At 56.5% G+C, this 227,945-nt stretch carries 209 protein-coding genes, 5 tRNA genes, 1 other RNA gene, 7 pseudogenes and 1 riboswitch (2 of these 223 cut by a window edge); of the genes and pseudogenes, 156 read left to right on the top strand and 66 right to left on the bottom strand.

Annotated features, from left to right (window positions below; genetic code table 11):
- The 5 genes in view from nrdG to HMPREF1255_RS07740 are tightly spaced (at most 55 nt apart) and all read left to right on the top strand, a layout consistent with a single transcriptional unit that may run on beyond the window.
- Positions 1-20 carry the 3' portion of an anaerobic ribonucleoside-triphosphate reductase activating protein gene (nrdG, locus tag HMPREF1255_RS07720; protein ID WP_036917693.1) on the top strand. It extends 505 nt beyond the left edge of the window, so only the last 20 of its 525 coding nucleotides appear in the window; its start codon lies off the left edge, out of view; its stop codon occupies positions 18-20.
- 55 nt (positions 21-75) lie between these two features.
- Positions 76-678 carry an ECF transporter S component gene (locus HMPREF1255_RS07725; RefSeq protein ID WP_016456694.1) on the top strand — a complete coding sequence of 201 codons (603 nt, stop codon included), beginning with the start codon at positions 76-78 and terminating at the stop codon, positions 676-678.
- Positions 653-2,947: an ATP-binding cassette domain-containing protein gene (locus HMPREF1255_RS07730; RefSeq protein ID WP_024111487.1), complete on the top strand. Its 2,295-nt coding sequence runs from the start codon at positions 653-655 to the stop codon at positions 2,945-2,947. Before HMPREF1255_RS07725 ends, HMPREF1255_RS07730 begins: the two co-directional genes overlap by 26 nt.
- Positions 2,948-2,964: 17 nt before the next feature.
- On the top strand, positions 2,965-4,701 hold the full coding sequence (locus HMPREF1255_RS07735) for an ABC transporter ATP-binding protein (protein WP_024111406.1): 1,737 nt from the start codon (positions 2,965-2,967) through the stop codon (positions 4,699-4,701).
- A gap of 2 nt (positions 4,702-4,703) precedes the next feature.
- A complete protein-coding gene (locus HMPREF1255_RS07740; protein WP_024111492.1) occupies positions 4,704-6,434 on the top strand; it encodes an ABC transporter ATP-binding protein in 1,731 nt (576 codons plus the stop codon).
- Between the two features lie 62 nt (positions 6,435-6,496).
- On the opposite strand, the gene HMPREF1255_RS07745 is transcribed toward HMPREF1255_RS07740, so the two are convergent.
- Positions 6,497-6,748 (bottom strand): hypothetical protein, encoded by a 252-nt coding sequence (locus tag HMPREF1255_RS07745; RefSeq protein ID WP_024111396.1) that lies wholly within the window; start codon positions 6,746-6,748, stop codon positions 6,497-6,499.
- Between the two features lie 89 nt (positions 6,749-6,837).
- Between HMPREF1255_RS07745 and HMPREF1255_RS07750 the strand changes: the two genes are divergently transcribed.
- The 4 genes from HMPREF1255_RS07750 to HMPREF1255_RS07765 all read left to right on the top strand — a co-directional run bounded on the left by HMPREF1255_RS07750 (position 6,838) and on the right by HMPREF1255_RS07765 (position 11,132).
- Positions 6,838-7,293 carry a DIP1984 family protein gene (locus HMPREF1255_RS07750; protein ID WP_024111472.1) on the top strand — a complete coding sequence of 152 codons (456 nt, stop codon included), beginning with the start codon at positions 6,838-6,840 and terminating at the stop codon, positions 7,291-7,293.
- A 380-nt stretch (positions 7,294-7,673) separates the two neighbouring features.
- Positions 7,674-9,341 (top strand): ribulokinase, encoded by a 1,668-nt coding sequence (locus HMPREF1255_RS07755; RefSeq protein ID WP_024111574.1) that lies wholly within the window; start codon positions 7,674-7,676, stop codon positions 9,339-9,341.
- Positions 9,342-9,344: 3 nt separating this feature from the next.
- The gene (locus tag HMPREF1255_RS07760; RefSeq protein ID WP_024111357.1) at positions 9,345-10,043 is read left to right on the top strand and encodes an L-ribulose-5-phosphate 4-epimerase; all 699 of its coding nucleotides are present in this window, start codon (positions 9,345-9,347) and stop codon (positions 10,041-10,043) included.
- A 27-nt stretch (positions 10,044-10,070) separates the two neighbouring features.
- Positions 10,071-11,132, top strand: coding sequence for an NAD-dependent glycerol-3-phosphate dehydrogenase (locus tag HMPREF1255_RS07765; RefSeq protein WP_024111453.1), 1,062 nt, complete (start codon positions 10,071-10,073; stop codon positions 11,130-11,132).
- Between the two features lie 73 nt (positions 11,133-11,205).
- Here HMPREF1255_RS07765 and HMPREF1255_RS07770 read toward each other — a convergent pair whose 3' ends face one another.
- Positions 11,206-12,108, bottom strand: coding sequence for an ATP-binding protein (locus tag HMPREF1255_RS07770; RefSeq protein WP_024111460.1), 903 nt, complete (start codon positions 12,106-12,108; stop codon positions 11,206-11,208).
- A gap of 22 nt (positions 12,109-12,130) precedes the next feature.
- Positions 12,131-12,406 (bottom strand): AAA family ATPase, encoded by a 276-nt coding sequence (locus tag HMPREF1255_RS09960; RefSeq protein WP_197016988.1) that lies wholly within the window; start codon positions 12,404-12,406, stop codon positions 12,131-12,133.
- Between the two features lie 302 nt (positions 12,407-12,708).
- Between HMPREF1255_RS09960 and HMPREF1255_RS09965 the strand changes: the two genes are divergently transcribed.
- Together HMPREF1255_RS09965 and HMPREF1255_RS07780 are read left to right on the top strand one after the other, a co-directional pair.
- Positions 12,709-12,990, top strand: a complete 282-nt coding sequence (locus tag HMPREF1255_RS09965) for an AAA family ATPase (RefSeq protein WP_197016989.1) — start codon at positions 12,709-12,711, stop codon at positions 12,988-12,990.
- The gene (locus tag HMPREF1255_RS07780; protein ID WP_024111636.1) at positions 12,966-13,886 is read left to right on the top strand and encodes an ATP-binding protein; all 921 of its coding nucleotides are present in this window, start codon (positions 12,966-12,968) and stop codon (positions 13,884-13,886) included. The genes HMPREF1255_RS09965 and HMPREF1255_RS07780 overlap by 25 nt, the downstream gene beginning before the upstream one ends.
- Before the next feature lie 103 nt (positions 13,887-13,989).
- Here the strand turns inward: HMPREF1255_RS07780 and HMPREF1255_RS07785 are convergent.
- A pseudogene (locus HMPREF1255_RS07785) lies at positions 13,990-14,619 on the bottom strand (ADP-ribosylglycohydrolase family protein); the annotation flags it as partial.
- A 281-nt stretch (positions 14,620-14,900) separates the two neighbouring features.
- Between HMPREF1255_RS07785 and HMPREF1255_RS07790 the strand changes: the two are divergent.
- The 5 genes from HMPREF1255_RS07790 (at position 14,901) to HMPREF1255_RS07810 (ending at position 22,583) form a co-directional block, all read left to right on the top strand.
- On the top strand, positions 14,901-16,463 hold the full coding sequence (locus HMPREF1255_RS07790; RefSeq protein WP_024111550.1) for a class I SAM-dependent DNA methyltransferase: 1,563 nt from the start codon (positions 14,901-14,903) through the stop codon (positions 16,461-16,463).
- Positions 16,460-17,680, top strand: coding sequence for a restriction endonuclease subunit S (locus tag HMPREF1255_RS07795; RefSeq protein WP_024111298.1), 1,221 nt, complete (start codon positions 16,460-16,462; stop codon positions 17,678-17,680). The genes HMPREF1255_RS07790 and HMPREF1255_RS07795 overlap by 4 nt, the downstream gene beginning before the upstream one ends.
- Positions 17,673-18,707, top strand: a complete 1,035-nt coding sequence (locus HMPREF1255_RS07800) for a virulence RhuM family protein (protein WP_024111373.1) — start codon at positions 17,673-17,675, stop codon at positions 18,705-18,707. Before HMPREF1255_RS07795 ends, HMPREF1255_RS07800 begins: the two co-directional genes overlap by 8 nt.
- Positions 18,694-21,828 carry a type I restriction endonuclease subunit R gene (locus HMPREF1255_RS07805; RefSeq protein WP_024111488.1) on the top strand — a complete coding sequence of 1,045 codons (3,135 nt, stop codon included), beginning with the start codon at positions 18,694-18,696 and terminating at the stop codon, positions 21,826-21,828. The genes HMPREF1255_RS07800 and HMPREF1255_RS07805 overlap by 14 nt, the downstream gene beginning before the upstream one ends.
- An 80-nt stretch (positions 21,829-21,908) precedes the next feature.
- Positions 21,909-22,583 carry a hypothetical protein gene (locus HMPREF1255_RS07810; protein WP_024111538.1) on the top strand — a complete coding sequence of 225 codons (675 nt, stop codon included), beginning with the start codon at positions 21,909-21,911 and terminating at the stop codon, positions 22,581-22,583.
- A 532-nt stretch (positions 22,584-23,115) separates the two neighbouring features.
- Here the strand turns inward: HMPREF1255_RS07810 and HMPREF1255_RS09470 are convergent.
- A complete protein-coding gene (locus HMPREF1255_RS09470; RefSeq protein ID WP_024111306.1) occupies positions 23,116-23,808 on the bottom strand; it encodes a TIGR02391 family protein in 693 nt (230 codons plus the stop codon).
- Between the two features lie 58 nt (positions 23,809-23,866).
- Positions 23,867-24,601 carry a type I restriction-modification system subunit M gene (locus HMPREF1255_RS07820; protein ID WP_024111284.1) on the bottom strand — a complete coding sequence of 245 codons (735 nt, stop codon included), beginning with the start codon at positions 24,599-24,601 and terminating at the stop codon, positions 23,867-23,869.
- 680 nt (positions 24,602-25,281) lie between these two features.
- Here HMPREF1255_RS07820 and HMPREF1255_RS07825 point away from each other — a divergent pair.
- Both HMPREF1255_RS07825 and HMPREF1255_RS09475 read left to right on the top strand, forming a co-directional pair.
- Positions 25,282-26,190 (top strand): exonuclease domain-containing protein, encoded by a 909-nt coding sequence (locus HMPREF1255_RS07825; protein WP_024111402.1) that lies wholly within the window; start codon positions 25,282-25,284, stop codon positions 26,188-26,190.
- Positions 26,191-26,260: 70 nt separating this feature from the next.
- The gene (locus HMPREF1255_RS09475; RefSeq protein WP_024111427.1) at positions 26,261-27,322 is read left to right on the top strand and encodes an HNH endonuclease; all 1,062 of its coding nucleotides are present in this window, start codon (positions 26,261-26,263) and stop codon (positions 27,320-27,322) included.
- Positions 27,323-27,365: 43 nt separating this feature from the next.
- On the opposite strand, the gene HMPREF1255_RS07835 is transcribed toward HMPREF1255_RS09475, so the two are convergent.
- From HMPREF1255_RS07835 to HMPREF1255_RS07855, 5 genes are all read right to left on the bottom strand, one after another.
- Positions 27,366-28,241: an NAD(P)-dependent oxidoreductase gene (locus HMPREF1255_RS07835; protein ID WP_024111545.1), complete on the bottom strand. Its 876-nt coding sequence runs from the start codon at positions 28,239-28,241 to the stop codon at positions 27,366-27,368.
- A gap of 24 nt (positions 28,242-28,265) precedes the next feature.
- A complete protein-coding gene (locus HMPREF1255_RS07840) occupies positions 28,266-29,681 on the bottom strand; it encodes a four-carbon acid sugar kinase family protein (RefSeq protein WP_024111291.1) in 1,416 nt (471 codons plus the stop codon).
- A 43-nt stretch (positions 29,682-29,724) separates the two neighbouring features.
- Positions 29,725-30,411: a FadR/GntR family transcriptional regulator gene (locus tag HMPREF1255_RS07845; RefSeq protein ID WP_024111444.1), complete on the bottom strand. Its 687-nt coding sequence runs from the start codon at positions 30,409-30,411 to the stop codon at positions 29,725-29,727.
- A 51-nt stretch (positions 30,412-30,462) separates the two neighbouring features.
- Positions 30,463-31,143 carry a cyclase family protein gene (locus HMPREF1255_RS07850; protein ID WP_024111401.1) on the bottom strand — a complete coding sequence of 227 codons (681 nt, stop codon included), beginning with the start codon at positions 31,141-31,143 and terminating at the stop codon, positions 30,463-30,465.
- 309 nt (positions 31,144-31,452) lie between these two features.
- Complete coding sequence (locus HMPREF1255_RS07855; RefSeq protein WP_016456681.1) at positions 31,453-32,193, bottom strand: GntR family transcriptional regulator; 741 nt, start codon at positions 32,191-32,193, stop codon at positions 31,453-31,455.
- A 78-nt stretch (positions 32,194-32,271) separates the two neighbouring features.
- Between HMPREF1255_RS07855 and HMPREF1255_RS07860 the strand changes: the two genes are divergently transcribed.
- The 6 genes from HMPREF1255_RS07860 to HMPREF1255_RS07885 all read left to right on the top strand — a co-directional run bounded on the left by HMPREF1255_RS07860 (position 32,272) and on the right by HMPREF1255_RS07885 (position 39,496).
- Positions 32,272-33,969 (top strand): alpha/beta fold hydrolase, encoded by a 1,698-nt coding sequence (locus HMPREF1255_RS07860; protein ID WP_024111341.1) that lies wholly within the window; start codon positions 32,272-32,274, stop codon positions 33,967-33,969.
- Between the two features lie 30 nt (positions 33,970-33,999).
- The gene (locus tag HMPREF1255_RS07865) at positions 34,000-35,400 is read left to right on the top strand and encodes a sugar porter family MFS transporter (protein ID WP_024111423.1); all 1,401 of its coding nucleotides are present in this window, start codon (positions 34,000-34,002) and stop codon (positions 35,398-35,400) included.
- A gap of 257 nt (positions 35,401-35,657) precedes the next feature.
- Positions 35,658-36,761 (top strand): ROK family protein, encoded by a 1,104-nt coding sequence (locus HMPREF1255_RS07870; RefSeq protein WP_024111566.1) that lies wholly within the window; start codon positions 35,658-35,660, stop codon positions 36,759-36,761.
- Between the two features lie 33 nt (positions 36,762-36,794).
- Positions 36,795-37,469 (top strand): N-acetylmannosamine-6-phosphate 2-epimerase, encoded by a 675-nt coding sequence (locus tag HMPREF1255_RS07875; protein WP_016456677.1) that lies wholly within the window; start codon positions 36,795-36,797, stop codon positions 37,467-37,469.
- A gap of 39 nt (positions 37,470-37,508) precedes the next feature.
- Positions 37,509-38,282 carry a glucosamine-6-phosphate deaminase gene (locus tag HMPREF1255_RS07880; protein WP_024111352.1) on the top strand — a complete coding sequence of 258 codons (774 nt, stop codon included), beginning with the start codon at positions 37,509-37,511 and terminating at the stop codon, positions 38,280-38,282.
- The gene (locus HMPREF1255_RS07885) at positions 38,279-39,496 is read left to right on the top strand and encodes an N-acetylglucosamine-6-phosphate deacetylase (RefSeq protein ID WP_024111315.1); all 1,218 of its coding nucleotides are present in this window, start codon (positions 38,279-38,281) and stop codon (positions 39,494-39,496) included. Before HMPREF1255_RS07880 ends, HMPREF1255_RS07885 begins: the two co-directional genes overlap by 4 nt.
- Positions 39,497-39,509: 13 nt before the next feature.
- On the opposite strand, the gene HMPREF1255_RS07890 is transcribed toward HMPREF1255_RS07885, so the two are convergent.
- The 8 genes from HMPREF1255_RS07890 to HMPREF1255_RS07925 all read right to left on the bottom strand — a co-directional run bounded on the left by HMPREF1255_RS07890 (position 39,510) and on the right by HMPREF1255_RS07925 (position 46,706).
- Positions 39,510-42,683: a PIF1 family DEAD/DEAH box helicase gene (locus HMPREF1255_RS07890; RefSeq protein WP_197016990.1), complete on the bottom strand. Its 3,174-nt coding sequence runs from the start codon at positions 42,681-42,683 to the stop codon at positions 39,510-39,512.
- A 162-nt stretch (positions 42,684-42,845) separates the two neighbouring features.
- The gene (locus HMPREF1255_RS09680; protein ID WP_231477458.1) at positions 42,846-43,346 is read right to left on the bottom strand and encodes an NADPH-dependent FMN reductase; all 501 of its coding nucleotides are present in this window, start codon (positions 43,344-43,346) and stop codon (positions 42,846-42,848) included.
- A gap of 8 nt (positions 43,347-43,354) precedes the next feature.
- Positions 43,355-43,927, bottom strand: a complete 573-nt coding sequence (locus tag HMPREF1255_RS07900; RefSeq protein ID WP_051112312.1) for a 3'-5' exonuclease — start codon at positions 43,925-43,927, stop codon at positions 43,355-43,357.
- A 105-nt stretch (positions 43,928-44,032) separates the two neighbouring features.
- Positions 44,033-44,335, bottom strand: coding sequence for a type II toxin-antitoxin system mRNA interferase toxin, RelE/StbE family (locus HMPREF1255_RS07905; RefSeq protein ID WP_016456670.1), 303 nt, complete (start codon positions 44,333-44,335; stop codon positions 44,033-44,035).
- Positions 44,332-44,631 carry a type II toxin-antitoxin system RelB/DinJ family antitoxin gene (locus HMPREF1255_RS07910; protein ID WP_024111635.1) on the bottom strand — a complete coding sequence of 100 codons (300 nt, stop codon included), beginning with the start codon at positions 44,629-44,631 and terminating at the stop codon, positions 44,332-44,334. The genes HMPREF1255_RS07905 and HMPREF1255_RS07910 overlap by 4 nt, the downstream gene beginning before the upstream one ends.
- 104 nt (positions 44,632-44,735) lie before the next feature.
- The gene (locus HMPREF1255_RS07915) at positions 44,736-45,062 is read right to left on the bottom strand and encodes a hypothetical protein (RefSeq protein WP_024111467.1); all 327 of its coding nucleotides are present in this window, start codon (positions 45,060-45,062) and stop codon (positions 44,736-44,738) included.
- Positions 45,063-45,270: 208 nt separating this feature from the next.
- A complete protein-coding gene (locus HMPREF1255_RS07920) occupies positions 45,271-46,215 on the bottom strand; it encodes a folate-binding protein YgfZ (protein ID WP_024111384.1) in 945 nt (314 codons plus the stop codon).
- Positions 46,212-46,706 carry an FABP family protein gene (locus HMPREF1255_RS07925; RefSeq protein WP_016456666.1) on the bottom strand — a complete coding sequence of 165 codons (495 nt, stop codon included), beginning with the start codon at positions 46,704-46,706 and terminating at the stop codon, positions 46,212-46,214. The genes HMPREF1255_RS07920 and HMPREF1255_RS07925 overlap by 4 nt, the downstream gene beginning before the upstream one ends.
- 147 nt (positions 46,707-46,853) lie before the next feature.
- Between HMPREF1255_RS07925 and dtd the strand changes: the two genes are divergently transcribed.
- The 10 genes and pseudogenes from dtd (at position 46,854) to HMPREF1255_RS07970 (ending at position 58,606) form a co-directional block, all read left to right on the top strand.
- Complete coding sequence (gene dtd / locus HMPREF1255_RS07930; protein WP_016456665.1) at positions 46,854-47,300, top strand: D-aminoacyl-tRNA deacylase; 447 nt, start codon at positions 46,854-46,856, stop codon at positions 47,298-47,300.
- Positions 47,301-47,369: 69 nt separating this feature from the next.
- A pseudogene (gene mshD, locus HMPREF1255_RS10085) lies at positions 47,370-48,221 on the top strand (mycothiol synthase); the annotation flags it as partial.
- A gap of 30 nt (positions 48,222-48,251) precedes the next feature.
- Positions 48,252-50,387 carry an RNA degradosome polyphosphate kinase gene (locus tag HMPREF1255_RS07935; protein ID WP_255325114.1) on the top strand — a complete coding sequence of 712 codons (2,136 nt, stop codon included), beginning with the start codon at positions 48,252-48,254 and terminating at the stop codon, positions 50,385-50,387.
- A 39-nt stretch (positions 50,388-50,426) separates the two neighbouring features.
- Positions 50,427-51,308 carry an NUDIX hydrolase gene (locus HMPREF1255_RS07940; protein ID WP_024111329.1) on the top strand — a complete coding sequence of 294 codons (882 nt, stop codon included), beginning with the start codon at positions 50,427-50,429 and terminating at the stop codon, positions 51,306-51,308.
- Positions 51,309-51,488: 180 nt separating this feature from the next.
- Positions 51,489-52,583 (top strand): phosphate ABC transporter substrate-binding protein PstS, encoded by a 1,095-nt coding sequence (pstS, locus tag HMPREF1255_RS07945; RefSeq protein ID WP_024111542.1) that lies wholly within the window; start codon positions 51,489-51,491, stop codon positions 52,581-52,583.
- Positions 52,584-52,698: 115 nt separating this feature from the next.
- Positions 52,699-53,685: a phosphate ABC transporter permease subunit PstC gene (gene pstC, locus HMPREF1255_RS07950; protein ID WP_016456661.1), complete on the top strand. Its 987-nt coding sequence runs from the start codon at positions 52,699-52,701 to the stop codon at positions 53,683-53,685.
- Entirely contained in the window at positions 53,682-54,797 is a 1,116-nt protein-coding gene (gene pstA / locus HMPREF1255_RS07955; RefSeq protein WP_016456660.1) for a phosphate ABC transporter permease PstA, read from the top strand. The genes pstC and pstA overlap by 4 nt, the downstream gene beginning before the upstream one ends.
- Before the next feature lie 37 nt (positions 54,798-54,834).
- The gene (gene pstB / locus HMPREF1255_RS07960; protein WP_024111399.1) at positions 54,835-55,614 is read left to right on the top strand and encodes a phosphate ABC transporter ATP-binding protein PstB; all 780 of its coding nucleotides are present in this window, start codon (positions 54,835-54,837) and stop codon (positions 55,612-55,614) included.
- 164 nt (positions 55,615-55,778) lie between these two features.
- Complete coding sequence (locus HMPREF1255_RS07965) at positions 55,779-56,996, top strand: amidohydrolase (RefSeq protein ID WP_024111522.1); 1,218 nt, start codon at positions 55,779-55,781, stop codon at positions 56,994-56,996.
- Between the two features lie 17 nt (positions 56,997-57,013).
- On the top strand, positions 57,014-58,606 hold the full coding sequence (locus HMPREF1255_RS07970) for an MFS transporter (protein ID WP_024111343.1): 1,593 nt from the start codon (positions 57,014-57,016) through the stop codon (positions 58,604-58,606).
- A gap of 65 nt (positions 58,607-58,671) precedes the next feature.
- Here HMPREF1255_RS07970 and ribH read toward each other — a convergent pair whose 3' ends face one another.
- Genes ribH through ribD form a run of 4 tightly spaced genes read right to left on the bottom strand, consistent with a single transcriptional unit; the run spans position 58,672 to position 61,991 of the window.
- On the bottom strand, positions 58,672-59,133 hold the full coding sequence (gene ribH, locus HMPREF1255_RS07975) for a 6,7-dimethyl-8-ribityllumazine synthase (protein WP_024111628.1): 462 nt from the start codon (positions 59,131-59,133) through the stop codon (positions 58,672-58,674).
- Positions 59,134-60,369 carry a bifunctional 3,4-dihydroxy-2-butanone-4-phosphate synthase/GTP cyclohydrolase II gene (locus tag HMPREF1255_RS07980; protein ID WP_024111372.1) on the bottom strand — a complete coding sequence of 412 codons (1,236 nt, stop codon included), beginning with the start codon at positions 60,367-60,369 and terminating at the stop codon, positions 59,134-59,136.
- Positions 60,370-60,972 (bottom strand): riboflavin synthase, encoded by a 603-nt coding sequence (locus HMPREF1255_RS07985; RefSeq protein WP_024111393.1) that lies wholly within the window; start codon positions 60,970-60,972, stop codon positions 60,370-60,372.
- A complete protein-coding gene (gene ribD / locus HMPREF1255_RS07990; RefSeq protein WP_024111363.1) occupies positions 60,954-61,991 on the bottom strand; it encodes a bifunctional diaminohydroxyphosphoribosylaminopyrimidine deaminase/5-amino-6-(5-phosphoribosylamino)uracil reductase RibD in 1,038 nt (345 codons plus the stop codon). Before ribD ends, HMPREF1255_RS07985 begins: the two co-directional genes overlap by 19 nt.
- 57 nt (positions 61,992-62,048) lie before the next feature.
- Positions 62,049-62,170: riboswitch (FMN riboswitch) on the bottom strand.
- Between the two features lie 204 nt (positions 62,171-62,374).
- On the opposite strand from ribD, the gene HMPREF1255_RS07995 reads away from it, so the two are divergent.
- On the top strand, positions 62,375-63,388 hold the full coding sequence (locus HMPREF1255_RS07995) for a bile acid:sodium symporter family protein (protein WP_024111592.1): 1,014 nt from the start codon (positions 62,375-62,377) through the stop codon (positions 63,386-63,388).
- A gap of 65 nt (positions 63,389-63,453) precedes the next feature.
- Here HMPREF1255_RS07995 and HMPREF1255_RS08000 read toward each other — a convergent pair whose 3' ends face one another.
- Entirely contained in the window at positions 63,454-64,878 is a 1,425-nt protein-coding gene (locus tag HMPREF1255_RS08000) for a DUF2079 domain-containing protein (RefSeq protein WP_036917522.1), read from the bottom strand.
- Between the two features lie 126 nt (positions 64,879-65,004).
- Here HMPREF1255_RS08000 and HMPREF1255_RS08005 point away from each other — a divergent pair, with 126 nt between their 5' ends.
- The 11 genes from HMPREF1255_RS08005 to HMPREF1255_RS08055 all read left to right on the top strand — a co-directional run bounded on the left by HMPREF1255_RS08005 (position 65,005) and on the right by HMPREF1255_RS08055 (position 76,924).
- Entirely contained in the window at positions 65,005-66,237 is a 1,233-nt protein-coding gene (locus tag HMPREF1255_RS08005; RefSeq protein ID WP_016456650.1) for a toxic anion resistance protein, read from the top strand.
- A gap of 21 nt (positions 66,238-66,258) precedes the next feature.
- Complete coding sequence (locus HMPREF1255_RS08010) at positions 66,259-66,801, top strand: hypothetical protein (RefSeq protein ID WP_016456649.1); 543 nt, start codon at positions 66,259-66,261, stop codon at positions 66,799-66,801.
- A gap of 3 nt (positions 66,802-66,804) precedes the next feature.
- Positions 66,805-68,013 carry a hypothetical protein gene (locus tag HMPREF1255_RS08015; RefSeq protein ID WP_016456648.1) on the top strand — a complete coding sequence of 403 codons (1,209 nt, stop codon included), beginning with the start codon at positions 66,805-66,807 and terminating at the stop codon, positions 68,011-68,013.
- The gene (locus tag HMPREF1255_RS08020) at positions 68,010-69,104 is read left to right on the top strand and encodes a hypothetical protein (protein ID WP_016456647.1); all 1,095 of its coding nucleotides are present in this window, start codon (positions 68,010-68,012) and stop codon (positions 69,102-69,104) included. The genes HMPREF1255_RS08015 and HMPREF1255_RS08020 overlap by 4 nt, the downstream gene beginning before the upstream one ends.
- Before the next feature lie 11 nt (positions 69,105-69,115).
- Complete coding sequence (locus tag HMPREF1255_RS08025; protein WP_024111297.1) at positions 69,116-71,500, top strand: serine/threonine-protein kinase; 2,385 nt, start codon at positions 69,116-69,118, stop codon at positions 71,498-71,500.
- Positions 71,497-72,558: a PP2C family serine/threonine-protein phosphatase gene (locus HMPREF1255_RS08030; protein WP_155948517.1), complete on the top strand. Its 1,062-nt coding sequence runs from the start codon at positions 71,497-71,499 to the stop codon at positions 72,556-72,558. The genes HMPREF1255_RS08025 and HMPREF1255_RS08030 overlap by 4 nt, the downstream gene beginning before the upstream one ends.
- The gene (locus HMPREF1255_RS08035; protein WP_024111419.1) at positions 72,558-73,862 is read left to right on the top strand and encodes a VWA domain-containing protein; all 1,305 of its coding nucleotides are present in this window, start codon (positions 72,558-72,560) and stop codon (positions 73,860-73,862) included. Before HMPREF1255_RS08030 ends, HMPREF1255_RS08035 begins: the two co-directional genes overlap by 1 nt.
- A gap of 18 nt (positions 73,863-73,880) precedes the next feature.
- The gene (locus tag HMPREF1255_RS08040; protein ID WP_016456643.1) at positions 73,881-74,480 is read left to right on the top strand and encodes an FHA domain-containing protein; all 600 of its coding nucleotides are present in this window, start codon (positions 73,881-73,883) and stop codon (positions 74,478-74,480) included.
- Positions 74,477-75,253: a queuosine precursor transporter gene (locus HMPREF1255_RS08045; protein WP_016456642.1), complete on the top strand. Its 777-nt coding sequence runs from the start codon at positions 74,477-74,479 to the stop codon at positions 75,251-75,253. Before HMPREF1255_RS08040 ends, HMPREF1255_RS08045 begins: the two co-directional genes overlap by 4 nt.
- 77 nt (positions 75,254-75,330) lie before the next feature.
- Entirely contained in the window at positions 75,331-76,614 is a 1,284-nt protein-coding gene (locus HMPREF1255_RS08050; protein WP_016456641.1) for an adenylosuccinate synthase, read from the top strand.
- 109 nt (positions 76,615-76,723) lie between these two features.
- Positions 76,724-76,924, top strand: coding sequence for an NINE protein (locus HMPREF1255_RS08055; RefSeq protein ID WP_016456640.1), 201 nt, complete (start codon positions 76,724-76,726; stop codon positions 76,922-76,924).
- 54 nt (positions 76,925-76,978) lie between these two features.
- Here the strand turns inward: HMPREF1255_RS08055 and HMPREF1255_RS08060 are convergent, their stop codons facing one another.
- Complete coding sequence (locus HMPREF1255_RS08060) at positions 76,979-77,533, bottom strand: hypothetical protein (protein ID WP_024111303.1); 555 nt, start codon at positions 77,531-77,533, stop codon at positions 76,979-76,981.
- Between the two features lie 147 nt (positions 77,534-77,680).
- On the opposite strand from HMPREF1255_RS08060, the gene poxB reads away from it, so the two are divergent.
- The 3 genes from poxB to purB all read left to right on the top strand — a co-directional run bounded on the left by poxB (position 77,681) and on the right by purB (position 82,264).
- Entirely contained in the window at positions 77,681-79,408 is a 1,728-nt protein-coding gene (poxB, locus tag HMPREF1255_RS08065) for a ubiquinone-dependent pyruvate dehydrogenase (protein ID WP_016456638.1), read from the top strand.
- A 141-nt stretch (positions 79,409-79,549) separates the two neighbouring features.
- Positions 79,550-80,818 (top strand): phosphoribosylamine--glycine ligase, encoded by a 1,269-nt coding sequence (gene purD / locus HMPREF1255_RS08070; RefSeq protein WP_016456637.1) that lies wholly within the window; start codon positions 79,550-79,552, stop codon positions 80,816-80,818.
- Between the two features lie 15 nt (positions 80,819-80,833).
- Positions 80,834-82,264 carry an adenylosuccinate lyase gene (gene purB / locus HMPREF1255_RS08075; RefSeq protein WP_024111603.1) on the top strand — a complete coding sequence of 477 codons (1,431 nt, stop codon included), beginning with the start codon at positions 80,834-80,836 and terminating at the stop codon, positions 82,262-82,264.
- Here the strand turns inward: purB and HMPREF1255_RS08080 are convergent.
- Complete coding sequence (locus HMPREF1255_RS08080; RefSeq protein ID WP_024111474.1) at positions 82,261-83,232, bottom strand: DUF2207 domain-containing protein; 972 nt, start codon at positions 83,230-83,232, stop codon at positions 82,261-82,263. The genes purB and HMPREF1255_RS08080 overlap by 4 nt on opposite strands.
- Positions 83,233-83,314: 82 nt before the next feature.
- On the opposite strand from HMPREF1255_RS08080, the pseudogene HMPREF1255_RS08085 reads away from it, so the two are divergent.
- From HMPREF1255_RS08085 to purL, 3 genes and pseudogenes are all read left to right on the top strand, one after another.
- Positions 83,315-84,523: pseudogene (locus HMPREF1255_RS08085) on the top strand (phosphoribosylaminoimidazolesuccinocarboxamide synthase).
- Positions 84,520-85,197 (top strand): phosphoribosylformylglycinamidine synthase subunit PurQ, encoded by a 678-nt coding sequence (gene purQ, locus HMPREF1255_RS08095; protein WP_024111392.1) that lies wholly within the window; start codon positions 84,520-84,522, stop codon positions 85,195-85,197. The pseudogene HMPREF1255_RS08085 and the gene purQ overlap by 4 nt, the downstream one beginning before the upstream one ends.
- Positions 85,198-85,202: 5 nt before the next feature.
- Positions 85,203-87,464, top strand: a complete 2,262-nt coding sequence (gene purL, locus HMPREF1255_RS08100; RefSeq protein ID WP_024111320.1) for a phosphoribosylformylglycinamidine synthase subunit PurL — start codon at positions 85,203-85,205, stop codon at positions 87,462-87,464.
- A 56-nt stretch (positions 87,465-87,520) separates the two neighbouring features.
- Here the strand turns inward: purL and HMPREF1255_RS08105 are convergent, their stop codons facing one another.
- Positions 87,521-88,591 carry a polyprenyl synthetase family protein gene (locus tag HMPREF1255_RS08105; RefSeq protein ID WP_024111433.1) on the bottom strand — a complete coding sequence of 357 codons (1,071 nt, stop codon included), beginning with the start codon at positions 88,589-88,591 and terminating at the stop codon, positions 87,521-87,523.
- A 29-nt stretch (positions 88,592-88,620) separates the two neighbouring features.
- Between HMPREF1255_RS08105 and HMPREF1255_RS08110 the strand changes: the two genes are divergently transcribed.
- Positions 88,621-89,517, top strand: a complete 897-nt coding sequence (locus HMPREF1255_RS08110; RefSeq protein WP_024111375.1) for a methylenetetrahydrofolate reductase — start codon at positions 88,621-88,623, stop codon at positions 89,515-89,517.
- A gap of 49 nt (positions 89,518-89,566) precedes the next feature.
- On the opposite strand, the gene HMPREF1255_RS08115 is transcribed toward HMPREF1255_RS08110, so the two are convergent.
- The 4 genes from HMPREF1255_RS08115 to eutS are packed head-to-tail and all read right to left on the bottom strand — an operon-like array spanning position 89,567 to position 92,784.
- Positions 89,567-90,664: a 1-propanol dehydrogenase PduQ gene (locus HMPREF1255_RS08115; RefSeq protein WP_036917524.1), complete on the bottom strand. Its 1,098-nt coding sequence runs from the start codon at positions 90,662-90,664 to the stop codon at positions 89,567-89,569.
- On the bottom strand, positions 90,657-92,006 hold the full coding sequence (locus tag HMPREF1255_RS09480) for a PocR ligand-binding domain-containing protein (RefSeq protein ID WP_024111314.1): 1,350 nt from the start codon (positions 92,004-92,006) through the stop codon (positions 90,657-90,659). The genes HMPREF1255_RS08115 and HMPREF1255_RS09480 overlap by 8 nt, the downstream gene beginning before the upstream one ends.
- Positions 91,994-92,428: a EutP/PduV family microcompartment system protein gene (locus HMPREF1255_RS08125; RefSeq protein WP_024111377.1), complete on the bottom strand. Its 435-nt coding sequence runs from the start codon at positions 92,426-92,428 to the stop codon at positions 91,994-91,996. The genes HMPREF1255_RS09480 and HMPREF1255_RS08125 overlap by 13 nt, the downstream gene beginning before the upstream one ends.
- On the bottom strand, positions 92,428-92,784 hold the full coding sequence (gene eutS, locus HMPREF1255_RS08130; RefSeq protein ID WP_016456625.1) for an ethanolamine utilization microcompartment protein EutS: 357 nt from the start codon (positions 92,782-92,784) through the stop codon (positions 92,428-92,430). Before eutS ends, HMPREF1255_RS08125 begins: the two co-directional genes overlap by 1 nt.
- A gap of 159 nt (positions 92,785-92,943) precedes the next feature.
- Between eutS and HMPREF1255_RS08135 the strand changes: the two genes are divergently transcribed.
- From HMPREF1255_RS08135 to HMPREF1255_RS08200, 13 genes and pseudogenes are all read left to right on the top strand, one after another.
- Positions 92,944-93,225: a BMC domain-containing protein gene (locus HMPREF1255_RS08135; protein WP_231376348.1), complete on the top strand. Its 282-nt coding sequence runs from the start codon at positions 92,944-92,946 to the stop codon at positions 93,223-93,225.
- 3 nt (positions 93,226-93,228) lie between these two features.
- Positions 93,229-94,008, top strand: coding sequence for a propanediol utilization microcompartment protein PduB (gene pduB, locus HMPREF1255_RS08140; protein WP_016456623.1), 780 nt, complete (start codon positions 93,229-93,231; stop codon positions 94,006-94,008).
- 12 nt (positions 94,009-94,020) lie between these two features.
- Positions 94,021-95,682 (top strand): propanediol/glycerol family dehydratase large subunit, encoded by a 1,662-nt coding sequence (locus HMPREF1255_RS08145; protein ID WP_024111544.1) that lies wholly within the window; start codon positions 94,021-94,023, stop codon positions 95,680-95,682.
- Positions 95,683-95,689: 7 nt separating this feature from the next.
- Positions 95,690-96,370, top strand: coding sequence for a propanediol/glycerol family dehydratase medium subunit (locus HMPREF1255_RS08150; protein WP_016456621.1), 681 nt, complete (start codon positions 95,690-95,692; stop codon positions 96,368-96,370).
- An 8-nt stretch (positions 96,371-96,378) separates the two neighbouring features.
- A complete protein-coding gene (locus HMPREF1255_RS08155; RefSeq protein WP_024111519.1) occupies positions 96,379-96,918 on the top strand; it encodes a diol dehydratase small subunit in 540 nt (179 codons plus the stop codon).
- Between the two features lie 10 nt (positions 96,919-96,928).
- Positions 96,929-98,740: a diol dehydratase reactivase subunit alpha gene (locus HMPREF1255_RS08160; protein WP_024111350.1), complete on the top strand. Its 1,812-nt coding sequence runs from the start codon at positions 96,929-96,931 to the stop codon at positions 98,738-98,740.
- Complete coding sequence (locus tag HMPREF1255_RS08165; protein WP_016456618.1) at positions 98,741-99,109, top strand: glycerol dehydratase reactivase beta/small subunit family protein; 369 nt, start codon at positions 98,741-98,743, stop codon at positions 99,107-99,109.
- Positions 99,109-99,369, top strand: a pseudogene (locus tag HMPREF1255_RS10210) (BMC domain-containing protein); the annotation flags it as partial. The gene HMPREF1255_RS08165 and the pseudogene HMPREF1255_RS10210, both read left to right, overlap by 1 nt.
- A 550-nt stretch (positions 99,370-99,919) precedes the next feature.
- Positions 99,920-100,201 carry a BMC domain-containing protein gene (locus HMPREF1255_RS08180; protein ID WP_269146548.1) on the top strand — a complete coding sequence of 94 codons (282 nt, stop codon included), beginning with the start codon at positions 99,920-99,922 and terminating at the stop codon, positions 100,199-100,201.
- Positions 100,202-100,292: 91 nt separating this feature from the next.
- The gene (locus tag HMPREF1255_RS08185) at positions 100,293-101,024 is read left to right on the top strand and encodes a flavoprotein (protein WP_016456615.1); all 732 of its coding nucleotides are present in this window, start codon (positions 100,293-100,295) and stop codon (positions 101,022-101,024) included.
- A 2-nt stretch (positions 101,025-101,026) separates the two neighbouring features.
- Positions 101,027-101,296 carry a EutN/CcmL family microcompartment protein gene (locus tag HMPREF1255_RS08190; RefSeq protein WP_016456614.1) on the top strand — a complete coding sequence of 90 codons (270 nt, stop codon included), beginning with the start codon at positions 101,027-101,029 and terminating at the stop codon, positions 101,294-101,296.
- 2 nt (positions 101,297-101,298) lie between these two features.
- Positions 101,299-102,345, top strand: a complete 1,047-nt coding sequence (locus HMPREF1255_RS08195; RefSeq protein ID WP_024111610.1) for a cob(I)yrinic acid a,c-diamide adenosyltransferase — start codon at positions 101,299-101,301, stop codon at positions 102,343-102,345.
- Positions 102,342-103,760, top strand: a complete 1,419-nt coding sequence (locus tag HMPREF1255_RS08200) for an aldehyde dehydrogenase family protein (protein WP_024111323.1) — start codon at positions 102,342-102,344, stop codon at positions 103,758-103,760. Before HMPREF1255_RS08195 ends, HMPREF1255_RS08200 begins: the two co-directional genes overlap by 4 nt.
- Positions 103,761-103,812: 52 nt before the next feature.
- On the opposite strand, the gene HMPREF1255_RS08205 is transcribed toward HMPREF1255_RS08200, so the two are convergent.
- The gene (locus tag HMPREF1255_RS08205) at positions 103,813-106,083 is read right to left on the bottom strand and encodes a UvrD-helicase domain-containing protein (protein ID WP_024111404.1); all 2,271 of its coding nucleotides are present in this window, start codon (positions 106,081-106,083) and stop codon (positions 103,813-103,815) included.
- 116 nt (positions 106,084-106,199) lie between these two features.
- Positions 106,200-108,137: a glucosaminidase domain-containing protein gene (locus tag HMPREF1255_RS09490; RefSeq protein WP_024111612.1), complete on the bottom strand. Its 1,938-nt coding sequence runs from the start codon at positions 108,135-108,137 to the stop codon at positions 106,200-106,202.
- A 309-nt stretch (positions 108,138-108,446) separates the two neighbouring features.
- Between HMPREF1255_RS09490 and HMPREF1255_RS08215 the strand changes: the two genes are divergently transcribed.
- From HMPREF1255_RS08215 to pyk, 21 genes and pseudogenes are all read left to right on the top strand, one after another.
- A complete protein-coding gene (locus HMPREF1255_RS08215) occupies positions 108,447-108,818 on the top strand; it encodes a DUF3040 domain-containing protein (protein ID WP_024111390.1) in 372 nt (123 codons plus the stop codon).
- Between the two features lie 187 nt (positions 108,819-109,005).
- Positions 109,006-109,455 carry a division/cell wall cluster transcriptional repressor MraZ gene (mraZ, locus tag HMPREF1255_RS08220; RefSeq protein ID WP_024111312.1) on the top strand — a complete coding sequence of 150 codons (450 nt, stop codon included), beginning with the start codon at positions 109,006-109,008 and terminating at the stop codon, positions 109,453-109,455.
- A 149-nt stretch (positions 109,456-109,604) separates the two neighbouring features.
- Positions 109,605-110,573, top strand: a complete 969-nt coding sequence (gene rsmH, locus HMPREF1255_RS08225) for a 16S rRNA (cytosine(1402)-N(4))-methyltransferase RsmH (RefSeq protein WP_036917756.1) — start codon at positions 109,605-109,607, stop codon at positions 110,571-110,573.
- A complete protein-coding gene (locus HMPREF1255_RS08230; RefSeq protein WP_024111340.1) occupies positions 110,570-111,109 on the top strand; it encodes a hypothetical protein in 540 nt (179 codons plus the stop codon). The genes rsmH and HMPREF1255_RS08230 overlap by 4 nt, the downstream gene beginning before the upstream one ends.
- A gap of 10 nt (positions 111,110-111,119) precedes the next feature.
- Positions 111,120-112,937: a penicillin-binding protein 2 gene (locus tag HMPREF1255_RS08235; protein ID WP_024111602.1), complete on the top strand. Its 1,818-nt coding sequence runs from the start codon at positions 111,120-111,122 to the stop codon at positions 112,935-112,937.
- Positions 112,938-112,958: 21 nt separating this feature from the next.
- Positions 112,959-114,383 carry a UDP-N-acetylmuramoyl-tripeptide--D-alanyl-D-alanine ligase gene (murF, locus tag HMPREF1255_RS08240; RefSeq protein ID WP_024111414.1) on the top strand — a complete coding sequence of 475 codons (1,425 nt, stop codon included), beginning with the start codon at positions 112,959-112,961 and terminating at the stop codon, positions 114,381-114,383.
- 17 nt (positions 114,384-114,400) lie between these two features.
- Positions 114,401-115,471 (top strand): phospho-N-acetylmuramoyl-pentapeptide-transferase, encoded by a 1,071-nt coding sequence (gene mraY, locus HMPREF1255_RS08245; protein ID WP_016456603.1) that lies wholly within the window; start codon positions 114,401-114,403, stop codon positions 115,469-115,471.
- Positions 115,453-116,937, top strand: a complete 1,485-nt coding sequence (gene murD, locus HMPREF1255_RS08250) for a UDP-N-acetylmuramoyl-L-alanine--D-glutamate ligase (RefSeq protein ID WP_024111578.1) — start codon at positions 115,453-115,455, stop codon at positions 116,935-116,937. Before mraY ends, murD begins: the two co-directional genes overlap by 19 nt.
- Before the next feature lie 15 nt (positions 116,938-116,952).
- Positions 116,953-118,227, top strand: coding sequence for a putative lipid II flippase FtsW (ftsW, locus tag HMPREF1255_RS08255; protein ID WP_155948519.1), 1,275 nt, complete (start codon positions 116,953-116,955; stop codon positions 118,225-118,227).
- Entirely contained in the window at positions 118,224-119,324 is a 1,101-nt protein-coding gene (gene murG, locus HMPREF1255_RS08260; RefSeq protein ID WP_024111524.1) for an undecaprenyldiphospho-muramoylpentapeptide beta-N-acetylglucosaminyltransferase, read from the top strand. Before ftsW ends, murG begins: the two co-directional genes overlap by 4 nt.
- Positions 119,321-120,754 carry a UDP-N-acetylmuramate--L-alanine ligase gene (gene murC, locus HMPREF1255_RS08265; protein WP_016456599.1) on the top strand — a complete coding sequence of 478 codons (1,434 nt, stop codon included), beginning with the start codon at positions 119,321-119,323 and terminating at the stop codon, positions 120,752-120,754. The genes murG and murC overlap by 4 nt, the downstream gene beginning before the upstream one ends.
- Positions 120,751-121,467, top strand: a complete 717-nt coding sequence (locus HMPREF1255_RS08270; RefSeq protein WP_024111480.1) for a cell division protein FtsQ/DivIB — start codon at positions 120,751-120,753, stop codon at positions 121,465-121,467. The genes murC and HMPREF1255_RS08270 overlap by 4 nt, the downstream gene beginning before the upstream one ends.
- Positions 121,468-121,677: 210 nt before the next feature.
- Positions 121,678-122,625: pseudogene (ftsZ, locus tag HMPREF1255_RS08275) on the top strand (cell division protein FtsZ); the annotation flags it as partial.
- 267 nt (positions 122,626-122,892) lie between these two features.
- On the top strand, positions 122,893-123,657 hold the full coding sequence (locus HMPREF1255_RS08280) for a polyphenol oxidase family protein (protein WP_016456596.1): 765 nt from the start codon (positions 122,893-122,895) through the stop codon (positions 123,655-123,657).
- A 96-nt stretch (positions 123,658-123,753) separates the two neighbouring features.
- The gene (locus HMPREF1255_RS08285) at positions 123,754-124,209 is read left to right on the top strand and encodes a cell division protein SepF (RefSeq protein WP_016456595.1); all 456 of its coding nucleotides are present in this window, start codon (positions 123,754-123,756) and stop codon (positions 124,207-124,209) included.
- Positions 124,210-124,217: 8 nt separating this feature from the next.
- Positions 124,218-124,508 (top strand): YggT family protein, encoded by a 291-nt coding sequence (locus HMPREF1255_RS08290; protein WP_024111458.1) that lies wholly within the window; start codon positions 124,218-124,220, stop codon positions 124,506-124,508.
- A gap of 117 nt (positions 124,509-124,625) precedes the next feature.
- Positions 124,626-125,720, top strand: coding sequence for a DivIVA domain-containing protein (locus tag HMPREF1255_RS08295; RefSeq protein ID WP_024111556.1), 1,095 nt, complete (start codon positions 124,626-124,628; stop codon positions 125,718-125,720).
- A 206-nt stretch (positions 125,721-125,926) separates the two neighbouring features.
- Positions 125,927-126,349 carry a TraR/DksA C4-type zinc finger protein gene (locus HMPREF1255_RS08300; protein ID WP_016456591.1) on the top strand — a complete coding sequence of 141 codons (423 nt, stop codon included), beginning with the start codon at positions 125,927-125,929 and terminating at the stop codon, positions 126,347-126,349.
- A 12-nt stretch (positions 126,350-126,361) separates the two neighbouring features.
- The gene (gene lspA, locus HMPREF1255_RS08305; protein ID WP_016456590.1) at positions 126,362-126,919 is read left to right on the top strand and encodes a signal peptidase II; all 558 of its coding nucleotides are present in this window, start codon (positions 126,362-126,364) and stop codon (positions 126,917-126,919) included.
- Positions 126,916-127,833: an RluA family pseudouridine synthase gene (locus HMPREF1255_RS08310; RefSeq protein WP_024111310.1), complete on the top strand. Its 918-nt coding sequence runs from the start codon at positions 126,916-126,918 to the stop codon at positions 127,831-127,833. The genes lspA and HMPREF1255_RS08310 overlap by 4 nt, the downstream gene beginning before the upstream one ends.
- Positions 127,830-129,293 (top strand): pyruvate kinase, encoded by a 1,464-nt coding sequence (gene pyk, locus HMPREF1255_RS08315; RefSeq protein WP_016456588.1) that lies wholly within the window; start codon positions 127,830-127,832, stop codon positions 129,291-129,293. Before HMPREF1255_RS08310 ends, pyk begins: the two co-directional genes overlap by 4 nt.
- Positions 129,294-129,346: 53 nt before the next feature.
- On the opposite strand, the gene HMPREF1255_RS08320 is transcribed toward pyk, so the two are convergent.
- Positions 129,347-129,430, bottom strand: a tRNA-Leu gene (locus HMPREF1255_RS08320).
- A 242-nt stretch (positions 129,431-129,672) separates the two neighbouring features.
- Here HMPREF1255_RS08320 and HMPREF1255_RS08325 point away from each other — a divergent pair.
- Positions 129,673-130,311, top strand: a complete 639-nt coding sequence (locus HMPREF1255_RS08325; RefSeq protein ID WP_024111484.1) for an ANTAR domain-containing response regulator — start codon at positions 129,673-129,675, stop codon at positions 130,309-130,311.
- A 2-nt stretch (positions 130,312-130,313) separates the two neighbouring features.
- Here HMPREF1255_RS08325 and HMPREF1255_RS08330 read toward each other — a convergent pair whose 3' ends face one another.
- The gene (locus HMPREF1255_RS08330; RefSeq protein ID WP_024111564.1) at positions 130,314-130,691 is read right to left on the bottom strand and encodes a PaaI family thioesterase; all 378 of its coding nucleotides are present in this window, start codon (positions 130,689-130,691) and stop codon (positions 130,314-130,316) included.
- A 51-nt stretch (positions 130,692-130,742) separates the two neighbouring features.
- Here HMPREF1255_RS08330 and polA point away from each other — a divergent pair, with 51 nt between their 5' ends.
- Positions 130,743-133,394, top strand: coding sequence for a DNA polymerase I (polA, locus tag HMPREF1255_RS08335; RefSeq protein ID WP_024111398.1), 2,652 nt, complete (start codon positions 130,743-130,745; stop codon positions 133,392-133,394).
- A 45-nt stretch (positions 133,395-133,439) separates the two neighbouring features.
- Here the strand turns inward: polA and HMPREF1255_RS08340 are convergent, their stop codons facing one another.
- Positions 133,440-134,084, bottom strand: a complete 645-nt coding sequence (locus HMPREF1255_RS08340) for a class F sortase (RefSeq protein ID WP_024111301.1) — start codon at positions 134,082-134,084, stop codon at positions 133,440-133,442.
- Between the two features lie 283 nt (positions 134,085-134,367).
- Here HMPREF1255_RS08340 and rpsA point away from each other — a divergent pair, with 283 nt between their 5' ends.
- The 16 genes from rpsA to HMPREF1255_RS08415 all read left to right on the top strand — a co-directional run bounded on the left by rpsA (position 134,368) and on the right by HMPREF1255_RS08415 (position 149,631).
- Positions 134,368-135,831: a 30S ribosomal protein S1 gene (gene rpsA / locus HMPREF1255_RS08345; protein WP_024111597.1), complete on the top strand. Its 1,464-nt coding sequence runs from the start codon at positions 134,368-134,370 to the stop codon at positions 135,829-135,831.
- 79 nt (positions 135,832-135,910) lie between these two features.
- Entirely contained in the window at positions 135,911-136,498 is a 588-nt protein-coding gene (gene coaE / locus HMPREF1255_RS08350) for a dephospho-CoA kinase (RefSeq protein WP_024111418.1), read from the top strand.
- Positions 136,499-136,547: 49 nt separating this feature from the next.
- A complete protein-coding gene (locus HMPREF1255_RS08355; protein ID WP_024111326.1) occupies positions 136,548-137,150 on the top strand; it encodes a DsbA family protein in 603 nt (200 codons plus the stop codon).
- Positions 137,151-137,233: 83 nt separating this feature from the next.
- Positions 137,234-139,315 (top strand): excinuclease ABC subunit UvrB, encoded by a 2,082-nt coding sequence (gene uvrB / locus HMPREF1255_RS08360; RefSeq protein WP_024111599.1) that lies wholly within the window; start codon positions 137,234-137,236, stop codon positions 139,313-139,315.
- 285 nt (positions 139,316-139,600) lie between these two features.
- Complete coding sequence (locus HMPREF1255_RS08365; RefSeq protein WP_197016991.1) at positions 139,601-141,850, top strand: Cna B-type domain-containing protein; 2,250 nt, start codon at positions 139,601-139,603, stop codon at positions 141,848-141,850.
- Between the two features lie 357 nt (positions 141,851-142,207).
- Positions 142,208-142,735 carry a hypothetical protein gene (locus HMPREF1255_RS08370; RefSeq protein WP_024111430.1) on the top strand — a complete coding sequence of 176 codons (528 nt, stop codon included), beginning with the start codon at positions 142,208-142,210 and terminating at the stop codon, positions 142,733-142,735.
- Positions 142,723-143,508 (top strand): hypothetical protein, encoded by a 786-nt coding sequence (locus HMPREF1255_RS08375; RefSeq protein WP_024111468.1) that lies wholly within the window; start codon positions 142,723-142,725, stop codon positions 143,506-143,508. The genes HMPREF1255_RS08370 and HMPREF1255_RS08375 overlap by 13 nt, the downstream gene beginning before the upstream one ends.
- A gap of 58 nt (positions 143,509-143,566) precedes the next feature.
- On the top strand, positions 143,567-144,460 hold the full coding sequence (gene tsaE, locus HMPREF1255_RS08380; RefSeq protein ID WP_036917536.1) for a tRNA (adenosine(37)-N6)-threonylcarbamoyltransferase complex ATPase subunit type 1 TsaE: 894 nt from the start codon (positions 143,567-143,569) through the stop codon (positions 144,458-144,460).
- Positions 144,457-145,116 (top strand): tRNA (adenosine(37)-N6)-threonylcarbamoyltransferase complex dimerization subunit type 1 TsaB, encoded by a 660-nt coding sequence (tsaB, locus tag HMPREF1255_RS08385; protein ID WP_024111309.1) that lies wholly within the window; start codon positions 144,457-144,459, stop codon positions 145,114-145,116. Before tsaE ends, tsaB begins: the two co-directional genes overlap by 4 nt.
- Positions 145,113-145,556, top strand: coding sequence for a GNAT family N-acetyltransferase (locus HMPREF1255_RS08390; protein ID WP_024111537.1), 444 nt, complete (start codon positions 145,113-145,115; stop codon positions 145,554-145,556). Before tsaB ends, HMPREF1255_RS08390 begins: the two co-directional genes overlap by 4 nt.
- Positions 145,557-145,575: 19 nt before the next feature.
- Positions 145,576-146,619, top strand: a complete 1,044-nt coding sequence (tsaD, locus tag HMPREF1255_RS08395) for a tRNA (adenosine(37)-N6)-threonylcarbamoyltransferase complex transferase subunit TsaD (protein WP_024111590.1) — start codon at positions 145,576-145,578, stop codon at positions 146,617-146,619.
- A gap of 12 nt (positions 146,620-146,631) precedes the next feature.
- Positions 146,632-147,132 (top strand): 8-oxo-dGTP diphosphatase, encoded by a 501-nt coding sequence (locus HMPREF1255_RS08400; protein ID WP_024111497.1) that lies wholly within the window; start codon positions 146,632-146,634, stop codon positions 147,130-147,132.
- A 163-nt stretch (positions 147,133-147,295) separates the two neighbouring features.
- Positions 147,296-148,342 (top strand): thioester domain-containing protein, encoded by a 1,047-nt coding sequence (locus HMPREF1255_RS08405; protein ID WP_197016992.1) that lies wholly within the window; start codon positions 147,296-147,298, stop codon positions 148,340-148,342.
- Positions 148,343-148,570: 228 nt separating this feature from the next.
- On the top strand, positions 148,571-148,741 hold the full coding sequence (locus HMPREF1255_RS09855) for a hypothetical protein (protein WP_024111311.1): 171 nt from the start codon (positions 148,571-148,573) through the stop codon (positions 148,739-148,741).
- Positions 148,742-148,751: 10 nt separating this feature from the next.
- Positions 148,752-149,039 (top strand): hypothetical protein, encoded by a 288-nt coding sequence (locus tag HMPREF1255_RS08410; RefSeq protein WP_024111364.1) that lies wholly within the window; start codon positions 148,752-148,754, stop codon positions 149,037-149,039.
- A 148-nt stretch (positions 149,040-149,187) separates the two neighbouring features.
- Positions 149,188-149,631: a Fur family transcriptional regulator gene (locus tag HMPREF1255_RS08415; RefSeq protein ID WP_024111426.1), complete on the top strand. Its 444-nt coding sequence runs from the start codon at positions 149,188-149,190 to the stop codon at positions 149,629-149,631.
- Here the strand turns inward: HMPREF1255_RS08415 and HMPREF1255_RS08420 are convergent.
- On the bottom strand, positions 149,628-150,368 hold the full coding sequence (locus tag HMPREF1255_RS08420; RefSeq protein ID WP_024111529.1) for a trimeric intracellular cation channel family protein: 741 nt from the start codon (positions 150,366-150,368) through the stop codon (positions 149,628-149,630). The genes HMPREF1255_RS08415 and HMPREF1255_RS08420 overlap by 4 nt on opposite strands.
- Positions 150,369-150,952: 584 nt before the next feature.
- Here HMPREF1255_RS08420 and mutA point away from each other — a divergent pair.
- The 3 genes from mutA to meaB are packed head-to-tail and all read left to right on the top strand — an operon-like array spanning position 150,953 to position 156,093.
- Complete coding sequence (gene mutA / locus HMPREF1255_RS08430) at positions 150,953-152,875, top strand: methylmalonyl-CoA mutase small subunit (RefSeq protein ID WP_036917544.1); 1,923 nt, start codon at positions 150,953-150,955, stop codon at positions 152,873-152,875.
- The gene (gene scpA, locus HMPREF1255_RS08435) at positions 152,872-155,052 is read left to right on the top strand and encodes a methylmalonyl-CoA mutase (RefSeq protein WP_016456566.1); all 2,181 of its coding nucleotides are present in this window, start codon (positions 152,872-152,874) and stop codon (positions 155,050-155,052) included. Before mutA ends, scpA begins: the two co-directional genes overlap by 4 nt.
- A 27-nt stretch (positions 155,053-155,079) precedes the next feature.
- Positions 155,080-156,093, top strand: coding sequence for a methylmalonyl Co-A mutase-associated GTPase MeaB (gene meaB, locus HMPREF1255_RS08440; RefSeq protein WP_024111587.1), 1,014 nt, complete (start codon positions 155,080-155,082; stop codon positions 156,091-156,093).
- Between the two features lie 60 nt (positions 156,094-156,153).
- Here meaB and HMPREF1255_RS08445 read toward each other — a convergent pair whose 3' ends face one another.
- Both HMPREF1255_RS08445 and HMPREF1255_RS08450 read right to left on the bottom strand, forming a co-directional pair.
- Positions 156,154-157,482: an MFS transporter gene (locus HMPREF1255_RS08445; RefSeq protein ID WP_024111496.1), complete on the bottom strand. Its 1,329-nt coding sequence runs from the start codon at positions 157,480-157,482 to the stop codon at positions 156,154-156,156.
- Positions 157,483-157,491: 9 nt separating this feature from the next.
- Positions 157,492-158,226, bottom strand: a complete 735-nt coding sequence (locus HMPREF1255_RS08450) for a glycerophosphoryl diester phosphodiesterase (RefSeq protein ID WP_036917781.1) — start codon at positions 158,224-158,226, stop codon at positions 157,492-157,494.
- A gap of 348 nt (positions 158,227-158,574) precedes the next feature.
- On the opposite strand from HMPREF1255_RS08450, the gene HMPREF1255_RS08455 reads away from it, so the two are divergent.
- Both HMPREF1255_RS08455 and HMPREF1255_RS08460 read left to right on the top strand, forming a co-directional pair.
- Complete coding sequence (locus HMPREF1255_RS08455; protein ID WP_024111376.1) at positions 158,575-160,302, top strand: glycerol-3-phosphate dehydrogenase/oxidase; 1,728 nt, start codon at positions 158,575-158,577, stop codon at positions 160,300-160,302.
- A gap of 132 nt (positions 160,303-160,434) precedes the next feature.
- The gene (locus HMPREF1255_RS08460; RefSeq protein WP_016456561.1) at positions 160,435-161,385 is read left to right on the top strand and encodes a sugar-binding transcriptional regulator; all 951 of its coding nucleotides are present in this window, start codon (positions 160,435-160,437) and stop codon (positions 161,383-161,385) included.
- Between the two features lie 147 nt (positions 161,386-161,532).
- Here HMPREF1255_RS08460 and HMPREF1255_RS08465 read toward each other — a convergent pair whose 3' ends face one another.
- Positions 161,533-162,036 carry a phosphoribosyltransferase gene (locus tag HMPREF1255_RS08465; RefSeq protein WP_024111569.1) on the bottom strand — a complete coding sequence of 168 codons (504 nt, stop codon included), beginning with the start codon at positions 162,034-162,036 and terminating at the stop codon, positions 161,533-161,535.
- A gap of 183 nt (positions 162,037-162,219) precedes the next feature.
- On the opposite strand from HMPREF1255_RS08465, the gene tkt reads away from it, so the two are divergent.
- The 3 genes and pseudogenes from tkt to HMPREF1255_RS10215 all read left to right on the top strand — a co-directional run.
- Positions 162,220-164,277, top strand: coding sequence for a transketolase (tkt, locus tag HMPREF1255_RS08470; RefSeq protein WP_024111498.1), 2,058 nt, complete (start codon positions 162,220-162,222; stop codon positions 164,275-164,277).
- A 109-nt stretch (positions 164,278-164,386) separates the two neighbouring features.
- A complete protein-coding gene (locus tag HMPREF1255_RS08475; protein ID WP_016456558.1) occupies positions 164,387-165,133 on the top strand; it encodes a fructosamine kinase family protein in 747 nt (248 codons plus the stop codon).
- Between the two features lie 94 nt (positions 165,134-165,227).
- A pseudogene (locus tag HMPREF1255_RS10215) lies at positions 165,228-165,419 on the top strand (carboxyl transferase domain-containing protein); the annotation flags it as partial.
- A gap of 63 nt (positions 165,420-165,482) precedes the next feature.
- On the opposite strand, the gene HMPREF1255_RS09685 reads toward HMPREF1255_RS10215, so the two are convergent.
- The 3 genes from HMPREF1255_RS09685 to HMPREF1255_RS08485 form a co-directional block, all read right to left on the bottom strand.
- The gene (locus HMPREF1255_RS09685; RefSeq protein WP_016456557.1) at positions 165,483-165,635 is read right to left on the bottom strand and encodes a methionine/alanine import family NSS transporter small subunit; all 153 of its coding nucleotides are present in this window, start codon (positions 165,633-165,635) and stop codon (positions 165,483-165,485) included.
- Positions 165,636-167,309 carry a sodium-dependent transporter gene (locus HMPREF1255_RS08480; protein ID WP_196801469.1) on the bottom strand — a complete coding sequence of 558 codons (1,674 nt, stop codon included), beginning with the start codon at positions 167,307-167,309 and terminating at the stop codon, positions 165,636-165,638. It abuts the gene before it with no gap.
- A 111-nt stretch (positions 167,310-167,420) separates the two neighbouring features.
- Positions 167,421-168,404, bottom strand: coding sequence for a malate dehydrogenase (locus HMPREF1255_RS08485; protein WP_016456555.1), 984 nt, complete (start codon positions 168,402-168,404; stop codon positions 167,421-167,423).
- Positions 168,405-168,720: 316 nt separating this feature from the next.
- Between HMPREF1255_RS08485 and HMPREF1255_RS08490 the strand changes: the two genes are divergently transcribed.
- The 5 genes and pseudogenes from HMPREF1255_RS08490 (at position 168,721) to HMPREF1255_RS08505 (ending at position 173,497) form a co-directional block, all read left to right on the top strand.
- The gene (locus tag HMPREF1255_RS08490) at positions 168,721-170,151 is read left to right on the top strand and encodes a hemolysin family protein (protein WP_016456554.1); all 1,431 of its coding nucleotides are present in this window, start codon (positions 168,721-168,723) and stop codon (positions 170,149-170,151) included.
- Between the two features lie 26 nt (positions 170,152-170,177).
- The gene (locus HMPREF1255_RS08495; protein ID WP_016456553.1) at positions 170,178-171,245 is read left to right on the top strand and encodes a BMP family ABC transporter substrate-binding protein; all 1,068 of its coding nucleotides are present in this window, start codon (positions 170,178-170,180) and stop codon (positions 171,243-171,245) included.
- Positions 171,246-171,250: 5 nt separating this feature from the next.
- Positions 171,251-171,712 (top strand): annotated as a pseudogene (locus HMPREF1255_RS10090) (ribonuclease H); the annotation flags it as partial.
- Positions 171,713-171,850: 138 nt separating this feature from the next.
- Positions 171,851-172,651 carry a pyrroline-5-carboxylate reductase gene (gene proC / locus HMPREF1255_RS10095; protein ID WP_081636693.1) on the top strand — a complete coding sequence of 267 codons (801 nt, stop codon included), beginning with the start codon at positions 171,851-171,853 and terminating at the stop codon, positions 172,649-172,651.
- 573 nt (positions 172,652-173,224) lie between these two features.
- Positions 173,225-173,497, top strand: a complete 273-nt coding sequence (locus tag HMPREF1255_RS08505) for a hypothetical protein (protein WP_155948521.1) — start codon at positions 173,225-173,227, stop codon at positions 173,495-173,497.
- A 189-nt stretch (positions 173,498-173,686) separates the two neighbouring features.
- On the opposite strand, the gene HMPREF1255_RS08510 is transcribed toward HMPREF1255_RS08505, so the two are convergent.
- Positions 173,687-173,758: transfer RNA gene (locus HMPREF1255_RS08510), tRNA-Val, on the bottom strand.
- Positions 173,759-173,868: 110 nt separating this feature from the next.
- The gene (locus HMPREF1255_RS08515) at positions 173,869-174,360 is read right to left on the bottom strand and encodes a histidine phosphatase family protein (protein WP_024111403.1); all 492 of its coding nucleotides are present in this window, start codon (positions 174,358-174,360) and stop codon (positions 173,869-173,871) included.
- A gap of 141 nt (positions 174,361-174,501) precedes the next feature.
- Here HMPREF1255_RS08515 and HMPREF1255_RS08520 point away from each other — a divergent pair.
- From HMPREF1255_RS08520 to HMPREF1255_RS08605, 18 genes are all read left to right on the top strand, one after another.
- A tRNA-Gly gene (locus HMPREF1255_RS08520) sits at positions 174,502-174,574 on the top strand.
- Positions 174,575-174,608: 34 nt separating this feature from the next.
- Positions 174,609-174,679, top strand: a tRNA-Cys gene (locus HMPREF1255_RS08525).
- A gap of 1 nt (position 174,680) precedes the next feature.
- A tRNA-Val gene (locus tag HMPREF1255_RS08530) sits at positions 174,681-174,755 on the top strand.
- A gap of 181 nt (positions 174,756-174,936) precedes the next feature.
- A complete protein-coding gene (locus HMPREF1255_RS08535; RefSeq protein ID WP_024111473.1) occupies positions 174,937-177,177 on the top strand; it encodes an acyltransferase family protein in 2,241 nt (746 codons plus the stop codon).
- A gap of 104 nt (positions 177,178-177,281) precedes the next feature.
- Complete coding sequence (thrS, locus tag HMPREF1255_RS08540; RefSeq protein WP_024111625.1) at positions 177,282-179,297, top strand: threonine--tRNA ligase; 2,016 nt, start codon at positions 177,282-177,284, stop codon at positions 179,295-179,297.
- The gene (locus HMPREF1255_RS08545) at positions 179,290-179,853 is read left to right on the top strand and encodes an HIT domain-containing protein (RefSeq protein ID WP_024111356.1); all 564 of its coding nucleotides are present in this window, start codon (positions 179,290-179,292) and stop codon (positions 179,851-179,853) included. The genes thrS and HMPREF1255_RS08545 overlap by 8 nt, the downstream gene beginning before the upstream one ends.
- The gene (gene pgsA / locus HMPREF1255_RS08550) at positions 179,853-180,476 is read left to right on the top strand and encodes a phosphatidylinositol phosphate synthase (protein ID WP_024111369.1); all 624 of its coding nucleotides are present in this window, start codon (positions 179,853-179,855) and stop codon (positions 180,474-180,476) included. The genes HMPREF1255_RS08545 and pgsA overlap by 1 nt, the downstream gene beginning before the upstream one ends.
- Complete coding sequence (locus HMPREF1255_RS08555; protein WP_024111443.1) at positions 180,476-181,330, top strand: phosphatidylinositol mannoside acyltransferase; 855 nt, start codon at positions 180,476-180,478, stop codon at positions 181,328-181,330. The genes pgsA and HMPREF1255_RS08555 overlap by 1 nt, the downstream gene beginning before the upstream one ends.
- Complete coding sequence (locus HMPREF1255_RS08560) at positions 181,327-182,475, top strand: glycosyltransferase family 4 protein (RefSeq protein WP_024111361.1); 1,149 nt, start codon at positions 181,327-181,329, stop codon at positions 182,473-182,475. The genes HMPREF1255_RS08555 and HMPREF1255_RS08560 overlap by 4 nt, the downstream gene beginning before the upstream one ends.
- 19 nt (positions 182,476-182,494) lie before the next feature.
- Entirely contained in the window at positions 182,495-183,070 is a 576-nt protein-coding gene (locus HMPREF1255_RS08565) for a CDP-alcohol phosphatidyltransferase family protein (protein WP_024111514.1), read from the top strand.
- The gene (locus HMPREF1255_RS08570) at positions 183,067-183,858 is read left to right on the top strand and encodes a DUF881 domain-containing protein (protein ID WP_051395022.1); all 792 of its coding nucleotides are present in this window, start codon (positions 183,067-183,069) and stop codon (positions 183,856-183,858) included. Before HMPREF1255_RS08565 ends, HMPREF1255_RS08570 begins: the two co-directional genes overlap by 4 nt.
- Before the next feature lie 3 nt (positions 183,859-183,861).
- Complete coding sequence (locus HMPREF1255_RS08575) at positions 183,862-184,194, top strand: small basic family protein (protein ID WP_016456541.1); 333 nt, start codon at positions 183,862-183,864, stop codon at positions 184,192-184,194.
- A complete protein-coding gene (locus tag HMPREF1255_RS08580; protein WP_024111486.1) occupies positions 184,187-184,894 on the top strand; it encodes a DUF881 domain-containing protein in 708 nt (235 codons plus the stop codon). Before HMPREF1255_RS08575 ends, HMPREF1255_RS08580 begins: the two co-directional genes overlap by 8 nt.
- Positions 184,895-185,083: 189 nt before the next feature.
- Complete coding sequence (locus HMPREF1255_RS08585; protein WP_016456539.1) at positions 185,084-185,587, top strand: FHA domain-containing protein; 504 nt, start codon at positions 185,084-185,086, stop codon at positions 185,585-185,587.
- Positions 185,587-186,285: a MerR family transcriptional regulator gene (locus HMPREF1255_RS08590; protein ID WP_016456538.1), complete on the top strand. Its 699-nt coding sequence runs from the start codon at positions 185,587-185,589 to the stop codon at positions 186,283-186,285. The genes HMPREF1255_RS08585 and HMPREF1255_RS08590 overlap by 1 nt, the downstream gene beginning before the upstream one ends.
- A 46-nt stretch (positions 186,286-186,331) precedes the next feature.
- Positions 186,332-186,790 carry a bifunctional nuclease family protein gene (locus HMPREF1255_RS08595; RefSeq protein ID WP_016456537.1) on the top strand — a complete coding sequence of 153 codons (459 nt, stop codon included), beginning with the start codon at positions 186,332-186,334 and terminating at the stop codon, positions 186,788-186,790.
- 144 nt (positions 186,791-186,934) lie between these two features.
- The gene (locus HMPREF1255_RS08600) at positions 186,935-187,483 is read left to right on the top strand and encodes a MerR family transcriptional regulator (RefSeq protein ID WP_016456536.1); all 549 of its coding nucleotides are present in this window, start codon (positions 186,935-186,937) and stop codon (positions 187,481-187,483) included.
- 35 nt (positions 187,484-187,518) lie between these two features.
- Entirely contained in the window at positions 187,519-188,532 is a 1,014-nt protein-coding gene (locus tag HMPREF1255_RS08605; protein ID WP_016456535.1) for a YihY/virulence factor BrkB family protein, read from the top strand.
- A 1-nt stretch (position 188,533) separates the two neighbouring features.
- On the opposite strand, the gene HMPREF1255_RS08610 is transcribed toward HMPREF1255_RS08605, so the two are convergent.
- The gene (locus HMPREF1255_RS08610; protein ID WP_024111338.1) at positions 188,534-189,748 is read right to left on the bottom strand and encodes a pyrophosphate--fructose-6-phosphate 1-phosphotransferase; all 1,215 of its coding nucleotides are present in this window, start codon (positions 189,746-189,748) and stop codon (positions 188,534-188,536) included.
- A 134-nt stretch (positions 189,749-189,882) separates the two neighbouring features.
- Between HMPREF1255_RS08610 and HMPREF1255_RS09495 the strand changes: the two genes are divergently transcribed.
- Positions 189,883-190,272 carry a hypothetical protein gene (locus HMPREF1255_RS09495; protein ID WP_024111287.1) on the top strand — a complete coding sequence of 130 codons (390 nt, stop codon included), beginning with the start codon at positions 189,883-189,885 and terminating at the stop codon, positions 190,270-190,272.
- 55 nt (positions 190,273-190,327) lie between these two features.
- Positions 190,328-190,951, top strand: a complete 624-nt coding sequence (locus HMPREF1255_RS08620; protein ID WP_016456532.1) for an L-threonylcarbamoyladenylate synthase — start codon at positions 190,328-190,330, stop codon at positions 190,949-190,951.
- Here the strand turns inward: HMPREF1255_RS08620 and HMPREF1255_RS08625 are convergent, their stop codons facing one another.
- Positions 190,952-191,854 (bottom strand): LysR family transcriptional regulator, encoded by a 903-nt coding sequence (locus HMPREF1255_RS08625; protein ID WP_016456531.1) that lies wholly within the window; start codon positions 191,852-191,854, stop codon positions 190,952-190,954.
- 78 nt (positions 191,855-191,932) lie between these two features.
- Here HMPREF1255_RS08625 and HMPREF1255_RS08630 point away from each other — a divergent pair, with 78 nt between their 5' ends.
- Both HMPREF1255_RS08630 and HMPREF1255_RS08635 read left to right on the top strand, forming a co-directional pair.
- Positions 191,933-192,970: a YeiH family protein gene (locus HMPREF1255_RS08630; RefSeq protein WP_028821578.1), complete on the top strand. Its 1,038-nt coding sequence runs from the start codon at positions 191,933-191,935 to the stop codon at positions 192,968-192,970.
- A gap of 65 nt (positions 192,971-193,035) precedes the next feature.
- Positions 193,036-193,923 (top strand): acyl-CoA thioesterase II, encoded by an 888-nt coding sequence (locus tag HMPREF1255_RS08635; protein WP_024111539.1) that lies wholly within the window; start codon positions 193,036-193,038, stop codon positions 193,921-193,923.
- 44 nt (positions 193,924-193,967) lie between these two features.
- On the opposite strand, the gene HMPREF1255_RS08640 is transcribed toward HMPREF1255_RS08635, so the two are convergent.
- Entirely contained in the window at positions 193,968-195,227 is a 1,260-nt protein-coding gene (locus HMPREF1255_RS08640) for a dihydroorotase (RefSeq protein WP_024111523.1), read from the bottom strand.
- Between the two features lie 105 nt (positions 195,228-195,332).
- Positions 195,333-197,933: an aminopeptidase N gene (gene pepN / locus HMPREF1255_RS08645; protein WP_024111455.1), complete on the bottom strand. Its 2,601-nt coding sequence runs from the start codon at positions 197,931-197,933 to the stop codon at positions 195,333-195,335.
- A gap of 269 nt (positions 197,934-198,202) precedes the next feature.
- Here pepN and HMPREF1255_RS08650 point away from each other — a divergent pair, with 269 nt between their 5' ends.
- From HMPREF1255_RS08650 to HMPREF1255_RS08660, 3 genes are read left to right on the top strand one after another with little or no spacing between them, the layout of a single operon-like run.
- Complete coding sequence (locus tag HMPREF1255_RS08650; RefSeq protein WP_016456526.1) at positions 198,203-198,985, top strand: NERD domain-containing protein; 783 nt, start codon at positions 198,203-198,205, stop codon at positions 198,983-198,985.
- Between the two features lie 35 nt (positions 198,986-199,020).
- A complete protein-coding gene (gene ligA / locus HMPREF1255_RS08655; RefSeq protein WP_024111552.1) occupies positions 199,021-201,195 on the top strand; it encodes an NAD-dependent DNA ligase LigA in 2,175 nt (724 codons plus the stop codon).
- Positions 201,196-201,252: 57 nt separating this feature from the next.
- The gene (locus HMPREF1255_RS08660) at positions 201,253-201,714 is read left to right on the top strand and encodes a ribose-5-phosphate isomerase (protein ID WP_024111479.1); all 462 of its coding nucleotides are present in this window, start codon (positions 201,253-201,255) and stop codon (positions 201,712-201,714) included.
- Positions 201,715-201,731: 17 nt separating this feature from the next.
- Here HMPREF1255_RS08660 and HMPREF1255_RS08665 read toward each other — a convergent pair whose 3' ends face one another.
- From HMPREF1255_RS08665 to fumC, 5 genes are all read right to left on the bottom strand, one after another.
- Positions 201,732-201,959 carry a hypothetical protein gene (locus HMPREF1255_RS08665; protein ID WP_024111452.1) on the bottom strand — a complete coding sequence of 76 codons (228 nt, stop codon included), beginning with the start codon at positions 201,957-201,959 and terminating at the stop codon, positions 201,732-201,734.
- Positions 201,960-202,038: 79 nt separating this feature from the next.
- Positions 202,039-204,477 (bottom strand): DMSO/selenate family reductase complex A subunit, encoded by a 2,439-nt coding sequence (locus HMPREF1255_RS08670; RefSeq protein ID WP_197016993.1) that lies wholly within the window; start codon positions 204,475-204,477, stop codon positions 202,039-202,041.
- A gap of 168 nt (positions 204,478-204,645) precedes the next feature.
- Positions 204,646-205,551 (bottom strand): molecular chaperone, encoded by a 906-nt coding sequence (locus tag HMPREF1255_RS09500; RefSeq protein WP_016456520.1) that lies wholly within the window; start codon positions 205,549-205,551, stop codon positions 204,646-204,648.
- Between the two features lie 107 nt (positions 205,552-205,658).
- Positions 205,659-206,981: a lactate racemase domain-containing protein gene (locus HMPREF1255_RS08680; RefSeq protein WP_036917556.1), complete on the bottom strand. Its 1,323-nt coding sequence runs from the start codon at positions 206,979-206,981 to the stop codon at positions 205,659-205,661.
- A 130-nt stretch (positions 206,982-207,111) separates the two neighbouring features.
- Positions 207,112-208,521, bottom strand: a complete 1,410-nt coding sequence (fumC, locus tag HMPREF1255_RS08685; protein ID WP_024111450.1) for a class II fumarate hydratase — start codon at positions 208,519-208,521, stop codon at positions 207,112-207,114.
- Between the two features lie 185 nt (positions 208,522-208,706).
- On the opposite strand from fumC, the gene fdxA reads away from it, so the two are divergent.
- Positions 208,707-209,024 (top strand): ferredoxin, encoded by a 318-nt coding sequence (fdxA, locus tag HMPREF1255_RS08690; protein ID WP_016456517.1) that lies wholly within the window; start codon positions 208,707-208,709, stop codon positions 209,022-209,024.
- Positions 209,025-209,097: 73 nt separating this feature from the next.
- Entirely contained in the window at positions 209,098-210,204 is a 1,107-nt protein-coding gene (gene dapC, locus HMPREF1255_RS08695; RefSeq protein WP_197016998.1) for a succinyldiaminopimelate transaminase, read from the top strand.
- Here dapC and HMPREF1255_RS10220 read toward each other — a convergent pair.
- Positions 210,197-211,069: a hypothetical protein gene (locus HMPREF1255_RS10220; protein WP_036917559.1), complete on the bottom strand. Its 873-nt coding sequence runs from the start codon at positions 211,067-211,069 to the stop codon at positions 210,197-210,199. The two genes, dapC and HMPREF1255_RS10220, sit on opposite strands and share 8 nt — an antisense overlap.
- 192 nt (positions 211,070-211,261) lie before the next feature.
- Between HMPREF1255_RS10220 and HMPREF1255_RS08705 the strand changes: the two genes are divergently transcribed.
- The 3 genes from HMPREF1255_RS08705 to HMPREF1255_RS09695 all read left to right on the top strand — a co-directional run bounded on the left by HMPREF1255_RS08705 (position 211,262) and on the right by HMPREF1255_RS09695 (position 212,665).
- Positions 211,262-212,044 carry a TIGR00730 family Rossman fold protein gene (locus tag HMPREF1255_RS08705; protein WP_016456514.1) on the top strand — a complete coding sequence of 261 codons (783 nt, stop codon included), beginning with the start codon at positions 211,262-211,264 and terminating at the stop codon, positions 212,042-212,044.
- A gap of 9 nt (positions 212,045-212,053) precedes the next feature.
- The gene (locus HMPREF1255_RS08710) at positions 212,054-212,341 is read left to right on the top strand and encodes a DivIVA domain-containing protein (protein ID WP_024111282.1); all 288 of its coding nucleotides are present in this window, start codon (positions 212,054-212,056) and stop codon (positions 212,339-212,341) included.
- A 156-nt stretch (positions 212,342-212,497) separates the two neighbouring features.
- Complete coding sequence (locus tag HMPREF1255_RS09695) at positions 212,498-212,665, top strand: DUF3117 domain-containing protein (RefSeq protein WP_016456512.1); 168 nt, start codon at positions 212,498-212,500, stop codon at positions 212,663-212,665.
- Between the two features lie 62 nt (positions 212,666-212,727).
- Here the strand turns inward: HMPREF1255_RS09695 and glgA are convergent, their stop codons facing one another.
- Complete coding sequence (glgA, locus tag HMPREF1255_RS08715; protein ID WP_036917798.1) at positions 212,728-213,915, bottom strand: glycogen synthase; 1,188 nt, start codon at positions 213,913-213,915, stop codon at positions 212,728-212,730.
- A gap of 150 nt (positions 213,916-214,065) precedes the next feature.
- Here glgA and glgC point away from each other — a divergent pair, with 150 nt between their 5' ends.
- On the top strand, positions 214,066-215,289 hold the full coding sequence (glgC, locus tag HMPREF1255_RS08720) for a glucose-1-phosphate adenylyltransferase (protein WP_024111429.1): 1,224 nt from the start codon (positions 214,066-214,068) through the stop codon (positions 215,287-215,289).
- Between the two features lie 55 nt (positions 215,290-215,344).
- Here the strand turns inward: glgC and HMPREF1255_RS08725 are convergent, their stop codons facing one another.
- Positions 215,345-215,995 (bottom strand): O-methyltransferase, encoded by a 651-nt coding sequence (locus HMPREF1255_RS08725; RefSeq protein ID WP_024111324.1) that lies wholly within the window; start codon positions 215,993-215,995, stop codon positions 215,345-215,347.
- A 63-nt stretch (positions 215,996-216,058) separates the two neighbouring features.
- Here HMPREF1255_RS08725 and dapA point away from each other — a divergent pair, with 63 nt between their 5' ends.
- Entirely contained in the window at positions 216,059-216,940 is an 882-nt protein-coding gene (dapA, locus tag HMPREF1255_RS08730; protein ID WP_016456508.1) for a 4-hydroxy-tetrahydrodipicolinate synthase, read from the top strand.
- A gap of 52 nt (positions 216,941-216,992) precedes the next feature.
- Here the strand turns inward: dapA and HMPREF1255_RS08735 are convergent, their stop codons facing one another.
- Genes HMPREF1255_RS08735 through HMPREF1255_RS08745 form a run of 3 tightly spaced genes read right to left on the bottom strand, consistent with a single transcriptional unit; the run spans position 216,993 to position 220,004 of the window.
- Positions 216,993-218,168, bottom strand: a complete 1,176-nt coding sequence (locus HMPREF1255_RS08735; RefSeq protein WP_016456507.1) for an Mrp/NBP35 family ATP-binding protein — start codon at positions 218,166-218,168, stop codon at positions 216,993-216,995.
- A gap of 58 nt (positions 218,169-218,226) precedes the next feature.
- On the bottom strand, positions 218,227-218,733 hold the full coding sequence (locus HMPREF1255_RS08740; protein WP_016456506.1) for a DUF1003 domain-containing protein: 507 nt from the start codon (positions 218,731-218,733) through the stop codon (positions 218,227-218,229).
- Positions 218,730-220,004 carry a magnesium transporter MgtE N-terminal domain-containing protein gene (locus HMPREF1255_RS08745; RefSeq protein ID WP_016456505.1) on the bottom strand — a complete coding sequence of 425 codons (1,275 nt, stop codon included), beginning with the start codon at positions 220,002-220,004 and terminating at the stop codon, positions 218,730-218,732. Before HMPREF1255_RS08745 ends, HMPREF1255_RS08740 begins: the two co-directional genes overlap by 4 nt.
- Before the next feature lie 146 nt (positions 220,005-220,150).
- On the opposite strand from HMPREF1255_RS08745, the gene HMPREF1255_RS08750 reads away from it, so the two are divergent.
- Positions 220,151-220,765, top strand: coding sequence for a general stress protein (locus HMPREF1255_RS08750; protein ID WP_024111495.1), 615 nt, complete (start codon positions 220,151-220,153; stop codon positions 220,763-220,765).
- Positions 220,766-220,823: 58 nt separating this feature from the next.
- On the opposite strand, the gene HMPREF1255_RS08755 is transcribed toward HMPREF1255_RS08750, so the two are convergent.
- Entirely contained in the window at positions 220,824-222,302 is a 1,479-nt protein-coding gene (locus tag HMPREF1255_RS08755) for an aminopeptidase P family protein (protein ID WP_016456503.1), read from the bottom strand.
- 96 nt (positions 222,303-222,398) lie between these two features.
- Between HMPREF1255_RS08755 and HMPREF1255_RS08760 the strand changes: the two genes are divergently transcribed.
- From HMPREF1255_RS08760 to rnpB, 4 genes are all read left to right on the top strand, one after another.
- Entirely contained in the window at positions 222,399-223,163 is a 765-nt protein-coding gene (locus tag HMPREF1255_RS08760) for a ThiF family adenylyltransferase (RefSeq protein WP_024111561.1), read from the top strand.
- 4 nt (positions 223,164-223,167) lie between these two features.
- Positions 223,168-223,491: a rhodanese-like domain-containing protein gene (locus HMPREF1255_RS09970; protein WP_016456501.1), complete on the top strand. Its 324-nt coding sequence runs from the start codon at positions 223,168-223,170 to the stop codon at positions 223,489-223,491.
- Positions 223,492-223,524: 33 nt separating this feature from the next.
- Entirely contained in the window at positions 223,525-224,241 is a 717-nt protein-coding gene (locus tag HMPREF1255_RS08765) for a zinc ribbon domain-containing protein (RefSeq protein WP_024111305.1), read from the top strand.
- 23 nt (positions 224,242-224,264) lie between these two features.
- Positions 224,265-224,648: RNase P RNA component class A (rnpB, locus tag HMPREF1255_RS09510), an RNA gene on the top strand.
- Between the two features lie 50 nt (positions 224,649-224,698).
- On the opposite strand, the gene HMPREF1255_RS08770 is transcribed toward rnpB, so the two are convergent.
- The 5 genes from HMPREF1255_RS08770 to HMPREF1255_RS08790 form a co-directional block, all read right to left on the bottom strand.
- Complete coding sequence (locus HMPREF1255_RS08770) at positions 224,699-225,019, bottom strand: hypothetical protein (protein ID WP_024111555.1); 321 nt, start codon at positions 225,017-225,019, stop codon at positions 224,699-224,701.
- A gap of 30 nt (positions 225,020-225,049) precedes the next feature.
- On the bottom strand, positions 225,050-225,727 hold the full coding sequence (locus HMPREF1255_RS08775; protein ID WP_024111456.1) for a hypothetical protein: 678 nt from the start codon (positions 225,725-225,727) through the stop codon (positions 225,050-225,052).
- Entirely contained in the window at positions 225,724-226,167 is a 444-nt protein-coding gene (locus tag HMPREF1255_RS08780) for a hypothetical protein (RefSeq protein ID WP_024111366.1), read from the bottom strand. The genes HMPREF1255_RS08775 and HMPREF1255_RS08780 overlap by 4 nt, the downstream gene beginning before the upstream one ends.
- Positions 226,168-226,186: 19 nt before the next feature.
- Positions 226,187-226,516, bottom strand: a complete 330-nt coding sequence (locus HMPREF1255_RS08785; protein WP_024111617.1) for a hypothetical protein — start codon at positions 226,514-226,516, stop codon at positions 226,187-226,189.
- A gap of 108 nt (positions 226,517-226,624) precedes the next feature.
- Positions 226,625-227,344 (bottom strand): peptidase E, encoded by a 720-nt coding sequence (locus HMPREF1255_RS08790; protein WP_024111571.1) that lies wholly within the window; start codon positions 227,342-227,344, stop codon positions 226,625-226,627.
- A gap of 87 nt (positions 227,345-227,431) precedes the next feature.
- Between HMPREF1255_RS08790 and HMPREF1255_RS08795 the strand changes: the two genes are divergently transcribed.
- Positions 227,432-227,945: the start of a 5-(carboxyamino)imidazole ribonucleotide synthase gene (locus tag HMPREF1255_RS08795; protein ID WP_024111445.1), read on the top strand. 638 nt of this gene lie beyond the right edge of the window; 514 of the gene's 1,152 nt are visible here — the first part of the coding sequence; the start codon lies at positions 227,432-227,434; its stop codon lies off the right edge, out of view.

A 227,945-nucleotide genomic window follows, 5' to 3' on the forward strand; every position in this document is an offset into this window, starting at 1 on the left:
AAAGCTATTCACAAAATTAAGCACCAAGGGTACCCTTAGTTGAGAATCGTTTTCTTTTTAACTTAGGAGTGCAGAGTGGCGCAAGACCAAAAGGCCGGCGAGACCGTCCACACATCCGCGCGTAAGGGGCTAGCGAATTCGGTTTTGGGCACCCGAAACCTGATGATGGTGGCGGCGCTTTCCGTCGTCGGATTGATACTGCTTATCCCCTTGAACTACATCGCCCCAGCGTTCGGAGCATCCCCTAAATCCGTTTGGATCGGCTGCTCCATGATGGGCCTTTGGGTGATTCCGTATCTGCTGCCCTCGACGGTTGTGCGGCGCCCAGGTGCGACGATGGTGGCTTCGTTGATCATGGGCGTGATATCGATTTTCACCACTCCGGCCGGCCCGTCCGCCGTGATAGGTAATCTGATCGGCGGCGCATTCATCGAGTTGCCTTTGGCCTTTACGCTCTACAAAAGGTGGAACAACTGGATGTTCATGATCTGCGCTGGCCTTTTCGGCACCCTGAATGGAATGATGTACCTGGCGCTGCTTAGTTCCATTACAAGCGCAAAAATGAACTCCTTAATTGTGGTTACGTCCATTGTTTCGGCCTTACTGGGCGGCCTGGCGACAATCGGTATCACCAAATTGCTTAACCGGGCCGGTGTCGGCGTGGCTAACCGTGCCTGAGTCGCTGGTGGGCACCGCTGGAGTTTGCGACGTTCAGCTAAGTGTCGAGGGTCTATCGGCGCATTATTTGGGGCAGGAACGTTGGGTGCTTGATGAGGTTGGCCTGAGCAATTTAGCCGGCCAAGTCAGCGCGGTGGTCGGGCCATCGGGATGTGGCAAAACTACATTGGTGCGCACGATTTGCGGCCTGGTGCCACACTGCCTGCCGAGCGAATATCGCGGTAGCGTCAAACTGCAGGGTGTCGAGATCGCCGACGCGAGCGTCCAGTTCATTGCCGAGCGGGTGGCATATGTCGGTCAGAATCCGGATGCTGCCATCATCACTAGAAGCGTCCACGACGACATCGCCTTCGCGCTACAAAATCTTTGTTTACCCGGCTGTGAAATTGAAACGAGGGTTCGCGATGCGGCCGAAAAGGTTGGGCTGACGGATTACCTTTGGGCCGACCCCTGGACGCTTTCGGGTGGGCAACGTCAGCGGCTGGCGATCGCCGTTGTGTTGGCGATGAGTCCTAAGCTGCTGGTCTTAGATGAACCAACTTCAAACATTGATGCGCTTGGACGTCAACAGTTTTATCAGCTAATCAGCCAGCTGGTGGCTGCCGGCACTGGCGTGGTGGTGATAGACCACGATCTAGACCCGATTCTGCCGATCGTCGATCAGGTAATTGCCCTTGATGCCGAGGGCGCAGTCATTGCCGCTGGCCCACCCAGGCAGGTTTTTTATCAGCACACCACCCAGCTCGAACAGGCCGGCATCTGGTTACCGCGGGCGGTGCGGGCAGGCAATACTCAAGCCTTGACCTGCCAGGAAGCCGAAATTGAGCTGCCAGGGTTGGAGCAAGTTTGTGGCTCTCAGGTGCGCTACTGGCGCAAGGAAACATCGGGCTGGAGGTTGGTCGAAGAAATCGACAACTGCCCGAAGGGCCAGCCGCAACTGGAACTGAAAGACTTCGCGGTTCCCGGACGTTCGCCTGCCATCAGAGCGCGGTTGGCGGGTGGTGAATTTGTCGGGCTGCTTGGGCAAAACGGCGCAGGCAAAACTTCTCTGCTCTCAGCGCTTGCCGGGCTGCTCAGCTTCGACGGGCAAGCACAGTTGGAGGGTTCGCGTCTGCGCAAAGGCAAACATGGCATCGGCTACGTGTTCCAAAACCCCGAACATCAAATGGTGGCGGCAACCGTCGAGAAAGAGCTGGCGGTTGGCGGGGCCGATGCGCAAACCGTCGAAGATCTGCTTGCTCGCTTTCATCTGGAGGCGGTCAGTCAGCAACACCCGTTGACGCTTTCTGGTGGCCAACAGCGCAGACTTTCGGTTGCGACGATGGTGGCCGAGCAGCGGGCTATCATCGTCCTAGACGAGCCGACGTTTGGCCAAGATTGGGACAACACCTGTGAACTGATGGACTTCATTGGCCAACTTTGCGCTCAGGGGCACACTGTCTTGATGGCCACTCACGACATCGAGTTGGCGTTGGATAACTGCAGCCACCTGATTGCCCTGCCAGCTAGGCAAAGTCAGCCGGCCGAGCCTAGGCATAATGGGCGAGAGAATCGTCGCGGGCTGTTTAGTGCTTTGAATCCGCTGACGCTGTTCTTCGCGCTGCTGCCGCTGATGGTGACGATCTTCGTAGTCAAACAGGCCTCGCTGAATCTGACTTTGTTATGCCTGGAAACTGTGCTGATGTTTGCAGCTAGGGCGCAGCGAATGCGCACATTAATCGGCGTCTTGGCGCCTTGGGCGGCCACCGGATTTCTGTTTTGGGTTTTCTCGCGGGCAGACGTGCTGGAAAACATCTCGAAAATGCAGGACCCCGGCGACGCACTAACCGCCGGCAGCGGCATCGGAGCGTTGCTTTCGCTGATTTTCCTATCCGGCATGGCCAGCCAGCCGGAGGAACTGCTGGTGACGATGAGCACGACATTCAAAGTGCCGTATCGAATAACTTCGGCGGGCACTGCTGCGGTGGCCTTCGTCACCCGCTTTAGCGAGGATTTCGCCTTGATTAGAACCGCGAAAGCGCTTCGCGGGGTGGGTGACAAGGCAGGACCGTTGGCTCCCGCGCTCAGATGGTTCGGTTCTTTCTTGCCGCTGGCGATTCTTGCGGTTCAGCACGGCGAGCGGGTGGCGCTGTCGATGGATTCTCGTGGCTTTGGCGCCTATCGAAAGCGAACTGAGTTAATCGACGTGCCATGGCGGCTCGTCGATTGGGTAGTTGTGGCTCTGCTTTGGCTCTTAGCGGTGGGGCTGTGGGTTTTCTTGCCAGCCTGATTGATTAGGAAATGTGAATGAGTGTTTCAATTAGCAATATGTTGAGGCCCGCCCGAACCTCGATGATAGTTTCCGGGCTTCTAACCGCCACAGGTGCGGTTTTTAGGTTAGCTCCCTTCGTGGCGATGCAACAGATGGCAGCAATCTGGCTGGGTGAAAAACACCCCGAAGGCTGGTCTGGCAACCCTTGGGTGCTTGCCCTTGTCGCGCTGGTTTGCCTGCTCGCCTCCCAGCTGCTCTACATGGGTGGGCTTGGCGTGACGCACCTCTCCGAGGCGAAGCTGAGGCACAAGCTTCGTCGTCGCGTGGTTGACTCGATCGGGTCGCTGCCGCTGGGCAAAGTGGAGGTCATTCCGCACGGGCGGCTGCGAAAGATCGTGTGCGACGACACCTCCGCCATCCACACGCTCGTCGCCCATGTGCCAGGCGATGCGACGAACGCCGTCGTTTCTCTGCTGGCCGGGTTTGTCTATCTCATGGTCGTCGATTGGCGGATGTGCCTGGCGCTATTTGGCATCTGGATTGTGGTGGTCGTCGGATTGCAGGCCGCCCACATGCGCGGCTACGCGAAGATCACCGAACGATTCGGCGTCGCCCAGACTGATCTGGCCTCGGCGACGGTCGAGATGTTGGAGGGCATCAAAGAGATCAAAAACTTCCAGGCCGTTGATGCCACTAGGACGCGCTTTAACCGGGCCCGAGAAAAGTTTTCGGACATCTCCTACGAATGGGTCAGCCAGTCCGGCAAGGCGATCAGCGCGACAGGGGCGCTGCTTCGTCCAGCCGTCATTTTTGTCACTGTGGCGATTCTGTCGGTGGTATTCGTCAATAACGACTGGATGCTGCTTTCTGCCACGCTGCCGTTCTTTCTGGTGGCTCCGGGAGTTCCCGATGGGCTTTCGGTGCTGCTTGGCATGACGCAACATATTTACGACGCCAGGCTGGCCTCGCAGACCACGGCAAAGCTGCTATCTGAAGAACCCATGCCCGCCGGCGACTTCGCCGACGGTGACGGCCAGGCTCCCGGCCAGGTCGAAATGGTCGACGCGAAATTCTCCTACGAGCCAGGAGATCCGGTTATAGACGGGATTTCTTTCGTCGCGCGCCCAGGAACGGTTACCGCGCTGGTCGGGCCGTCAGGCGGCGGAAAATCCACTCTGGCGAAACTGATCGCCAGATTCTACGACCTGGATGAGGGCACTGTAAAGGTGAGTGGTGTTGATGTTCGTCAAGCTAGTTTCTCCTGGCTGCTTTCCAGGGTGGCAATCGTGCTTCAAGACATTGCGCTGTCGAACGACACCGTGTTTAACAACATAGCCCTGGGCAAACCGACTGCGAGTCTTGAAGAAGTGCAAGAGGCAGCGAAAAGGGCCTGCATCCACGAGCGAATCACACAACTGCGCAATGGCTACGACACAGTGCTCGGCGAAGAGGGCGGTTTCTTGTCCGGCGGCGAACGCCAGCGCGTCACCTTGGCTAGGGCCTATTTGCAGGATGCGTCGATTCTGATTCTCGACGAGGCAACCGCACAGGCCGACCCGCAGTCCGAGTGGCAGATCCATCTTGCGCTATCCGGTCTTGCCAAGGGCCGAACGGTGATCATGATCGCGCACCGGCTGGCCACGGTTCGCGACGCCGACCAGATCCTCGTCGTCGATGGCGGACGAATAGTTGAGCGCGGAACCCACGATCAGCTGCTGGCGCATGATGGCAAATATTCCGCCATGTGGAGCCTCCAGATGGAAGGTGAATAAACATGTGGAAGTTAATGACTCGAATTGTCGATGCAGGTAAATTGCGTTCGAACATTGCTTGGTTCGTGGTTTCGGCCATTCTTCAGGGGCTCACGCTGGCCGCGATGATACCGTTCCTGCGCTCCTTCTATTCGCGGTCTGGCCAGACACAAACCTGGCTAATCGTGGTGGTTGCGCTGGGCATAGTCACATTTGTCATTGATGCTGTGGCAATGTTCTTGTCCTATCGGGTCAGCGTGTACGTGATCTGTGACTCGATGATTTCGAGTCTTGCCGAACACGTCCTGGCGCTGCCGCTCGGCTGGTTCAACGCCCAGCGCGAAGCGGCCGTGGCAAACGCCAACTCGAAAGAGGTTAACACGCTTTCACACTTGGCCTCGCTGGTTATTCCGAGCCTGTGCAATGCCTTCATCACGCCTCTGGTGGTGCTGGTGGCCACGGCCTTCGTGTCTTGGCCGCTTGCTTTGATAATGGCCGCGGTGATCGTCCCGCTCTACCTGATTTGGCGCAAGATGTCGGCCGCTACCACCAGGGCCAATGAGCTGGAGGACCGAACATCGCGGTTGGTGGCTGGCCGCCTGATTGAGTTCGCCCGACTGCAACCAGTTTTGCGAGCCACCGGTCGAGTGATGAATTGGGAGCCTGTGGTGCAGGCGCTCGATGCGGACAGCCGCGCAACGCTATCGGGCTTGAGAATCAAGGGCCGGCCCGCCCAGGGGTTCAGCCTGGTGGTTAACCTGGCATTCGCCTGCGTGCTGTGCCTGGGGGTTTCGATGGTCAGCGGCTATCACCTAGACCCGATCAGTTACCTGGTGGTGTTGGCTATCAGCGCGCGGATGTTGCTGCCGCTCACCGAGGCCGCACTGTTGTCCACGGAGCTCAATAACGCCGAGGTAGCTATGCGTTCGGTGTGCGAGATTTTGGACGCTCGGCCATTGCCCGAACCTGACCGGGACGAAGCTCAGGTTACGAAGGGCCAAGAGATCGTCTTCGACGGTGTGACATTCGGCTACGACTCCGAGCGCAGAGTTTTAGACGGCGTCGAGCTGCGCGCACAGCAGGGCAAAGTCACGGCTCTCGTCGGACCGTCGGGGGCCGGTAAATCAACCGTCCTTCGGCTGGCAGCCAGGTTCTGGGACGTCGATTCGGGGTCGGTGAAGATCGGGGGAGTGGACGTCAGAAACATCCCAACAAAGGAGCTGATGGCGTCCATATCACTGGTGTTCCAAGACGTTTATCTCTTCGACACAACCATTAGGGAAAACCTGCGCCTGGCCAAGCCCGATGCCACCGACGGCGAATTGGAAGTGGCTGCTCGGCGCGCCCAGTTAGATCGGGTTATTGATGCACTGCCCAATGGCTGGGAAACGAATGTCGGCCCTGCTGGGTTGAGCCTTTCGGGAGGCGAACGCCAGCGCGTCGCAATTGCGCGGGCATTCCTGAAAGACGCACCGATTCTGCTGCTCGACGAGATCACCTCCGCGCTCGATAGCGAAAATGAATCGGCGATCACGAAGGTGGTCAGCGAGCTTTCAGCCGGGCGAACGGTGATCGTCGTTGCACACCGGCTATCTACGATCCGAGACGCCGATCAGGTTGTGTTCTTGCAGCCCGGCGAGAATGGCGCCCACGTGGCCCAGGTCGGCTCGCCCTCGCAGTTGGCTGTTATCCCAGGACCGTTCCGTGACTTCCTTGAGGCGGCGTCTAACGCATCTTGGAGTATCAAAAACTAGAAAATAAAAAGCGGGGTGTGGCTGGATTATCTGCCGGCCGCACCCCGCTTTGTTATGAAAAATTAGTTGTCACGACGCCTAATGGCGACCGCAACCGCAGGGGCGACCAGGCCAAGCAGCGCCAGCTCGGTGAGCGGCAGGCTGCCTGCGGAACCGGTGGTCGGAAGACCACGGGCTGCCTTCTTGGCGTTAGCCGCGCGCTTCGGGCCCTGAGCATTGTTTTTGCCTTGGTTCTGTTCCGTCCTCTGATCAGCCAGCACGCTGACGTTGGCGTTAAGAACCAGAGTGCCTTTTCGAGATTGTTGCACCCCCATTGTTTAGCTGCTTTCCGGGCAATCAGAGCCCAGAACGGTTACTTTGTGGTTTTTACGCTGGTGCTTTTGCTCACAGATAAACTTGGCGCATGTTATTAGCCGAAGCGCTTGCAATGCGCGCCGATATCCAACGCAGGCTGACTTCCCTTAAGGGCAGGTTGCTGAAGGTGGCCCGCGTCCAAGAAGGGGAGAGGCCCGACGAAGATCCGGCCAAGCTGCTTTCAGAAAGCGAAGAGCTGATGCGTCAGCTCGAAGAACTAATCTGCAGAATTAACGCCACTAACTCTGTGACGAAGTTCGACGAGACCCGCACGCTTACCGACGCGATAGCTGCCCGGGACGTCGCTCTGATGCGCAGGCGTCTGCTTGCCGAGACGGCTGACGCTGCGAGCACCCGTCAAGACGTCTATTCTCGCTCCGAGGTGCGTTATGTCTCTTCCGTGGACGTGCCCAAGCTGCGCGCCCAGGCCGATGAGGCGGCGAAAGAATACCGCCTTCTGGACACTAAAATCCAGCAGCTGAACTGGCTGACCGAACTTAACTAAAAAGACTCGTTGGTAGTCTCGCGAATTTGGCGAGCGTCACCGCGGCCGACGGCTTCGGCCACATGGCAGTCCGACATAGGCCCGGACTAGGGCGTTCAATCCGCCCGAAATCACTCAGGGCCTATGCACGGCGCACAAGAGCACTACGCGATAGCGTGGCATGGCTTATTGATTCACTACCGGACGCTGAAAAATCGCGAGGCGAGGGTGGGTTCGGGGACCTGTCTTTTAGCTTTTAGATTGAAGAGCCAGCTATGGCGAAAGCAGTTTCGTGTAAAGTTGCAAAGTATCAGTGATTCAGTTCAAGGAGGGGCTGGGTCATTGCTTTGTTAACTAGCAAAAACTCCTCGTATTGAGGAACCGAGTACGAAAAGGCGAAGATGCCAGAAACTAAGTATCTAGTCGGTATTGACTTTGGAACACTATCTGGGCGTGCTGTTGTGGTTCGCGCAGACAACGGTGAAATGCTTGGCACTGCTGTTGCCGAGTATCCGCACGGCGTCATGGACGAGACGCTGGATAGCGCTGATGGCCAGGCGCTGCCGCCGGGCTACGCGTTACAGGATCCGGGCGATTATGAGTACGTTCTTCGCCGTGTAGTTATTGGAGCCGTCAAGGACGCCGGAATCGACCCCACTAATGTGGTCGGAATTGGCGTGGACTGCACGTCGGCAACCGTCTTGGTAACGGACAAATACGGCGTGCCGCTTTGCAAGAAACCCAAGTATGCGAATAATCCGCATTCTTGGATCAAGCTGTGGAAGCACCACGGTGCGCAGGAGCAGGCGGACCGCCTGGTTGCCGCCGCTAAGGAACGTAACGAGCCTTGGCTGGCCCGTTACGGTGGAGTCCTTTCTTCCGAGCTGCTGCTGCCGAAGGTCCTGGAGACCTACGAGAAGGCCCGCGATGTTTACGACGGAGCTTCTTACTTCGTCAACATGATGGACTGGCTGACCTGGAAGTTGACAGGAAAATTGACTTACGCGGCTGGCGACTCTGGCTACAAGCGCATGTACCAGGATGGCCATTACCCCTCGCACGAATACCTGGAATCGGTTTCTAAGGGCTTCGGCACTGTTTTCGAGGACAAGATGTCTGGCCCGATTCTGCCGTTGGGAGCCAAAGTTGGTGGTTTGCATAGCGAACCTGCAGCAATTCTGGGGCTGCCTGAAGGAATCGCAGTCGCTTCTGGCAATATTGACGCGCACGTTGTTGTTGCTGGCGCTAACGCCGTCAAGCCTGGTCAGTTGACCGCCATCATGGGCACCTCCAGTTGCTACGTAGTTAACGATAAGGAATTGCACGAGGTGCCTGGCACCTTCGGTGTTGTTGATGGTGGCGCTGTTGACGGTGCCTGGGGTTACGAGGCAGGCCAGACGGCAGTTGGCGACATTTTCGCGTGGTACACCGAGAACTGCATCCCTGCAAGGTACGAGGATCTCGCCAAGGAGAAGGGCGTTTCCGTCCACGAGCTGCTTTGCGAACTAGCCATGCAGCAGAAGATTGGCGAACACGGTCTAGTAGCGCTGGATTGGCATAACGGCAACCGTTCAATTCTTTCCGATTCGCGCCTTTCGGGCACGATCATGGGCTTGACCCTAATTACAAAACCGGAAGAGATCTACCGAGCACTACTCGAATCGACCTGCTTCGGTGCGCGCGTGATTATCGAAAACTTTGAGCAGTACGGCGTCAAGATCGACGAGATTGTTGCCGCAGGTGGTCTGCTGAAGAACGAGTTCTACATGCAGATGCTCGCGGACATCACCCGCAAGCCGATCACGATTTCGACGGCTCCGCAGACTGGCTCCTTGGGTGCTTGCGTCTTCGCTGCCACTGCCGCCGGTATCTACCCATCGGTATTCGAAGCTGCTGAGGCAATGGCACAGACCGAGCAGTACAAGTACAAGCCGAACGAGCCCAGCTCCAAGGAGTACGACGTGGTCTTCAGCTTCTACAAGGAACTGCACGATCACTTCGGGCGTGGCGAGACCGACATCATGGCAAGGATGAAGGCATTCCAGAGCGAGCAGAAGGAAAAGAAGTAGTAAATGCACATTTCTGATTTTTCGTCCGATATCCGCGACCGCATTCAGTGGACTCGCGAGAAGGTGGCAAAGCTGCACGCCGAACTGCCGGCAAACCAGTTGGTTGTATGGACGGCGGGCAATGTCTCCGAGCGCGTTGAGGGCGAGGACCTGTTCGTCATCAAGCCTTCGGGTGTGCGCTACGACGAGCTAGAGTCCGGCAAGATGGTGGTCTGTGACCTTGACGGCAACAAGATCGACGACGACACCTCGAAGGGTCTGAACCCGTCGTCGGACACTGCCGCTCACGCATACGTCTACCGCCACATGAGCGAGGTGGGCGGGGTTGTGCACACGCACTCGCCGTACGCCACCGCTTTTTCTGCCGTGCGCAAGCCCATCCCATGCGTGCTTACTATGATCGCCGACGAGTTCGGCGGCGAGATTCCCGTTGGGCCGTTCGCGATCATCGGTGACGACTCGATTGGCAGGGGAATCGTCGAGACGCTCAAGTCTTCGCGGTCCCCAGCTGTGCTGATGGCTAACCACGGCCCATTCACTGTGGGCGAGGACGCAACCGCAGCCGTGAAGGCGGCGGTGATGGTGGAAGAGGTCGCCAAGACCGTGGCGATCGCTAATTCCCTGGGCGAGGTGGTGCCGGTTGAGTCCGAGGCCATCGACAAGCTCTGGGAACGCTACCAAAACGTCTACGGCCAGAACTAAAGCTTCAATCAATAGGAAGGATTTGTTATGGCAACGATGGTTGTTTTGGGCAGTGGAATTATGGCCACCGCTCTGTCATTCCCGGTCACTGAGAACGGCCACGAGGTTCGCCTTGTCGGCACTCATCTCGACCGCGATATCATCGATTCAATCCAGAAGACCGGGGTGCACCCTAATCTTGGTCTGAAGGTCAACGAGGGCATCAAGGCTTACCAGCTCGAGGACGCTGCCGAGGCGTTTGAGGGTGCGGATGTCGTCATGTGTGGCGTTAACTCGTTCGGTATCGAGTGGATCGCCGAGCAGTTCAAGACCCTGCTGAAGCCGGGTCAGAAGTTGCTTTGCGTGACTAAGGGCATGCGCACAGACGAGGACGGCACCTTGCATCTGCTGCCAACCATTATTCAGAACGCGCTGCCCAAGGAACTTGTCGATCAGGTTTCTTGGAACGCTGTTGTCGGCCCGTCGATTGCTGGCGAGGTTGCCGTTCATCACGACACTTGCGTCGTGTTCTGTGGCCACGATCAGGGCGATCTGGATTATCTGGCTGACATGTTCCGCACGGATTACTACCACGTGTGGACTTCGTTGGACTTCGTTGGCCACGAGACCGGCGCTGCAACTAAGAACATCTATGCGTTCGCTGCCGGTTTCGCTAAGGGCATGCTTAAGGCTGCTGGCAAGGAGAACGACAAGTACGTCATGTACAACTACTCCTCGGCCGTGTTTGCTCAGGGCGCTAAGGAGCTGATCCAGTTCATCAAGCTGATGGGCGGCGATCCGAATACGGGCATCGGCCTGGGTGGCGTTGGCGACATGTTCGTCACCTCCATGGGCGGACGTAACGTAAAGGCCGGCACTTTCGTCGGCCAGGGCGTGCCGTTCTCTGAGGTGCGTAGCGTCCACATGAAGGGCGTGACGCTGGAGGGCGTCGCCGCCATTTCGGTGGTTGGTAAGGCACTGCGTGCGCTGACCAAGCGCGGCGTGATCAAGGAAGAGGATTTCCCGCTGTGCCGCTTCCTGTATTCGGTTGTCGAGGAGGACCACCCGCTGGAGATGCCGTGGGATGAGTTCTTTGCGGACTTGAAGTGAACTGATTACTGCTAATAAAAGAGCTGACCACCCGATCGGGTGGCCAGCTCTTTTTAATTGGCGTTTCGTTTATCTAACGCCATTCGAGAAGAAAATCGATGATGCTCTTATGCACTATTCCGTCACGGCTGAGATCGATGCTGTCCATGCTCAGAACCTGTTTGGGGTAGTTGTCTGAGACATTTTCGAAAACCGAGAATTCCCGGTCTGGCGTCTCTTGAGACGCGAGCAGATAACTCACCTGGTAATAGCTGATCTGGGCGTCCTTTTTGGCGACGAAGTCGATCTCCTTGCTGCCTACCTTTCCGACACGAACTTCGTATCCCCTCGAACGAAGTTCCTGGTAAACGATGTTTTCTAAGACCAGCTCAATGTCGCTCTCGTTGCTGAGACCTAAAGCGAGCCGGTACCCATGGTCTGCGCAAGAGTATTTTTCTTTTGTTTGCATTGCGGCTTTGCCTTTTACGTCGAAACGGTTCACTCGGTCGAGTAAGAAAGCCTGTGAACAGTATTCGAGGTAGTCAAGGATCGTGTCGACGCTGGCGGTTCTGCGCTCGTTCTTTAAGAACTTGGCAATAGAGCTGGCAGAGAATGTTGTTCCGATGTTTGCGAAGGCATAACGCGTTGTCCGGCTGAATAGGTCAACGTCTCTGATTGCGTTGTGCTCGACGACATCCTTGAGGACGGTGGAGTCGTAGAGACCCTGTAGGTACTGAATGATTGGTTCACGCTGGAAATCAAAGTATTTCAGCCCCGGCATACCTCCGAATCGGATGTAATTGATGAAAGTTTCTGATTTATTTTCCTGAGGATAGAGGCGGTTGAACTCGCCAAAGCTGAGTGGCTGGATGCGAAATTCAATGTATCGTCCGGCAAGGTTTGTGGCTAGATCTCCTGAGAGCATTTTCGAGTTTGAGCCGGTTAGGTAGATGTCGCAGTTCCAGCTAACCCGAAGTGCGTTGATGGCTTTTCCCATCCAGGAACCTGCTGTACCTCGTCTAAGAAAAAAAGGTTCTTTTGCTTTTGTCTGGTGCTAGTTCAGTGAGCGTCGAAATCAATTCGTCAGGAGTTCTTATCGATATACCTTCGATGGATTCGAGGTTGAGCTTCACGAAGGCAGCCTCTGGCCGTTGAGACCGAATTTCGTCCTCGATGAGTTTAAGGGTCGTAGATTTCCCACACCTGCGGACGCCGGTCAGAACCTTGATTGTTGGCGTGTCGGCGTGGGGCATTATCCGCTCTATGTAGCGCGGTCTATCGATTATGTTCGTCATAGTTCTCCTAAAAGGCACCTGTTTCGATCATAATCGAAATATTTCGATTAATAAGAGTTTTATAGATCGTAATCGACGAAACTCTCATTCTGCCTTTGACGGGTTTGTGCTTTGTTGTCCCGCAAGTCTCTAACAGCCTTGAGGCGTAATCTGTGCCGATCCTAGAAGGGGAACGCAGTAATTCTCCCATGCTCATTGGCCGTGAGGTTTTCTGCGAATTGAAGCTACTGCAATGATTTGGTTAGTTCTACTGCAATGATTTGGTAAAAGCTACTGCAATGATTTGGTAATAGGGTGTGGTTGTGGTTCCTCGGATCGCTAGTGAATACCTCGCACGGTTGGGCCAATGGTTTCCTGTAGTTTCTGTTACCGGGCCGTGGCAGAGCGGAAAATCGACTCTGGTTAGAGCGACGTTTCCAGAGTATGAGTATGTGAACTTAGAAGACTGCAACCTGAGACTGGCGGCAATGGAAGACCCGATCGGTTTTCTTGCTGCGCATCCCGCGCCGTTGATTATTGATGAGGTGCAACATGCGCCCGATCTTTTTCGGCAATTCAAGTGCGATCCGACGAAATTGGCGTGACCGGTCAGTACGTTCTCACCGGGTCGCAGAATTTCTTGTTGCTCAAAAGCGTTGGTCAATCGTTGGCAGGCAGGGTCGGGATACTTCAACTTTTGCCCCTAACCTGGCAAGAGAGTAGGGCAATCGAGCCGCCACCAACCCTGAGTGAAGCGCAAGTAGTTGGCGGGTATCCGAGAATCTATGATGCAGGCATCCCCGCTCCTGTTTTCATGCCCAACTATGTACGTACCTACGTAGAGCGTGATGTTGCGGGGTGCCTCAGCGTACGTAATATTGATGAGTTCCGTGTCTTTTTGCAGTTGTGCGCTGAAGCAAGTGGGAACCTCGTCAACTATGCCGGATTTGCTCGAGACATTAGCGTTAACTACCGCACAGTGAAGGAGTGGACGTCAATATTGCAATCGTCATACATCACTTTTCTGCTGCATCCTTATTTCGCTAGTGGAGCGAAACGGGTTGTGAAGACTCCCAAATTGTTCTTTTATGATACTGGTCTGCTGTGCCACCTTCTGGGAATCCATAGTGTTGCAGAGCTATTGACTCACCCGAAACGAGGAGCTGTTTTCGAGAATTTTGTCGTCGCCGAGATTCGTAAACAATATCTGCACAAGGGAATCGAGCCGGAACTTTACTTTTACCGGGATGATTCAAAGCGCGAAATTGATCTACTTGATTTAACTCAGCGTGGGGATCGACGCATGTTCGAGATCAAATCGTCGATGACTATGCACGATAAATTTGGTCGTCATCTTCTCTCGGTCGGTGAAATCTTGGGAATACCACCGGAAAACCGTGCGGTGATTTACCAGGGTTCGGAGTCGTGTAAGGCGGAAAATTTCGCTGTTTTAGCTGCTGAAAAGTTTCTAGCGGACTATCCGAAAACTGGTCAGAGATAAGCGTGGGCAGCTAATTGATCTAACTTTGTAAGTTAAAAACTGTGTGCGGGAAGATGTTTGGACTGCATAAAAGTCAGCATTAAAAGTGTCTTTTATATCTTGATTAAGCGCAGGCGTTTGAGGGGGTTAAGAAATGGCTTCGGCGAATCTGCTGGCTGCGTCTTCCAGGTATTCGCGTTTCTTTAGTGCGTTCAGCCAGTTTTCGGGGGATTTCTTTAACGCCATATATCGCTCCAGCAGCTGCGCCTGCGATGGTTGCGTATGTGTCGGTATCGTATCCGAACTTTACAGTTGTCTGTATTGTTTCGGCGTAAAAGCTGGAATGAAGCAGGGAGTAGATCGCGATCTCTAGCGTGTCCACAACGTAGCCAGAGGAGTTGATCTCTTCGGGTTTTATAGATGCGAAGTCGGGACTAAGAATCCGCGAATGCGTCTTCAGTGCTTCTTGCCAGTTAGCTTCGGGCAGATAGTTTTCGTAGCGAACGCCTTGTGCTTTTGCAAAGGCATCACGGACCGATTGGCCTGTGAGTATTTCGTGCAGCAACTCGTCGAAGAAAATACAGGAGAATTTTGCGATGGGGTGAGCGTGGGTCAGCGACGAGGCTTGGCAGATCAGCTCATACCGTTCCGATCGGTCTAACCCCTTGCTGTACGCGAATATCGTTATCGGAAATATCCTCATCAATGAGCCATTGCCGTTGTCTCTGGGTTGTTTCCCTCCGCTTTCTAGGGCTGGGGTGCCATCGCCATCTCCAGTTTTTGCTAGCCGATAGCCTACGTCCGTTTGTTATCCGAGGACGTGGAAACGGTCGAAGAAGTCCGTTAGCCAGCAGATGACGCGCTTCTTGCGGCTCAGGCGCTGTTGGGGCCGGAGTCGAAGCGGGAGCTGGTTGCGGCTTCGTACGGGGTTTAGAGTCTAAAGCCACCGTTGTGTATGCATTTTTGTCAGTGGGGTTATGTATTCTGACAAGTATCCCTTTAATGCGGGTGAGTTATTGACTGGAGGAAGGCCTGATGGCTGCTAAATCAGAGAAGGGCAAAACTCTCGAGCAGACGCTTTGGGAGGCAGCCGATAAATTGCGGGGCAATCAGGAGCCCTCCGAATATAAGCACGTCGTTCTTGGCCTAGTTTTCCTGAAGTACGTTTCCGATCGTTTCGAGGAGCGTCGCGCTGCCATCAAGGTGGAGCTTGTCGAGGACGGTATCGATGAATCGCAGTTTGCGGCATTTCTGGAAGACCGTGATGAATATGCCGGGCACAACGTGTTCTGGGTCCCCGAGGGAGCCCGCTGGGAAGAGCTGCAATCCAAGGCGAAGCTGAATGAGATTGGTCAGTTAATCGATCAAGCGATGCTCTTGATCGAAAAGGAAAACCCGAGTCTGCGTGGCGTCCTACCGAGAAACTATGGGCGTGAGGGCCTCGATAAGAAACGTCTTGGCGAGTTGGTGGATCTGATTGGAACCATTGGTTTTGGTAGCGAAAACGATCACGGCTCTGATGATGTTCTTGGCTCAGTTTATGAGTATTTCCTGGGCCAGTTCGCTGGTAAGGAAACCGGTAAAGAGGGCGGGGCTTTCTATACTCCCCGAAGTGTTGTCCAAACGTTAGTCGAGATGCTCCAGCCGTTCGAGGGTCGCGTTTTTGATCCTTGCTGTGGCAGTGGAGGAATGTTCGTTCAGTCGACGAAGTTCGTGGATGCGCACGGCGGTAACCGCGATCAGCTCTCTATCTATGGCCAGGAGTTCACCAATACCACATGGAAGCTGGCGAAGATGAACTTGGCGTTGCGTGGCATCGACGCAGACCTCGGCCCACGGTCTGCTGATTCTTTTACAGAAGATCTCCACCCAGATCTTCGCGCCGATTTCATCATCGCGAACCCACCTTTCAACATCTCTGATTACTGGAACGAATCACTGGCCGACGACCCTCGCTGGGTTTACGGAACACCGCGCGAGGGTAACGCCAACTACGCCTGGATTCAGCACTTCCTGTATCACCTGGCGCCGACGGGAACCGCAGGCTTTGTCATGGCTAACGGCGCTATGTCTTCCAGTACGGAGACTGATCCGGTTATTCGCAAGAAGTTGGTCGAGAACGACATCGTGGACTGCATCGTCGCCTTGCCAGACAAGCTGTTTATGAATACCGGAATTCCGGCGAGTTTGTGGTTCTTGTCGAAGGACAGACGCGGCAACGGCCATCGTGGAAGGCGAAGCGAAGTGCTGTTCATCGATGCCCGCAGGCTGGGGCGCATGGTGACCCGCGCTAGGCGTGAGCTGACGGAAGAAGACATCGCCAAGATCGCTGGCACCTACAACAATTGGCGCTCGAAAGTGACTGATGGCGAATACGCCGATGAGCCCGGCTTCTGCAAGGTGGCCAGCACCCAAGAAATCGCAGATAACGATTACATGCTGACTCCCGGCAGGTATGTCGGCGCCGGTGAAGTAGAAAAAGACGAAGAACCTATCGACGAGAAAATAGCACGGTTAAAGAAAGAGCTGTTTGCCGAGTTTGAGCGTGGACGGGAGTTGGAAGCAAAGATCAAGCAAAGGCTCGGTGAGATCAAATGACTAAGCAAATGTTATTTGGTGATTTAATCAACAAAGTAATAGGCGGTGGTTGGGGAGAGGAAAGCTACTTCGAAGGTTCTGTTCCTGTTTCAGTTATTAGAGGAGCTGATTTTCCTGCTGTTAGATTCGGTTCTTTCGATTCGGTTCCAGCTAGATGGGAGAGTCGAAATAAAGTAGAAAAGCGATTACTTGAGCCTGGAGACATAATCCTTGAATGCGCAGGAGGAACTTCGGATAGGCCGACAGGCAGGTCAATTTTTATCGACGAGAAGTTGTTGAAAAATTCGCGCTCAGAGAATTTAATTCCAGCCTCATTTTGTAAGCGACTCAGGGTAAATTCCTCACTAGTTGAACCAGCTTACCTTTTCTGGTATTTGCAGCACATTTATCAGTTAGGGAAGATGTGGGACTATCAGGTTAGATCGACTGGTATAGCTAATTTCCAATATTCGTGGCTTGCTGAATCTGAATTAGTGCCATTGCCCGCTCGGTTGGAGCAGCAAGCCATCGCCGCCACACTCGGCGCGCTAGACGACAAAATTGAGTCAAACCAGCGCAAGCATAGTCTTTTAGAGCAGATAGCCTTCGCTCATTATCTCTCAAGCTCAAGACGCGAGTGCCATTTATTCGAAGTTGCAACTCTGACTATGGGATCCTCTCCGAAAGGAAGCACATACAATAATCATGGAGATGGTACACCGTTTTATCAGGGCGTTACGGATTTTGGAAAGAGATTCCCAGGTCAGCGCACTTGGACAACCGATCCCATTCGTTTCGCAGAGCCTAATGATTCTTTGTTTTCTGTCCGAGCGCCTGTAGGCCGTTTAAATCGAGCAATTGAAAAGTGCTGCGTTGGTCGTGGAGTGGCTTCTATACACTCAGAATTCTCAAGCATATTGTTTTATGCACTTATAGATGCTCAGAAGAAATGGGACATTTATAACGCAGAAGGGACGGTATATGGGTCCATCAACAAGAACAACTTAATCGCTCTTATGCTGGACTGGCCAGAACCTACTTGTCTGCATGAACTCGAGGCATCCCTGTCTAAAATTGATCTGAGAATCTTGGCTCTTCATCACGAATCGCAGAACCTCGCCCTGCTCCGCGACACTCTCCTTCCCGAGCTGATGTCCGGTCGTATCCGCGTCGCTGAAGCTCGCGACGCCGTTCAGGCTGCCACCGACACCGAGTTTCCGGAGGTCGGGGATGTCTAAGAAATTGGTCAAGCACTCGTCCGGGCAGTTTCTGATCTTCACTGCGGACGAGAGCAATAGTGTCGAGGTGCGCTATGAGGGCGGCACGATCTGGCTCTCACAGGCGCTAATGGCTGAACTGTTCGATGTTGATGTGCGAACCGTCAACGAGCACCTGTCCAACATATACGAGGCTGGTGAACTGTCTGCGGAGGCAACTATCCGGAATTTCCGGATAGTTCGCCAGGAAGGCTCCCGCCAGGTGACCCGCTCGATAAACCACTACAACCTGGACGCAATCATCTCGGTTGGCTACCGCGTCAACTCCATTCGGGCAACCCAGTTCCGCCAGTGGGCCACGGGCGTCCTGCGAGACTTTACCCTGCGTGGCTATGTCGTTGATCGGCAGCGCATGGAGGCCGGGGAGATATTCGGTGAGGATTACTTTGAGCAGTTGCTCCAAGAGATCCGAGAGATTCGGCTTTCCGAGCGTCGCTTCTATCAAAAGATTACAGATATCTTTGCTACCTCGGTCGACTACGATCCGAACTCGCCAATAACCAAGAAAGTGTTCGCAACTATCCAGAACAAGTTGCACTACGCAGTCCACGGACACACAGCGGCAGAGCTTATCTATGAACGCGCCGACGCGAAGAAATCTCAGATGGGTCTGCATTCCTGGAAAAACTCCCCAGACGGGAAAGTGCTGGCGGCAGACGTCACGGTCGGCAAAAACTACCTGACCAAAGGCGAACTAGAAGACTTAGGTCGTCTCGTAGAAACTTATTTGAATTTCGCTGAATCGCGGGCAAAGCGGCACATACTCACCACGATGGAGCAGTGGGCAGAAATCCTTGACCAGGTTTTAACCCTAGACAGCAGGGAACTGCTGGAAAACGCTGGAAAAATTTCCAAACAATTAGCCGAAGCGCACGCTAAAGAAGAATTTGCGAAGTTTAGGATTATCCAAGACCAGAATTACCACTCCGACTTCGATAAATTCGTGCTTAAAGCAGAGCAGGTGAGTGAGGGGCATGGGCAGATTTAACGAGAGCGTTGTCGAAGAAGCGGCGCTGGAGTGGTTCAACCAAATCGACTATAAAACTGGCTTCGCTCCAGAAGTCGCTGCTGTTGGCGATGCGCGATCGTCTTATTCAGAGATTTTCTTGCTAGATCGCCTTAAAGCCGCGATTAGCGAACTCAACCCGCAGGCTGATGCAAAAATAGTCGAGGCTGTTCTAAACCGAATTAAACACGCAGAATCGCAGGAATCGGTTTACGAAAACCAACGCCTGCACAACTTCATGGTTCAAGGCGTTCCGGTTGAGCTAAAAGCCGAGGACGGCACTCCAACTACGAAGTTATTTAAACTCATCGATTTTGAACAGCCCTACAACAACGACTGGCTGGCGTTAAATCAATTCATGGTTTCAGAAGATGGCCATAACCGCAGGCCAGACGTAGTGGTCTTTTGCAACGGCATCCCAGTCGGCCTTTTGGAGCTAAAGAATCCCGCCGATGAGCACGCCACAATGCGCAATGCTTGGAACCAGATCCAGACGTATCGGGCCCAAATACCCTCGATATTTCTGCCAAATGTTGTCACAGTAATTTCTGATGGTACCTCTGCAGCCATGAGCTCTTTCACGGGTGGTTTTGAGCACTTTGCGCCCTGGAAAACCGTAGATGGCAAAAAGATAGTAAAGAATCTTCCTGCGCTAGAAGTGCTCATCAAGGGTGTATTTGCTCCTCACCGTTTCCTGGACATCATGCGCAATTTCGTCGTCTTTTCTGACGAAGCGGTAACTAGCCCAGAAACAGGGCAACGTACTCGTGCATTAATAAAACGGGTTGCTAAATACCACCAGTATTGGGCAGTGAACGCGGCAGTCGAATCGACTATTCGTGCGGCTTCGCCTAGGGGTGACCGTCGCGGCGGTGTCGTCTGGCATACCCAGGGCTCGGGCAAGAGCTTCGAAATGGTTTTCTATGCGGCAAAGCTCATGAGAGACCCACGCATGGGTAACCCGACCCTGGTTTTTATCACCGACCGTAATGACTTGGACGATCAGCTATTTGGTGAGGTGTTCGCGCCTGCTCATATCCTGCCGGAAACACCAGTCCAGGCAGAAGATATAGAAAACCTGAGAACGCTTTTATCTAGGAATTCGGGTGGAATAATTTTCACCACACTGCATAAATTTGCCCCTGAAGAAGGCAAAGACAGCAACCCGGTTTTAACTGATAGGCGAAACGTGGTTGTCGTTGCCGATGAGGCTCACCGCTCGCAGTATGGTTTCAGCTCGAAGCTTGACTCCTCCGGACGCATTAAATCTGGCCTTGCTAAGCACATGCGTGATGCTTTACCCAATGCGACTTTCCTAGGTTTCACAGGAACCCCTATCGAGACGGGAGACCGCTCGACTAGGGCTGTCTTTGGTGATTACGTAGATGTCTATGACCTGACTCAGGCGGTCGAAGATGGCGCAACTGTAAAAATCTTTTATGAGTCCAGGCTGGCGAAGATCAAGGTCGATGACGAGTCGCTAGAAAACATGGACACGAAGATTGAAGAAGTTGGCGAGGAGGGCCAGCAGGAATCTTCCGAAAAAGCCAAGACAAAGTGGTCTCGCTTGGAAGCTCTCGTGGGCGCAGACGCCCGTCTCGATGCTGTCGCCGCAGATATAGTTCAGCACTGGGAGAAGCGCAGGAGCGCTATGTTCGGCAAGGCCATGATCGTGACGATGAGCCGAAGAATCGCTGTCGAACTGTACAACAAGATCGTAGCTTTACGCCCCGAATGGCATTCGGATGACCTTGACAAGGGGAAGATCAAGGTTGTCATGACTGGCTCTGCGGCAGACCCGGCAAGTTTTCAGCCACACATTCATACCAAGGACGAGCGTCGTGATCTGAAACTTCGCGCTAAAAACCCTGACGACGAGCTCGAGATCGTGATTGTTCGCGATATGTGGCTGACTGGATTCGACGCGCCCTCGCTTCACACCATGTATGTAGACAAGCCAATGCAAGGCGCAGGTTTGATGCAAGCTATCGCGAGGGTGAACCGTAGATTCCGAGACAAACCAGGCGGTTTGATTGTCGATTACATAGGGCTTTTCACTTCACTGCAAGAAGCTATGAGCATTTACTCGCCTTCTGACCGCGAACAGACCGGTGTGCCGATCGAAGAGCTCATCAACGTCATGCAGGAAAAATACGACATCATCATGGGCATGTTGCACGGCGTTAAGTATGATTCTTCGCCAGATCTTCCAGCTGCCCAGCGAATGACTCAATATTCAATAGTTCTTGATTATTTGCTTTCTAACGAGAAACTCGTAAAGCGATTTAACGATCAGGTGTTAGCCCTAAATAAGGCCTATGCGCTGGTTGCATCTCGCCCCGAGGCTGAAGCTATCCAGAACGATGTCCGCTTGTTCACGGATGTACGAACGGCTGCCCTGAAGATACTCCATCCTGACTCTGGGACCTCAAGCCGAGCAAAAGGGGATATCGATTCAGTCTTGTCGCAGCTAGTTAATGAATCTGTCACAGCAGATCAGGTTGTCGATGTTTACCAATTAGCGGGAATGGAAAGGCCCGAGCTCTCTCTGCTCTCTGACGAGTTCCTAGATTCAATTGGTAAAAGTGGCAAGCCCAATTTGCAGCTTGGGCTGCTGCGAAGACTGTTGAACGATCAGATCAAAACGATCGACCGGACTAACAAAATCCGGTCTCGTAAGTTTTCGCAGATGCTAAACGATGCGATAAAACGTTACACGAATAGGTCTCTGACTACGGCTGAGATCATCTCTGAGCTGGTTGAGCTTGCTAAGGAGATGCGGGCAAATAAAGAAAGAGCTGAAGGACTGGGCCTCTCCGAGGCGGAAGTCGCCTTGTATGACGCTGTTATTCAGAACGACTCAGCCATCATGGAAATGGGCGACGAAACGCTAAAACAGATCGCTCGCGAACTCGTCGTCACTGTCAATAAGTCGGCAACGATCGACTGGACAGTTAAAGAATCAGTTAGAGCAAAAATGCGCTCGAAGATTAGACGGCTGCTTGCTAAATACAAATACCCGCCGGACAAGCAAGAAGGCGCTATCAAGCTCATTATTGAGCAGGCTGAACATTTAGCAGCTGAAGCTGATGACTCAATTTGATGGATTTTCTTACGCTCAAATGATTGTTGGTCGTCTGTAACGCTGATTAATTGACTCTGATCGAATAACGAGGGGCAAAGATGAATAGCGCCGAATGGGCTGAAGCCGTTTCAGCAATAAGTAGTTTGGCTACATCGATATTGACTCTGGGATTGCTGATTGTTGCGATTTGGGCCGGCAAGACAGCTGTCGAAGCGATGAAGGCTTCTAGGGATGCTAGCGAAGCTGCAAAAGATGCGAACGAGCAGGCGAAAAAGGACAGTGCCTCTCAAACCAGACCTTATGTTTATGCTGAAGTTGTCCCCGGACTATCAGGCTTAGGCTCTTTCGATTTGAGAGTAGTCAACACTGGGCGTTCATCAGCGCGCAATTTAACCATGGATTTCGAAGCCCTTAGTGAAGATGGTGTTAGTTGGCAAGATGATGAATACTCGAAGACTATAAAAAAATTTTTCCAGACGCCACGTACTCTTCCGCCTTCAGTGTCCATGAGGACGCATTGGAATGACAAATTTAGGAAGGGGAATAAAGTTTTGCAGATTGGAATGCCGTTAGAGGGTAAAATAATTGTGAATTATAAGTCAGATGACAAGGTCTCTTACGAAGATGAATTCGTAATCCAAATAGGTAAATCAGGATTTGTGCCGATTCCGGAGGCTGGTCCAGATGTCGGTGAAAATGAAGTTCCTTCTGAGGCTAATTTTTATGCTCTTGGAAGAGCAATAGCTCGATCAGTTGGTAATTTGAATAGATAGGAAAATTTACTTATCTATTTGGTCCTAGTAATCGGCTAACAAAAAATCGGATGATAGCTATTGGAGTTTTTAATATACTTCAAAGGTAAAATCTGTTTCATTTAGAGGAAGTTAAATGAAACCATCCGTGCATAACTCGGCACTCGAGTTTATGAATCTGAAACAGGCTGGCTTTTCATAGGGGCAGAAGCCACCAGCGCAGCCATAGACAAACTCATCGACCGCAACGCACGCACTGCCCTCAACCAAGACGAATACACCCGCCAATTCCAAGCACGCACAGCCCGCCACAGCGAATTAGTCGAGAGGCATGAGGCCATAGCTGCACAGATCGTAGACAAGCAAAACAGGGTCAAAGCCTACGAATACTACAAACAAGAAATCAGCAAACTAGGCGATCAGCCACTCGAATTTACCCCATACCTATGGCACACCCTCCTAGACCACGCCGTTGCAAAAGTCGAGGGAGAGCTTGAATTTGTGTTTAGAGGCGGCAGTACTTATGACATCTAAATGAAAACCGAACGTCGTCTTATTCGATATCCAATTTGCGATGCAGCAGGCTGGCGAGAGCTAAGTATTCAAGTGCTTCTTGCGGATCTTGCTCGCCAGCAAGTTCATGGGCCCCGGGGTTCCGGATCCCAAGCATCGCTCCACGAAATAGGGCATGGAACCCCGCTTGTTCGTCCTGGCCAGAACGTCCGTCATGAAGCGCAATAGATAATTTGGGCTCTTTTCCTCCGAATGCCTCATCCATCAACTTTGTGCCCGACTGCTCTGAACCCAGAAGGCCGCGAACGCGAACCTCAACTGACACGAAAGCTTCACTTACAGCCCGACTGAAATGGCCATCTGCGAAGAGTTTTCCCGAAGCTTCGATAACTCTCGGATGAAACTTCTCAATAGTGAGTCGTCGAACCGGGGCAATACGGGGAGGCACCTTCTTGCCCCATTTCAACTCGGTGAACTGCATGTTCCGGAAGCTGGGTCCCTTGGGCGCGAAAATCTTTACTTCACTAACAAGACGGCGTTCGATTCCACCACGCGGATCCTTAACCTCAACAATATCTCCCTCGTATATTGGTGTATCCACAGGAACAAAACCTGACTCCGGCTGAATATGCGCCTCAACGTTAAAACGCTTCTCATCAGTAGTGCCTTCAGCATGAACTACTTCAACAGTTTCATGTCCAAATGTACGGAACATCGGCGGTTCAAGCGACATCGTTTATTTCCTCTTTTCCTTATCTGGGTGTGAACCAAATGTCTTAGAATCGAACCCTCTAAGCTGCGAGCGCTAAAGACTCGCCATTTTGTATCCAAACCGAATGGAAAGCTTCATACACGCGTGAGACGCGCTTTTTGCCTAACACGGTAATGCGCGCAATAAGCTCCGAGACGTCCTGCGGAGTGAAGAACTCGCCACCTGACTTGCCTGCGCTGGAGGCGTACATGGTCATCAGGTATTCGTATGCGTCACCGAAGGTATCGATGTCGGCGTCCTGGTAGTTGTCGAACTCTAGATCGCCAATAGCATCCAGCAGTTTGACTAGCTTGTCGTTGCGCTGCTCAATCGAGTTACCCAGGCGGGCGCTGTTGACATTGATGTCGTCGAATAGGCCCTTCATGTCGTTTTCGGACTCACTGCCGATAGCCGACGCTTCGATATTCGCAAATACCCTGGCTAGAGTCTCGTTCAGGTTGAGGTCGCGCGGGGCGCTGCGACGCACGTTCTCGAAAAGCTCCGACGGCAGAATAAAGAAGCCAAGGGTGTTGACCGCGTCGTTGCGAACCTGTTCGGCCATGTCGTCGGAAATCTGTGCGTAGTCGAAATCGGCGTTGCCGTATTCGGCCTCACCCTCGTTCACCCAGATGGTGATGTGCTCCGAAATGAATCGGTAAAACAGCATACCCAGCACGTAGGCCTTGAAGTCCCAACCGTCGACGCTGCCACGTAAATCGTTAGCGACCCGCCAGAATGTGCGGTGAAGATTAGCGCGCTGCTGCGATGCTGCCATGAAAACCTCCAAGTAGAACTCGAGGCCAAGTCTATCTTCAAGGCGGCTGTGGGTACGGCAGGCACAACCCGGACGGGGTGAAGCGGAATCAAGTACCCGGGATTTCCGGATAATTGGGAAATGCTCCGTGGGTATTTTCGAGCAGAGCTAGATGGAAGATCTCGACTTAACCAGCGATGAGCAACTATTGGAATTTCTCCAATAGTTAACAATGAGCCGTGCGTTGAAATCGGCATCCACCGTGGGTGGGTCTCCTTATCTCCACTTAAACCGCAATGACGTCTATTAATTTTTCTAGCCCGACGAAATCTTTCGGATTCCGGGTGACCAGTGGAAGACCTTCGGCCAAGGCGGTTAGTAATTAAAGGTTTCGAAAAATATCAACGCCCTGGCAGAAAAGATTGAGCAGCTAGAACAGCTTCTGCTCGGGCTCGAACAGATCAACCAGCTTGGGGCAGGTGATGGGGCACCGCAGGTCAGATCGAAAGTAACTAAATGGTTTCGTTGAATTCTTTAATTTAACTTCAAAAAATGCTTTATCCGTCTGTCTAAGTTGTCTTAATCAAGCCAAAAAAGAAAAAAGCTTCTTGCCAGGGTCTTTAAGGTGCCTGCCGTTTAGATAGCTAAATGGATTTGGTTAAATGAAAGTACAGGGTCAAGGACGACAATGGAGATGACTAATGAAAGAATTTGTTGCAATCGACTTCGAAACAGCCAACGAGCAGCGTCGCTCAGCTTGTTCGGTAGGTCTTGCTCTGTTTGATGAGCAGGGGGAGCTCGCTGACACTTACTCCACGCTTATTCACCCACACTCCGATGTTGATTACTTCAACCCGGTAAACATTTGGGTGCATGGCATTCGTCCTGAGGATGTGAAGGATGCTCCGCGTTGGTCAGAGGTTTATCCTCAGGTTACGCAATTTATCGGTGATCGTCCGATCGTCGCGCACAACATGGCTTTCGACGGATACGTCCTTTCTGATCTAGCTAATTTGTATGAGACTGCGAAGATTGAAAATAGGCGCTTCTGCACCGTTCGGTTAGCGAGGAAAATCCTGGCCGACAAAGTCGAAAGAAAATCACTTGATGAAGTTTTTAACTACTACTTCCCTGATGATTCTTTTAGCCATCACAAAGCCGCTTCAGACGCTGAAGCCGCAGGCAAAATTTTCGCTCGAATGCAGTCAGAATTCGGCTATGAAGAACTTGAGCGGCTCTGCCCAGAAACAGGTAAGCGCGGTAGAGGTGAAAGATCCGGAATCTATTCGGAACAGCTCGCTGCCAACGAATTGCTTGAGCGGTATGGAAAATCAAAGGCACTAGAAGGCGAGCATGTGGTCTTCACCGGGACGTTAAAGCATGGCCAACGTTCTGCTGCTCATCAACTGGTCAATGCCATTGGTGGTGTGGCCGATAAGAACCTCACAAAGAAAACGACTTTGCTAGTTGTCGGTATTCCGAACCCGAGAGCCTGGAAAGAAAACGCCACTGGTTCAAGAAAAATGCTGAAAGCAAGCCAACTGCGCGAAGCAGGTTCACCAATCGAGGTAATTAGCGAAGAAGAATTCTTTAATCGCCTAACAGCTTGAGGATTAGTCAAAATCTTTGCAAAGAATAAACGAATTTTCTTGATCAATATTTCATCTACAGGAGAGCGCGATGCTAGCTTCTGAATATGCAAAAATTATTAAAGATGACGTCGGTGATTTAGTTAATAAAACTGTTGTAGCTAAACCGCGTGGGAACGGTGGTGCTAAATCTGAAGAAGCCTTCGAGAAATTTAAAAATTACCCAGGTTTTCCTGATGCTATAGGAATTCTGTGCTCATACCTAGAAATAACGGGTGCCTATTTTGATGAAGTTCAAAACCTTGCAGTTAGCGCTCTGCCACAAAGGGGCAATTTGAATATGGGCTTTGTAGCTTCGGCAGGGGTAGAAGAACAGCTTTTTACGGTTCTTGGATCAGATGGTTCGTTAGCTGCTTGGCAAGTGTCTCTAGAACCTTCTGAAGAATTGTTTGAAGAATATTGGAGACTTTTGTCCGAAGATGAAGGGCTGACACTAGACTTAGTAGAGGGGTCTTACGAGTCTGAACCCGCTTTATTCGTTGGTCAAAATATCAAGCAGTTTGATAAGGTTGTTTCTTCGTCAATTTGCCTAAAAGCTATTAGGAATCAAAAAGATTATATGCATGAAGAGATGCATTTTTTGAAAAGGCGAAATGACTGGCACAATAAAAATCTTTGGGATTTTATTGGAAAATTTTTATTTAATTCATGCGAACGTGGTCCAATAAAACGGTCTATTAAATCATCATTTATAGGTGTAGACGATAATCTTGATAAAAAGAGCTCCGTAGAAAATGTTAATGGTTCATTTGGGAAACGGCAAGAAAACAATTTACTTGGGGCAAACGAAAAAGACTTCGACGTGACCAAGGAGTTAATCGAAGCTTTCGGGATTATTAGGAATCGTCCAGCGCAACGTGTTTTTCGTTCAAAGCTGCTGGAGCTTAGAGGAAGATGCGAGCTATGTGGCATTTCGCAACCGGAAATCTTAGAGGCAGCTCACATAAAACCGAAGTCTGAAGGTGGTGAAGATTCAAGTGAGAATGGTCTGCTTCTCTGTCGAAACCACCACAAAGCTTTCGATGCGGGCCTCCTTCTCTTTGATGTGAATAAAAGAAAACTATGTTGGCAGGATGGCGTTGATGCCTTCTAGAAAAATTGTGGGGCGCTATGCGCCCCACAATATGTTGATTAGTTTACTTAGGCTGAACGACCTTGATAACTGACGAATCGTCGGACGCACCCTGACCGTTTGCGTAGCCAAGCAGGAACTCCTGCTCAGCAGCCGCAGCTAGCGGCACTGCCATACCAACCGATTTGGCTGCTGTGGTGACGATATTCATGTCTTTGACGAAAATGTCCAGACGAGACTTAACCTCTGCGTCTTTACCTTCGTATGCCTCGATAGCTCGGGGGCCTCTGTCGCCAAGCATGAACGATGCAGCTGCTCCACCCATCAAGGCCTCAAGCGTTGCCTCCTGTTCGAGGCCGAGCTTGCCTGCAAGAGCCAGCGCCTCTCCGGCTGCAGCAATGTGGACGCCGCAAAGCAGCTGGTTAACGGTCTTTAGTGCCTGACCCTGGCCGGCCTCCTTGCCGACCCAAACCAGGGTAGAAGCCATCTCGTTAAGCACCGGTAGTGCCTTTTCATAAGCCGATTCGCTAGCGCCAACAACCACTAACAAATCACCCTCGCCAGCCCTGACAGGGCCGCCAGAAACCGGGGCATCTACTATCTCGATCTCGTAGCTAGCCAGCATCTTTTCGACGCTCCTCACGGCCTCAATGCCGATCGTGGAAGTGACTAGCAAAACCGAGCCCTTCTTCATCGAAGAAGCAATTCCGGCCTCACCAAAAAGAAGATCCTCAAGCTGCGCCTGGTTGCGAACCGCAATCAAAGTGCAATCAGCTTCAGCGACGCAGTCGATAGCAGAACCCGCACAAGAGCAGTTAGCTGATTCCGCCTTAGAAATCTGAGTAGGGGAGACGTCAAAGCCAGTTACATCAAACTTTTTTGCCAGGTTTGACGCCATCGGCAAACCCATAGCGCCCAATCCAATAACTGCGATTTTCATTTATCTAGATCCTTTCGATTTCTATTAAGAGAGTTTCTCGACGACCTGCGCTAGAGAATTCTCGTCACCAACATTGCCCGCGAAAACGATGTAGGGGACACCCTCGCCAATGCCGTCTTCAGCAAGCCATGCTGAGACGATTCCCGGCAGTGCTGGGCCGAGAACTGTTGCATGCTTCATTTCGAGTCCCTTGGAAGCCACGTCGGATGAAGTGATGCCACCCTTTGCGATCACGAACCGTGGCTTTATGCTGCGAACAATCCGGTTAACTATCTGAACTACGCAATCCGATACTTTTCGTGAAATTTCAAGAGACTCATCTGGGTCGTCAGTTTTGATCAACTCTCGGCTCGTCTGAACAACAACATTCTCGCCTCGAAGAGTCTCGATGGCCTCATCAGAGATCTCCTCGATTAGCTGTTTCCTATCGTTGGAATCCAGGCATCGACGAACATCAATTTCTAAGATTTTTGGATCAACAGAATTTTTAAGCGTATTGAGCTGGCGAGTGGTCAGATCGACGTGCGAGCCAATTACGATAAGCCCACCCTTGGCGTCAATCTCCGGAGCTGTATTAGCAAATACCTCATCGGCGCTTAATGGTGTTTTTTCCTCTTGACCGAGCCTTGCACGAACGAAAGGCGGGCCGACGCGATAGACGAAGTGCGCGCCCTCAGCCTCGGCCTCAGCTAATGCCAGAGAAAGCAGGCGAAGATCATTTTCTGTCACAATATCGACGACAATCGGCTGGCGATTCTTTGCCGCAAGAAGTTTGCTGGCAGTTCCTGCCCCATCGCTGCGGAGCGTATCCAAATCAATCGTGATTACTTCCGAGGAGGACACCTCACCAGAGGTCTTTTCTTCAACCCACTCAGGTAACTTTGACGATTTGAAACCAAAGGATGCGTCTTTGGCGAACTCTGATTCACCCACAGGCTTGTAAGTGTCGTCAGAGCCCTTCACATAATGAGTCGAGTCGATAGTAATTCTTCCTGCGTCAGGGAAAGCCGGCACTATGACAAAACCATCGACGTTTTTCGCTCCGAACTTTTCGATTTCGTCAGCAATCGTGTTGGGCTCAAGAGGATAGTGGCCACGGAGAGTCGAATCAGAACGCGAAATGAAAGAGACAGATAAGTCTTCGGGAGCAGCAGATAGGGCGGCGCTAACTACTTCCGCGTTGACCTTTTCTGCGTCCCTAGCTGAAAGTGAACGCGAGTTAGTCATCACATAGACGGCAGGTTTGCCGGTAGAAAAAGCCCACTCAAAATCTTCTTTTGTCCAAGAGGTGATGACAGGCAGATCTGAGATTGATTGAGTTCCGGTCGGGTCGTCATCCAGGACCACATAGAAAGGTGCATTCTCGTTTTTGGCTCCGATCTTTTTCGGATTGACATCGATCTCCGACTTCTTTCCTTTGAGCAAGTCGTCAATGCGCATAGATACACTCCTTTGTGTTTGCTTCTAGGTCAAAACTGCGTGGTTAGAGCTTTTCAAGTGAGTCGTGGGTTTGCTCCATGTGGGCGAGCATCGTGTTTTTTGCCAGGACAGGGTTTCCGGAAGCGATAGCATCTCGGATCTTTCTGTGAAACATCCGTGCCTTTTCTCTAGTCTCGAGATCTTTTGTGGTCATGATTCGGTTATGAGTCATGGCTTTCTCAAGAGGCTGAAGAATCACCTTGATCAGAGAGTTCTTGCTAGCTGCAAAGACAGCGTTATGAAATTCGATGTCTTCCTTTGTTGCTCTGAGAATGTTTCCTTCCGAAACCGCTTGATCGTATGCGTCCAGCTTTTCAGCCATGATGGTCAAGTCTTCGGACGTGTGATTCAAAGCGGCGAGCTCGGCCGCGCCCGCCTCAAGCAAGCAGCGTATTTCTAGCAGCTTCAAACCAAATTCTTTGGGGCTAGAGCGGCGCGATCTGAATTCCAATAACGTGCTCATGTCGTTCCATTTATCCGGATCTGCGATGAAAGTACCTTTGCCGTGCACCACTTCTAAAACGCCTCGGTCGCGAAGAACCTTCACAGCCTCGCGCAGGGTTAGACGAGAAACGCCGATGGAATCGGCAAGCTCCGACTCTTTCGGAATGGAGGAAAGAGGCTGGAAAACGCCATCTAGAATCTTTTCCAGAATGTCGTTTACCGCTTGATCAACTAGACCTGCTGCCATCTTTCCTCCATTTTTAATTACTGAACAAGCCTTTCGGCCTGCTGCAATTGTTCACTCAACCAGCGCCATGATATTGACCGGCGCAGAGTCGACACCCTTGATGCGCAGCGGCCCCATGGTTAAGACCTTGATCTTTTTATCACCTAGCTCCTTGAGGCTCATATCCTCAATGGCAGTAATGGTGTGGCCGGTGTAATTGCCGAGCAGCCAGTGGTGAGCTTCTGGTCCGAAGTCGTAAAGCGGGGAAGCAACAGACAACCAGTCCATGCCAATGGTGTCTAGCTCGGGGAAGTCCTTGTTGAGCCACTCGCAGAGATCTGGGTGAAGCGCAGGGCCTCGGTTTTCGTAAAGATCCGGGTCTGCCTTCTTGTGCTCTTCAAAACCAGTCCTGATGATCAGCAGTCGCTTGCCCTTGATTTGGTCGGCGAAAGGCTCAACTGCAGCCTTGTTTACAATTGCGCCTTCTTTGTTCATTTCCGGCAGGTCGATGACGACAATTTCGTCGCCCATGAAGCCGAATTTTTCGATGCCCAACTCATCGAAGTTGGTGCCGTGGCTGTTGAAGTGACGAGGGCCATCCATGTGGGTTCCACAGTGGTTTGGCAGATCGATCATGTAGGAATTGAACGGCTGAGTCTCTGAACGGACCGAATCTTCGCGAACTTTTGCAGTCGGCTCGCCCGGGAATGCGCCGTCCTCTGGATCAATGATGTGCGATAGGTGGATAAACATGTTTTCTCCCTTTGTCGACGTTGACTAGTGATATTCACCTAAGGTGTGACTTCACGATAACAAGAGATCTGACCTCACGTTACAAAAGAGATCAGATCTCTTGGATTTTCATTAAGTTGCTTGGGAGATTTGTTCAGCGGTTGGGAAAATTATGCAGCAGCTCAGCGAGAATAAATAAAGCTTCGCATTTAGAGTGACGATTAGCCTACGGAGTGTATTTGGTGAACGTGTGATTCTTGGTCTGTCTGTTCATTGTAAGTGCGAATCTAGGTAAAATCTTAAGCATGATAATTGACGTGGATGTGAGAATCAGAGTGTCAGCACAACATGTTTGCCGATGAATTTGGTGGTCATCTCTGCAACAGTTTTACCCTCTGGATTTCGGAATGAAGCCTCAATAACTAATAGAGCATCAGGTTCTGGCAAGTGAAGATGCTTCGTCTCATCATCGGTCGAGATGCGCGAATGGACAGTTCTAATGCCCTTCAGGTTGCTAGATTTTTCGCCGAAATTTTTTGAGAGTAGCGATGGTAAGTCGCTAGAGAGATCGAAGCCAAGAATTCCTGGAAAATCATCAGCCCTGACCAAAACAATTTCGATTCCGGCCAGTTCTTGGTAGTTCTCATCCAGGTAATGAGCTCTGCGAATGGTCGCGACGAACGGTTCATCTTCTGCCTGAAGTAGCTTGCGTTCACTGTCGTCGGCAGCCTCAAGTGCTGCCGAGACAAGCTTTACGTGGGTTTGCGGATATTCAGCTGCATTCCAGCTAGCCACCGTAGACAGAGGATCTTCTTGCTGGGGGAGCTGATTTCGGTCTGCGACAAACGTGCCGCGTCCAGGTATCCCAACGGTTAGCCCATTTTGGCTCAGAAGCATCAGTGCACGACGAACCGTCATGGGCGAGACCTTGAAAGAGGAAGCAAGTTTCACTTCGCTGTCCAGGCGCTCTCCGGGGCTCATTCCAGATATCCGTTCAAGCAAAGCCTCGTAAACCTTGGCGTACTTTGGCTCCATAAGTTTTCCTTCATCGTTGTTGTTGACAACAAGCATAGCGGCACCCTAGGGTGTTGTTAAACATTCGCCCTAGGGTGAATGTCGTTTCCCTGACAATGAGCCTAAGGAAGCCTCATGAATCAAAAGCGCATCTCGTATTCAGTCACGGGCTGTGAATCTCGAGGAGTTATCGTCGCGTTCCACGGCGTAACAGATAATGCTGCCTCGCTTTCTGATCTTGCGCGCGAATGGAAAAAAGATTGGAAAATATACCTAGTAGACACCCTAGGGCATGGGTTGTCTGAAAGCTTTACTGCTGAAGAACTAAAAGACCCTTTCGCTGCAATGGTTACACAAATGCGTTCTGTAGTTGTTGAGGCGGCTCGAACAAGCCTAAGTAGAAAAGTCGTACTAATCGGTCACTCGCTCGGTGGTGCGATTGCGGCCACGATCGCGCAGCAGCTGCCCGACATCGTTCAAGCTCTGGTTCTAGAAGATCCCGCATTGCTAACTCAGGAGCAGAAAGAGCTCTACCGCAGTTCAGCCACAGATCTAGTAAAGCGTCAGGAAATGGTGACCGAGCATGTTGGCGATGCCATCAGCGAACTAATGAAGGTCTACACGGCATGGCCACCGTCTGAATACGGCGCATGGGCACAAGGTAAAACACAAGTCGACCGCAAATTCGTTGCTACCGGAGTGGTTGGCACACTCGGGCGAGAAGTTTTCGCAAAGCTAAAGATGCCGACTTTGCTGGTTACCGGCGACCAAGACGATGTTCTTTTCGGCAAAAGAGGCCAAGCAGAACTAGAAAAACTCGGCAAACCTTTTATTAGCTCAGTTTTGATTTCTGACGCGTCCCACACTGTCAGAAGGGACCAACCAGAAGAGTTCTACCGGGTAGTTGGAGCCTTCATCAACCGCTATGGAACCAGGCAGGAGCTTCCCGAACCATTCATCGCCGAAGAGCTGCGGGACGTTATCGCGGCAACACCAAAACAAGACACTGAAAACGTCGCCGCGATGCGAGAAGAAGGCGAGAAGTTACTTGCTGACGTGCGTCCTAAAGATGGCATCGTCGCAACTGACGTTCGACTAGGCGAAAAATTCAATCTACGCTGTCTGCGCGCAGAAGGTGCTGAGTCAAAAGTAGCCGTGCTGGCAATACATGGTGGCGGCTTTGTAGCGGGGGCGGCGCGATACGATGATGAACGTAATAGCGAGTTGGTAGAGCTTTTCGGAGGAGCGGTCATCGCCAGCCCCGATTACCGGCTAGCTCCTGAACACCCCTGGCCTGCAGGAGCACAAGACTGCGCAGACTCATTGCGATATCTAGCGAATAAATATCCAGATTTGCCTTTAATAGTTTTCGGTGATTCTGCAGGTGCTGGTTTAGCACAGCAGGCAATCCAGATCGTTCAAAACTCCGACGCCCCGGTAAATATCGAGAGAGCAATACTCTTTGAACCATGCCTAGAACCAGGCATGGCCACCAGATCTTTCGAAACATATAAAGACGGCCCCATCTGGACAAAAGAAGCCTCCGAAGGCGCCTGGAGGCAATACCTGGGGGACGTAACGAAAGCTTCGCCATATATCCCCTCCCGGGCAGTTGCTGAGCTTATGCCGCCAACTTTCGTAATAGTTAACCCGGCCGATCCTTTGCGCGATGAAGGCATTCACCTTGCCGTAGACCTGGCAGACGCAGGGGTGCCCACCGAATTACATATGTACGCAGGAACGTTCCACGGGGCACTGTCAGTTCCCGGAACAAACACGTGGGAGCGTGTCAAAGAGGATGTCCGTTCCTTCATGTCAACTCCAATCATCTAATCAACTCACTAGTCTTGGAAAGGACTTCTCATGAGCAATAACAACAGACTCCTGCAAATCGCAGGGGCGGCTGCCCTAGGCGGCTTCCTATTCGGTTTTGACGTTGCTGTCATTAACGGTGCGATTGGTTCAGCGTCGGGAAGCGAAACCGGCTTCGGCCTTACCCCTTGGCAAACGGGTCTGGTGGTTTCCATCGTTAGCCTGGGCGCAGCAGTTGGTGCTGCAATCGCAGGCGGTATTGCTAACCGAATTGGCCGTGTGAAGGTCATGATCGCTGCCGCAATCCTATTTTCTATCTCTGCGATTATGAGCGGCCTATCGTTTAGCTTTGGCGCGCTAGTTATTTGGCGTCTAGTTGGCGGCTTCGGTGTGGGCATCTCGGCTGTCATAGCGCCTGCTTATATCGCAGAAATTGCTCCTGCCGATAAGCGGGGCAGACTAGGAACCCTTCAGCAGCTGGCCATTGCGGTCGGTATTTTTGGTGCCTTCATCACGAACTTCATTTTGGTTAAGGCCACCGGTTCTGCCGACGCTGAAGGCTGGTTTGGGTTGCACACTTGGCGATGGATGTTCATCAGTGAGCTGCTGCCAGCCGTTCTGTATGGAGTCTTCGTTATCTTCCTACCCGAATCTCCTCGCTACCTCGTCTCAATCGGAAAAGAAGAAGAAGCTGAGAAAATCATTTCTGCAGTTGGCTCCGACTCCGACCCCAAGGGACGAATCAACGAAATCCGTGGGTCACTTGCGGGACACCGTCCTCGGTTCGCTGACCTTCGCGACAAGAAATATGGGTTGCGTCCAGTCGTTTGGGTAGCGCTAGCCTTCGCCTTCCTCATCCAGATGGCAGGTATTAATAACGTTCTACTGTATGCAACTGATCTTTGGAGCACAGTAGGTTTCGAGGGCAACCTGTCGGTATTCATTCCGGTATTGACCTCAATCATCGGCATCGTAATGACAATCGTGGGCATGAGTGTTATCGACAAGGTAGGACGCCGCCCGCTGCTCCTTTGGGGTGCAATCGGCATGTTTGTTGCGATGGTAGTCGCAGCTATTACCTTCACCCAGGGCACCCTGACCGAGGAAGGCGCACTCAACCTGAGCGGAGTGTGGGCTATGGTCGCGCTTATTAGCGTTCACCTGGTTTACATCATTTTCTGTGGTACCTGGGGCGTTGTGCTTTGGGTATTCTTAGGTGAAATTTTCCCGAATCAGATTCGTACCGCTGGCCTCGGCTTCGCTACAGCCGGTAACTGGATCGGTGGAACCTTAATTACCTTCCTCTTCCCGGTGACCAAGGAATACATCGGTCTGTCTGGCACATACTTCTCATACGCTGTAGTCGCCGCAATCCTGATCTGGCTGGTAGCTCGCCACATCCCAGAAACCAAGGGCGTCGAGCTTGAGGACATGTCTTACGACCTCAAGTAGCTGATCTTGGAACCCAAGCGCAGGTAATGTGTCGAAGCTAAAAAGACGGAAAATTTCCACCTACAAACTTTAGGATTCGCCACTGGCGATTGCTGCCTTAACCAGTTCACAATGCTGCGCCCGTGGGCTTAGGAGATCAATATTAGAAATGCTGATTAACCGTCAGCACGCGATATATGTGCTGACGGTTAATCAGGAAATACAACAAACAATCAATCGGTGTTTGACGATCAACCAAAAGTGACTAAGGACGAGACGTGGTAGACGCAGACCCCAGTCGGGCTGGAATTTCCATCTTGGGGCTAGACATTGGCGGCACAAAAATCGCTTCGGCAGTTGTCACTTTTCTGGCTGGGCAAATCTCGTGTGATGATTTTGCGGCTGGTGAAAAACCCCGACTTTCGCAAGCCAAGAGCATCGCCACCGAGGCCTCTCGAGGCGGAAGGGCAGTTCTGGAATCCGTAGCTGATCTAGTCGAAGACCAAATTAGGCTCGCCCTAGAGGGTGGAAAGCTACTACGAGGCATCGCGATTGCGAGCGCAGGAGTTGTCGATGCGGTAAATGGGAAAATTGTTTCAGCGACAGACACCATGCCCGGGTGGGGTGGTCAGCCGTTAGGGAAATATTTAGCAGAGCGTTTCGGACTACCTGTCCGTGTCCTAAACGATGTCCACGGCCATGCTATGGGCGAAGTCACATATGGGGCAGGAAACGGCGCGAAAACTGCTCTCGTTTTCGCTGTTGGAACTGGGCTAGGGGGAGCCGCAGTCATAAATGGAGAAATCCTATTTGGTGCCCACTCCGTAGCCGGCCACTTCGGGCACATCAATCACCCATACGCGGCTGGTCTCGTGTGCTCATGTAGACACGAAGGGCACATCGAGTCGGTCGCCTCAGGCAGTGGAGCGGCCCGTCTTTATGCCAAGCGACAGGCTGAGGCTGGGGTGCCAGGAGAAAGCTTCGCACGCCAAGCTGCTGCCTCATTAACGGGAATAGCCGACTTGCCCGAAAGCGCGTATCGAACGTCACCAGGAGAGCAGCGTCCCGTCGTCGTTCGCGGTGGACGAGAGCTAAAAGAGCTGGCCGACGCTGGCGACGAGTTTGCAAAAAAAGTCTTCGTTGACGGAGCTTTTGCGCTAGGCCAAGTTATTGGTGGACTGGCCAATTCATTTGACCCAGATGTCATTATTTTGTCCGGCTCATTAATTAAAGTCGGCGATTACTGGTTAGCAGCCCTCAAAGACGGCTACCGAAGCCAAGCTATGGCTGGAACAACAAAAACACCGATAGTCGAAGGCAATCTCGGCGACAACGCAGCAATCATCGGAGCCGGCATCCACTTCATGCGAACCATTAGATGACTTCCAACAACAAAAAATATTTTAGGAGACAGCGTGCATCCGATAATCGAATCACTTAAAGGCCATCTTGTGGTTTCTTGCCAGGCTTATGTTGGAGAACCGATGCGCCACCCAGAAACCATGGCGCAGATGGCGTTGGCCGCGGAACTTGGCGGAGCCGCAGCTATACGCTGCCAGGGGCTCGCTGACATCGCAGCTATTAAAGGCCAGGTAGAGGTGCCCGTTATCGGCCTTTGGAAAGAAGGTCACGAAGGCGTCTACATCACCCCAACACTGCGTCATGCGCGAGCCTGTATAAACGCGGGAGCGGACATCGTGGCAATCGACGCCACCTCACGTCCCCGACCCGACGGATTGAGTCTTAACGAAACCGTAAATGCGCTCAAATCTGACGGCTCGCTAGTGATGGCAGACTGCGGTTCGATTGCCGATGCGCGCTCGGCTGCAGAGGCAGGTTGCGACATCCTCAGCACAACATTGGCTGGCTACACCGGAGAACGGGAAAAGACCCCCGGCCCTGACCTCGAGCTGCTAGGTGAAATGGTAACTGAATTCCCCACAACACCAGTGATCTGCGAAGGCAGGATTCACACCCCGCAACAAGCCCGACAAGTGATGGAGGCAGGTGCGTGGGCGGCTGTCGTTGGCACCGCGATAACGCACCCGACGAGTATCACAACCTGGTTCCGCGAAGCCGTAGAGCAATAAAACTGATTTTGCGCGATTGCGCGCCACGAAAGGAAACCCATGAATGTAGGAATCTTCGCTAGTGCAGAAGAAGCATCCTGCGAAGGGGCTCGCATTATTCAGGATCTATACGCATCAAATCCTGCAGCTACTCTAGGCGTAGCCACCGGTTCAACCCCGGACGTTCTCTATGAAAAGTTGCGTCAGGCACACGCTGAAGGTCAATTTGATTTAGCGAAAGCCAAGGCTTTTGCCCTAGACGAATATGTAGGTCTTGACCCCAACCATCCGGAATCATATCGGAACGTGCTGCGTCGTAACTTAGTAGGAGACGACAAAACTGGATTAACTGAAGAAGGGCTGAATACGCCGGACGCCCTGCACGGCGAGCCGCACGAGGCGGCCGCTGCGTATGATGCAAAAATTCGGGAATCTCAAGTTGATCTGCAGATTTTAGGCTTAGGTGCAGACGGTCACATTGGTTTTAACGAGCCGGGCGGTTCGCTGGTATCGCGCACTCATGCTGAGGTGCTCGCCCCACAAACAATAAAAGACAACGCTAGGTTTTTTGGTGGCGACGAAAACGCTGTTCCCAGCCGGTGCATTACACAAGGGCTGGGCACAATTATGGAGGCTAAGAAATTACTGCTTTTTGCCTTTGGCGAGAACAAGGCAGATGCGGTGCGGGAGCTTGTTGAGGGCTCGGTCAGCGCTGTTTGGCCTGCGACAATCATTCAAATGCATCCTGATGTGACGGTTTTGCTCGACCAAGATGCAGCGAGATACCTGCGTTTTAAAGATTTCTATCAGACTCGCTGGGAGCTGGTTAAATGATTTATTTAGGGCGCGTTCTCGACGGCTACGGGCGTGACGTCGGGCACGGCATCGAGCTCGATGCATCCGGCGCGATGGTTCGGCTTCTTTCAAATAGCGAGGCTCAGGCTGCCAGCGGCGATGACGTTCGTCGCGCGCACCTAATAACTCCCGGGCTAGTCGATATTCACTGTCACGGCGGCGGTGGTTTCGCGTTTCCAGACAACTACAAACCAGAGCAAATCGCGGCGGCCATCCGGACCCATCAGCTGGCCGGCACAACAGCTATGTTTGCGTCCCTGGTCTCGCTCGCCGACCCGTCCCCGCAGCTGGAAGCTCTGATTGCGTTCTGCGAAGACGGTCAGCTCGCCGGCATCCACATGGAAGGCCCATATGTTTCGCGCCAAAAGTGCGGGGCGCAAAACCCGGCTGTCGTCAGGGACGTCGACGAGGAAGAGTTACTAGGCTGGCTGAAGATCGGGCGTGGCTGGATCAAAACCATGACTATCGCCCCGGAAGCGCCGGGCGCCCGCCGAGCTGCGGAACTTCTTCTCGAACACGGTGGCAAACCGTCGTGGGGACACTCGCACGACGATGGCACGGCCACTCGCCAGGAACTGGACTACACCTACGAGGCTGCTGAAAAATATAACAGGGTAGTAGGTCAGGCCACCCAGACCGTAACCCACCTGTTCAACGCCATGACCGGCTTCTCGCACCGCGCGCCCGGGCCGATCCGCGTATACATTCAGGCGGCGAAGGCGGGCAAGGCTAGCGCCGAGCTGATCGCAGACGGCTACCACGTCCACCCGGATCTCGTCGAAGACATCGTCGGATATCTCGATGGGGCGGCATCGCAACTGGGTATTCCAGGCGCATTCTTCGTGACCGACTCGCTGGCCGCAGCAGGAATGCCGGAGGGTAAATACACCCTCGGTGGTCTGCCGGTCGAGGTGCGTACCGGAGCCTGCTACTTGGAGGGCACCCAGACCCTGGCCGGCGGCGCAACCACTCTGGCAGACCAAATCGCGCTATTTGCCAAACGCGGAAAACTAACGCTAGGTCAACTAGTCAGGGCGACAGTTGCTGGACCGGTTTATGCGGCTGGTATCTGGGATGCACAAGGCGTCACGGTGGAATTCAAGCCCGGCGAGCCCGTCAACCTGGTGGCCTGGGGCGAAAACATGACCCCAACGTGGGTTATCCGCGAGGGCGGCGAGCTTAACCGCGGGTGAGCCAGATCTTCGGCTAGCGACGTATCCTTTCGACCAAGGCCAGTATCAAGAACAGAACCATCAGCGCTGCTGATATCATCGAAACGAGAAGCGAAATCGCGCCCAGCGCAACTAGATTTATCGAGCCAAAGACGATGATGAGTAGGAAAGAAACCACCGCAACGATGGCGCTCTGCTTGGCTCGCTTCAGCGATTTACCGGGGGTCTTAGGCCTGGCCGGCACCTGATTATGGACGAAATGCCCAGGCATTGACTGTGGCGTCGATGGAGGAATGCTGGAATTGTCTGCAACCCCAAAGCCGGCTTGCGGTGGCATGGTCGGAGGCTTGCTAGGCATCGCAGGCTGCGAAGCCTGGAAAACAGGCGTTTCCTGCAACTGCAAGGCGGGTTGCCAATCCGGGCCTGGATATTGCTCCGGCTCGTGCGCAGCATACTCATCCTCGTCCATCTGCAACTCGGCTAACTGTTTAGAGGCCCACGCCTGGAAGTCAGACTGAAGCATCAGTGGCTTGTTATAGCGGCGAGCGAGCTTCATCTTGCCGTCTTCGGCATCGGGGGAGTCCGTGACGAGCACATCGCAGCGAGTCTTCGTCACGGCCTGCTTGTAGTCCAGGCCAAGCCGCACGCACAGGGTCTGCAGGGGAGCGCCTTGCTGGTACAGCTCGCCATCGACGTAGGTGGAGCCTCTAAACGCGACGCGTTTGTCAGCCTGGAAGAACTCCTTAGGGCTAACCCACGTCAGGTTCTCATCTGGATCTGGATGCTCTTCGCAGGCGCGTATGGCAGATTGAGCTGCCGGAGCCGGAGCCGGCGGCTCAATCTTTGTGTTCGCCTCGACGCGCTGAGCGTCCGGCTCCACCTTTGCGCTTACTTGGCCGCGTTCAGCGTCTGGCTCGGGGGCCCCAAGAAAAGGGCCGTTGTTATACCAGTTCTCGAATTCCTCCTGGGCAATAATTGGTAGCCCGTAGTCGCGGGCCTTCTTGGCTTTAGTGGACATCGAGGCGGGATCGAAAGCGACGAGCACATCGCAGCGGGTCCTAGACACACCTGTCTTGTATTCGAGGTGACGCTCATTGCAGATCTTTTCGAGGCGCTCGTCGTTTGCGGGGCCACCTAGAAGATCGCGGCGACCCGTGAACGCAACGCGGGCGCCAGGCCGGAAAAGCTCGGGTATTTTGAGCTCGGCAGACTCGACCTCGGGCAGGTTAACGGCGGTCAGCCCGACACGGTTAGCGCGCCGGCTGATCTCGTCGCGAGCCGCCTGCGTCCAGGTGCCGCGAGAGATGCCCCAAGCGGAGAAAATCTCGGCAGTCTCCTCAAGCTCCGCACGATCGAGATCGTGAGCAGAGCCGCCGGAGAAAGCCGCCCACGCATTGTCGGAATCCGTGGCGCGTCGACGGTCTAGAACCATAGGCATGGCAGTCGCCCACTCGGGCGCATAAACGGAACCCTCAACATCCTTAGCGGCGCTCGGCGCGGGCTGGCCATTGAGCACGGCGAAAGCGTTGCTGATGAAAGCGGTGGCCATAGAACGAGCGCGATCCGCCACGTCAGTGCCGGAGGGCTCGAACCCAATCTCGCTGATGTCGTAGCCCATTCCCAGGGCAAGGTTGAGCCCCTTTTCCTGGTGACGAGCCGCTCTCTCAAGCATCGGCAGGCGGTCGCCGATGATTATGCTGTCTGCTACCTGACGAAGAAGAAGTGGCCAGAAGTCTCCGAGAGTTGGGGCCAGCGCCAGGCCACCGGCGGGCACCTTGTTTTGCTTGCCGAAGTCGCCTAGGTCTGACATCGGATTGATCCAGGTGCCAAAGTCGGCAACGATCTGATCCGACTCCACCACTACAGCGTGTGCCCGAACCACGTGGTCGCTGATTCCGAAGCTGACGCCATCGAAAGCCAAGAACGCGAAGCGGTTCGTCTGTATCGCAGGAGCAACCTCGCGTCGGATCATGCGCACCAGAGTGTTGTTCGCCCGGATATGCTTGCGCTCAATTGGCGCACTAAACCGCAGATTATCGAGATCGACGGCTCTAGAAAGCGCCACGTAGAACTGCCCGTCGGTGGTCATGCCGCCGGTCATGTTGATGAACAGCTTAGGGATGGTCTTTCCCTGCGACTTGTGAACGGTCAGAGCCCAGGCCAAGATGACCGGGAACTGTGTGACGCTGCCGGTGGTTTTGCTGCTAAGAACCCCGCCCGATACCTCAGGCGTTTTGATGTCCCAGGTGTGCCTGCCTAGCTCAACCTCTTTGCTGCTGTGATCGAGGCGCACGACGAGTTTTTCATCCGTTGCCGAAACGAGAGTGCCGAAGCTGCCGTTCACAAACCTGCCAGCGCCGTCGTTAATGACCGTCATCACTCGCGCCCCGACGGCGTAGTTCAAGGTTTCTGCACCGCTGAAGGACTTATCGTCGGCGGTACCATCAAATTCTGCGACGGAGACGAATTTCTCAGCGTTCAGAGCCTCTAGATGCTGATGGTTGATCTTGTCTACCGTGCTGCGCCTCGAGGCGAGTGTGACCCAGCCGTCAGGGGCATCGAAGCTAGGGTCAACGTGCTGGTTAAGCAGGTTTAGAGCGTTGTCGCTGACGCTGCCCTCACGCACCTGGTTCAAAACCTCCAGGAACGTCGTGTCGCTCTGCCTCCACACGGTGGTCAGATTGATCGAGGCCAGGCCGAGACTGTCGTAGCAGTGTGCCGAAAAGAAGTATGGCGACGACCAGCGGGTCTCAAAGAACTCTGTTTCCGAGGCGGTGATCACCGGGGGCAGTTGGAGCAGGTCGCCGACTAAAATCAGCTGAATTCCGCCAAAGGGCTTGTTGTTGCGTCGCGAACGACGCAGGGCGATGTCCATCATGTCGAATAGGTCTGCCCGAACCATCGAGATTTCGTCGATGACTAGAATGTCCGCTGCCTTGAGGACGCTCTTCGGCCACCATTGGCCGTCCGCAGATAGGTCGTCGGGAAACATGCCCGGTCGGAAGCCGAAAGTGCGGTGGATGGTGAAGCCCCCGATATTTAGCGCAGCTACGCCGGTAGGCGCGGTGACCAGTATCTGCTTATCAGACGCCTCGTTTTCCAAGTACATTCGCAGCAAAGTCGACTTACCAGTGCCTGCTTTACCTGTCAGCAAAACATTTTCACCGGCACGCATTAAGTCCAGCGCGCGCCGGAATTCATCAGTCATCAGAATGCTTTTACCTGTCGGTGATGCCATATTTTCCTTAGTTTAGTTCTTCAGCGAATTGTATTTAGAGACAAAAATTTTGGTTAATCCTACCGTCAACTGCATCTCAAATAAGAGGCTGTCCTGCAGAATTAACCATTAAAAAGAACGTATCTCGTGGCACTACAAAAATAGCGATTCTTTTTGATAGCAAAATAAAGCTGCGTGCAGAAAACTGCACGCAGCTAAATAAGCGGGTGAAAAACCTAAAATTAAGCGCCTACTTGGCGGCCTTTCCTTGACCAGGTTGGCGAAGCGCTCGACGTATCCGCGGACGAAATCGACGGTGTCCTGCGGCTTGATCTTGCCGTCCTCGTCGAGCAGCGTCGGCGACTGGCCAAGGAAAAACTCAGGCTGGCCGAGATGGTACATATCGAAGTACGACAGCGCCAGCTGCAGGTTTTTCTGCGAGCTGTAGCCGCCCATGCGGCCGACCGAGTGCGAAATGATGCCGTAGGGCTTGTTCTTCCAAGCCACGTCGCTGTTTGGCTTAGAGCCGATGTCGACGGCGTTCTTCAGGCAGGCCGGAATGGTGCGGTTGTTTTCGGGCTGCCGAACTTCATCCTTATTTCGTGGGGCAGCGGTGGTCGATCGCATGATGAGTTGCGCTGGAGCTAACTGCAATATTGCTTTTAGTGGCCTCTAAGCTGACGGTTTGCTTGCTGTTTCAGCCCTTCGGCTCCGTGTCGCAGCGCGTTAACGATCAGCGCGCAGGCCTCAGCGTCAGAGTCTGCGCGGTGATGGTTCAAGTGGAAGGAGGGATTGCAAGCTGCGAGAACGGTCGGCAGCTTGTAGTTCACCAGGCCAGGCATTAGCGACTTTGCGGTGCGATACGAACAGAAGAAGTTCTTTGGCAGCGTCTTGGTGCCGAAGAAGTCGTCCAGGTCTTTCCAAACCGAGGCATCGAATGACGCATTGTGGGCGTAAACCGGAAGACTGCCGACGAAGTTATCTATCGCCTCGGCAACGTCCGACCACATCGGTGCATCTGCCACGTCAGCCGCGCTGATGCCATGCAGATATGTGAATTCGAACGCGTCGAAGCCGGCGGGCGGCTTGAGCAGGGTGGAGTAGCGTTCAACAACCTCATCGCGCACCATCTTGATCAGCGCGATCTGGCAGGCCGAGGCCCGCGACTGCCGATTGGCCGTCTCAAAATCGACAGCAACGAAGCTGTCTTGCAGAAGCTCTTCTGTCGCTGGCATTCGGCTTAACGGAACCGCTCTCGATCTTGGCTGCACAACTTGTCTTTTATTACCAAACTGATAGGTCATAATTGTTCTCCTAGCCTTACGACTAGGTCGCAAGCTTTAAAGCTGTTTGCCTTGAAACAACTCCTGGTGAGAACCGATGCGAATGAATCGGATCAATTCTGAATCGTTTTGATAGTGGACCGCAATAACATCAAATCTTCCTTCTTGCAGATGCAGCCCCCAGTAGCCCGTGTAGTTTCCTCTGGCGTTGGTCAGCAAATGTGGGTCGTAGCTTTCCGGAATTCTGCCCAACTCAGTAATCACTAAAATTAGTTCCTGGAGCTCCTCCTTAATGGCCGGCTGGGCGCGAACTATCTTCTTAAGATCAGCCTGAAACTGCTTTTCAAACTTAACGATCATTCGATTTCTTCCAGGAATTTCGCTGCTTCAGTTGCGCTGGAAAAAATCAGTGAATCGTCATGGATTTTGCCAGAAAGAATCTTGTTGGTGTGATCGATCGCTCTCTGTGTTTCCTCGTTAGGGGTAAAACCTATTTTCGGCTGAATAGGCAGGGCCTGGTCGCGAACTGCCTGCTTCAAAAACATGTTTAGTGCCGTAGACATGTCTAAGCCCAGTTCGTTAAAAAGCTCTTCAGCCGCTCGTTTTGTTTCGGCGTCCGTGCGGAAATTGATTCGTGTGGCTGTTTTTGGAGTCATAGATGTCACCTCTGACATCCATTGTATGCCCAAATGGGGCACAACGGGTGTCAGGTTATTTGGTGATTTCAAGGCTCTTTAACTAGATGTCACTCAATTCGCCGCTAGCGCCGGTCGTCGGCAGCGCCTTGGTCTTCGTGAGGGGCTTGGCTGCGACTGCGTTGTTTCCGGTCGGCTGCTTGAGTACTACCTTCGTGCTCAACTCCAGGCAGGAAGCCGTACCCGTTAACTACCATCTGGTAGCAGAGGAATTCCTCGGCGGTATCCGTAGTTAGGTTGGAGACTTTCACCCAGGCGGACAACTTTGCTTCGTAGTTCGACTTGGCCAGCCAGTACGGCTCCTCGGCGCCGGCGGTCTTCTTGGCCTGTTCCTTTTTGCCCAGCTTGGTCTTGGAACCGATCAGCTCTCTGGTCTCTGTGCTGGGTGCCAATTATTTTGCATGCTCGCGCGCATGTTTCCCTTTCACTTAAATTTCAGCGCCCGAGTAGAGCCCGGGAGCCTCCCCAATTCAAGCGCCGATACAGCAATGCGCGATTAGCTAACCCCAGATCGCGACGTTACTTGACTGGTAGTTGATTTCAGGGTGACAGAGCCAAATAGGCGAGGGGAAAGGGGTGCTAAAAGTCGCGGGTTAGCGATTACAGCAGCGACTTTCCAATTCCGCCCAGCTTCGGGGCCTTGAAGTGGACGCCGATTTCCGGGTCCACTAGCACCTCTTGGCTAGCTGCTATGCCATCAACGGTTAGCTGTGCGTCCACCGGAGTCGAGCGCTTAATTAAACCAAGTGCGATTGGGCCTAACTCCCAGTGCTGTGCGCTGGCGCCGACGAATCCGATGGGTTTTTCATCGTCGCGCAGGCAGATTGGCGCGCCCAGTTCGGGAAGGCGGTTCTCGCTGCCGTCGATCAGCAGGCGGATCATGCGTCGGGGCGGGCGGCCGACGTTGTGCACCCTGGCGACGGTCTCTTGGCCGGGGTAGCAGCCCTTGTCGAGTTTGGTGGCGTAAAGTCCCAGCTCGTTGGGGATGGTTTTGTCGTCTGTGTCGATGCCAATGCGGGGCAGACCGGCGCTGATTCGTAGCGCCTCGAAGGCCCAGACCCCGGCATTAGGGGAGTATGCGTTGGGGGATGCCAGCACGATGCGCCCGCCCTCGATGCCGTAGTCGATCTCGGGGCCGAGCGCTTCTACTTCGTTGCCCACGAAGAAAGCGTGACGCTTGCTTTCGGAAATCTCGGCCTTCGTCCAGAACTTCATGCGCTGAAGAAACTCGAGTAGGGAACCGATCTGGTCGGCCCAAACGAATGTGGTTTCGCCATCGTCAACGACGTGCAACCTGTGCATGACGCGTCCGTTGCCATCCAGAATCAGGGCGGCAGAAGACGCGCCCTCCTCGAAAATCCCGGTGGTCAGGCCCGGAAGCCAGGTCAGGCGCTCGGGCCCGGTCAGCTCAACGACAATTCGTCCGCCAACCCCATTGCCCAAATCGACGATGCCACGGCTGGCTACCAGTTCGCGTTGTTCACGCAGCGGATCACCGAAATGCCAGGCCAGCCCCTTATCTGGGCCCTGCTCGACCTCGATCATGCGCGCTGCAACCTAGCCCACATGAACGGCTGAAGCTTCTGGTCGGTGGTTGCGCGGTCATAGGTCCAAAGCAGATCACCCTCGACCTGGCCGTAGAGGCGCTGGCCGCCAGTGACCTCCGGCTTAGCGGTGTTGGTGGAGGCAACCAGGTCGGTGGTCAGCTCGATCTTCGCGCCGTCAATTTTTCCGGCCCAAACCTCAGCACGCCCCTCTGGGGCAGCAAGCACAACCTCAAGATCCTTCTCGTTCGCTCGCCAAAAACCAGTCTCCATGGAAAGCGGTTTAACTGGATTACCGTCCTCATCAGTCTCGTAGGTCTGGGCAAGGTAGTGCAGATAGCCTGAACCGTTGTCGGCAAACTCAACCTGGATGCCATACTCAAACTCGCCCTGGCCGGGCCAATTGCCGTGACCATTGCCGCGCCAGGTGCCGATCATCCACGCCAGCGGCATTAGCGCCGGGTTTAGATCGCTTGGAATCGTGAACGCCATTCTTACTCCTACTTTTCGACCGAAGCCTTGCGAACAATTTGAACAACCACCGCCAAGGCGCCCGCTGCCGCGCATGACGCTGCGATTAGCCCAACGATGAATGAAGCCATGCAATAAACATTACCTGCCCGGGCCTAAGCTAAAAGTGTGAGAGTTGTTCTGCAGCGCGCCAAAAGCGCAAATGTAAGCATCGACGGCGAAATCGTCGGCAAAATCGATTCGCCAGGCCTGGTTCTGCTGGTTGGCATCACCCACGACGACACCCCAGAACTGACCAGGCGCATGGCCGAGAAAATCTGGAAACTGCGCATCCTCGAAGGCGAAGTGTCTGCGTCTGACGTCGACGCGCCCGTCCTAGCGGTCAGCCAGTTCACCCTCTACGCAAACACCCGAAAGGGCAGGCGCCCGTCTTGGAACCAGGCAGCCCCCGGCGAAATCAGCGAGCCTCTTTTCAACCAGTTCGTTGAGGACCTGCGCGGGCTGGGCGCGCACGTCGAGACCGGAAAATTCGGCGCAGAAATGCAGGTCTCCCTAGTCAACGACGGGCCCGTGACGATAATCCTCGATTCAGCGGACTGGGGAAGCGCAAAGTAGCGGAAACGGACAACACCAATTATGCGTTCGGGAGTTTAGAATCCGGCGAAATGACGTAGCGTTAAGGGCGTGATCGTTGTTGAGCATACGGGTTTTCTAGCCGGGGACTATTCCACAAAAATTTTGCAGATGGCGGGCCAGGTCAAGCAGGCCGACGGCGCCAGCCCGCTCAACGAGGCTGCCCAGTTGGCGATAACTTCCGACTGGTCTAGGGCCCGTCACCTTTTGGCACTCGATGACGAAGGCCGCGTCCTAGTTGGCTACGCGCAGTTCGACCCGCGAGACGCCTCAGCGCAATTCTTCATCGCCCCAGAGCATCGCGGCAAGGGCCTGGGCACGCAGCTGCTCAATCAACTGATCGTTCGCTACTCTCCGGCAACCTGCTGGTCTTTCAGCACGCTCGAACCCGCCCGCAAGCTCGCGGAGCGTTTCGGTTTCGAGCAGACCCGTCAGCTGCTGCTCATGGGCCGCGAGCTAAACGAGGTGCCGGACTTCCAGGCGCCCGAAGGCTTCACCATCGACACCTACAAGAACACCGACATCAACAGGTTGGTCAAGGTGAATGCCGAGGCCTTCAAGGACCACCCGGAACAGGGCGCGATGACGGAGACGGACTTCCGCAGCCGCTTCTCCGAGGACTGGTTCAAGCCGGAAAGCCTGCTCGTTGCGCGAGACGCCAGCGGTCAGCTGGTCGGTTTCCACTGGATCAAAATTGAGCCGGAAAGCCCGGAAGAGGCCGAGGTCTACGTCATCGGCGTGGCCCCAGAACACGAGGGTAAGGGGTTGGGCAGGGCGCTTCTGCTGTCCGGCTTACGTCACATGATTTCTCGCGGAGCCAAAACAGCTAAATTATTTGTCGAGGCGGCCAACGACCGCGTCGTCACCCTCTATAGAAACTCGGGTTTCGACACTCTGAACGTTGACACCTCGTACTCAGCGCCCGAGAAACCAATACTTTTAAGCGACGATGCAAGAACGGAAGGCGAAAGCGTGAGCGACGATCCGCTGAATAAAGACCTGCCCGACAACCGCTACACCGACCGCGAATTGAGCTGGCTGGAGTTCAACAACCGTGTGCTCGATTTGGCTAAGGACGCCCCGCGCACACCGCTTCTGGAGCGTGTCCAGTTCTGCGGCATCTTCAGCTCCAACCTGGACGAATTTTTCATGGTTCGCGTCGCCGGCCTGAAGCGCCGAATCGACGCGGGGGTTGCCGTCAAGTCCGCAGCTGGCATCACGCCGAGAGACTTGTACGACGCCATCCTTCGTCGCACGCACGAGCTGGTCTCCGAGCAGGCTCGAGTTTTCAACGAGGAGCTTCGCCCGCAGCTTGCCGAAGAAGGCATCCACATCATCGGCTGGGACGACCTGACCCTAGAGGAACAAGACGAGATGCAAACGGTGTTTACCGAGCGGATCTTCCCGATCCTCACCCCGCTGGCCGTCGACCAGAGCCACCCGTTCCCGTACATTTCCGGCCTGTCGCTGAACCTCGGAATCCTGCTTCGCAACCCTGAAACCGGCAGCGAACAGTTCGCCCGAATCAAAGTGCCGGCCATCATCGACCGCTTCATGCAGGTGACGCCAGGACGCTTCCTGCCGCTCGAGGAGCTCATCAGCCACCACCTCAGTCTGATTTTCGGCGGCATGGAGATAATGCACTGCGTCACGTTCCGCGTCACTCGTAACGAGGACGTCGAGATGGAAGAAGACGACGCCGAGAACATCCTCACCGCGCTGGAGAAGGAGCTGCTGCGACGCAAGGTTGGCCGTCCGCCGGTCAGGCTTGAGGTTGAAGACGACATCGACGAGAAAATGCTAGACATGCTGGTTCGAGCCCTCGACGTCTCAGAAAAAGAAGTCTTCAAGCTGCCTGCGCCCCTAGACATGACGGGCCTGGGCGATATACACGGCATCGACCGCGAAGACCTCAAATACCCCGGATTCTTGCCTAAGACGCACCCAGATCTGGCCGAAATCGAGACCAGCAACCCGGCCGATATCTTCACGCAGATCCGCAAGCACGACGTGCTGCTGCACCACCCGTACGATTCGTTCGCGACCTCCGTCGAGAGGCTGCTCGAGCAGGCCGCAAGCGACCCGAAGGTGCTGGCTATCAAGCAGACGCTGTATCGCACCAGCGGAGATTCGCCCATCATTGACGCCCTGATCGAAGCTGCGAAGGCCGGCAAACAGGTGCTCGCTGTGGTGGAGATTAAAGCCCGCTTCGATGAGCAGGCCAACATCGCCTGGGCGCGCAAGCTCGAGAAGTACGGCGTCCACGTCGTCTACGGCATGGTCGGCCTCAAGACACACTGCAAGCTGATGCTCATCGTTCGTGACGAAGGCAAGCACGGCCTGCGTCGCTACGCGCACATCGGCACCGGAAACTACAACTCCAAGACGGCCCGCCAGTATGAAGACATGGGTCTTCTGACCTGCAACCCGATCATCACTGACGACGTGGCTAGGCTGTTCAACCACCTGTCCGGCATGACGCAGGAGAACCACTACCGCAGGCTGATGGTGGCGCCCGAGGGCATCCGCGCCGGGCTCATCGAACGCATTAACGGCGAAACCGCCAACGCATTGGCGGGCAAGCCCGCCCGCATCCGAATCAAGGTTAACTCGATCGTTGACGAGGCAATCACCGATGCGCTCTATCGAGCTTCGCAGGCGGGCGTCAAAGTGCAGATGTGGGTGCGCGGCATCTGTGCGGTTCGTCCAGGGGTGCCTGGCTTAAGCGAAAACATTCAGATCATCTCGGTGCTTGGCCGCTACCTGGAGCACTCGCGAATCTACTGGTTCGAGAATGGCGGTACGCCGATCGTGGGCATCGGTTCCGCTGACCTGATGCACCGCAACCTAGACCGCCGAGTCGAGGCGATCGTCGGTATCAGCAACCCGCGGCATATCGCCCAGATCGACGACATGCTTAACGTCGCCTTCGACGAGAACACCGTCCAGTGGCGCCTGCACGATCAGGACTACGAGGTGAATATCTACAAGGAAGACGGCACCCCCAAGCTGCACATCCAGGACTACCTGATTCAGCAGACCACAGCCCGCACGCGTCGCAAAAAGTAGATTCGGGCAAACAGGAATAACAGCAAAAGGGTAAAGAATATGGCTAAGACATCTAGGGCATCCGGTGCGGTTGTTTTGCGTGGGAAGGGCGACGACTGCGAGGTGTTAGTCGTGCACCGCCCTCGCTACGACGATTGGAGCCTACCCAAAGGGCACGTCGATGAGGCTGAGCCCGACGCTGTTACCGCCGTCCGCGAGGTGAAAGAGGAGACCGGATACGACATTAGGCTGCTCTCGCAGCTTCGCGCTATCCACTACCAGGTGAAGAAGCGCTCGAAGGTGGTCACCTGGTGGCTGGGGGAGCTGGTCAGCGACCAGCAAGACCCAAACCACGACGACGAAACCGATTTAATCGAGTGGTGGCCGATCGGCAAGGCCATCCGCAAGATGACCTACGATGACGACGTCAAAGTGCTGGTCGAGGGTGTGCGCTCGCCGAGGATGATTCCGTTCCTGATCATTCGTCACGCCAAGGCGCTTGGACGCAAGAACTGGGACGGCAAGGACAAGCTGCGTCCGCTGAACAAGCGCGGCGATAAGCAGGCCACCGCGCTTGCGCAACTGCTTAAGGCATTCGGGATAACGACGCTAGCTAGCTCCAGCGCTGAACGCTGCATGGCCACGCTTCGTCCCTACGCACAGTCGAGCGGCATAGAGATCAAGGCATACGACGAGCTCACCGAGCCTGCCTTCGAGAAAGACTCGCGAGGCGCCGAGTGGGCGATGAGCCAGATCCGCGGCCAAGCTATCGACAGCCGTCAACCCACCGCCATCTGCGGCCACCGACCCGTGCTGCCAACCATGATCGAGTTCCTGGAAATCGAATTCGACCACACCCTCGAGCCTGCTGAACTGCTCTACGTGAACATCGATGAGCAGGGTGAAGCAACTAACCCGAACTACCTACCGCCAGAGGTTTAAGCCTCCGCGAGACGTAAACGTTATCAAAAAGCCTAAAAAATAGTGTTCTGTTAACCTTCCGTTAACCTTGTGTGGGGTTTTTGGTTACAAGCAGTCGTTACCTTTTGAGTTGTTGGGCAAATGCCTACCACTGTAGAAATCTGCAGAATGAAGACTTGAACCGAAAGTCCTGGAGGATTCGTGAAGACTTTGCGTACTGGTGCGGCTGTAGCAGCCGCTTTGACTTTCTCTCTGACCCTCTCCGCTTGTGGCGGCTCCAACGGCACCACCACCGATACTTCAAGCGCTGCCTCGAGCCTGTCGGGCAACCTGCATGGCCAGGGCGCCAGCTCGATGGGCGCAGCCCAGGAAACCTGGATTGCTGATTTCCAGACCGACAACCCTGGTGTTACCGTCAATTACGCACCTGAAGGCTCCAGCGCTGGTATCAAGGCAATGACCGAGGGTAGCGCCGACTTCGGTGGTTCCGACGCATACATGGATGACGAGGAGATGGCTCAGAAGCATCCGAACTGTGGTGAGGGTGGCGTCATCAACCTCCCGGTTTACATTTCTCCGATCGCCATCGCCTACAACCTGGACGGCGTTGACGAGTTGAACCTGACCGCCGACGTTATCGCCAAGATTTTCACCGGCCAGATCACCAAGTGGAACGACCCGGCCATCGCCGAGCTCAACTCCAAAGCCACCCTTCCCGACCTGGCCATCACCCCGGTACACCGTGGCGACGGTTCCGGCACCACCCAGAACTTCACCGACACCCTTTCCAAGGTTGCTCCGGACGTCTGGACCTACAAGCCCTCGAAGGAATGGCCGGCTGAGCTGACCAACGGCGAGGCAGCCCAGAAGACCAACGGGGTAGCTTCCGCGCTGAGCAGCGGTAAGGGCTACATCGGCTACATCGACGCCTCCGGCGTTACCTCCGAGCTGAAGACCGTTAACTACGCTCCTAAGGCTGGCGACGAGTTCGTTGGACCGACCGCCGAGGCTGCCGCCCAGGTCGTCGACAACTCCAAGAAGGTTGAAGGCCGCGCCGAGAACGACTACTCGATCGATCTGGACCGCACTGTTGCAGGTTACCCGTTCGTTCTGATTGCCTATGCGATGGCTTGCCAGAACTACACCGACGCCGCCACTGGCGAACTGGTTAACGCCTACCTTAGCTACGTAGTCTCCGAGGACGGCCAGCAGGCCGCAGCCGATGAGGTTGCCTCCGCGCCGCTGTCGGGCGACCTCGCGACCAACGTCCGCAAGGCCACTGCAAGCATCAAGTAAACATCTGCACAATGCCGTGCCCGACTCCTCAAAATGAGGGTCGGGCTCGGTTTGTGTCAAAGGTGGCTCACGCCACACCCGAATTACTTCTAAACAAAGAAAGCGAATAGAACACATGTCTGCTCCAGTTCGTGAGATGGAGCAGTCTTCACCTGAAGACTCGCTTATCAGCAATCGCGGCCACGCCGGCGATGCCATCTTCAAAGGCATTTCCGTTGGCTCCGGATTGCTAATTCTGGTTATTTTGGCGGCTGTTGCCTTCTTCCTACTTTCGGAAGCCATGCCGGCATTCACCACTCCCGCAGAAGACCTGCCTAGCGGCAACACTTTGCTGTACGTGGTGCCATACCTGTTCGGCACGGTTTGGTCGTCGTTCCTGGCGCTGCTGATCGCAGTTCCGGTCGCCGTCGGCATCGCACTGTACATTTCCCACTACGCACCGAAGAGGCTTTCGACCCCGATCGCCTTCATCATCGACCTGCTGGCCGCTGTGCCGTCGGTCGTCTTCGGCCTGTGGGGCATTATGACGCTGGCGCCGATGATGGTGCCCGTCTACACCTGGCTAAACAAACACCTCGGCTTCATTCCGCTGTTCTCCGGAACTGTGGCGACTAGCGGTCGCTCCATGCTGACCGCGGCTCTGGTTCTGGCCATCATGATTTTGCCGATCATCACCTCGCTTTCCCGCGAGGTTTTCCTGCGTACGCCGAAGCTTCAGGAAGAAGCATCCCTGGCGCTGGGTGCAACCCGCTGGGAAATGATCAATCAGGTGGTTTTCCCATTCGGACGTTCCGGCATCGTCTCGGCGTCGATGCTCGGCCTGGGACGCGCGCTCGGTGAGACGATGGCCGTTGCCATGGTCCTCTCGCCGGCGAACGTCATCAACTTCCAGCTGCTGACCAGCCAGAACCCGAACACCATCGCCGCAAACATTGCTAACACGTTCCCCGAGGCCGGCCAGCTGACCGTATCTCAGCTGCTAGCTACCGGCCTCGTGCTGTTCGTGCTGACGTTCGTCGTCAACATGGCCGGCCGGGCTATCACAGGAAAGAAGTCTTCGTTCGGCGTGGCGAAGCGCGCTGGCAAGGAGGACGAAGAATGAGCACCAATCTTAGAGAACGCCCTGTAGCCCCTGAGATTGATCAAAGCCTGACCGGTGGGCAGCTAAATAAATGGATCCCGCTGGCGACGCTCGTCGTCTGCGTAGTGGTCATGACCGCGCTGATAGCCATGTTCAACCCAGACACAAAAATGTTCGGGCTGTTGGTTGGTGGAATCATCTCCGGCGGCTTGGTGGCGCTGGTCGTGATCTTCGCGCTTAGCTGGTCGGTCGAAGGCCGCCGGCGTGCAATGAACCGCACTATGGCATTCGTCATCTTCGGTGCGTTCCTGCTGGCATGTCTGCCACTGTTCTCGATCCTTTACACGACCATCACCAATGGCCTGCACCGCTTCGACATCGAGTTCTTCACCGAGACGATGCGTAACGTTAAGCCGACCGCTGACCACGGCGGTGCGCTGCACGCCATCACTGGCACCTTGATCGTCACCGGCCTGGCCACCATCATCTCCGTTCCGATCGGCCTGTTCACCGCTATCTACCTCGTCGAATATGGAAAGGGCACGCTGAAGCGTGCGATCACCTTCTTGGTTGACGTCATGACCGGTATTCCGTCGATCGTCGCAGGCCTGTTCGCCTACTCACTGTTCAGCCTGGTGCTCGGCCCGTCAAAGTCCGGTCTGGCCGGCGCCGTCGCACTTTGCGTGCTGATGATTCCATACATCGTGCGTAACTGCGAAGAGATCATCCGTCTGGTTCCAGACAAGCTGCGTGAGGCCTCTTACGCGCTCGGCGTAACCAAGTGGCGCACCATCGTAAAAATCGTGCTGCCCACCTCGATCTCCGGTATCGTCTCCGCGGTCATCATCGCGATCGCCCGAATCATCGGTGAGACCGCTCCGCTGCTAATCACCATGGGCTACACGGCGAGCATGAACACCAACCCGATCCCGACGCCTAACCAGCCGATCAACAACATGACCGCTCTTCCGGTTATGGTTTACTACCAGTACATGCAGGCCCCCGGACGCAATCCCGACGCGTCGTATGCGCGCTCATGGGCCGGCGCTCTGGTGCTGGTGCTGATCGTAATGCTGCTAAACATCGTCGGACGCTGGGTGGCAAAGAAGTTCGCGCCCAAGATCAACCGCTGACCCCAACAACATTAAATAAAGAGAAGGACCAATCAATATGGCTAAGCGCATGGAACTCAAGGACTTGAACGTCTATTACGGCGACTTCAAGGCCGTCGAAGGGGTCAACATGGTGATCGAGCCCAACGCCGTCACCGCGTTCATTGGCCCGTCCGGCTGTGGCAAGTCGACCGTTCTCCGCTGCCTCGACCGCATGCTCGAGTTGACCCCGGGCGCCCGCACCGAGGGCCAGGTCATGCTAGACGGCCAGGACATTTACGCATCCAACGTAGACCCGGTTCGCGTTCGTCAGCAGATCGGCATGGTTTTCCAGCAGCCGAACCCGTTCCCGACCATGAGCATTCGCGACAACGTTCTGGCCGGAATCAAGCTGAACAACCGCAGGATGCCCAAGAGCGAGCAGGACGACCTAGTCGAGCGTTCGCTGCGCGGCTCGAACCTGTGGGAAGAGGTCAAGGACCGCCTGGATCTGCCCGGTAACGGCCTTTCCGGCGGTCAACAGCAGAGGCTCTGCATCGCCCGCGCGATCGCGATCCAGCCGCAGGTGCTGCTGATGGATGAGCCTTGCTCGGCTCTCGACCCGATCTCCACCCTGGCAATCGAGGACCTGATTCACGAGCTGAAGGAGAACTACACTGTTGTCATCGTGACGCACAACATGCAGCAGGCATCGCGCGTTTCCGACAAGACCGGCTTCTTCAACATTGAGGGCACCGGCAAGCCGGGCCACCTGGTTGAATTCGATCAGACCGAGAAGATCTTCACCAACCCGTCCCAGCCGGAAACCGAGCGCTACATCACCGGCCAGTTCGGCTAATCAAAACAAACCACGTGAAGAGGGCAGGAGCCAAGCGGCTCCTGCCCTCTTTGTCATGCGACATTCGCCAATTAACGGGCTGTTTAAGTTTCTAGCAACGAATAAGGTTGAAAATTAGTTCAACTAAATAAGTGAGTCTCTGGGAGGCTTGAGAAAGGAACGAGATGGCCACACTCGATATTGCTAAGGCACTGGATTCCATCAAGGACTGGCAGGAGGAGTCTTATGTCCACCTGCATAAGAACCCAGAGCTTTCGATGCAGGAATCTGAAACCTGCGATTTCATCGAAAGAGAACTCGAAAAATTTGGTTACAAAGTTCAACGAATCGGAGGGGGAGTAGTCGGTGTCTTGGAAAATGGCGAGGGAGCCACCGTTCTTTTCCGCGCGGATATCGACGGTCTACCCGTCAAGGAAAACACTGGGCTTGACTACGCCTCCACCATCACCCGCACCGATGAGAACGGCAACGAGGTGCCGGCGATGCACGCCTGCGGCCACGACTTCCACATCATGGCCAATCTGGGCGCTGCCCGGGTGCTTTCAGATAACACCGACTCTTGGAGTGGCACCCACATCGCGTTGTTCCAGCCGGGCGAAGAGACCGCTGCGGGAGCCAAGTCGATGGTCAACGACGGGCTGGTGGACAAGCTACCCAAACCAGACGTGGCCTTCGGCCAGCACGTCCTTGCTTGCCCGATGCGCGCCGGGCAGGTCGGCACCCACGCAGGCCCGATTCTCTCGACGGGCGCATCCATCAAGGTGACGCTGCACGGCAAGGGCTCGCACGGTTCGATGCCGCACATGGGCGTCGACCCGGTGGTGCTCGCCTCGTCTATCGTGCTGCGCCTGCAGACGGTGGTTTCGCGCGAGATCAACCCGTTCGACATGGCAGTGCTGACGGTCGGTTCGATTCAGGCGGGCTCCAAGTCCAACATCATCCCCGACACGGCGACCCTGCTGATCAACATCCGTGCCTACGACATGGACGTGCGCGAACAGCTGCTCGAGGGCATCAAGCGTGTCGTAAACACCGAGTGCGAGGCGTCGAACTGCCCGCAGGACCCGGAGTTCGAGGTGTACGACTCCTACCCGCTGACCGACAACTCCGTGGAGATCACCGAGAAGGTGACGAATGCTTTCGTCGAGCACTTCGGCGAAGAACGCGTCATGGACTGCGGCGAGGTTTCGGCATCAGAAGATTTCAGCTTCATTCCGGACGCATTCGGAATCGAATACTGCTATTGGGGCTTCGGCGGCTTCGAAGAGGGCGCCCAGACATATCCCAATCACAACCCCGCGTTCGGGCCGGTCATGGAGCCGACCCTGCGCACCGGCACCGAGGCGGCGATCGTCGCCTGCATGGCTTGGCTGAAGGGCTAACAAGAAGGGCTAACAAAATGACAACTACCACACCAAAAACCGAATATCAGGGCACAGAGAAGTTGCTCTGGGGCATCGTCCTCGCGGTGGTGACGTTCTGGCTATTCGCCGGAACCGCGGCAACCGTCGCGCCCAATATCATGCAGGACATCGGCAGCGACAACATCGACCCTGCAGGAATGAACTTGGCCGTATCCATCACTGGCCTGTTCTCGGGCCTGTTCATGGTGCTGCTTGGTGGCTTTGCCGACCGCTTCGGCCGTGTGAAGATCACGCTGCTCGGCATTATCCTTAACGCCACTGGTTCGCTGCTGATCGTGTTTGCGACCGGCGCTGCCGCTTTGCCTTTGCTGCTCGTCGGCCGAGCAATTCAGGGTCTCGGTGCTGGCGCGATCATGCCGGCCTCGATGGCTTTGGTTAAGGCATACTGGGATGGCCCCGCTCGTCAGCGCGCCGTCTCGATGTGGTCGATTGGTTCGTGGGGTGGCTCCGGTTTGGCCGCGATCTTCGGCGGCACCGTCGTGCAGTTCGTCGGCTGGAGGGGCATCTTCATCGCCTCGATCATCATCTCGGTGATCGCTTTCCTGATGATTGTGGGCACTCCGGAAAATAAGGTGGTATCCGAGGGCCAGAACCACAAGTTCGACATCGTCGGCCTCATCTTGTTCATCATCGGAACGCTTGGCCTGATGATCGTTCTGCTGTACGGCTCCAAGCTTGGCTGGACCAGCTTCACTGCGCTCGGCTTGGCATCTATAGCTATCGTCGCTTACGTGCTGTTCATCTACTGGGAGCTGAAGCAGTCCAATCCCTTCATCGACTTCGCGCTGTTCAAAAACACCACGTTCACAGGTGCGACGATCTCGAACTTCCTGGTTAACGGCACCATCGGCATGTTGATCATCAGCCAGCAGGTGATTCAGCTCGCCGGCCACAAGGCCGACGGCTCGCTGTACACGGCGTTCGACGCAGGCCTGCTTTCGCTCGGCTACGGCGTGTGCATCATCGCGTTCATCCGAATCGGGGAGAAGCTGCTGCAGCGCTTCGGGCCGCGCAAACCCATGATCTGGGGCTGCATGATCACCATCCTCGCCTGCGTGCTGCTGATGATGACCCACCTGCTGATCGGCCAGTACGTAATCCTCGCCATCATCGCCTACTGCTTGTTCGGCTTGGGCCTGGCGTTCTACGCGACGCCGTCAACCGACGCTGCGCTGGCAAACCTGCCCGCTGCTCAAGCCGGCTCGGGCTCTGGCATCTACAAGATGGCGTCGTCTCTGGGCGGTGCAATCGGCACAGCGATCTCCCTGGCCGTCTTCTACGGCCTGCAGGGTTCTAAGGTGCCCGACGTGCTCGCCATGGCCGGCCGCAGCGACAACGCGTCCCTACGACTAGCCGCCATGGTGGCGCTCGGTGTTTCGCTGGTATTTTTGCTGGCCGCGATCGTCTCGATCACTACCACCGTCCCCAAGGGTGGCGGCTCGGCCAACGGCCCTGAGGAAAGCCCGGACCCAGAACCCCAGGCAACCCCCGACGACGAGCGTCGCGAGATTCTGAACCGCCTCGCGAGCCTGTCAATCGAGGACCTGAGGAAGCTAGACCAGGCCTAAAACCGCGCAAAAACTATCGGGTGCATGAGCGACTTTGCTCAGCTCATGCACCCGATAGTTTATTTTTATACGCTTTCGATGGCCTCTAAGGTTGCTAGGACGGCCCCAGCGGCCTCACGTCCTTTGTCTTCTGCGGAGCCAGGAAGTCCGGAGCGGTCGATGGCCTCCTGCTCTGTGTTACAGGTAAGCACGCCAAAACCGATGGGCTTTCCGGTGTTCACCATCACCTGAATCAGGCCCTGGGTTGCGCCCTCGCACACGTAGTCGAAGTGCGGGGTGCCGCCGCGCACGACGACGCCCAGCGCGATCATGGCGTCGAACTTGTCGGCCAGCCGGGCGCAGGCGACGGGCAACTCGAACGTTCCGGGTACCCTAACAACGGTTACCTCTGCGCCGGCTTCCTCGAGAGTCTGCGAGGCGCGCTCGGTCAGCGCGTCAGTGACCTTCCCGTACCACTGGGCTGCGATCACAGCCACCTTGCGGCCCTTACCGTTGACGGAGATTTCGGGGAGTCCTTCCTTGGACATTTATGCCTCCTTAGGCACTAGATGCTCGGGCAACTTATGGCCCATCCGGTCTCGTTTGGTTGATAGATACCTAGCGTTTTCTTCGGTGATCCCGGTGACGATCGGGCGGACCTTAGAGACCGCGATGCCGAGCTTCACAAGCTCTTGCGACTTCTCCGGGTTGTTGGTGAGAAGCTGTACTTTGTCCACACCGAGATCCTGCAGAATCGCGACTGCCGCGCCGTATTCGCGGGCGTCGATAGGCATGCCCAGAAGCGTCTGAGCGTCGACGGTGTCTGCGCCATTGTCTTGCAGGCTGTACGCCTCAAGCTTGGCCATCAGTCCGACGCCGCGTCCCTCGTGACCACGCAGGTAGACGAGCACGCCGCCCTCCTTGCCGATGATCTCCTGCGAGAGTTCCAGCTGCTCGCCGCAGTCGCAGCGCATTGAGCCGAGCGCGTCGCCGGTCAGGCATTCGGAATGGACGCGAACCACCGGGTTATCGCCTAACTCGCCGCTGATCAGAGCGACGTGGCTGGTCCCGGTTCGCAGGTCTCGGTAGCCGAGCAGCTTGAACTTGCCGAAATGGGTGGGCAGCACCGTTTTTGCGACCAGCTCGACGCGGTCGTAGCGCTCTCGCCATTTCTCCAGCTCGTCGATCGTGACGACTGCCAGGTCGTTGTCTTCCCCGAGCGCCAGGACGTCCGGGGTGCGCATCATGCGGCCGTCGTCGTGGACCAGCTCGCCGATGGCGCCGACAGGTGGCAGCCCGGCCAGGCGGCAGAAGTCGACGGTTGCCTCGGTGTGGCCGCGGCGGGTGAAAACGCCGCCCTCGCGGGCGCGAAGCGGCAGGATGTGGCCGGGACGAATGATGGCTTGCGGGGTTGCGTTAGGATCAGCCAGTGCGCGCAGGGTGGTTGCGCGGTCTGCCGCGCTGATGCCCGTCGTCACGCCCTCGGCCGCATCGCAAGAGAAGGTGTAGGCGGTCAGCTTCGGGTCCTGGCTGTTCTCAACCATCAGCGGCAGGCCAAGCTTGTCCGCCAGCGATTCGGGCATCGGCGCACACAAGTAACCGGAGGTGTGGCGAACCATCCAAGCAACCCACTTAGGGTCGGCGTTGAAGGCAGGAAGTACGGCGTCGCCCTCGTTCTCGCGGTCTTGATCGTCTAGCACCAAAATGGGGCGGCCGGCCCTAAGCTGCTCGAACGCGGACTCGATGGTGGCGAAACCGTTCACTTTCTTGATTTCGGGGTGCATTTACTTGCCTTCGTTCATTCGTTCTAGATAGGTGACGATGTATTTGCCGATCATGTCCGCCTCGAGGTTTACTTTGGTGCTGACGGGGCTAGAGCCCAGGATCGTATCGGAAAGGGTTGCAGGGATCAGCGAGATCGTGAAGGAGCTTTCCAAAACGTCGACGACGGTCAGCGAAACACCCATTACCGTCACCGAACCCTTTGGGACGAGGTAGCGCAGGAAGTCGGCGTCGGCGCTGATCTCGAAGAGCTCCCAGTCCTCGCCGGGGGAACGCTTGACGATTTCACCCAACGCTTCGACGTGGCCGGCGACGATATGGCCGCCCAGGCGCGCGTTCGCGGCCATCGCGCGTTCCAGGTTCACCTTGTCGCCGGTTTGCAGGTCGCCGAGCATGGTCATCCGAAGGGTTTCGGCCATGACGTCCGCAGTGAATACGTCCCCATCCAGTTCGACGGCGGTCAGGCAGACGCCGTCAACCGCGATCGAGCAGCCAAGAGTGGCGTCAGAGGTGGCGATTGGGCCGCGAACGCTAAGACGCATCGACTCTGCGCCCTTATTTACGGCGACGATCTCGCCGATCTCTTCTACGATTCCGGTGAACATGGTTTCCTATCTGTTGGTTTCAAGATGATTAGACAATCGTCGTCGAGCTGTTCAACGTGAGTGATGTGAAGTCTTTTGATGTCGGCCATCGTGGAGATCCCAAAGTCCCCGATCAGCGGCTTGCCCGCGCCCAGCAGCGATCCGGACAAATAGCAGACGACCTCGTCAACCAGGCCCTCACGCACGAAGGACGCGGCCAGGTTAGCGCCGCCCTCCAGCCACAGGTGATGGACGCCTCTGGCGCTCAACTTTGCAAGGCCGGCACGGATGCCTTGAGTGGCGAATAGGGTGGGTGCTTCGTCGGAATAGACGTTGAAGTTTTTCGGTATTTCGCGGGCGCCAAACACCACCCGAATCGGCTGGCGTTTCGCGAGGCTACCGTCTGGGTGACGGGTGGTTAGGCGCGGGTTGTCTGCTAGCACCGTGCCGGTGCCAACAGCGATCGCTCCGGCGCTTGCCCTGCGCTCGTGAACATCGGCGCGAGCGGATTCGCCCGTAATCCACTGCGAGGTGCCGTCGGTGGCAGCCGTCCTGCCGTCAAGCGTGGCGGCCACCTTCCAGGTGACAAACGGCCTGCCCTCAAGATAAGAGAAAGTCCAGTATCTGTTCAGCCTGGTGGCTTCTTCAGCCAGCAGGCCGCCTTGAACATCCACTCCGGCGCCCCGCAAAGTCTCGGCGCCGCCGGTGGCGTCCGGGTTGGGGTCCGGTTGGGCGAAGCGGACACGCTTAACTCCGGCCCTGATTAACGCCTGCGCACAAGGGCCGGTGCGTCCGGTGTGGTTACATGGCTCGAGGCTGACGTAAGCGGTCGCACCGGAAGCGTCGCCGGCGTCCTTGAGCGCGGCTACCTCTGCGTGGTCGGTTCCGGCACCCTTGTGCCAACCTTCGCCAAGTACTTTTCCGTCACGAACCAAGACGCAACCGACGCGCGGGTTGGGGTCTGCCTGGGGGCTGCGGGCGGCGAGCTCTATGGCGCGGCGAATGAAGAGTTGATCTGCAGACGAATTCTGCTTCGACATCTAAAGCCCCTTTCTGCCAATAGGCTCGGGGCCTCGCGAGGAAAACCTCGCAAAGATTTTGTGCGCCTCCCATCCGGACTTTAACCGTCGGTTCCGGATTTCCACCGGATCGGCCTGCTGGTGCAGGTTCGCGGACTATCACCGCCGGTTCAGACTTTCACTGACCCCGGGCAATGTTCATTGAACCACGTAAGTGTTGCGTATTCAACGCGGCAAAGCTAACGAATGTTTACTAGACGTGTACAAAAGAGCAACACGATGCAACAAGAGGTGGGTTAAGCCGTTTTTGCAGATTTGGAAAACCAAAACATCTAATGTTGCGGACTAATCTCATAAAATGAACATTGTGGTTCAAACTTTGGGAAAAACTTAACCTTTTCCTCATGTCTAATAACAACCTCGGGGTTCTGGAAAAGAACCGGCCCGAACAGAGCAAAACCAGCAAGCTGACCCAGGAAGACCGCTCGGCGACCATCGCCGTCACCCTTTTCCCGGTGTTGATTATTGCTGCGGCGCTATTTGGATTCTTCGTGCCCGACGTCGCGAAGAGCATCGTGCCCGCAGTCAACCCGCTGCTGATTGTCATTATGTTCTGCATGGGTCTGACGCTGAGGCTCGAAGACTTCAAACTCGTTTTCACCCGCCCTCTTCCGGTGCTGGTTGGCGTCGTTGCGCAGTACGTCATCATGCCGCTGGTTGGTTGGGGCGTTTCCAGCCTGCTTGGCTTGCCCCCAGAAATCGCCGCTGGCGTTATTCTGGTTGGCTGCGCGCCCGGTGGTACGGCGTCCAATGTCGTCGCTTATCTGGCTAAGGCCGACACCGCGCTTTCAGTGACGATGACCTCCATCTCGACGCTGTTAGCCCCGATCTTCACCCCGATCCTGACGCTGCTGCTGGCCGGACAGTACATGCCGGTTGACGCGAAGTCGATGGCGTTGTCGATCGTCCAGATCGTTCTGATCCCGGTTGTCGGTGGTCTGGTCGTCCGCACGCTGCTGCCGAAGGTAGTCACCCCGGTGCTGCCCGCAATGCCGTGGCTATCCGTTGTGGCGATCTCCCTGGTTGCGACGGCTGTCGTCGGTAACTCCGTAGATCAGCTGGTCAAGGCTGGCTGGATCATCTTCCTAGCCGTCATCTTGCACAACATCCTCGGCTACCTGCTGGGCTACGGCCTGGGCAAGGTCACCAAGCGAGGCGAGCGCGCTAGCCGAACGATATCCATCGAGGTCGGTATGCAGAACTCCGCGCTCGCTGCGGGTTTGGCCGTCCAGTACTTTAGCCCTGCGGCAGCTCTGCCGGCCGCCGTGTTTTCGGTCTGGCACAACCTTTCCGGCGCACTGCTCGCGATGTTCTACCGTCGCAGCGCCAACAAATACCTGGAAAACACTGAAAACTAATTAACTAAATAAGAAAGCCTCGGTGACGAGGGCTTTCTTATTGTGTAGAGAATTTTCCTGCTCGATCATCCTGCGAGCGGGCCGCATTCTGTGCGCGGGCCCTGATAGTCGCCAGATCGCAGAAGTATGGAACCACCTTCGCGAGCGATCTGCGTGTATCCGGTGGCGAGCGCCTTGTCGTATTCGTCTTGGGCGGTGATCGACTCGTCGACGGGGTGGGGTAGCTCGTCTGCGTGCAGGACGATGAAGTCCGGTTTTGGGGCCTCGACTCCCGGCACGGTGACCCGCGTCCTGTCGGTCAGGTGCGGCACGAATCTTTCGGAGGCGGTAACGCAAACATTGTCCGGGATCTGGGAGATGATCTTTTTCTTGTTGGCCACTTGCTCGCGCAGCTGCGGCGGCCTGTCGAACATGGTGCCGAGCGGGAACATGTCGTTGTTGATTCCCGTGCTCAAGACGGCCTGAGCGAGAAGAATCGCTGCGGCCAGCCAGGTCGAGACCTTACGAATTCGATCTTTGGCGATCAACTTGGCTAAAACCGGGATCACGGCCATCGTGATGATCGTCCAAACCGGCGCGTTGTAGTGGTATTCGGTGGTCCACAGCGACTCGCGGTCGGCTAGGAAGCGCTGCAAAACGATTGGCATGGCAACCAAGCTGAACTTAGAAAACAGTGGCAAAAACCCGAGTGGTATGAGCAGGGCGAGCAGCGTCCTGGTCTTGTCGAACGGCAGGAAGAGCGCTTTGAGGATGGCGACCGGCCCCTCCTCTAAGACGCTGTATTGCCAATAGCCAAAGCCGTCACCGAACGCCGGGACGATGACCATCGTAACCAAAAAGAACGCGACGAAACCGATTGCCGCAAGCGCGATTCCCTGCTTCCGCGGCTTGCGCAAAGCCCGGATGAACCCGAGCATGAAAACACACGCGCCCATGTCCTCGCGCACCAAAAGCAACAGCAGGCAGGAGGCGAAAAGCTGCCTGTCTCGCGGATGCTCTTCATCTAAAGAAAGCGCCGCCCATGCCAGCAGCGGCAGTGCGAAGGCGATCTCGTGAAACTCGAAATCCGCCATCGCCTGCAGGGGCCAGCCGAAGGCGTAAATCGCGGTGACCAGCGCAGCCAGTATGCCGGGCAGCTTGCGCCTGGCAAAAACCCAAACCAGCCAGATCGATGCGGCCATCAGCACGGATTGCACGATTAGCAGCACGCGTGGATCGTCCCAGATCCAATAGAGAGGGGTGATGAGAATCAAGATCGGGTGGAAGTGATCGCCAAGCAGGTTAAAATCGATGCCCTTCAGCGGCGAGTACGGCGGCATGAAGTGGGCGTAATGGCGGATTGCCTGGTCGAAGATCCCGACGTCATAGCCTGCGGTCTTGAAGTCGACGTGGCGGATGACTGAAAGCCAACAATAGGCGCTAAACGCGAGGAGGGTAATTATCGCCCCGCTCCACCGCCACAGATTGTTCTTCAAGGATGAAGTTTGCATCCCTCAATATTAGGGCCAATGAATAACAGCGAAATAAAGCAAAGAGTTCGCCCGTGCAACACCCAAGTTCTTCCGGCATGTTTAGTCGGTGGCTAAAGTAGAAGGCAAAAGCTACTTGGAGGCAAGATGAGCGAACCGACCAATACACCGCTGACTCCGCCCGCACCGAGCACGGAGTTAAATCTTTCCGTGCCCGAGCCCCCGCAGCCGGTGGTGGCCGAGCAGGCAAGCTCGATAGCGCCGCCCGTCGACGAGGCGAAGAAGCCGGAGCTGGATCGTAAGGTGGATTCTTTCGTTGATTCCTTGCTTAGCGAACAGATCGGCAGTCCCAACTTCGCGGCTAAGGCCGACGTGGTTCGGGCCATGGGCGACGCAGATATTCGTCGCGCTGCCGAGGCCTCCAACAGGTTGCTGGACACACCAATCCAGGAGGTCAATTCCGGTGGCATCAGCGAAGTCAGCCAAGTCGGTCAGAGCCTGGTTGAACTGCGTCGCGTTGTTGAGGAGCTGGATCCGTCTGCCGTCTCCAAGCCCAAGCGCAAGATCCTTGGCATCTTCCCGGTCGGTCAGAAGGTGGAGGACTACTTTCGCAAATACCAGTCCAGCCAGCAGCATCTGAACGCCATCCTGCACTCGCTTCGTTCCGGCCAGGACGAGCTGACCCGCGACAACGCCAGCCTGAACATGGAGAAGGTGCAGCTGTGGGAAACGATGGAGCGTCTCAACCAGTACATTTACATGGCCGGGCAGCTGGACGAGCAGTTGAGCGCAAAGATCGAGGAGCTGAAATACTCCGACCCGGCTAAGGCCGACACGCTGAGCAAGGATGTCTTGTTCTACGTGCGACAGAAGCATCAAGATTTGATGACGCAGCTTGCCGTGTCCATCCAGGGTTACCTCTCGATGGACATCATCATTAAGAACAACATCGAATTGATCAAGGGCGTGGATAGGGCGTCGACCACCACGGTATCCGCACTTCGAACTGCCGTCCTCGTTTCGCAAGCGTTGGGCAACCAGAAGCTCGTGCTTGACCAGATCACCGCGCTCAACCAGACCACCAGCTCCATGATCGAAACCACCAGCGAGATGCTGAAAAACAACTCCGTTGGCATTCAGCAGCAGGCGGCCAGTTCGTCGATCGGCATGGAGAGCCTGCAGAAGGCTTTCGAGAACGTCTACGAGACGATGGACTCCATCGACAACTTCAAAGTGGAGGCCCTCAAGACAATGGAGCAGACCATCGGTACGCTCGAGAGCGAGGTGTCCAAGTCGCGGTTGTACCTGGATCGGGCAAGACGCTCGGAGAACAACCGCGTCATCGCCAACCCGCTCGACGTCCCCGAGCTCGACAGGTAGGCAGGCGAGGAAGGAATATAAATGGGTCTGTTTGATTGGCTGAAGCCCAAACCACAGGCGGAGCCTGAGCCCGAAATGCCCGCTCCGCCCTCGAACGTAGACATTGAGCGCGCGCTTCGTAAGGCCGAGGAGATGGTGGAGAACAACCAGGTTTCGACGCCGGTGCTCGCCAGGGTGCTGCGGGTCACGCACCTGGTTAGGGGCATCCTGCCAAGGCTGGAAAATCTAGGCGTGTCCAGCGAGGAAGCCTACACGGTGGTGGCCACCGCCACCGAGTACCTGCCTGAATCGCTTGCCGGCTACCTGGCTCTGCCTCGTGACTGGGCCGACACCCGCCCGGTGGCAAACGGCAAATCCTCCCTGCTGCTGTTGATTGATCAGCTCGATCTGCTCGCGCTGACCACCTCGCGCATGGCGGACGCAGCCAACCGTCAGGACGCGGCGACCCTCGTCGCGCAGGGTGCGTTCCTGGACGCCAAGTTTGGCGGAAAGAATCTTGCTCCCACCAAACTCGACGACCCGGAACCGACGGCTAAGGCGTCCGGGCCGCTGGACATCGAATAAGCCGTGCAATCAGCGAAGACGAAGGGCAAAGACTTCTCCGTTGCGTTCGATAAACCGATCGACTCGGCGGTCTTGCGCAAGGATGCGTCTTTACAAAAGGCTCCAAACATTCCCCGCAGCCTAAATTTTCTACGGGCCATAAGCGTTCTCGCCTGTTTCGTTTCCGGCATGCTCGGCATCTGGTCGGCCGCGGGTTCGGATGAATTCGTCCAGTCTTTTAGCGATTCCGCGTCAAGCATCGTAGACGTCCAGACGGTGAAGTCTGACGTCTACACGGCTGACGCGTTGGCGGCGAAAAGCATCGTGGCGGACGAAAACGACGACTATCTGCAGCCGCTTCAAGAAGCCGCAGTCATGCTTTCTCAGCAGATGAGGGACGCGCAAGCCTCCGTCGCCTTGTCAAAACAGCTGCCGGGAGCGGCGGCCGAACTCGGCAAGCTTTCCGCCAGCGGCGACTCCCAGACTCTAAACCAGTCGAAGCAGTCTAACGATTCTGGGGTTGGCGCGGAGGCGAACGCCCAGGTAAACGCTCTTTCGGACAAGATAAGTTCGCTACCCAAGGGTTCCACGTACCGCTTCATGTGGCTTCTCATGCCAATAGCTGTGTTGATTTACCTCAACGTCCGGCACGCCCAGTTGACTCGCCGGGTGTTTAACCTCGGCTTGCTCCTTGCTACGCTGCTGAGCGCCGGGAGCATGTATCTGCTTGGCACCAGCGGCCAGGCTTCAGCGAGGATGGTCGGCACGGAGCACGAGCAGGCATACACGAGGCTTCGCATTGATAGTCAGACACTAAGCGATTTCGCCATCGCAAGATCTACCGGAAACCGCGCGGTGGCGGCTGCGAGCCTCGACGCCGGAGCCCAGGAGATCTCGGAGGACTGGTCGAGACAGATCGAAGACATTTCTGCTGGGGTGCTCGTCACGGACACCAGCTTCGAGGTGCCATTCGACACCTACAAGGCTGCGCAGTCGAAGGCCGTCGAGGAGCCGAGCGCGCAGAATATTTCTGCAAGTGACGAAGCAGCAGACGCCCTGGCTACCAAGCTTTCGCAGAAGAGCGAATCGAGCAGATCTGAAGTGAGCGCACAGGCCGAAGACCAGCGACGGGCCAACAACCGAAATCGTCTTTTGGCCGTTGGGCTGAACGCTGCTGCCATGCTGCTCGCCGGGTGGGGGCTTTCGCAGCCGCTGCGAAAGTACCTGCGATGAGTTACGCGTTGACCCCATCGGCCCCCGGAGCGATCGGGCGCGGGGCGTCGCCAATGGATAACCGCAAATACCTGATCGAGTTAGGCGAGTGGCTGGGGCAACGCCGGGCCGAACTCGACGAGCTGGACGCTGCCGCACAAAAGGGCAAGGATCCTGAACGCCTCGTTTCCGACATTGCGCTCGGGATGGCGCTCTGGCAGGCAATCAAGACCAGGTATCAACGGCTGCTTGCGATTTGGGACGGCGGCAGGGTCGGGCCCAGGCAGTGCGAGGAACTCGCCAACTTAACCTGGGGCAAGCTGGACGAGGCCGACAACACCGCGGCCAGCGGGCTATCGCTACCCGAGGCCTGCAAACTATCTGACGCGTTAACAGGCCAGTTGCGCCAGAACCTGATGATCGATCCATCCGGCAGCGAAGTGCTGGCCAGGACCCGCCAGATTCGCGCCGGGCTGGAACGAATCCGTGACCAACTAACTTTGACCTCTGGCGACGATCTGGTGCAGGCGCAGTCGCGGTTCCAAGAACTCGACGCAAGGCTTTCCGCCGTTCTCGAACGTTCGGGCAGGGGAGCCGACGTGGGCGGTCTGCTGGGGCCGCTCGAAAACGATACCGCAAGGCTCGAACGCGACTTGATCGTCGGGGTTGCGAAGCATCAGAAGCGTCAACAGTTTGCTTCTCCGTCTGCGCAGACGGCCGTCGCTGTCAGAGACCGCCTAGCGCAGCGGAAGAAAGCTCTCGACCTTCTCGCACAAGAGGCGAGAGGTATTCCCGGCGCGCCCGATCTGGTGGTCCCGGACGTCGCCGTTTTAGGTTCGGTTCCCGAAGACGAGGAGGCGATCGAGCGCTACCTCAACAGGCTGCGTCGCCTCGAGTCTGCAATGGAACAGGTGGAGCAGGCCTATAAAGAAGCGCTGACTCCGTCGCCTGGTTTGGCGCAGCTGCAGGCAGGTTTGGACGCCATCGCGGACGCAATTTCTACCGGCTTGGTGAACAGCGATCAAAAATTGTCAGAGGTCGTCGATAGCCTAGATACAGCAGTCGAAAACTACCGTTGCTGGCTAGCCGAACGCAGCCGGCCTGGCGAGTGAAAGGAGGCCCCATGAGCGAACAAAAATGTACTCAGCCCGGTTGCCCGGGTTCAGTGGTCGACGGCTATTGCGACTACTGCGGGATGCCTCCTGGTGCCGCCGAAATTTCTATCGAAATGCCTGAGCCTATGCCGTTCAGAGCCCCGACTCGCAAAACCGTTTCGGCGCCGAACAAAGCTAGTCCGCGACAGAGCGGCCCGATGGGGGTCTCGATCGGCCCATGCCCGCAGTCTTATTGCCGAGGCGAGATAATCGACGGCTACTGCAACGTCTGCGGGCAACCTCCCGTTGTGCAGCAGGTGCCAAACGTGTTGGGTGCGCCGCTGGTGGGAATCTCCAGCGAGCAGCTCGGCACCGTCGCTATCGGCTCGGCAATCGCCGGCGAAGGAGACGACAAACACCCGCTTAGCTCGTGGCAGAGTAACCGAACGCGCATCGGTGCCGGAATCACCGTTGTACCGCCCTCGCCTACGTTCGATCCGCTGGACGCGGTTATGGATAATCCAGTCGTGCCCGAGGCACGCAGGTTCTGTTCTGCCTGCGGAAAACCTGTCGGGCGCGGGCAAAACGGCGCTGAGGGTGCTCAGGTAGGCACCTGCGATTCTTGCGGCACTTCATTCGATTTTCGTCCGGTGATCTCGCCGGGTGAGTTGGTGGCGGGTCAATACGAAGCGGTCGGCTGCCTCGCATACGGAGGCATGGGCTGGATCTACCTGGCTAGGGATAAGAACGTCTCCGACCGCTGGGTGGTGCTGAAGGGGCTGCTGAACGAATCCGACGCCGACGCCGCCGCATCCGCGAAGTCCGAGGGTAAATTCCTCGCCAAGGTAGAACACCCAATGATCGTCGAGATCTACAACTTCGTCGCGCACGAGGGCGCCCGCTACATCGTCTTGGAATACGTTCCGGGCCGCTCCATTACCGATCTGCTGAAGAAACGCAAGACTGAAAACGACGGCGTGCACGATCCACTGCCGCCAGACTGGGCGCTGGCTTACGTCATCGAGATCCTGCCTGCGTTCAGCTATCTGCACGATAGAGGCCTGCTGTATTGCGATTTCAAGCCCGATAATCTGATGCAGGTGCAAGATTCCCTCAAACTGATCGACCTTGGCTCTGTTCGGAGGGTCGACGACGACATCTCGCCCATCTACGGCACAGTTGGTTATCAGGCCCCGGAGGTCGCCGAGCAAGGCTGCTCCGTCGCCAGCGATATTTACACGATAGGCCGGGCGCTGCTGATGATGTGTACGGTCTTCCCAGGCTTCCAAACCGACTACGTCGACAAGCTGCCGCCCGCCGGCAAGATCCCGCAGCTTTCCCAAAACGACTCGCTGTACAGACTGGTGAAGCGGGCCTGTGCGCCCGAACCGACGGATCGGTTCCAGTCTGCCCAGATTCTGCGCGCCCAATGCTTAGGCGTGCTCAGGGAGGTCGCGGGCAGGGCGTCGGGAGGCGCTGCCATTACTTCACACGAATCGTCGCTTTTCACCACGCCCGATCTGCTTGACGAAACCGAAATCGATTGGCACATGCTGCCGCAGATCCGCGCGGACATCAACGACCCGATGCGCGAGTGGCTGACCAGACTGCCGACGAAAGACCCGTCCTCTCGGGCGAAGGCCCTCGCTAAGGCGCCGCAACGTAGTCCGGCAGTCGTCTTGGCGGAACTCGAACTGAATCTGCAGCTCGGTAAAACTCGTCAAGTAGAACGCCTGATCAGCGAACTGAAACGGCTCGACCCGTGGGACTGGCGGGCGGTGTGGATGCAGGCGATCTCGCACGTCCAAACCGGCAATTGGCACGAGTCCGTGGCCGCATTCAACACCGTTTACGGCCAGCTGCCGGGCGAAGTGGCGCCCAAGTTCGCCCTCGCTTTGGCCTGCGAGCGAGCCGGGATGAGTCAAGTTGCCGAACAGCTTTTTGCTATCTGTGCCAGCACCGATTCCGCTTATGTAGCCGCGTGCGCATTCGCGATCGCGAGGATCAGGCTCGCCAGAGGAGACGTCCAAGGCACCCTCGACGCGCTCGACTTGGTGCCAGCGAAGTCCAGGGGATTCTCCCTGGCAAGACAAAAGCGCACGAAGCTGCTTCTGGAGCGCGGTGAGAGTCTGCCAGATCTCGCACAGGCGCTAGAGGCTGTGGGCCATTCCGACCTAAGCGAAAAGGAGCGGGCGCGGTCCCAGGTGCGCATCCTTGAGGCCGCTTTGAAGAAGCTGGAAGAATCCGGGAGCCAGCCAGGCGTGCGCATCGGTGGGCAAATTGCGACGTTAAGAAACGTCCGATCACAGCTCGAGGCCGCATATCGGGCTGCGGCGTCTTGGACTCAAGACCGCAGTGAGAGAAATAGTCTGCTTAGTAAGGCCGACACGAAAAGAAAGTGGAGCCTGTTTTGAACGAGAATGAATGGCGGCAGCCGCCCTTGGTCGAAAAAGCGGACGTCGAGGTACAGCCCGAGCTTGAGGCCCATCTCGAACCAGGAGACCAGAGCGCGCCACGAGTATTTGAGAGCCAGCCCGCAAGCTGTCAGAGGTGCGGGGGAGCGATCGACGTCGACGGCTACTGCTCCAAGTGCGGTGCGAAGGCTCCGTCGATGTACGACCACGTTGAAATCCAGCCGCAAAGCTGGGTTGCGGGGGTCAGCGATCGTGGCCTTCGGCACGCAAAAAACGAGGACGGCATGCACGCAATTGCCAGCGACGAGCCAGGGTGCTGGGCGGCTCTGGTGGTTTGCGACGGCGTGTCCAGCGCGTCCGATTCCGACGTCGCCTCGAGGGCGGCCGCGCTGGCCGGAGCGAGCGCGCTTCAAGACCTGGCCAAAGATGTTCGAATGGTCGAGGAGAACTCCGTGCAGCTGCAGGCATCGTTCATCGCAGCCTGCGAAGCGGCAGGCGAGGCCGTGCTCGAAAATACCGGCCCCGAGGACACCAATCCGCCGTCCTGCACGGTAGCGATGGCGGCAATCCAAGATGGCTCGGTGATCGCCGGTTCGGTTGGCGATTCCAGGGTCTATTGGGTCCCCGAAAACGGCGAGGTGGAGCTGCTAAGCATCGACGATTCCATCGCCCAAGAACATATTGCTGCCGGTGTCGCCCGAGAGATCGCCGAGTCTGGCCCTGATGCACACGTAATCACGCGTTGGCTCGGCAAAGACTGTCCGCAGATTCTGCCGGACGTCCACTTGATGCGTGCACAAACTAGCGCTGGTTGGCTAGTCGTCTGCAGCGACGGAGTGTGGAACTACGCATCCGAACCGGAAGACTTTGCTGTCGTCGTGCGCCAGATAATGGCTCAGGCTGACGGGCTCGCCGAGGGCACGAAGGACCTGATCCATTGGGCCAATCAGCAGGGTGGGATTGATAACGCGACGGCCGTCATCGCAAGGTTGGAGGGCTCGGCAGATCCGCTGGATATCCCTACCACGAAGATCGTGAGAAACGTGGAGCAGGCCTGATGGCGGTTTATTCTTCCGAGGTTTTCCAAAACGAGTTTCTGCCCGATGGCGGCACCGACGTAAACGCGATCGTGTCTATCACCGTCGACGATGCCGGAAAAGCGGGGTCTGATGGCGCGGCTGGTGAGATCATCATCATCGACTGCTCCGGCTCCATGGGCATGCGAACGATGGCGGCAGCGAGGTCGGCTGCAATTACCGCGATCGACAACATCCTCGACGACACCTACTTTGCCGTTGTCTCTGGCACCCACGAGGCATTCCTTGCCTATCCGGTCGTCCAATCCGGCCCCGGAATGGTAAAGATGGACGAGTTTACGCGTCAGCAGGCCAAGGTCGCTGTGTCTCGGCTGATTGCAGACGGTGGCACGGCGATCGGTAAGTGGCTGAACCTGACGCGGGCACTGTTTTCGTCGATGGGCGATATCTTCAGCCAAAAACATGCGCTGCTGCTAACTGATGGCGCTGACGAACACGAGACGCCGGCCCAGCTCAACGCCGCCATCGAGGCCTGCCGTGGTCAGTTCCAGTGCGATTGTCGTGGCGTAGGAACCTACTGGGTGGTTTCGGAGATCCGAAAAATTTCGAATGCGCTGATGGGCACGCTTGGTTTCATCTCCGATCCGAACCGCCTGAGCGAGGAGTTCGCTTCGATCATGCAGGCGTCCATGAACCGAGGCGTTTCCGAGGCTAATTTGCGAGTGTGGACTCCTCAGGGGGCTCAACTGCTTTTTGTGCGTCAGGTTTCTCCCGAGGTCGACGACATGACCAACAAGGGCAGGGCGGTTAGCCAGCTAGTCGTCGAGTATCCGACGGGAGCCTGGGGCGACGAAACCCGCGAATACCACGTAAGCGTGCGGATACCCGCCAAAAATATCGGGATGGAGCAGTTGGCCGCGCGTGTGCAGTTGGTGGTGGACAACCAGCCGAAAACGCAAGGGCTGGTCAAGGCTATTTGGTCTCAGAACGATAGCCTCACTGCCCAAATAAACAGCGAGGTGGCGCACTACACTGGTCAGACGGAGCTGGCCCAGACAATTCAGGAGGGGTTGGCTGCTAGAAAGGCCGGCGATCTTTCGACCGCCACGGCTCGGTTGGGCAGGGCGGTGCAGCTTGCAGACCAGACCGGAAACGACGAAGCCGCAGAAAAACTGTCTCGGGTGGTCGACGTCGTCGACATCAGCACCGGAACCGTTAGGTTGCGTCAGCAAGTAAACAAGGCTGATGAAATGGCTTTAGACACCGCATCAACGAAGACGACTCGCATACGTAATCGTGGCAAAGACGAACAGCAGCGGCCATAATTGGCCTCGGAGGGACAAATGAGCAACGACTTTGAGAGCAAGGACACCGGCCAGTGCCCTAAGTGTGGCGTTTTCCTGACCGGTGAGGAGTCCTTCTGTATGACATGCGGCTACGACTTGAATCAGTCGGAAGAAACCGGCGACCTGGGGCTTTGGGAGTCCCCGAAACCCGCCAGTGAGCCCGACGAAGAACCAGCTCAGATCGAGGAGAAGCCGAGAACTAAGTGGGTGGCAGAGGTGTGGATCGACCCGGAGTGGTACCGCACCCAGTCCAGCCCCGACCAGCTGCCGTCACCGGGTCAACCCGAAATCATCGGGCTGCACGAGGACGTGATTGCGATCGGGCGTCCGACTGCCGAACAGCCGTCTCCCCAAATCAACTGCGCAACCGATTCGGGCGTTAGTCGTCAGCACGCGCGCCTGATCAGCGATGGCAAGCGTTGGTGGGTGGAGGACGCCGGAAGCTCGAATGGGACGTTCGTGGGCGTCATAGATCAGACGTTGCCTGCCGAGCCGATCACGGGACGAGTCGAGATCTGCCCGCACCACCGCGTCTATGTCGGATCTTGGACTCGAATCGTGGTTCGCGCAGCTTTGGTGCAAGAATCTGATCTGTGAAAAACAAAGACCTGAACGAAAACCAGCTAGCCAACGACACTTTTGCCGCTAGCGCCGCTTCCGAGCGAAATGGTTCGACAGGTCGACATAGTCAGCCGAAATACGCCGACTACGGGACGGGAAACTACGCGATCCTCGTGGCGATCATGTGCATTATCGTGATCCTGAGCGGCATCGGTGGGGCAAAGGGCGTCGTATTTACTATCGGTGGCTTCGACATCATCACCGACGGAGCCTTCTTCATGTTCCCAATCGCCTACATCATGGGTGACACCGTAACTGAGCTGTACGGCAAGAAGGCGGCAACCAGAGCTGTTGCCATGGGTTTCATCACAAACGTCATCGCCGCGCTCATCTATTGGGTGATCATCATCCTTCCCGGCTTCAGCGACGATTACGGCATCGAGAAACAACACGGCATCGAGGTCGCTCTCGGGCCCGTCTGGCAGATCGTGCTCGCCTCCATGACAGGTTTCGCAATCGGCCAGACTGCAAACTCGGCGATCATGTGGTTCGGTAAAAAGCGCCACCTGGAGCGTCGCCTAGTTAGACGTTTGATGTCGGCAACCGGTGTCGGCGAGCTGCTGGACACCATCGTCTTTTGCACCATTGCCGCCAGTGCTATCGGCATCTCGACGGTGGGGCAGTGGGCCAACTACACCATCTTCGGTTTCCTTTGGAAGATCCTTGTGCAGTACGCGATGATGCCCGTAACCGTAACCCTGATTAAGTGGCTGAAGAAGCGTGAACCGACTTACGCGAACGCCGAGTAGAAGGCGTGTAGTTGCTCGCTGGTGGCTACACCTGCTCATTTTGGAGTAGAGTTAGGCCGCGCTATTAGGAGGCATAGATGCCAGGAATCGTTATTTTGGGAGCCCAGTGGGGCGACGAAGGTAAGGGCAAGGCCACGGACGCAATCGGCGACCGGGTCGATTTCGTCGTTCGCTATTCGGGCGGTAACAACGCGGGGCACACCGTGGTGGTTGGTGACGAAAAATTCGTCATGCATCTGCTGCCTGCGGGCATTCTGAACCAGAACGCCACCACAGTCATCGGTAACGGCGTCGTCATCGACCCGGATGTGTTGGCCGAGGAGCTTGATGCTCTCGCTCAGCGGGGCGTCGAGGTCAGGCACCCGCTACTAAGCGCTAACGCCCACATCATCACGAAGTACCATCAGGTGCTCGACCGGGTCACCGAGCGGTTCGCGGGCAAGAAGAAGATCGGCACCACCGGTCGTGGCATCGGCCCGACCTATTCAGACAAGGTTAACCGCATCGGCATCCGCGTCCAGGACCTGCTCGACGAGCAGATTCTGCGCGACAAGGTGGAGGCGAGCCTTGAGCAGAAGAACCAGCAGCTGGTGAAGATCTACAACCGCCGCGCTATTGAGGCCGAACCGATTATCGAGAGCCTGCTTGCCCACGGCGAGCGCTTCAGGCCGTACGTCGTGGACACTTCTAGGCTCATCAATAAGGCTTTGGACGAGGGAAAGACCGTCCTGTTCGAGGGCGCTCAGGCGCACCACCTGGACATCGACTACGGCACCTACCCGTACGTCACCAGCTCTAACCCGACTGCCGGTGGCGTCTGCACCGGAACCGGCGTAGGCCCTCGCCGCATAGATCGCATCATTGGCATCGCTAAGGCCTACACCACTCGCGTGGGTGAGGGACCGTTCCCGACCGAGCTGCACGACGAGGTTGGCGAGAGGCTGCGTCAGCTTGGCGGCGAGTTCGGTGCCACCACGGGGAGGCCGCGTCGCTGCGGTTGGTTCGACGCGCTGGCCACCCAGCAGGCGGTCATGACTAACTCTTGCACCGACATCTACCTGACGAAGCTCGACATTCTGTCGGGTTGGGACGAGATTCCGGTTTGCGTCGGCTACGACATCGAGGGCACCGTCATCGATCACTATCCGCTGACTCAACGCGAGTTCCAGCTCGCTAAGCCCGTCTACGAGATGCTGCCCGGCTGGAGCGAGGACATTTCCGGAATCCGCGATTTCGACGATCTGCCGGCAAACTGTCAGGCCTACGTGCATCGCTTGGAAGAGCTGATGGGCTGCAGGATCAGCGGTATCGGCGTCGGCCCGGGTCGCGACCAGGCGATTATCATCAACGATCTGGTCTAATCGATTTTTACCCGTCAAACACCAAAGGCCCGCCTGTTCCGATTAACTTTCGGATAGCGCGGGTTCTTTTGGTTAGATTGGTTGTATCAGCCGACGAGAGGTAAGCATTATGAGCCGCATGACTGCGTTTTTACTAGCACTTTTGGGTCTGGTCGGAGTTGCCGGAATCCATCGCTTCTACACCGGCAAGGTGGCCACGGGAATCTTGTGGCTTGTGACTGGGGGGCTATTCGGAGTCGGCACGGTCATCGATATCATTCGAATCGCTGTCGGTGGTTTCCCAACGAAAGACGGCCAGCGGCTGCAGTAGAACTTAAAAACGGCGGGTAAGCAAAATGCTCACCCGCCGTTTGTTTGTCTTTAATTACTTCTTAGCGATGTTGCCCTGTACATCAACGAAGAAGGAGTTCAGGTTGTCACCTCGGGCGTCGTTGAAGTCGATCTCGAAGCCCAGTTTGCCGTCCTCTTCATCAAAATCGGCCTCGTCTAGGAACTTGCCGCCGTCGGCAGCCTGGCCCTGAGCATTCTCAATGGCCTCAGCCAGAGTGATGCTGTCTTTGATCTTCTGATCCTTCGCATCGGCGATTTCGCGCTCGTTCTCGATTACGGTGCCGTTGAGCATTACGTCGTACTCAACCTTCTCGTTACCCTCGAGAACAGCTACCTCCCAGTGGCTGTTGTCCTCGGTGGAGACGGATAGCGCGACGCCGTCCTTAACCTCTTCAGCCTTCTTGATGGCATTGAGAGCGCCGTCGGTGTCGAGCTGGTTGGTGGTGTCCGGGGTCTGGGCGCCGGAAGATTCGGTCTTTGAGGCGACCGCGGAGTTAGCCTCAGTGTTTGCGCCTTCGTCGGAGCAGCCGGTCACGGTGGCTGCGAGTAGTGCAGCGCAATTTGCGGATGTGATCTTTAGTTTGCTCATACAGCATTGTCTCTAGTTATTTTGAGCTAATCAAATAATGGTATAATTGCATGTGTCTACGGCTCTAATTTGTGGTGACAAATTTCCGCCGCCGATTGTAAAGAAGGCGCGTTGAAAATTGCGCTTAGCTATTTAATAAGGAGCATTGTGACTACAATCGCGCAGCATATTGTTGAAACGCTAAAGGATAGCGGCGTCGAGAGGGTCTGGGGTGTCGCCGGAGACTCCCTGAACGGCCTTACGGATGCCATTCGCCGCACAGCCGGCATCAAGTGGGTGCCGGTTCGTCACGAGGAGGCTGGGGCTTTCGCTGCAAGTGCGGAAGCCGCCACCACTGGGGAACTCGCGGTGACGGTCGGATCTTGTGGTCCCGGTAACCTGCACTTGATCAACGGCCTGTACGACGCCAACCGGTCTCGAGTTCCGGTGCTAGCCATCGCCGCACATATTCCTCACGACGAGATCGGCGGTTCGTACTTCCAAGAGACCCACCCCGAGATCATTTTCCAGGAGTGCTCGGTTTATTGTGAGCTGGTCTCGATGCCGGAGCAGATGCCCAGGATCCTGCGGTCGGCCATGCGCGCAGCTTTAGACAAGAGGGGAGTGGCTGTGCTGGTCATCCCCGGCAATGTGCTGCTATCCGAAACCGACGCAAAACCCGAAAAGATCGAAAGCGCCCCGTTCCGCGCTGCCCCCGCGGACGATCAGCTGGATGAGGCCGCAAAGATCCTCAACTCTTCCAAGAAGATCTCGATCCTCGCCGGAGCAGGTTGCCAGGGCGCACACGACGAAATCATCGAGATCGCCGATAAGTTGCAGGCACCGATGGTGCACTCGATGCGCGGCAAGGAGTGGGTGGCATACGACAACCCGTTCGACGTCGGCATGACAGGCCTTCTTGGCTTCACGTCCGGTTACAACGCGCTTAAGGAATGCGACACCCTTCTCGTGCTCGGCTGCGATTTGCCGTACCGGCAGTTCTATCCGCAGGATGCCAAGGTTATTCAGGTCGACATCGATGGCCAGCACATCGGTCGCCGCGTCGACGTCGATCTGCCACTCGTTGGCACCGTGAGGGATACCGTCCAGGCGCTGCTGCCGAAGCTAAAGGGCAATAAATCTTCTGCCCACTTGAAGTCCATCCAGAAGGACTATGCAAAGTCCTCCAAAGACCTGAAGTCGCTCGCGAAGCCCACCAAGCGCGGAAAAATTCACCCGCAGTTCCTCGCCGACCTGCTCAACACCTACGCAACCGACGACGCAGTTTTCATCCCCGACGTCGGCTCGCCGGTAATCTGGGCCGCCCGCTACATCGACGTGAACGGCAAGCGCAGAATCATCGGCTCGTTCAACCACGGCTCGATGGCAAATGCCATGCCGATGGCGATGGGCGTTCAGGCGGCGTTCCCATCCCGCCAGGTAATCGCGATGTCCGGTGACGGCGGTCTGTCGATGCTGCTCGGAGACCTGCTCTCGCTCAAGCAGAACGGCCTTCCCGTGAAGATCGTGGTGTTCAACAATTCGTCGCTGAATTTCGTCGAGCTGGAGATGAAGTCCGCGGGCTACGTTAACTTCGCAACTGACCTGCAGGATCCGAATTTCGCCGATATCGCCAACGCTGTTGGCCTGAAGGGCTATCGCGTTGAGAAGGGTGGACAGCTGGAGAAGACCGTCAAGGAATTCTTGGCCCACGACGGTCCCGCGGTTCTGGACGTAATCACCGACCGCCAGGAGCTGACCATCCCGCCGACCCTAGAGCTGGATCAGGTCAAGGGCTTCTCACTCTACGCGATGCGTACCGTGCTCTCCGGCAGGGGATCGGAACTTATCGACATGGCTAGGACAAACCTTCGTCAGCTTCCGAACCTGTTTTAAAAAAAGAGGTTCCAATAATCGAAAAGTATCCGCCATGGCAGCGCTCAGTTATGCATGTGCTGCTCTGTTTCGCCTAGTCGCATTCGAGGATGGGTGAATTTTAAGGGTAAGGGCTTAGTAATAGGCGCTAGGATATGGCCCGTGAGCAACCTAATTGTTTTGGTTTTGGGCTCAGGTGGCCGCGAGCACGCGCTGGTTCGCGGCTTGGCTGCAGACCCAACCGTCGCGCAGATACACGTCGCCCCAGGCAACCCAGGCTGCGAGGATTTGGCGACCAACCATGAAATCGACCCACTGGATTCGCAAGCGGTAGTCGAACTCGCCCGTGAAGTCGAGGCCAGTTTCGTTTTGATCGGTCCCGAGGCCCCGTTGGCAGCAGGCATCAGCGACGCTTTGCGCCAGGCCGGAATTCCGGTTTTCGGCCCGTCGAAGGCAGCAGCTCAGCTGGAGTCGAGCAAGTCGTTCGCCAAGCGCGTCATGGAAAAGGCTGGTGTCCCGACCGCGGGTTACGTGGATTGCAAGAGTCCGGAGGACGTCGGGGTTGCGCTGGAGAAGTTCGGTGCGCCATACGTCGTTAAGCACGACGGTCTGGAGGCAGGCAAAGGTGTGCTGGTCACCAACGATCTCGAAGAGGCCATCAAGCATGCGACTAAAGCTGACGAAGTGGTGATCGAGGAATACCTGGAGGGCCCGGAGGTTAGCCTGTTTTTCGTCACCGACGGCCAGACTGCGCTGCCGATGATGCCCGCTCAAGATTTCAAGAGGCTCTTAAACGACGACCGCGGCCCCAACACCGGCGGCATGGGTGCATACACTCCGTTACCCTGGCTGGACGACGACTTCGTCGACCAGGTGCAGCGAGAGGTTGCTGACCCGGTGCTAGCCGCCATGCGGGACGCCGGAATGCCATTCGTGGGTCTGCTTTACGTCGGCCTCGCCGTCACCAAGGATGGCCCCAAGGTGATCGAGTTCAACGCCAGGTTTGGCGATCCGGAGACGCAGGTACTGATCGCCACGCTCGTCACGCCGCTGGGGCAGCTGCTCTACTCCGCTGCCACCGGCAAGCTTGCCGAATTTGGCAGGATGATCTTCGAGGGCGCCGCGGTCTGCGTCGTAGTCGCAGCAGAAGGTTACCCGGTTGCACCCAAGAAGGGCGGCCATCTGGATCTGCCCGCCGACACCGAAACTGCGCACGTCATCCACGCTGGAACCGCGCGAGATCCTGAAGGCGACATAATCGCCAACGGTGGCCGCGTGTTAACCGTGGTGGGCCTAGGAAAGGACGTCCCCGCAGCCCGAAACGCCGCCTACAATCAGCTAACCGAAATCGAATACGCCGACGCAATCTGGCGCACGGATATCGCCAGCGACAAGAAACTGAGCGGCGCAGCCAGCAACCGTCCGGTCTAGAAACTAAGGGAACCAATGTCTATCGAAAACGTACTCGCGAGCCGTTACGCAAGCGCACAGATGATCAACGTCTGGGCGCCAGAAGCTAAAATCATCGCTGAGCGCAAGCTCTGGATCGCTGTTTTGCAAGCGCAACGCGATCTGGGCGTCGACTTTGGTGGCGACGATCCGAACAAGGTGATCGATGCCTACAGCGCGGTCGTCGACCAGGTGGATACGGAGTCCATCGCCAAACGGGAGCGCGTGACTAGACACGACGTGAAGGCGCGAATCGAGGAATTCAACGCGCTTGCCGGCTACGAGCACATTCACAAAGGCATGACTAGCCGCGACCTGACGGAGAACATCGAGCAGCACCAGGTGCTGGAGGGGCTGAAGATCGTTCGTGACCGCACTGTTGCTGCGCTCTCGCGAATCGCGCAGCGTGCCGTGGAGTACACCGACCAGCCGATCACCGGACGCACCCACAACGTTGCGGCCCAGGTGACGACTCTCGGCAAGCGTTTCGCCAATGCCGCCGACGAGTTGCTGATTGCTTTCCATCGAGTCGAGGAGCTGCTGGACCGCTACCCAGCGCGCGGCATCAAGGGCCCGGTCGGCACCAGCCAGGACATGCTCGATCTGCTCGGTGGAAACGCCGACAAACTTGCCGAGGTGGAGCGCCGAATCGCCGACGAACTCGGTTTCAAAAATATCTTCACTGCAACCGGCCAGGTGTACCCGCGCTCGCTTGATTACGACGTGCTTTCCGCTCTGACCCAGGTCGGTGCAGCGATGAGCAGCCTGGCAACCAGCATTCGTCTGATGGCTGGCAACGAGCTTGTCACGGAGGGGTTCAAGCCTGGCCAGGTTGGCAGCTCTGCCATGCCGCATAAGATGAATACCCGAAGCTGCGAACGCGTCAACGGCATGATGATCATTCTGCGTGGTTACGCGAACATGGCGGCTGATTTGGCCGGCACCCAGTGGAATGAGGGAGACGTCAGCTGCTCCGTGGTTCGCCGCGTCGCGCTGCCCGATGCCTTCTACTGCATCGACGGCATGTTCGAAACGTTCATCACCATCATCGACGACTTCGGTGCATTCCCCGCCGTCATCAATGCCGAGCTGAGCCGCTACCTGCCGTTCCTGACCACCACCAAGGTTCTGATGGCTGCGGTCAAGAAAGGCGTTGGCCGCGAGGATGCCCACGAGGCAATCAAGGAGAACGCAGTGGCCGTGGCGCTCGAGCTGCGCGAGAAGGCTGTCGAGAACGATCTGTTCGACAGGCTCGCGAAGGATTCTCGCGTCGGCCTAAGCCGAGATGAGCTCGACCACCTGGTTAGCGTTCCGCTGGAGCTCACTGGAGCCGCGGGCGCCCAGGTGGCAAAGATTGCCGAGCAGGTCGAAAAAATCGTCGACGCGTACCCGAAGGCGGCGGCCTACAAACCGGGGGCCCTGCTCTAGTCGGCTTCTGAGACTAGCTGGGACAGATCCTCAAGCACCTCTGCGGGGGAGATGGAGTTGGGGGTCTTGTACCAATCCAATTCAAAATTGCATCGTGAGTGGCTCGCCAGGAAATCCTCGTATTTCTGGGCGAGCTGCTCTTGTATCCCGAGGCTGATGGCCCAAGACGCATCTTGTGAGAAGCTGCGGGTCAGCGAGCCAGGCTTGAGCTTCTGATCGAGGGTCTGCTGCTTGAATCTTTCCAGGTGTTTGGCGACCGCTTCCATAGATTCGGGTCGATACCAGCTGCTGCCCAGGGAAGCCACAACGCCGCCCGCGGCTGCCAGCGCTATCGCGCCGATCAAACCGAACATGCTGGAGGTGGTCAGCCAATCGAAGATCATCGCGGCGGTTAGCACCAACCCGGCAAGCAGCAGGACGCCACCGATAACCCCCCAGACGCTGCTTCTGGGCTCGTCGCCTTCCACCCAATCTTTCTTTCGCAGCTCTTCGATCAGTTGTTTGTGAGCCAGCTCGAGCGGTTTATTGGCAGACAGCAACATCCTCGAGTGCGTGACGGAGTCTTTGCCCGCAAACGGCGCCTCGACGAGTGTGCGTTCGTAGGGCAGAAGCTGATCATCCGCGTCGGCGACCTTAGTGAAGACCCAATCTCGCCAGGAATCCTTACGCTCGTTGAGCGGTGAGATGCACAAGTAGCCCCTCGTAGCTAGATCGATTAGCGATAGGTTTACGTCCTTAGCGGAGACGCCCTGGCCGTTAAGCGTGCTCACCATCGCCGGCGTGGTATCGGCTGGTGGACGGTGTGCGTCCGGCAGCATCTGCTTGAGGCGGTTAGTCAGCTCGTGCCTGTTGAATTCGCGTCTGGCGACGATTCGTGGGCGAATTGCTCGGCGAACCATGACGGTCAGAACGACGGCGGCTAGCAGAAACACCAGTCCGATCACCAATACGATGATGTCGAGTCGCATATCGAGTCTCCTTATCAGGTCAGGAAACAGTCTAGAACCCTCGAATGACAATTTTGTGGGTGCTCAGCGTACAATATCTACTATGAGCCAGTATTCCGATCTCGGATTGCCGCTAATCAACGCAGGAAAGGTTCGCGAGCTTTATCAGCTGCCCGATCCGGAACGCATGTTGATGGTGGCTACGGATAACGTTTCTGCCTTCGATTACATCCTCGACACCAAGATTCCTGGCAAGGGTAAAGTTCTTACCCAACTTTCGCTTTGGTGGTTCGAGCAAATTCCGATGGCTAATCATCTGATCTCGACTGACGTCCCAGAACTTGTCGAGGGCAGGGCGATGGTCGTCGAGAAGCTGCAGATGATTCCGGTAGAAGCCGTGGTTCGCGGCTACCTTACCGGGTCTGGGTGGGTCGAATACCAGGCCTCGAAGACTGTATGCGGCATTCCGCTGCCCGATGGCTTGAATGATGGCTCTAAGCTGCCAGCGCCGATCTTCACTCCAGCGGCTAAAGCGGAATACGGCGAACACGACGAGAACATCAGCTACGGCCAGTTGGTCGAGCTGGTGGGCGAAAAGACTGCAGCCGAGCTGCGCGACGCCAGCATCTCGATTTACAAACTGGCGGCAGCCAAGTGCGAAGAAAAAGGTCTGATCCTGGCTGACACCAAGTTTGAATTCGGTCGCCGTGAAGACGGCACCCTGGTGCTCGCCGACGAGGTTCTGACCCCGGACTCGTCCCGCTACTGGGACGCCGAAGACTACGCTGCTGGCAAGCTGAAGAGCTTCGACAAGCAGTATCTTCGCGACTGGCTGAGCAAGGACTCCGGCTGGGACAAGAACTCTACGCCGCCGCCTCTTCCCGAAGAGATCGTAACAGCCACTATCAACCGCTACCGGGACGCCTATTCCCGCCTAACAGGACGAGTACTTTAAGGTATAACCATGGGTTTTTTCAGCAGGTCTAAGTCGAACAAGTCGGCTGACAACAACAAATCTTCCCAGCAAGAGCAGGTTGCTCCGGGGCAGGTGTCGGAGACCGATCTAGCCAAGCGCGTCGTCGTAAACGTGATGCCAAAGCCAGAGATCCTCGATCCGCAGGGCAAAGCGGTCAGCGCCTCGCTTCGTCGCCTCGGTTACGAGGGCCTTAGCGTTCGCCAAGGCAAGCGCTTCGAGATCGAGGTCGACGGTGAGATCACGGACGAGCGTCTCGAGCAGATCAGGCACGCCGCCGAGACCCTGTTGACCAACACCGTCATTGAAAAGTTTGACGTCACCGTGGAGATGGCATGACAAAGATAGGTGTAATCACCTTCCCTGGTTCTCTTGACGATCACGATGCCTTGCGCGCGATCCGCCTTTCCGGGGGCACGCCGGTGCCGCTGTGGCACGCATCCGACGAACTGGGCGACGTCGACGCCGTGGTTTTGCCAGGAGGTTTCAGCTACGGAGACTACCTGCGCTGCGGCGCCATCGCCCGCTTCGCCCCAATCATGGACGAACTCATCCGTCAGGCGAAAGAGGGGCTGCCGGTCCTTGGCATCTGTAACGGTTTCCAGATGCTCTGTGAGACCCACCTGCTGCCGGGCGCGATGATCCGCAACGAGTCGATGAAGTTTATCTGTCGCCCCGAGCGGCTTCGAGTCGAGTCGGTCGACACCGTCTGGACCTGCAACTTCACACCGGGTCAGGAAATCGAGATCGCGTTGAAGAATGGCGAGGGTAACTTCCAGGCTGATGCCGATACCGTCAAACGCCTGGAGGACAACAACCAGGTTGTCTTCCGCTACCTGGATAACCCGAACGGCTCGGTCAACGACATCGCTGGCATCACTAACGAGCGTGGAAACGTGGTCGGGCTCATGCCGCATCCCGAGCACAGCGTGGAGACCCTCACCGGCTCGTCGACCGACGGCCTGGGCTTCTTCCAGTCTGCTCTGGCATTCCTGCAACGCGCGGCGAACTGATTTGGATGGCATTCGTGTTAGATACAGTTAACAACGCTAAGCAGACTCCCGACGCCGCCCAGCCTTGGGCTGAGCTCGGGCTTAAAGAGGACGAATACCAACGCATCCGCGACCTGCTGGGCCGCCGCCCAACCGGCGCCGAGCTGGCGATGTACTCGGTGATGTGGTCTGAGCACTGCTCCTACAAGTCTTCGAAGATTCACCTGAAGAAGTTCGGTGTGGTGGGTAAGGAAACCCCGATGGGGCCGCTGCTCGCAGGCATCGGCGATAACGCCGGCGCCGTTGACGTCGGCCAGGGCTACGCGGTTACCTTCAAGACCGAGTCGCACAACCACCCTAGCTATGTGGAGCCGTATCAGGGCGCCGCAACGGGTGTTGGCGGCATTGTCCGAGACATCTTGGCAATGGGTGCGCGCCCGATAGCCGTGATGGATTCGCTGCGGGTCGGTCCACTCGACGCCCCCGATACCAAGCGCGTGTTGCCTGGCGTCGTCGCGGGAGTCGGCGGCTACGGCAACTGCCTCGGCCTGCCGAACATTGGCGGTGAGACAGAGTTCGACCCGATCTACTTGGGTAACCCGCTGGTTAACGCCACCTGCATCGGCGTCATGCGTCACGATGACCTGAAGTTCGCGAAGGCTTCCGGCGTCGGCAACTACGTCGTTCTTTATGGCTCCGCAACTGGCCCCGACGGCATCGGTGGCGCCTCGATTCTGGCCTCGGAGACCTTCGAGGAGACCAGCAGCAGCAAGCGCCCGGCCGTGCAGGTCGGCGACCCCTTCATGGAGAAGCTGCTTATCGAGTGCACGCTCGAGCTGTTCCAGGCCGGCGTCGTCACCGCGCTCCAGGATTTCGGTGCCGCGGGCATTTCCTGCGCCACCAGCGAGCTGGCTTCCGCGGGTGACATGGGCATGCACTGCGAGCTCGACAGGGTGCCGCTGCGCGACGAGACTATGACTCCCGAAGAGATTCTGATGAGCGAGTCTCAGGAGCGCATGATGGCCATCGTTACTCCTGAGAACATCGACGAATTCATGGAGATCTGTCGCAAATGGGAGGTCTCCGCAACCATCGTCGGGGAACTCACCGAGGGCAACCGCTTGGTCATCGACTGGCACGGTGAGACAATCGTCGACGTCGATCCCCGCACGGTAGCCCACGAAGGCCCCGAATACGACAGGCCGCAGCGCCGTCCGGAATGGATGGATATGGTCATCGCCGACGACGCTAACGCGTTGCCGAGGGATAATGAGACCATCGCCGAGCAAGTAAAAGCCCTGGTAGCCTCGGCGAATCTCTGTTCCAAGACGTGGATCACCAACCAGTACGACCGCTTCGTGCGTGGCAATACTGTGCTAGCTCAGCCGGAGAATTCCGGCATGATTCGCATCGACGAGAACACTGGGCTCGGTATCGCGATGGCTACGGACGCGAACGGCCGTTACTCTTACCTGAACCCTTATTGGGGTGCGCAGCTTGCGCTTTCGGAGAGTTATCGTAACGTCGCAATGACCGGCGCGACCCCGGTGGCGATCACCGACTGCCTGAACTTTGGTTCCCCCGAGAACCCGGAGGTCATGTGGCAGTTTGTCGAGACGATCCTCGGTCTGGTTGACGCCTGCCGCGAGCTCGGCATCGCGGTCACCGGCGGTAACGTCAGCTTCTACAACAACACCGACGGGGTCGATATTCACCCGACACCGGCAATCGGCACCTTGGGCGTAATCCAGAATGTTGCGGATCGGATCCCGATGGGCTTCGCGAATGCGGGCGACGCAATCGTGCTGCTGGGCGACACCAAGTGCGAACTCGGCGGCTCCGCATGGACCCGCGTGATCCACGAGCACCTGGGCGGCACCCCGCCTGTGCCGAATCTGGACGCCGAGCAGAAGCTGGCGACCTTGATCAGGGAAGCATCCGAGATCCTGGTCAGCGCCCACGACCTCTCTGAGGGTGGCATCGCCATCGGCCTGATCGAAGCTTGCTGGCGAAACGGCTTCGGAGCCCACGTTAGCCTGCCTCACACCGGGCTAGACAACGTTGCGAATATGTTCAGCGAATCGCCCGCTAGGGCAGTCGTCACGGTAGCCGCAGACGATGTCGAGAAGCTTCACGAGCTCTGCGAGTCCATCGGCGTCCCGATGGCGCGCATTGGTATCGTAGCTCAGGGCAACAAGCTCAGCATCGACGGCATCTGCGAACTCGACCTCGACGAGCTACGCGAAGCCAGCGAGGCCACCATCCCGGAGGCAATGAAAGGCGTTTAAGTCAATAAAAATTGGCGGTGCTACTCGGTAGCGCCGCCAATTTTTTGTTTAAGCTCTCATTTTTCTCTGTCCACGCACTGCACCAGCAGCTGCGCGATCGGGGCTCGGGCCTCCTCTGATAGGCCGACCTCGTCCAGCGCCTCGTAGGCGGCCTTGACGTAGCCTCCGATCAGTTCGCCCACGTCGTCCAAAGCGCCACATTCCATGATGATATTCAGCGCGCGCTCGAGCGCGTCGGGGCTCATTTCGCGCCCGATTAGGGAGGCGAGCTCGTTGGCGTGCGGTGACTTCTCCATGGTTATGGCAAGCAGCACTGTCTGCTTGCCTTCCACGAGGTCCCCGCCAGTTGCCTTGCCGGTGACGCCTTCGTCTCCGAGGATGCCCAGCAGGTCGTCACGAAGCTGGAAAGCCTTACCCAGCGCTGAGCCGAAATCGCCTAGCTTGGCCAGCTCGCGTTCGCCGGCACCACCGGCCGCTGCGCCGAACTGCAGCGGACGCATCACGGTATAGCGGGATGTCTTGGCCTCTAGGACGAGCTCGGCCGATTCGCGAGCGCTCATCTCGTCCAAAAGTCCGAACTGGTTGGAGACATCCAGATACTGTCCGGCATTAACCTCGTTCTGGACCAGCCGCCAGTAGGGCAGCGCATCCGATAGGCGCTCCAGCCCGCAGCCGTAAACCAGGTCGTTCGCCAGCCCGAGCATGACGTCGCCGAGTACGATGGCCGACTGCCTGCCAAATTCTTCATTGCTCAGCTCGGCGAAATGCTTGTGCGCGCTCGGTTGGCCACGTCGCGTGGGGGAGTTGTCGATCAGGTCGTCATGTACGAGGATCCCGGCGTGCAGCATCTCGAAGCCGGCGCCCGCTGTGAGGATTGCATCCGGATTCTCTGGCTGGCCAGCGAAGGCGCTGTAACCCCAATACAAAAACGCGGGACGTAGCCGTTTGCCGCCCTCGTAGTAGCGAGTGGCAGCGTCGCTCAGCTCGCCGCATTTTGCATACAAACCCTTTAGGTCTTTGTCGGCTTGGGCAGCGGATTTTTTCAGGCGCACGGCGATGGCGTCACGGAAATCTTTCGAAGTGGGATCAACGGCATCGAAGCTCATAACCTGAAAGTCTAGCTGCATTCTTGGGCCTCTCGTCTAAGATATCGGACGTGACCGAACAACGCAGCATGACTACGGTTGCTCAGGTGCTCAACCAGAGCAACGGGCCGACCTACAGCTTTGAATTTTTCCCTCCCAAGACCGAACAGGGCACTTCAAACTTGATGCAGGCGGTCGAGGAACTCGAGCCACTCAAGCCAGATTTCGTCTCAGTTACCTACGGCGCTAGCGGAACCAACCGCGACCGCACTCTGGGCGTCACGGTTGAGCTGGCTAAACGAAGCAACCTGAGGGTTATCGGCCACATCACCTGCACCGCACAAAGCGTAGACGAGGTCAAGCGGGCGATTGACGCATATGGCGAGGCCGGCATTAGGAACATTCTGGCTATTCGTGGCGACATGTCGGGAGGTCCGCGTGTGGCTTGGGAAAAGCACCCACAAGGCCTAGAGAACGCCACCGAACTGGTCGAGCTGATTAAATCTCGCGGTGACTTCTGTGTCGGCGTCGGCGCCTTCCCAGACGGGCACCTGACTAGCGACTTCGAGCTCGACGCGCAAATTTTGCTCGGCAAGCAACAGGCAGGCGCTGAGTTCGCCGTCACCCAGCTGTTCTTCGAGCCTAAACACTACTTCGATCTGGTGGATAGGGTACGAAATGTCGGCGTGACGATGCCGATCGTGCCTGGCATCATGCCGGTTTCAAGCGTCAAGCAGCTGGGCAAATTCGTTGAATTTTCCGGCGCAGACATCCCAGCTAGGGTTGCCGAGACACTGCTTCGGGTGCCCGACGATCCGATGATGGTTCGAGTCGCAGGTTCCGTCATCGCATCCGACCTGTGCAAGGAAATGCTGACTGGGGGAGCACCCGGCCTGCACTTCTACACGCAGAACCGCTCGGTGGCCACCAGGGAAATCCTGGCGATGCTGAGGGCAAGGGGATACTAATAACGCAGACAAAAGGGTGAGCCCGGTCGGGCTCACCCTTATCGTTTGTCTAGAGAGCGCGCAGAATGATCTGGCGCAGGTCTTCCTCGGTTGGCTTAACCGGGTTCGTCTGCGTGCAACGATCGACCATGGCGCTGGCGGTCATCTCGTCGAGCTTCTTACGGCACTCGTCGGAATCGACACCGGCCAGGTGCAGACTGTCGGGAATCTGCAACTTCTCATTCATCCTGCGGATGTGCTGGATGAACATGCGCACCGCAGACGGGCCGTTAGAGTCGGGCGAAACCATCCTGCCTAGGCGGGCATAACGGCTCATGGCCTGCGGGTCCTGACTGTTGTACTCGATGACGTGCGGCAGCAGGATAGCGTTCAGCCGCCCGTGTGCCACGTGGAAGTGGCCGCCCAGCGCGTGCGCCAGGCTGTGCGTGATGCCTAGCCCCGCGTTCTCGAAGGAGGAAGCTGCAAGGGAAGAGGCGCTGTGCATGTGCTTACGCGCGTCCATGTCGTTGCCATCGACGAAGCACTCATGCAGATTCTCAAAAACCAGCGAGACGGCCTTCTCGGCGAGCGCGTCGGTGAAGTCGTTGGCGTCGGTAGAAACGTAAGCCTCTGTGGCGTGGGTCAGCACATCCATGCCGGAATCTGCGGTGGTTTTCGACGGGCATGAGCGCACGGCCTCGGGGTCCAGGATGGCGATGCGGGCATACATCTTTTCCGACAGCAACGGAATCTTTGTTTCGTTAGCCTCGTCGGTGATGACCGCGTAAGAAGTCACCTCGGAGCCCGAGCCGCTGGTGGTCGGAATGACAACGATTCCGCCCGGTGCACCACGTCCGTCTTCACCAGCGATCAAGTGAACCGCCTTAGCGGTATCGATTGCAGAACCGCCGCCGTAAGCCAGCACGATTTCCGGACCAAACTGCAGGTATTCGGCGACGCCCTGCGCCACCAAATCGACAGTCGGGTTCGGCTCGACCTTGTCGAAAACCTTCACGTCGTCGAGGCGCGCGACGATCTCCTTGAAATGGTCTGTGGTGGCTAAGAAGCCGTCGGTGACGACCAGTACTTTGGCGCCGGCAAATTCGTCCAAAACGTCTAGGCTGTCATCGCCCATATGGACTTTGGTAGGGATCTGGAAATTAGGCATTATTCTCCTCCGAATACTGCTGACGATATTCACCCGGAGTTACTCCGACGTGTTTCTTAAATACTCTGGAAAAGTAGTTTTCTGGCTGGAACTTGAGCGCACTAGCGATGCGAGAGATCGGTTTATCGGTATGCGCGAGTATCATCTTGGCCTTTTCTAGGCGCTTCGCTGTGACGTATTGAATGAACGTGCTGCCCGTGTGGTTTCTGAAGGTTCTAGAGAAGTGCGAATGTGAACAGTTCAGGTATTCCGCGCCGTCCTCGACGGTCAGAAAAGCGGTCGGATCCTTCTCTATCTCGTTCAACAGTGTGTTGACCGTGCGCTCTTGCACCTTCAGCGTGGGTTCCATCAGGTTGTGCAATGCGATGAGTAGGTTCTCGCAGTACCTGAAGGAATCGTAACGGTTCATCTCGCGCTTGGTGCGCATCCTGTGCCGAATGACCATCTGCGAAATATCGCGTCCAGTGCTCACGGAGTCGCTGCTCGCGATGCCGATCAGCACATCCTCAAAGCGTGCTATGTCGGTTGTTTTCATTTTCATGATCCAACTCGGCAGGGTGGCATCGAGGAATTGTTCGAGCACCTGCATGTTCGCGCCCAGATCGCGGCGAAGGACGTTTCCGGTTATCAGGTACGGGTCGAGGATGGAATCGAGCGCATCGTTTTTTTGCGTGATCGGGCGTAGCGGAAGCGCCTTATGGGTTAGCCTGCCCGCAAGCAGCGGAGCGAACCTGTCTTTTCTCTCCACGTCAGGCACGGAGTTGAGGCGTCCGTAGATTGGGCTAGGAGCCAGGATAGTGAGCTTCTTGCCGTTGTTTCCGATCTTTTCGTTAACCATCTTGATAATGGCATCGGCGCTGCGATGAATGGTCTCTAGATTGACGGTGTTGACGTCACGAATCAGATCTTCAGCCTCATCCGGAATAGCGAACTGGCCTTTGTTAGGCAAAATTTCCTTCGGCATCCGCTCGTTTCGCATCAGCACTTGACCGGCGAGAACCGCTCCGATGAATCTTTCGTCCGAGACGATGGGCACCGCAAAGTCGACTAATCCGGCGTGGCACTTGTAAACAACCGGGCGGCCGTCCAGTGCGCCCTGCAACCCGCCGTGTGCGTCACAACTCATACAGCGCTTACGCACCCACGGGTCTCTACGCAGCAACTGGCAGAGCGCGGAGAAGCCCGAAGCGTCGGTGATGGAACGGCCCATGGAGTCAACGGTGATCATTCCCAGGCCGGTCTCCGCAGCGAATTCGTCTTGAATCTTTTGCAGCTTCTCGATGTCGATTACGTCGCGGAGGCTCAGATTGCCGATGCCCGAAAGCTTAATTAGCTCTGCCACAGCACCTCCCGCAGCTCGTCGATGCCTCTGCCTGTGACGGCGTCAGTGACGAATATTGGGCTAGCCCCACCTTGGGCGAGGGTCTGTTTTGCATTTTCGATCTGCTCTTCGGTTGCGTTGTCTGCTTTCGTGACTACGCCCCAAACCGGGGGAGCGAACGTTCCTGCGATGCCTGGAGGCATCCGGGTCTCGGGCGCAGTCGGGTCCACGAGCAACAAAACGGTGCCCACGCTGTTGGCGCTTACCTGAAGAGCCGACCAAAATCTACCGTGATCGAAGTACTCCCCAGGAGTGTCAACAATGTTGCCAAGAGCCTCGATCGCCTGCGTTTTAGCGTACTTAATTGAGGCGTCATTAAGCCTCTGGCAGAGCGTCGTTTTGCCAGCCGTGATACTCCCAATGAGCAGAATTGTATCCGACATTACGTTCTGGTTATTTGGGTGGGGGTGAATCCGAGCACATTTTCGAGGGTGTCCACTACGCTGCGCAGCGACGACTCCACGCTTGCCAGGACGCCCGTGATGACCACCGCGCCGGAAAACCTGTCCACGAAAGCCAGTTCAACTGCAGACGCCTTAGTGGCAATGTCCGCCGCGATAATTGCGCCTTCACCAGGGGTAATAGTGAAGATTCCGATGGCCCCATTGTGGTCACTAGTTAGGCCAATCTTCTGGTATAAGCTTTCGTCAGGGTTAGCGATGACGTGCGCAAGGGTGACCTGTTTGCCCGGCACAAATTCCTGGATTATTCGCTGCTTTGCGAAGACTTCGTCACTCATTTCACTCCATCGTTGTTTGCTTCATGGTATGCCGTGAAAACCGGTTTCCTTAAGCCTGAGCAGGAATTTGTACAAAGGTGCCTGTTTTGTTTCATCAGAGTTGGCGTATTGTCAAATGCAAGTTGCCTGTAATTGCAGGTGCCCACAGACAAAGGAGTTCTGATGCAAGAAGCACTCGGCATGGTTGAAACCAAAGGTTTCGTCGGGGCCGTAGAAGCTGCAGACGCAATGGTCAAAGCAGCAAATGTGACGCTTTGCGGCAGCGAAAAAATCGGCGCCGGCTTCGTCACAGTTACTGTCAGAGGCGATGTAGGCGCAGTTAAGGCAGCTGTTGACGCAGGTGCCGCATCCGCGTCTCGAGTTGGCGAACTTGTAAGCCAGCACGTGATCGCTCGTCCGCACGGCGATGTAGAGACCATCCTTCCAAAGAACGCGGAGTAAAAAATGTCCAATGAATTAGTTGACCAGGTAATGAAGGAAGTAATGAAGCAGATGGGTAGCGAGGAAAAGCCCGCAAGCTCTTCATTTAAGGCAAATCCCGGTATCACCGAGTTTGTCGGTACCGCAGAGGGCGACACTATCGGCCTCGTTATTGCAAACCTGGACGCTCAGGTAGCTAAGCTGTTCGGGCTCGACAAGAAGTACCGCTCAATCGGTATTCTCGGTGCACGCACCGGCGCCGGCCCACAGATTTTCGCAGCCGATGAGGCAGTCAAAGCCACCAACACTGAGATCGTAAAGATTGAGCTTCCCCGAGACACCAAGGGCGGGGCAGGCCACGGTTCGTTGGTGGTTTTTGCGGCTGAGGATGTTTCCGACGCCCGCCGCGCCGTAGAGGTAGCTCTCGAAGACATCGACCGCACCTTCGGTGATGTCTGGGGCAACGACGCGGGCCACCTGGAATTCCAGTACACCGCCCGCGCCTCGCATGCGTTGAACATGGCATTCGGTGCCCCGATCGGCAAGAGCTTCGGTATCACCGTTGGTGCCCCCGCCGCCATCGGCGTCGTGCTGGCTGATACCGCAGTTAAGGCATCGACCATCGACGTCGTGTCGCTCGCCACGCCGACCAACGGCCAGAGCTTCTCCAACGAGGTCACCGCTACCTTCAGCGGCGATTCCGGAGCTGTTCGCCAGGCGATTATCGCCGCTCGCGAGGTCGGCATCAAGCTGCTCGGCGCGCTCGGTGATACCCCGACTTCGACCACCACTCCGTACATTTAAAGAGGACGCTAAATGAGATCAAAGAGGTTTGAGGCTCTCGATGCGCGTCCCGTCAACCAGGACGGGTTCGTCACCGAGTGGCCAGAAGTTGGTCTAATCGCGATTGATTCGCCTAGCGACCCGAAGCCGTCGATCAAGATCGAAAACGGTGAGGTCGTCGAAATGGACGGTAAGCGAGTCGACGAGTTCGACATGCTCGATTCGTTCATCGCTCGTTACGGCATCAACTTGGAAAATGCCGAGAAGGCGATGTCCATTGATTCCGTCGACATGGCTCGGATGCTTTGCGACATCAACGTTCCGCGTGCAGACGTTATCGCTTTAACTACTGCCATGACCCCGGCCAAGCTGACCGAGGTCATCAGCAAAATGAGCGTGCTGGAAATGATGATGGGCGTCACGAAGATGCGCGCCCGCAAGAAGCCGGCTAACCAGTGCCACGTGACTAACGTTGCCGACAACCCGGTGCAGATTGCGGCAGATGCCGCGGAGGCTGCACTTCGTGGCTTCGCTGAGATGGAGACCACGATGGGTGTCGCCCGTTACGCTCCGTTCAACGCGATTTCGCTTATGGTTGGCGCTCAAACTGGCCGTCCGGGCATTCTCACGCAGTGCTCCTCTGAGGAAGCCACTGAGCTTCAGCTCGGTATGCGCAGCCTAACGGCTTACGCCGAGACCGTTTCGGTGTACGGCACTGAGGACGTCTTCATGGACGGCGACGACACTCCATGGTCGAAGGCCTTCCTAGCTTCCTGCTACGCCTCTCGCGGCATGAAGATGCGTTTCACTTCGGGCACCGGTTCTGAGGTTCAAATGGGCTTTGCCGAGGGCAAGTCGATGCTTTACCTCGAGTCCCGCTGCTTGTTCGTCACGCGTGCTGCCGGCTCGCAGGGTATCCAGAACGGTTCCGTTTCTTGCATTGGTGTTCCCGCTGCTGTTCCGGGCGGTATCCGTGCGGTTCTCGGCGAGAACCTGATTGCCATGATGCTCGACCTGGAATGCGCATCCAGTAACGACCAGACGTTCACGCACTCCGATCTGCGCCGTTCGGCTCGTACTCTGATGCAGTTCGTTCCGGGTACCGACTTCATCTGCTCCGGTTACTCTTCAACCCCGAACTACGACAACATGTTCGCTGGTTCCAACTGGGACGCCGAAGACTTCGACGACTGGAATATCATCCAGCGTGACCTTCGTGTCGACGGTGGCTTGAACCCTGTCGAAGAAGATGTCGTGGTTGCGGCACGTAACAAGGCGGCCCGCGCTTTGCAGGCAACCTTCCGTGGTCTGGGCCTGCCTGCCATCACCGATGAAGAGGTTGAGGCAGCTACCTACGCTAACGGCTCGAAGGATATGCCGAAGCGTGATGTCGTTGAGGACCTTAAGGCTTGCGCCGAAGTCCTTGAGCGTGGCCTCACCGGCCTGGACGTCTGCAAGGCTCTCTACAAGGGTGGCTTCGACGACGTTGCAAAGGCGATCTTCGATCTCAACGTCCAGCGTTGCGCGGGCGACTACCTGCACACCTCGGCGATCTTCGACGAGAACTGGGGCGTTGACTCTGCAGTTAACAACCCGAACAGCTACGAGGGCCCGATGACCGGCTACCAGATCAGTGACGAGCGCTGGGAGCAGATCAAGAACATCCGCAACGCGGTAAGCCCGGAAAGCATCTGAGGTAATCATGGATCAAGCAACGCTTAAAAGCCTTATCGAAAAGGTAGTTTCTGAGGTTGTCGCCGGCCAGGCGAGCAACCCCGCACCGGCCCCCAAGTCTGAGAAGCCTGAGTCCAAGGCGATCAGCTACTCGGATCCCGGCGATATCGAGGTTGTTGAGACCGGCGTAGCCGAGCGCGGTACCGACCCGAAGGAAGTCGTAATCGGTCTTTCTCCGGCTTTCGGCACCGAGCTGACTAGCACGATCATCGGCCTGAAGCACGGCGAGGTTCTTCGCCAGATCTGCGCAGGTATCGAGGAAGAGGGCCTGAATTACAGGTTCATCAAGGTGTACCGCACCGCAGACGTCGCTTTCATCGGTCTGGACGCAGCAAAGCTGTCCGGTTCTGGAATCGGCATTGGTTTGCAGTCCCGCGGCACATCGATCATCCACCAGCGCGACCTGGCACCGCTGAGCAACCTCGAGCTGTTCAGCCAGGCACCGTTGATGGACCTTGAGACCTTCCGCGCGCTAGGCCGCAACGCCGCGCAGTACGCGAAGGGTCTGTCGCCCAACCCGGTACCGATTCGTAACGACCAGATGGCTCGTCCGAAGTACCAGGCTGTCGCGGCTCTGCTGCACAACAAGGAAACCCGACTGACTGACACGCACAAGAAGGCGCAAGCAGTCACCATTAAGTACAAGTGAGGCAAAGCATGAACCAAGAAGAACTGATCCGTCAGATCATGTCTGAGGTCATGAAAGACCTCGGAAGTAACGACGTCGAATTCACCAAGAATTCTCCGGCACCTTCAACTTCTTCCGCTCCAGTATCTTCCGGCGCGAAGTTGACTGTGGCAGACTATCCGCTGGCGCAGAAGCACCCGGATAGGGTTAAGTCCAACACCGGCAAAGTGCTGTCTGATCTGAGCTTCGAGAAGGTTAAGAGCGGAGAGTTGAAGCCGGACGACTTCAAGATTTCGGCTGACACCCTTGAGCTGCAGGCCGAGGTCGCTGAAGCGGCTGGACGTCCGACGCTGGCACGCAACCTTCGTCGCGCTGCAGAGCTGATCGTGGTTCCCGACGATCGTCTTCTGGAGATCTACGACGCTCTACGTCCTTACCGAAGCAGCAAGCAGGAGCTTCTGGACATCGCAGACGAGTTGCAGAACGTACACAAGGCCGCTATCTCGGCAGACTTCGTGCGCGAGGCAGCTGACGTTTACGAGAAGCGCGACCGTCTGCGTCGCGACTAAGGAGTCGAAAATGTCTGTAGTGGCAGGAATTGATATCGGCAACGCAACCACCGAGGTTGCGCTGGCGCGTCGAAGCGGCCCCGATCTTGAATTCCTAGCGTCCTCTACGGTCAGAACGACTGGCATGAAGGGCACCAAGGAGAACATCAAGGGTGTCTTTGGTGGTCTTAAAGATGCCCTCGGCAAGGCAGGGCTTAACCTCGACGACGTCGATCTGGTGCGGATCAACGAAGCCGCACCAGTTATCGGCGACGTCGCGATGGAGACGATCACCGAAACGATCATCACCGAATCGACGATGATCGGTCACAACCCGTCCACACCGGGCGGGTTGGGCATCGGTGTCGGCACCACGATAAGCATCGACGATCTGACCTCTGCTAACCAGGGGCCATACATCGTCGTTATCGACCGCAGTCATGATTTCGCGGATGCAGCGCAAACAATTAATAACGCTTCGGCGAAGGTTACTGGCGCGATCTGCGAACTCGATGACGGCGTTCTGGTGGACAACCGGCTCGATGAGAAGATCCCGATCGTTGACGAGGTTGCCTACATCGATAAGGTGCCTTTAGGTATGTTGGCCGCTGTGGAGGTTGCCGATGTTGGTCGAATCGTGGAGACGCTGTCCAACCCATACGGCATCGCCACTCTTTTCGATCTCAGCTCCGAAGATACCAAGCAGGTCGTACCGTTGGCTCGCTCGCTGGTTGGCAACCGCTCAGCAGTGGTTATCAAGACCCCGAAGGGAGACGTCAAGGAACGCAGGATTCCTGCGGGCAAGTTGACGTTCCACGGGCCTACCAGGAAGAACACCAGTTTCGTCGAAGTTGATGTCGATAACGGTGCAGAGAAGATCATGGCGGCCCTCGGTGAGGTGACTGATGTCACCGACATCACGGGCGAACCGGGCACCAACGTCGGTGGAATGATGGAACAGGTTCGAGTATCGATGGGCACGCTCACCGATCAGAACCCGAAGGACATCAAGATTACCGATCTGTTGGCGATTGATACCCGCACTCCTAAGCAGGTTGCGGGCGGTATCGCTAACGAGTTCTCGATGGAAGCTGCCGTCGGTATAGCCGTCATGGTGCACGCCGATCGGCTGCAGATGCAGATGATTGCCGACGAGATTTCTGCTGAAATAGGCATTCCCGTCGAGGTGGGTGGCGTTGAGGCAGACATGGCCATTCAGGGTGCATTGACAACTCCTGGTGTTGCTGCCCCGATCGCGGTTTTGGATATGGGTGCGGGCTCCACAGATGCGTCTGTAATGCATGCGGATGGTTCGATCGTTTCGACCCACCTTGCCGGTGCAGGCAATATGGTGACGTTGATGATAAAGACCGAACTCGGCCTTTCTGATACGCACATTGCCGAGGACATCAAGCGCTATCCTCTGGCCAAGGTGGAAACGATTTTTTCCATCAGGCATGAGGACGGTACGGTCCAGTTCTTCAACGATCCGCTACCGCCGGAGACGTTCGCTAGGGTCGTAATCATGAAGCCCGATGGTTTGGTTCCTCTGGACATCGATCTGCCTGTCGAGACTATCCGGCAGGTGAGAATCCGCGCTAAGCAGCAGGTGTTCGTCACAAACGCGGTGCGTGCTTTGCGCAAGGTCAGCCCGACAGAGAACGTGCGAGACATCGATTTCGTTGTTTTAGTTGGTGGTTCTGCCCTCGACTTCGAGATTCCCCAGCTCGTAACTCATGCGCTGGCCGACTATCGAGTCGTCGCAGGGCGCGCAAACATCCGGGGCAGCGAAGGCCCACGAAACGCGGTAGCAACCGGCCTAGCCCTGAGTTGGGAGGGCTAAATGCGAAACGTTCCGGCCCAGGTGCCAACAATCAAACTCCACGCGAACTCCAAGATCACCGACGATCAGTTGACTCAGGTGTTGCTTGGAGTTGAAGAGGAGAGCGTACCCATTGAGGTCGTTCGTGAAGACGAGCTCAACCCGCTCGAACTGGCCCACAACGCAGCGATTGCTTCGAGTTTGGGCATCGGCATCGGTATATCGCTGGACTACGTAGTAGTAACGACGGAGAAGTTGCCCACTGAGCGGCCATACATGGCCACCTGGTTGGGTGATAGCTGGATCAACGACCGCCACGTGGGGGAAAACGCCGCACGGTTGGTCAAAAGGACGCCGCTACTGCGGCTAGCTTTGGAAAGGAGTGCTTAATGCAGGCGCTAGGAACCATCGAAACGCTTGGGATGGTCGCAGCTATCGCAGCAGCCGATGCAGCGGCTAAAGCCGCAAACGTTGAGCTGATCGGCTACGAGCTGACTCGCGGCGGCGGTTATGTCAACGTCAAGGTACAGGGCGCGGTCGACGCGGTCCAGTCTTCTATGGACGCAGCCAAGATGGCAGCCGAAAGGATCAGCAAAGTGATCAGCTTGTCGGTCATCGCCAGGCCAAGCTCTCAGATGGAAAAGATTATTTTCAGTGCTGACACAGTCGGTGCTGGAGCTCCTGAGCCACAGAAGGCTCAGGAGACCGAGGAAACTAAGGCTCCTCAGCAGGCGAAGGTCGCAGCTCCTAAGGCTCCGGCTGTAAAGGTCTCGGCCACGAAGGTCGCAGCTCCTAAGGCTCCGGTTGCGAAGGTCTCGGCCACGAAGGTCGCAGCTCCCAAGGCTCCGGCTGCAAAGGCCTCGACCACGAAGGCAGTTGCCACCAAGACTGAGAGCATAACGACTTCGGCAGCTAAGCCTGAGCTACAAAAAGCTCCGGCTGTGAAAGCCGAGGCTCCCAAAACGGAAAAGCTAAAGTCTGAATCGAAGCCGAATAGCCAGCCGGCAAAGTCCGAGTCTGGCGAGAAGGCTACGACGAAGGCGAGCACTCAGCAGCCTAAGGCTGCTCCGGTGAAGAAAGAAACCGCGACCAGCAGGCCGGCGGCTAAGAATAATCACGCCACTCGCAAGGTGGCCGCTAAAAAATAGTCAGCCGCTGGTTGACGCAATAGGGCTCTAAAACAATAACTAACTAGGAGGAATAATGAGCCAGGCACTAGGTCTAATCGAGACCAAGGGATTCGTAGGTTCGATTGAAGCTGCTGACGCCATGGCCAAGGCCGCAAACGTCGAGCTGATCGGCAATGAGAAGATCGGTTCCGGTTTGGTGACCGTCATGGTACGCGGTGACGTCGGTGCTGTTAAGGCAGCTGTTGACGCAGGTGCTGCTGCAGCTAGCCGCGTTGGCGAGCTCGTCAGCCAGCACGTCATCCCGCGCCCGCACGCGGACGTCGAGAAGATGCTGCCGCACCCGGCTAAGTAATCGACTTCGAAATTATGTTGTCCGGCGGGGGATAACCCCGCCGGCGACATCCGAGTAATACAGGTAATTCGTGGAAGGAAGGAATGCTCTAATGACCCAGGAACAGCTCGTCGGGTTAGTGCAGCAGATCGTTAAAGAGGTGCTCAACCACGAAAAATTATCTGACGTGCAGGCAGCACCGAGTGACAAGAAGATTCTTGTCTTGTTCTCCGGTGCGCTCATCGGCTTCGATGACGCGATTGAGTCTCTAAAACAGATCCGTGAAGTTGACATTGAAACCATTCAGACCGATTCCGCTCTGCGAATTCTCGATCAATCGAAGATCGAGCAGATTGGGCGAAAGGTCGACCCGAAGCACCTCGTTGAGACGCACGACGAGCTGGTCGTCGCAACTTTGACACTTAATCTGGCAAGCAAGGCCGCCCACGGCATCTGCGATTGCTTGGGCTCGAATTTGATATCTGACTTTTTGCTGGCAGGTAAGAAGGTGACCGCTGCCATCGATGGCGTTTGCCCAGACGGCGCAGAGAAGCGCAAGTGGTTCCCGAACATTCCTGCCGGTTACGCGGCGATGATGCGCAGGAATCTATCCACACTAAAAGACATCGGGGTGCAGACGGTTCGTGCAAAGAACCTTTGTAGAGCCTATAGCGCACCAAAGACGCAGGAGGCGCCGGAGGGTAAGCGCAAGCTGATAACTGCCGAGGTAGTAGAGGGGTTAGCGCCTGGAAGCGTCCTAGAGATCGGCGAAAATGACATCGTCACCGATCTAGCCAAAGAAGTCGCTGCCGATGCGGGCATCGAACTGTTGAAAAGGAATTAGAGATGTATCTAGCTAAGGTCGTTGGCAACGTCGTCTCGACTAGCAAGGACGAGCGGCTGGTCGGCTTCAAGCTGCTGCTAACCTGTCGGCTGGATGACCAAGAAAAGCCGGTGGACAACCCGGAGGTATGCGTCGACACGGTTGGCGCCGGCACGGGTGAGGTCGTCATAGTAACGAAGGGCTCCAGCGCTAGGTTCGCCGCAGATCGCGAACACGCTCCGATCGACGCCACGATCGTCGGAATCGTCGATACCGTAGAAATGGACGACTGATCATGCCAGCTATCTACACACGCACGGGGGACAAGGGCGGCACTGGCCTTTTCGGCGGTTCTAGAGTACCCAAGCAGAGCTTGCGAGTTGAGGCCTACGGCTGCGTAGACGAGGCCAACGCTTGGCTCGGCGAAGCTAAGGTGCTGTTACCAGCCGATGAGCGAGAGAAGCTTAACCACATTCAAAAAAGGCTGTTTGTTCTCGCAGCTGAATTGGCGTCTGACGCGAAGGGCACCCAGATCCTCGCTAACAAAATCAGCGATGCCGATGTCGTTTATTTAGAGAATCTAATCGACGAGTGCCTAGAGATCACTGGCCCGCAAAAAAATTTCGTGATTCCCGGTCGCGACGAGCCTTCCGCAAAGTTGCACGTTGCCAGGACGGTTGTGCGCAGAGCGGAGCGACAAGTGCTTCGACTTGCAGAGCAAGAGAACGTTCGGCCCGAGGTAATCAAGTACTTGAATCGCTGTTCCGACGCGATCTATTCGTTGGCGAGACTCAGCGAGCATCGTTGGGACGTCGAAAGACTGACGAAGATGGTTCGTGGCGCCGTCGAGCGTGTGCTCGGCGTCAGCCTGGAAGAGTCCGCAAAGGTAAAGCCGGCAGAAAAGAAGCCGGAAGTTCCGCAACACTTCGTAATGAACCTGGAGCTTGCCAACAAACTTGCCGAAGCCGCAAAGCAGAAGGCCGAGGCGATGCAGGTACCGATCGTTTTCGCGGCGGTAGACCAGCACGGAAACCTGGTTTGCATGCAGGTCATGGAACGCACACTGTTGGCCAGCCACGACATCGCCATGAACAAGGCTTGGACCGCGTTGGCGTTCAAACAGACCACGCAAAACCTCGGCAAAGCAGCTGCGGGGCCTAACGGTGTGATGCCAGGTGTGGAGGCCGGGAACAAGGGCAGGGTAGTGCTCTTCGGAGGCGGCGCACCAATCTACTGCAACGGAACCATTGTGGGTGCAATCGGCATCTCCGGCGGCACCGTCGAACAAGACGTAACAATCATGAACTCGGCATTAAAAGAGATATTGGGAGTAACAAAATGAGTATCGATCCTCAACTAATCGAGAAGACCATTCGCCAGGTGCTCTCCGAGCTTCCGGGCAACAAATTCGATAGTGAGCCAGAAAAGTCAAGTGATGTCGCCACCGGTGACGGCATCTTCGCCGACATGGACAGCGCAGTGAATGCTGCTCAGAAGGCCTGGAAGGAGTACATGGGCTGCTCTATGGCAGACCGTGAGCGCTTCGTGCAGGCCATCCGCGACACAATGAGCAAGCCGGAATCCATCGCCTACATGTCCGAGCAGGCGGTTGCTGAATCCGGCATGGGTAACGTCGAACACAAGAAGATCAAGAATCGTATAGCCGCCACTCAGACTCCCGGCACTGAAGATCTGACCACCGAGGCTTGGTCCGGTGACGACGGCCTGACCATCGTCGAATTTTCGCCGTTCGGCGTGATCGGCTCCATCACACCGACGACGAACCCCACGGAAACCATCACCTGCAACTCGATCGGCATGCTCGCCGCGGGCAACGCGGTCGTGTTCAGCCCGCACCCGCGTTCCAAGAACATCTCGCTGTGGCAGATCAGGGAGATTAACAAGGCTCTCGCAGCCGTTGGTGCTCCGAAGAACCTGGTTGTCACTGTCGCCGAACCGTCCATCGACAACACCAACAAGATGATGGCCCACCCGGACGTCCGCATGCTCGTCGCCACCGGAGGCCCCGGCATCGTCCGCACGGTTCTCTCCAGCGGCAAGAAGGCCATCGGTGCTGGCGCAGGTAACCCGCCGGTTGTCGTGGACGAAACCGCCGATCTCGATCTGGCCGCGAAGTCCATCGTCGACGGTGCAAGCTTCGACAACAACCTGCCGTGCACCTCCGAGAAGGAATGCCTGGTTGTTGAGGACGTCGCAGATCTGCTCAAGTTCAAGATGACCAGCAACGGCGCATACGAGCTGAGCGCCGATCAGATCTCCAAGCTTGAGAAGATCATCGTCAAGAACAACAAGGCTGCCACCGAGTGGGTCGGCAAGTCGGCTGAGAAGATTCTTGCTGAGGTTGGCGGCAAGGCTCCGGCTGGTACCAAGCTGCTGATCGCCGAGGTAGACAAGGACCACCCGTTTGCTCAGGTCGAGCTGATGATGCCGGTTCTGGCCATCATCCGCACTCCTGATGTGGATACCGCGATCGATTGGGCAGTTGATCTCGAGCACGGCAACCGTCACACGGCGATCATGCATTCGAAGAACGTGAATTCGCTGACTAAGTTCGGCAAGCTGATCCAGACCACTATCTTCGTCAAGAACGGCCCGTCGTACGCTGGCATCGGCATCACTGGCGAGGGCTACCCGACCTTCACCATTGCAGGCCCCACTGGCGAGGGCCTGACGAGCGCCCGCTCTTTCGCTAGGAAGCGCCGCTGTGCCTTGGTTCAGGGCCTAAACGTTAGGTAACAGAGCAGCCATAGTAATGGCCGGTGGGTGAAAACCCTCCGGCCATTATTTATTAGTTGACTTCGGTTAACGTTCTGCGCCACCTTGCGGTGTGTTTTCCGCTTAGGTCGATGGTCACTAGACGCTGCGTCGGACGGGTCAGTGCAACGTATAGGACGCGTTCCCCACCCGGGGTTTGCTCGACGATGTCGTCGGGGCTGATTACGATTGTCGCGTCGAATTCCAGGCCCTTCGACTGGAGAGCTGTGATCACGACGACGCGCTGGCCCACCTCTTCTGGCAGCTTCATTTGCTCGACCAGCTCGATGAACTTGCGGTAATCGTCTGGGGCAGTGATCAATGAGATCGACCCGGCCACCTGCTGCGAAAGGTTCATGATCTGCTTCTTGAGCTCACCGGCCAATTCATCCGGGATGACGCTGAGCAGCAGCGGCTCCACTCCTGTTTCGCGGACGGAATTCGGCAACACCGCGTCCGGGTAGGCGGCGCGAACTACCTTGCCCGCGAGATCCATGATCTCGGTTGGGGAGCGGTAGTTGGTGGAGAGCCTGAATTCTCGCATGGGAGCGCGGCCGATAAGGTCGCGGATCGCGCGGTCGGACTCTTCTTGCACGGGGTAGGAACTCTGAGCCGGGTCGCCGACCAGTGTCCACGACGCCTGTGGCCCGCGGCGGCGAAGCATCCTCCACTGCATCGGTGTGATGTCCTGACACTCGTCGACAAGCACGTGAGAGTAATTCCTGGGTTGTGTCTCGTCGATCTCTCGATCATCGCGCAGCTTGTCTGAGATAGTGACAATCTCGTTTGCATCGGCGACGGAGTCTAGAAAGAGCAGGGGATCGTCCTGCTCGGATGCCGGCACCGGGCCGAGCATGTGGGCGAGTTCGTCGAGAAGCGCCATGTCGCTCATAGACCAGTCTGGTCTCGGCTGTCCAGAGTCGGGCACGTACCCGCGAGCGTGTGTGAGCGAGTCGGTCAGCACGCCCTCTTCCTCGTCGCTCATGTGTCCGTGAGCGATGGAGTTCAAGAACTTTGGATCGGCGAGTCTGGCAAGCACCTGTTCGGGGGAGAGCATCGGCCACCAGGCATTTAAGAACATGGTGTAGCTTGCCTGGTCGGTGATCTTCTCGTCAAAGATTTCTCGATCGATGTCCAGCAGCGCGGCGATCTCCTCGGGGAGCTTCGCCCACAGCGCATCGAGCAGCGCCTGCTGTGCGGCCTTCTTGGCCTGGTTCAGCTTGTTGTTGAGGAGGATGGCGCGCCTGATCTTGTTAAGCTCGTCTTGCTCCAGGGTTAGCACCTCACCCTTGATACTGACGCGCAGGCGGTTCAACTCCGGGCCGGAAACCAACGGCTCGTTGACGGCCGCCCTGAGCACCGGAAGCATCCGCATGCTGCCCTTCAAAATGGCGGCCTGGGCATTTTCGGCTCGTGCAGAGGTGAAGCCGAGCACGTCGCCCGGAACATCGCCAACCGCGCGCAGCACGACGGCGTTTTCGCCGAGGCTGGGCAGAACTCGGGCGATGTAATTGACGAATAGATCTGATGGTCCGACTACCAGCACGCCACCTTGTTCGAGACGCTTGCGGTGGGTGTACAGCAGGTAGGCCGCGCGGTGCAGAGCCACCACGGTCTTGCCCGTGCCAGGCCCGCCAGAAATGAGCGTGACGCCCTGGTAGGGAGCGCGGATTGCCTCGTCCTGCTCGGCTTGAATCGTGGCGACTATGTCCTTCATGTGGGGGCCGCGGGCTCGTTTGAGGGAGGCCATGAGAGCGCCCTCGCCGATGACCACCAGGTCGTCGCCTGCGCTCTCATCTAACAGGTCGTCTTCGATGCCAACCACTTTTTCGCCGCGGCAGCGAAGCACACGCCTGCGCACGACCTCCATCGGATTCGACGCCGTCGCCCGGTAGAAAGGCTCCGCAGCGGGGGCGCGCCAGTCGATTACCAGGGGCTCGTAGTCGTCGTCCCTGACGCCGAGCCTGCCAATGTAGCGGATCTCTTCCTCAGTGAGATCTAGCCGGCCGAAAACTAGGCCGTCGTGTTCCGCGTCCAAAACCGCCAGCCGCTTCGCCGCCTGGTAGGCGAATGCGTCGCGCTCGAAGATGGCCGTGCCGTCCTCTTCACGCATCCAGTCAGAGCGGTCGGTTTTGAACTTGGCTTCGGCCTCTGCCTCAACGTTGCGGGCAGATTCCGTCAGCACGTCGAGTTGCTCGTAGACCCTATCTACGTGTTTCTGCTCTTTGGCTAATTCCTTCGTCAAGATATCCGCAGCGTCGCTGGCGCTCGCCTCGCCGTTAACCGTGTCGATTTCAGAACTCAACAGATTATCCTCACAGTTTGATGGTCGCCCCTAAAAGGCTGACTACCTAGTTTATGCCCAAATACAAGACCGCCGAACTTTATTGGCAAGTTCGGCGGTCTTTGAGGGTTTACGGGCTAGGAAATAGTGACGGTGATCGATCCGTTCTGGAACACCTGGCTGATCTGCGTCTCGGTGATTTCGGCCGGTGCGATCGGCTTGCCTAGCTCCTTGGCGCGCTGTTCGTAGCGTTCCATGATCTGGCTTGGGACGAAATTGAAGTCAGCGCTGCCGCCGCCAAGCACACTGCCGTTTTCGAAATCTTGGCGCCAGCCGTCGTTCCACTCGTATTCGTTCCTAAGCGGGGCACCGGTTGCCTCGGCTCCACCAGCGGAGTCATAGCCTGCAAAGATAGCGCCACGAACGACGATTGTCTCGACGTTGCTAATGCGGATCTCGCCGTGACGGAACTTCTGGACGACGGTATCGCCAATAGTGGTTTCCTCCGAAGTCGGAACGCCCAGCTTTTCGACGCCACCGAGCTCTTTGAACTTTTTGGCGATGTCGCCGGAAACGAGGAAGCTGCCGTACTTGCCGGTGAAGACGGTGCCATTTTCGAATTCTTGAGACCAGCCGCCCGGCACTGCCTTCTCGGCGGAAAGCGGCATTCCGACCTTGTCTGCGCCGATGGATTCGACCGCCGATGCGATGCCACCGGTGACGGCAGCCCCGCCCTGCTTCGGCTTATTGGAGAAGAAGACCTGGCCGTTGTCGAATGTCTGCACCCAGCCGCCCTCGATGGAGGTTTCGGCCGATTTCGCGGCCCCCAGCTTGTCGAACCCGCCGGCGGCGTTGAAAGTGGTGTAGATACCGCCGACAACGGGCTGATAGCCGTTCTCGGCCGACCAGGTGATGGCGCCCCGCTCGAATGTCTGCGCGCCGGCGCCCTCGGCGTTCTCCTTCTGCTCGGCAGTAGGTAGGCCGTAGCGACCGACACCACCGTTAGCCTTGAACTGTTCGTAAGTCTTTCCGACGACGGCGATACCGCCGCGCTGCGAGGTCCAAAAGATCCTGCCGCCGGTGAAGTCCTGGACTACCGCGTTGCCCTCAACACGTTCGTTGTTGACGGGTAAGCCCAGAGCCGGTTTACTGGCGTCGCGGTGGCGAGTCGCCATACCGTTGCGGAGGTTGAACGTCTTGCCGTCGGCCATGTAATAGACGTCACCGTACTGGAATGACTGCTTCCAACCGCCCGTTACAGAGCCTTCGTTGCCTAGCGGCAAACCCAGCTTCACGCCTTGGTTAACTGCATTCCGATAAGACGTGTAGATGCCGTTACGGATGACGAACTGGCCGTTCGGGGTCTCGACGAGCAGGCCATTGTCGAACTCCTGCCAGGTGCCACCGTTGGCGTTCGTAGAGTTAGCTCTTACGGAACCCAGCATGCCAGAGTACTTGCCAGCCAGGTCCTTGAATTTTTCGTTCAACTTCGGCTTGGCAGGGGCGGCTGAGGCATCGAACCTGCGCAGGTCGTACTGATTCATTAACCTAATTAGCGCGTTTGCGTAGTTCGGGTCCGTCGCGTATCCAGCCCTGGCGATTGCTCGCGCGAAGTCGTCTGCGCTCTTCGTCTGGAATGCCGGCGCATATCGCGAGTTGACGCGTAGGAAGTGTCCGTGGTCTCGGAACGAGTCGGCGCCGGTCGCATATGTGCGGAAGCCGTCAACGATCATGATGCTTCGACCGTTGATTACCTCGCGGGTCGGCATGGAAGTGCATCCGGCCTGGTGCGGGCTACGCTGTGCTGTGCACTTGATGCCGAAGTACGCGTTTCCGCTGCGGGTTAGCCCACTTTGGCCCCAGCCAGATTCCAGGATTGCCTGAGCAATAGATACGGACGCCGGGACGCCGTACTGCTGCTGGCCTGCCTGCGCCATTGGCGCGACTGCGTTAATAAACCCCTGGTTCGCGGAAGCGTCAGGTGCTGCGCCGATTATCGTTCCCGTCGCCATGCTGGCGGGAAGTAGCATGGACAGCAGCTTCCAGCTCTTGGGTTTCTCGTTGTTGGATTGCAAAGTTATTCCTCCCCTTTAACCCTCGAAGCCGAGTATTAAGGGTTTGAGCGAAATTAGCTAGAAAAAACCCTAAAGCCTAGATTTAGCTAGAGACTCCTGAGCGTGGAAAAGCTCAACCTCTGTAATTGAGGGTTTCTAGTTGAGCTGTAGCTTTCGAAGAACGCCGTTGACTTGCGCTGACACCTTATTAATAAGGGCGTCAATAACAATCTTCTACAACTCACCACTCAAGCGCTGCGATTCGTCATCTTCTCGATTACCTGCGGTGATGTAGGCTATCTTTCATACAAAGCCTAAGGGAGGGTGATCGTGGCGCTATCCGAAGAAGAACAGCGGCTTCTTGACCAACTGGAAGCCTCGCTTACTGCTGACGACCCTAAACTTGCCTCCAAGATGGGCAATCGCTCGTCGTATCGTGTGCAACGAAAGCGTGCCACGCTGTCGGGAATTGTCTTTGTGGTAGGAGTTGCCCTCCTAGTTCTGGGACTAGCTAACTCATGGTCTTTCGGTTGGGTTATTGGCCTTGTCGGATTCATCGCGATGTTTGCGGCCACCGTTCTAGCCCTAACCGCGTGGCAGAAGGTCGACGGTGCTCAGGCCCCGAGCCTAAAGGACTATCCACCGCCCAGTAGGCCTTCCTCGAGCCTGGAGGACCGTTGGCGTCGTCGCCAGGGTTTTTAATAGACAGATCTTGAATATTTAGAGCGCCGGTTCGCCCGGCGCTCTTTTTTCATGCCTTTTGCCGGAAAGTGGAGTGTTTTTGGGTCTAAATGTGGCCCCGAGGTGCATTGGTGGAGGAAAAGGGAGTATTGTGGAGCGAAATGGATGACTTGGGATCTATTTAAGGTGCGAAAGGGGGTGCCTTGGAATGTTTTTGGGAACTTACACACCCAAACTCGACGACAAGGGACGCTTCTTTCTGCCTGCAAAGTTCCGTGAAGAACTAGCCGATGGCCTCGTAATCACTAGAAGCCAGGAGCACTCGCTGGCCATCTACCCGATGGCTACGTTCGCCGAGATGACGAAGCAAGTTACTACCGCCCCTTCAACCCTCAAGCAGGTACGTGACTTTCAACGCATGTTGGCGGCAGGCGCAAGCGACGAGGTGCCCGATAAACAGGGCAGACTGACGATTCCGCCGATGCTGCGCGCATACGCAGGCCTCGAATCGAAGATCGTCGTCATCGGCGCTATTAACCGGCTCGAGGTTTGGGACGAGGCCGCATGGCAGCGTTACATGGCCGAGCAAGAGCCGGGCTTTGCGGAACTCAACGATCAGATCCTGCCGGACTTCGGCACGGTTGGTTCCGATGGCTAGCGCAACTTGCCGGTTGGCTGCCGATCAGGCCTGTGCACCCTGGCGCAACTTCCCCTGTGCCAGGTGGCAGACGGTCTGGTCGGTAACCTGCCGGCAAGTCGCGACTTCGGCTGATTCCATGCCCAGTTAGCTCAACTATGAACAAGGAGATGAAGTTGCAAGACGAAAACGACCGTGCGCTTCACGTCCCTGTCATGTTGTCTGAAATTCTCGAGCTGCTGGGGCCCGCGCTGAATAGGCCCGATTCCGTTCTGGTGGATTGCACACTCGGAATGGCTGGCCACAGCTCGGCGCTGTTGAAGGCTAATCCTCAGGCGAAGCTCGTGGGTATAGATCGCGATCCGCAGGCGCTAGAGGTAGCCTCTCGCAACCTTGCAGAGTTTTCGGACCGCACGACATTCGTGCAGGCGCGTTTCGATGAATTGGTGAACCTGGATTTGCCGAGGGTAGACGCCGTCCTGTTTGATCTCGGGCTTTCCAGCCTGCAGATCGACCGCACTGGCAGAGGATTCTCCTACTCCCACGATTCCGCACTGGACATGAGAATGGGTGGCAACGAACTGACCGCAGCCCAGATCGTCAATACGTACAGCCAGCAGGAGCTAGTCAAGATCTTCAGGGCGTACGGCGAGGAACCGAATGCTAAGCGAATCGCCACGGCGATCGTAAAAGAGCGGGAGAAGGAACCCTTCGAAATGTCGGGCCGGTTGGTCGAAGTGATCGCTGATTCGCTTCCGGCTGCCGTGCGTCACCGCGGTGGACATCCGGCTAAGAGGGTGTTCCAGGCCTTGCGGATCGAGGTTAACGGAGAACTTGATGCCTTCTCAGCCGCGCTTCCCGCAGCTTTGGAGAAGGTGAACCTTGGCGGACGTATCGCCGTTTTGTCGTACCACTCTCTCGAAGACCGGATCGCCAAGAAGACGTTCGCCAAAGCATGTAGTGACGACGTTCCGAAAGATTTACCTATTGTGCCGCTGGATAGGGCGGCAAAGTTCAAGCTGCTCACGAAGGGGGCACAAAAGCCGACGAGGTACGAGGTGGAGGAAAACTCTCGCTCCGCCTCAGCGAGGCTGCGTGCTGTTGAGCGAATTAGACAGGATGAAAAGGGGGAAATATGAGTGCTGCGCCGGTGGAGCACGCCGAAACTAGTTCCAAGCTGCGGTTGATACCGCTGATTGGTTCTAACGGTCGGATTCCTGATAAGTCGTTTTTAATTTTTATTATTTGCTTGCTCGGATTGGGCGTGGCTTTGATCTACGGACTCGCCACTACTGTTCAAAATGAGTCCGCTAAGCTCGCCGAACTGAAGGTTCAGGCAAACGAATTGCGTTACCGAGAGGCCGCGCTGCAGAGCCAGGTTGAGGAGCAGGCGTCCGGGCAGTATCTGTCTGCAAGGGCGTGGGAGCTCGGCATGCGACCTAATCCTTACCCCGCAGTGCTGAACGTCGAGGACGGTTCCGTCGTCGGTGTCCAGCAGCCTGTAGCTGGCAATGAGGTGCCACTTGCCGAGCCGCCCGCACTTCCCGTCCACACCATGCCTAAGCCCGAGGGCGAGCCTGCGGCCGCGGAAAAAGTTGGCGAAGCCAAGGAACAGGAAAAAACCGACGAGAAGACTGACGACGGTGAAGAAGCACCGCGCGGTGACGCCGCCTGAGAGTGAGTAGATGAGACTTAAGTTGGCCTCCAGCGCCAGGCGAATCAACGTATTTATCGTGTTGTTCGCCATGGCGATATCAGTGCTTGCCTGGAGAGCCATCTCGATCCAGGGGATCGACGCCAACGCCAATGCCCAAGCGGCTGCGGAAAAACTTACTCAGACAAAAACCATCAAAGCCAAACGTGGCGAGTTAGTTGATCGCAACGGTGTGGTGCTTGCTCAAAGCCAGCCAGCTTTCAGCGTTATCGCGGACCCAACCTCGATCAGCACCAACGGTTACAACCCTGCTTCGATGACCGATGAGCAGGCGGAAAAAGCTAAGAAGGCCCCCGAAGCTATTGCGGACATCTTGATCAGTTATTTGGGCGGTAAGAAGGACGAGTACCTGCCAAAGCTCGAAAACACCACGAACGAGGACGGCACGCCTAACCGTTACGTTGTGATCAAGCGCAAGGTTTCGGCCGATATCTATCGGCAGATGGCTGAGAAACTCAAAGAAGGCGGCTGGTACGGCATCTATTCCGTTGACGATCCTGTTCGCTACTACCCGAACGGTACGCTGGCGAGCTCCGTCTTGGGCTACACGAACTTCGAGGGCGACGGGGCGATGGGCCTAGAAGGTTCGCTGAACGACAAGCTTGCAGGCGTCGATGGCAAGCAGACGTTCCAAAGGTCCGCCTATGGCACGATTCCGTTGGGAGCGAACACGCTTAAACCTGCCGAGGACGGCGCCGATTATAAACTGACTATTGATTCGGACTTGCAGCTTGTTGTAGAACAGCAGCTTCAAAAAGCAGTAACCGACCATGCGGCTTCGAAGGGAAGCATAATCGTCATGGCCTCCAAAACTGGTGAAGTGCTTGCGATGGCGAATTATCCGAACTTTAACCCAAATAATCCCGGGGAATCGGATCCCTCAGTTCTCGGCAATGCTGCGGTAAGCGATGTTTATGAGCCTGGGTCTGTTGAAAAAGTGATCACCGGAGCAGCCCTATTCGATTCTGGCTTAGTAGACCCCGACACCAAGGTTGCGGTACCTAGCAAGATCGCTTCCGGAAACGGGGCAATCACAGATTCATGGTGGCACGGAGATATCGGTCTAACCGCTCGCGGCGTAATTGCTAAATCTTCAAATATCGGCACAGTTCAGTTGGCCAGGCTGATGGACAAGCAACAATTTTCAGATTATCTGCACTCCTTTGGTTTCGGCTCACCCACCGGAATCGAGGTCGCTGGCGAACAGCCACAGATGGGCATTGTTCCGGATGGGAACATGGCCGACTACACACGTGACCAAATTTCTTTTGGTCAAGGTCTGTCTGTTAGCGCCTTGCAGATGACTACAGCCCTGGCATCGGTGACGAACGGTGGCGTATATCACGCGCCTACTCTTCTTAAGAGCGGCACCGATGCCAGCGGTAAAGAAATCAATATCGACAGAGAACAGCCACGGCGAGTAATCAGTGAAGAAGCCTCGAAAAAATTAGTAGATGTAATGGAGTCTGAGGTCGCCGGGCAGGGAGCATTTTCCTCCGAGAGGAAGAGAGTTACTGGCTATCGAGTAGGTGGAAAATCAGGAACCGCTGAGCGTGTCGGTGAAAATGGCGGATACGACGGCACATATACAGCCTCGTACGCCATGATCGCCCCCATCGAGGATCCGCAGTTCGTTGTATATGTTGTTGTGGATCGTCCCAAGAAGGGCGTTTTTGGTGAAGTGGTAGCTGTTCCTGCAGCAAAAAACATCATGCAATATCTCCTACCTAGATACGGGGTTTTACCTCTTGAGCAGGTTCCGGAGTATTCTCAGCCACTGTCGTATTAAGTAGTTTTAAGGAGAGTCAGGATGCGTAAGACCACGGCCGCGGAAATAGCGCGGCTGGTTTCTGTCGCGATGCCGTGTCGTCTTGTAGGTGACGACCGCACGGTCGTTGGCCCTGACGTCGTTCGAGATAACCGGGAAGCCACGAAGGAATCGCTGTTTGTTGCTTTGGTGGGCGAGAAGTTCGACGGTCACGATTTTGCGTCCAAAGCCGTTGAGGCCGGCTCCAGCGTTATTTTGGCGAATCGCGCCACCGACGCTGACGCCACTCACGTCATATGTCCCGACACTCTTGTTGGGCTCAGCGGTTTGGCCAGGGGACTGGTGGCTCGCGAGATCGAGCGCGGTCTGACCACCTTCGCCATCACAGGCAGCTCCGGCAAGACCTCCACCAAAGATTTGTTGGCTCAGATTCTCGAGCACAGCGCCTCGGGCAACGTGGTCAGCCCGCAGGGCAGCTATAACAATGAGATCGGAGTGCCTCTAACCGCCTGCCAGGTGGACGAGGCAACCCAGTATTTTGTTGCGGAGATGGGCGCTGACGCCAAGGGCGACGTAGCAAAGCTCTGCCAGATAGTGCCGCCGAAAATCTCGATGATCATCAACATCGGAATGGCCCACCTCGGCAAGTTCGGCTCGCGCGAGGCCATCGCCGAGGCCAAATCCGAGATTTTCGAGGCGCTGCCGCAAGACGGCTGGGCAGTGCTGAACGCCGACGACGACTTGATCTCGAAGATGCGTCCTAACGCCAACTTGGCTGCGTTTAGCATCAGGGAACTCCCGGATTACGAGATCGCGGTTAGCGTCGAGGACGTCGAGTGCGACGATTACGACCGTTACTCTTTCACTCTGGTCACGTCCGTGCGAGGTGACATACAGCGTCATCCGGTCAAGCTGAAGGTGCTTGGCACGGCACAGATGATTGATGCCGCCGCCGCAGCCACTGCAGCTCTCGCGGCTGGGCTGGCCCCCGAGAAGATCGCGGAGGGGCTGAGCATTGCAGAAGCAAGGTCGTCTTGGCGAATGGCGTTGACAGAGCTTTCAGACGACATCGCCATCATCAACGACGCATACAATGCCAATCCAGGCTCGATGGCCGCAGCGCTAAATAGCCTGTCGGGTATGGGATCTCGCAATGGCAGGCAGAGGCGAACAATCGCGATTCTCGGCGACATGCTCGAGTTGGGCGATAAGTCCTATGACCTGCACCGCAACGTTGGACGAATGGCTGCGGAGTTGGGTATCACCAAGGTTTATGCAGTCGGCGAGTTCGCATCCTACATTTCCGAGGGCGTAACTAAAGCCGGCGGATCGGCTGAGGTGGCGGATCCTGCAAAGATTGCCGAAATACTCGAGCTGAGTGCAGGCGATATTGTGTTGGTGAAGGCCAGCCGCGGGTTAGCCTTAGAGAAGGTGGCCGATAGGCTCACCGAACGGTTTAGCAACTAGGTTCAGGCGAGGAGAACATGAAACTCATCGTTACGGCTGGCGTGCTTACGCTGCTGATGGTGTTGGTCGGCACTAGATTTTTCATTAAGTTTCTGACCAAACACGAGTACGGCCAGTTCGTCCGCGATGATGGCCCGACCACTCACAAAACCAAGCGTGGCACCCCGACGATGGGTGGCATCGTGATCATCTTCTCTGTGGTTTTGGCCTACGCAATTTCTCACCTTCTCTTCTGGACGCCACCCTCGATCAGTGGGCTTCTACTATTGTTCTTGCTGGTTGCCGCGGGGCTGTTGGGGTTCATCGACGACTGGACGAAGATCAGCCACCAGCGTTCGCTAGGGCTAACGGGCAGGGGAAAGCTGATCGGCCAGGCGCTGATCGGTGGCGTGTTCGGGTTTTTAGCCCTCCAATTTCCCGACGGTTATGGCGTTCGTCCGGCATCACAGGTGATCTCGTTCACCAGGGACATCTCCTGGTTGAAGCTGCCGATCGTGCTCGCGATCATCTTTATGATTGTTTTAATTACGGCGTCTTCCAACGCGGTGAACCTCACTGACGGCCTGGATGGCCTAGCTTCTGGTTCGTTGACGATGGTTTTCGGCGCGTACACACTGATCACCATCTGGCAGCGAAACCAGTGGTGTGGCTCCGGCGCAGGTGCGGATCCCCAGTGCTACATTTCGCGAGATCCCTGGGACCTGGCAATCATCTCTGCGGCACTCGCGGCCGGATGTTTTGCGTTCCTTTGGTGGAACGCGAAGCCTGCGAAGATCTTCTTGGGCGACTCTGGTTCTCTGGCTCTTGGAGCGGCAGTCGGCGGTCTCGCCATCATGACGCGCACCGAGCTGCTTCTAGTCATTCTCGGCCTGCTCTTTGTCATCGAGGCGGCCTCCGTAATCATCCAGGTTTCGTACTTCAAAGCCACTAAGGGCAAACGAGTCTTCAAGATGACTCCGCTCCACCACCACTTCGAGTTGCTCGGGTGGGAAGAGGTAACCGTGGTGATTCGATTCTGGATCATCTGCGGCATCTCGGTCAGCATGGCCCTCGCAATTTTCTACACGGGATGGGTAATAGGACAGTGAAGGATTGGCTAGCTGACGCCGACCGTAATTCGGATTGGTCGGCGGCCAACGTCGTCGTAGCGGGCATCGGAACCGCTGGTTACGCCTGCGCGGACGCGCTACTGGAGGCGGGCGCAAACGTTACCGTGCTCGACGATAACGACTCCGACGTCAACAAGGAGCACGCCCAGATTATTGAGGCTTTGGAAGGCAAGGTTTGTCTTGGGCCAGGCGCCTCGGCGAAGCTTCCTGGAGGCACCGATCTAGTGGTCACCTCCCCGGGCTGGCGTCCCAGTTACCCGATTCTTGCTCAGGCCGCTGAGGTTGGCGTTCCGATTTGGGGCGACGTCGAACTTGCTTGGCGTTTCATGCACCCCGATCGTGTCGTGCCGTGGCTGGGTGTAACCGGCACTAACGGCAAAACGACCACCACTCAGATGCTCACCTCGATGCTTCGCGCGGCTGGGCTTAAGGTTGCCGAGGTCGGCAATATCGGTCGTCCGATCATCGAGGCCATCAACGACGAGATCGACTACGACGTCTTCGCCATCGAGCTGTCCAGCTTCCAACTGCACTGGTCTCATTCGCTGAGTCTCCACTCGGCGGCGGTGCTAAACCTGCACGAGGACCACCTGGAGTGGTACGAGCCGTGGACTGCGGACAAGGCGCACGCTTATCGCGCATATCGCGACGACAAGGCTCGAATTTTCGAGCACGTCACGCACAGCTGCGTATACAACGCTTCTGAACCTGAAACCATGAAAATGGTAGAGGAGGCCGAAGTCGTCGAGGGCGCAAGGGCCATCGGGTTCACTCGAGGCATCCCTGGTTTGAGCATGATCGGCGTGGTGGACGGCGCGATCGTCGATCGAGCTTTCGTCGAAAAACGGCAGAGTTCCGCGCTTCCGCTAGCCGAGCTTTCGGATGTGGTGCCGTTCGCGCCGCACAACGTGGAGAATGCACTGGCTGCGGCTGCTCTAGCCCGCAGCTTCGGAGTTCCCGGCGGTGCCATCAAGAAGGGTCTGAACGACCTGCACATTGGCGGGCACCGAATCGCGACCGTGGCCACTAGCGATGGCGTCACCTGGGTCGACGACTCGAAAGCGACGAATCCGCACGCCGCGAACAGCTCTATGCGGGCTTTCGACAGCATCGTGTGGTTGGCCGGTGGCCAGACCAAAGGCACATCCTTCGACGAACTCGTCACTGAACACGCCGACAGGCTGGCCGGGGCGGTCGTTTTCGGCATAGACCGCGAGGTAATCGCGGACGCGTTGAGACGACACGCGCCCGAGGTTCCGCTGATCGTGCTCGATCGAGGCGACACTGGAGTTATGGCCGACGCGGTTGCCGAAGCAGCCAAAATGGCCAAACCCGGCGACACAGTATTACTGGCACCGGGAGCCGCCAGCCGCGACATGTGGACCGGCTACGACGCGCGCGGAGACGATTTCGCAAAAGCAGTTAAAGACATCACTTCGAGATAAACGGGAGGGGCTCGGATGGCGAGTGTACGGCGTTCGACGAATATGCGAGCACAAAATCCCGTCATTGAGGAACGCCTGCGCGCCAACAATAGGCTTAAGAGGCTGACGAACCGGCTGAACGATCCGATGGCCGACTACTACATGCTTATGGTCGTCGCCGGTCTGCTGATCGCTATCGGTCAGGTCATGGTGCTTTCTGCCAGCACGGTTTGGTCGAGCGTTAACTATGGCAATCCGTATCACTTTTTCGTCCGTCAGCTCGTGTTCTTGATTCTTGCGCTGCCGGTTGCCTGGGTGCTCTCTCGGCTCAAAATGGTGCACTATCACGCGCTCAGCTGGATCTCCCTGAGTGTTAGCATCTTTCTTCTTGTGCTCGTCTTCACACCGCTGGGTCATGCCGAGTACGGCAACCGGTCTTGGCTGCGACTAGGGGCATTGGGCTCCATCCAGCCTTCCGAGTTTGCGAAGTTTTCTTTGGTGCTGTGGGCAGCGAGCATATTCGCTAACCGCAGGCAAACGCTCGACGAGCCTAAGCGGCTGCTCTTTCCGCTGCTGCTGGGCTACGGCGTGGTGCTGGGTCTGGTTTTGGCCCAGCACGACCTCGGCACCGCGGTGATCATCTTCATCATCATGTTTGCCACACTGTGGTTCGTCGGAGCGCCGCCACTGATTCTGCTCAGCCTGGGCGGGGCGGCGGCTGTTGGCGTGGGCGCGCTAATCCTCTTCGATTCCGAGCGAGTGAAAAGATTCACCAGCTTCTTGGGCAATTCCACCGAAGGCTCGGATCAGCCCCTGAATGCCATCTACGGGCTCGCCAGCGGTGGCTGGTGGGGGCTCGGGCCGGGTCGTTCCCTGCAAAAGTGGGGAGGCCTCTACAACGGCGCTCAGACCGACTACGTCTTCGCGGTTTTGGGCGAGGAACTCGGCCTGATGGGGTCGATGATCGTCATCGGTTTATTCGCGTTGCTCGGCTATGTGGGGATGCGCATCGCGCTTCGTTCGGCGCAGCCGTTTTTCCGTTATGCAGCCGCAGGGATTACGGCATGGATCTGCCTGCAGGCTGTGTTGAACATCGCGGTGGTCATGCGGCTGCTGCCGGTGTTCGGTGTGCCGCTGCCGTTCCTGAGCCAGGGAGGATCCGCGCTGATCTCTAACGTGGCTGGCATCGGCGTGTTGCTGGCTGCTGCCAGGAACGAGCCCGCAGCAATAGAATTTAGAAAGGCAAAGACGGCGAAGCATCCCAAACTGATTAGCGTCGTCGATACCGGTAAAGGCGGTCGAAAAAGATGAGCACCCCTAGCATTGTTTTGGCCGGTGGCGGAACTGCCGGACACACGTCGCCATTGATCGCGACTGCACAAGCGCTTAAGGACGCCTGCCCCGATGTGAAGCTGACCTGTGTTGGTACTGAGCGCGGGCTCGAAACCAAGGTCATTCCCGCGGCCGGATTGGATCTTGAGTTAATCCCCGCAGTCCCGATGCCCAGGCGCCCAAACGCGGACCTAGTGAAGCTGCCAGTGCGACTCTCTAACGCAATGCGCAGGAGCCGTAGGATTTTGCGTGAGTCCGGTGCCAACGTGGTCGTCGGATACGGCGGTTACGTATCGACGCCGGCTTATCTTGCCGCCCGTAGTCTGAGGATTCCGGTGGTCATTCACGAGCAGAATGTTCGTCCCGGCATGGCTAATAAGCTAGGTGCCAGGTTCGCGGCAAAGGTGTTCACCACTTTCCCAGCGACGGCGTTGCCCGGCGGGGTTCGCATCGGGCTGCCCGCGCGCAAGCAGATCACTGAGCTTGCCCTTGCCGAAGATCGAGACGTGGTCGGAAAGCTTGCCCGTAAACAGTTTGGTCTGCCCGAGGACGGGCCGGTGCTGCTTGTCAGTGGTGGTTCGCAGGGCGCAAAGACGCTAAACGACGCCACGATTGGCGCGTTGGATCAGCTGCTGTGGAAAGGCATCAGCGTCCTACACGTGTGGGGGCCAAAGAACTACCCAAAGGACGCCGTGATCCGTCAGCACGAGTCCGGTGCGCGTTATGTGCCGGTTGATTACGTGGACAACATGCCCGATGCCTATGCCGCAGCAGATTTCATGCTCGCACGTTCAGGCGCAGGCACCGTTGTGGAAACCGCGATGGTGGGGTTGCCTGCCATCTTTGTTCCGCTGGCGATAGGAAACGGCGAGCAGGCACTGAACGCCCATGAGAGCGTCGCAGCTGGGGCCGCAGTTTTGATTGCAAACAGCGAGCTGAGCGCAGCCCGGCTGATGGATGAGGTGCACGTTCTGCTTGGACCCGGAAGACTTCGCAAAATGCGTAAGGCAGCCAGCGCCTTGATGCCTGCTGATGCCGCGAAAAAGTTAGCTCACGAGATTTTGGAGTTGGCATGAGTCTGATCGAACCAGTTGAGTTGGTGCCTGCTAGCCAGGCGGGGTCGCTACATTTTCTGGCGATTGGCGGTGCTGGCATGAGCGGCCTCGCGTTCGCGTATCAGGAGCTTGGTGCTTGCGTCAGCGGCTGTGATCAGGTCGAGTCTAAGAACCTCCGCAGGCTAGCGGCCGCGGGCGTTCCCGTCAGCGTCGGCCACGACGTCAACCATCTGGACGGCGTCGACACGCTGGTGGTTAGCTCTGCGATCCGCCAAGAAAACGTCGAGCTAGTCGAAGCCAGGAAGCGCGGCCTACGCGTTTGGCACAGGAGCGCTGCACTGGCGGCCCTGATGATCGGAAAGATCGGTATCTCCGTGGCCGGTACACACGGTAAGACAACCACGAGCGCGATGATCGCCGAGATCCTGACCGAGGTGGGCGCCAAGCCCTCATATGTCATCGGTTCTCCGCTGGCGTCAACTAGCTCCAGCGCTGAACTGGCGGAGGGTGACGCGTTCGTCGTCGAGGCGGACGAGTCGGACGGTTCGTTCTTGCAGTATCCGACCAATATCGCGGTGGTCACGAATATCGAGGCGGACCACCTAGATAACTGGCGCACTACCCAGAACTATCACGACGGTTTCACTAAGTTTGCGACAGCAACCTCCGTACGCCACGTCGTTGCTTGCGCCGACGACCCTGGCGCCGCAGAACTGGCTGAGATCGTCCTGTCGGGAGGCGGCAAGGTCACGACCTACGGCGAATCTGAGAAAGCAGATGTTAGCTTAAGCGACTTCAACTTCGATGGCCTGCACGCCCAGACGACGCTGCACACCGCGGACGGCGACTTCCGGTTGGCCCTGCAGGTTCCCGGCAAGCACAACCTGCTAAACGCTGCTGCCGCGTTCATCGTGGCGCGTTTACTCGGTTGCGAGCCTGCGGAGATCTCGGCTGCTGCGGCGAAATTCACTGGCACGCTCCGGCGTTTTCAGGCGGTCGGATCGGTTGACCTGCCCGATGGTCGCGTCCGCATCTACGACGACTATGCCCACCACCCGACGGAGTTGCGGGCCGCGCTGAAGGCTGCCCGAAAGGTGAACCCGAATGGCCGCTTGATTGCCTGTTTCCAGCCCCACCTGTACAGCAGAACCCAAGAATTTGCCGAAGAGTTCGGCCAGGCGCTGTCCCTGGCGGATGTTGCTGTAGTGACTGACGTCTACGCCTCCAGGGAAGACCCCGTCGAGGGTGTCACCGGTCGGTTGATCGTGGATAAGATCGACTGTCCCGAGGTGCACTATGTCGAGGACAAATCTGAGCTGCCCGCACAGCTTGCCCGGATCTGCAGGGGTGGGGACCTTGTGCTTACGCTAGGCGCTGGAGACGTAACGATCGTTGGCCCGCTTCTCGTCGATCAGCTTGCCGAAGCCGGAGCGAGTGTAGTAGCCCGATGAGCGATGTTCGAGACATCAGGCCCAAGATTGATTTAAAGAGGCGTGCCGCCAGAAAGACGAGGCTTAGGCGGTTAGCTGTCTTGCTGGTCGTTCTGTTGCTTTCAGCAGCGCTGGCTTGGCTCGCCTTTTTTTCGTCGGTTTTTACCGCGAAGAACGTTAAGGTGACGGGCAATTCGCTGGTCACTAGCGAGCAGGTTGTCGAGGCCGCGCAGGTGCAGATGGGCGTTCCGTTGGCCAGACAAAATCTGGGCGAGCTCGGGGAGCGTGTCGCGACGCTGCCGCCGGTCAAATCGGTCAAGGTGAGCCGTGGCTGGCCTAGCTCGATAAAAATTAAGGTCACAGAGCGAACTCCGCTCTTCCAGCTTCGCGTGGGCGAGCAGTGGCATTGGGTGGACGAGGAGGGCGTTGCCTTCTACTCGGCCAGCGAGCCCAATGAGGAGCTGCCCAGGGCACTCGCGCAGTCTCCAGATGCTGAGTTGCTGGTGGACGTCGCAGAGGTGCTCAAGGTGCTGCCCGCAGAGGTCTTGGAACAGGTGACGGCGACGAATGCCATGAGCCCCGAACACATCGTTCTCGAGCTCACGGGCGATCGATTGGTCAACTGGGGAAGCTCAGACAACAGCGCAAAGAAGGCCAGGGTTCTCGTGCCACTGCTAGCTCAGCCGGGACAAAATTACGATGTGTCGGCCCCATCGAATCCCGCAATTAGCTAAAAGTCTTGAGTTGAGCTTTAGGCTTTTTAGATTTAATCCGCCTCCAATAGACAGTTTTCGCCCAGGCGCATAACCTTTCGAGTGGATACCCGTGTGGGCTGGCCATTTGTTTTGGTAATTTTGACACAATGAAGATCAGCCCAACTGGCGGGCTATCTGCCCTGAAATGATGGGTTTTGTACTTTCGATATAAGGAATGAGGCGGGCTCGGTGGCTACTGCGTCGCAGAACTACTTAGCGGTCATCAAGGTTGTCGGCGTCGGTGGCGGCGGCGTCAATGCTGTTAACCGCATGATTGAAGCAGGCCTGAAGGGTGTTGAATTCATCGCAATCAACACCGATGCACAGGCTCTATTGATGAGCGACGCTGACGTCAAGCTCGATATTGGTCGCGAGTTGACGCGCGGTCTTGGCGCTGGTGCCGACCCAGAGAAGGGCAGGCAGGCCGCTGAGGATCATTCCGATGAGATCGAGGAGACCCTTAAGGGTGCCGACATGGTCTTCGTCACCGCAGGCGAGGGCGGCGGCACCGGCACCGGCGGCGCGCCCGTCGTGGCTAAGATCGCCCGTTCACTCGGCGCGCTGACCATTGGTGTTGTGACGCGTCCGTTCAGCTTCGAGGGTAAGCGTCGTTCTCGTCAGGCCGAGTCTGGCATCGAGACGTTGCAGCAGGAAGTCGACACCTTGATCGTCATTCCAAACGACAAGCTGCTCGAGTTGACCGACAAGCGCATTGCGATCCTCGAGGCCTTCCACGAGGCCGACCAGGTGTTGATGCAAGGTGTTTCCGGCATCACCAATCTGATCACCACTCCAGGCCTGATCAACCTAGACTTCGCCGACGTCAAGTCGGTCATGAGCGACGCAGGATCCGCCTTGATGGGCATCGGTTCGGCCCGTGGCGAGTCACGAGCCCAGGAGGCCGCAGAGCAGGCGGTTAATAGCCCGTTGCTCGAGGCCAGCATCGATGGCGCCCGTGGTGTCTTGCTGTCCATCGCGGGTGGTTCCGATCTCGGCCTGTTCGAGGTCAGCGAAGCCGCAAGCCTGATCGAGGAATCCGCTCACGACGAGGCGAACATCATCTTCGGTACCGTCATTGACGACAGCCTCGGCGACGAGGTCCGCGTAACGGTCATCGCTGCTGGCTTCGATGGTGGCGCTCCCAAGCCCAAGGCACAGGCTCAGCAGATTCGTAAGCCTGCAGAGCGCAAGCCTGCCGAGCAGTCTGCTCAGCAGAACCAGCACTCTGAGGCTCCGACCGAGCGCAAGCGCACTCCGATCGGTTCTGCCCAGCCCCAGATTCCGGGCACCGGCTCCGATGAGGTCACTCACATCGCGGAGCGCCCGTCCTTCACTCAGGCGGCGAAAGTCGAAGAGGACATTGAGGACGACGGCCTGGATATTCCAGAATTCCTGAAGTAGTAAATGTTCTGCTTCGAGCTAAGCCCACGTCGCAATGGCGGCGTGGGCGTTGCTTTTACCGACCGCAACGATGGCTTCTCTGAAGGCCCGTTGGCCAGTTTCAATCTGGGCAAAACCGACGAGGATGTCCCGGAGGCCTTGCGCTCCAACATGGCTGCATTGAAGGCCAGACTGGGGTTCGATTCCGTCGTCGCGCTCCATCAGGTGCACGGCGTCACCGTATTCGATGCTGACGCCGACCAGCGCGATTGGCTTGGCGACGAATGGTTAGGTGATCGCTTCGGTGCGCCGCTTCCGCAGGCTGACGCCTCGATAACCACTATTCCTGGACGAGCCCTGATGATCAGGGTCGCCGACTGCGTGCCGGTCGTTTTCGCGGCCGACGGTTGTGTCGCAGCCGCCCACGCGGGAAGGGCTGGGTTGCTGAACGGCGTCCTGGAAGAGACCGTCAAAGCGATTCGGGAGCGAACCTCCGGCCAGATAAAGGCTTGGATCGGGCCACACATTTGCGGATCCTGCTACGAGTTGCCCGAGCAAATGGTCCAAGATGCAACGAAGGATTTCCCCGAGGCTGCCGCAACCACGTCCTGGGGCACCCCGTCCTTGGACTTGGGCGCCGGGGCTAAGGCTCAACTCGAGCGGCTGGGCGTTGAGGTCGAGGCGGTGGGGAAGTGCACCCGGGAATCTGCCGACCTTTTCAGCCACCGCGGCGATGGTCCGCAGACGGGTAGGCAAGTCGGGCTAGTGTGGCTGGAAGCTTTAAAGTAGCGTTAAACTTTACTTAGAGTTTCGCGCGCCGGGTGTGCCCGTCGCTACGGTTACCAGGTAACCTTGTGTCACACGTGTTCTCGAAGGTGGGTTTTGATGGCAGGGTTTTTGAAGAAGACAGCGGCTTGGCTCGGTTTAGTCGCCGACGACGAGACGGTCGACTACGACGCCGAGGAGTTCAGTGAGCCGATCTATCGTTCTGAGAACAAATCGGAACGCTCCACCGTAACCCAGATCAGGCCCGTCGAAAGCGAAGATGGCCCGCAGATCACCGATCTATCTCGCATAATCACGGTTCAACCGCACAGCTACAACGAGGCTCGCACCATCGGCGAGCAGTTCCGCGATGGGGTGCCGGTAATCATGAACCTAACCGACATGGAGGGCGAGGACGCCAAGCGCTTGGTGGACTTCGGCTCCGGTTTGATCTTCGGACTGCGCGGAACCATCGAGCGAGTGACCAACAAGGTCTTCCTGCTCTCGCCAAACAACGTCCAGGTGACCGCCGAGGACAAAGAGCGCATCAAGGGCGATTTTTTTAACCAAAGCTAAGGAGACTAATGGTCGTTATCGGCCTAGCTATCTATTGGGCGCTGAGGATCTATCTGTGGGCTTTAATCGGCCGAATGATCATCAGCTGGGTGCCTCTCTTCGCTCCCGACTGGAGGCCAGGAAAACTGCTCGCCTCCCTTTTCGAGATCGTTTACACGCTTACAGATCCGCCGCTTAAGTTCTTGAATCGCTACATCAAGCCTCTTCCTCTGGGCACTGTAAGTCTCGACCTTGGCTTTATGGTTCTCTTCGTAATTGTGCTTTTTGCGCAGCGTTTGACCCTTTTTATTTTCTTTTAGCCGCGTTTCTTGGCCTATCCTGATTAAGTATTAGTTGAGTCAAACCCCGCGAGGGGTTGGCCAAAAACACCGAGGTACTGCCAGACAGGGCAGTGCGTGAGAACTACTGGAGCCTTCATGACGCTGTCATTAGACGAAGTGCGCAACATCCGCTTTCCGATGGTGCGCAAGCCGAACGAGGACGGCTACCGTGCTAGCGCGGTCGATAATTTCATGGACAAGCTGGAAATCAGCTATGCCGATCTCGTCGCCGAAATTGAGAAGCTGAAAGCAGATCAGGGCCAGGCCGCGGACACCGAAGGCTTGACCAACGAGATAAACTCGCTGCGTTCCGAGAACGAAAACCTGAAAGAAGCCAAGCAGCGCGCGGACGAAGAAGCCGATTCGCTGCTGGCGCAGCTGAACGAGCTTCGTGAAAGCTCCGACGTCGCTAAGACCGGCGACGAGCAGCTGCGCAAGGAGAACGAACGGCTGCGCTCCGAGAGCGAGCAGCAGCGTGACGAGATCGAGAATTTGCGCGCCCAGCTAGCCGCCGCGACTCAGCAGGTTGCCAATGCTCCGACCGCCGCCGAGATCACCAGCTCCAACCTTGGTCTGGTCACCGACGGCGTTCAGCACATCGAGGTCACCACTAGCCAGCAGGCAAGCCCCGCTGTTGTTCGTCTGGTTGAATTGGCCACTCAGCAGGCAGAAACCCTGCTAAACGACGCCAAGGCCGACGCTCGCAACCGCCTCGACACCGCCAAGGCCGATGCCGAGCGCGTCACCAACGAGGCCAAGTCCAATGCTGAGCAGACCACCGCTGAAGCTCAGGCAACTGCCGATCGTCTGGTCAACAACGCTCAGAACGAGTCCGATCGTCTTAACACCGAGGCTCGCGAGAAGGCCGAGAACCTGCTTGCCGATGCGCGCGGTCGCGCTGATCGCCTCGACGCCGAGGTTACTAACCGTCGCTCCGAGCTGTTCAGCCAGCTGGAGTCCGAGCGTGACGTTTTGGCTCGCCGCGTAACCAACCTCCGCAACTACGAGGGTGCTTTCCGTGAGTCTCTCAACAACCACCTGCAGAACCAGTTGCAGGCGCTGGAACAGCTAAACCTCGCTCCCGATGAAGCTCCGAACATGAACGCCATGTACGGGCTGGGCAAGCTGAATGCATCCACTCCGCGCCTCGATGCGCTGCTCGAAGAAAGCAAGCTTGAGGAAAACAAATAATTAACTTTTGCTAAACAAGTTGAGGGCCGATCCCGATGGGTTCGGCCCTCAACTTCTTTTTGCGGATATTTTTTTACCTTTTAATCCGAATATTTTTGTTTAGCCTGCTTTTGTCTAAGCCGAGGCTAATATGGCATTTTCAAAAACTCCTTTGCACATCTGCAAAAAGAGTGTAAGGTTCACGCAAGTTATTAAGGAGGTCATCGATGGCTACCAAGACTTCTAGCGCGAAGGAGAAAGCGCTTCCGGTTCTCCCCGGGGAAGATCCCTGGACCGAAGAGGAGATCGCCGAGGTTCGTTCGGAACTGGAGGCCGATCGCGCCAAGCTCGAGGCATCTTTGGCCGAGTCTGAAAAAGACCTTGACGAGCTTCTGCGCGAGGGTAGTGGCGGCGCTGGTCGCGACCCGGTCGACGTTGGCTCGTCCAACTTCGAGCGCGATCAGGAGCTGAGCCTGCACGCAAACTCCCGGGACATGCTCGAGCAGACGATCATCGCTCTTCGTGCCCTTGAAGACGGCACTTACGGCCGTTGCGAGCTGTGCGGCGAGCCGATCGGTAAGCTGCGTCTTTCCGTGTTTCCCCGCGCGACCACCTGCGTCAACTGCAAGAAGCGCCTGGCTAGGCATTAGCATTGACTCTTGATGAGTGCGAAAGGTTCTGATCAAGGATTTATAGCGGCCCTGAATGCTGGCCCGAAGCTGTCTAAAGCGGCTTCTTGGGCTGTGCTTTTGGGGCTCGCTGTAGTTTTCTGGGGCATAGACCGGGCCTCGAAGATGTGGGCGGTCTATGAATTGAGCTCCGGCCAGCAGATTCCGGTCATCAACGGCCTGCTCAAATTTGAGCTTTACTTCAACCCTGGTGCTGCGTTCAGCATGGGGGAGTCCTTCACGGTCGGTCTGACTATATTTTCTATCGTTATTTTTGGCGCAGTGCTGGCGTTTCTGGCTCCCAAGCTCAGGGGTATTTGGTGCTGCTTTGGTTTCGGTCTTTTGCTCGCTGGAATTGCTGGAAACGTGACGGATAGGTTGTTCTGCCCGCCCGGCCCGTTTAGGGGGCATGTTATCGATTTCATCTCGCTTAAATACTTTGCCGTGTTCAATGTGGCTGACATGTGCATCACTGGCGCAGCTATCCTTTTCATAGTTTTGCTCTTGTTTTTCGATCGCAAAGCCAAGAAGCTAGACGAGGATGCGGCATGAAGGTTCTGCTAATTCCTGATGGCCTGGAGGGGGAGCGCGTCGACGTTGCAGCCTCGCGGATGACTGGCCTGACCCGTTCGCGGGTCTCCACGCTCATCGATGAGGGCAAGGTTCGCCTAGACGGTGGGCCCGTGAAGCCTTCGGTTAAGGTGCTTGGCGGTCAGATGCTCGAGATCGATCTTTCCGAGCCGGTGCGCAGAGCAAAGGTGCGTCCCGCGCTAGCTGATGGCCTAAAGGTCATTTACGACGACAGCGACATCATCGTCGTCGACAAGCCTGCGGGAGTCGCCGCGCACCCGTCCCTCGGCTGGGACGGTCCCGACGTGGTAAGCCACCTAGCAGCAGCTGGTTATGCGATCTCAACTTCCGGCACCCCTGAGCGCCAAGGCATCGTCCAACGCCTAGACGTGGGCACCTCGGGTCTGATGGTGGTCGCCAAGAGCGAACACGCATACACTCTTCTCAAACAGGCTTTCCGCGACAGGACGGTTAACAAGATCTATTTAGCTCTGGTCCAGGGACACCCGGACCCGTTCAACGGCACTATCGATGCCCCGATCGGCAGGCACCCTGGTTCCGCCTGGAAATTTGCCGTCACCACCGACGGGCGACGTTCGGTGACTCACTACCAGACGATCGAGGCCGCTCCCGCCGTAACTCTTCTGAGGATTCACCTGGAAACTGGGCGCACCCACCAGATCCGCGTTCATATGTCTGCCTTTGGGCACCCTTGTGTGGGCGATCCGCTCTATGGTTGCGATCCGGTCCTTGCTGAAAAAGTGGGCTTGGATAGGCAATGGCTACACGCTGCAAAATTGGGCTTTACTCATCCTGGAAGCGGTGAATATGTCGAATTTCGGAGCAATCCACCGCGTGAGTTGTCGTCAGCTTGGCACCAGCTACGCGATAAATGAATTTCTCAGGTAACCTAAAGACTGTGCGTAGAGCGAAAATTGTTTGTACTTTAGGTCCCGCTACCTCCACACAGGAGCGGATGGAAGAGCTAATGAAGGCTGGCCTCGACGTTGCTCGTTTTAACATGAGCCACGGCGACCACAGCGAGCACCTTGTCAGGCTGCAGGAAACCCGTGCAGCCAGCAAGGCGGTCGGCAAGACCATCGGTCTGCTGGCCGACCTGCAGGGCCCCAAGATTCGTCTTGGTGTCTTTGCTGAAGGCAAGGTAGAGCTGAGCTACGGCCAGAACTTCACCATTACTGTCGACGATGTGCTTGGCGACAACCAGCGCGCCTCGACCACCTACAAGGGCCTGCCGGGCGACGTCAAGGTCGGCGATCAGATCTTGATCGACGACGGCAACGTTGCGCTGGAGGCAGTTGAGGTTACCGACACCGACGTTGTTGCCAAGGTCACCGTTGCGGGCCCAGTCAGCAACCACAAGGGCATTAACCTGCCGGGCGCCATCGTTAACGTCCCCGCGCTGAGCGAGAAAGACGAGAATGATCTGCGCTGGGCGCTGCGTAATGACTTTGACATGATTGCATTGTCGTTCGTGCGTCAGGCATCTGACATTACCCGCGTCCACGAGATCATGGACGAAGAGGGCGTGCGTCTTCCGGTCATCGCCAAGCTGGAGAAGCCGCAGGCCATCGCAAACCTCGACGAGATCATCGACGCATTTGATGGCTTCATGGTTGCCCGTGGCGACCTGGGCGTCGAAATGCCGCTCGACGAGGTCCCGCTGGTCCAGAAGCGCATCATCCGTAAGGCGCGTAAGTTCGCAAAGCCGGTTATCGTAGCAACTCAGATGCTGGATTCTATGATCACCTCGCCTCGCCCGACTCGCGCTGAGGCTTCCGACGTTGCCAACGCTATTCTCGACGGCACCGACGCGGTCATGCTCTCAGGCGAGACCTCGGTTGGTTCTTACCCGGTCGAGACTGTTCAAACGATGGCAAGGATTGTCGAGAGCACCGAGCGTCGCGGTATTAAGCAGATCTCCAAGATTAAGTGGGATCCGCACACCACCGGTGGTGTTGTCGCTATGTGCGCAGCTCAGGCAGCAGAGCAGATTGAAGCCAAGTTTATGGTGGCTTTCACCCAGTCTGGCGATACTGCTCGCCGCCTATCGCGACTGCGTAACCGTATTCCGCTTATCGCGATTACCCCCGATGAGCAGACTTCACACTGGCTGACCCTATGTTGGGGTGCTCAGGTATTCCAGAGCCCTGATTTCGCAACTAACGAAGAGATGGTCACTCATGCCAATAAGATGCTGCAGGAACAGCTAGACGGCGAAGAAGGCCAGTACAGCGTTATCGTCTTCGGCTCTCCGATTGGTGTGGCTGGTAAAACCAACACCATGCGCGTTCATAAATTGCGCGATAAGAATTGGAAAGAAGGCGGCAAGGAGTAATCCTTAAGCTAAAAAGATCCCTAGCCAATTGGCTAGGGATCTTTTTTAGCTTGTGCCCGAGGTGGGAGTCGAACCCACACGACCTTTCGGGTCAAACGATTTTGAGTCGTTCGCGTCTACCATTCCGCCACTCGGGCTAAGGAGTGGACTGCTCGTTGCAAAACGAACGAGAGATAGCTTACTAGCTAACGACGGACTTGCAAATTGATGATTTGTTTTCCATAAGTTGCACAGATTTTTGCGAATAGGGTTAATGTCGTAGCCGAAAGCATATTTGTTTCAATGATTTTTCATTTTCAATGGAGTAATGAAAAATTGTTATCGTTTGCTTTCGCAGATGATCTGTATTTGTTTTTATTCGTTGGGTATGGCCCAGTAGATGAGCGAGGATAAAGTGGCTAAAACCGCTGATAAGAACGAGAAAGAAGAGAAGGTGACCCGCCCCCGCGTGCTTGTCGCTGAAGACGAGGCGCTGATCAGGCTTGATTTGGTTGAACTTCTCGAGGAGCAGGGCTACGAGGTGGTAGGCCAGGCTGCAGATGGCGAGAAAGCCGTCGAAATGGCCAGGGAACTTCGGCCCGATTTGGTTGTGATGGACGTGAAGATGCCGAAAATGGACGGCATTACTGCGGCTGAGAACATCACAGACGAGCGCATCGCGCCCGTTGTCATGCTCACTGCTTTTAGCCAGCGCGAGTTGATCCAGAAGGCGAAGACTGCGGGCGCGATGGCTTACGTCGTTAAACCGTTCGATGCGTCCGACGTCGTTCCGGCGATTGAGATCGCTATGGCGCGATTCCAAGAGATGCAGGCCCTCGACGATGAGGTAGCTAGCTTGGAAGAGCGTCTGGAGTCTCGCAAGATCATCGATCAGGCGAAGGGCATCCTCCAGGAGGCCCTGGGCATGACTGAGCCGGAGGCTTTTCGCTTCATCCAGAAGACCGCCATGGATCTGCGTAAATCGATGCGCGAGGTGGCGAGTGGGGTTATCGCCCACGAGAACGGCGAGAAAGAGTAGGTCTAGGCCGAGATAAGTCTGCAGGTCAGCCGGCCGATTGCTATCAGCCGGTCTTCGCTGTCTGTCAACTCCACGGTGTATACCGCGCTGGTCGAGCCCAGGTGCTGCGCATTGGCGACTCCTTGAACGTAGTCGCCACGCGCTCCCTTCAGGTGGCTGACGGATAATTCAGTGCCAAGCGCAACTTTTCCGTCACCTGCCCATTCGCTCGCGCCGATTGAGCCGAGCGTCTCGATCATGGCAGCGCTGGCCCCGCCATGCCACCTGCCTGCCGGCTGGGTGTTTCCGGCGATCGGCGCCTGGCCCCGAACTTCGTCGGCGGTTGCCTTTGTGATCTCGAGGCCGAGCTTTTCGTCGAATGCGCTGTTTAGCTGATCCATGCCTCCATAATGGCACGAGCTGGTTTTTACTCTGTGCGATAGAGTCGGGCCATGGCCGAAAACAGACCTAAGCTCATTCTGATCGACGGACATTCGATGGCTTTCAGGGCTTTTTACGCCTTGCCACCGGAGAATTTCTCTACGAATACCGGGCAGTACACGAATGCTGTTTACGGCTTCACCTCGATGCTCATCAACCTGCTGCGCGACGAGCAGCCGACGCACATCGCCGTAGCTTTCGATCTGTCTCACGTCACCTTCAGGACGAAGGAGTATTCCGACTACAAGGGGACCCGTCCGGACACTCCGCCCGAGTTTAAAGGCCAGGTGGACATGATTCGCGAGGTCTTGACGGCGTTGAACATCGTCTATGTCGAAAAGGAAGACTACGAAGCAGACGATGTCATAGCAACCCTCAGCAAGCAGGCGAACGACGCTGGCTGGCAGACCCTGATCGTCAGCGGCGACCGCGATTCGTTCCAGCTGATCAACGAAAACACCACCGTTTTGTATCCGAAGCGCGGTGTTTCGCAGATGGATCTGATGACCCCGGAGGCCGTCGAGGCTAAGTACGGTGTGTCACCGCAGCGCTATCCCGAGTTGACAGCCCTCGTCGGTGAGACCAGCGACAATCTGCCCGGTGTTCCGGGCGTCGGCCCGAAGACAGCTGCCAAGTGGATTTTTAATTACGACGGCCTGGAGAACATATTGGCCAACCCCGATCAGATCAAGGGCAAGGTTGGCGACTCCCTGCGTGCCCACCTCGACGACGTAAAGCGCAACAGGAAGCTGAACAGGCTCGTCAGGGATTTGGAGCTCTCAGCTGGTCTGAATGATTTAAACATGCGGGAGTACGACCGCGAGCAGGTGCACGAGATTTTCGATGTTCTCGAGTTCCGCACCCTACGCGAACGGCTCTTTACCACGTTCCCGCAGGAGGGTGAAGAGGTCGCAGAGCAGGTGGAGATCGACGGTTCCGTTCTGCAACCCGGTGAATTGGCCGATTGGCTCGAAGAAAACGGCGATCTGCTCGGCATGGATCTGGAGATCGTTGAGGGCGATATAAATTCAATCGCGCTCGCAACCCCTGACGGCAAAGCCGCCTGGTTCGATGTTGCTGAGTCGGATTCCGCGGAGGAAAATGCTTTCGCCAATTGGCTAGCGGATCCTCAGGAGAAGAAGGTCATCCATTCCGCAAAAACGGCACGCCTGGCCTGCTGGGACAGGGGATGGCAGATCGAGGGGTTGGCCTGCGATACGGAACTTGCAGCCTATCTGCTGCATCCGGATCAGCGCAGCTATCAGCTCGCGGATCTCTCTATCCGTTACCTGGGCCGAGAGCTTAAAACCGATGAAGATGCCGGTCAGGCGACTCTAGATTTTGGTGGGGAAGAAGCCGCAGAGGCGGCCATGAATCGAGCGGCTGCGGTGATTGGGCTCCGCAAGGCGCTGACCAGTGAACTCGACAAGGTTGGTCAGGTCTCGCTGCTCAACGACGTCGAAATGCCGCTGCAGAAAGTCCTCGCGAAGATGGAATTCACCGGCATAGCCGTCGACACTGACGGTCTAGAAAAGCTGCGCGACGACTACGACGCCAGCGTGGTTGAGGCTCAGAGCAAGGCTTTTGAGTCGATTGGTCACGAGCTGAATCTCGGTTCTCCGAAACAACTGCAGAAGGTTCTTTTCGAAGAGCTGGAGCTGCCAAAGACGAAGAAGATCAAGTCTGGCTACACCACGGACGCCGAGGCATTGAATACGCTTTACGCCTCCACCCGGCCCCCGTTTTTGGAGCACCTCCTGGCATATCGCGACTCCATCAAACTGCGTCAGACGGTCGATGGTCTGCTTGCCGCAGTTGCATCAGATGGCAGGATCCACACGACTTTCCAGCAGACCGTGACTGCAACCGGCAGGCTCAGCTCTACGGACCCGAACCTGCAGAACATTCCGACGCGCACCACAGCGGGGGCCAGGGTTCGCGATGTTTTCGTCGTCGGCGACGGCTTCGATGGCTTGATGAGTGCCGATTACTCGCAGATCGAAATGCGCGTAATGGCCGATGCCTCGGGCGATGAGCACCTGATCAACGCCTTCCGCAGCGGCGTCGATTTCCACACCGATACTGCTGCGAAGGTTTACGGGGTTGACGCCAGCGAGATCACTCCGCAGATGCGCGCGCACGTCAAACAGATGAACTATGGTCTGGCCTACGGGCTGAGCGCATACGGCTTGTCGAGCAGGATCGGCGTCTCCGTCGCTCAGGCGAACGAGTTGATGGAGGACTACTTCGCCACATTTGGTCAGGTTCGCGACTACCTCGAGGGTCTTGTCGAGCAGGCCAGGAAGACCGGATACACCCAGACGCTGCTGGGCAGGCGCAGGTATCTGCCAGACTTGAACTCGTCGAACTGGCGACGCAGACAGATGGCAGAGAGGGCTGCGCTGAACGCTCCGATTCAAGGCTCGGCGGCCGACATCATCAAGATAGCCATGCTGCGGGTCGACGAGAAACTGAAGGCAGGCGAGTTCAAATCGCGGATGCTGCTTCAGGTGCACGATGAACTCGTGCTCGAGGTGGCAGAGGGTGAACGTGAGCGAGTCGAGGAACTGGTCGTCCACGAGATGGCCAACGCTGCCGAGCTGAAGGTGCCGCTAGATGTTTCCGTCGGTTATGGAAAGACGTGGCATTCCGCGGCTCATTAGAGCAAAAAAATAGCGCTGGAAAGCAGCGCTATTTTTTATGAGTAATCATTCTTTGATTAGGTCTGCATAGAAAATCATTCTCCCCAAAGTGGTGTTTGGGTTATCTTCGGGGTAATCAGAGCAGACAGTGAGGGAGAACCTGGGAGCTCCCTCATCGTCGTAAATCAGATCGCCGTTTACCTTCGGGTTGTAGTCGGCAACCCACAGGTGCTTGGAGCCGGAGTATCGGTAGCAGGCGGATTTGCCTTCGTCGTTGCTGATCTTGATCACGGTCTCGTTTTCGGTCCAGGCACCGTTAATCAAATCGTTGCCGAGCGCTCCGCCGAAGCGGTAGGTGTGGGCGGTTAGAGTCGCCATGCCTTCGAGAGAGCCCACCTTAGGTCCCTCTTTGTACCAGGCTACGGTGTAGCCCTCGTTCATGGGCGGTGCCTGTGCTGCCTCGTCTATGTCTAATCCCAGGGAAAGCATTTTTAGAGGTCTATCGGTTCCCAAAACCAAAAATTGGGTTGGGTTATCGACAACATCGGGGGTCGTAGGGCAACCTTCAGGGATCGCGGGTTGGGTAGGCGTCTGCACGTTTGCCGGCGTGGGTGTGTCGACCTTGCGATTGTTTAAGGCGTAAATGGCCCCGGCGACAATCAACAAAAAAATGACCAGGAGTGCCGCTGCTTTGCCTATTTTTCCACTCATTTTTCCCCTAGCAATGGTTAATTTCAGGCGCTCTGTAAGGGTAACAAATGACCTTGAATATCTAAATGAATTGGAAACGGGTAAGAGCTGGGGAAAGGCAAATGCACACTCGATTGACCCCACAGAGGTTGGCAGTTAAGCTTGAGTTTGCTGTGTTTTCGCGTGCCCAGACGTAGCGGCAACGCCAGATTTCAAGTAATGCATTAAGCGTAAAACGAAGTCCGGAGCTTAGCTTGATTCGCAGCAAAACGAACTATTCAACCAAATCGGAGCCCTACTACACATGACGTCCTCCACTGAGGCCTCACAGGTCGCTATCGACGACATTGGAACTCCTGAGGCCTTCGAGGCTGCAGTCGATTCCACCATCAAATACTTCAACGACGGAGATCTTGTTAAAGGCACTGTCGTAAAAGTTGATCGTGATGAGGTGCTGCTTGACATCGGTTACAAGACCGAAGGTGTCATCCCCTCCAAAGAACTTTCCATTAAACATGATGTCGACCCCTTCGACGTCGTCCAGGTTGGAGACGAGATTGAAGCTCTCGTCCAGCAGAAGGAAGACAAAGAAGGTCGCTTGATTCTGTCCAAGAAGCGCGCACAGTACGAGCGTGCCTGGGGCACTATCGAGAACGTCAAAGAAGAAGACGGCGTTGTCACTGGCAACGTCATTGAGGTCGTCAAGGGCGGCCTCATCGTCGACATCGGCCTTCGTGGCTTCCTTCCGGCATCGCTGGTCGAGATGCGCCGCGTCCGCGATCTTCAGCCCTACGTTGGCCGCGAGATCGAGGCCAAGATTATCGAGCTCGACAAGAACCGCAACAACGTTGTACTGTCGCGTCGCGCCTGGCTGGAAGAAACCCAGTCGGCAGTTCGTCAGCAGTTCCTGCAGGATCTTGCCAAGGGCCAGATCCGCAAGGGCACCGTTTCCTCCATCGTCAACTTCGGCGCTTTCGTCGACCTTGGCGGCGTAGACGGCCTGGTTCACGTTTCCGAGCTGTCCTGGAAGCACATCGACCACCCGAGTGAGGTTGTCGAGGTTGGCCAGGAGGTCACCGTCGAGGTTCTCGACGTGGACTTCGATCGCGAGCGCGTTTCGCTGTCGCTTAAGGCAACCCAGGAAGATCCGTGGCAGGTCTTTGCTCGCACGAACGCCATTGGCGAGATCGTTCCGGGCAAGGTCACCAAGCTCGTCCCGTTCGGCGCTTTCGTTCGCGTCGACGAGGGCATCGAGGGCCTCGTTCACGTTTCCGAGTTGGCCGAGCGCCACGTCGAGATCCCCGAGCAGGTTGTTTCCGTCGGCGATTCCGTCATGGTCAAGGTCATCGACATCGACCTCGAGCGTCGTCGCATCTCCTTGAGCCTCAAGCAGGCCAACCAGGGCGTTGACGTTCAGGCCGACGACTTCGATCCGTCGCTGTACGGAATGACCGCCAGCTACGACGAGCAGGGTAACTACATCTACCCCGAGGGCTTCGATCCGGAGACCAACGAGTGGAAGCCGGGCTATGAAGAGCAGCAGGCTGCTTGGGAAGCCCAGTACGCCGAGGCCCAGGCACGCTGGATGGCTCTCAAGAAGCAGGCCGCTGAAGCCGAGCACACCGAGGAAGAGCTGGTCGAGGCCGCTCCCGCCGCCGGTTACTCCTCTGCTTCCAAGCCGAGCACCGAGGACAGCTCGCCTAAGGGCGCGCTCGCTTCCGACGAGGCGCTGCAGGCTCTGCGCGAGAAGCTTTCGAGCAACAAGTAAGCAGTAAGAAAATTGCCCCCTCAAGTGAGGGGGCAATTTTTTGTCGGAAATCAGTGAGTCTTTGCGGTATGGTGCGCACATGTTGAAAGTTGGCCTGACGGGTGGAATCGCGTCCGGCAAGACCTCCGTGGCTAACCAGTTGAGAGATCTTGGCGCAACGATCATTGACTCCGATGTTTTGGCCCGCGAGGTAGTAGAGCCAGGTACGGATGGTTTTGCCGAGGTTGTGAAAAGATTCGGCAACAGGGCGATAGGGCCCGATGGTGGTTTAGATAGGCAATGGCTGGGGTCGGTGGTTTTTCTCGACGAGAACGCCAGGCGAGACCTCAATGCGATTATTCACCCCAGAGTCCGAAAAGCAGCCCGGCTGATGGAAGCCAAAGTGCCCGACGACGGGGTAGCGGTGCAGGTAATTCCGCTCTTGGTCGAGACCAATCAGCAGGACGACTTCGATTGCCTGGTCGTCGTCGATGTGCCGGAAGAGGTGCAAATAAAACGTCTGATGGCTCGAAATGGCTTCACTCGGCCGCAGGCTGAATCGCGGATTCGTTCGCAGGCGAGCCGGCAGGAACGGTTGGCGGTGGCAGACTTCGTCATCGACAATTCCGGTTCGTTCGAGCATACGAGGATCCAGGTTGAGGAGCTTTGGCGCAGACTGGTCGGTTGATTTAGAGGAAGCCCTTTGGCCGATTTTTTGATTGGCTAGCATTGAGTACATGGAAAAAGTTGACTTTTGGTTTGATCCGTCTTGCCCGTGGACTTGGGTAACCTCCATATGGATGCGCGAGGTGGCCAGCCTCCGAAGCTTCGAGGTTAATTGGCACCCCTTCTCGCTTTACATTCTGAACGAGGGCCGCGAGCTGGATCCCGACTACCGCAAGCTGACTGATTACAACTTCATCGGCTCCAGGGTCACTGGCGCAGTAGCCGCGGAAGCCCCGGAAAAGCTCTCCGACTTCTTCACCGCAGTCGGAACTAAGTACCACAATGAGGGTCGTGGCAAGGAAGATTACGCAGGAATCTTGAAGGAGGCGCTCGCCGACTGCGGTCTCGATGCCGAGTTGTTCGAGCGAGCCGAAGCAGGCGAGTTCGACGAGTCGCTTCGCGAATCCACTAAGGCTGGTCTGGACATCGTCGGCGACGAGGTCGGCGTCCCGATCGTTTCGTTCAACGGCGTGGGTTTCTTCGGCCCCGTCATCTCCAAGAGTCCCCGTGGCGACGAAGCCCTCAAGCTTTGGGACGGCTGCCTTGCTGTTGCGAGTGTCGACAACTTCTATGAGCTCAAGCGTTCCAGGAACGTTCGTCCGCAGTTTGACTAGCTAAATATTTATGCGGCCCGAAGCGTTTGCTTCGGGCCGCTTTTTATCTTTGCGCCCTGGGCCTACCGCGTAGTCTGGGATACATGCGTCCTAAGGAAAAAATTTCTCGCAGGGTGGCCCCATTCAAGGTGCACTCGGAGTTCGAGCCCGCCGGCGATCAGCCAGAGGCCATCAAACAGCTAGCAGAGCGCATTAATGCGGGTGAAAAGGACGTCGTTCTGCTTGGTGCGACGGGCACGGGTAAAACAGCAACGGTGGCGTGGCTCGCTGAGAAGATCCAGCGGCCGATGCTCGTCATGCAGCCGAACAAGACCTTGGCGGCGCAATTCGCCAACGAACTGCGAAACTTCTTCCCGGAAAACGCGGTTGAGTATTTTGTTAGCTATTACGACTACTACCAGCCAGAGGCGTACATCCCGCAAACGGATACTTACATCGAGAAAGATTCCTCGCTAAACGAGGAAGTCGAACGGCTCAGGCACTCCGCAACCAACTCGCTGCTGACCAGGAGAGACGTCATCGTGGTTTCCACGGTTAGCGCCATCTATGGTTTGGGTACTCCTCAAGAGTATGTCGACCAGATGCTGACCCTAAAGGTCGGTGAGGATTGGGATCGCAGGGATCTGTTGAAGCATTTGGTGACAATGCAGTACACCAGAAACGACGTGGCAGCCGTGCGCGGCACATTCCGAGTCAGGGGAGACACGCTGGAAATTTTCCCGATGTACGAGGAGAACGCCGTCCGCGTCGAGTTCTTCGGCGATGAAATCGATGTGCTTTCCACGCTGCATCCGCTGACGGGCGAGTTGATCAGCTCCGACGACGAGATCTATGTTTTTCCGGCTAGCCACTACACCGCGAGCAAAGACCGCATGGAACGCGCGATGCGCGACATTGAGCAAGAACTCAACGAGCGCGTCGAGGAACTAGAAACCCAGCACAAACTTTTGGAGGCCCAGCGCCTGCGGATGCGCACCACTTACGATCTCGAGATGATGGCTCAGATCGGAACCTGCTCGGGCATTGAGAACTACTCGAGGCACATCGACGGCCGTCCGCCGGCGTCTCCGCCGAACTGTCTTCTGGACTACTTCCCGGAGGATTTCGTTCTCGTGGTTGACGAATCGCACGTAACCATTCCACAGATCGGCGGCATGTACGAGGGCGATATGAGCCGAAAGCGCACTCTGGTGGAGCATGGCTTCCGCCTGCCCAGCGCAATGGACAACAGGCCGCTAAAGTTCAACGAATTCATCGAGCGCATCGGTCAGACCATCTACCTTTCTGCGACTCCTGGGCCGTATGAGATGGAGCGCTGCGATGGGGTTGTGGAGCAGATTATTCGCCCAACTGGCCTCGTCGACCCCGAGATCATTGTGAAGCCAACCCATAACCAGATCGACGATCTGATGGGCGAGATCAACGAGCGCACGCAAAAGGACGAGCGCGTTTTGGTGACGACCCTGACCAAACGGATGGCCGAGGACCTCACCGATTATTTGGTGGAAAACGGCATCAGGGCCCGTTACCTGCACTCCGAGATCGACACGCTGCAGAGGGTCACGCTGCTTCGCGAGCTGCGAGAGGGGCAATACGACGTCCTAGTCGGCATCAACCTGCTCCGCGAGGGCCTAGACCTTCCCGAGGTGTCTTTAGTTTCTATTCTTGATGCGGACAAGGAGGGTTTCCTGCGTTCTCAGCGCTCGCTGATTCAGACGATCGGTCGTGCTGCACGCAACGTTTCGGGCCAGGTGCACATGTATGCCGACAAGATAACCGACTCTATGGAGGCGGCCATCGACGAGACGAACCGTCGTCGCGAAAAGCAGATCGCCTACAATAAAGAGCACAACATCGACCCGAAGCCGCTGCGAAAGAAGATCTCGGATATTACGGAGCTGCTCGCCAGGGAAGAGGCCGACACCGATGCGCTGCTTGGCAAAAAAGCTCCGCGTGGTCTGCACAGCGCTCTTGACGTTGAAAACCGCAAGAAGATCGACCCTAAGGACATCCCGCAATCTGAGTTGGCCGACCTCATCGTCGAGCTGTCCACCCAGATGACCACCGCTGCGGGAGAATTGCAGTTTGAGCTAGCAGCCAGGCTGCGCGACGAAATCGCGGATCTAAAACAAGAGCTGCGGCAGATGGTAGAGGCGACGAAATGACTCGATTGCTCGCACTCTAATTACGTTGTCGGGAACTAAAAATGTTCACGGTCTTGACAACTAAGTAATTAAGTTTCCTCAGAGCCCCTCACGCGGTAAATTGGTTTGCTACAGTCAATGGCTCATTGTCAGGCGCGTCTTTGCCTGTGGCGATCGCGTTTTTAATCAGTTGGCAATAGCTTTACACCCGGGGGGAAACAGATGCTATTTCAAATGCGCAGAGATGCGTACAAAGGGAAAATGAAGAAGAGCCGATTCTGGTTTTTACTAACCGTGGCGGCTTTGATGAGCACTCTATTGATGGGGCAGGTCAGCCCATTGGCTTCGGCCGAGCCTGATTCAGGATCTTCACAATCGCATGTTGCTGGGGCGCCTGGCGGCGGCGAAGAGCCGGCTAAAATCTTTTTAGATGGAGTTGCAGGAGACGATTCGAACGATGGAAGCACAACCAATCGGGCCGTGAAAACTTTCCAAAAAGCCAAGGAACTTTCTCAGGCTAACCCGAAAGTCGGTCAGATAGTAGTTGTCGGAACCGTGCCGGTCAGCGGAAACATCGATCTTTCCGGAACAGGAGCCACCCTTGTTAGGGGCGAAGGGTTTAACGACTACTTGCTGACAGTGAGTACGTCAGCTGCTCTTACCAACGTCATCGTAGACGGCAACTCGCAAGCCAATTCCGCCATCAAGCAGGCCCTCATCAATGTTCCGCAGGGAAGCACCCTTGATATAGGCGAAGGTGTTGTATTGCGAAACAATAAAATTCAAACTGTCGAAGGAGATTCTCGTCGCGGCGGTGCTATCTATGCCCAAAGTGCCAACATAAATATGGCCGGTGGCGTGATCGAAGACAACCGAGCCAATGACGGCGGGGGCATTTATTTGGTTCAGTCTACGATGAACTTCTCCGGCGGTGTCGTGCGTAACAACCTCGCTGAGCGGGTTTTTGACGCCGATAGTTACAGGACCTCCGGCGGCGGCATCTGCGTGGACAAGGGTTCAACCCTAAACATGTCTAATTCAGCCATCGTCGAGAACAACCGCTCCGAAGAGGTCGGTGGTGGCATAAGCGTCGGCTCTCGGGAGTGGGGCCCTACCAACATATTGAATATGGCAGGCGGCGCGGTTAGAAACAACACCTCCGAGGCTACCGGCGGCGGGATTTTCATCCAGGCGAAATATTTTAGCGGCGGAGCGTCTAAAGCTTTCATTACTGCCGGTAAAATTACAGGCAACAAGATGTTGGGTACAGGCAAAACCAATAAGGCCTTCGGTGGTGGCGGCATTTACGTCAATGGGGCAAACGAGTTGTATGGAGCCAATGGAGCTAACGGCGAGTTGTACCTCAAGAACGCCGTGGTCACCAATAACACGTCCGATTTTGAGGGCTCAGGCTATGCCGCCTGCCCCATTTCGACAACCAAGATATACGTCAACGACGGAGTTGCCTTGTACGGCAATTCGCGTAGCGACGGCAGCCGGGCAGCCGAGGAAATCTATGTTTTGTCGAGCCAAAAATATGGGCTCCACTCGGGCGTGCCGGAATATAAGCTTTCGCAACGGATGCTCGGGGGAGTTGCAAACCTGTGGAAGCAAGCCGATGGCTCTTTTCTGCCGACTAACCTCTACGAAGGAAAGCTCGAAAACGATGGCGACAATTTGTCGTTGCACACCGACGAGGTCGGAAATGAGCTAACCCAGAAACTGGGGCTGGTCATCATTTCCGGTAACTACTCCGCTACGCGTGGCGGAGGTATCGGATCTAACGGCAGCGTAGAATTCGGAACCTCTGGCGAGACGACCGAAGTGAAAGTGACCAAGGCCTGGGACGATGAAGACAATTTCTCCGGTCTGCGGCCCGCAACAGTTGAGGTCGATCTGATCGCAACCGTCGAGGGCGCGCAGTACGTCGTGGAAACCCGGGTGCTTAGCGAAGATAACTCGTGGACGACCACCTTCAGTGACCTTCCGACCGTCGCAGGCGGCAAAGAAATTGCTTACTCGGTTAAGGAGGCCAACGTCGCAGAAGGGTACGTGACCAAGCTAAGTGGCGATGCGGCCGCCGGTTTCGTGCTGACGAATACCTTACAGCCACAACTTGTCGAAGTTTCGGGCTCGAAGACCTGGGACGATGCAGGCGATGAACAATCGCGTCCGAGCTCGATCACCATTCGCTTGTTTGCCGACGGGGTCGAAATCGATTCGCAGTCTGTCACAGCCGAGTCTGATTGGACGTGGAAGTTCGCTGATCTGCCCAAATATGACGAGGGCCGAAGCATTGTTTATACGGTTAAGGAAGACGCGGTAGATGGGTATACCTCGGTTGTCTCTGGCTATGACATCACAAACACGCGCGTGCCAAACACTCCGCCACCTTCTACTCCGCCGACGCCGTCTACTACACCACCGCCACCTTCTACTCCGCCTAGCCGGAACCTGCCCAAAACCGGCTCTAGCGCGGCGTTTACTCTGCTGACAGCCCTCGCGCTGCCGGTGGGAATCGCATTGTTCGCAAGACGGAGAAGAGAAGATTCCTAAGGCTAATAGCCGACTAAATTGGCGAGCAGATCATATCTGCTCGCCAATTTTTTTTGCAGATAAAGTGCTGTCGCCTTTGCTTTTTCTTGCCAGCTAGGCGGCTTAACGGATGGGCTAACCCGAGGGTGCGCAATTGTTTTTGGCATCGGAAAATTACAGGTTTCGCGATTTTTCGAATCGGATGGTGGAAAGCTTGGGGAAATATCTGCATGGGCGCTGTGGCTGCTGATTTTCCAACTCGGTGAAATGGGAACAAAATGCCAGGCTCAAAACAAAGTATTGGGTATTAATTTCCCCCTAGGGGATCGGTTTGGTCGGCTAACATTTCCATATCCCACCCACCCCGGAAAATGAAAAATGAAAGCTGCACTACCCACACTCGCCCTGCTAATTTTGCTGACCGGCTGCGGCGCAACAGCGCCCGAAAACCAGCCGAAAACGCCGACGCCCGCGGCTGCCTCCGAAACCACCGACCCGCTATACGAAGAAGCCGTGGCCGTAGCAAAAGCTATCGACGAGATCGATCAGAGGTACTACCTCAAAAATAAATATGATCCTTTCCCGGAAGAAGAGTATGCGAAGTATTCAGCTGGAAACTTTTTACAGGCAAGTAAGGGCCTCTACGAAAAAGCCAATGCAGAGAATATAGAGAATCTCGATACAGCGGAAGGCATGACTAGGTATCGACCACTACCAGGCGTCAGCTTGGATGGTTCAGAAATCGCGATTCAACAATGCGTAGATGGTACTCGAACGAAACATCGGATAAACGGTGTTGAGGGATATGGCTTTATGACTCAATCGAATTATTTCTTTAAGAAATTCGATGGAAAATTGAAGGCTTTCCGCGTGAAAACCAGCAAAGAGGGCCAATGCGACTGGTAACTAAATCTTTAGTATTTCTGGCTTTAGTCTGTGTAATTCTGGCTGGCGAAGTTATTAACGGGTTTGCTGGAGACAGTGATGTTAGAAGCATCTACAACGAGCAATCCGGCGTCGTCACCGTGGAGGCGTCGTCTTCTGGCGTCGCAGCCGAGGCCCCGGTGGCAACTGGCCCTGCGGCGTCTAAGCCTTTAACTATGGCCGAGATCCAGGCGAACTCGCATCTCTGGGAACGCCCGGAAGAGGTCGGGTTGGCTGGCGGCAGATCTTACGTCAGTTATCACCCGGCCCCCAGAGACTCGGAAGCTGTCGACTACGAGGGCCTGGCGGCAAGGGCGGTCGCCAGGATGCAAATCCCCGAGGCGCAGATTGTTTTCGGTCCTGAGCCCTCCGTCAACGAGTGGAACGCTATTCCGGTTAACTTCCCGATCTGGCTGGATCTGGGCGCTAAACGGGCCGTCTCGCAAACAGTGGTGGAGGACGCCATCCGGATCGAACTTAGCGCCAGCCTCGCAAATACCTACTGGCAGATGGGCGACGGTTCGGCCTTCTCTTGTTCTGCAATGACCACTCGCCCGAGCGGAGTCCAGAATCCGCCTAGGCCATCTCCCACGTGCGGATATACCTATACTCGAAAAGGCGACTATCAGGTGTCCGCGATCTCGACTTGGCAGGTGAACTGGTCCGTCAACGGCAGATCGGGCGTCATGACCGTTGCGCGCGGGGGAGCCAGGACACTAAAAATCAACGAGTTGCGCAGCCTAATCACACGTTGAGCAAGCGAATGCGACTGGCGTGTGCTATTGGCCCGCCGCACGCGTACAATTTGCATTCGTGAGTCAAGAAATAGAGATATTAGCGGCGCGCCCTGAGGACGCCCAGCGGATCGCGGGCGTTATAGGGCATCCAGACTTGTCGGAGCCCTCCTCGTTGAGCGTCGACGAGATTCGCAAGCTGCTCGAAACCGAAATTGGCGTGTTGGCCTTGACAGACGGTGAGCCGGTCGGTGCGCTATTCCTTGACGTAACTAAATCATTGCTTCACGACGTTCGCGTCATTCCGCAGGTTCAAGATGAGGGCATCGGCGCCGAGATGATCAGGGCTGTTGCAGAGCTTGCAGCGGATCAGGGCGCCACAGAGCTGCACGTCAACTGCCCAACCTCTAAGACAGCTCGCGGGTGGTACTTGGACAATGGTTTCGTGTCTACCGGCTCTTCCGAGTTGACCCGAAAGTTGCCCCTGCGGGTCATCGTCCCAGACGCTGGCGCCATGAAAAAATTGGGGGCTAAGTTAGCGAAGATCTTGGTGCCCGGCGACATGATCATTGCCAGCGGCGAACTAGGTGCGGGGAAAACGACCTTTACCCAGGGTCTCGGCGCTGGCATGGGAGTCAGTGGCTCGGTTATTTCGCCGACCTTCGTCCTAAGCCGAATCCACGAAAACGAAAATGGCCCGGCACTCATTCACGTCGATGCGTATCGTCTCGGCTCCGCAGCAGAGCTTGAAGACCTAGACCTGGAACTTCAGATGGAGAATGCCGTCACGCTAGTCGAATGGGGAGACGGGCTGGCCGAGGGGCTGCGCGAGAACAGGTTAAACCTGGAGATTCTGCGTGCATCTAACCCCGCCGATCAGACCAGGATCGTATATCTCGACGGCGTCGGCCCTAGGTGGCAAGACGTCGATCTAGCCGCCGAGCTGCAAATCAGCGAAGGAGAAACGAAATGACTAATGGCTGGACGCTGGCCATTGATACGGCAACAGGAATTAACGTCGGCCTCGCGAAGAATGGTGAGGCGGTCGCTTCGGCTCGTGAAGAGAGCACCCGAAAGCACGTTGAGCTTACTCAGCAGCTGGTAAATCAGACTCTTGAGCAGGCCGGAATCGAGTTCAAAGACCTGAGCCAGGTAGCCGTCGGCGTGGGCCCGGGCCCCTTCACCGGACTACGCGTCGGCATCGTTACTGGAACGACCATCGCGAGCATGCTGAAGATTCCGGTTCGAGGCGTCTGCACGTTGGACGCGATCTCGATAGGCGTGGAAGGCACCCAGGATCGGTTCGTTGTTGTCACCGACGCCAGGCGCAAAGAAATTTATTGGGCAAGTTACGACCGCCAAGGCAAGCGCGACGGCGAGCCTCAGGTAAGCATCCCCGAAGAGGTCGAGCAGGTGCCGGCGTATGGGCCTGGCGTGAGCGTCTATCCGACGATCTTCACCGGCGGTAAAGATCTGCAACTCGACGCGGGTCTGTTGGCCGCGCGGCTAGAGCTCCTGCCCGATGTCGGGTTGAGCCCGATTTATCTGCGCAAGCCGGATGCTAAGCTGCCAGCGACGCGCAAGTCGACTCTCGGACATCGACGAATCACACTGCCAGAAATAAAGTGAGCGACCACAAGTTACGCGCGGCCAAGGAGAGCGATCTCGACGCGATCGTAAGGTTAGAGGAGTGCTTTACGGCCCGAGAACGCTGGTCTCGAGAGGCTTGGCGCAGCGAGCTCGCCTCCGAAGCGACGAACGTCTTCGTCGTCGAGGCACCTAACCCGGTAGCCGTCGCAAGCTTCGGCAACGCGATAGACGTCATAGAGCTTAGAACGATCGCCGTGTCACCGAATCACCGACGCAACGGGTTGGCGGCGCAACTGGTTCGGGAAGGTCTCAAATGGGCTTGCGGGACATCCGCGGAACAGATGTTTTTGGAAGTCGCCCAAGACAACGTGCCTGCCGCGACTCTCTACAAGAAGTTGGGTTTCGAGCTAGTGAGCAGGCGAAAAAGCTACTACGGTCCAGGACGTGACGCGCTAGTCATGGCCAGGGCAATCAGGTGAAAGAGAAAACGAGGAAAATATGAGTGAGCCTCTAGTAATCGGCATCGAGTCGAGCTGCGACGAGACCGGCGTCGGAATCGTCCGGGGTCGTGAGCTGCTCGCCAACGAGGTGGCCAGCTCGGTAGATCTGCACGCCCGCTTCGGTGGGGTTGTCCCGGAGGTTGCTTCGAGGGCGCACCTCGAGGCGATTCGTCCCACGCTCGAGCGCGCGCTAAAGAAGGCCGACGTCGATATCAGCGAATTGGATGCCGTCGCCGTAACCGCAGGCCCAGGCCTGATGGGTTCCCTAGTGGTCGGCATGGCCGCGGCTAAGGCCCTTGCCACCGTCGCGAATAAACCTCTATACGGCCTTAATCACCTGGTGGGACACGTGGGCGTCGACATGATCGAGCACGGTCCGCTGCCGGACCCGACCCTCGCGCTGCTGGTCTCCGGCGGACACTCTCAGCTGTTGCTGGTGAAGGACATCACGAGTGACATCACCGAGGTCGGCACCACAATTGACGATGCCGCAGGAGAGGCCTACGACAAGGTTGCCCGTCTGCTCGGCATGGGATACCCCGGTGGCCCAGTCATCGACAAGGCTGCGCAGCTGGGCGATCCGAAGGCTATCCGGTTCCCGCGCGGTCTCACCGCGAAGCACGACCTCGAAAAACACCGCTTTGACTACTCGTTCTCCGGTCTGAAGACCGCAGTTGCACGCTGGGTCGAGCAGCGCATGTACGACGGTGAAGAAGTACCCGTCAACGATGTTGCCGCCAGTTTTCAGGAGGCAGTCGCGGACGTGCTCACGGCGAAGGCCATCGACGCGTGCCAGCACTACGGCGTCGACACGATGGTTCTAGGCGGTGGGGTAGCGGCCAACTCTAGGCTACGCGGGTTGCTTTCTGAACGCGCGGAGGCTGCCGGTATCGAGCTGCGCAGGCCTCGCCCGGGTCTATGCACCGACAATGGTGCGATGATTGCCGTTCTCGGCGCTGCCGTTGTTGAAGCTGGACGCGCGCCCAGCGAGTTGACAATCAGCTCGGATTCCGGAATGCCCGTTGAGAAGATCATTGCCTGATTCGAGAAGAGTATGGTTTATCAGCCTGATCTAACGACCTTAGGTTTCGTGCTTTCTCGTGATCGTCAAAGCGTTCTCATGGTGCACAGAATCGCTCGCGAATCTGATGAGCAGCTGGGCAAATGGAATGGCCTGGGAGGCAAGGTTGAGTCTGGCGAGGACGTCTGGAGTGGTCTAGCCAGGGAGCTTCGCGAAGAGGCGGGTATCAAAGCCACATCTATGCAGCTTCGCGGCACTGTTAGTTGGCCCGGCTTCCATAGCGACGGTGGCGACGTCTTCGGCATGATCTTCATCGTCGACGAATACGAGGGGCAGCCCGACGCAGCCAGCGAAGAGGGGCCGCTCGAATGGAAGAAGATCAGCGAGATTCCAAACCTGCCGATGTTCGAAGGCGACAAATATTTCGTCCCGCTCGTTTTCGATCCGGAGGTCTCGTCTTTTCACCTCGTTATTCCGTACGAGTTCGGCGAGCCGACAGGATGGAGCGGACATATTGAAAGAATCGGTGACTAAGTAACTTATTCGCCTGTGGATAACTTGCCGGTCGAAGCGTTTTCGTCCATAGATTTTCTCGTGTCCGAAAGGACTTTTATTGAAGTCGATGGATAGGAAAATCATGCACTCGCGAACACGAAAAACAACTTGGCTGTTTCTTCTCTTCTCCCTAGCAGTCTTGTTGCTAAACGTTAGGCCGGCATTCGCGGATGACGGCCTCTACCGATTGCAAAACCCAGACGGCGCCGATTACGGATTTGCGGTGGTGGGCAGTAACGACTTGCAGTATGGCACCCGCATCTTTACGGCCACGGATTCCACTACGACGATCCGGGCTTATTGCGTCGAGAACACCGTTGCGGTTAGGCGCGGCCACACCCTGAAGCTGTCCGAATGGGGCGAGTTCCCAGGAAGTAATAATTTTGGCGCAGATGAACAAGTGCGTCTTAAAGCAGCTTGGATAGCGGCCAACACATACCCGCAGATAGGCCTAGAGCTGATGAGGGAAAAGACGGGGGTCGATGGTTTGTCGGTCAAGGAGGCCATTACGGCTAGCCAGGCGGCAATATGGCATTTTACCGATGGCCTTCAGTTGGCAGACGTCAGCGGGGCCTCAGGGGGTGAAAAGGCCAACGTTGTGGCCGCCTACAACTACCTGACTGGCGACGCGAACGTCGGGGCAAATCTAGGGCCGATCGTCCAAGTTACTACCCCTGACGTGGGAACCGCGGGACAACGCCTTGGCCCAATCAAGGTTTCTGCCAACACGCAGGCCGTCGCTATCGAGGGTCTTGACATGCCACTGGTCGATGCGCAGGGCCGAAGCGTCGATGCCAAAAATGCTCCGACAAATGTCGACTTGTACGTGGACATTCCAGACGATGCCCCCGCAGCCAGCCAACAATTCAAAGTCTCTGCCATTAGCGACGCATACCTCGGTCATCTCCTGGTGGATACCGATGCCCAAAACCCGACCCAGACCATCATCGTCAGCGGAAGCCACAAGGTGAGCGCAGAGGCTGAGGGGAAGATCACTTGGGAAGCGTTGCCGCCTGCTCCGGCGGAACCCGAGCCGAGTCAAACGCCCGAACCCTTAGCCACTCCGAGCGCTCCGGTAACTGAAGCCAAAGCGCCTGGATTGCCGAAGACTGGGGAGCAGGGGTTCGCTGCGTTGGCGCTAGCCGTCCTTGCTGCTGGAGGAGCCTGGGTTTCGCTCCGCAGACGCTAGCGCAACCGGCTTTGTAGCAAGGAGATTAACTATCTTGAAAAAATATCTGCAAAAGTTTTGTAGGTTTTTCGGGCGAGTCCTGTTCCCAAACGAAGATCGCCCATAGCGATCCCTAGACTGCGGTTTTTCAGCTACAACTGTCAGAAAAATAGTGATTTTCCGTCTCGTAAACTCGACGGGTCAGAACCCCCTCTGGCAATCCTCAACAGGGTGAATGTTAGGAAAACTATGCCTAATCTTGCTAAGAAAATTAGCCTACTTGTGCTTTTGAGCACGCTTTTCACTTTACTGGTCGGGATTAACCCGGCTCGTGCAGAAATCAACAACGAATTCTCGCTGGCCCCAGCGGTGAATTCGACTCGGGGTATCGAGTATCCGGCGAGAATAGTTCTTCGCTGAAGGCTAGCCGTTGGAGGCCTGCGACAGGGCAACTGTTTCCTGGCTTGACAAGCCACGTCCGGTAGTTCCTTATGCAGTACCGACTCCGTCGACATCGGTTCCGAGCGAAGTCATCGAACCGACTCCGTCAGAGACCCCTTCGGCTACTGCAACTACTTCAGCAATCGAGGTTGCCGTAGTCAAGAAGAGCGAAAGCTCTAAGCCGGGTTTGCCTAAGACCGTCGCACGGGGTGCAGGAATGCTCGCGCTAGCCGCGCTGGTTGGCTTTGCTACGTTTCGCGTTATTCGAAATCGCTAGTTAGCTAGTTAGGTAGTGCCAAAAATCTTTGACCGGTCAGGAAACTGGCCGGTCAAAGATTTTACTCAAAAGAGGTAAAGACGTGGTATCTTATCGATCCGGGATACCTAAACTTTGAATTACTCAAAAGAGTGGTAGGTTTATTGCAATGAGCGAGGTTAACGACTGGGCCACGCGAATCCGAGGGGCAGGCTTGCGTGCCACCAACCCGCGCCTGATTGTGTTAGAAGCGCTAGCTCAACGATCCCACGTTAGCGTCGAAGAGCTGGTCGACATCGTCAAGTCGTACGGCAAATCAGTTAGCCTGCAATCTGCCTACAACGTTTTGACTGATTTGTGCCATGCTGGGCTCGTCAGAAGTATTGAGCTGCCCCACCAGCCCGCTCGCTATGAATTAGACAACGGTGACAATCATCACCACGCGGTTTGCTCTAGCTGCGCAAAGATTTATGACGTCTCTTGCGCTGTCGGCTACACGCCATGTCTGACTCCCGCAGAAGATCACGGAATGCAGATCAAAATCGCCGATGTTTTCTATCGGGGAGTCTGCGTTAATTGCCAAGAGCGCGAGCTGGACGAAGTAACCAGCTAGTTTCCTTCCGGCCCAATGGCCTCGATGCTGCCGGTCGGTGCCTCTGATAAGCGGGCCTTCCTGATGCCCCTCTTCCTGAACGCATTAGATAACTTTCCAGCCTTCAGATCTATCCCTCCTCTAGGCAGCGACCAGCCCTTTTTGGAGGCTATCCAACCGAAGAGTACACAACACACGATTGCTAGCGCCATGGCCAGGTTCGGGTAACCAAGCTGCATGATGAAGTAAGCAATGAGAGCTCCGGCTAGGGCGACAGTTGCGTATAGCTCGTTACCTCCGAAAATCACCGGTGTGCGTCCGGCCAGAACGTCGCGGATAACTCCTCCTCCGACGCAGGTAATGACGCCTAGCATGACGCATGAAACCGGGCCTAATCCGTAGTTGATCGCTTTGATTGTTCCTGTAGCCGCCCAGCAGCCGAGCCCCAGAATGTCTAAGAATCCGAGCAATTTGCTGAACTTCTTCCCGCTCATGTTGACGATGTAGCCGAGAACTGAAGCGCCAATCGCGCAGGGTAAATAGAGGGGGTTCTCTAGGGCTGCCGGGACTACGCCGAGGCCGGCTAGCATGACGTCTCGAATTAGACCTCCGCCCAACCCCGTTGCGATGGCTAGGACTGCGAACCCGACGATGTCGAATTTAAGCGAACGGGCCAGGACCGCTCCGATCAAGCCGTTGGCGACCACAGCGGTCACGTCTACGGCGTTAAAAACAATTTGCGGGTCGATGGGTTGCACGTAACAAGGTTATGCCATGGTCAGATAAAACCATCTTTATGGAGCCGTAGGAAAATCTCTTCGGCTCATATTCCAAGAAAATCGCGGATAGCGGGCATTTCGCGACGAATCTGCTCTTTGCCCTGACCCCAAGTTCGGAAGTTTCCAATAGCCCGGGTCTGCCGCTAGATGAATGAACGATCTGGTGGCCCTGACCTGGTCGCGCGAAAGGTAGTTCGCCAGGTGGGTCGAGCCGGCCGAAATTCCCGCAACCCAATCGAAGTGGATTCTGTTGCGCTATAGCTCTACGACGACTGGGGCAGTGGCGCTATTTCGCATACCGTTGCCCTCAAAAATCAAGGCAACCCCGAATACGTTGTTGGTGAGCTGTTTGCTCTCGGTTCTGCCTATCATGACTTCAAGCTTGCCAGCCAGAACAGAATGCGGACTATCTTTGCGAATATTTTGGCTAAATCGGTGCACGCTTTTGCAGATAATGCCTAATATGGTCGGCTTTAGGTGGGATTAACTACTTGGAATCATAGGTCGTTGGTATGGTTTTACTATTGCCTCGTTAAGAGCAGCGAGGTACTTAGTAATTACATATGGGAGGAATCACACAGATGACGACCACCCCAGACGTTGCACCCGAAGATCTGACTCTTGCTGGCGACTTTGATTCGCCTACAATGCAGCAGTGGAAGGACGAGGTTGCAAAGGTTCTCAACAGAGGGCGTCCTGAAAACAAGCAGCTGTCTAGCGACCAAGCTTACGAGAGGCTGCGCAAGACCACGGTCGACGGCATCACCGTCGAGCCGATTTACACCAAGGACGACGCTGTCGACCTTGGCTACACTGGCTCCGCGACTTTCGTTCGCGGCACTACTGTTCGTAACGGTGAGATGGATGCTTGGGATGTTCGTGTTTTGCACGAAGATCCTGAGGCTAAGTTCACCAACACTGAGATTCTGGAGGATCTGCAGCGTGGCGCAATGAGCGTGTGGCTGCGTGTGGATCCGGATGCGGTTAAGCCGGAAGACGTTGAGAAGGCACTAGAGGGTGTCGATCTGACGCTGGCTCCCGCTGCTGTGTCCAGCTACACCGATCAGATCGCTGCCGCCGATGCGCTTTTGGCTGTTGCCGAGAAGCGTGGCGACGACAAGGCGATCATCTCGCTGGGTCTCGACCCCATCGGTCAGGCTGCGACCACCGGCGAAAAGGCGGATCTGAGCAAGCTCGCCGATTACGCCAAGAAGGTTCAGAAGTTCGCCAAGCTGAACTCCGATAGCGAGTACGTTGCTGACACCCAGCTTTCCCGCGCTATCACCATCGACGGCACTATATGGCACAACGCCGGTGCGGGCGACGTCCACGAACTCGGCTGGCTCCTCGCCACCGGTGCAGAGTACGTTCGCGCTCTGATCGAGGCCGGCCTTAGCGCCGATGAGGCCTTCAACGCCATCGAGTTCCGTGTCACCGCCACCACCAACCAGATGTTGACCATCGCAAGGCTGCGCGCTCTGCGCGTCGCTTGGGCACGAATTGGTGAAGAGTTCGGGGTCGACGAGCGCCTGCGCGGTGCACGTCAGCACGCTGTGCAGTCTCGCCGCCAGATCACTCGCGACGATGCTTACGTGAACATGCTGCGTGGCACCATTTCTTGCTTCTCCGCCGCTGTTGCTGGCGCAGAGGCCGTCACCGTTCTTCCGTTCGACACCGCTTGGGGCCTGCCCAACAGGTTCAGCCGTCGTGTCGCTCGCAACACGCAGATCGTTCTGGCCGAAGAGTCCAACATTGGCCGCGTAAACGACCCCGCTGGTGGCGCTTGGGCGATGGAATCGCTGACCAAGGAAATCGCCGACAAGGCTTGGGCTGAGCTGCAGACCGTTGAGGCCGCTGGCGGCATGGCTGCCTACTTGGCAGACGGTTCCGTCGAAAAAGACCTCGCCGAGGTTAACGAGGCTCGTGCAAAGGCCCTTGCCACTCGTAAGCAGCCGATCACCGGTGTTTCCGAGTTCCCGAACCCGACCGAGGCCCCGGTTGAGGGCTTCCGCGAGCGTCTCGAGCTCGAGCGTGGCGGTCTTCCGTTCCTGCGCGATTCCGAGGTATTCGAGGAAATGCGCGACGCGACGAAGGGTCATGACAACGCTAAGGTATTCTTGGCTGGTCTGGGAACTCGTCGCGACTTCGGTGCCCGCGAAGGCTTCGCATCGAACTACTTCCACATCGCTGGCCTGGCCACGATCCTTCAGGAAGGTGGCTCGACCGAAGAAATCGTTGCAGCATTCAAGGAATCCGGCACACCTGTCGCCTGCCTATGCTCCTCGCGCAAGGTCTACTCCGAGAAGGGCTTGGAAGTTGCCAAGGCTCTCAAGGACGCCGGCGCGAAGACCGTCCTGTTGGCTGGAAACATCAAGGAGCTCGGTGACGTTGACGCCTCCGGTGTCATCGATGGCACCATCGCCTTGGGCGTAGACGTCGTAGCTGGGCTAAACGACATTCTGCAGACTTTGGAGGTTCGCAAGTGAGCACCTTGCCACGTTTTGATCAGGTAGACCTCGGTAACCCTCAGGAGGCTGCCGACGGTAAGAACATTTTCATGCACAAGCTCGGCCCCGAAGCCGAGAAGTGGACCACTCCCGAGCAGATCGAGATTGAGCACATCTACGGCAACGAGGATCTGGAGAAGCTGGACTTCCTGGACACCAAGCCAGGCTTCCCGCCTTACCTCCGCGGCCCGTACGCCACGATGTACACCTCTAGGCCTTGGACTATTCGTCAGTATGCTGGTTTCTCCACCGCTGCCGAGTCCAACGCTTTCTACCGCCGCAACCTGGCCGCTGGCCAGAAGGGTCTGTCGATTGCATTCGACCTCGCTACCCACCGCGGTTACGACTCGGACAATGCTCGTGTTACCGGCGACGTCGGTATGGCCGGTGTGGCCGTCGACTCGATCTTGGATATGCGTCAGCTCTTCGACGGAATTCCGCTAGATCAGATGTCGGTCTCGATGACCATGAACGGTGCGGTTCTGCCGATTCTGGCGTTCTACATCGTCGCGGCTGAGGAGCAGGGTGTTAAGCCTGAGCAGCTGGCCGGAACCATTCAGAATGACATTCTGAAGGAGTTCATGGTTCGTAACACTTACATCTACCCGCCGACCCCGTCGATGCGTATCATCGCCGAGATTTTTGCTTACACCTCGGCAAACATGCCGAAGTTCAACTCGATCTCGATTTCCGGCTACCACATGCAGGAAGCCGGCGCTACATCAGACATCGAGATGGCATACACCTTGGCTGATGGCGTTGAGTACATTCGCGCTGGTGAGTCGGTTGGCCTGAAGGTCGACCAGTTTGCCCCGCGTCTGAGCTTCTTCTGGGCTATGGGTATGAACTTCTTCACCGAGGTCGCCAAGATGCGTGCGGCTCGTATGCTGTGGGCTCGCCTGGTTCGCCAGTTCAACCCGCAGAACAAGAAGTCCATGAGCCTGCGTACTCACTCGCAGACCTCCGGTTGGTCGCTGACCGCTCAGGACGTCTACAACAACGTCGCTCGCACCTGTGTCGAAGCTATGGCTGCAACTCAGGGTCAGACCCAGTCGCTGCACACCAACGCGCTCGACGAGGCCATCGCGCTACCGACTGACTTCTCCGCGCGTATTGCCCGTAACACCCAGCTGTTCATTCAGCAGGAGAGCGGCAACACCCGCACGGTCGACCTGTGGGCTGGCTCGGCTTACGTCGAAAAGCTGACCGAGGAGATCGCCAAGAACGCTTGGAACCTGATTCAGGAGGTCGAGCAGGCCGGCGGTATGACTAAGGCTATCGAGGCTGGCATCCCGAAGATGCGCATCGAGGAAGCCGCTGCTCGTACCCAGGCTCGCATCGACTCCGGCCGTCAGCCGGTTATCGGTGTTAACAAGTACACTCTCGATTCTTCCGATCCGCTGGATGTTCTGGTTGTTGACAACGCAACCGTTCGCGCCGAGCAGATCGCCAAGCTCGAGAAGCTGCGCGCTGAGCGTAACGAGGAAGACTGCCAGGCAGCTTTGGAGAAGCTCACTTGGGCTGCTGCCAACCCTGACTCTTCCGACCCCGATCGCAACCTGCTCAAGCTCGCCGTTGACGCTGCACGCGCCAAGGCATCGCTGGGCGAGATCTCCGACGCACTGGAGAAGGAATTCGGCCGTTACACCGCTCAGATCCGCACGATTAGTGGCGTTTACTCTAAGGAATCCGGAATGTCCCCACGCATGGATGAGGCCAAGAAGAAGGTCGAGGAGTTTGAGGAGATCGCAGGACGTCGTCCGCGTATCATGATCGCGAAGATGGGCCAGGACGGTCACGACCGTGGCCAGAAGGTTGTCGCAACCGGCTTCGCAGACCTCGGTTTTGACGTTGAGGTTGGTCCTCTGTTCCAGACTCCGGAAGAGGCAGCTAGGGAAGCTATCGAAGGCGACGTCCACGTCGTCGGCGTTTCCTCGCTGGCCGCTGGCCACCTGACTCTGGTTCCGGCTCTTCGTCAGGAACTGGACAAGCAAGGCCGTGACGACATCGCGATCGTCGTCGGTGGCGTTATTCCTGAGCAGGACTACGACGAACTGCGCAAGGATGGCGCGATCGATATCTTTGGTCCGGGCACCAACATCGTCGATTCGGCGATCAAACTGCTCGACAAGATGATTGCAGCCGAGCAGGAATAATAACTAGCAAGATGTAAGGAGAAGCTAATGGCAAGGAAGATTGATGTACCGGCCCTAGTCGAAGGGATCAAGGCAAGCAATCGCTCCGCCATGGCGCAATCCATCACTCTTGTTGAGTCGAAAAAACCTGCACACCGTGCACTAGCCAGGCAGCTCCTGACCGAGATCGCACCCCTCACGGGCAATGCGATCCGGTTGGGGCTGACCGGCGTGCCGGGCGCGGGTAAATCTACTTTTACGGATTCACTTGGCACCAAGCTTATTAAGGAGTACGGCAAGAAAGTGGCCGTGCTCGCTGTGGACCCATCCAGTAGCAAAACTGGTGGTTCTGTGCTGGGCGACCGCACCCGAATGGCAAGACTGACGTCTCTCGATGAATCGTTTGTCCGTCCTTCGCCATCGGGCACCCACCTTGGCGGTGTAGCCAGGGCTACCCGTGAAGCAATGCTCATTGTCGAGGCAGCGGGTTACGACGTTGTTATCGTCGAAACAGTTGGTGTTGGACAGTCCGAGGTTGCTGTTTCGGGCATGGTCGACACGTTCCTCATGCTTTCTCTGACGGGAGCCGGAGATCAGTTGCAGGGCATCAAGAAGGGCATCCTGGAGATGGCCGACGTGATTGCCGTCAACAAGGCAGACGGCCCGAACGAGCGAGAGGCCAGGGTAGCTGCCCGCGAGTTGGCAATAGCCATGAAGCTGGTTACTGGCAACAGCAGCGACCGAATTCCTCCAGTGCTGACTTGTTCAGCGCTTAACGATGTTGGTCTGGATGAGGTCTGGAAGGCCGTCATCGAGCATCGCGAATGGTTGGAAAAGACCGTCGGGCTCGAAGCCTATCGTGGGCATCAGCAAGTCAGCTGGATGTGGGCGCAGGCAGAAACTGCGGTTCTGGACATCATGCACCGCGACGCGAAGATCCTTCCACTTGTGAAGGAGCTGGAGGCCAAGGTTATTAGCGGCCAGACAAGCGCTCTTGAAGCGTCTGCAAAGTTGCTGGAGGAGTTTTCTGGACTCATTCCGCAGGTAGATTGGGCTAACTAGAGATTTAGCGCCTATAAAAAAGTCGCGGGCCACCTCCGGGGCCCGCGACTTTTTGTTTAATTAAGACTGCTTGGCTTTCTTGTCGATTCGGTGGTTGATAGTTGCCAGGAAGAACGCGCAAACGGCGCCGGAGATCGCCACGACAAGGGTGATTGTGAAGATGATCGCGTAACCAGTTTGCGGATTGTCCTTGTGGGCGTCAACTATGCCGGAGGTCATCAGGTTGCCCCAGATGATGGATGCGTAAACCAGGAATGAGCCGACGGACATTGCCGAACCGTTGATCTCCTCGGGCAGATTGAGCTCGGCGACCGGGGCCAAAATGACCGCTTTGCCGAGGAACACGCCCATAGCCATCAGCATGAGCAGAACCATTGCTGGCCACATCAGAGTCGTGTTTGCTGGCAGCAACAGAAGAAGACCTGAGCCGATCGCAATCACGGACAGGCCGACAGCCATCATCATGGTTGATGACTTGAACACGTAGTCGGCGAGCATACCTGCCAGCAGACCTGCGATGATGCCGATGAATCCGGTGTTGAAGATGCCGAACGCGCCAGCGACGCCGTCAGATGCGTTGAATACGAGCGATAGGTACGGTGCCGACGAGTAAATTAGGTTTACGTAGCTCCAGTAGACGCACAAGCCCGCCAGGCCTGCGAGCCAGAGGCGTGGCTTTTTCAGAACCTGGATGAGCCCGATCAAGGCTGCTTGGTTCTCAGACTTTCCCTCGCTCTTCGCAATTGCGTTATTGGGAACGTACTTGCGGATGAGCAGGATCATGGGGATGAGGAAAAGTGCGTAGGCGATCGCGAAACCGCGCATAACGATGTTTGCCTGCTCGGGGAAAACGAACAGTGCGCCAACGACGAGGAGGTTCATGACGAACTCCAAAGCGCGGCGAATCGTCTCCAGCAGCCCCATCGCTAGGCCACGGCCCTCGCTGTCGGAATCTTTGGAGAGGTAGCTAACGCCGTTGACAACGGCCGGCCAGCCGACTGCGTCGCCGACCGCCCAAGTGAAGGCGATGGCCAGCATCATTTGGAATGGCATCCCGGGGATTAGGTACAAAACGAGCGTCGTGAATAGGCGCCAGCCCGCCCAGATAGTAAGGATGTTCTTGATGGGGAAGCGGTTGTTAACCCAGCCGCCGGGCACATACATGAACATTGCCAGGCCGATGACGCTCATCATCTGCCCGAATTGGGCCATGGTGATGCCCAACGCGTTACACATTGGCAGAATCAGGGAGCCTTTAAAAGCCTCGAAAGAGGAGTAGACCAGCTGGCCGGTCGCGACGACCGCCAGGTATCCGCCAACTTTACCTTTTCGCAGGAATGCGGGAAGTTTCTTCTTCGGCTTCGAGGTTTCGGTGGTTGTATCGCTCATGTATTTTCCTTAAAAGTTCTTGACCATCTGGCCTGCGATGTCGGTGAAGACGCCGGTGCATCCCCAGTTGAAGAGTTCGTTTGCGCGGGATAGGGAGTTGACCGTCCAAACGTTGACGCCGAAACCTGCGTCTCGGAACTCTTGCACCTTCTGGCGGGTCAGGCCCTTGTCTTCGGGGTGTATGTAATCTGCACCAACGAGCTCGAGGATCGAGCGCCAGTCGTCGTAGAGGGCGCAGGTCTCGTAGAGGCATCCGACGGGATATTGAGGCGCACGACGCTTGAATTCAGCCAGCAGGACGTGGTTGAAGCAGGAGACGATTACCTTGCGCTCCGGGTTGAGACGGTCGAGCTCGGCGATGACCGAGTCGAGCATCTGCAACGACATCTCTTTGCCGTTCTCGTTCGATTTGAGCTCGATGTTTCCGTTCAAGCCTGTCTCGTTCATGATGTCTACGAGCTTGTGCAAAGTGAGGAGCGGTTCGCCAACGAAGTCTTGACCGAACCAAGATCCCGCATCGATCTGGGGTAGGTCTTTGGCGCTCAGTTCGTAGTATCCGCCCGACTTGTTAGTGGTGCGGTCGAGAGTGGTGTCGTGGCAGATGATGGCGGTTCCGTCTCCGATGATGTCGACGTCCGTCTCGAACCACTTGACGCCTTTTTCTGCGGCCAGCCTGAAGGCGGATTCAGTATTTTCTGGCGCTAGTGTGTTGAGACCGCGGTGGGCAAAAACAATTTTCTCCATGAGAATTACTTTCTCGAGCTGTGGGTTATCGAAAGCTAAATGGACTGCGGCGAGCATTTGCCGTGATCGTTGTCACTTCGAAATATTCCAGCAAAAAGATATGGGGTCAGGGGTTGTCTGTACAGTTGACTAGCAATTTTGATTACTCAAAAAAGAGGTTCAGATGAATCAACTATCTGGATTTTCGCGCGTGAATTGGTCAATTGAGAGTTTTAATGAGGGGCATTAATTTCGAATTTTGGTTTGGATAGCTCAATAAAAGCTTGAAGACTGCACGCTTGTGCATTGGTTAGGGTTAGCTAATTAATAAAGTGATAATTGTGTTGCATAACTACGAATGGAGAAGCAATGCAAAAGACACAGTTGTCAGTCGCAACCCGAAAAGAATCTTTGCAGAAGATGGCAGCCGAAGAATTAGATATTTTGGTTATCGGCGGCGGAGTCACTGGCGCTGGAACCGCCCTAGACGCTGCCTCTCGTGGGCTTCGAGTGGGCATCGTTGAAGCTCAGGACTGGTCATCTGGTACGTCATCACGTTCGTCAAAGCTCGTGCACGGCGGCCTGCGGTATCTGTATCAACTGAACTTCGCGCTCGTCGCGGAATCACTTAGGGAACGCGGACTGCTCCTAACTAAAACGGCTCCTCACCTGGTCAAGGCGCAGCCGTTCTTGTGGCCGCTGAAGATGCCTGTTATCGAGCGCGCCTATTCCGCTGTCGGCGTCGGGCTCTACGACGCCATCGCTCAATTCGCCCACAAGGGTTCTGTGCCCATTCAGCGCCATCACACCAAAAAGGGCTCTCTGAAGCTGGCTCCCGCGCTGTCGGAGAAGGCACTCATCGGATCGCTCGTTTATTACGATGCAAGAGTTGACGATGCGAGGCTCGTCGTCAACCTGCTGCGCACCGCGGCGGGCTACGGCGCTCTGGCCGCGAATCGTGCGCAAGTCGTCGAATTGATCAAAGAAGGGGAGCGAGTGGTCGGTGCGCTTGTTCGAGACGTAGAAGACGGCACTGAATACAAGATCCGCGCCAAGCGCGTCATCAATTCAACCGGAGTCTGGACTGAGGAGACGCAGAAACTTTCCGGCTCAACCGGTGGCTTGAAGGTCCTGGCTTCAAAGGGCATCCACATCGTCGTGCCAAAGGACAAGATCGATTCTTCCGTCGGATTGTTCCTGCGGACGGAGAAATCGGTGCTGTTCATCATTCCTTGGAAGCGATACTGGATTATCGGGACGACCGACACCAAATATCATGAGGATCTGCGCGAGCCCGTTGCAAATAAAGAAGACATTCAATACCTGCTCGACCACGCGAACTCCGTTCTTGCAAAGCCCCTAACCGTCGACGACATCATCGGCACCTTCGCGGGGCTACGTCCGTTGCTGCAGCCGGGCACCCTCGACGGCGACAAGACCAAATCGACGAAGGTGTCCCGCGAGCACACCGTTACGGAGGCGGCTCCCGGTCTTTGCGTCATCGCCGGTGGCAAGCTGACCAGCTACAGAAAGATGGCCGAAGACGTCGTCGACTTCGCCTTGGGTGCAGAACGAGCCAAGCAGTTGCCTTGCCTGACGACGAATATTCCACTGAGCGGTGCCACCGGCTACGAAGAGATGTGGGAGGACCGTCGGGCCATAGCTGGCGAGAATCAGCTGAGCGTAGAACATGTGGAAGATCTTCTTGACCGCTATGGCAGCGACGTTAGCTACCTGTTTGAGCTTATTAACGAAGAACCCACCCTTCGCGAATCTCTGAAGGAAGCGCCTGAGTATCTCCGCGCCGAAATAGCTTTTGGAATCAAATACGAGGGCGCGCTGCACCTCGAGGATCTGGTGCGCAGGAGGACGAGGCTGTGCTACGAGCGTCGCGATCGCGGCTTGGCTGCCGCCGAAGAAATCGCCGAGATTGCGGCCGGCATACTCGGTTGGTCTGACGAGATAAAGCGCGAGGAGCTAGAAAACTACAAGCGCTACTGCGCAGCCGAGAAGAAAGCGGAGGAGATGCAGGATGAGGTCGAAGCCCAGCAGGAGATGCTAAAGGCAGACGGAATCACCGAATTCAAGATTGGCTGATGTCGCTTACCTCAAACGCGCCACGATTTTATCGGCATTGTTGCAATAGTTGAAAAAATGCACAATTGTGCACAAAATTTTTTTGATGTAACTTTGCTCTTACGTTTACGTGGCGCGTTGGAGGCAAGCACTATGACAGATCAGCTAACCGAGCTGTATACGGCAGCGCATTCTTACTACGTCGAAGGCGAAACCATGGAAACCATCGCCCGAGACATGGGGGTGTCGAGATCTACCGTATCCAGGATGCTTTCGCGCGCCCGCGAAAACGGGGTGGTGCGAATCTCTCTCGTCGAGCCGCCCGCCTCGCAGTCTCGGCTAGCCGCGAAGATCTCGTCCCACTTCAACGTAAAGGTGCATCTTGTTGAGGTGCCCGATGAGGCCCCCATTGGGGCAAGGCTGCGATCGGTGACCTCCTACGCCAGCCAGATCCTCTCCGCCCTCATTTTCGACGGGGCAAGGCTGGGAATCGCTTGGGGTGTAACCGTCGCGCACATGGCGCGTCAGATGACGCCCCGCCACATGGCCGGCGTCCAGGTCGTGCAGATGAATGGCTCCGCGCACGCAAAAGATACTGGTTTGCCGTATGTCGGCAGCATCCTGCAGGCATTTGCTGAGGCATTCAACGGAACCGTAGTTCCGTTCACCGTGCCCGCCTTCTTCGATCACGTCGAAACCCGCCGACTGATGTGGCAGGAACGCTCTGTCAAGTTGATCCTGGAAGAACTCGAACAGCTCGACCTGGCGGTGTTCGGAGTTGGCGCCCTAACCGCACGCGTACCTTCGCACGTCTATTCTTCTGGGTATCTGTCTGCTGGCGAAGTCATGCGCGCCCAGCGCCAGGGAGCTGTCGGAGACGTCTGCACAATCCTGATCCGCGAGGACGGCAGCTACGACAACATCGACTTAAACGAGCGAGCCACAGGCATGACTCCCGACCAACTTGCCAGGATTCCGCGACGCATGTGTGTTGTCGGAGATCCGAGCCGTGCCCGAGTCCTGCTCGGCGCGCTTCGCAGCGGGGCAGTAAGCGACCTGGTCTGCGACGGCCAAACCGCCAAAAATCTGCTCAGCCTCATCTAAAGCAAAACAAAAGTCCTTGACCAAACGGCCAAGGACTTTTTTGATTTTGATCGAAGGCTATGGGGACAGAGGGCTGATAACTATCGTGTCACTCTGCTGCCGTTACCGGCGGCAGAGCTGACCACGGGCTGTGTTTTTGTTCCCGGTTCACTCAGCTGCCGTTACCGGCGGCAGAGCTGACCACGGGAAAACAATCCATTTGTCGGTGCGGTGCCAGATGTAGTCGGGTTCCGTAACCGTTGTCGGCTTCGCGTACAGCACCGCGCTTCGCACGTCCGCCCCGAACCCCTTCAGCAGCTTCAAGACCAGGGCCAAAGTTCTTCCAGAATCCACCACGTCGTCGACCACCAGAACCCTCTTGCCGGCGATCGAATCGGTATCTAACATGGGCGCCAACAAAACTGGGTCAGGCAATGTCTTCGCAATGTCAGTGTAAAACTCAACGTTGATGGCATCCGTCAGCTTCTTGCCCAGGGCATACGTCAAAGCGCCAGCCGGAATCATGCCGCCACGGGCAATCGCCAGCACCACCTCGGCATCAAAGCCAGAATTGGCAATCTGCTGGGCCATCTCTCGGCTGGCGGTTCCGAAACGCTCCCAAGTTAGAACTTCCCGGGTCTCATCCGGGGTTGCGTCAGCGTGGTAACTCATGACTTTAAGGTTACGCTGGTCGCAGGAGTAACTGTGTGAAAATTGCGCCAACATCGTGCAATCATATTTTTGCTCGGACTGTAGCGAGCACACTTACAAGTACACGTACAATGGTCTAGTACAATTGCATTTCATCGCTGATCCACCGTTGGATCTTCACAATCGAAATGAGGATTAATTAAAGTGAGCGATTTCACCTGGACAAAACAGGACGAGCGTGCGGTTGACACCGCCCGCATTCTAGCCGCCGACTCAGTGCAGAAGGTCGGCAACGGACACCCCGGAACTGCCATCTCCCTAGCCCCGGTTGCTTACCTGCTTTACCAGAAGGTTATGAAGACTGACCCGAAGGATCCTAAGTGGATTGGTCGCGACCGTTTCATTCTTTCTGCGGGTCACGCCTCGATTCTCCAGTACAGCCAGCTCTTCCTTGGCGGCCTGGGCCTCGAGCTCGAAGACCTCCAATCGCTGCGCACCTGGGGCGCCCTGACTCCTGGTCACCCAGAATACGGCCACACCGATTTCGTAGAGGTCACCACCGGTCCTCTCGGCGCTGGCATCAGCAACGCGGTCGGCATGGCAATGGCGGCACGTCGTGAACACGGTCTATACGACCCGGAGAACAAGGGCGAGAGCGTTTTTGACCACTACGTATACGCTGTCGCTGGCGACGGCTGCCTCCAGGAAGGTGTCGCTGCCGAGGCCGTTTCGCTCGCAGGCACCCAGCGTCTGGGCAACCTGATCCTGATCTACGATGACAACAGGATCTCCATCGAGGGCGACACTCAGATCGCCTTCACTGAAGACGTCTCCAAGCGCTTCGAGGCGTACGGTTGGGATGTTCACGAGGTCGACTGGACTTGCGGCGGCAAGGATTACAAGGAAGACGTTCCGGCCCTTTACGATGCAATCGAGAAGGGTAAGAAGGTCACCGACAAGCCGACCCTCATCCACCTCAAGACCATCATCGCCTGGCCGCTGCCCACCATGCAGGGTAGCCACACCACTCACGGTTCCGCATTGGGCGACGAAGAGATCACCCGCCTCAAGGATGCTCTCGGCTTTAAGGACGAGCCGTTCGCAATCGAGGACGAGGTTGTCGAGTACTCGCGCAAGAACCTCGCGGAGCGCGGTAAGGCGGCTCGCGAAGAATGGAACGCCAAGTTCGACGAGTGGGCGAAGGCCAACCCCGATCGCAAGAAGCTGCTCGACCGCGTACGCGCAGGCGAGCTGCCTAGCGACCTTGAGCTGCCGACCTTCGAGCCCGGCTCCATGTCCACCCGTAAGGCATCCGAGGTTGTCCTCAACAAGTTTGCTGACCAGCTGCCCGAGCTGTGGGGTGGCTCCGCTGACCTCGCGGGCTCCAACAACACCACGATGAAGGGTGAGCCGAGCTTCCTGCCGGAAGACCGCGTCACCGACGACTGGCAGGGCAACCCGTTCGGTCGCACCCTGCACTTCGGCATTCGTGAGCACGCCATGGGCGGCATCCTGAACGGCATTAACCTGTCCGGCTTGACCAAGGCGTACGGCGGCACCTTCTTCGTGTTTGCCGACTACATGCGCCCACCGGTCCGTCTGGCTTCGCTGATGAACCTGCCGACCATCTTCGTCTGGACGCACGACTCGATTGGCGTCGGCGAAGACGGCCCGACTCACCAGCCTATCGAGCACCTGTGCGCATACCGTGCGATCCCGGGTCTGTCTATCGTTCGTCCTGCCGACGCTAACGAGACCGCCATCGCATGGCGTGAGGCCCTTAAGCGCACCGACGGCCCCGTCGGTCTGATTCTGTCCCGTCAGGACCTGCGCACCATCGATCGCAACGAGTACGCCAGCGCTGAAGGTGCGGCGAAGGGCGCTTACGTCGTGAAGGAAGCCTCCTCCAACGCCAAGCTGATCCTGATTGCCACCGGCTCCGAGGTTGAGTTGGCTCTCGACGCTGCTGAGAAGCTTGAGGCGGAGGGCACCCCGACTCGCGTCGTCTCCATGCCTTGCCAGGAATGGTTCGACGAACAGCCGGAGAGCTACCGCAACGAGGTGCTGCCGCCTGAGGTCGCCGCTCGCGTTAGCGTTGAGGCCGGCATTGCACGCGGCTGGGAGAAGTACATCGGCTGCAAGGGTCGTTCCGTCTCGATCGAGCACTTCGGTGCCTCCGCTAAGGGCGCCAAGCTGTTCGAGGAGTTCGGCTTCACCGTTGACAACGTCGTGAAGGCCGCGAAGGAATCGCTGAACGCCTAAAGCATCGAAAACAGGTGGCCAGGTCCGGTTCGGGCCTGGCCACTTTTGTCTTCGCGCTGTTTTCCACTTCGCTGCCGAATCGGCGCGGTCTAGCTGAAAGGATGTAAGCATGAATTTCACAAAGCGAAGCAGCGCAGATCAAGCAAGGTGGGAGGCGCTTGGGCTGAAGTGGCTCGCCGATGCCGATGGCGCCAACGTCGTGCCCGTCGTCAGCTTCGATAATGGTGAGTTGGTCGAACCCATGCTCGAATCGGCTCCGCAGACCCGAAAGGCAAGCGAGGAATTCGGCGTGGCGTTGGCTAAAACCCACGCTGCAGGCGCCCGCTGCTTCGGTTGCGGCCCCGACGGCTGGGACGATTCTAAGTTGGCGTGGATTGGCCGTTCCCGCCTGGTGCTGGGCGAATACGACAAGTGGGGAGCTTTCTTCGCGGACCTTCGGTTGATGCCATACGCGAAAAACTCTCTAGAGCTCGGCACCATCTCAAAGAATTGCATGCGGCTTATCGAAAAAGTCTGCGAGAAGCTACGCAATGGGGATTTCGATGACGACCGAAAGCCGGCGAGAATCCACGGCGACATGTGGGCCGGCAACGTGCTGTCGACGCCCGATGGCTTGACGTTGATTGACTCCGCCGCGCACGGCGGGCATCCGGTCACCGACCTGGCCTTGCTCGAGCTATTTGGCTACCCACATCTGGAGGTAATCAAGTCTTCATACGCCGAAGCAGCGAAGCTCGATTCCGGTTGGCGGGAACTGATCGGTCTGCATCAGCTGCATCCGCTCCTCGTCCACGCCCAGCTCTTCGGCGGCGGCTACGGGTTGCAGGCCGAATCGGTGGCGCGTCAATACGCTTAAATTTTCGGCCAAATGAGCGCCGGCAGTTGCCCTAATGAATTTGAGATACAAAGCTATATTTCATGACCGAAGGTCACGAAACAGGCCTTGAAAAATTGAGCCAGTTGCTCAAACGGGCGCCGACGTCGCCTTTGCCTGGCTCAGCGCACAGATCGCCGTCATGGACCCCGAGGGAGCGGTCAAGCTGCTCCACGGCAAGGCCATTAAGCAGTCCGTAGGCCTAAGGCCGAACAGGACTTCATCGATGAATACAGCGAGGCCTTGGTCAACCCCGTACCGGGCGGCGGACCCGGCTTACTCGATGACAGCCCCGATGCCTGGCGTCATGCACGCGTTGGTCCGGTGTCGGTTAAGGGGCTGGACGTTCGACGGGGTTCCCGTTGTCGTCCAGCAGCTGCACCGAACCCTCGGGGTGACGCAGCAGGTTGATCAGCGAGAGCGTCAGGCCGCCCCACAGGATGACTGCGAAAACCACGAACATCACTATTGCTGTAATAGTCATTTAGATATCCTTTCGGCCTTCGATTTGGCTACGGCGGTAGCGCTCTAGGGCCTCGAGCTCTTCAGACGCAATGGTCGGGTCGTCCAACACCTCTTGCAGGTGTCCGGAGTCGACCAGCCTGTCGAGGATGGGTGGCGGCAGCTTGTCTCCGTCGGTGTCGAACTTAGACGCCGCGGACCTCATGCTCCAAGGCAAAGAACTCAGGACGAAGGCCACGATGACCAACGCCACCGTCATGCCCCAGCCGAACACGTCGATGAACCAGCTCGGCATGCCGCCGTAGCCGTCGGTGAGGACCTTCTGCACCTCGTTGATGAGGATGTAGCCCAATACAACCGGCGTCACGCCGCCGACCAGGACCTGCCAGCCACGTCCGAGCTTGAACGAGCTAGAGCGGTTGAGGTGGTTGCGAAGGGTGGGCAATGCGCCGAATGCAGCGGTCAGCGTGATGGTCGAGATCAGAGCCACGGTTACGATGCCGAAGTTGTTAACGAAGTTGTCCAGCACATCCAACAGGTTGAGTCCCGTGGTGGTGGGGAACAGCAGTAGCGAGGTAAGGGCCATCGGAACGCCTACAAGCAACACGCTCGGAACCCTCTTTAGGCCGAGCTTGTCCTCAATGGAAGCGATCAGGGCTTCGATGATCGAGATCATCGAAGTAAACGCGGCGAATGTCAGTGAGCCGAAGAACAAGATGCCGATCAAGGTTCCTGCAGGTGCCTGATTGATGATTGTCGGGAAGGCGATGAACGCCAGGCCGATGCCGGCGCTTGCTGTCTCATCGACGCCAACGCCCTGAACCTGAGCCATGAATCCCAGAACAGCAAAAACGCCGATGCCCGAAAGTAATTCGAACGAGGAGTTAGCGAAGCCAACCACCAAACCGGAGCCCGTCAGGTCGGAGTTCTTTGGCAGGTAAGAAGCGTAGGTCTGCTGAATACCGAACGCCACCGATAGCGAGAAGAAAATCTGGCCGAACGCGGCAGCCCAAACGCCGGAGTCGAGCAGCGCGTCCCACTTAGGAGTGAAGAACGCGTTGATGCCGTCGGTCGCGCCCGGCAAGGTGAGAGCAACTCCGACCATAATCAAGAACATGACGGTCAGCAGCGGCATGAAGATTTTGTTTACGCCGGCGATGCCCTTTTGGACGCCGAGCGTCAAGACCGCGATCACAGCCACCCACACGATCAGCATCGGCGTGAAGATCTGGCTGATGTAGTGGAACCCGATGTGCGCCTGCTCCGCGGGCACAGACTGGGTGAACTGTTCTGTGAAGAACGTTCCGGGATCTTCTCCCCATGCCTTCGTAAACGAATAGACGAAGTACATCGCAGACCAGGCTAAAATCACGGCGTAGTAAATGCCGATGATGAAGCAAATGCACATGTGCCACCAGCCGATCGGCTCGGTCAGTTTGTGCAGTCTGCGGAAAGCCAGAGGTGACGAGGCGCGATAGCGGTGTCCGATTGCGAAGTCTAGGAATAGCATCGGGATGCCGACCGCGAGAAGCGCGAAAATGTATGGAATGATGAACGCGCCACCGCCGTTGGAGTATGCCACGTACGGAAAGCGCCAAATGTTGCCGAGTCCAACTGCGGAACCCACTGCAGCGAGAATAAACGCCGTTCTGCTGTTGAATGCACCGCGCGTCGATTTGTCCTTGATTTCCTTCACGAGTGATGAATCTAACATCTCGGAAAAAGCGCGGCCTTTTGTCTCATTTTACGGTCGCAAAAAAGCGGGCAGGGGAATGCCCCTGCCCGCTAATTGTTATTTAGTTTTTTCTTAGATCAGGCCGAGTTCGGTAACGGTCTTGCGTTCTTCCTCCAGCTCTGCGGCGGAAGCGTCGAGCTTGGCGCGGCTGAAGTCGTTGATCTCCAGGCCCTCGATGACCTTGTAGTCGCCATTCGAGCAGGTCACAGGCATCGAGTAGATGAGGCCCTCGGGGATGCCGTACTGACCCTCGGAAACTACGGACATGGAAACCCAGTCGTTCTCCGGGGTGCCGAACAGCCAGTCGTGCATGCATTCGACGGTTGCATGTGCGGCAGATGCAGCGGAGCTCGCGCCACGAGCCTCGATGATCGCGCCACCGCGCTTAGAGACGGTCGGGATGAACTCGTTCTCGAGCCAGGACTGCTCGATCTTGTCACCGACCGGTGCACCGGCAACCTCGGCGTGGAAGACGTCGGGGTACTGGGTGTTGGAGTGGTTGCCCCAGACGGTCATCTTCTTGACCTCGGAGACAGGCACGCCCAGTTTCTTGGCCAGCTGAGTCTTGGCGCGGTTGTGGTCGAGGCGAGTCAGAGCGCTGAACTGACGGTTCGGGATGTCAGGAGCGTTGTTCATGGCGATCAGTGCGTTGGTGTTTGCCGGGTTGCCGGTTACCAGGACGTGAACGTCGTCGGCGGCAACGTCGTTCAGGGCCTTGCCCTGACCGGTGAAGATCTTGCCGTTGGCGCTGAGCAGATCGGAGCGGTCCATGCCGGCCTTACGCGGCATAGAGCCAACCAGCATTGCAGCGTTAACGCCGTCGAATACCTTGCGTGGGTCGTCGCCGATCTCGATATTTACGACGTTGTCGAACGCGCAGTCGTCCAGCTCCATGACGACGCCTTCAAGACGAGGAAGAGCGGGGGTGATCTCGAGGAGCCTTAGCTCGATGGGGCGATCGCCAGCAAGCGCACCACTAGCGATGCGGAATAGCAGGCTGTAGCAGATCTGTCCGGCGGCTCCAGTAACGGCAACCTTTAATGGCGTCTGGTTCATCAAAATCCTTTCAATTGTTTTTCCCTGCTTAAGGGAAACCCAGGGGTAGCTAGACCCCAAACCCGGCTTTGGGCTTACATATAGAAGCGTAGCGCGTCAACGCTTGACGTTAGTCTGATGGGGATCATTGGGCAGGACATTTCGCTACAAAAATGAGTTATTGCACGTTGTTGCTAGGGCATTTCGCGTTTGTGACTAGGGTTCGCGTGTCCAAGCGGATAACCTGGTTAGGTGAATGAAAGTAGCGACTCTCATAGTTTTCGCGCCGGCTGCGGGCCGGCGTCACGTCTAACTGGCAGTTTTGCCGGTGATAGCAATGAGTGACTTGTGGGTTTCCATTGGCGTCATCTTCTTGCTCTTCTTTATCGGCGGAATCTTTTCGGCCTCCGAGATGGCGCTGGTTACGCTACGTGATTCTCAAATCAGAAAGCTTTCGCATAAGGGTAAACGAGGCAAGGCGATCGAGAAGCTTACGAGCGATCAGAATCGGTTTTTGTCTTCGGTGCAGATCGGCGTGACTGTCGCTGGCTTCTTGAGTTCGGCGTTCGGTTCGGACTCTCTCGCTAACAAGTACCTCGGCCCCTGGCTCGATTCCATGGGAGTCCCGGCCTCGAACACTATCGCTATCATCGCCGTAACAGCGATGATTTCATTCCTGTCTATCGTGCTTTCGGAGCTGACTGCTAAGCGTCTAGCTCTGCAGAACACAGAGCAGTTCTCTCTTGCTCTCGCTCCGTTAATCGACGCCATCGCCACCATCTGCCGTCCGCTGATTTGGCTTCTCGGTAAGTGCACTAACGTCATGGTTCGAGTTCTCGGCGGCGACCCAAATGCCGGTAAGGAATCGGTGAGCGAGGAGGAGCTCCGCTCGATGGTGGCGAGTGCCGAGTCGCTAGGCATCGACGAACGACGTATCGTGGACGACGTTTTCGACGCGGGCGATCGCAGCCTGCGCGAGGTCATGGTGCCTAGAACTGAGGTTGATTTCCTAGACGGCAACGAATCAGCCGAGGACATCATCGACGTTGTAGTCGATAGGGAGCACTCCCGATACCCGGTAATTATTGGATCCCCCGACCAGGTGGTCGGCTTCCTTCATGTTCGCGACTTGATGAAGCTCGACGAGAAGCAACTCAAAGATCCGATTCTGACTCTGGTTCGCCCGGTTAAATCTTTGCCCGCCACCGTCAGGGTTCTCGTTGCGCTTCGCACGCTGCAGCGGGAAAACGCCCATTTAGCTATCGTTCTTGACGAGTATGGCGGCACCGCGGGTCTGGTGACGATTGAGGATCTCATCGAGGAATTGATCGGAGAGATCACTGATGAGTACGACGTCGTGGACGCCGAATACGCCCAGCACCTTGATCAGCACGATCTGGAGGGGCTGACCTCATTGGAGGACTTTGAGGAGCGGGCTCATCTAGTGTTGCCGGAGGGCCCCTACGACACGGTCGCCGGCTATTTCATGGCCCAAATCGGACGGCTTCCGGAGCTTGGCGACGAAATCTTCTCTCGTCTTCGACCCTCTGGCCCGTTAGGCGAAGAGGAAGGCAACGAGGTGCCGGTTAAATTCACCGTCATCGAGATGGACGGTCGCCGTGCCTCGTGGCTGCGAATGAGGCGAATAGTGGCAGGCGATAGCGCCGGTTCGACGAATGAACAGGTCGTCATTTCTGATGCAAAATCGCGTAACGACCTTGCTGCATTTCAGCATTCCGAAGATGTTTCGAGGTCAGAAGATTCTTAAGGTCCGATGAAAACAGGAAGGTTGCCATGTCTAGAAAAGTTTTCCCCAAAATAGCGCTCGGCCTGACTCTGCTAGGCGCCGTTGGGCTTGCGGGTTGCGCCCAGCCTCCGGCCACTAGCCAGCCGTCTGAGACACCGTCGACCGGCAAGGTTCAGGAGAACTTCAAGGCGTGCATGGTCTCTGTTGAGGGCGGCTTCTCGACGCCGGTGGGTAAGCAGGCTGAGGCGGGGTTGTCGAAGAGCCAAGAAGACCTTGGGATTGAAACAAACGAGGTTGAGGCCGACGACATCCCGCGTGCCCTGCAACAGATGGTTAGCTCCGGTTGCAAGTTGATCTTTGGCGTTGGCGAGGACATGACGACCCCGTTGGAAGCGGCAGCTAAGACTAATCCCGACGTCAACTTCGCGCTGCTTGGCGGCACGCCAAATCAGCAGCTCGGAAATCTCAAACCAATGGTTTTCAACACTCACGAAGTGGGTTTCCTCGCCGGATACCTGGCGGCTAGCCAGACTAAATCCGGCACTGTTGGCGTTTTTGGAGGCCTATTCGTCCCTTCCGTGACGATGTACCTGGATGGTTTCGTCCAAGGCGTTTCCTACTACAACGGTAAGAATTCCGCCGATGTCAAGGTTGTCGGGTGGGATCAGCAGGCCAAGTCGGGTAGCTACATCACGGACGGCGATCCATTCAACAACCCGGACGCAGCTAAGACGATCACCAGCGAACTTATCGGTAAGGGCGCGGACGTCATCATGCCTGTGGCCGAGGTTTCTAATAAGGGCGCCATCGAGCCCGCTAAGGCTGCTGGCGCGAAGTTGATCTGGAGCGGCGTAGATGGATGCACAGAGAATGCTGATGCTTGCGACATCATCATCGCATCTGCCATCCGCGACTACTCGAGTGCCGTCAGCGACGTCATCTATCAGACCAAAGAGGGCGAGTTTAGCAATACCGCTTACATCGGCACTTTGAAGAACGCGGGAGCTAAACTCGTCGGTCTTTCCAGTGACGAGGCCAAAGCCAAGATCCGCGAAGTCAGCGACGGAATTGTCGCCGGTGGCATCGAGGTTCACTCCGACGCGGCTGTAGGGTAAACAACATGATTATTGCTGCTGCAGACGGTTCCGCTCTAAACAATCCCGGACCTGCGGGTTGGGCTTGGTATATCGATCGGAACAATTGGGCCGCTGACGGCTGGGAGAACGGCACAAATAATCAGGGTGAGCTCAAAGCGGTTCTTAACCTTCTCCGCGCGACTGCCCACACCGACGAACCCCTGAAGATCCTCTGCGATAGCCAATACGTCATTAATACAGTTACGAAGTGGATGCCTGGCTGGAAGCGCAAAGGATGGAAGAAGGCCGACGGCAAGCCCGTTCTCAATCTTGAGCTGGTTAAAGCGCTGGACGAGGCATTACAGGGGCGCATGGTTCGTTTCGAGTGGGTTAAAGGCCACTCCGGACACGACCTGAACGAGGCCGCAGACACGTGCGCCAGAGGAGCGGCTACGGCTGTCCAGCAGGGCAAAGAGGTCGATCGAGGACCTGGTTTCAATCTGGTCCCTGCCCAGGGGCTGCATGAAGAACCCCAGGACGAACAGCTAGACCTTTTCTCGGGCGGTTTCGATCCTGAGCCGAAAGACCCAGAACCCGCTCAGCACAGGCTGGATCCCAAAACCTCGAAAGAAGATGATTCGAAAATGAAACTTGCATTCATCGGATGCGGGAACATGGGGGAGGCCATGCTCTCCGGCGCGCTACGCGCAAGCGTGGTAAACGCATCGGACGTCCAGGTAAACACGCACACCGAAAAGTCCATGGCCAGGCTTGCAGAGAAGTACGGTGTAGCTGCACAGGCCGATAAGGCCAAGGCGGTCAAAGGTGCTGATGTGGTGGTGATCGCTACAGAACCATCCAGTTACCCCGAGGTGCTAGGCCAGATTTCTGGTGCGGTTGGTGCCGACGCAGTTGTGATCAGCATCACTCCCGCTTTCAACCTCGAGCAGCTACGCGGTTTCTTGGGAAAGAGCGGGCGTTTGGTTCGCACGATGCCTAACATGCCCGCTCAGATCGGCAAGGGCTTCACGGGCGTCGTGTTTGAAGACGCAGTTGACGGCGCACAGCGTGAAGCAGTCATGAAGTTCTTGGGCAGCTTTGGGAAGGCTCAGCAAGTTCGCGAGGAGCAGCTCGGGGCGGTCACGGCGCTGGCCGGTTCTGCGCCTGCTTTCATCTACATGTTCATCTCCGCGATGGCAGACGCTGGTGTCGATTTCGGCATGACGCGAGCCCAGGCCCTGCAGATCGCCACGGCAACGGTTGAGGGATCAGCGGCATACGTGCGCGAGCGCGATTACCGAGTTGCGGACCTGCTTGAGGGCATCAGCTCACCGGGTGGCACGACCATTCGCGGCATCATCGAGATGCAAAAGCAGGGTGTACCCGCCGGCATCGTTGAGGCGATGCGCGCGGTGGTGACCAAATACGACGAAATGAATAGCTAAGTAGCGGTTAAATAATTATCGGGTGCATGAAACTGAGCGGAAGCTAGGTTTGTGCACCCGATAATTTGTGAGAAATAAAAATCTGGGGCGGGAAAAATCCCGCCCCAGATTTGGTTTATTTAATTACTTAACACGACGAAGAAGCAAAGCTGCCAATTTTATTGAGATCGTTAGTGAGCTTGGTGACGTATACAACGGCTTTGTTTTCGTTCTAGCAAGCTTTTGCAGAGTGCTTTTGGAAGACTGTTTGAAAGACTTCGACGTGCTCAAAATATTTTCCGTATATTTATTTCATAGTTGAGGGAATCTGCAATTTTTTAAAGATATTAATAGGTTGTGTGGCTCTTAATTTCTCTGAACAATCGGTTCTATGTCTATGGTGATTTAGGTGTGGGAGGCTCATCTGGAAAAATGGTTTACTCACTATTTTTCTAATGTTTTAAGAATACCTAGAGCCGTGATAGCCGAAAAAAGATCACTTTTAGCTGTAATTGCTAACCCCTCAAAAACACTGAATCTGCACAGTGTATTACCGTTGTGTCCGTATTTCGTGGATTAGAAGGGGAATCGAAAATGAATCGGGTTAATAAGGTTGCGTCCGGATTTTTGGCATCACTGGTGATGCTCAGCCTTTGTGCTTGCGGTCCAGCAAACAAGGGTCCTGAAACGACCTGCGGAGACTATCTTAAAATGAGTAGCTCGAAACAAAAGAAAACGATTGAAACCATTTTTAAAGAGAAAAACAGGTCGCCTGAAAAGGACGAGGTTTCGAAGGTCGCTGGTATGGTTGTCTCTGGGTGCTCTTTCGTCGATGAGGAACGAACTCTGGACTATTTCTTCAAATAGCAAATTCAGTTACTAAGAGCGCTTCGCGGCATTTTTGCTGCGGGGCGCTTCGTTTTTTCGGACACTTTTAGCGAGACCAAAAATTCCGATTTTTCGGTGGCATCAAGGTTGGTTAAAAATCTGGTGCTGCTGCATATTCGCTGCATGCGATTGCTGTTGGGGACGAGTAAAAACTGGTTCTGACTAGGGTGGGCGATGCCGGGTTCGAACCGGCGACCTCTTCGGTGTGAACGAAGCGCGCTACCACTGCGCCAATCGCCCTTTCGTCAGAAAAGATTAGCGCAGGGGTAAACGTCGTTCAAGCTGCGAAACGTCAATTTTGGCACGTGAAAATTCCGGAACGGGCTAGTCGCCGGTAGTAATGCGCTCGCTTAATTGAGTGGGCGGGTGATTTTATCTCCGGGCTTCGCCTCGCCCAGCTCCTGCCAGGTTCCTGATACTTCGAACTTGGAGAAGGTTGCGGTGGGGTAGGCGCAGGTCAATGCGTCCGCTTTTCTTGGGTCTTGGGCCCAGGACAACTCGGCGGCCAAGTGAGGGATGCTGGGGGCGTGAGCGACGATCAGCAAAGTGGAAATTTCGTCTGAAACTTCGGATATCCGCTGACGTAGTGTCTCGACGGAGCACAGGTAGAGAGCTCGCATGTATTCCACGTGTGGATTGTTTGGCAGTTCTAGCTGGTCAAGAGTGTCGCGAGTCCTAGCCGCGTCAGAGCACATGACCATCTCGATGCTGTCGTCGCGCAAAGCCAGGCCGGCTGCTTTAGCCTGCTGGCGTCCAAATGCGGAAAGTTTTCTTTCGTGATCGCTGCATCCGCTTCTGGATTCTGCCTGGGCATGACGCATCAAGATGAGTTTCTTAGCCATGCCTAGACATGCTATCTCGGGCGTAAAAGCACGGTTTTCTGCTTTGGGAACTGGGGGTTGTGGGCTCGATTTTGACATTCGCCAAAACTCCGCTAAGTTAGTCCTCGCACTTGAAAAACAGGGCAGCCCCGAAGAGGGCATGCGGACGTGGCTCAGTTGGTAGAGCATCACCTTGCCAAGGTGAGGGTCGCGGGTTCGAATCCCGTCGTCCGCTCGGAGAAGGTCTGAGGGCCTAGGCTCCTCAATTTGGTGGAGTGGCCGAGAGGCGAGGCACCGGACTGCAAATCCGTTTACACGGGTTCAAATCCCGTCTCCACCTCGGGCGGTTGGCGCAGCGGTAGCGCGCTTCCCTGACACGGAAGAGGTCGCTGGTTCGATCCCAGTACCGCCCACCACCTTCAAAAACTTCTTCAAGCTGATTCTGAAGCCATTCACCCTTCTTGTTTCGGAAAACTCGTTAGTATCTTTTTGGTTAAGGTCTGGTTGCTGCGAGAGTCGCGCTCTTCTTTGCCATTTACCTGCAGGCAAGATTATTGTTTCTTCGCTGTATCTGATTATTTACAAGGGTGATTTAGCTTGCAGGTTAAGGCTGACGTGGCTAGCCACGCACCAAATTATCGACCCGAGCTGCACGGTCTACGAGCCACGGCCATCCTCATGGTGGCGGCTTACCACATCTGGATTGGGCGAGTAAGCGGCGGCATCGACGTCTTCCTCTTAATCTCTAGCTTCTTGCTGATGCAGACGTTTATGCGTCGCATTGATAACAGCCGGCACATCGCGTTGGTGGGGTATTGGCTTAAGGCCTTTAAACGGCTCTTACCGCCCGCTATCGTCACGATCTTGTTCACCGTGATAGCGGTACAAGCGTTCTTTCCCGCCGAACGAATTAGGGGAGTGCTGCGCGAGGCGGTTGCTTCGATTTGTTACTACGAAAACTGGTTCCTAGCGGTTAACAGCTTCGACTATTACGCGGATAAATCGGTCGTCAGCCCTCTCCAACATTTCTGGTCGTTATCGATCCAGGGCCAGATCTTTTTACTCTGGCCAGCCATCATCGCCGTTTGCTGGTTTTTGGGCAGAAAGATCAACTTCAGCGTTCGTCAGATCCTGACGCTAGTTTTTGGAGTTATCTTCGGTGGCTCCCTTATCTGGTCGATCATTCAAACCAACACCAATCAGTCCTACGCATATTTCAGCACCTGGACTCGGCTGTGGGAGTTTGCGCTCGGTGCACTCCTGGCGCTGATATTGCCGGGTGTCGAACGGTTCTTCGGCTACGGCCCCGGAAAAGAATTCACCGGTTCTAGGAGCGCCCTTAACGTTCGGGTCGGGCTTGGCTGGTTCGGGCTGATAGCGATGCTCCTGTGTGGCGTTTTGGTCGACGTCCAGGGGATGTTCCCTGGCTATGTCGCGCTATGGCCGACGGGCGCTGCAGTGCTCGTCCTGATTGCGGGCAACACAGGTGTTTGGTATTCGGCAGACAGGATCCTTTCTAGCCGCCCACTCAAATTTTTGGGTGATATTTCTTACGCTCTCTATCTTGCGCATTGGCCGGTTCTGATCACCACGCTTCAACTCACCGGTTCGAGCCAGCTCAACATCCCGCAGGGATTCGTTGTCCTCGCTGTGTCGATCGCGTTCGCGACCGTGCTGACCAAATACCTCGACGCGCCGATCAGGTATTCCGTCTGGGCCGCAAAGCGACACAGGAATAGCCTCGCGATAATTCTCGCGTCCCTGCTCGTCGGCCTGGTCCCGGTGATCTCCTATCAGACGATCATCCAGAAGCGGTTAGAGAAGATTTCGGCTGTCGTTAGTGTGGATAATCCTGGCGCTCTAGTTCTCAGCGAAGATTTCGAGGACTATTCGAACAAGGACAAGCCCATCAAGCCTTTGCGTGAGCAAATGGAGGACGAGTGGGCAGCAATCGATGGCGTTCAATGCGACGGCGAATTCCGTCCCGACGACGAAACTCTCGCCGATGGGTGCCGGGTGGGGCACAACGACAGGAATAAGGTGGCGGTCGTAACCGGCAACTCTCGCGTCGAGCAGTATCTGCCTTTCCTTGAGCCAGCGCTACAGAAAAACGGCTGGACCATTGTCGAGCTCTTGCGCGGTGGCTGCTCCTTTATTAGCCCAGACGAAGAAAGCTACCAGCGATACAAGATTTTGCGCGGCGAGACTCGATCCTCCAGCGATTTCTCCGAGACATTTAGCGAATCTGTCGGCGTGGTTGAATCGCCGGTCAGCGATACCTCTAATGGGCCTAGCTGCTTGGAATGGTCAAAAGCGGTGGACGAATACATAGAAAAGATCAATCCCGATCTAGTGATCGCTGCTTCCACATATGTTCCGAATCCTGGCGACCAGAGCGAGGAGATAGTGCCCGGTTTCGACAAAATCGTCGAAAAGTACACCAGCCGCGGCATCCAAATTTTAGGGATCCGCGACGAGCCTAGGCTCAAACAGACACCGTTCGAGTGCATGGATCCGATCGTCGAAAACGGCCTCAAAGATCTCGACGAAAAAGCGGCCTACGAAATTGCTGCGAAAGTTTGCACGCAGCCGATGGGCGAGATCTACAGCAGCCAAGATCCAGCTAAGGCGCTCACCAACTTCGAGCGTGAGCCCGGAAAGCTCTACCTGTTCGACCCGACACCGTGGATATGCCCCGATGGGGAATGCCCGCTAATCGTCGGCAATCTTTTCGTCTACATGGATTCCTACCACATGACCTCGGCGTACACGCGTTCGATGTATCCGTTAGTGGAGGACAAACTTGACGAAATTCTGATTTCGGCCGCCGGAGAATAAAACTCTGGGGCCTTAATTGCCGCCCTTGGCATTAAATCAGGCAGAATAGGGAATGGAAACAGTCGTGCGGCCCAGTATGCCGCCGAGAATAGTTAGGAAGTTTCGTGTTGAAGAAAGTCTTTGTCTTGCGCGGCAACGAGCGTGAGCAGATAGAGGCGGAGAACGGTTTCGATCTTTTCGGTAACGACCAGAGCGTCGTAGCAATGAAGGTCAACGGAAATACCGTCGATCTGGCTACCGAGCTAAACGATTCGGACGAGGTGGAGCCTGTCCTGAACACTAGTGACGAGGGGCTGTCGATCATCAGGCACTCTGCGGCTCACGTAACCGCACAGGCGCTACAAGAGATTTTCCCGCAGGCCAGGCTGGGCATCGGCCCGCCTATCACCGATGGCTTCTACTACGACTTCCAGGTCGATCCGCTAACCCCTGAAGACCTGAAAACTATCGAAAAGAAGATGACCCAGATCATCAAGGCTCGTCAGAAGTTCGTTCGCCGCGAGGTCAGCGACGAACAGGCCAGGATTGAGGAGGCGGAGGAGCCCTTCAAGCTCGAGTTGATCGAGGACAAGGGTGGCGCCAACGAATCCGACGGTTCATCCGTCGAGGTCGGCGGCGGCCAGCTGACGATGTACGACAACGTTCGTCGTGACGGCACCGTCGCTTGGACCGACCTTTGCCGTGGCCCGCACGTCCCGCACACCGGCTACATCAAGGCGGTAGCGCTAACCCGCAGTTCGGCTGCATACTGGCGAGGCGACCAAGCAAATGCGGCCCTACAGCGTGTTTACGGCACGGCTTGGGCGACGAAGGAAGACCTCAAGGCCTACAAGACTCGCATGGAGGAGGCCGCCAAGCGCGACCACCGCAAGCTTGGTCAAGAGCTTGATCTGTTCAGCTTCCCAGAAGAAATCGGCCCCGGCCTTTCGGTGTTCCATCCAAAGGGCGGCATCGTTCGCATGGAGATGGAGGACTACTCGCGCAAGCAGCACGTTGCGCACGGTTATAGCTTCGTAAACACTCCGCACATCACCAAGGGCGAGCTTTATAAGACTTCCGGCCACCTCGACTGGTACGCCGACGGCATGTACCCGCCGCTGCACATGGACGAGGAACGCGACGCCGAGGGCAACATCACCAAGCAGGGCTTCGATTACTACCTGAAGCCGATGAACTGCCCGATGCACAACCTCATTTACGCAGCTAGGCAGCGTTCTTACCGTGAGCTTCCACTGCGGCTATTCGAGTTCGGCACTGTGTACCGCAACGAAAAGTCTGGCGTTCTGCATGGGTTGACCCGCGGCCGCGGATTCACCCAGGACGACGCGCACATCTACTGCACCCGCGAGCAAATGCGCGACGAGCTTTCCAGGCTGCTGACGTTCGTCCTGGACCTGCTTCGTGACTACGGTCTAAACGACTTCTACCTAGAGCTGTCCACCAAGAATCCCAAGAAATTTGTGGGCGATGACGACACCTGGCGCGAGGCAACCGAGACTCTTCGCGAGGTAGCCGAGGCCTCCGGCCTGGAGCTCGTTCCGGACCCCGAGGGTGCGGCCTTCTATGGTCCGAAAATCTCCGTTCAGGCCAAAGATGCCATCGGACGCACCTGGCAGATGTCCACTATCCAGCTCGACTTCAACCTGCCAGAGCGATTCAAGCTCGAATACACCTCCTCGGACGGCACGAAGAAGCGTCCCGTGATGATTCACCGTGCTTTGTTCGGTTCGATCGAGCGCTTCTTTGGCGTTTTGCTCGAACACTACGCGGGCGCATTCCCCGCATGGCTGGCTCCTGTCCAGGTCGTCGGAATTCCGGTCGCAGAGGCCTTCGAGAGCTATCTGGGCAAAATTATCGACCGGCTGCGTGCCCAGGGCGTGCGCGCCGAGCTAGATGCCTCGGATGATCGCATGACCAAGAAGATCCGCACAGCGCAGCGTCAGAAGGTTCCCTTCATGCTGATCGCGGGTGGTGACGACGAGGAAGCGGGCGCGGTTAGCTTCCGATTCCGCGATGGCAGCCAGCGCAACCGGGTTCCCATCGACGAGGCCATCAAGATCATCACCGACCACATCGCGTCTCGTTCTAATACGGATTTGAGCGCGAATACCGATGAGTGACCAGGAGATAGAAGACGAGATTCGCTTCGCGGGCGTGCCCGATTCAATGCAGCGGCTATGGACGCCGCACCGAATCGCCTACATTCACGGCGAGGACAAACCTGCGGATGCTAGCAGCGCCGAATGCCCGTTTTGCCGCGCGCCTAAAAAGGACGATGAGGAATCCCTTATCGTCCACCGCGGTGAAACTGCATTCGTCGTCATGAACCTCTATCCATACAACACTGGTCACCTTTTGGTGTGCCCATATCGCCACGTCGCCAGCTACATTGACCTCACCGAGGAAGAAACCCGCGAGGTGGCGGAGCTGACCCAACAGGCGATCCGTACAATCACGAGGGTTTCCAAACCGCAGGGCTTTAACCTGGGCATGAACCAAGGCAACGTTGCGGGCGCAGGTATTGCTGCGCACCTCCATCAGCACGTCGTGCCCAGGTGGCTTGGCGATGCTAATTTTCTGCCGATAATCGCACGGACTAAAGCCGTTCCTGAATTATTAAGCAAGACCCGCGAAATGCTCGCCAACGCGTGGGCGGATTCTCAGAAAGGTCAGTAATGCTCGAACACCTAAGGGGATACTGGACCAAGCTGATCACCCCCGTGGCCAAGATGTTGATGAAGCTTGGCATCACCCCGGACATGACAACTTGGGTAGGTGCCGCGGTCTCGATCGCGACGTCGCTGATCTTCTTTCCGAACGGATGGCTGTGGCAGGGGGCGCTCGTTGTCACCGTGTTCGTCTTAGCGGATTCTTTGGACGGCACGATGGCTCGGTTGACCAATCAGGCGTCGAAGTGGGGGGCATTCTTGGACTCCACACTCGATCGGATCACGGACGGTTTCGTCTTCGGCAGCCTAGCGATTTACTACGCCAGCACCGGCGAAGACCTGACCTGGTTTGCGATTGGCATATTCGCCCTGATCTTCGGTCAGGTCACCTCTTACTCGAAAGCTCGCGGGGAATCGTTGGGCTACGAGGTTAAGGGTGGCCTAGCCGGCCGAGCCGACCGTTTATTGATCGGCATGTTGGGCGCGTTCTTGACGGGTATTGGGGTCGAGTGGGCGCTGCCCGCGGCCTTCGTAGTTTTGCTCGTGCTCGGCATCATCACCGTTGGTCAGCGCATGTGGATCGTTAAACGCGCGTACAACGCGGAGGCCTCCGGGCGGAACGGACAATAGTGTTTGACAAGCTGACCGCGTTAAAGCTTGCCGCGCACGTGCCCGCTTTCGTCTGGAAACCGCTGGGAGCGGCTGCCGCTGCCGTACTGGTAGCTCGTCGCCCCAAACCGATTCGCCAGTGGCAACTCAACTACGAAGTTGTTTGTGGGGCTGTGCCAACCGCTAGCCAGACTCGGGCTGGGATGCGGTCGTGGCTTAGAAACACGATCGGTTCCCTCCAATTGGGGAAGTGGAACACGGACAAAATTAATCGGTTGGTTTACGTCGCTCCCGTTGACGCGCGGCGACTGCGCCGCCACAGGGCAGAAACGGGCCTGATTCTTGCCCTTCCGCACATGGGGTCTTGGGATATGGCAGGTGCGTGGGCGTGCCAAAATGGTCTGCCTGTCACCTCAGTAGCTGAAAAACTGCCAGCTGGACAGTTCGAGTATTTCAGCGCGATCCGCGAAAAACTCGGCTTCAAAATCTTTAGCCACAAGACATCAGGCCTGATTCCTAAGCTCTGCCAGGAAATAAACGAGGGCAGAGTAGTGGCGCTCGTGGCAGATCGGGATTTCAGCAGGCGAGGCGTCGAGGTGTCTTGGCCTGCGGCCAACAAAACCTACGACCTGACGATGCCTCCCGGATGCGCTCTGATTGCTCAGCGCACGGGCGCCGTCGTGGTTCCAGTTGCGCCTTGGTTCGACGGAAAAATAATGCGAATCCACATTGGGCAAGCAATTGAGGTGCCCGAGGGCGTTGACGAGGTAGCGTACACAACGCAAGCCATGGCCAATTATTTTGCCGAACAGATTGCTGCGCACTGCCGCGACTGGCATATGCTGCAGCGTTTTTTCCCAGGAGTTAGACCGTGAATCCAAGCGATATCAAGCGTGTCGGGATCGTTTGCCCGTATTCCTTCGTTCGTCCCGGTGGCGTCCAAAACCACGTACTGGGTATGGCCGGTTGGCTGAAGAAACAGGGTTACACCGTCGGCATTCTCGCCCCGGGCTTCCCCGAGCAAGAATTACTGGATCTTTACGGAGTTGACGAGGCCGACTTCACTTCGGCGGGCCGAACGGTCCCCATCAAAATTAATGGTTCTGTCGCCAGGGTGAACTTTAGTCCTAGGGCAGCAATGGCCGCGTATCGCTGGCTGAAGAAGGGCCAGTGGGACGTCGTGCACGTGCACGAGCCGATCACGCCGACGCTGTCTCTGTTGACGCTTTGGCTCGCCGACGCGCCGGTTGCTGGCACATTCCACAGCGCAAGCCCGATATACAAGGCGCTTCGCGCTTTTAACCAGATGCTGCCCAAAAGCATCAGCAGGCTTAATTCCGCGATCGCCGTTTCCTCCCTCGCAGCAGAGGTGGCGAACGCGCACACCGGAATCGAACCCGTGGTCATCGGTAACGGGCTGGAAATTGATGACTACACGCTCGCTGCCACAGAAGGCGAGTGGCGGGGTGGCGACAGGCCACTGATCACTTTCCTTGGCCGTTACACGGAGCCCCGGAAGGGCTTTCAGGTGCTGACCGCAGCGCTGCCTTTGATTCGTGAGAAGTATCCAGACTTGCGGTGCGTGGTGATGGGCCACGGACCGGTAACGAGCATCCCGGGAGTCGAATTCGTTGGTGGAGTCAGCGACGCTGAACGCAATGAGTGGCTGATGCGTTCCGACGCGTACATCGCCCCGCAGACTGGCAGGGAGAGTTTCGGCATCGTGCTGATCGAGGCTTTAGCGTGTGGCGCGCCGGTGGTAGCTAGCGACCTGCGAGCGTTCATCGACGTTCTATCCGACGAAGATGGTATCTGCGGGCACGTCTTTCAGGCTGGTAACCCGCAAGCTCTCGCGGACGCCGTATTGGCAAGCCTCGAAGAGCCTCGGGACCTGCGTCTCGAGCGTGGACGCAAGGTGGCGGCAAGATATGATTGGTCTGCGATCGGCCCGCAGGTCATCTCGATGTATGAGCTGGCAAAAAGCAGAAGAGAACGGCTGCATCCAAAGAAGCCCAATTAGTGGCTATACACTTGAACTCGTGATCAGCAAGTCGAGCAACAGAATCTTCACGATTCCCAACGTGCTGTCATTTTTACGCCTGTTGGGGGTGCCATTCTTTTTGGTGCTTGTCCTGATCGGGCGTGATCTTTTGGCTGTGATCCTTCTGGCTGTATCGAGTTCCACCGACCTGCTTGACGGCCAGATCGCACGCCGATTCAACCAGCAGAGCAAACTCGGTGAGGTGTTAGATCCCGCTGCCGACAGGCTCTATATTCTCGTGATCGCCGTGGCTCTAGCTGTTCGCGGCATAGTGCCGTGGTCGTACCTGATAATTCTTTTGGGCAGAGATTTAATGATGCTTCTGCTCGTGCCCGCTCTTCGTGCGCGTGGAGCGATCAGCCTGCCCGTTCATTTCGTTGGCAAAATCGCCACCTTCTGTCTGCTTATCGCGCTTCCGCTTGTCCTCCTGGGGGCGGGCAGCTGGGTTATCTCCCCGGCGGCGAAGATTCTCGGCTGGGCGTTCGCCTGGTGGGGTGCTTTCATGTATTGGTGGGCTGGGCTCGTGTACGTAAAACAGACTTTTTCTTTTGTGAAAGAAACCGAGGCATCGTGAGTCAGCGGCGCCCCGACGAGTCGATGGAGCTTCTCAACTCCATCACCAGAGAATCGAATCTTCGCCCAGACGAGCAGCACGATGACAGCCCCAGGGGTTGGCGGAGCGTGGGGGTTTTCCTGATCTGCGCAATCGCCGGTGCGGCTATGGCCGCCTCGGCATTGACGATCGGTCAGGCTCGACCCCAAGCGGTTGCTGATCGAGCCGAGATGGCTGGCCGGGCGAGCGCTGCAGAAGAGGAAAACGAACAACTTCGCTCCGAGGTTGAGCAACTGAGAGCACAGACGCTTAACCTGCGCAACCAAAAGGGGTTGGGCACCGATGCGCAGTTGCGTGAACTCGAATCGTTCGTCGGCATTGAGGCCGCGAGCGGTCCGGGCGTGGTCATTGAGCTTCGAGAGGGCACCCTAAAGCCTGGCAAAAAAGAGACCGAGGAATCCCGCGTGCTAGACGACGATCTGCAGCTAGTCGTGAATGGGCTTTGGCAATCTGGTGCGCAGGCGATCGCCATCAACGATCACCGCGTGACGACGCGAACTGCGATCAGGCAGGCAGGGCAGGCGATCACGGTGAACTATCGTTCGTTGACTAGCCCATACAAGATTTCGGCCATTGGCGGGCAGGACCTTGCCGCTAACTTCGCGAACACCTCTGGCGGTGTTCTCCTTGGCCACTTGAAGCAGAACTATTCCATCGAATGGTCGCTGAACACCAGCGATGATCTGACGCTTCCCGCAGATCCCGGCCTGGCGCTTTCGCAGGCGAGGCCGCTGGCGGAGAAAGGATAAAATATGTGGGCGATTCTCGGACTTGTCGTCGGTGTGGTCGTGGCGCTGATTTGGAGCCCAGAGCTGCCGATCGGCCTGCAGGCATATCTTCCGATTATGATCGTAGCCGCAATCGACGCATTGATTGGCGCGCTGCGGTCTTACCTGCAAAAGACCTTCTCTCAGCGGGTTTTTCTGATTTCTTTCATCTCTAACGTTGCCGTGGCGGCCGCGCTGGTTTGGCTCGGCGACCTGCTCGGCGTGGGCAGCCAGCTTTCGACGGCCGTGCTGGTTGTTCTCGGCATCAGGATCTTCACGAACGCGGCCTCCATCAGGCGGGAGATCCTGCATGCGTAAGTTCGTCGAGAAGTTCTTCAAGCCGTCGTCCACGCAGCTTGTGCTGGGCGTTGCACTTGCTTTCCTGGCGTTCGCGCTCGTCATTCAGCTCGCTCGTCCCGCAACCAAGAACCCCTACGAGGGGATGCGCCAAGACGACCTGATCCAGGTGCTCGATGGCTTGAATGACGAGTCCGAGAGACTGAACAAGGAGATCAACGAGCTGCGCGTCACCCGAGACAAGCTGCAGAGCGGTTTGGATGCCAACCAGGTCTCCGAGGAGGAAGCGGCTAAGCGCAAAAAGAGCCTCTCCGTGTTGGCGGGCATCGCGCCCGCAAGCGGCAGGGGAGTGAAAATCACCATCCGCGCTCCAAAGCAGAAGCTGAAGGCGGGCACACTGCTGAACTCGATTCAGGAGCTTAAGGACGCTGGGGCCGAGGTGCTCGAGATTAACGACTCCATCAGGCTCGGCGTCGACAGCTGGATCGGAGATAACGAACAAGGAATAGTTGTCGATGGCCAGCAGCTGGGCACGCCAATCATCATCGAGGCGATCGGCGACCCGCACGCCTTGGAGGAGGGCGCTAAATTCAGGGGCGGCCTGGTCAGTCAAATAGAAAGCCCGAAGGTTGGCGGTAGCGTCGAAATTGTTAAATCTGACGAGATAAATATCGAATCGGTCAGAGAAATGCCTCAACCGCTGATAGCTAAACCTGCGTAGGCCAAACCACCTAGCCACAAACCGTGTAGCAACGGGTAGAGTTAGTTTTCGTAAACGGAACGAATTCAAAGATTTCAATAAGCTAATTGCTGAAATTGGGCGTTTTCGATTCCTTAAACGCCCAATGCGGTTAAAAGGATAGTATCTAGCCAGTAAACTAATTCACATTAGTTGTTCGAGGGGAGTGCGATGATTACCTGCGCGATATGTGGCAAGGAGAATCCGAACGAGGCAAACTTCTGCCAAAAGTGTGGTGCAAAGCTGGGCGCGCAAAGCAACGAGACGACACGGATCATCTCTTTCGTTGAAGACGAGGCACGCGACGATATTCGCACGGTTGAACTGAGCCCTGAGGACGCTAACGCCGTCCGCGATCTTCCCGAAAACAGCGCACTCTTGATCGTCACTAGGGGCCCCGACGTCGGTGCCCGCTACCTTCTCGATTCCGACGAGGTGACTGTTGGGCGCAGCCCGAAGAGCGATATCTTCCTGAACGACATCACGGTCTCTCGCCACCACGCTAAGTTCACCATGAACAATGGCTCGGTGGTGTTGGTCGATCAGCACAGCCACAACGGCACCTACGTGAACCGCACACTAGTGGATCAGCAGGTGACGTTGCGTCAGGGCGACGAAGTTCAGATCGGTAAGTATCGGATGCTGTTCTTCGCTAGCGAGCGTGGTAGTAGGTAATGCCCAAGGCGCCCAAGCGCAGCATCGGGCAAGTCTTAAACGTTCTTAAGCCCGAGTTCCCAGACATTTCGATTTCAAAAATTAGGTATTTGGAATCGGAAGGATTGTTGTTGCCTGAACGCGCCCCGAGTGGTTACAGAAAGTACTCGAACTCCGATATCGAGCGGCTAACTTATATTCTTCGCGTGCAGCGTGATAACTATCTGCCGTTGAAGGTGATCCGAGAGAATTTGGAGGTCATGGACAGCGGCGGCGAGGTGCCGGAACCGACCGCTCCTGAGGACACCGTCCCCGAGGAGAATAAGCCGCAGGTTGCCAAGGCTAGGGCGGCAAAGAAGAGCAAAAAGCAGCCGCTGAAGCTGAGCCGACAAGAGCTAATGCAGGTTTCTGGCCTCTCTGAGGCGACTTTGATGGAGCTAGAAAGGCACCGAATGGTGCTGCCCAGGAGAGGTTCCGTCTATTACGGGCGCGATGCTCTGACCATCTGCGTCGTCGCGCGAAAGCTAGCCGGCTACGGTATGGATACCCGTCACCTGAGGGCAATCAAGCAGTCCGCCGAACGCGAAGCAGGCATGATTGAGCAGGCCGCCAGGCCCACGATCTTGAAGTCACCCGAGCCGAGTAAGGCGTTAAACGAGGTTAGCCAGCTGGTCGTACACGCCCACGCTGCAATGATCTACACAATGCTAGAAAGATAAGGCGAAACTCGCACCTTGGGCGGGCTTGCTCAATAGAATTTCAGACATGATTGAGCTTGACGTCGTTGGGGTCCGTGTCGAGGTTTCGACGAGTTCTCCGATGCTTCTGCTCAGACAAAGCGATGGGTCTCGATTCTTGGCCATCTGGATCGGCGCCGCCGAGGCGTCGGCAATCGTCAACGCGCTGGAGTGCGCGAAGCCGCCACGTCCGCTTAGCCACGATCTGATGTCCAGCCTGCTTGAACTGATCGACGAACCCGTAGAGGGTGTCATAACCGACGTTGAGGATGGTGTCTTCTATGGCCACCTGACTGTAGGGGACAATGAGATCGAGGCACGCCCCTCTGACATGATCGCGCTGGCTCTTCGCTCTGACTTCAAAATCAGCTGTTTAGAGTCCGTAATGGATAAAGCTGGGGTTGAGGTTTTGGAAGAGGCTGAAGATGAGGTTGAGCGTTTCAAAGAGTTTCTAGAACACGTTACCCCAGAGGATTTTGAGGGATAAAAGGCCTAGCCGGAAAGGTATTTAGCCGGGTCTGAGACAGTCGCTTCGCTCCTTGGTTTTGCGACACGAGAGGTTCAAAGAACGGGAACTTGAGACTTTTAGCTGTAGCGTTTCAACCAGCAACGAAAGAGAAAGGCTAACGACGTGAGCGCAGCGCAACAGAAGGAACGCCAAGAGGCGCTTTTCGACGGCGACTTCAGCCCGATTCCTGAAGACGTCGGCTTCCGCGGTCCTGCTGCGTGCCAGATCGTTGGCATCACCTACCGCCAGCTCGATTACTGGGCTCGCACAAAGCTCGTCGTTCCTGGCATCGCCGAGGCCTCTGGCACCGGTTCGCAGAGGCTCTACTCGTTCCGCGACCTACTGCTGCTCAAGGTAATCAAGCGTCTGCTGGACGCCGGCATCTCGCTTCAGCAGATTCGAGTGGCCATAGATCACCTCCGCCAGCGCGGCATTGAGGATCTGTCTCAGGTAACTTTGATGAGCGACGGCGCCTCGGTTTATGAGTGCACAGACGCCAACGAGGTAGTCGACCTGCTTCAGGGCGGGCAGGGCATGTTTGCCATCGCCCTCGGCGGTGTTTGGAAGGACGTCGAGGGGACGATCGCCCAACTGCCGTACAACGACGAAGCTTCATTCGAAGGCAAGGACGAGTTGGCCGCGCGTCGGCAAGCTAAACTGGCAGCAATGTAAGACTTCCGGCCCAGCTGCCGGTTAGGGGCTAGCGGGTGAACCGGATCAATAAATTGTTAAAGTGGGTTGGTCAGACCCCTGTTGTTGCCCACTTTATTCGCGCGGCGCAGCGCTACATGAACAGACTGGGCAATCAATTCGCTGGCTCAATCACTTTTTTCAGTGTGTTGGCGATCGTGCCCATTTTGATGTTCGCCTTCGCGGCTCTCGGCCTGACCCTAACCGTAATCCGTCCGCAATGGATGGGGCTAGTTCAAGAAATAATTCGTGACAATCTTATGGTTGGCCCAATCCAGGAAAAAGTCCTAGGGCTGGTTGAGGTGTACCTTTTCGGCTGGCAGCAGGTCGGTATCGTCGCCATCATCGTCGCCCTCGTCGTGGGGTCGGGCTGGATGAACAACTTAAAGAACGCGATTAGGGGAGTCACCAGCACAGACTTCGATCTGCGTGAAAGCCGCAGGTTCTTCTTGTGGGAGCCGCTGTTTAGCGCAGCAATGCTGCTGGTCCTAATGGTGTTGATTGCGGTCAGCTTCGCGCTGAGCGTCGTCGGGGTCTATTTGGCTGAACAGATAGTTCGTTGGCTGAACTTGGAGAATCTAGGATTCAGCCAGACATTCATCCAGGTTGTCTCGCTGGCTCTCGGTTGGCTTTTCATCTCGGCCATGTTCATGGTCATTTATGTTGCGCTGCCGCAGACGAAATCTCCGCGTCGAACCGTGGTCATCGGATCTGGCCTAGCCGGCGCCTGTTTCTTGGCGGTTCAGGGCGCGGCAAGCCTGCTGAGCGACCTATTCTCGGCGAACCGAAGCATCCAATTGTTCGGCCCGATCATCGTGACCATGCTTGTGCTCAACATCTTCGCCAGGCTGCTTCTCTTTTGGGCTTCATGGATCGCCACCGCAACCCAGCCGGCCATCGCGTACCGCTGGAGTCCCGCGGATGAACCGCTTCGAAATCGTCCGGACACGATCACGGTCCCGGGCCACTGGGAAGCGGCAGACCGGGACCGTGAATCTAATGAGGCGCTAAAGTTTCTGCGCGACGAGTGATTTACTCGGCGGCCTCAGGAGCGGGCTGACCCATGTCGGTTACCATGTCGACGAACCACTGCTGGGTGATGTCGAACGGCTTGTGGCCAGCGATGCGCTTGAAGTCGATGACGCTCAGTTCATCGTTCGCATCTTCGTCCAGGCCGACGACTCCGGCCTTGCCCTCGAGGGCTGCGTCGACAGCCATCTTGCAGGTGCGGTCGATGAGCTCGAGATCCTCCTCGCCCGAAGCTGCGGAACGGGAGAAGTAGCCGGACTTCTGAACCATAGTTTTAGCGGCGTCGAGCTTGCTAGCGAACTGCTTGCCGAACCATGCGCCAGGGTTGATCTTGTCGAGCTGTACGTGGTCGAAAGCGTCGCGCGGAACCTCTTCGCCGGCAGCCTCCATGGAAGCGACGATCTCAGGAACGCCAGCGCCCTCGGAGATGAAGATGTTAACGTTGCCGACGGTGTCCATGATCTTCTTGAGACGCTTTGCTTCCTCGTCAAGATCGATGTGCATCTCCGGCAGGTAGATCGCGTGCACGTCCCAAGCCTCGCGCGACAGTCCGATCTCGGGCAGCCAAGTCTGCTGGTCGAGCCATTCACGGTAGTAGCGGGTAGCCTCCGCGGCCAAGTAGCCACAGTTGCGGCCCATGATCTCGTGGACGATCAGCTCGCGCGGAGCTGCGTTGTGCTCGGCGATGACGTTCTTCGCGTAGTCGGCAGCCTGCTGGGCGGCGGTCCAAGCGCCGAGGCTCTGCTTGATCGGGAAGATGTCGTTGTCGATGGTCTTGGGCAGGCCGACGACGGTCAGATCGAAGTTGTTGTCCTTCAGGTAAGCGGCCAGATCGGCGGCGGTGGTGTTGGTGTCGTCGCCACCGATGGTGTGCAGCACCTGAACGCCATCCTCAACAAGCTGCTTTGCGGCTACTTCAAGGGGGTTCTCGCCTTCTGTGACCAGACCGCGCTTCACGCAGTCCTTGACGTTGGTCAGCTTCACTCGCGAGTTACCGATGGGGGATCCGCCGAACCCGTAAAGCGTGTCTGCCTTCTCTCGCACGACGTCGGTGACCGGAATCGAGTTGCCCTTAAGAAGGCCCTCGTAGCCGTATAGGTAGGCGATGATCTCGGTCTCTGGAGACTTCTCGGTGTAGTACTTGATCAGCCCAGCGACTGCCGAGGATAGGCAGGGCGCGAAACCGCCAGCGGTGAGGAGTCCAACTTTTTTAGCCATGTTTTCTCTTTCTGTAACTAGAGGAGTGAATAGGCGTTACTTGGTTACAAATTCAATTCTAGCCGGGAACAACCGTTAAAACATCCCTTGTCTTTTGGCAGAATTACGAATGTCTGCTTGCTAGGAGAACTTTAATGTCGAATGAACGTGGGTTGAGCCTTTCTACCTTGACCGCTTGTTTGCTACCTGCTTTTGTCATTGTCGCAGGTCTCGGCATCGACGGTGCCGCCCAGGTTGCCGCGAATCGGAAGGCCGAGGCAATCGCGTCTTCCGCCGCCAGAGCCGGGATGGATGCCAGCGCGGCTTCGCGAATTCAGGGCGACATGGGCAGCTACTTCGCCGTTAGTGCCGCCAAAGATTACGTCTCTAAGTACTCGAACCTAAACGCGGATGTGAGCGTGGCAGAAAGTGGCGAACTGAACGTCGTGACTAAGGGGAGGACGCAGACGATATTTCTTTCGATCATCGGTGTGGATCAACTCGCGTGCAGGGGAGAGGCTAGCGTCGATCTGTTCTCCAGCTAGACGAAAAGTTGGCGGTTTTGCCTAGCCGCGCGCCCGAGCCGGCTAGCATTGGGTAATGGCAGAATATCTTCAGGTTCATCCAGTAAACCCGCAACATCGCGCTCTGGTGCGCACTGCCGAAGCATTACGTGACGGCGCAGTCATCGCTTATCCGACGGACTCCGGTTTCGCTTTGGGCACTCGTTTAGGTAATCAAGAGGGCGTCCAGCGAATTCAACAAATCAGAGACTTGGACGAGAAGCACAACCACACGCTCGTGGTCAGTGAATTCGCCCAAATCGGCAAGTATGTCGAGATGGGCAACAGCGTCTTTCGGGCAATCAAAGCGGCCACACCGGGGCGCTATACCTTCATCCTGAAAGCCAGCAGGGACGTGCCAAGGATGGTGCAAAACCATAAGCGCAAGACCGTCGGCGTTAGGGTGCCAGATCACGTGACCACGCTCGCGCTCCTAGACGAGCTGAACGAACCCTTGGTTTCCTCAAGCCTCATCCTCCCCGGCGAAACGGAGGCCATGTCGGATGGGGAACTCATCAAGGAGAGGCTCGAGCACGACGTCGATATCATTCTCGATTCAGGCGACGTGATTCCGGACCCGACGACGGTTGTCGACTTTACGGTCGAGGACGCCCCGCATATTGCTCGTCTCGGGTCGGGCGATCCGAGCCTTTTCGAGTAGCTAGCTTCCCGACGCGGCGTCGGCGCAGATAGCTCTTAAGAAGCTAGCCGCCGGGCCGCGTGGGGGAGTCTCGAGCGGCCAAACTGCCCTAATCGGGCGGGAGAATAGCTGTCTTGACTCGAGGCCTACTTCCGTGACAACGCCGACTTTTATCGCTCCTGCGACGGCCCTTCGGCTCATCACGGTTGGACCAGCGCCCGCGGCCACGTTCGCGAGCACCACAGAGTTGCTGCTTGCCACGATCGCAGGTGCAACGTGTTCGGAGCCTAGAGCTAGCTCAAGGACCTCGCGCGTGCCGGAGCCCTCCTCGCGCAGTACCAGTGGGGTGTTAGCGAGCTTTTTGAGGCTGATTGGGCTGCGCCTGCGAGCCCAGGGGTGAGACGCGGCTACTACTAACACGAGCTGGTCGTGGCCGAGCATCAGCGACGCCAAGCGTTCGTCTAGGTGAGGCGACTCAATGATGCCAAGGCGTGTGTCACCCTCGAGCACCCTGGACATTATCTGAGAGGAATTGTGCACCGACATCTGTACGTTAACGCCAGGGTTCTTGACCTGAAATTTGGTTAGCCAGCCGGGTGCGTAGCATTCCGCAACCGTTTGAGAGGCCATAATTTCCAGGTTGTTTGCGATGTCGCTCTGCAGGCTGGCGACGGCGGCATTGAATTCGGTTCCAGCCCTAAGCAGCGGTTCCGCCCACTGCGCGATTAACGCACCGGTCTTCGACAGCCTGGACCCAGAATGGGAGCGCAGCAGAATATTTTGGTTTAGCCTGCGCTCGAGTTGCAAGATCGCGCGCGATGCGTTGGGCTGGGCCATGCCACAGGCCGTCGCCGCTTGAGACAGGCTGCCCGTCTGGCCGACGAGGACGATTAGTTGGAGAACCTGGAGATTTGGCCACGACATATCTAAAGTATATGGCCGTCATAGTTATTTGAGAATTCCGTAGCCTGTGGAGAAGGTAAATAATTATCTTACGTGACTATGACTCAAAAACCGCTCGCGCGAATCGGCTCGAAATCGTCCTCGGTTCTAACCCAATTCCGTAGTTTCCTTCCGGGTCTTGCGCTGATCGCGGCCCTGACGCTGATAGCGATGGCAATAAACAACTTCATCCCCATCATCAGCGCCTTGCTGATAGCCATCGTTTTGGGTGCTGTGGCGGCTAATGTTCACGAGACCCCGGCCGCATTCTGGCCTGGGATTAACTTCGCATCAAAACACCTGCTTCGCTCAGGAATCATTCTTCTTGGCCTGCAGGTGACGTTGTCTTCGCTGGCGGCTCTCGGGTGGCAGCGCCTAGTGCTCGTCGTGCTGATCGTCTCCCTCGGCGTGAGCTCGACGATTGCGATCGGGCGAATGATGAAAATGTCTAATACTCTCGTCGGTGTTATCGCATGTGGCTTCTCCATCTGCGGAGCTGCAGCCGTTGCTGGGGCTAAGGACGTAGTCGGCGCCAAAGATAACGAGACGGCGACCGCGCTTGCCTTGGTAGTTGTCTTCGGCACCTTATGCATCCCGATTCTTCCTGCTCTCTGTTCACTGTTCGGGCTGGATCCGGCGAGCGCAGGAACCTGGGTTGGTGGGAGCGTGCATGAGGTAGCTCAGGTCGTCGCTGCGGGAGCCGCGCTCGGCGAGCCGGCAATGACGATCGCTATCGAGGTGAAACTCGCACGCGTCGTCTGCCTCGCCGGAGTCGTTGCCGTCCTCGGCCTGCTTCGACGTCGTAAGGGCAGCGGTGTGGCTGATCTCGAGGGCAAGATGCCCCCGCTCATCCCCGGCTTCGTGCTCGGTTTCTTGGCGATGGTCATAATCGGTTCGCTCCTGCCCATTCCCGCACCAGTTCTTGGCGGTGCGAAGATCCTCCAAACCGCGTTGTTGGCCATGGCGATGACCGGTCTTGGGTTCGGCATTCGTGTCGACGAGCTGATCAGGGTTGGCCACAAGCCGGTGCTGTTGGGCTTGATTGCGTCAATCATCGTTTCGGTGGTCTCGCTCGGCGGAGCCATGCTGCTCGCCTAGTCCCTGCCCGGTTTAGCGCTTTAGCTAGAGCACAAAAATGCCCAGAACGTGGCATGCTAGAGGTTATGCCGAAGACCACTTCTGAGTTACTAGACCTGCTAGACCTAACAGAAACGTCGCCCGATGTGTTTTCCGGTTCGCAGCCGGACACCATAATGCAGCGAACGTATGGCGGGCAGGTAATGGCCCAGGCGATAGTGGCTGCATACAAGACGCTCCCCGAAGATCGCAGGATGCATTCCATGCACGCCTTCTTCCTGAGGCCCGGAAACGCTCACGTTCCGATCACCTACAAGGCAAGTAGGCTGCGTGATGGAAGGACGTTCTCGACGCGCAGGGTCGACGCCAGCCAAGAAAAAGACATCTTCGGCATGTCCGCCTCGTTTCACCACATGGAGGATAGCCGGCTGAACCACCAGGACGAACTGCCCAGCCCAACTCCGCCGCCGGAAAAATGCCCCAGGCTAGTTGACTTCATGAACGCCGCATATGGCGAGCACCCGATGTGGCACGAATGGGACGCTCTGGACGTGAGGTTTGCAGGAGATTCCGCGGGAAATGGCAGCCCCAAGCTGCCGAAAATTCCGGTCCACAGCCACAAATCCCACATGAGGGTCTGGATTAAAACTCAAGATAAGCTTCCCGACGACAACGCGATTCACCAAGCGATTTTGGCGTATGCGAGCGATCTGACCCTGCTTTCGGTGACGACCGTGCCGCACTCTGTAGCTTTTATGTCCACGAAGATCCAGACCGCGTCGATCGACCATGCGATGTGGTTCCACAGACAAGGCAGGGCAGACGAGTGGCTGCTCTACGACATGATCTCACCCTCTGCCAGCCATGCGCTCGGGTACGGCACCGGCAGGCTGTTTCAGGACGGAAAACTGATCGCCTCCTGCGCCCAGGAGGGCCTGGTTCGTGAGGTTGAGAACCGGCCTATCTTAAGCTGAATTTAAGACGGGACCGCCGAAACCGGCGAGCCTGTCTCTAGCTATTAAGCCGAATGCGAATAGGTGATCTGGCCAAGGCAGAGCGTCAACTCGATCGGATCGGGCAAATCCAGGCCGTGATACGGGTTGTTGCGGCCCTTCGATGCCGACTTCTCACGGTCTACGACTGCGCGGCGAGTGGGGTCGATTAGAGTCAGGTTTGCGGGCTGGCCGGGCTCGACCGGACGGCCCTGGTTGCTGATCCTGCCTAGCTGCGCCGGGCGGTAGCTGAGAATATCCGCGACCTTTTCCCAACCGATTAGGCCCGGGTTGACCAAGGTCTCGATGACCACGGCAAGAGACTGCTCGAGGGCAATCATGCCGGGTTTGGCGTCCGGGAAAGAATGAGATTTATCGGCAACAGTATGCGGGGCATGGTCCGTTCCTAAGATATCGATGATTCCATCTGCTAACCCGTTGCGGATGCTCATGACGTCGTCCTCTCCGCGCAGGGGCGGATTCACCTTGAACGAGGTGTCGAGGCCGCGCAGCTTTTCGCTGGTCAAGAGCAAGTGGTGGGGTGTGGCTTCGGCGCTCATCCGCACGCCGCGAGCCTTCGCCCAGCGCACAACAGCCAGTGACTGCGCAGTTGAGATGTGGCATGCGTGCACGCGCGCGCCGGTCAGCTCCGAGAGCATGGCATCGCGAGCGATGATCGAAGACTCCGCCGGCCACGGCCAACCAGGCAGCCCTAGTTCCTCGGCGATCGACGCCTCATCTGCGCAGGATTTGGCCGTCGCCAGGTTGTGATCCTGGCTGTGCTGAGCTACCAGCAGATTATGCTTGGCGGCCGCTTCGAGAGCTCGCCGCATTAGAGAGGCATCCATGACGCATTTGCCATCGTCGCTGAGCACTTTTACGCCAGCCGCGGCTAGTGCATCGATGTCGTTTAGCTCCTTGCCTTCCAGGCCCTTGGTGATGGATGCAATGACCTCGACCTGAGCGCTGGCATTCTTCGCGCGTCGACGCATGTCCTCGACGCGCTCAACGTTATCGGTGACGGGGGAGGTGTTGGCCATCGCGAACACGGCGGTGTAACCACCGGCCGCTGCGGCTGCGGTGCCGGTCTCGATCGTCTCGGCCTCCTCGCCGCCAGGTTCGCGCAGGTGCGTGTGCAGATCCACCAGACCTGGAAGAGCAATCAAACCGTCCGCCGATATCTCCTTGGCTCCAGAGGGCTTTTCCGCGACGAACCTATCGCCGCTGACGTAAATATCCCGCTTGGTTCCATCCGCTAGCTGTGCACCTTTAATAACCAGTTCCATGAACCGAAATCTACCCAATTCATAGCGCCTTTATGCGATCGGCAAGGCGTTGCGGAAAAAATAAGAGGGCCACCGAACGGTGACCCTCTTATCTAGAACAAAAACTTAAGCGTTCTCGGCGTCTAGCTGCTGTGCCTTGATCGCGCGCTTGCTCAACGAGATTTCTTCGCTGAGCGCTCGCATGGCCTCATCTGGAACCTTGTGGCTGGCGATGAAGGCTTGCACCCTATCGAGCCAGGCCTCGTCCGCTATGGTGTAGGGCCACAAATTGCTAAGCGCGGTGGTGCGAATAACGTGTCCGCGGCGCGCCCAGATGGAATCGGGCTGGCACATCTGCTCGAGAATTTCGAGGTACTTGTCTGCGTACGGCGCGGTGATGTCCTCCTGGCCGTAATTCCAGAAGTTCTCCGAAATCTCGGTGTAGGTGTGGTTAGGCAGATCCTCGACCTCGGTCAGCTGTGCCCAGGCGTCAGCCTTAGCTGCTGCGTCCTTGAGGCAAGCGCGGGCTCCGGCGGCAGATTGTGCGCCAGAGATCGTGTTGTCTGCCTCAAGCTCCTTGGCGATCAGTGTCTCGTCGGCGACGCCGATGCGTGCCAGAGACTTGATGATCAGCCAACGTCGATCCGAATCGATGGGCAGACCCTCTGGGACGTCCTCGCCCTTCAGCCACCCCTGGAGCAGGTCGGCACCTGCGGGAGACCCGATCGCGTTGACCAGAGCGTCCGCGAACGCCAACTGGCTGTCCGAACCGGGCTGCGCGTGCATCAAGTGTTCGGTCAGGCCAGCCACGAGCGTTGCCTTGCGGTTAGCCCTGTTGTCCGGGTGAGAGTAACTGCTAGCCGCAACGGATAGCTGAGCTAGCTCGTTGCGAATCGCGGAGTCGTCATCCTCGCCGGCAAGACCCTGAAGAACGATATTTAAGAATTCCTTCGAGGGCAGCTCGGCATCGCGAAGAGCATTGTTCATGGCGGTCCAAACCATTACGCGGGCCATCGGATCCGGCATGTCTTTCAGGTGCTTCGATGCGGTTGCCATGCTGGCCTCGTCGAGGCGTACCTTCACGTAGCCCAGGTCGCGATCGTTCAGCAGCACTAGGTCAGGAGCCTTGCGGCCGACCAGAGCGGCGATCGGGGTGCTGGAACCGTGCACGTCCACAGGCATGCTTTCGGTTGCGACGAGCTTGCCGTCCTCCGTCAGCTCGTAAAGACCAATCGCGATCTTGTGGTTGCGCAGCGTGTCGTGCTTTTTCGGAGCCTTCTGGATCACCTCGAAGTTAGTGATGGTGCCGTCATCGTCGAGGTCGAGCTTGGGGTAGATGGTGTTGACGCCTGCGGTTTGCAGCCAATCGCTGGTGAAACCGCTCAGGTCTTTACCGCTGGCTTTCTCGAGCGCGCTCAGCAGATCGTCGAACTCGGTGTTGCCCCAGGCGTGCTCCTCGAAGTATTCACGCACACCGCTCAGGAAGTTATCCTCGCCGACCAAGCTGACTAGCTGCTTGAGGACGCTTGCGCCCTTTGCGTAGGTGATGCCGTCGAAGTTCTGGTCTACGGCGTCCAGATCCACCATCTCGTTGGCGATGGGGTGGGTGCTGGGCAACTGATCTGCGCGATAGGCCCATGCCTTGCGGGCGTTGGCGAAGGTGACCCACGGGTTGCGGCCGCCGTATTTCTTTGCGATTTCGCCTTGACAGAAGTAGGCAGACCACTCGGCGAAGCTCTCGTTTAGCCAAATGTCGTTCCACCACTTCATGGTCACCAGGTCGCCAAACCACATGTGAGCCAACTCATGCAGAATCGTATTGTCGCGGGCGTCGTAGCGGTCAACACTAACCTTTGAGCGGAACAGGTACTGGTCGCGGAAAGTGACGCAACCGACGTTCTCCATCGCGCCGAAGTTGAACTCGGGAACGAAAATCTGGTCGTACTTCTCGAAGGCGTATTCGCGTCCGAAGGCCTCTTCGTAAACCTCGAAGCCACGCTGTGCAGCCTCGCGGATGCGATCGGCGTCCAGGTATTGCGCCATCGACGGGCGGCAAACGACGGCCGCCGGGATGTCGCCCTTAATCGATTTAATGGTGCCCTGTTCGACGTGGTATTCGCCAGCAACCAGGGCAGTCAGGTAGGTCGAGATGGGCGGGGTGGGCGAGAACGTCCACTTGGCCATATCACCGTCAAAGATCTCCGGCTGCGGGGTCGGGGAGTTCGAAATGGCCACCCAATGGGCAGGGGCGATAAGAGTCAGCTGGAAGGTTGCCTTCAAATCGGGCTGCTCGAAAGTTGCGTACATGCGTCGAGCGTCCGCGCTCTCAAACTGTGAGTACAAACTGATCTTGCCGTCGGTCGGGTCGACGAAGCGGTGCAGGCCCTCACCGGTACGTGAATAGCGCATTAGGGAAGTTACCGTCAGCTCGTGGTCTCCCTTGCTGGGAGAGAACTCGAGACGGCTGCCCTGGTAAGAAGAAACGTCGATCGGCTCCGAATCCAGATACGCCGAGAGGACGCGCTCGCCGATGACGTCGATCCAAGTCGGCTCGCCGGTGCTAGAGAACCTAGCAGTGGTGGTCTGGACGAAAGTGGTATCGGGGGATTCGAGCTGGCTGCCATCAGGGTAGCGCCCACTCAGGTCGACTACGACTTCGTACGACTTTGTAGCGATCTGCTTAGATCGTTCTTGAGCCTGTGCTCGAGTAATGTTTTCTATGCTCATGCCATGCTTCCTGAAGTTTTGTACTGTCCAGCGAATAACCTCAAACGGACTCACGCGCCTTACTAAATAGCCGAACTCGACGTTGGTTTAAGAAGTCGAGCAGCCGCAATTGGTTATGCAAGCAACGTTTAATTTTAGCCTAAGGGAAAAATTTCCTAGCCAGCGGGTACATCGCCGAGCATCATTAATGCGATTATCACATCTAATAACCGCTATAGTGAGATTCAAATCAATCGGGTTTTACACGAATATTCCGTTAGGGGAAATGAATGACAAGCGGACGGGTCAAGCGTGCCGAACGGTTCGCGGATTCTGAAGCGTATCGCGAACAGCCTGCTCCCCGCAGGGCGTTGTTGATTTCCCAAGAAGATTCCCCTCAGCCTTATGCAGCAGCCAGGCGTGCCCTCGTGGAACCCAGCAGGCGCTCGTTAGAGGTGCCTGAACTGACCGAGGAACAGCTCCGTAACCTTCGAAAGGCCAGGCGAGGCGCTCCTGTTAGGGCGCTGCTCGACCGTCTGCTGGACGGCATCGACAACTCCGCTCGCAGGGGGCTAGTGGATCCTGGCGACGCCGTGGCAGGCGAACTCCTGCGACTTTCCGAGCTTGACCCAAGGTGGGGATTCGTCCAGGCCGTGCGTTACGAGGACGATAAACCGGTGCTAGATCATTGGGTGGTCGGGCCTGGTGGTATCTATCTGCTCAGCGCAAAGACACATCCGGGGTCGAGGCTGTACGTCGCGGGCGATAACTTTCTCGTAGACGGCAAGGATGCGCCTTATGTTCCACAGGCCCGTGAAAATGCTCTTCGATGCGCCGAAGAAATTTCGAGCAATATGCGCTGGGACCTGGACGTCATGGGCGTGATTGTCCCCGTTAACGACCGCAAACTAACGGTCGATCAGCAACCGTATGCGGTCGAGGTTATGGCAGATGATGGTCTGGCCGAATGGCTGGTTAACCGCCCCGAAGAACTCACAAAACAGCAGATAATCGCTGCTTACAACGCAGCCCGGAGCAAATCCGAGTGGCGACCCAAGCGCGGGGAATTCTAATCTGCCGATTAGTCATCCAATGGCACAATTAAGTTGTGGCTGATTTACGTATCGAATCCGATTCTTTGTCGGATCCATCTTCCGCTGATTCGCGCAGGTGGACAGAGCTAGTCGACATCATTGAGCGCGCCCAAGATAGCTATTACGGCAAGGACGATCCGATCCTGTCCGACGCACGCTACGACGAGCTCTTTTCCGAGCTGGTCGACCTAGAAGATAAGTTCCCTAGCCTTCGAACCCCTGACAGCCCGACTCAGCGGGTAGGTCAGCCTCAAGCAGAGACGCCGTTTGCGCCCGTAGAACATCTACAGAGGCTCTATTCGCTGGAGGACGTCTTCAGCGTCGACGAGCTTAAGGACTGGATCTCGAAAACCCAGGCTGCTCTTGCAGGGGAAAGCATCGAGTGGCTTTGCGAGCTAAAGATCGATGGTCTTTCAGTTGACCTCGTATATCGAGATGGAGTTCTGGTTTCGGCCGCCACGCGAGGCGACGGCGTCGTCGGCGAGGAAATCACTGCCAATGTCCGCACCATCCCCATCATCCCGCAAAACCTGGAGGGCCACGATTGGCCCGAGGTGCTCGAGGTCCGGGGCGAAGTATTCCTTGGGGTCAAGGAATTCAATGAATTGAACGAGAAGCGCGCCGAGATTAATGAGCAAAACGAGAGGGAATATCGGGCGTTGCCCGAGGGCAAGGCGAAGCGCAAGCCGGCTAAGCTGCACATCTTTGCTAATCCGCGCAACGCTGCCGCAGGATCTCTGAGGCAAAAAGATCCGAAGGTTACGGCATCCAGGCCGCTGACGATGCTCACGCACGGCATCGGAGAGTTTTCCGAGCAGCGTCCCAGCAGGCAAAGCGAAGCGTATGGGCTGCTTGCCGGCTGGGGCTTGCCGATAGCCGAAGAGAACAAGGTGGTTTCGTCCGTCGACGAGGTGCTCAAATACGTGCGTCATTTTGGTGAGCACCGCCACGATCTGAGCCATGAGATCGATGGAATCGTCGTCAAGGTGAACGATCTGGCTCAGCAGGGCCGTCTCGGCTACACCAGTCGAGTGCCCAGGTGGGCGGTCGCATATAAGTTTCCGCCCGAAGAGGTGAATACGAAGCTTCTGGACATCGATGTGCAGGTAGGACGAACCGGGCGAGTGACTCCTTTCGCGGTTATGGAACCTGTGCGGGTTGCTGGCTCAACGGTCGAGAGGGCCACACTGCACAACGCTTTCGAGGTGGTGCGGAAAGGGCTACTCATCGGCGACACAGTCGTATTGCGAAAGGCCGGTGACGTCATTCCAGAGGTGGTTGGCCCGGTCGAGTCGCTGCGCGACGGCAGCGAGACTGAATTCGAGATGCCTGAGGACTGCCCGTCGTGCGGCACGAAGCTGCGCCCGGAGAAGGAATCCGACAAGGACATCCGTTGTCCCAATTCGCAGACGTGCCCAGCGCAGCTCGTGGAGAGACTTTTTGGCCTGGCATCCAGGGGTGCCTTGGACATCGAAGCGCTGGGGGAGAAGGCTGCTCGCGCGCTCATCGACGCTGAGGTGATTAAAAACGAGGCGGAGCTTTTCGATCTAACCGAGGATGATCTGACTAAATGCGATTTCTTCCTTCGCAAGGAAGGATCGAAGGACGCCGACGGCAAGGCAGTCACGTCGTTTGTGCTCGGCAAGAACGGGCAGAGCCTGCTGGAAAACCTGCAAGAGGCCAAGGACAAGCCGCTGTGGCGAGTGCTGGTCGCGCTTTCCATCAGGCACGTGGGGCCGACTGCTGCTCAAGCCATCGCTGCCCAATTCGGGTCTATGGACGCAATTCGCAAGGCTAGCATCAGCGAGTTGGTTGAGGTCGAAGGCGTAGGCGAGATAATCGCGGAATCGCTGAAGAGCTGGTTCGAGGTTGACTGGCACCGCGAGATCATAGAGAAATGGTCTGCGGCTGGTGTAAGAATGGCTGAGGAGACCTCGACGAACGACCCACAGACCCTCGAGGGGCTGAGCATTGTTGTCACTGGTAGCCTCGAGAACTTCACTCGCGATAGCGTTAAGGAGGCCATCGTCGGCCACGGCGGAAAGGCAACTTCGTCAGTGAGTAAGAAGACCGATTACGTCGTCGTAGGAGCTAACGCTGGCTCCAAAGCCGACAAAGCGGAAAAGCTGGGAATCCCCATCCTCAACGAGGAAGAGTTAATAAAACTCATCGAGGGCGGGAAACGATAAAACCAGTAAAATTTAGTATCGACGAATTCGACCCGATGGGTCTGAAAGGATCTAGTCATGCGTGTACACATTGGAACCGACCATGCCGCCTTCGAAATGAAGAATTACCTGGTCGAGAAGCTGCGTGAGGAAGGCTACGAGGTAATCGACCACGGGCCGGCCGAGTACGATGCTCAAGACGACTACCCCGACTACATCATCCCCACTGCAGAGGCAACGGTTGCCGAGTTTGGCGATGGCGCACTGGGTGTCGTCCTTGGTGGTTCGGGCAACGGCGAGCAGATCGCGGCCAACAAGGTTAAGGGCTGCCGTGCTGCTCTCGCAGACTGCGTCGAACTTGCAGAGCTGGCCCGAGAGCATAACAACGCCAACGTCATTTCGCTGGGTGGACGATTCGTGTCTAACGAATTGGCGCTAGAAATCGTCAAGACCTTCTTGACCACCAAGTTCAGCGACGAGGAGCGTCACTCCAGGCGAGTCCAGAAGATGACCGACTACGAGAACGAAAAGTGCAAGTAGTCAGCTAGAAGCTAACCCTACTGGCCCCGAATTCGGGCTATCAGATAAGGCAAGACCTCGTCCTCGCGCAACGTTGCGGACGAGGTCTTTTCTTCTTCAGCACCGCCCAAGCCACGCGCACGCAGGGCTCGATCGCGGTCCACCATGCGAGTGATGCCGTCCCTGCCGAGGTCTCGGGAATGCTTGCGCGCGCCAGCATCTTTCGACCCGCGCTGTTCACCGCGGTTGCTGTGCTGCTTGGGCATTCCCGTTCCCCTCGAGTAGTAATAAGAAGTCTAGTCTGGGACTAAACGCCTATCTGATGTGGTAAATGCCGCAATCAGTCTATTTGCCTTTACTCTTTTCAACTTGAGCGAGCGCAGTGTTTGCCGGGTTGCCCTTTGCAAGTGGGGAAGGGCGGTATTTGGTTAACAGGTTTACGCTTCCGCCTCGGTCAATACCATCCTTGTCGGGTTCATACCAAGCCCCCTGAGGAACGGAAATGACGCCAGGGACAATACGTGTCGTTACCTGAGCAGGAATGCGCATTCGTCCACGATCGTTGAAGACGTCCACCATGTCGTCGTTCTCGATGCCCCGCGCCTTGGCGTCGATCGGGTTAATCCACACTCGCTGCGGGTGCGCCTCTTTAGATTTCGGCAGATTGGCGTAAGAAGAGTGCGTCCGTCCCTTGTAATGGTGTCCGATCAGCTGCAAAGGATACTTTTCGTTTTCTTTGGCTTGGCCAGGGCCCTCCCAAGTCTCAATGTGCTCAGGAAGGGCAGTTAATCTTTGGCCAAGTGTGCCATCGAACTCCCAGGTTTTAGACATTTCCCAAAGCCGGTTAGAAAAGATTTCAATTTTTCCTGACGGCGTCTTTAGCGGATTAGCTTCCGGATCCTCCCTAAAATCCTTCATGGAGACGAACGGAACATCCGTGTGTCGCCTCCACATGCCGACCTTTCGGAATTCTTCAGGTTCGGGAAGCGTAGGTTCCTTCTTTTTCGATTCCTCCCACAGCCACATGCGCCAGTCCTCTTGCGTGCGGCCCTGGGTGAACTCTTCCTCGATTCCCAGTCGCTTAGCGATTTCCGTGCACATCTCGTAGCCCGTCTTGCAGTCGTATAGAGGTTCGATTGCCTTATCTGCCCAGATGGCCCATCCCATATCGCCGCAAGACATTCCAGGAATTAAATCCTGCTCCTCGAAGTTAGTCGTCGAGGGGAGCACCATGTCAGCCCATTTGACGCTGTCAGTGTGCTGGTGATCAACAACGAGAATAAACTCAGCCTTCGATGTGTCCGAAAGTGTCGTGTAGGTCTGATTCAAGTCGTTGTGCTGATTCGTCAAGCAGTTCGACGCGTTAACGACCATCAGTTTGATTCCGACGTCAAGCTTGTCTTTGCCGCGGACCCCGTCTTTAGTCGCCGTCATTTGCTCGCCGTGATCGATGGCGTCGATCCAATTGAAACAAGAGATCTGAGTTTTGACGGGTGGTTCTTTGCCCTCTTGCAAGGGAAACTTGGCGATTTTTGCCTGGGAGTTTCCTTCTCGCGCCCCGTTTCCGCCGCCATGTATGCCAGGATTTCCCGTGACGCACGCAAGCAGGAAGACAGCGCGAGACGCGTTTTCACCGTTAGCTGAACGCTGTAGCCCCCATCCTTGAGTAATAGCGACGGGTTTCGTGGTGGCAATTTCGCGAGCCAACTGACGGATCTTCTGCGCAGGGACGCCACAAATCTTAGCTGCCCATTCCGGGGTCTTCGCGATGCCATCGGGGCCTTTACCTTCAAGGTAGGCGCGGTAGGAGTTGTTCGCAGGGACGCCTTCGGGCATCGTGTGTTCGTCGAATCCGACGCAGTATTTGTCGAGGAATTCTTGGTCTTGCAAGTTTTCCTCAAGCATGGCGTAGATCATGCCTGCGATTAATGCTGCATCGGTGCCAGGACGAAGTGCGATCCATTCGTCAGCGATCGTTAACGCAGTTTCTGAATATCGTGGATCGATGACGATGGTTCGGATGCCGTGGTCTTTGCGAACCTTTGTGACGACGCCCGTTTCCCCACCACCAGACATTCTGGTCTCGAGTGGGTTGTTTCCGAACATAACCTGCAATTTGGTGTTTTTGGCGTCCTCGAACGAGTTCGAAGGCGTCCATTCCCCATAGAAATAGGGGAAAGCGGCAGTGATCTGAGCCGTAGAGTAATCGCCGTATTGTCCGAGGAAACCACCGAAGCAGTTCAAAAGCCTGGGCCAGGTGCCACGCTTAGTGATATTTCCGCCGGTGGATCCTGTCCCGTAGTGATACCAAATAGCTTCGTTGCCGTATGTCTCTTTGACCCTCTTCAGTTCGGAAGCGATGGTGTCGAACGCCTCTTCCCAAGAGATCTGCACCCATTTATCCTCGCCACGCTTTCCCGCGCGTTTCATCGGGTGCTTAATCCTGTCGGGGGAGTAGATGCGCTCTCTCTGGTTGCGGCCACGGACGCACGCAATGTTGCGGAGATTGTTGAGTTCGTTGCCGCCTGTGTTGTCAGGCAATACCCGAACGACTTTTCCGTCCTTAACCTGAAGGCGAAGCGCACATCTCGACTGGCAGTTAACCAGGCAAGCGTTCCAAACCGTGCGGTCTACGTCGACCCTGCCGGTTCCGTTTGGCACTAGTTCATCGCTGGGATGGGAGTAGGGGCTCGGCTGTTTCGAGCACGCTACTAGACCGGTGGCAGCGCCTGCTGCGGCAGACCACTTCAAAAAGGAACGGCGACTCGGCAACTTACTGCTCATGGTCATCCTCGCTTACGAATTGTCAATAACTATTTTCGCTAATTCTCTTAACTGGAAGCGTAGATTTCTGCCAGTAAAAAGGTTAAAAAACGCCACTTCCAGAAATGCGAAAAATATCTGCAATAACGCAGGCAAATATTGAAAAGGTTTTGCTTAGGCTGGCCTTAATTAGCTGACTAATTCCTTTGCAGATACCAGCGCTTTTTCTAGCGTCTTGCTCGTCGGCAGAATGCTCAGCCTGCGGAGGGGTGCCTGTTCGTCGGCTGGCGCGTCTTGCGGCAGGTTGAGCTTGATCACGGTCTCGTCGGTTTCAGTTGTATCTGAGAGCGAGGTCAAGGTCTGCGGTTTATCGTGGCAGCAGCACCCGTCATTGGATAGTGCTCCACAGGAAAGAAGAGCTCTAGCCCACAAAAGTATGGTGCCGAGCGTCAGAAGTTCCATGCCTTTGACCCAGTGTGTTTGGGCAGCCTGCGTCGCCTCGGCCAACATCTGAGGCGCCCACTGCAGCAGGTGGTCTCGCGTGAAATCAGCGGCTATCCACGTCAGGCGGGTGGCTTCCTGCTGGTCTCCACTGGTCAAGGCTTGGTGTGCGCGCAGGCAAGCGGTCATCAGGAAGTTGATTTCCAGACCTATGTGGTCGTCCGGCTCTGAGTTTAGCTTCGGAGCCTCGAGGTCAAGCTTGCGGTAACACTCGCGGACGGCCAACGTTTCTAGATCGAAAACAAGGCCATCGGGGCTGCGGTGCACCGACTCGAACGGTGGCACTTTAGAAGTGGACGAAATGCCGTAGAGCAGGTCTTGGTCATGAAAGCGCTGGTCGTAAGTCTCGACGCTGTCTGATGACGCCTGAAGCTGGTTAAGCCCCAAATCCGTAAGCTGCATTCCATTTTTAGTCAACTGATTTTCGCAGTCTTGATCGTCTGATAGTTTGGCGCCTGCCTCGCGAGGTAGCGGCCACTCGTCGAGTATCGCCGTCACCGCTTCGAAAATCTCGTCGCTAGCAGGCTCCAGTTGAATGGAACTCAGCGCCGAGAATGCCGCTGCGAAGGCTTCAAGACGATCGGTGGAAAGCATTTTGCTCCTAAAAACTATTGGGACGCAGCCAGAATACTTGACGCTGTGAAACTTAGGCTAAAAACTAGGGGAGGGCCGCGAAGGCCCTCCCCTCAAGAACTCGAGAACTACTTGTACAGTTCTGGATCTCCGCTGATTTGTGATGGATCCTTTAGCCTATGCAGCAGCTCCCCGGCGTTGTGCACGATTAGGACATCCGGGTCCTTCTCTAGCTCGTCGAAATCGAGTGAATCCGGATCCACGTATTCCTTGTTGTAGATGGCGCATTCCTCCGGAGGAATCTTGGATGCGAAAGCGCAGGTTATGCGGTTTTCCTCCTCGCCCGTCTCGGGGTCATACGTGCCTAATCCCGTGACGTGCGTAGAGTGCGCAAGCTCGCCCCAAGGATGATCCCTAAACTTGTCCCACTGCTTCACGAAGTAATCACGGTTGTGATAGCCAATCTTGCGTAGCCCCGGGTGCATGTCTGCGACGCTGCAGATGTGTGGCGCGTAGAGAATCACTTTGCCGCCATCGGCGCAGACGGGCTCGAGTTTGTAGAAGCCTTTAGCGGCCGTCCAGAAGTCTTCATACATTTCGGGCATCATCGAGACGATTAAATTGTATGGTTTGTCGCACCACTTGATGTGCACCTTCTGAGATACCTCTGCGCAGGCTTCCCAGGCCGTCTTCGAGTCTCCGAAGCTCAAGAATTGGTTATCCAGAGTTCCTGGTTTGACGATCATTCCGATCAGATACTTGGGCGCGGGAATCATGTCTGCCGCAGCATCGATCATCTTTCGCACGGGCGTGACCCCGAACGAGCCGATCATTTCGTAACAGGTGATCAAAGCTCCGACCCAATGGGACATGTCGATCACGTCGTGGCCGGACAGTCCGGGGAAAAAGTACTTATTGCCGCCCGAAATGCCCACGACCTCGTGGGGGAGAACCGGCCCGATGACTAAGTTCACATCCGTGTCGACCACCATCTTGTTTACGATGACGTGCATGTCTCTGTCGGTGAGGCGGCCGCCGGAGAGCTCGCCAATTTCTTTGCGATCGATGGTGCCCAAGTTCGCGAAGGTGTTCTCGTCCCACCACTCGTGGTTGAAGATCTGCCATCCGGGGTAGGTCTCCGAGAACTTGCCCGGCTCACAACCAGTCAAAGACGCAATAGCGTCGTCATCCATAGCCGCGTGCGTGCCAGCGGCGATCACTACCCGAACGTCCTTCGGACGATCTTTAAGCGCGTCTCTGACAAATCCAAGGATCCTGGCTACGGGAGCGTGACGGGTGCCATCTGGAATGACTATTGTGAGGCGCTTGCCGTCGACGTCGAAATCAGCGAGCTGGGCTTCAATGAAGTCGCGTTCTTCGTCGTGGTCTAAAACTTTGTCGGCGCCGCCGACGCTGGCGGCCGGTGTCATACCTGGGTAGAGCTGTGTCATAACCCTACTTTGGCCCCAAGGCGTCGGAAAATCACGCGGTGGCCGTTAGTTGTCGTAATGATCAGGTGATTTAGGTAAAGAAAATGGTGACCGCGAACGTGTCGCGGCCACCATTCAAATGATTTATCGACTAGTCCTCAGCGGGGCTGGGATGAGTCATGTCAGCGGGGACAACCCACTTGTCGTACTCTTCCTCAGTCAGGAAGCCGGACTCCAGAGCCGATTCCTTAAGGGTGAGGCCCTTCTTGTGCGCGTTCTTAGCGATCGCTGCAGCCTTGTCGTAACCGATGTGACGGTTCAGCGCGGTGACCTGCATGAGGTTGGAATTCAGGTTGGCCTGAATCTTCTCGCGGTTGGGCTCAATGCCGTAGGCGCAGTGCTCGTCGAAGGAAACGCAGGTGTCGCCCAGCAACTGGATGGATTCCAGCACGCACCAAGCCATGACCGGCTTGTAGACGTTGAGCTGGAAGTTGCCCTGCGAACCGGCGAAGCCGACTGTTGCGTCGTTGCCGAAGACCTTGGTGGCGACCATGGTCATGGCCTCGCACTGGGTCGGGTTGACCTTACCCGGCATGATGGAGCTGCCCGGCTCGTTCTCAGGAATGATCAGCTCGCCGAAGCCGTTGCGCGGGCCGGAGGCGTACCAACGAACGTCGTTGGCGATCTTCATCAGCGCGTCTGCGAGGGTGCGCAGCGAGGACGAAACCTGAACCAGCGCGTCGTGGGCAGAAAGCGAAGCGAACAGGTTGTCCGCCTGCTTGAACTCCAGGCCGGTCTCCTCGCTGATCTTCTTAGCGCAAAGCGCGCCGAACTCCGGGTGGGCGTTCAGGCCGGTGCCGACTGCGGTTCCGCCGATGGCGAGCTCACGGGCGCGGGAGTCAGCGTAACGGATGCCGTCGAGGGCGAAGTCGATCTGAGCAACCCAGCTGCTGATTACCTGACCGAGCATGATCGGGGTAGCGTCCTGCAGGTGGGTGCGGCCGACCATCACGACGTCGGCGAATTCCTTAGCCTTCTTGTCCAACGTGTCGCGAAGCTGCTTAACGTCGGGCAGCAGCTTCTCGTTCAGCTGGTTAACTACCGCGATGTGCATGGCGGTCGGGAAGGTGTCATTGGAGCTCTGGCCGCGGTTCACGTGGTCGTTGGGGTGAACCGGAGACTTGGTGCCCATCTCGCCGCCGGCGATCTCGATGGCGCGGTTGCTGATCACCTCGTTGGTGTTCATGTTGGACTGAGTGCCCGAACCGGTCTGGAAAACCACCAGCGGGAACTCTTCGTCGAGCTTGCCTGCGATGACCTCGTCTGCGGCCTGAGCGACCAGCTTCGAGATTTCCTCGGGAAGCTCGCCTAGCTCGCCGTTGGCAAGGGCAGCCGACTTCTTGAGGATGCCCAATGCCTTGATCATGGGTCGGTTCCAAACGAACGTTGGACGTCCGATGTTGAAGTTCTGGATGCTGCGCTGCGTCTGGGCGCCCCAGTAGTGGTTAGCGGGCACCTCGATTGTGCCCATAGAATCTTTTTCAGTTCTGGTGTTTGCCATGCCTAAAGCCTACCCAGATTTCGTTTTCAATGAGAGGGTACCCCGTCGAGTTGGCGGCAACGCGCGTGAAGACTCCGGGGTTTCGTGAGGATATGCTTAGCAAAATGATCGTTCGGTTAACGCTTGTGCAGGGATACACTGAACCAATAAAGATATCTTTTACGACTAGATAGCGGAGTATCAATATGACCTACGTAATCGGATTGCCGTGCGTGGACGTTAAGGACCGCGCATGCGTTGAAGAATGTCCCGTCGATTGCATCTACGAGGGCGAGCGCACCCTATACATCCACCCGGACGAGTGCGTAGACTGCGGCGCCTGCGAGCCTGTCTGCCCGACCGAGGCCATTTACTACGAGGACGATCTACCGGAAGACATGGAGGAGTGGGCTGACATCAACGCCAGCTTCTTCGACCAGCTCGGTTCGCCGGGCGGCGCTTCCTCTGAGGGCCCCCAGGATTACGACGAGCCCCGAGTGGCAGCACTACCGCCACAGGCCTAGAGCAACAACTTTTTGAGATACGGGACGCTTCGGCGTCCCGTATTTTTATTTCGAGCAATATACTCAAGGCTCTATAGCTAGGAGAAACATGTTGCTGTCTGAAACCCTGCCGCAATTTCCTTGGGATACGCTGTCTGCTGCTAAGGCGAAAGCACAATCTCATCCGTATGGGATCGTCGATCTTTCCATTGGTACTCCCGCCGACCCTGTTCCCCAGGTGGTTTTGGACGCGCTTGCTGACGCGGGTGCTCGCTGGCACGGTTACCCGACGGTGCAGGGCACTCCACGGCTGCAGGAGGCCATAACCGGTTATCTGAGCCGCCGGTGGAATTCCGTTCCGCTGACCGAGGTCAATGTGCTTCCCGTAATGGGCACTAAGGAACTTGTTGCATGGTTGCCGATTCAGGCGGGTGTTCAGCCCGGTCAGACCGTCGTTATTCCCGAAATTGCCTATCCGACCTATGAGGTCGGGGCGTTGCTGGCGAAAGCTGAGGTCGTTCGTTGCGACGACCCCGATAACTTGTCTGAGGCCCCGTCACTAATTTGGCTGAACACTCCGGCAAATCCGCATGGCGCGATCACTTCGGCTGATTTGCTGAGGCGTTGGGTGGCGTACGCTCGGGAAACTGGCGCTTTGTTGGTCAGCGACGAGTGCTATGGCGAGTTTGCCTGGGACGCCAAGCCATTCAGTCTTCTAGACCCAGAGATAAACGGTGGCTCTCTTGCCAACCTGCTCGCCTGCTTCTCGCTTTCTAAGCGCTCGAATATGGCTGGTTACCGAGCCGGTTTCGTTGCTGGTTGCCCGCGGATAATTAAGGAACTTCTGGCCATTCGAAAGCACGCGGGGGCAATGGTTGCCGGTCCTGTCCAGGAGGCCATGGCGGCCGCCCTCGATGACGACGAACATGTTAGCATCCAGCGCGATCGCTACATTCGAAGGCGAAACAAGCTTTCCGAGGCGTTACAGAACGCGGGTTTCCAGATAGATCATTCTGAGGGCTCGCTTTATCTGTGGGCGACGAGGGGAATCCCAACTAGAGAAACTGTCGATTGGCTGGCCCAGCGCGGCATCCTGACCGCGCCAGGGGACTTTTACAATGAGCCCGATCCGACGCACGTGAGAATCAGCTTGACCGCCCTTGATGATCGAATCGAAGCCGCTTGCGAGCGCCTTAGTTAGCTTCAGCGGATCTGAGCAATAGAGTCGCTCGCCAGGAACTCTCCTCGGGACTCGGCGTTTCTGAGGATTGCCATTGCTGATAGCTATCTGGCGACATCGTCCAGTGGTGGTCGTTCGTTGAGGCAGCGACGAGTCCGGCTTGCTGCCCGAGCATCTGTGAAAGCTGAGCAACCGCCCAAGTGGTGGATTTGCTTCCGGCTTGCACCGTAATTGTTGAGCCATCCTGGGCTACCAGCAGCGCATCTGCCCAAACGCGAGTGAAGAAATCCGTCAATTTAGTTGGGTCTGCAGGATTTTCCTGCTGATCTACGCAGCTGATTGCTGCTGGGCTAAAGCCAGCTAGCGCACTTGCCCACGCCCTAGCGTCCGGCTCGTGCTTGCGATATTCGTTCGGATGATTGGAACGTTGGACTTCCTGGGCGACGTCGTTGATGTCCCCATTTTGCCAATCGGGAACGGTAACTAGGTGGTCATAAAAAGCCCCCGCGGAGTACCAAGGGTCCATGATCTGCTCTTGCGTTCCCCAGCCCTGTGACGGACGCTGCTGGAATAAACCAATGGAGTCAAGGTCTCCGTAGTCAAGGTTTCTGAGCATGGATTCTTGCATCGCGGTGGTTAACGCGATGGTCGCGGCTCGCGCTGGCAAGCCCCTGCGGATCGATTCTCCCACGATAATCGCCGCATTCTGGGCCTGATCGTAGTCGAGATAGGCGCTGTGTTCCTCGACGCTGACTTGGCATCCCTGGGCGGGTTTTTCTGGCCTGGCATCGCCGCGGCCGGCGAAAAAGCTCGCGACCGTCGCCACCAGAGCTGCGAGCACCACGATGGAGGTGGCAGCTATAGACAGATCTTTGGTTTTGCTCATGAAAGATCCGTGAGGGTCGTGCGAAAAGAAGCCATGCATTGAACTTTAGCCGACTCGTCCAGACAGGTAAGCGGTCGAGGGGTTCGGAAGATCGATATGCATAGTGGAAGAAAGAATGTCTAATTAAATTCACCGTCCATTAACGACTTCGAAAGCAGCTCGATTGCAGTATTTGGCAGAATGGATACCGATATGAATGAGAAATTTGATGAGACTATCGAGAGTTTCGATAACGCTCCGGTGCCCAGCGGTGATTCTGTAGCCCAGGGGCCGGTGATCCGACGTGGCTCACAAGTACAGGCGACCACAACTGAGCAGCGTCTGCTACAGACCCAAAGTGATCACGACTGGTTACACTCCGACCCCTGGCGTGTGCTGCGAATCCAAGCCGAATTTGTCGAAGGATTCGGAACTCTAGCCGATGTTGGCGACGCCATCAGCATATTTGGCTCGGCACGCAGCAAGCCGGGCAGCAAGCACTACGAGGACGCCCTAGAGATCGGCAAGCGTCTCGCCCAGAATGGCTACGCGGTAATCACAGGTGGCGGTCCAGGCATAATGGAGGCAGTGAACAAGGGAGCCTCCAAAGCAGACGGAGTCTCTATCGGGCTTGGAATCGAACTGCCCTTTGAGTCTTCCTTAAACGAATACGTGAACTTGGGCATCAACTTCCGTTACTTCTTCGCCAGGAAAATGATGTTCCTGAAGTACGCCCAAGGCTTCGTCGTCATGCCCGGTGGCTTCGGCACAATGGACGAGCTGTTCGAGGCGCTGACCTTGGTTCAGACCGGCAAAACCGGGCATTTCCCGATCGTGCTGTTCGGCACAGACTACTGGTCGGGCCTCGTGGACTGGATGGAGAAGAACATCCTAACCAATGGCTACATAAGCGAACCTGACATGCATCTGTTCAAGCTGACTGACGACATCGAAGAGACTGTGGAATTTGTCACTAGTGGCGAAATCACGGATTAGGGGACATATATGGCTTGGCTATTTGCCGTAATAATTCTTGGTGTTTTGGCGGTAGCGCTTGCGGTTTCCAGCGGCAAGCTGGGTGGCCAGGCGCCGCTTATAGACCAAACGCCAAGGCTGGATTTGCCTGCGAGGGAGCTGACCTCCGATGACCTAAATAACGTCTCTTTCGACGTCGTTGTGCGCGGATATAGCCCTCATCAGGTAGACGAGCTACTGGACCGGCTGACGGATCAGTTGTTGGGGAAGCAGCTCGACGATGCGAAATTCGAACAAGTAGAAAACGATATCCCCTAAGACGGTCCTCCGGTTACCTAATGTCGGCTAACATTATGTGCGTTTTTGCCCAAGATTTGGCCCCATCCACGATAATGGAAGTAATAATTCAGCGACGTCTAGAGTGTTTAACCCGACAAATGCTGAACCGTATTTTTCAAGAAGTGTGAGGGTGCTATGGCAGCAATGAAACCGCGTACCGGAGATGGCCCGATGGAAGTGGTAAAAGAAGGCAAGGGCCTTGTCATGCGTCTTCCAGTCGACGGGGGCGGTCGTTTGGTCGTTGAGATCAACGAGGAAGAAGCAGCCGAGCTAAAGAAATGCCTGGACGGCATCGTTAAATAGCTTGAAAAGTAAGGCGGCCACACGTTGCGTGTGGCCGCCTTACTTTGTCTAGGAAAGGTCTTTTACTTGGACTCGTAACGCTCGATCGCCTTCTTGTAGACCTCCACCGTCTGCTCGGCGATCTTCATCCAGCTGAATTCGTCGATGCAACGTCGCCTGCCTGCCTTGCCGAATTTCGCTGCGGTAGCCTCGTCGGTAACTAGCTGATTTACCTTCTGGGCAAAAGTCGACTCGAACTTCTCGATATATGCCGGGTCGTCTGCCTGCTTCGGGTCATAGGGGACGAGCAGACCGGTTTCGCCGTCCACGACGACCTCGGGGATGCCGCCAACAGCCGAAGCGACGACGGCGGTCTCTGCCGCCATTGCCTCGAGGTTCACGATGCCCAGCGGTTCGTAGATTGAGGGGCAGCCGAAAACCGTTGCATGGCTGATTACCTGGCGGACGCCATCGCGCGGTGCCATGTCCTTGACCCAGATGACGTCGTCACCCTTAATCTTGCGCAACTCATCGAGACTGTCGGAGAACTCCTGAGCGATCTCCGGGGTGTCCGGTGAGCTGGCCAGCAGCACGATCTGGGTTCCTTCTGCGAACTTCTGCGCTGCGTTAACCAGGTGGACCAGGCCCTTCTGGCGGGTAATGCGGCCAACGAAAGCGACAGACGGGCGGTTGATGTCCATGCCGATCTTGTCGCAGTAATCGTGCGCAGTTTCCGGGTAGAACTCTTCGGTGTCGATGCCGTTGAGAACCACGTGCACCTTATCCGGATCGAGCTGAGGGTAGGCCTCCAAAATATCGTTGCGCATCGCATTGGAGACGCCAATCACCGCGGAAGCGCCTTCGTAAGCAGTGCGCTCCGCCCAACTGGACAACTCGTAACCGCCTGCCAGCTGCTCGCGCTTCCACGGGCGCAGCGGTTCGAGCGAGTGGGCAGTAACGACGTGCGGAACCGACTTGTACAGGCCGCCAAGATGGCCGGCCAGGTTTGCATACCAGGTGTGCGAGTGCACCAGGTCAATGTCGGGAAGCGCATCGACCATGGATAAATCGGCGCCGAAGACACGCAGGGACGAGTTCGCGTCCGGCGGAAAGTTTTCCTGGTGGGCGGTCGCTCCGGGACGGTCTTCGCCCATGCACTGAACATCAACATCGATGAGCTTGGCAAGTTTGGGGACGAGCTGACCAACGTGGACGCCGGCGCCACCATAAATGTACGGGGGATATTCACGGGTAAGAATTGAAACGCGCATAACCAGATAGTCGCACATTTAGGGCTTTTGCGGTCTTGAACTACCAAAAATGGCTTCTGTTGCCGTGGGTCATCTTCAAGCCGTGCATCTGAATAGGCAACTTATTGCATATTCGACAAAAGGTTGCCTGCGAACAGGTAAGTTCAAACCATGGCCTCACCTAAAGTATTGTCATTAGTCCTTGCAGGTGGCGAAGGAAAAAGGTTAATGCCGCTCACAGGAGAGCGTGCAAAACCAGCCGTCCCGTTCGGCGGCACCTATCGTCTTATTGATTTCGTGCTTTCTAACTTGGTGAACTCCAACTTGACGAAGGTTGCCGTTCTAACCCAGTACAAATCGCACTCGCTCGACAGGCACATCTCGATCACCTGGCGTATGTCGACGCTCCTCGGCAGCTACATCACCCCCGTTCCTGCTCAGCAGCGTCGCGGAAAACACTGGTATGAGGGAAGCGCTGACGCTATCTACCAGTCGATGAACCTGATCAACGATGAGGACCCGGATTATGTCGTGGTCTTCGGCGCGGACAACATCTACCGGATGGATGTCAGCCAGATGCTTCAGGCGCACATCGATTCAGGGATGGATGCCACCGTGGCTGCTATCCGTGTACCGCGGAAGGAAGCCTCCGCTTTTGGCATCATCGATGCGGGTCCTGACGGCAAAATCCATGAATTCCTCGAAAAACCGGCCGATCCGCCTGGCCTGCCGGATAGCCCGGACGAAAGCTTCGCCTCCATGGGTAACTACATCTTCAGCCGCAAGGCTTTCGTGGAGGTTCTGGAAGCCGACAGTCAGGATCCAGATTCCAAGCACGATATGGGTGGGAACATCATTCCGACCTTTGTCGACGCCCAGTCCTGTGGCGTCTACGACTTCACGCAGAACAGGGTTCCGGGCTCCACCGAAAACGACCGCAATTACTGGCGTGACGTAGGCACGATCGACGCTTTCTTCGATTCGCACATGGATCTCATCTCCGTCGAGCCGGAGTTCAACCTGTACAACAACGAATGGCCGATCTGGACCAACCAGGTTCAGGCGCCGGGTGCCAAATTCACCCTGCATGGCACCGCTGAGAGCTCGATCGTTACAAGCGGTTGCGTCATCTCCGGCGGCGACGTCGACCATTCGGTGCTGAGCCCAGGAGTGCGCGTCGAAGCCGGCGCTAACCTGGACCGCTGCGTGATCATGGATCGCGCTCAGATCGGTAAGGATTGCACCCTTAATCACGTGATCCTCGACAAGAACGTAGTGATTCCTGACGGAGTCAGCGTTGGCGTCGATAAGGAAGCCGACCTGGCGCGTGGGTTCACCGTCTCCGAGGGCGGCATCACGGTTGTTCCGAAGAACACCATCGTCAAGCCGATCTAAGGCATCAAAGCAAAGAATCTCCCGCTTTTTAAGCGGGAGATTCTTTTATATTCGACTAATTTTTAAGGGCCGCAACCAGGCCGTTGCCGAGCGGCAGCATCGTGGGGGTGAGGGATTCCTCGTCGAGAATCGCCTGCAGTGCCTCGCGGATGATTAAGGCTTCGTCGGAATCATCCTTGGGGTTAGCAACCAGGTCGTTCCAAAGCGCATCATGCAGCACGAGAACGCCGCCGGTGCGTAGCAAACGCTGTGCCTGAGCAACATATTCGCCGTACTCGAGCTCGTCACCGTTAACGAACACGATGTCGTATGCGCCGTCGCGGAGATTGTCGAGAACCTCCATTGCAATGCCGGCGATCAGCCTGAAGTGGTGTGAGGCGTATCCCGCATCGCGGAAAGTCTTGCGTGCCTGTGCCTGCCATTCGGTCTGGCTGTCGATGCTGGTCAACACGACCTCGCCAGTCATGCCTTGCAGAAGAGATAGGCCGGAGACGCCGGTGCCCGTCCCGATCTCTACAACATTCTCTGCCTTGATCGTCTTCGCGATGAATGTAAGGAAGGCTAGAACGCCCTTGCTTGGTACAGGCGTGCCCGCCTTCACCGCGTTATTGCGGGCTTGCGCCACTTCTTCGGAGAGCGGCACGTAGTTTTCCGCGTATTCTAGCGAACGAGCGGTTAGGGGCTCGGAAATGTTCGAATCAGTCACACCGTAAGTTTAGCCGGATTTTTGGACTATATAATGAATATTCCTGCTAACACGAGGAGCAACATGGCTGAAGCAACATTGGGACGGCTGATCACCGCTATGGTGACCCCGTTTGACGACAATGGTGACGTTGACATTGCTAGAGCCCGCGAACTCGCTGCCAGGCTGGTCGATGAACAAGATAACGACGCGGTCTTGGTGAGTGGAACGACGGGTGAGTCACCAACCACAACCCCGAAGGAGAAGCTCCAGCTTGCTAAGGCAGTCAAGGAGGAAGTTGGCGACCGCGCCAAGGTGATCGCTGGCATCGGCAGCAACGACACGCGCGCCAGCGTCGAATTAGCTCGGGAAACGGCAAAGCTCGGAGTCGACGGGCTGTTGGCCGTCACGCCTTTCTATTCTCTGCCTCCGCAGGACGCAATCGTCTCGCACTTCAAGCAGATTGCAGATGCGACCGACCTGCCCGTCATTCTCTACGACATTCCGCATCGCGCGGGTCGGGAGATCGCTACCGAGTCGATGATGGAGCTCGCCGAGCACCCGAATATCTACGGCGTCAAGGACGCAAAGAAGGACGTCGCCGGAGCCGCGCGCGTCATCGCAGAGACCGACTTGGTCTACTACGCTGGTGACGACGCGATGGTGCTCTCAGAACTGTCCATTGGCGGCCAGGGGCTGGTCGGTACGTCCACTCACTTCACCGGGCGCCGAACAAAGGAACTAATCAATGCGTGGTTTTCAGGAGATCAAGCTAAAGCGTTGAGCATTTACCAAGAGCTGCTGCCGGTTTACACCGGAGTGTTCGCCACTCAGGGAGTCATGATGGTTAAGGCCGGTTTGGCCCATCAGGGTTTCTCCGTTGGCGGTCTTCGCGCTCCGCTCTTGGATGCGCCCGCAGAACTGGCCGAAGAATTCGGCAAGCTGCTAGACGAAACGAATCTTTAAGAACAAAAGTCGGTGCCAGCTAAATGTTGGCACCGACTTTTTTTATGTTCATTTAGTTTTGTACGCCCAGGTTGAGAGGCTTGCCGACGATCGACTTCTTGGTTTTTGCGATCTGCTTTGCCAGCTCGATGAAGGCTGCGCCAGCAGGGCGATCGGGGGCTCCCATGACAATCGGGGTGCCCTTTTCGCCGCCTAGAGCCACTAGCTGATCCATCGGGATCTGCGCCAGCAGAGGAACGGGCTTAGCGAACTTGTCGGTCAACGCGTCGGAAACCTGAGCGCCGCCGCCGGAACCGTACAGCTCGAGTTTGAAGGGCTCATGGCAGTGTGGGCAGGTGGTCTCCAGCCAGCTCATATTCTCGATGACGCCCAGAGCGTTCTGGTTCAGCATCGAGCCCATGGTGCCGGCGCGCTCGCTGACCTCCGCAACGGACGACTGTGGGGTGGTAACGACAACCATCTCGCTGCCCGGCAGCTTCTGGCCGATGGTCATGGCGACGTCACCAGTGCCCGGGGGCAGATCGATGAGGAAGTAATCCAGATCACCCCAGAAGACGTCCGCAAGTAGCTGGGTGATCGCGCGATCCAGAATCGGGCCACGCCACGCGATCACCTGATCACGACGCTCCTTAAGCATTCCCATGCTGATCACCTGAACCTGCGCTTCGACACCGTCGGTTGCCTCCATGCGGACTGGAACCGGCATGATCATGTTGTCCATGACTGTCGGGCGGGCGTCCGTGATGCCCATCAGGTCGGGGACCGAGTGACCGTAGATATCGGCGTCCAATAGGCCGACCTTGCGGCCGAGCCTGGCAAGCGCTAGCGCAAGGTTTACGGTGACCGAGCTCTTACCGACGCCGCCCTTGCCGGAGGCGACAACGATGACGCGAGTCATGTTGCCCGGCTTGTTGAAGATGATCTGGTTTTCCGGCTTATCGCCGCGCAGCTTCGTGGTCAGCTCTTTGCGTTGCTGATCCGTCATTGCGCCCATGTGCACCTTGACGGATTTAACGCCAGGCACCTGCTCGATCGCGGTTTTAGCGTCGTTCTCTATGGTGTTCGATAGCGGGCAGCCGGCTATCGTCAGCAGAATCGTCACCTCAACATCGCCGTCATCGGTGACGGTGAGGTTGTCGATCATATTCAGTTCGGTGATCGGACGGTTGATTTCTGGGTCTATGACTGTGGTTAATGCTTCCCACACACTTTTATTTAGATCTGACACGTACCTTTTCTACCTGAATTTGTTTTAATAACCCAGAGTCGGAGGTATTAACCTACCCTTAGTTTCCGTCGTCTTGGGCTGGCTCGTCTTCCTTATCTAGCTCCGCTAGAAGCTCGCGTAGCTGATCGCGGATCTCGTTGCGCACGAAGTCTCGGGTGGCTAGCTCTCCAACATTGTTGCGCAGCGATGCGATCTCGCGTGCCAGGAAGTCCATGTCCGCACGGCTCTGAGCCGCCACTCGGCGATCCTCCTGAGCGCTTCGTCGGTCGCGGTCCTCTTGACGGTTCTGCGCCAGAAGAATCAGGGGAGCGGAGTATGCGGCCTCGATGGAAAGCATCAGCGTCAGCATGATGAACGAGGGGGCCTCGTCAAACTGCCACGGCGAGATGGTGTTCCACAGGATCCAGGCCACGATGAACACCGACATCCAAATCAAGAATGATGGGCTGCCCATGTAGCGGGCGATCCATTCGGCGAACTGACCGAATGATTCCGAGTTGATCTTTAGCTTCGGCTTCCAGCCCCTGGTGCGTCCGGGGGTGTCTAGACGGGTCTGTTCGCTCACTCTTCTGCCTCCTCGGTTTCGCCATCCATCTGAGCGCCACGCCAGTCAGGCGGCAGCATATGGTCGAGCAAGTCGTCAACCGTAACGGCGCCTACCAACTGCTGGTGCTCGTCTACGACTGGGGCAATCACGAGGTTGTAGGTGGCGAAGTAGCGGCTTAGGTCGTATAGGTTTAGGTCTGGCGACACCGGTTCGATCTCATCGTCGACCATTCTGCCGGCCATCAGGCTCGGTGGCTCTCGCAACAGACGCTGGATGTGCACCGCGCCCAAGTACTTTCCTGTCGGCGGGTCGTGTGGTGGGCGCGTTATGAAAACCATCGAGGCTAGAGCCGGCGTGATGTCGGAGTTGCGCACCTTGGCAAGGCAGGTGGCGATGGTGGAATCGGCGCTGACGACGACTGGCTCCGGCGTCATCATGCCGCCTGCAGTCAACTCTTCATACTGCAGCAGGTTACGCACGTCTCGGGCGTCCTCCGGCTGCATTCGGGCGAGCAGGTCCTCCGCCATTTCTTCTGGTAGATCGTTAATGAGGTCGGCCGCGTCGTCCGGGTCCATCTCTTCCAGAACGTCGGCTGCTCGTTCGGCTTCCAAGGTTTCCAACAGGTCGACCTGCTCGTCACTAGGCAACTCCTGAAATGCGTCTGCCAGCAACTCGTCGTCCAACGCAAGAGCGATTTCCGACCTGCGGTCAGGTTCCATGTCGTGCAGCTCTCGAGCCACATCTGCAGGGTGCATCTCGGCCAGCTCTGCGACCTTGGAGTGCGTGCGCTGCTGATCTGTCCAGACGTACTTTGCGACATCTAGCCACTTGCGTGTGACGATCGGGCCGTATTGGGGGATGCCAAAACGCCTGGACTTGACCTCGCGGAGGGCGACTTCGGTGAGCGCCCAGTCGCGGTTTCGCACCTGCGCCATGGCGATATCGTGGACGAGCGCGCGCTCTAGTTTATTCTCAGCATCTGTGCGTTCGATGACCCGATCGAACATGTCGTCGATCACCAAAACTTCGCTGGAGCGCTGTTCGAAACGACGGGTATCGACCTGGCCCCCAATCACAATCTGAGTCGCGTCGATGGACCTGACCCTGATCATCGGGACGAAAATTTGTCTTCGCGCAAACAGCTCGACGACAAGGCCTCTTACCCTGGGGTTCTTGCCCAGCCGGGCCTGGACCACGGCATCGCGGACCTTGCCGACCTGTTCGCCACGGGCGTCCAACATCGGGAGGCCGCGCAGCTTACTGATGAAAACGGCTGAAGACACACTCACAAGCGAAATCCTACCCTTTGGAGTGAGCAATCAGGGCCTTCATTAGGCCCTGGTCAAACCAAAACGAATCGCTAACTCACAAGTTCTTCAAAGTTGGCTCACAGGTTGCTTGTCTAGTCTGGGCTAGTACCGAATTGGAGGAACACATGCCAAACCGAATTAACATGGACTCGGCTGCCCGAATCAAGGGCGCCACGGCGATAGCCATCTATGACGAATATTCCGACGCGCAGCGCGCAGTCGATTACCTGTCGGATCGGGAGTTCCCCGTCGAATACTGCACTATCGTCGGCACCGATTTGAGGTCTGTAGAGAAGGTGACGGGCAGGCTCACCTGGGGCAAAGTGATGGGTGCTGGTGCCCTACAAGGCGTGATTTGGGGCATTGGCCTAGGTCTTCTGATGATGCTGTTCTGGCCGGGTGCCGGGCTCGCCACTTTGGTCATGGCGGTAGCAATCTTCATCTTGATCAACCTCATCACTACGGCGATCACCTATCAGGTTTCAGGTGGCAACAGGGACTTCACTTCGACGACTGCCATCGTCGCCACCCACTACGAGATTCTTGTTGACCGTCAGCACGCAGCTAAGGCTCGCTCGATCTTAGCCGGGCCGACCTACACGGGCACTCCTAACCAGGTGGCTCAGCAGGATGCCGCCGCTTCGCAGGACCTGAGCAGCTGGGCTCCGCCGGCGGCACCTAGCCCGCAGCCGGATGCAAGTCAGACCCCTCAGCAGACGTTCGATCCGCGCGGCAACTAGCAAACTCAAAAAATTAGGCCTGGTCGGTTTTCCCGACCAGGCCTAATTTTGTTTCGGTCTAATTCAGTAGGCCTGCCATCCAGTCCTCTACATCCTTGCTGGAGCGGGGGAGCTGATCGGACAGGATCCTCGCCGCGCCGTCAGTGATCAAGATGTCGTCCTCGATGCGCACGCCTATTCCGCGTAGCTCCTCGGGCACCATCAGATCAGTGGACTTGAAGTAGATGCCGGGCTCAACAGTGATGACCATACCGGGCTCAAGCTTGCCTTGGCGGTACACCTCGCGCCGGGCAGCAGCGCAATCGTGAACGTCCAGGCCGAGGTGGTGGCTGGTGCTGTGCACCATCCAACGCCTCCACTGGCCGCCCTCCGGGCTCAGCGCCTCTTCCGCGCTGACGGGCAAAATTCCCCATTCTTCGAGCTTGCGAGCTATTACCGAGACCGCTGCGTAATGCACGTCGAGGAAGTCAGCTCCTGCGCGCGCAGCCTCAATGCCTGCGGACTGAGCCTCATAGACCGCGTCGTAGACCTTGCGCTGAGCATCCGTGAACTTACCGTTGACCGGCATAGTGCGGGTGACGTCAGCCGTGTATAGCGAATCCAGTTCGACGCCGGCATCCATCAAAAGCAGGTCGCCGTCCTTCAGGTCCCCATCATTAACGATCCAGTGCAATGTGTTTGCGTGGTCTCCGGAGGCGGCGATGGTGTCGTAACCAACGGCGTTTCCACGGTGCCTTGCGTGCAGACCGAAGACGCCCTCAACCCAGCGCTCGCCACGGCCGTTCTTCACGGCATTAGGGAATTCCTTCACGACTGCCTCGAAGCCTACCGCTGTCGCCTCACAGGCTTCGACCAGCTGCGCCACCTCGAAATCGTCCTTGATGAAGCGTAGTTCACTGAGAGCGGTCTCGAATTCTGCGTCTTCTTTGTCGCCCCTGCCACGCCACTGGTCTACCCTGTCGGCAAGCTCCGGACTGGCCTCGCGAAGGATCCTCGTCGGTGTGGTGGAAGCCGCCTGGCGTAGGTTCATTTCGAGATCACTGATGTCCATAGTGTTGATAGCGCCAAGCGCGCTCATCTCTTCCAGAGACTCTCGCTGGCCGACCCACATTTCGCCGTAAGTAGAGTCGGCGTAAAACTCCTCGTCCGTGCGGGGGACCCTAGGGTGGAAGTAAAGATTGGCATCGTGCCCGCCGGCGCTCGGCTCCATCACCAGAACCGCGTTGGGTTCTCTGTCGGTGCCAAGGCCCGTCAACCAAGTAAATGCGCTGTGTGGACGGAAACGATAGTCGCAGTCGTTGTTACGAACCTGAAGGTGCCCTGCAGGAACAATCAGTCGTTCGCCAGGGAACATCTCGGAAAGCTGCTGACGGTGCTTGGCGGCATTGACTGCACCCGCGATTGGCTTAGGAAGGTTCGGATCGTACGGCTGCCAATCCTTGCAGATAAACTCCTTGAAAGCCTCAGAGAATCTGCTCTGCCTGTTGGCTATTTCAGTTTTTGGGCTGCCCTTCTGCTCTGGGGTCGTCTCGTTCATCAAAATCCTTTTCACTAGCTAACATCGAGTCTATGTCGCGAAAGCTGCTTTTCGTTCATACGCTCAGTGGTTAACCATAATCAGTTCGGAGAACAGATGATCTCGCCAAAAGAGAAACAGAGAATTTCTAGACAGTTAGTGCTGCCAGGTTTTGGCGTGGCGGCTCAAGAACGACTCGCCAGTGCTCATGTCGTGGTGATAGGCGCGGGAGGCCTCGGCGGGCCGCTACTTTTGTCTTTGGCCGGGGCAGGCGTCGGGAAAGTGACAATCGTCGATGACGACGAGGTCAGCCTTTCCAATATTTCCCGTCAGATTCTTTTCAACGTTGGCGACATCGGAGAATCGAAGGCCCGCCTTGCCGCAGAGAAGCTTTCCAAAATGCACCCGGACGGTAGTTTTCTTGCCGTTACCGAGAATTTCAGCCCAGAAAACGCGCTAAAACTAGCGTCCGACGCGGATCTTCTTGTCGAAGCGAGCGACAACTTCAACACGAAATTCTTAAGCGCAGACGTCGCGGAAGTCACCTCTACTCCTCTGGTTTGGGGCTCAGTGCTCAGATTCGAGGGGCAAGTTGGTCTGTGCTGGAGCGGTGAAAGAGTGGTGGATGGAGTTGGTTTCAGGGATCTGCATCCCGAGCAGCCCTCTTCCGATCTGATCCCCGACAACGCGAAGGTTGGAGTGCTTGGCGCATCCACCGGGGTCATCGGCAACTTGATGGCCACGGAGGTAATCAAATTCATTGTTGGAGTAGGCGATTCGCGGCCAGGCCTGCTGCTCAGCTACGACGCTATGAGTGCCAGGCTGATCCGTTCTCAGGTGGTCGCTAACAGCTCAAGACGTCAGCTGCGCAAGCTAGGGTGATTGCATGTTGAAAAAGGAATCCAGCGCAGACGAACTGTTAGCGATGATCAGATCGGGCGAAGCAGTGGCCTTGGATGTCCGCGAGGACGACGAACGAGAGGCAAAAGACTTATCGGTGCCATCTGAGCACCTTCCGCTTTCTCGCATGAGCGAGCAAGTTTTCGACGATTTCCTCACAGCTTTGGGCGCAACTACTAAGGTCGTCATCTACTGTGCCTCGGGAGGTAGGAGTCAGCGAGTGGTAAACCACTTCTCTGATAAAGCCGCTAAGGCTGGCGTCGAGCTGCTTAATCTGCCCGGTGGTGTGCTTAAAAACGCCGGTAAATAAAGCAGTTGGCTAACGCTGGCATAATATGGCCCTATGCAAGCAGAACCTCGCCACCAACGTGTCCTTCTCGATTTAGCCAAACTCGATACCGAGGCAGCGCAGCTCCAGCACCGCAAGCGAACGCTTCCGGTGCTGAAAGAGCTCTCAGAGCTTGCCGGTGAGCGCAAGAAGCTACTCGAGGAGGTCGTGGTCGCAGACACCAAGGCCAGCGACACGAAGATGATCCTAGATCGAGTCGACGAAGACTTAGAACCCGCAAAGGCGAGGCTGAAGCGAAACGATGAGCTGGCCCACACGAATCTGCCGCACAAGCAGATTCAGGCCATCCTCGACGAGAGTGAACACCTCAAAGGCCGCATCGCCGAGTTAGAAGAACAGCATCTGAGCGCAGAAATTGACGCCGAAGAGGCCAGCGAAAAGGCCGCGGCGCTAGCTAAGCAGCGCGTCGACATCGAGACAAAGATGAAAGAACTGATCGTAGAGCGTGACGAGCAGGGCAAACAGATCGATGCTGACTACAAGGCCAACCGAGACGAGCGCGCCCAAACCGCTAAGGCAATTCCCGAGGCGTTGTTGAACGTCTACAACAAGATCTCTCAGCGAAACATCTACGGCGCAGCGCCATACAACAACGGTCGCTGCGGTGGCTGTGGGCTGGAACTCGACGCGACAGACAAGAAGCGCGCCCAGGAAGCCAGCCCCGAAACCGTGCTTCGCTGCGAGGAGTGCAGTCGAATCTTGGTTCGCTGATCGCGCTATACTTGTCGCTCGGATGAGTCGGCCGGGTGATCGCGGCGAAAGCTGAGGAAAGTCCGGGCTCCACAGGGCAAGGTGGTGGGTAACGCCCACCCGGGGTGACCCGCGGGATAGCGCAACAGAAAGTAGACCGCCTAGTTTGGCCTTAGCGCCACACGGGTAAGGGTGAAAGGGTGGTGTAAGAGACCACCGCGACGTCGGCGACGGCGTTGGCATGGCAAGCCCCACCTGGAGTAAGACCAAGAAAGACGCACTGCGTCTGCGACGGCTTAAGCTGCCCGCCTAGCCGTCGGGTAGGTTGCACGCCGGCGGCGCAAGTCGCCGGGGAAGGCTGCCGGTAACGGCAGTCGCAGATGGATGATCACCGATTACAGAACCCGGCTTATAGGCCGGCTCGTCCCTTACAAATTCAGCAGCCTGGTCTTTAACATGTCGTAATCCTCTTGGGTTATTAGCTTCTCGTCAAGCATTTTTTGGCCTTTCGGAGATGCTCCAATGCGTCTGGTGAGTCCTGCCGATTGAATCCCCCCCCTGCCTTGGACTGACGTATGAAGTTGCGACCACGGCTTCCGGAAAGCGTGTTGGCCATGGTGATCAGCCCGAAGTCCTGCGGCACGACGATCTTCGAGCCGTTGGAGATTAGAGCTGCTGAGTGTTTGGTGTTGGAGCCCCTGCCATTATCTGTGCCGCGCATAACGCCGCTGGCAACAGCGGTTGTCGGTGGCAGAGCGTCAGGAACTGTTCCAAAGTCGAGCCACTGGTCGGCGAACATGCCCGATATTGCGCCGTTGAAGGCATTTAATTAATGCCATGTTTTATCCCTAACTTCACTGTTTTGATTCATTGGTGGAAGAATTTTTTTATCCCACATCTTCAGGTTTGAAACCTCAACTTTTGTTTCTTTTCTAAAATCGTGTTCCTCAGCCAAACTGAGGGCGAGTTTGTTCAAAAAATGCGGCGCGCTGACGAAAGCAAAGAGACAAGCGGGGAGTGTCAGTGCGGACCACAACATCATCGACTGGCGCAAGCCCAGAGCAGCCAATAGCGGAGCAATCATCGAACCGATAAAGGTCAACACGACGAAAGTGATCGGTGGGGCTAGCAGAACCACTACCGATGATTTCTTGCGATCGTAGGGTACCGCTCCCACGGTTTCTTTGGTCCGGCCATTTACCGCGAGCAAATAGTGCCGGCGAACGTCTTTTTCGACCTCAGCGAAGGTGTATAACCAAACTGGTAGGTAGATGGCTAACCAGCGGCTGCCGGTGGTGTCGAGTTTGGCATCCATCCAATCGACGCCTAGATCGTATAGGTCAACGGTTTTCTCAACCTGGTCGCTTGCCAAAGTCGTAAGCTGCCAGTCAGCGATCTCTCGCAGTTCGGACAAGTTCTGTTCGCGACTATCCGCGGAAAAACCGCGCAGATAGCTTGCCTCGAACGCAACCGCGTTTTGGGTGTCATAGGGTTGCAGGACGTTCACGACGTGCGTCGGCAGACCTCCGTCATAAAAATCGACCGCCTGCTCATCATTCGTCCAGAAAACGAAAGTAACGAGAACTGCCCTTGCCGGGCGTTGCCCTTACTTTTTGAAAGGCTGCCCCACTTTTTGGTCGATTCGATTGCAAGGTCGTCGACCGTCAGGTCTAAATCACGGGCGCCGCTGAATTCTTGCCTTGAGGCGCGGCTTGCCTTGTCGTAGCGCCTGCCTTGGATCCTTTTCTTTCCGATTCCGCTGGCACGAACATGAAGATTGGCGTCCAACAGGATATACGGCAGATAGACACCTCGGATGCGTTCTAGTGTAAGGCTGGTTTCGAAGTCCGACTGAATTAGTAGCCGGTGCTTGGGTATATACTCCTGCATCCTGGTCAACGCGGTCTCGCGGCTGACGCTAAACGGCAAGATAAGATCCGGAAACATCCCATTTGGGATCTGATGATTAACGGATAGCGTCTGCCGACACCAGTGGCACCCTAGTCTCGAGCTTTTGCGAGGTGTTTATCATCACCTCACCGCCGCAGCCCTGACACTTTATGGTGACCGAATCGAACTTCGGGTCAGTATCCTTGGCGCCGAAACCAACCTGGCGACATACGATATTCAAATCGTTCGTGGAATGCTCCGGAAGGAGCTTTGGTGCCCACTCGTATCGGCAAAACTTACAAACCCGTTTTCCCACAGTGACGACAATCTCAGCGGATCCGTATCGAGGGCACTTATTTAGCCCGTGATCACCCCAGATGCCACCGTGGGTGTTCGAGTCAGCCATGGCCATTTCCGACTTTCAGGTTCGCAACATATATTTCTGAAAATCATTTCAGGCCAGGATTAAAGGCAGGTTAAATTCTCGTTTAACGAAAGTTAATTTGGCCTGTTTCTAGATGAGTTCCGCGTTTAGCTGCTGGGTGGTCAAGCCGCTTGTGCCGGGCTGCAAGCTGTTCATGAAGTGGAGTACGCGCGCATCCTCGCGTTCGCTGATGACTTTGTGAAGCTTGCCGTCGACCCAGTGGATTGCCGCGCCGTCATCGATCGCGTAGCCGTCGGGCAAGATTCCGCTAGCGATGGCGTCCGTATAGGCCCCAGCGCGCCCTTCTTCGCCCTGGAAATGCGGGCAGAAGCTGCCCTCCAGCAGGCCAAGACCGCCGCGCCAAGGACGCATCGGGCCGAACGAGTCGGTCAGGCAGCCTTCGAACCAGCAGCAAGCACCGGCGGAAATGCCGGCGAAAATGGTGTCTTTTCCGTTGGAGGCCATCTGTTTGAGAACCGCATCTACCCCGTGTGCTTTCCAAAGTGCCATCATGTTTACCGTAGAAGACCCGCCTCCAACGAAGACGATGTCGGCCTCGGGTAGCCTCTCGATTGCGTGTGCTGCGCCCGTCCAGAGTGTTAGAACCATGGTTCTAACACCAAGCACGCCGTAGCTGACAAGGAACTTGTTGATATACGTCGCGTCGTCTGCTGAAGCTGTCGGAATAAAGCACACCAACGGGGCCTCCACGCTCGACAATCCGACTATGTAGCGATCGAGTGCGGTAGGTGAGCCGGTTGGGGACATAGAGAAGCCGCCGCCTCCGGCGGTGATGATGTGCGTGGTCATGTCTGAAGTTTCGCAGATTTTCGGGTCGCATAGGAAGTGTTTCCGCTGATTAGCCCTACATAACTCAATTTTCTATGCTTAAAAACTGTGAACCAGAGCGTAGGCGTTATCGGTGCCGGCCAGCTTGCAAGAATGCTTGCTGCCCCAGCAATCGGTTTAGGTATTTCCATGAAGCTCCTTGCCGAGGGCGAGGGCATGTCAGCCAATCAGGTCTATTCGGACGTGACGGTCGGTGATTACACAGACGAATCAGCCGTCATAAATTTTGCTAAGACCGTGGACGTGATCACTTTCGATCACGAACACGTCCCCACTTCTCTGCTGCGCAAATTGCAATACATGGGCGTAAAGGTCAGCCCGGGCCCGGAAACACTCGTCTATGCGCAAGACAAGCTTGCAATGCGCGAACGCCTAACAAAAACCCTCGACGCGCCAGCACCCAAGTGGCGGCACTGCAAGGACCAAAACGAGTTGGTGGACTTCGGCAACGAGATCGGCTGGCCGATCATTGCTAAGGCAAGCCGAGGCGGTTACGACGGGCACGGGGTCTGGAAGATAGCTAGCCCGGACGAAGCGAATGTTCCCTTCGAGGAGTCTCTAG

Source organism: Propionimicrobium sp. BV2F7 (genome assembly GCF_000510445.1).
Taxonomy (GTDB): domain Bacteria; phylum Actinomycetota; class Actinomycetes; order Propionibacteriales; family Propionibacteriaceae; genus Propionimicrobium; species Propionimicrobium lymphophilum.

Excerpts from the sequence above, each read along its gene's own strand:
- murC (WP_016456599.1), top strand. The coding sequence starts at position 119,321 with ATGAGTCTGATCGAACCAGTTGAGTTGGTGCCTGCTAGCCAGGCGGGG.
- tsaB (WP_024111309.1), top strand. The coding sequence starts at position 144,457 with ATGACTAATGGCTGGACGCTGGCCATTGATACGGCAACAGGAATTAAC.
- HMPREF1255_RS07795 (WP_024111298.1), top strand. The coding sequence starts at position 16,460 with ATGACTAAGCAAATGTTATTTGGTGATTTAATCAACAAAGTAATAGGC.
- HMPREF1255_RS08580 (WP_024111486.1), top strand. The coding sequence starts at position 184,187 with ATGCGTAAGTTCGTCGAGAAGTTCTTCAAGCCGTCGTCCACGCAGCTT.
- HMPREF1255_RS07965 (WP_024111522.1), top strand. The coding sequence starts at position 55,779 with ATGGCCACACTCGATATTGCTAAGGCACTGGATTCCATCAAGGACTGG.
- tsaD (WP_024111590.1), top strand. The coding sequence starts at position 145,576 with ATGAGTGAGCCTCTAGTAATCGGCATCGAGTCGAGCTGCGACGAGACC.
- HMPREF1255_RS08665 (WP_024111452.1), bottom strand. The coding sequence starts at position 201,959 with ATGCCCAAGCAGCACAGCAACCGCGGTGAACAGCGCGGGTCGAAAGAT.
- HMPREF1255_RS09855 (WP_024111311.1), top strand. The coding sequence starts at position 148,571 with ATGCCTAATCTTGCTAAGAAAATTAGCCTACTTGTGCTTTTGAGCACG.
- HMPREF1255_RS08105 (WP_024111433.1), bottom strand. The coding sequence starts at position 88,591 with ATGCAGCTAGACTTTCAGGTTATGAGCTTCGATGCCGTTGATCCCACT.
- HMPREF1255_RS07740 (WP_024111492.1), top strand. The coding sequence starts at position 4,704 with ATGTGGAAGTTAATGACTCGAATTGTCGATGCAGGTAAATTGCGTTCG.
- HMPREF1255_RS07880 (WP_024111352.1), top strand. The coding sequence starts at position 37,509 with ATGAATGTAGGAATCTTCGCTAGTGCAGAAGAAGCATCCTGCGAAGGG.
- murD (WP_024111578.1), top strand. The coding sequence starts at position 115,453 with ATGGGTAATAGGACAGTGAAGGATTGGCTAGCTGACGCCGACCGTAAT.
- HMPREF1255_RS08790 (WP_024111571.1), bottom strand. The coding sequence starts at position 227,344 with ATGACCACGCACATCATCACCGCCGGAGGCGGCGGCTTCTCTATGTCC.
- HMPREF1255_RS08375 (WP_024111468.1), top strand. The coding sequence starts at position 142,723 with ATGCGACTGGTAACTAAATCTTTAGTATTTCTGGCTTTAGTCTGTGTA.
- HMPREF1255_RS08620 (WP_016456532.1), top strand. The coding sequence starts at position 190,328 with ATGGCAGAATATCTTCAGGTTCATCCAGTAAACCCGCAACATCGCGCT.
- HMPREF1255_RS08680 (WP_036917556.1), bottom strand. The coding sequence starts at position 206,981 with ATGACACAGCTCTACCCAGGTATGACACCGGCCGCCAGCGTCGGCGGC.
- HMPREF1255_RS08125 (WP_024111377.1), bottom strand. The coding sequence starts at position 92,428 with ATGTCGGATACAATTCTGCTCATTGGGAGTATCACGGCTGGCAAAACG.
- HMPREF1255_RS09500 (WP_016456520.1), bottom strand. The coding sequence starts at position 205,551 with ATGCTTTCCACCGATCGTCTTGAAGCCTTCGCAGCGGCATTCTCGGCG.
- HMPREF1255_RS07820 (WP_024111284.1), bottom strand. The coding sequence starts at position 24,601 with ATGGCAGCATCGCAGCAGCGCGCTAATCTTCACCGCACATTCTGGCGG.
- HMPREF1255_RS08020 (WP_016456647.1), top strand. The coding sequence starts at position 68,010 with ATGAGTTACGCGTTGACCCCATCGGCCCCCGGAGCGATCGGGCGCGGG.
- uvrB (WP_024111599.1), top strand. The coding sequence starts at position 137,234 with ATGCGTCCTAAGGAAAAAATTTCTCGCAGGGTGGCCCCATTCAAGGTG.
- HMPREF1255_RS08185 (WP_016456615.1), top strand. The coding sequence starts at position 100,293 with ATGACCCAGGAACAGCTCGTCGGGTTAGTGCAGCAGATCGTTAAAGAG.
- HMPREF1255_RS08750 (WP_024111495.1), top strand. The coding sequence starts at position 220,151 with ATGCCAAACCGAATTAACATGGACTCGGCTGCCCGAATCAAGGGCGCC.
- pyk (WP_016456588.1), top strand. The coding sequence starts at position 127,830 with ATGAATTTCTCAGGTAACCTAAAGACTGTGCGTAGAGCGAAAATTGTT.
- rsmH (WP_036917756.1), top strand. The coding sequence starts at position 109,605 with ATGAAGTTGCAAGACGAAAACGACCGTGCGCTTCACGTCCCTGTCATG.
- HMPREF1255_RS08770 (WP_024111555.1), bottom strand. The coding sequence starts at position 225,019 with ATGTTCGCCGACCAGTGGCTCGACTTTGGAACAGTTCCTGACGCTCTG.
- HMPREF1255_RS08595 (WP_016456537.1), top strand. The coding sequence starts at position 186,332 with ATGATTGAGCTTGACGTCGTTGGGGTCCGTGTCGAGGTTTCGACGAGT.
- HMPREF1255_RS08310 (WP_024111310.1), top strand. The coding sequence starts at position 126,916 with ATGAAGGTTCTGCTAATTCCTGATGGCCTGGAGGGGGAGCGCGTCGAC.
- HMPREF1255_RS07905 (WP_016456670.1), bottom strand. The coding sequence starts at position 44,335 with ATGATCGTTAAGTTTGAAAAGCAGTTTCAGGCTGATCTTAAGAAGATA.
- lspA (WP_016456590.1), top strand. The coding sequence starts at position 126,362 with ATGAGTGCGAAAGGTTCTGATCAAGGATTTATAGCGGCCCTGAATGCT.
- HMPREF1255_RS08285 (WP_016456595.1), top strand. The coding sequence starts at position 123,754 with ATGGCAGGGTTTTTGAAGAAGACAGCGGCTTGGCTCGGTTTAGTCGCC.
- pstA (WP_016456660.1), top strand. The coding sequence starts at position 53,682 with ATGAGCACCAATCTTAGAGAACGCCCTGTAGCCCCTGAGATTGATCAA.
- HMPREF1255_RS08055 (WP_016456640.1), top strand. The coding sequence starts at position 76,724 with ATGAGCCGCATGACTGCGTTTTTACTAGCACTTTTGGGTCTGGTCGGA.
- mraZ (WP_024111312.1), top strand. The coding sequence starts at position 109,006 with ATGTTTTTGGGAACTTACACACCCAAACTCGACGACAAGGGACGCTTC.
- HMPREF1255_RS08635 (WP_024111539.1), top strand. The coding sequence starts at position 193,036 with ATGCCGAAGACCACTTCTGAGTTACTAGACCTGCTAGACCTAACAGAA.
- HMPREF1255_RS08755 (WP_016456503.1), bottom strand. The coding sequence starts at position 222,302 with ATGAACGAGACGACCCCAGAGCAGAAGGGCAGCCCAAAAACTGAAATA.
- fumC (WP_024111450.1), bottom strand. The coding sequence starts at position 208,521 with ATGGCAAACACCAGAACTGAAAAAGATTCTATGGGCACAATCGAGGTG.
- HMPREF1255_RS08295 (WP_024111556.1), top strand. The coding sequence starts at position 124,626 with ATGACGCTGTCATTAGACGAAGTGCGCAACATCCGCTTTCCGATGGTG.
- HMPREF1255_RS08270 (WP_024111480.1), top strand. The coding sequence starts at position 120,751 with ATGAGCGATGTTCGAGACATCAGGCCCAAGATTGATTTAAAGAGGCGT.
- HMPREF1255_RS07920 (WP_024111384.1), bottom strand. The coding sequence starts at position 46,215 with ATGATCGAGGTCGAGCAGGGCCCAGATAAGGGGCTGGCCTGGCATTTC.
- HMPREF1255_RS07940 (WP_024111329.1), top strand. The coding sequence starts at position 50,427 with ATGGCTAAGACATCTAGGGCATCCGGTGCGGTTGTTTTGCGTGGGAAG.
- HMPREF1255_RS09695 (WP_016456512.1), top strand. The coding sequence starts at position 212,498 with ATGGCAGCAATGAAACCGCGTACCGGAGATGGCCCGATGGAAGTGGTA.
- HMPREF1255_RS07735 (WP_024111406.1), top strand. The coding sequence starts at position 2,965 with ATGAGTGTTTCAATTAGCAATATGTTGAGGCCCGCCCGAACCTCGATG.
- HMPREF1255_RS08705 (WP_016456514.1), top strand. The coding sequence starts at position 211,262 with ATGAATGAGAAATTTGATGAGACTATCGAGAGTTTCGATAACGCTCCG.
- HMPREF1255_RS08670 (WP_197016993.1), bottom strand. The coding sequence starts at position 204,477 with ATGAGCAGTAAGTTGCCGAGTCGCCGTTCCTTTTTGAAGTGGTCTGCC.
- HMPREF1255_RS08650 (WP_016456526.1), top strand. The coding sequence starts at position 198,203 with ATGACAAGCGGACGGGTCAAGCGTGCCGAACGGTTCGCGGATTCTGAA.
- HMPREF1255_RS08610 (WP_024111338.1), bottom strand. The coding sequence starts at position 189,748 with ATGGCTAAAAAAGTTGGACTCCTCACCGCTGGCGGTTTCGCGCCCTGC.
- HMPREF1255_RS07900 (WP_051112312.1), bottom strand. The coding sequence starts at position 43,927 with ATGCCAGCGACAGAAGAGCTTCTGCAAGACAGCTTCGTTGCTGTCGAT.
- HMPREF1255_RS08005 (WP_016456650.1), top strand. The coding sequence starts at position 65,005 with ATGAGCGAACCGACCAATACACCGCTGACTCCGCCCGCACCGAGCACG.
- HMPREF1255_RS08765 (WP_024111305.1), top strand. The coding sequence starts at position 223,525 with ATGCAAGCAGAACCTCGCCACCAACGTGTCCTTCTCGATTTAGCCAAA.
- HMPREF1255_RS08545 (WP_024111356.1), top strand. The coding sequence starts at position 179,290 with ATGAGTGACCAGGAGATAGAAGACGAGATTCGCTTCGCGGGCGTGCCC.
- HMPREF1255_RS08490 (WP_016456554.1), top strand. The coding sequence starts at position 168,721 with ATGAGTGACTTGTGGGTTTCCATTGGCGTCATCTTCTTGCTCTTCTTT.
- HMPREF1255_RS08370 (WP_024111430.1), top strand. The coding sequence starts at position 142,208 with ATGAAAGCTGCACTACCCACACTCGCCCTGCTAATTTTGCTGACCGGC.
- HMPREF1255_RS08325 (WP_024111484.1), top strand. The coding sequence starts at position 129,673 with ATGAGCGAGGATAAAGTGGCTAAAACCGCTGATAAGAACGAGAAAGAA.
- HMPREF1255_RS07855 (WP_016456681.1), bottom strand. The coding sequence starts at position 32,193 with ATGCTTGTTGTCAACAACAACGATGAAGGAAAACTTATGGAGCCAAAG.
- pduB (WP_016456623.1), top strand. The coding sequence starts at position 93,229 with ATGTCCAATGAATTAGTTGACCAGGTAATGAAGGAAGTAATGAAGCAG.
- HMPREF1255_RS08230 (WP_024111340.1), top strand. The coding sequence starts at position 110,570 with ATGAGTGCTGCGCCGGTGGAGCACGCCGAAACTAGTTCCAAGCTGCGG.
- HMPREF1255_RS07995 (WP_024111592.1), top strand. The coding sequence starts at position 62,375 with ATGTCTAATAACAACCTCGGGGTTCTGGAAAAGAACCGGCCCGAACAG.
- pepN (WP_024111455.1), bottom strand. The coding sequence starts at position 197,933 with ATGAGCATAGAAAACATTACTCGAGCACAGGCTCAAGAACGATCTAAG.
- HMPREF1255_RS08035 (WP_024111419.1), top strand. The coding sequence starts at position 72,558 with ATGGCGGTTTATTCTTCCGAGGTTTTCCAAAACGAGTTTCTGCCCGAT.
- HMPREF1255_RS07745 (WP_024111396.1), bottom strand. The coding sequence starts at position 6,748 with ATGGGGGTGCAACAATCTCGAAAAGGCACTCTGGTTCTTAACGCCAAC.
- HMPREF1255_RS08200 (WP_024111323.1), top strand. The coding sequence starts at position 102,342 with ATGAGTATCGATCCTCAACTAATCGAGAAGACCATTCGCCAGGTGCTC.
- dapA (WP_016456508.1), top strand. The coding sequence starts at position 216,059 with ATGGCTGAAGCAACATTGGGACGGCTGATCACCGCTATGGTGACCCCG.
- HMPREF1255_RS07800 (WP_024111373.1), top strand. The coding sequence starts at position 17,673 with ATGTCTAAGAAATTGGTCAAGCACTCGTCCGGGCAGTTTCTGATCTTC.
- HMPREF1255_RS08235 (WP_024111602.1), top strand. The coding sequence starts at position 111,120 with ATGAGACTTAAGTTGGCCTCCAGCGCCAGGCGAATCAACGTATTTATC.
- polA (WP_024111398.1), top strand. The coding sequence starts at position 130,743 with ATGGCCGAAAACAGACCTAAGCTCATTCTGATCGACGGACATTCGATG.
- HMPREF1255_RS07790 (WP_024111550.1), top strand. The coding sequence starts at position 14,901 with ATGGCTGCTAAATCAGAGAAGGGCAAAACTCTCGAGCAGACGCTTTGG.
- HMPREF1255_RS07865 (WP_024111423.1), top strand. The coding sequence starts at position 34,000 with ATGAGCAATAACAACAGACTCCTGCAAATCGCAGGGGCGGCTGCCCTA.
- HMPREF1255_RS09685 (WP_016456557.1), bottom strand. The coding sequence starts at position 165,635 with ATGACTATTACAGCAATAGTGATGTTCGTGGTTTTCGCAGTCATCCTG.
- HMPREF1255_RS08625 (WP_016456531.1), bottom strand. The coding sequence starts at position 191,854 with ATGTCGTGGCCAAATCTCCAGGTTCTCCAACTAATCGTCCTCGTCGGC.
- HMPREF1255_RS08760 (WP_024111561.1), top strand. The coding sequence starts at position 222,399 with ATGATCTCGCCAAAAGAGAAACAGAGAATTTCTAGACAGTTAGTGCTG.
- HMPREF1255_RS08060 (WP_024111303.1), bottom strand. The coding sequence starts at position 77,533 with ATGAGCAAACTAAAGATCACATCCGCAAATTGCGCTGCACTACTCGCA.
- HMPREF1255_RS07910 (WP_024111635.1), bottom strand. The coding sequence starts at position 44,631 with ATGACTCCAAAAACAGCCACACGAATCAATTTCCGCACGGACGCCGAA.
- HMPREF1255_RS08590 (WP_016456538.1), top strand. The coding sequence starts at position 185,587 with ATGCCCAAGGCGCCCAAGCGCAGCATCGGGCAAGTCTTAAACGTTCTT.
- rpsA (WP_024111597.1), top strand. The coding sequence starts at position 134,368 with ATGACGTCCTCCACTGAGGCCTCACAGGTCGCTATCGACGACATTGGA.
- HMPREF1255_RS08010 (WP_016456649.1), top strand. The coding sequence starts at position 66,259 with ATGGGTCTGTTTGATTGGCTGAAGCCCAAACCACAGGCGGAGCCTGAG.
- HMPREF1255_RS07970 (WP_024111343.1), top strand. The coding sequence starts at position 57,014 with ATGACAACTACCACACCAAAAACCGAATATCAGGGCACAGAGAAGTTG.
- glgA (WP_036917798.1), bottom strand. The coding sequence starts at position 213,915 with ATGCGCGTTTCAATTCTTACCCGTGAATATCCCCCGTACATTTATGGT.
- HMPREF1255_RS07840 (WP_024111291.1), bottom strand. The coding sequence starts at position 29,681 with ATGCGCATTGACGACTTGCTCAAAGGAAAGAAGTCGGAGATCGATGTC.
- HMPREF1255_RS07825 (WP_024111402.1), top strand. The coding sequence starts at position 25,282 with ATGAAAGAATTTGTTGCAATCGACTTCGAAACAGCCAACGAGCAGCGT.
- HMPREF1255_RS09960 (WP_197016988.1), bottom strand. The coding sequence starts at position 12,406 with ATGACGAACATAATCGATAGACCGCGCTACATAGAGCGGATAATGCCC.
- pstB (WP_024111399.1), top strand. The coding sequence starts at position 54,835 with ATGGCTAAGCGCATGGAACTCAAGGACTTGAACGTCTATTACGGCGAC.
- HMPREF1255_RS08400 (WP_024111497.1), top strand. The coding sequence starts at position 146,632 with ATGGTTTATCAGCCTGATCTAACGACCTTAGGTTTCGTGCTTTCTCGT.
- HMPREF1255_RS08025 (WP_024111297.1), top strand. The coding sequence starts at position 69,116 with ATGAGCGAACAAAAATGTACTCAGCCCGGTTGCCCGGGTTCAGTGGTC.
- mutA (WP_036917544.1), top strand. The coding sequence starts at position 150,953 with ATGGGAGGAATCACACAGATGACGACCACCCCAGACGTTGCACCCGAA.
- HMPREF1255_RS08000 (WP_036917522.1), bottom strand. The coding sequence starts at position 64,878 with ATGCAAACTTCATCCTTGAAGAACAATCTGTGGCGGTGGAGCGGGGCG.
- HMPREF1255_RS08710 (WP_024111282.1), top strand. The coding sequence starts at position 212,054 with ATGGCTTGGCTATTTGCCGTAATAATTCTTGGTGTTTTGGCGGTAGCG.
- HMPREF1255_RS08150 (WP_016456621.1), top strand. The coding sequence starts at position 95,690 with ATGGATCAAGCAACGCTTAAAAGCCTTATCGAAAAGGTAGTTTCTGAG.
- meaB (WP_024111587.1), top strand. The coding sequence starts at position 155,080 with ATGGCAAGGAAGATTGATGTACCGGCCCTAGTCGAAGGGATCAAGGCA.
- purL (WP_024111320.1), top strand. The coding sequence starts at position 85,203 with ATGGCATTCGTGTTAGATACAGTTAACAACGCTAAGCAGACTCCCGAC.
- HMPREF1255_RS08290 (WP_024111458.1), top strand. The coding sequence starts at position 124,218 with ATGGTCGTTATCGGCCTAGCTATCTATTGGGCGCTGAGGATCTATCTG.
- HMPREF1255_RS08330 (WP_024111564.1), bottom strand. The coding sequence starts at position 130,691 with ATGGATCAGCTAAACAGCGCATTCGACGAAAAGCTCGGCCTCGAGATC.
- pstC (WP_016456661.1), top strand. The coding sequence starts at position 52,699 with ATGTCTGCTCCAGTTCGTGAGATGGAGCAGTCTTCACCTGAAGACTCG.
- fdxA (WP_016456517.1), top strand. The coding sequence starts at position 208,707 with ATGACCTACGTAATCGGATTGCCGTGCGTGGACGTTAAGGACCGCGCA.
- HMPREF1255_RS08195 (WP_024111610.1), top strand. The coding sequence starts at position 101,299 with ATGCCAGCTATCTACACACGCACGGGGGACAAGGGCGGCACTGGCCTT.
- purQ (WP_024111392.1), top strand. The coding sequence starts at position 84,520 with ATGACAAAGATAGGTGTAATCACCTTCCCTGGTTCTCTTGACGATCAC.
- HMPREF1255_RS08300 (WP_016456591.1), top strand. The coding sequence starts at position 125,927 with ATGGCTACCAAGACTTCTAGCGCGAAGGAGAAAGCGCTTCCGGTTCTC.
- HMPREF1255_RS08080 (WP_024111474.1), bottom strand. The coding sequence starts at position 83,232 with ATGCGACTCGACATCATCGTATTGGTGATCGGACTGGTGTTTCTGCTA.
- HMPREF1255_RS08160 (WP_024111350.1), top strand. The coding sequence starts at position 96,929 with ATGTCTGTAGTGGCAGGAATTGATATCGGCAACGCAACCACCGAGGTT.
- HMPREF1255_RS07845 (WP_024111444.1), bottom strand. The coding sequence starts at position 30,411 with ATGGCAGCAGGTCTAGTTGATCAAGCGGTAAACGACATTCTGGAAAAG.
- HMPREF1255_RS07835 (WP_024111545.1), bottom strand. The coding sequence starts at position 28,241 with ATGAAAATCGCAGTTATTGGATTGGGCGCTATGGGTTTGCCGATGGCG.
- mraY (WP_016456603.1), top strand. The coding sequence starts at position 114,401 with ATGAAACTCATCGTTACGGCTGGCGTGCTTACGCTGCTGATGGTGTTG.
- HMPREF1255_RS08190 (WP_016456614.1), top strand. The coding sequence starts at position 101,027 with ATGTATCTAGCTAAGGTCGTTGGCAACGTCGTCTCGACTAGCAAGGAC.
- HMPREF1255_RS08415 (WP_024111426.1), top strand. The coding sequence starts at position 149,188 with ATGAGCGAGGTTAACGACTGGGCCACGCGAATCCGAGGGGCAGGCTTG.
- pgsA (WP_024111369.1), top strand. The coding sequence starts at position 179,853 with ATGCTCGAACACCTAAGGGGATACTGGACCAAGCTGATCACCCCCGTG.
- ftsW (WP_155948519.1), top strand. The coding sequence starts at position 116,953 with ATGGCGAGTGTACGGCGTTCGACGAATATGCGAGCACAAAATCCCGTC.
- HMPREF1255_RS10220 (WP_036917559.1), bottom strand. The coding sequence starts at position 211,069 with ATGAGCAAAACCAAAGATCTGTCTATAGCTGCCACCTCCATCGTGGTG.
- HMPREF1255_RS08785 (WP_024111617.1), bottom strand. The coding sequence starts at position 226,516 with ATGGCTGACTCGAACACCCACGGTGGCATCTGGGGTGATCACGGGCTA.
- eutS (WP_016456625.1), bottom strand. The coding sequence starts at position 92,784 with ATGAGTGACGAAGTCTTCGCAAAGCAGCGAATAATCCAGGAATTTGTG.
- HMPREF1255_RS07765 (WP_024111453.1), top strand. The coding sequence starts at position 10,071 with ATGGCAACGATGGTTGTTTTGGGCAGTGGAATTATGGCCACCGCTCTG.
- HMPREF1255_RS07860 (WP_024111341.1), top strand. The coding sequence starts at position 32,272 with ATGAATCAAAAGCGCATCTCGTATTCAGTCACGGGCTGTGAATCTCGA.
- HMPREF1255_RS08640 (WP_024111523.1), bottom strand. The coding sequence starts at position 195,227 with ATGGAACTGGTTATTAAAGGTGCACAGCTAGCGGATGGAACCAAGCGG.
- HMPREF1255_RS08445 (WP_024111496.1), bottom strand. The coding sequence starts at position 157,482 with ATGAGCGATACAACCACCGAAACCTCGAAGCCGAAGAAGAAACTTCCC.
- HMPREF1255_RS07755 (WP_024111574.1), top strand. The coding sequence starts at position 7,674 with ATGCCAGAAACTAAGTATCTAGTCGGTATTGACTTTGGAACACTATCT.
- HMPREF1255_RS08585 (WP_016456539.1), top strand. The coding sequence starts at position 185,084 with ATGATTACCTGCGCGATATGTGGCAAGGAGAATCCGAACGAGGCAAAC.
- HMPREF1255_RS09495 (WP_024111287.1), top strand. The coding sequence starts at position 189,883 with ATGTCGAATGAACGTGGGTTGAGCCTTTCTACCTTGACCGCTTGTTTG.
- HMPREF1255_RS08575 (WP_016456541.1), top strand. The coding sequence starts at position 183,862 with ATGTGGGCGATTCTCGGACTTGTCGTCGGTGTGGTCGTGGCGCTGATT.
- HMPREF1255_RS08495 (WP_016456553.1), top strand. The coding sequence starts at position 170,178 with ATGTCTAGAAAAGTTTTCCCCAAAATAGCGCTCGGCCTGACTCTGCTA.
- HMPREF1255_RS08050 (WP_016456641.1), top strand. The coding sequence starts at position 75,331 with ATGCCAGGAATCGTTATTTTGGGAGCCCAGTGGGGCGACGAAGGTAAG.
- murG (WP_024111524.1), top strand. The coding sequence starts at position 118,224 with ATGAGCACCCCTAGCATTGTTTTGGCCGGTGGCGGAACTGCCGGACAC.
- HMPREF1255_RS08165 (WP_016456618.1), top strand. The coding sequence starts at position 98,741 with ATGCGAAACGTTCCGGCCCAGGTGCCAACAATCAAACTCCACGCGAAC.
- HMPREF1255_RS07890 (WP_197016990.1), bottom strand. The coding sequence starts at position 42,683 with ATGACTGATGAATTCCGGCGCGCGCTGGACTTAATGCGTGCCGGTGAA.
- HMPREF1255_RS09470 (WP_024111306.1), bottom strand. The coding sequence starts at position 23,808 with ATGTCGCTTGAACCGCCGATGTTCCGTACATTTGGACATGAAACTGTT.
- HMPREF1255_RS07810 (WP_024111538.1), top strand. The coding sequence starts at position 21,909 with ATGAATAGCGCCGAATGGGCTGAAGCCGTTTCAGCAATAAGTAGTTTG.
- HMPREF1255_RS07980 (WP_024111372.1), bottom strand. The coding sequence starts at position 60,369 with ATGCACCCCGAAATCAAGAAAGTGAACGGTTTCGCCACCATCGAGTCC.
- HMPREF1255_RS07805 (WP_024111488.1), top strand. The coding sequence starts at position 18,694 with ATGGGCAGATTTAACGAGAGCGTTGTCGAAGAAGCGGCGCTGGAGTGG.
- HMPREF1255_RS07850 (WP_024111401.1), bottom strand. The coding sequence starts at position 31,143 with ATGTTTATCCACCTATCGCACATCATTGATCCAGAGGACGGCGCATTC.
- HMPREF1255_RS08505 (WP_155948521.1), top strand. The coding sequence starts at position 173,225 with ATGAATCGGGTTAATAAGGTTGCGTCCGGATTTTTGGCATCACTGGTG.
- HMPREF1255_RS08660 (WP_024111479.1), top strand. The coding sequence starts at position 201,253 with ATGCGTGTACACATTGGAACCGACCATGCCGCCTTCGAAATGAAGAAT.
- HMPREF1255_RS08475 (WP_016456558.1), top strand. The coding sequence starts at position 164,387 with ATGAATTTCACAAAGCGAAGCAGCGCAGATCAAGCAAGGTGGGAGGCG.
- murF (WP_024111414.1), top strand. The coding sequence starts at position 112,959 with ATGCGTAAGACCACGGCCGCGGAAATAGCGCGGCTGGTTTCTGTCGCG.
- HMPREF1255_RS08460 (WP_016456561.1), top strand. The coding sequence starts at position 160,435 with ATGACAGATCAGCTAACCGAGCTGTATACGGCAGCGCATTCTTACTAC.
- HMPREF1255_RS08630 (WP_028821578.1), top strand. The coding sequence starts at position 191,933 with ATGACTCAAAAACCGCTCGCGCGAATCGGCTCGAAATCGTCCTCGGTT.
- HMPREF1255_RS07985 (WP_024111393.1), bottom strand. The coding sequence starts at position 60,972 with ATGTTCACCGGAATCGTAGAAGAGATCGGCGAGATCGTCGCCGTAAAT.
- HMPREF1255_RS07885 (WP_024111315.1), top strand. The coding sequence starts at position 38,279 with ATGATTTATTTAGGGCGCGTTCTCGACGGCTACGGGCGTGACGTCGGG.
- proC (WP_081636693.1), top strand. The coding sequence starts at position 171,851 with ATGAAACTTGCATTCATCGGATGCGGGAACATGGGGGAGGCCATGCTC.
- HMPREF1255_RS09475 (WP_024111427.1), top strand. The coding sequence starts at position 26,261 with ATGCTAGCTTCTGAATATGCAAAAATTATTAAAGATGACGTCGGTGAT.
- glgC (WP_024111429.1), top strand. The coding sequence starts at position 214,066 with ATGGCCTCACCTAAAGTATTGTCATTAGTCCTTGCAGGTGGCGAAGGA.
- HMPREF1255_RS08450 (WP_036917781.1), bottom strand. The coding sequence starts at position 158,226 with ATGGAGAAAATTGTTTTTGCCCACCGCGGTCTCAACACACTAGCGCCA.
- coaE (WP_024111418.1), top strand. The coding sequence starts at position 135,911 with ATGTTGAAAGTTGGCCTGACGGGTGGAATCGCGTCCGGCAAGACCTCC.
- HMPREF1255_RS07750 (WP_024111472.1), top strand. The coding sequence starts at position 6,838 with ATGTTATTAGCCGAAGCGCTTGCAATGCGCGCCGATATCCAACGCAGG.
- HMPREF1255_RS07925 (WP_016456666.1), bottom strand. The coding sequence starts at position 46,706 with ATGGCGTTCACGATTCCAAGCGATCTAAACCCGGCGCTAATGCCGCTG.
- HMPREF1255_RS08465 (WP_024111569.1), bottom strand. The coding sequence starts at position 162,036 with ATGAGTTACCACGCTGACGCAACCCCGGATGAGACCCGGGAAGTTCTA.
- HMPREF1255_RS07760 (WP_024111357.1), top strand. The coding sequence starts at position 9,345 with ATGCACATTTCTGATTTTTCGTCCGATATCCGCGACCGCATTCAGTGG.
- HMPREF1255_RS08040 (WP_016456643.1), top strand. The coding sequence starts at position 73,881 with ATGAGCAACGACTTTGAGAGCAAGGACACCGGCCAGTGCCCTAAGTGT.
- ribD (WP_024111363.1), bottom strand. The coding sequence starts at position 61,991 with ATGTCGAAGCAGAATTCGTCTGCAGATCAACTCTTCATTCGCCGCGCC.
- HMPREF1255_RS08355 (WP_024111326.1), top strand. The coding sequence starts at position 136,548 with ATGGAAAAAGTTGACTTTTGGTTTGATCCGTCTTGCCCGTGGACTTGG.
- HMPREF1255_RS08485 (WP_016456555.1), bottom strand. The coding sequence starts at position 168,404 with ATGAACCAGACGCCATTAAAGGTTGCCGTTACTGGAGCCGCCGGACAG.
- HMPREF1255_RS08145 (WP_024111544.1), top strand. The coding sequence starts at position 94,021 with ATGAGATCAAAGAGGTTTGAGGCTCTCGATGCGCGTCCCGTCAACCAG.
- purB (WP_024111603.1), top strand. The coding sequence starts at position 80,834 with ATGTCTATCGAAAACGTACTCGCGAGCCGTTACGCAAGCGCACAGATG.
- HMPREF1255_RS08515 (WP_024111403.1), bottom strand. The coding sequence starts at position 174,360 with ATGGCTAAGAAACTCATCTTGATGCGTCATGCCCAGGCAGAATCCAGA.
- HMPREF1255_RS07770 (WP_024111460.1), bottom strand. The coding sequence starts at position 12,108 with ATGGGAAAAGCCATCAACGCACTTCGGGTTAGCTGGAACTGCGACATC.
- HMPREF1255_RS08340 (WP_024111301.1), bottom strand. The coding sequence starts at position 134,084 with ATGAGTGGAAAAATAGGCAAAGCAGCGGCACTCCTGGTCATTTTTTTG.
- ribH (WP_024111628.1), bottom strand. The coding sequence starts at position 59,133 with ATGTCCAAGGAAGGACTCCCCGAAATCTCCGTCAACGGTAAGGGCCGC.
- HMPREF1255_RS08280 (WP_016456596.1), top strand. The coding sequence starts at position 122,893 with ATGTTCTGCTTCGAGCTAAGCCCACGTCGCAATGGCGGCGTGGGCGTT.
- HMPREF1255_RS08365 (WP_197016991.1), top strand. The coding sequence starts at position 139,601 with ATGAGCACTCTATTGATGGGGCAGGTCAGCCCATTGGCTTCGGCCGAG.
- HMPREF1255_RS08455 (WP_024111376.1), top strand. The coding sequence starts at position 158,575 with ATGCAAAAGACACAGTTGTCAGTCGCAACCCGAAAAGAATCTTTGCAG.
- HMPREF1255_RS08780 (WP_024111366.1), bottom strand. The coding sequence starts at position 226,167 with ATGTTTCCGGATCTTATCTTGCCGTTTAGCGTCAGCCGCGAGACCGCG.
- HMPREF1255_RS08115 (WP_036917524.1), bottom strand. The coding sequence starts at position 90,664 with ATGCCTAATTTCCAGATCCCTACCAAAGTCCATATGGGCGATGACAGC.
- HMPREF1255_RS09970 (WP_016456501.1), top strand. The coding sequence starts at position 223,168 with ATGTTGAAAAAGGAATCCAGCGCAGACGAACTGTTAGCGATGATCAGA.
- HMPREF1255_RS08155 (WP_024111519.1), top strand. The coding sequence starts at position 96,379 with ATGAACCAAGAAGAACTGATCCGTCAGATCATGTCTGAGGTCATGAAA.